The sequence below is a fragment of the Enterococcus hulanensis genome (assembly GCF_005405485.1).
Taxonomy (GTDB): Bacteria; Bacillota; Bacilli; order Lactobacillales; family Enterococcaceae; genus Enterococcus_A; species Enterococcus_A hulanensis.
Map to the genome: position 1 here is coordinate 57,672 of NZ_BJED01000007.1, position 174,259 is coordinate 231,930.

The window sequence follows — 174,259 nt, forward strand, 5'->3', positions numbered from 1 at the left end:
TAATCCGCCTGTGCGATTGGCTAAGATCGGCTGACGTGTCTTCAAGTCGATGCGCATGCCTAGCAAAGTATTGATCATGGTGAAGCCGTCTGCTCCGCCCTTTTCGATGGCTTTAGCGATTGGTACGATGTCTGTCACGTTGGGGCTTAGTTTGACATAGACCGGCACGTTTGCGACTTCTTTGACGGACTTGGTTAAACGATAAGCCACTTCTGGGTCCGTTCCAAAGGCGATCCCGCCATGTTTAACGTTTGGACAAGAAATATTCAATTCGATCGCTTTGACGTTCGGTGCATCGCCGATTTTGGCACAAACTTCGACATAGTCTTCTTCGCAGGCTCCTGCAACGTTTGCGATAATCGGCAGCTCTTGGTATTTTTCCAAGCTTGGCAGAATATCCTGCAGCACGACTTCCATGCCGGGATTTTGCAGCCCGATCGCATTCAGCATGCCGCTTGGTGTCTCCGCTACTCGCGGTGTGGCGTTGCCGAAGCGTTCTTTTGGTGTTGTCGCCTTGATCATGATGGCGCCTAATTGGTTCAAATCATAATAATCAGCATATTCTTTCCCGAAGCCGAAGCAGCCGCTGGCCGGCATGATCGGATTTTTCAAGTCTAGACCTGGTAATTTGACTGCGATACTCATTAAAAGATGACCTCCCCTGCTTGGAAAACGGGACCGTCTTCACATACTTTGACACTTTTGTTTTCATCCTCAGGTACATGGCAGACACAAGCGTAGCAAGCACCCATCCCGCAGGCCATGCGAGATTCCAGCGAAAGCTGTACGTTGTCTACTTCCTCATATAATTGTTCCACTGTTTTTAACAGACCGTTATTTCCGCAGGCAAAAACTGCGTTAGGTTGATTTTCTTCTGCTAGTAATAGATTGCCGACATTTCCCTGCAGCCCGAAGGTTCCGTCATCCGTTGAAAAACGTGTCTCGCCTAAGGCTTGAAATTCATCGGCATAATAAACAACTTCCTGTGTTCCAAAACCGAGGAAATGGGTCACATTGACTCCTTTTGCCTTTAATTCTTTGGAAAGCTGATACAAAGGCGGTACGCCGATGCCTCCGCCAACGATAAATGCTGTATCTCCGGCCTTCAGCTCATCGATCTCAAATCCGTGGCCTAATGGACCCATGACATCCAGCTTGTCGCCTGCGGACATGTCAGCAAAATATCGTGTTCCGTCTCCTTCGACGCGATAGATGATCGTACAGGTTCCTTCTGCTGGATCGTATTGATTGATACTGATCGGGCGACGCAATAATAAATCACTTCTTGGCACACGAATATGCAAGAACTGTCCCGGCATTGTCATTTCTTGGACTAATTCTCCTGCTAAAACCAGCTCGTAGATTCGCGGTGCTAACTCTTGTTGACGAACGATCGTCATCATTTCCTGCTTCATAACGGCCTCCCTATAAATCGGCAGAGTGAAGCATGCTCCACTCTGCGGTAATTAAATTTCTTGGATTGAAAATGCGCGTGATTCCATTACTCGTAAAATAGCATCCGCTGTATCTAGTGAGGTGAACAATGGTACGCCATGCTCGACTGCCTCGCGGCGAATGATAAAGCCGTCTTCTGAAGAGTTTTGGCGGTTCTTGTCCATTGTATTGATCACGACCTGAGCTTTTCCGGTGCGGATCAAATCAATCACGTTGTTGTCATCTGCTTCTGAGATTTTTGCGACTGTTTTAGCGTTCAAGCCATTTTCTTCTAAGAATTTGGCAGTTCCCGCTGTAGCGATCAGGCTGTAACCGACATCCTTGAAGCGTTTGGCTAAGTCTAAGGCTTCGTCTTTGTTCTCGTCTGCGACTGTGAATAGGACTGCTCCGAAATCAGGCAGATGCAAACCAGATGCGGCGAAAGCTTTGTAAAGTGCTTTGGCTAAATTGCGATCGGTTCCCATAACTTCGCCGGTTGATTTCATTTCAGGGCCTAAGTAGGTGTCGACCTTTTGCAGCTTCGTGAAGCTGAAGACGGGTGCTTTCACATGGACCATGTCGCTTTCTGGATACAAGCCATCTTCATAACCTAATTCCTTCAAGCTTTGTCCTAGAATCGCCTTAGTTGCGATCTGCGCCATCGGGATATTTGTGATCTTGCTTAAAAATGGTACTGTTCGGCTGGCCCGCGGATTGACTTCGATCACGAAGACTTCATCGTTGTGGATGACGAACTGAATGTTCATCATACCGATACAGTTCATGCCTAATGCAAGACGGCGTGTGTAATCTTCGATCGTCGCCTTTAACTCGTCTGAGAAGGTTTGAGGCGGATAAACAGCCATCGAGTCGCCGGAGTGAACCCCTGCCCGTTCGATATGCTCCATGATTCCCGGAATCAGAACCGTTTCGCCATCACAAATCGCGTCAACTTCACATTCTTTTCCGATCAAGTAGCGATCGACTAAGACTGGATGTTCTGGTGAAGCTTTTACCGCATGAGCCATATAGTCTTCCAAGTCTGATTGGTTTTCGACGATTTCCATCGCCCGGCCGCCTAGAACGTAGCTTGGACGAACCAAGACTGGATAGCCGATTCTTTCAGCGATTACTACGGCTTCTTTCGCACTTGTCGCTGTATCCCCTGGCGGTTGCGGGATCGATAAGCTTTGCAGCACTTGTTCGAATTGGTCGCGGTCTTCCGCACGGTCTAAATCTTCGATGGTGGTTCCTAAGATTTTCACGCCGCTGTTTACTAACGGTTCCGCTAAGTTGATGGCTGTTTGACCGCCGAATTGAACGATCACGCCGATTGGCTGCTCTAATTCCACGACATTCATGACATCTTCTAGTGTTAATGGTTCGAAGTACAGCTTGTCTGAGACTGAGAAGTCGGTTGAGACGGTCTCGGGATTGCTGTTCATGATGATCGCTTCATAGCCGGCCGCTTGGATCGCTTTTACCGAGTGAACCGTCGCGTAATCGAATTCCACCCCTTGCCCAATCCGGATCGGACCAGAACCTAAGACGAGGACTGATTCCTTGTCTGAGCGGATACTTTCGTTTTCAAATTCATAGGTACTGTAGAAGTACGGCGTTTGAGATTCGAATTCTGCCGCGCAGGTATCGACCATTTTATAGACAGGAACGATTTTTTCTGCGGTACGGAATTCTCGCACTTCGTTAGCGGTCATGCCCCAAAGCTGGGCGATCTTCACGTCCGCAAAGCCGTTTTGCTTGGCTTTTTTCAGTAAATCGACGTCCTTTTTGTTTTGTGCTAATTCGGTTTCCAGTTCAACGATGTGAAGCAGCTTATCTAAGAAGAAAAGATCGACTTTGGTCAGCTCGTTGATCTCTTGGATCGAATAGCCGCGGCGGATCGCTTCTGTTAAGTAGAACAAACGATCATCCTGTGCCTTGACCATTTTTTCTGTTAGCTCGTCGTCAGTGACTTCGCTTAATTCTGGTAATTCCGCGTGGTAAGTCCCGATCTCTAATGAACGAACGGCTTTTAACAGGGATTCTTCGATGTTGCGGCCGATCGCCATGACTTCGCCGGTGGCTTTCATCTGTGTTCCTAATACCCGTTCGCCGCTTTCGAATTTGTCGAAAGGCCAGCGTGGAATCTTCGCAACGACATAGTCCAAAGCTGGTTCGAATTCGGCATAAGTCGTTTCTGTTACCGGATTTTTCATTTCATCTAAGGTAAGTCCAACGGCGATTTTTGCCGCAAGCTTCGCGATTGGATAACCAGTCGCTTTACTTGCTAAGGCTGATGAACGAGAAACCCGTGGATTCACTTCGATCACGTAGTAGTTGAAGCTGTGTGGATCAAGTGCTAACTGCACGTTACAGCCGCCTTCGATTTTCAATGCGCGGATGATCGATAGAGACGCGTCCCGCAGCATTTGGTATTCGTAGTCAGATAAGGTTTGGCTTGGAGCGAATACGATCGAATCTCCCGTGTGGACACCAACTGGGTCGAAGTTTTCCATGTTACAAACTACGATTGCGTTGTCCGCAGAATCCCGCATTACTTCGTATTCGATTTCTTTAAAGCCGGCGATTGATTTTTCAATCAAACATTGAGTAGCTGGTGAAAGCTTCAGGCCGTTTTCAGCGACTGTCCGCAGTTCTTCTTCGTTGTCACACATTCCGCCGCCGGTTCCGCCTAGAGTAAAGGCTGGGCGCACGATAATGGGATAGCCGATCGTGTTGGCAAACGCGACTGCTTCTTCTACTGTGTTGACGATCTCTGATTCAGGGATCGGCTGGTCTAATTCTTCCATTAATTTTTTAAATAGGTCGCGGTCTTCCGCTTGGTCGATCGCTGATAGTTTCGTTCCTAAAAGCTCGATCTTTAATTCATCTAAAATACCTGAGTCGGCTAATTCCATCGCCATGTTCAAGCCGGTTTGTCCGCCTAATGTCGGCAGGATCGCATCGGGCAATTCCTTGCGCAGGATGCGGGAAACAAATTCCAAGGTAATTGGTTCGATATAAACGGTATCCGCGATTTCTCGGTCGGTCATGATGGTTGCCGGATTGGAATTCACCAAGACAACCTCATAACCTTCTTCTTTTAACGCTAAGCAAGCTTGTGTGCCGGCGTAATCAAATTCCGCGGCTTGTCCGATCACGATTGGTCCAGAACCGATCACCATGATCTTTTTAATATCTGTACGTTTTGGCATTTATGCTTGCTCCTTCCATGCATCCATCATTTCCATAAACTCATCAAACAAATGAACTCCGTCATGCGGGCCCGGTGCAGCGTCTGGGTGATACTGAACGCTGAAGGCTGGGTAATTCCGATGACGCACGCCTTCGATCGTGCCGTCGTTGACTTCTACGTGAGTCACCATCAGTTTTTCTGGGTCGATGGTTGTTTCATCTACCGCAAACCCATGATTCTGAGAAGTGAAGTCGATCCGTCCAGTGGCGATCTCTCTAACCGGATGGTTCAATCCGCGGTGGCCGAATTTCATCTTATAGGTATCTGCGCCATTGGCTAATGAGAACAGCTGATGGCCTAGACAGATACCGAAGATCGGCACTTTTCCTTGGATTTGTTTGATCATTTCGATTGCTTCTGGGACGTCTTTGGGATCTCCCGGTCCATTAGTCAGCATCACGCCGTCTGGACAAAGGTCTAGGATCGTTTGGGCGTCCGTATTATAAGGCATCACCGTCAAATTACATTCGCGGCGAGATAATTCTCGTAAAATACTGTGCTTCAAGCCAAAGTCGATGACCACTACATTGCGGCCGACGCCAGGGCTTGGATAAGGGGTAACGGTCGAAACTTGTGCGACTTGGTTCGTTGGCAAGACTGTTGCTTTTAGTTGATCAAACGAGTGCTCCAATTGATCGGCCGGATCAACGATACTGCCTTTCATTGTTCCAACGCTGCGCAATTTCTTCGTTAGTGCTCGGGTATCGATCCCGGCGATTCCCGGAATCCCTTTGCGTTTTAAAAATTCATCGAGTGTCATTTGGTTCCGCCAGTTGCTGGCTAATCGCGCATGCTCTTTGACGATCACGCCTTTACAAGTCGGTGCGATCGATTCATAGTCATCCCGGTTCACTCCGTAGTTTCCTACCATTGGATAAGTGAAGGTAATGATCTGTCCATTGAAACTTTGGTCGGTGATTGTCTCTTGATATCCTGTCATACTTGTAGTGAAGACGACTTCGCCGACAACGTTCGCCTCAGCGCCGAATCCTTCACCTTCAAATACTGTGCCATCTTCTAAAATTAAAAGTCTTTTCAACGTCTTAGTCCTCCTTGTTGTATACCAACTGACCATCCACGAAGGTCATCAGTGTCGCACCCTTGACTGGCCAGCCAGTAAACGGCGTGTTCACTCCTAGTGATGCAAATTTTTTGTCATCGATTTTTTCTTCGTGACTGAGATCAAATACCGCGATATCAGCGGGCTGACCGATGTTTAAAGTGCCAACTGCTAATCCGAAGATTTCCGCTGGTTTGACTGCCATCCAATCGATCACTTGTTCTAATGTAAAGAGTCCTGTTTCAACAAAGTGGGTATAAATTAATTGGAAGGCTGTCTCGCTGCCGACGATCCCGAATGGTGATTTCAAGAAGCTTTGGTTCTTCTCCTCGAAGCCATGTGGTGCATGGTCCGTTGCGATACAGTCGATCGTGCCGTCAAGCAGGCCTTCGATCAGTGCTTCGCGATCGGCTATGCCGCGTAATGGCGGGTTCATCTTCCAGTAGCCATGATCTTCTGGGATATTTTCATCGATCAGGATCAAGTGATGGGGAGATACTTCGGCTGTGACATGTACGCCAGCCTTCTTAGCATCGCGGATCACCCGCACACTCTCTTTGGTGGATACGTGGCAGACATGGTAATGAACGCCGGTTTCTTCTGCCAAGATCAAGTCTCTGGCGATTTGTGAGGATTCGGTCGCGCTTAAAATGCCGGGCAGATCCAGTTTTTCGCTGATCTCGCCTTTGTGCATCACGCCGCCGAATAATAAGGATTCATCTTCGGTATGAGCGACTAGTGCCATATCATTTTCAGCAGCTTCCTTCATTGCCAAGTACATTGTGCCAGCTGTCTGCACGCCTACTCCGTCGTTGGTGAAGGCGAAGGCTCCAGCGGCTTTCAAGCCTTTTTGATCGGTTAGGGTTTCGCTGCGCAGCTCTTCGGTGATGGGTGCGTATTGATGTACCTTCACTACTGCGTCTTTTTCAATAATCGCTTTGACGTCGTTGAATTTTTCCACGGTGTCAGGAACTGGGTCTAAATTAGGCATCGCACAGACTGTTGTGTAGCCGCCGCGAGCTGCCGCTTTTGAGCCGTCCTTGATGGTTTCTTTATAAGTAAAGCCTGGTTCTCGTAAATGAACATGAACATCAACTAAACCTGGTGTGACTAGTTGATTCTTCGCGTCGTACACTTGATCAAACGTCATGTCTGAAAAATCTTTGCCAATGCCTGCGATAATGCCGTCTTCCAGCCAAAGGTCGCATGTGATTGTTTGATTGTCTTTTGTTACGATCTTGCCATTTTTAATTAATGTTTTCATTTTATCTGCCCCTTTACGATTTTCCTCTAAGTACTGCTTCTAAAATTGCCATCCGAATAAACACGCCGTTGGTCATTTGTGGAACGATCCGTGATTGCAGGCTTTCCACTAGGCTGTCAGCGATCTCGACGTCACGATTGACTGGTGCGGGATGCATGATGATCGCCCGGTCTTTTAATTGCTTGCCGCGTTCAATCGTTAAGCCGTATTTCTCGTGATATTCTTCCTTTGAAAAGCTTTCCTGTCCGTCGTGACGTTCGTGCTGTACGCGTAAAAGCATCATGACATCCACTTCTGGTACAAGCTCATCTAATGGTCGATAGGTGCCGTACACATCAAAGCTGTCGTCGTACCATTCCTCTGGTCCGGAGAAAAAGACCTCCGCACCAAGGCGTTTCAGCATTTGCATGTTGGATTTTGCTACGCGGGAATGAGTAATGTCTCCTGCGATGGCGACCTTCAAGCCCGAAAAGCGGCCGAACTCTTGATAAATGGTCATCAGGTCCAGCAAGCACTGTGTCGGATGCTGTCCACTGCCGTCGCCGCCGTTGACGATCGAGCATTGGATCGTCTTGCTTTGGATCAACTCGTCATAGTAATTTTCATCCCCGTGGCGAATGACCGCGACATCCACACCTAAAGCCGACATCGTCAGAACAGTGTCATATAAGGTCTCGCCCTTTTGGACTGAGCTTGTTTTAGCGTCAAAGTCAATCACATCTAGTCCGAGTTTTTTTTCTGCGACTTCAAAACTCTTGTGGGTGCGGGTGCTGTTTTCAAAGAAAAGATTAGAGACAAAATATTGGTCCTTGTGGGGTGTCCAGCGCGCACCTTGTTTGAATTGCTGCGCACGGCGAATCAGTCCCATCACCTCTTGATCGGTCAAGGCTTCCACCGTCAATAAATGCTTCAGACTAATTTCCTCAGACTGGATGATCATGAAATTTCCTCCTTTAATTCCTAGATAAAAACATTTGCTTAGCTATTTCTCACTGCGTGCCGTTTCTGGCAGGATCAGGTTCAAGATGATTCCTAAGACTGTTGCTAGTGCCATCGCGGATAAGGTAAAGGTACCTGCTTCGAATACCAAGCCGCCGATACCGATGACTAAGATCGTTGAAGCGATCAGTAAATTCTTTTTACGGTCAAAGTCGATCTTGTTTTCGATCAAAATCTTCAACCCGCTGGCTGCGATTACTCCAAAAAGGATAAAGCTGATGCCTGAGATTACTGGACCAGGAATACTTAGGATCAAGGCGCTCAGCTTGCCGACAAAGCCCAGCAAGACTGCGAAGACTGCTGCTCCGCCGATGACGAAGACGCTGTGAACCCGTGTAATCGCAAGTACGCCGATGTTTTCGCCGTAGCTGGTTACCGGAGGTCCGCCGACCAAGCCTGCGACGATCTGTGCTAGTCCGTCGCCCATCAGAGTGCGATCCAAACCTGGGTCTTCAAAGAAGTTTCGTTTGGTTAATTTATTCAATACCATCAAGTGGCCGATATGTTCCGTCATTGTTACAAAAGCGATCGGTGCCATGGTAGTGATTGCGTTGACATACAGTTTTGGCTGATAGCTGACAAATGGCACGCTGAATGCCGGCATCGCCAACCATTTTGCTTCGATGATCGGTTGATAATCGATGATGCCGAAGAGCATTGCTGTGACATAGCCGCCGACGATTCCTAACAGAATCGGGATCAAGCCTAAGAAGCCGGTGAAGAACATATTGAAGAAAATCGTCAAGGCTAAGGTGATCAAAGCGACCATTACATATTTGAAGCTGTATACGCCGTTGTTGTACATCGCGTTTTGCGCTGCATTGCTGGCTAGACCTAAGCCGATAACCATTACGACTGGTCCAACAACGATCGGCGGCAAGATTTTATCTAGCCAGCCGGAGCCGATTTTTCTAATAATGAAGGAAACGATCAGGTAAACCAAGCCGCAGGTCAAAGCCCCTTGCGCGACTGCCGGATAACCGTCACTTTTCATCAATAATTTCATCGCCGCGATAAAGGCGAAGCTGCTGCCTAGGTAAGCGGGGATTTTGCCTTTAGTGACTGTCAGGTAAACTAAGGTTCCTAATCCTGAGCTGACTAATGCGATACTTGGGTTGATGCCGACTAAGATCGGTACTAAGACCGTCGCGCCGAACATCGTGAATAAATGCTGAATACTTAAGCCGACCCAGTGACCTGCACTTGGGCGATCGTGAATATCTAAAACAACGTCATCATTGTGAAACTCTTCCATCAAACTTCCTCTTTCTAGTGTCTAAACAGTTATTTAATCTTCTTTTTGGATCAAGATGCGATCTTGTCCATCATTTTCTTCCATTTCAACTACGATCTCTTCGGTTAATGCCGTTGGGATGTTTTTCCCTACGTAGTCTGCGCGGATCGGTAATTCGCGATGGCCGCGGTCAACTAAGACGGCTAATGAGATGCGGTTAGGACGTCCCAAGTCGATCACAGCGTCCAGTGCTGCGCGGATCGTTCTGCCGGTGAACAATACGTCGTCGACTAAGATCACTTCTTTGCCTTCGATCGAAAAAGGAATGTCTGAAGAGTGCAATTCAGGCTCTGCTTCTGAAACCTTCACGTCATCACGGTACAAAGTGATATCCAACTCGCCAACCGGGACATCGATGTGCTCCAATTGCTTTAGGCGTTCTGCGATTCGTTGTGCGATAAAGATCCCGCGAGTTTTGATCCCGATCAAGACAATATCCTGAACCCCTTTGTTTCGTTCGATGATCTCGTAGGTGATACGAGTCAACGCACGCTTCATTGTTACCTCATCTACAACCTCTTTTTTATACATCCTGTTTCCTCCTTATTCTTTATATCGAAAGGCTGATCGAACTCGTTCAGCTTATCGCCGAAAAAAGCGAGTTTGTAAAGCCAGACATGGTTAACGCTGTTCATTTAGTTTGTGTAAGAATATAAAAAAACTCCTACCCGTAATCAGGTAGGAGGAATGTTATCGACTTCGTCAAAATGATAGTGTTCACCTAGGCGCACCTAGTCCAAACCACTATCTACTTCCTTCTTAGCCTCACGGGACTACTCTTAAAGGATCAATATTCAGTTATTTATTTCTTACTACAGACACTATACTATTCCTTATTTAAGAAATCAATCTTTTTCTTTTAACTGCTTCAAAGTTTTTTTGAAAATCTCCGGCAGCGGCGCTTCAAAGACCATCATTTCGCCGGTTGTCGGATGTTCAAAGCCTAATAATTTTGCATGGAGAAATTGGCCGTTGCCCTTTAAGGTTTTCTTTGGCCCATATAATGGGTCGCCTGCGACTGGATAGCCGATGTATTGCATGTGGACTCTGATTTGGTGCGTACGTCCCGTTTCCAGCTGCAATTCGATCAAGGTATAGCCTTCAAAACGCTGCAGCACTTCAAAGTGTGTCACTGCCGGCTTTCCGCCTTCGATGACTGCCTGCATTTTACGATTGACCTTTGAACGGCCGATCGGTGCTTCGATCCGTCCCTTTTCATGAGGGATCTCGCCATGAACCAGCGCCACGTATTTTCTCAAAGAAGTTTTATCCTTTAACTGCTTGGCTAACGACTCATGAGCCCGATCGTTTTTCGCCACCATTAATAAACCGGAAGTATCCTTGTCGATCCGATGCACGATCCCTGGTCGAACCACATCATTAATAGTAGAAAGATTTTTGATTTGATACAACAAGCCATTGACCAGGGTGCCATTGGGATGTCCCGCGGAAGGATGAACGACCATGCCCTGCGGTTTATTTATCACAACGACATCCTCATCCTCATAAACGATTTCCAAATCCAGATTTTCCGGTACCAGATCTAATTCCTCCGGTGCTGGAATCTCGATCAGAATCTTGTCGCCGGCGCTGACCTTATAATTGGCTTTAACAGCTTTGCCGTCGATGGAAACACACTGTTCCTTGATCCATTGCTGAATCTGGGAACGAGAATAATCGGCCAAGCGGTCATTCAAGGCCTTATCGATCCGCCCTGTTTCATCTTTTATAATAATTTCAATTTGATTATCCATTTTTCTTTTCTCTCTCATCTAATAGAATGTAAATAAATATCATGATCACACCGGCTACCAGTGCCATGTCTGCGATATTAAAAATCGGGAAATTAATGAAATCCAAGCGGAACATATCCACCACATAGCCTAAACGGAAACGATCGATGAAGTTGCCGATCGCCCCAGCCAAAAAGAAACTCAAGCCGATCGTCAGCCACTTGCTTTCATTTAAATGTTTGACTAAGTAATAAAGCACCGCAACGACTGCTACGATTGTAATCACGATAAAAAATATCTGCTGGCCTTCAAATAGACTAAAGGCTCCGCCGGTATTGCGAATGTGCGTCAGTGATAAAACCTTGGGAATGATCGTTTGACTATCGCCAAAATTGTATTGGCCGACGATCCACCATTTGAACCACTGATCCAGCGCGATGATTCCCGCGCTGATTAATAAATAAATGACTAACAACTTATTGCTTCCCTTCTTGTGTATAAATATCGCGCGGACGAATGATCCCCAACAGGTTGCCGTCGGAATTGCCGTCTTTTGTAATCAAGATCGCCTCCAACACCCCTTCTGTTTGGAACATTTTTTCCACCTCAGAAACCTTTGTATCGGCTGAAACAAACTTGAAATTGACGCGCTTGCCGTTTGCCAGCAATAAATCCTCAGCCACACGGCCTTTGAGATTGACCGAACCGCTCAAACTAGCCTGAGCAAAGTAAAACCCGATCGTCCGCAGCGTAATCAGCCCCATGAATTTTCCCGAATCATAAAGGGGGAACTGTGAATAGCGCTTCTCGGTAATGATCTTCATGATCTCGACTAACGGCAGATCGCGTTCAAAGCCGGTCACTTTTTTCTCGAATCGCGGCAATACTTTTTCCGGCCGCAATAGATTTTCTTCAATTTGTTTGATCCGTTCAACAGCCCATTCATTAGGTTCGGCGATCACAAAATCATCCGCCACCTGATCATGGACGATGGCATTTCGCAGCTGCGCCAGCTGCAGCAAATCATTTTCACTTCCGCCGATCAGGTTGTCCCGCCGTTTCGATAACCGACGGACCGCTTCACTAAAGCTCATATTAGCAGGACTGCCTAACTGACGCTTCAATTCCTTTTCGATCCGATTAAATGTGCTTAAAAAAATGTCTGCCCGTTCTCCCATTCGGCCGCTCCTTTATCCAAATTGATGCGTGAATATACGCTTACGATCAAAAACTTTATAAAACAACGCCATAGAATCTAGCCAACAGCGATAGCTCCAGTATAAGTGAAAAAAAGCGTCAAGGAAAGTCTTAGCTATAGGAAAAAAGAAATGTGCCTGTTCAGGACTGAAAATAGACAGGCACGACAAATAGCCCGCCGATTTGGCAGGCTTAAAAAATAGTTCCAGCTTTTCAGAATTAATTGACCGCGGATTAGAGAGTGTCTGCTTTATACCAACGTTGGATTTTCGATAAGACAGACATTTAAATAATGGCGGTTTGTTGAAAATTAAAATAATTCCCTCAATCACGGTCAATTATTCTTCGATGCGCTCGATCACGGTAAAGACATTGCCTTCCCGCCATGCGTCTAGCACCTGAGGATTCTCCGGCAGACAAGCATTCAGCAGTTCGGCGATTTCCTCATCCTTCAATTGACGCGGATCGATCCTTGCTGGCAGTTCGATTTTTCGCACTACGATTCCAGGTTCTGGGCGTTCTTCTGTAAGGATCAAGTCTTCCGGGACTCGCAGCAGGACTTCATCTGCCTCTTTTACTCCGGCTGCTGCTTGAAGCGCCGCATCATCCAATTCCGGATCTCGTCTATCGTAAAACACTTGGTCCGTGGTTTCGACAAACTTCGCCCCTGCCGCTTTCTTGAACGAACCTACACCGTCTTTTTCAAACAGATCAACGATCGCTAGTTTTGCTAGTGAAGCCTTGATTTCTTCTGCCGATACATCCTGCTTGATCCTTCTGATGCTGAAACGGTGGGATTTTCCGTTACTTTTCTCAAATTTGACCGCCAGTCGGACTTTTTTAGACTCTTTTATGATGCCTCCTCCTTTCTTTTAGGTTTTTTAAAGAATCAGCTTCATGAGCCGACTAATCCTTCCAAGGGTGTTTCGCTGAATAACGATTTTAGTTTTTTAAGATTATCTGCGACAAAGTCTTTAATCGAAAACAGCTTCAATGACAAGCTTCTCGCTTCTTTAGTATCGAAATAATCTTCAAAGAAAACGTAGAACTTGCGCAATAGACGGCTGGATTTCGCTGTCATGAAAATATGGCGCACCAGATCCTTCAGCATAAAAGCAAAGTCGTCTTCTGTCAGGTCTTCTCGGACTTGCAGCACCAGCAGAATTTCTAAAGTTTCCTTGATATCTCCTGTTGTGCGAAAGTGTGCATCAATGCGTTTTTCTAAGGTCTTCCGTTTTAATGAAAATAGTTGCCGCTCGTTTAATAAATGCTCTTCCATCAATTTTCCTCCTTTTCTGTTTAATAGAATCTATATAAAAGTTTTCGCTATTGGCCTTCCATTGCTGCGCGCAGTGCAATCGAGACTGAATAGTGTCCTACTATTGTTGTTTATTAGTTGATAATGATTCGTACTTGAATAAACCATAGCCTATTTTTAAATCGCTTTCACTCCAAAAAGTTAATATGATATTAAATATAATAATCGGTCATGCTCGAATCGTAGATTTATCAAGCACAATTAAGGTTCAAAATAGTAAAAAAATTTAGAATTTTGTCCATATTTCCTTTACCTTTCTAATAACATACGTAAAAAATCCTCAATGCTCTGAAAAGCATCAAGGACTTTTTACGTATTTTGCTTTAAATTCGCTAATTTGACAGCACTGCTTGAATGATTTCGACGCCGTCTGCTAGTTCATCCTGACTGATGGTCAGCGGCGGTAATAATCTGAGGACATTCTTGCCCGCTTTAATGGCTAACAGCTTGTGGGCCTTCAGTTCTTGGATCGTCTGCTGCAGTGTTTCGGCTGAATCTAGCTCGATTCCAATCATTAGTCCTTTGCCCCGCACATCGAGGACTTTTTCGGAAGTGGCTATCAGCTTGGTCAATTCCGCTTTTAAATAGTTGCCCTTCTTGGCGACTGCCGCCAGAAATTCTGGTTGATTGATCTCAGAAACGACAGCATCCGCCACCTTCATCGCCAGATTGTTCCCGCCAAAGGTTGTTCCGTGAGAACCGGGACCAAAGGCTTCAGCCAGGCCGCTCTTCCCTAGCATCGCACCCACGGGAATCCCATTGGCTAAAGCTTTGGCAATAGTGATGATATCCGGCTCGATCTGATACGCTTCAAAGGCGAAGAAGGTTCCTGTTCTTCCCATCCCCGTTTGAATCTCATCAATGATCAGCAAGCTGCCGTTTTCTTTACATAATGCAGCCACACCCTGAAGCCATTCTTTCTCTGCTGGAATGATCCCGCCCTCGCCTTGGATGACCTCCAGCATGACTGCAGCCACCTCTTCATTTAAGTGCTGCTTCAACGGTTCAAGCTGATTATAAGGTAGATACTCAAAGCCCCCGACGATTGGGAAAAAGCCTGCCTGTAATGCCGGCTGCCCCGTCGCACTCAATGCGCCATAGGTTCGTCCATGGAATGATTGCTCAAAGCTTAAAATTTTTGAACGTCCGGTGGCTTTTCTGGCTAATTTGATCGCCGCTTCATTCGCTTCGGTGCCGCTATTACAGAAAAATGCCAAGTAATCTTTGCCCATCGTCAATTTTTCAGCGACCTTTTCTTGCAGATTACTCGTGTACAAGTTGGAGCTGTGCCAAATTTTTTCTGACTGCTCAGATAATGCCTGCATCACTTTCGGATGATGATGGCCTAGATTGCTGACGGCGATCCCGCTCATAAAATCTAAATATTTCGTCCCATTTTGATCGAAAACATAGCTGCCGGATCCGTCTACTAAGTCGATTTCGTCACGGGCGTAATTTGGGAACAAGTGGCTCATGCAAAGACCTCCTCCTTTGTGATGACAGTACCTGCCTTTTCAATGCAATTCGTGATATGGACCTCTGACACTCCGTTTTCTAAGGCGTTGATGGCGCTGTTGATCTTAGGAATCATTCCGCCGGTGATCACTTCTTCATTTTTCAGTTCTTCCACTTCAGCGATTGAGAGTTTTTCAAGCCACTCGCCGGCTTGCTTCACCCCAGGCACATCTGTCAGCAAATACAAGGCCTCTGCCCCGACTTCTTCGGCGATCTTGCAGGCAGTGTCATCCGCATTGACGTTCAGCCATTGACCGCTGCTGGTCATCCCTAACGGAGCGATGATGGGAATGTAATTTCGATATAGCACGCCTTCAATAGCTGCGGGATTGACCTCAGTAATTTCACCAACATAGCCGAGTTTTTCCTGATCGATGAATTTTCCTTGAATCATATTGTCGCTGGAAGCGTTCAGACCGATCGTCGCAAAGCCCTGCTGCTGGAATAAGGTTGTGATCGTCGGCTGAACCTGTCCGATCAACACCATTTGTGTAATTTTTAACGCCTGCTCAGTCGTTACCCGCAAGCCCTCTTTGATCGTCACCGGAATGTTCAAACGTTCCATCATTTCAGTGATATAATAGCCGCCGCCATGGACGACAATGATCTCATGTCCGGCAGTCTGCCATTCTTCGATCTGCTGAAAAAAGCTCTGTGTTAGATTATCACTGGCAACGCCGCCGATTTTTACTACAATTTTCCCCATAATGCTTCGCTCCTTACGTATGATACAAGGCATTCACTTCGACATATTTATACGTCAAATCACAGCCCCATGCTTTTCCGCTTTGTGCGCCGATGTTTAAATCAACGGTGATACAAATTTTTTCTTTTTCCAGCGTTTGCTTCATGATTACTTCGTCAAAGCTCTGCGGCTGGCTGTGCTTCAATAATTGTTGGTCGCCGATCCACATATCGATCTTTTCAGGATCAGTATGAGAGCCGGCATAGCCTACCGCACAAATGATTCGTCCCCAGTTCGGGTCTTCGCCGAACATCGCCGTTTTCACTAAACTGGACCCTACGACCTTTTTCGCCACCAAACGCGCTTCCGTTTCATTAAGGGCGCCGACTACTTGGACTTCGATTAATTTAGTGGCTCCTTCGCCGTCTTTGGCGATCATCTTAGCTAATGTCTCACTGACTAGCTGAAACATCGCTAAAAATTTAGTATAAGCATCTGTATTTTTTTCGATCACAGGATTCTCTGCTAAGCCGTTAGCAAGGACTAAGACCATATCGTTGGTAGATGTATCACCGTCAACAGTGATTTGGTTGAAGGTCGTTTCGGTTTTATCCGCTAAGATTTCCTGTAATAAGTCTTCTGAAATTTGCGCGTCAGTCGTAACGAAGGCCAGCATCGTCGCCATATTCGGATGGATCATGCCCGATCCTTTCGCGACTCCAGCCATTGTTACCGTCTGACCATTGATTTCTTCGGTCACAACAATTTCTTTTGTAGCCGTATCGGTAGTCAAGATCGCTTGATGGAACGCATAAGGTTCTTGGTGCTGCAGATCGATCTGATTGATTCCAGCTTCGATCGTTTCCATCGGCAGCTGCTTTCCGATCACACCCGTTGATGCGACCGCCACCGTATCTTTTGCGATTTTCAGATGTGCTGCGGTTAAGGCCTGCATCTCCTGTGCATTCGCCAAACCAATTTTACCGGTACACGCATTGGCTACTCCGGAATTAACTACGACTGCTTGGATTTTTTGATCAGCCATCGCTTCTTTAGTTACGTAAATCGGTGCCGCCTTGACCTGATTGGTCGTATAGACCGCCGCGGCATTGGCAGGAACCTCTGAATAAATGACTCCGAGATCCTTCTTTTCTTTTTTTAAGCCTGCATGTAAGCCAGTGGCTGAGAAGCCTTTAGGACTGGCGATTGTTCCTTCGATGATTTGCATATTCTTCACACTCCGACATTTTTTATGGATAAATAGGTACGAGGCTCAATCCGGTGGTTTCCGGCCAGCCCGCTAAATGATTCAAGTTATGGACTGCCTGACCGGCGGCCCCCTTGACTAAATTGTCTAATACGGTAACGACGGTGATGATATTGGTCACTTCGTTATAGGCGACCCCAATATCACAGAAGTTTGAGCCGATGATCTGACGCAGGTTAGGATAAACATTTTGCTCCTGCACGCGGATAAAAGGCTTCGCTTGATAAAAGCTTCGGTAGACCTGCCAGAGCTGCTCTTGAGTCAGCTTTTCTTTGCTTCTAGCATAGGTGGTGATAAAAATTCCCCGCGTCACCGGAATCAGTGAAGTAGAAAATTGAATCGCTGGAATGCTTTGATCCCATTTTTGCAATTGCTGCATGATCTCTGGAATGTGTTGATGGCTATTCATTTTGTAAAGTGTCATATTTTCATTACAGTTCACGAAATGACTGGCTTCCGATAGATTTTTCCCTGCTCCTGATAAGCCGGACTTTGCGTCAACAATGATCGAATCTGTCTCAATCAGCTCTTGTCCAACTAATGGCGCTAATGATAATAACGTCCCTGTGGCATAACAGCCGGGATTAGCGATCAGCTTTGAAGTCGGTTTTGAATAAAAATCAGCCAACCCATAATGAGCATTTTGTAAAAAGTCAAAAGGTGCGCTTGAATTTTTATACCATTTTTCATACTGTCCATCTGTTTTTAATCGAAAATCTCCGGATAAGTCGATGATGGGAAAATCGGCTTCAACAAAAGCTGTGGCGATTTCCTTTGAGATCCCAGATGGAGTAGCGAAAAAGACCAGCTCTGCCTTTGCCATGATCGCTGCTGAATTGATCGGTTCTAAAGGAAGGTCTAATAATTGCTTAAGATGCGGCAAGTATTCAGCGATCTCTTTGCCGTTTTGTGAATGACTGTGGATCGAGACGATCTCTACCTTCGGATGCTGCAGCAAGAGCCGAACCAGCTCGATGCCGCTGTAGCCTGTCACTCCAATAATCGAAACTTTCATATTAACCCCTCCTTGCAATTGTATAATAATACGATTAGAATGCTGCTATTTCTGATGATTATACGTTGTGTGTTTATACAAGTCAATGGTTTTTTATAAATAAATTCGTGAATATTCGAAATAATATGCAAAAATACGAACGTTTTATGCAAAAAAATAGAGCAGCCACTCATTTTAGTGAGTAACTGCTCTATTAACTGTCGTTCAATTTCTAGAATAATCCAATCGCATTGCCCTTTTCGTCGACATTCATGTTTAAAGCTGCCGGTTTTTTAGGCAAACCAGGCATCGTCATAACATCTCCTGTCAATGCGACAACAAACCCAGCACCGATTTTCGGTACGAATTCACGAATCGTCACATCAAAATCAATTGGAGCGCCTAGTTTGCTTGGATCATCCGATAATGAATATTGCGTCTTCGCCATACACACCGGCAGACGATCCCAGCCATATTTCTTGAAGCTGGCTAATTGCTGCTTCGCCTTCTTACTATAGATGACTTCATTTCCGCCGTAGATCTCACGCACGATTGTTTCGACCTTTTCCGTTAGATCATCATGATCTCTGCCGAAGATCGAATGGAAGTTGTTCTCTTCGTTTGCAATCGTATCGACTAACGTTTCAGCCAAATCGATTCCGCCATCTGGACCTTTTTCCCAAACACTGGCTAATTCAACCTTCACGTCTTCTTGTCCGCATAATTCTTTCAGCAAATCGATTTCTTTTTCCGTATCGCTGATGAATTCATTAATCGCAACAACGACTGGTAAGCCGTATTTACGCATATTGCGAATATGTTTCGCTAAATTACTGAAGCCTTCTCTTAATGCCTCAAGATTTTCCGCGCTCAAGTCATTCTTAGCCACGCCGCCATGCATTTTCAAGGCGCGGATTGTCGCTACGATCACGACTGCATCTGGTGCTTTGCCTAGGCTTGGAACTTTGATGTCTAAGAATTTTTCGCCGCCGAGATCCGCACCGAATCCGGCCTCAGTCACTACGTAATCCCCGCAGTGGAGAGCCGCTCTTGTCGCCAAGATACTATTACAGCCATGAGCGATATTCGCAAATGGTCCGCCATGGACAAAGGCTGGTGTTTGATAAATCGTTTGAACCAAGTTCGGCTTGATGGCATCCTTTAATACAAGAGCCAAAGCTCCTTCGACCTTCAAATCGCCGACGGTCACAGGTTCGCGATCAAAGGTGTAGGCCACGACAATATTAGATAAACGATTTTTCAAATCTTCAATATCGGTCGCCAGACATAAAATCGCCATAATCTCACTAGCGACTGTAATGTCAAAGCCGTCTTCCCGCGGCACACCATTGATTGGTCCGCCTAGTCCAACGGTAATATGACGAAGCTCGCGGTCGTTCAAATCCACGACACGTTTCCAAATCACACGTCGCGCATCGATCTTCAACTCATTGCCTTGATGGATATGATTATCTAATAAAGCAGATAGTGCATTATTCGCCGTTGTGATAGCGTGCATATCGCCAGTAAAATGCAGGTTGATATCTTCCATCGGCAATACTTGAGCGTAACCGCCGCCAGTTGCGCCGCCTTTGATCCCCATAACAGGACCTAATGAAGGCTCGCGTAAAGCGATGACTGTTTTTTTACCGATTTTATTTAATGCATCTCCTAAACCGATGGTCACTGTTGATTTGCCTTCGCCTGCCGGAGTTGGGTTAATAGACGTTACAAGGATCAATTTGCCTTCTGGATTCTTTTTCATGCGGTCTAAAGCATCAAATTCGATCTTCGCCTTGTATTTGCCATGTAATTCCAGATCGTCAAAAGATAAGTTGATTTTTTCTGCGACTTCCGTAATTGGCGCTAAAGTCGTTGCTTGAGATATTTCAATATCAGTTTTCATAAAAACTCCCTTTCCCGAACGTTATTCAGAAAAACACACTTTTTTTAATCGTTCTATCCTATTATAACGAATTATCCTGAGAAAAACACCACTTAGATTCGGCAATCTCATTGATTCGCAATTTTTCTCGGCTTCACGTATAATAAAACCAGCAATTGCAAAGGGGTGTTGCGTGATGAATAGTGGCATTGTTAAATGGTTTGATGAGAAAAAAGGGTATGGCTTTATTACCTATGAAGACAATCAAGAGGTTTTTGTACATTTTACCGCTATTGAGAATGATGGATTCAAAACTTTGGATCCTGGTGACGAAGTTGAGTTTGTAATTGTGGAAGGTGCCCGCGGTATGCAGGCAGCTCATGTGAAAAAGAAATAAACGAAAAGATCAGTCCCGGCTGATCTTTTCGTTTGCTTTGATTTCAATTTCAGGATAAAACGCAGCGAAATCTTTTACGAAGGCTTCCCGCTTTTTCTTTCTCATCGCGAAATGAAAGGCGGCGCCGCTAAGACCCTTGCGTTGGATAATCACCCCGTCTTTACAAAGAGTCAGATAGTCAATATGCTCCCGCAGCAGCGTCTCGCGTCGCCAAACTCTGGCATAGCGGACTCTTATTCCCGACTCCTCTAAGTAAAGATAGCGATGAAGGCCCACGATTCCAAATAAGATCGAGATGCCGATAACGATATTTCCCTGTAAGTAGGGATGGGTCTTTTCCAAGGTCAAGATTAAGCCATAAAAAAGCACAATGAAGGTCAGCGACCAATAAATGATGCTGATCGATAATTCTGGTTGCCAAAAATAGTGTTTTTTATCCATTCATATACTCCTACTCTAAAAAAGGATGGTCATTATGTTAAAAGTTTATACCGATGCCGCAACAAATACTGAAAAAAGCGGCGGCGGCATTTTAATTATTTCTGAAGAGCAGCAGCAGCTTGCGATCTCACTAGCTGAAGACAACAATCATCAAGCGGAGCTGGCGGTGATTCTTTATGCGCTGCATTATTTGATCGATCATAAGCTGAACGATCAAACGGTTTTGCTTTATTCCGATAGTAAAACTGCAATAAAAATTTTAGACCAAGGTCAGACAAAAAACAAGCTCTTCCAGCCATATTTATCAGAGTTTAATGAATTAGCGCCGCAATTCCCGCTTTTAGTTCTCCAATGGATCCCGGAAGCAAAAAATAAAGGGGCGGACAATCTTGCCCGCCAAGGTTTGCGAAAAAAATTATAGTACTGGTGATAACAGCCGTGAAAAACGTTGTTTGAAGTTCAGCCAATGGGATTGATTTGCGATCATTTCATCGGTTAATTCGATACAGTTCTCCATATCCTCTTCAAAGATCTTACGGAATAACTGCGCCACTTCTGGATCATAGATAAAGCTGCTGACTTCAAAATTAAGCTCGTAGCTGCGGATATCCTGATTGGTTGATCCAAAGGTAGCCAGTTCATCGTCCACCACGATCGTTTTAGAATGAATAAAGCCGTCCGCGTAGTGATAGATTTTCACGCCCCGCTGATGCAAATAATTCGCGTAGTATTGCGTCGCCCGATAAATAAAAGGATGATCCGGCATATTTGGGATCATGATCCGCACATCGATGCCCGAACGCACTGCGATCAGGATCGCTGAGATCATCGTTTCATCAGGAACAAGGTAAGGACTTTGAATCCAGACACTCTTTTCAGCAGACAAGATCAAACGGACAAAACCGTCTTTGATAATCTGTTCGCTGGAATCTGGGCCATCCGCCACGATTTGCATCGGTACACCCTTTTTGATCTCCTTTTGCGGCAAAACAAAATACTCCGGCAAATAACTCATTCGATCCGCCTTATTGGTCACCGAAGCATTCCAGTCGCGAATAAAAATTTCCTGCAGCGTAAAGCTCGCGGTACCTTCGATTCGGCCGTGAGTATCCCGCCATCTGCCAAAGCGCTTCGATTCCCCTAAATACTGATCCCCAACATTAAACCCGCCAGTCCAGCTGATCTGACCGTCAACTACGACGATTTTTCGATGCAAGTGATAATTCAACCGCGTTTTTGCTAAAATATTTCTTGAAGTAATAAATGGTGTGACCTTCCCGCCGTTTTTGATCAGTGTCTCAAAAAACTGTTTATTGGTCTTAGGCGAGCCCCATGGATCATAGATCATCTTGACCTCGACCCCCTCAGCCGCCTTTTCCTCCAAAATCCGCATAAAACGATTCCCGATCCGGTCATTAAAGAAGGCATAGTATTCAACATGAATCGTACTTTGCGCTTCACGAAGATCGACAAACAAGCGTTCAAATTTGTCCGTTCCATCTAAAAAGAATTCCAATTCATTCCGAACTGCCAATGGTGATTCATCTAAATTCTGGAAATACTTCACCAATGATTTCGTGGCTGGGTAAAGTTGATCCGGTTCATTATGATCGACATGGCGATTATCCTCTTGAATGATTCCGTTGATTTCTTTGACCCGTTCCTCATCCCCTTGTTCGAAACGGTACATTGTTTCCCCATCGATCCCGCGTCCGCAAAACGCATAGATCAGAAAACCGATCACAGGTAAAAAAATCAAGGTCAATAACCAAGCCCAGATCGTGGTGATATTCCGCGGTTTGCGAAAAACAGTAATGATCGCACCCACAGCATTAATAATAAAAACTAGAAAAATAATTTGCTCAATAATTCCCAAATGGTCCCCTCTTTTCAAAAAATACAATCTCTCATTTGAATTATACCGAAATAGCTCTATTAAGAAAAGAAACACGCAATTGAATATTCATTTTCTCATTTGAAAAGGCAGCACCCCAGCGGATGCTGCCTCAATTACATAAATTATGCTAACCAGTTCGCTACCTCTGCTAATGCATCGGATAGACCTGCTGGATTCTTCCCGCCGGCTTGTGCCATGTCAGGACGACCGCCACCGCCGCCGCCAACTTTTGGAGCGATTGCTTTGATCAAATCACCGGCCTTCAAGCCTTTTTCATTCGCCGCTGGACTCATTGCCGCAAGCAGATTGACCTTTTCGCCTTGTACTGTTCCTAAGACTAAGACATCAGATAAGGCTTTTTGTTTCCATTGATCGGCCAATTGACGCAACTGATTCATGTCTTTGACGTTGACTTGTGCCGTGATCACGGTCGTGCCGTTGATTTCTTTCACGTCTTTGAAGACATCGCCAGCCTGTTGATTGGCTAATTTTGTCGCTAATTGTTCATTTTCTTTTTGCAGCTCACGTAATTGCTGCTGCAATTGTTCTGTCTTGCTGACCACTTCTTTGATTTGCGGAGATTTCACGATTTGGGCTACTTGCACCAATTGCTCTTCCTCTTCGCGGAATGCTTCATACGCTTCTTTGCCGGTCAATGCTTCGATCCGACGAACGCCTGCTCCGATCCCTGATTCAGAAACGATTTTGAACAACCCAATGTCTTCAGTGTTCACCACATGGGTTCCGCCGCACAGCTCGATCGACCAATCGCCGATATTTACCACACGCACATCATGTCCGTATTTTTCACCGAACAACGCCATCGCACCCATATTCTTCGCCGTGTCGATATCGGTTTCGATCGTCACCACTGGGATAGCCTCCCAGATTTTTTGGTTGACGATTTTTTCCATTTCCTTCAACTCAACGGCGGTTACTTGACCGAAATGCGTAAAGTCAAAACGTAAATGTTTGTCTGTAACCAATGACCCCGCTTGGTTGGCATGATCGCCTAAAACTTCTTTCAAGGCTTTATGCAGTACGTGAGTCGCTGTATGGTTTTTGATTACTTTATTGCGGAAGGCCGCATTTACTTGCAGGAAGTATTTTTCGCCTTCTTTTAATGAAGCAAGCACTTCTACTGTATGCAGTGCTTGACCGTTTGGTGCTTTCTGGACATCTATCACATTCGCAATAATCTTGCCTGCTTGGTCAACGATGATTCCTTTATCAGCGATTTGTCCACCCATTTCAGCATAGAAAGGCGTTTCGGCAAAGATCACTTGGGCTTCCCCAACATTTACCGCAGATACCACGGCATTGTCTTGCAGGATGACGAGCAGTTCGCTTTCGACTTCTAAATGATCATAGCCGACAAATGTACTTTCTACTTTGATATCACCTAACAAGGCTGTTTGCACACCCATCGATTTTTCTGTCGTCCGAGCTGCACGAGCGCGTTCCTTTTGCGCCTGCATCTCAACGTCGAAGCCTTCATGATCGACTTTCAAGCCCTCATCTTCAGCGACCTCTTCGGTTAATTCCACTGGGAAGCCAAAGGTATCATAAAGCTTGAAGATCGCTTTTCCATCTAATGTTGTTTCATTCTTCGCTTTTAATTCAGCTAACACGCCATTTAGCATCGTTAATCCGTCGTTGATTGTTTCGTGGAAGCGTTCTTCTTCAGTACGAACCACTTTTTCGATGAATGCTTCCTGCTGTTTCACCTCTGGATAGTAGCTCACCATGATTTCGCCAACTACTGGGACTAATTTGTATAAGAAGGCTTCATCGATTCCTAATTTCTTGCCATGCATCACTGCACGACGCAATAAACGCCGTAAAACATAGCCGCGACCTTCATTTGAAGGAAGTGCTCCATCCCCGATCGCAAAGGCTAACGAACGAATATGGTCAGCGATCACTTTGAAGGAAATATCTAACTGCTTATCAGTCGCATATTTCTTGCCGCTTAATTCTTCAACCTTGCCAATGATCGGCAGGAATAAATCTGTTTCGAAGTTGGTTGGTGCATCCTGAATGATTGAGACCATCCGTTCAAGTCCCATCCCCGTATCAATGTTTTGATGAGGTAATGGTTCATAAGTTCCCTGCGGTGTATGATTGAACTCTGAGAAAACTAAGTTCCAGATTTCCAAGTAGCGTTCATTTTCGCCCCCAGGATAATTTTCAGGATCGTCCTCTGCTAAATCGTTAAACGCTTCGCCGCGGTCATAGAAAATTTCTGAATCGGGACCACTTGGGCCAGCGCCTAGATCCCAGAAGTTGTCTTCGATCTCAACGACATGATCCGCTGGAATACCGACCTCTTCTAACCAGATTCGTTTTGCTTCCTTATCTTCTGGATAAACCGTTACGTATAATTTGTCTGGATCAAATCCGATCCAATCAGGTGACGTCAAGAATTCCCATGCCCATTCAATCGCTTCGACTTTGAAATAATCACCGATCGAGAAATTTCCCAGCATTTCGAACATTGTATGATGACGAGCGGTCTTTCCGACGTTTTCAATATCGTTAGTCCGAATCGATTTTTGCGCATTAGCGATGCGGGGATTTTCCGGTACGACACTGCCGTCAAAGTATTTTTTCATGGTCGCAACACCTGAGTTGATCCATAGCAAGGTCGGGTCGTTGACTGGTACTAACGATGCACTTGGTTCGATCATGTGCTCTTTGGTTTTAAAGAAATCTAGAAACATTTGGCGCACTTCAGCGCTTGATAATTTTTTCATCTGTTCTCCTCTTTTCTAAAAAAAATAAAAACTACCACTGCAGTCAAGGACGAAAACTCGCGGTACCACCTTGATTGCAATGATAGTTTGATCATTACCTCTTCAGCTCGCTAACGCTGAGCAGCGTTGATTTTTCAATCAAAAATTGTCGGGAGCAATCTATTCTTCGCAGCGTGCAGCTTTCAGCAATCGTGCACTTTCTGTGGAAGCGTAAGAAATAAACCATATCCTTTTTAGAGTATAGAAAAAAGTCCGTCAAAAGTCAAACTAGAGCTTGATTAAAATTGCCTTGCGGTACAAATACTCACTTGGCGACAGCACTTCTTCGTGGAGCATCGTCGTGTTGTTGCTGAAATAACTGGACAACGGCAGAAAATCAACGATCGGGATGCCTACTTGATTTTTCTTATTCGTCAGCTTCAATACACCGGGATCTTCCGTGATCTCGAAACGTTCCATCGACGTATCGAAAAACAAGCCGAACATATTTGCCTGCTCCATCATTTTGCGAACATTTTTCCCACGATAAGGGTCAGTTACGTTCAGATCGTTGCCCCAGCGGAACAATCGGCGGCTGCCTGCTCCATTGACATATTCCCATTGATCTTCCGTCAATAAGTCAAAATTTTTCTTACGGATTTTTTTACGCAGACTGCTATACGTATGCTTCTCATGACTAAATACATGATAGCTGTCAGAATGAGGCACCATTTCGATATACCAGCGGTCCTCTTTCAAGACATTTTTAGGAAATGACCAAGTCATGCTTTCTTCTGAGGTCAAATTAGGCGATAATACCTCTTTGATTTCTTCTTCATAGGTCGAAAACTGATCCGCTTCGCCGGAAAAGCTTCCGGTCACCGCATCATAGATTCCTAAATAATTCGTTCCAGCCGGCAAGGCATAACGCTGAACGAACATTGGCGGAATCTTAACCTTGCGCAGACTAGTGGTTTTATCATTGATCAATTCCCCCAGCGAATCCACGTCAAAAAAGTTGTATTGACCGCGCAATTCCTGTGGGATCGTAATTTCTTGAGAGTTTGGTGCTGTTTCTAATAAAGATAGGCCTTTCGTTCCTAAATTCCAGCCTAAGATCGCATCTTTGTTTCCGGGAATAAAGACAAATTCCTCTTCATCGATCAATAGCTGAAATGTTTGACACTTGATACCGTACAGATCAAAATCCTTCAATTCAATATCTGAAATCTTCATCAACGGATTCACAAAATGAAGCAATAGCTGGCTTAATAACGTTCGCTTCTCCTTGGGATTCAGTCGTTTCCAATAGGACCAGTCCAATTGATCTAATAAGTTCATAAATCTTTCTGCCTCCTCCAACACTCATATGTTAGAATTATACCATTATCATAAAGAAATGAGGAATGAGATGAAGGAATATTTTGGCGCATCGCCAGAACTACAAGCCGCCGCATTTTATTTACGTTATCAAATTTTTGTTTTAGAACAAAATATTTTACCAGAATTGGAATTCGATAAATTAGATACCCCCGATCGGCAATACCTCGTTCTCTTTGACGAGCAGCAGCCAGTTGCAACTGTTCGCTACCAAAAGCTGGATGATCAAACATTAAACCCCGATCGCTTATGCGTTCATGCGAATTATCGTGATCAGCAGTTAGGTTCAAGGCTCTTAGAATATATCGAAAATCGCGCGATCCAAGAAGGCTGCCGTTATTCGATCCTATCAGCTGAAGTCACCGCCCAGACCTTCTATGAAAAACGCGACTATCATGTCATTTCCGATATTTTCCAAGAGGACGGCATCGCCTGTATCAAAATGAAAAAAACACTTGTATCCGAGTAATCGATGGATACAAGTGTTTTTCTTATGAATTTGAACGTTTTTTATTTTTACGAACGCTGCGTTCTTCTTGGCGTCGCGTTTGACGACGTTTTTGTTTATTCGATTCGGAGATGGCCCGATCAATTTTCTTCTTATAGCCCGGTTTGATCTTTTTCTTAGATTTTTTGACCAATCCGATCAAGGTTGGGTCCAGCTCATCTTTTGATTTTTCGCGTTTTTTACGACGATTGCGATCATAGGTATCGACGATCTCGCCGTTTTTGATTTCCTTCGGCTGGAAAGTCACGCCAGTATTCTCGATCAAGCTAACATCATTTTCATCACTTGGACCGTATAAAGTGATCGCTGTACCAGATAACCCATTCCGCCCCGTTCTGCCGACACGATGGATGAAGAAACTCAAATCCTGCGGTATTTCCGCATTGATAACATGCGATACACCTTCGATATCGATCCCGCGAGCAGCTAAATCAGTTGCTACGACATATTGATATTCCAGATTCTGCACTTGACGCATCACACGCTTACGTTCACGAGGAGAAATATCTCCGTGGATCTTCGCAACTTTTAATCCTTGAGCTTTCAGATAGTTGCTGATTTCATCAACGTGCTGCTTCGTATTCGCAAAAACGATCGCCAGATATGGATGTCCGATCGTCAATAATTGATAGATCAGACGATTCTTGTCTTGACCTTTTGTTGAGATCAGCCAGTTTTCGATCGTGTCAGAGATCACTGCTTTTGATTTGATTTCTTCGATTACTGGATTTTCCATATATTTCAATAGGAAAGGACGCAGTTTTTCTGGAATCGTCGCAGAAAAGACCAGCATTTGTAACTGTTTCGGCAAACGACCAGCGATTTGATCGACCTCCGTCAAGAAGCCCATGTCCAAGGTCATGTCCGCTTCGTCAACAACAAAGTATTCCGCTGTATGAACCTTCAGTGCCTGTTCGTTCATCATATCCAGAATTCGACCGGGCGTTCCGATAGCGACATGAGGCTGGTGTGCTCCCAGCTTATCAACTGAACGCTGTTTATCTGTCCCGCCGACAAAATTTGTTACGCGGATTTCCTGTGGAGAAAATTTAGCGATCTGCACCGCTGCTTGATAGATTTGACTCGCTAGTTCGCGACTTGGTGCCGTGATGACCACTTGCACTTCATCTTTTGCCGGATCAATATTATTCATTAATGGTAGTAAAAATGTATGTGTCTTCCCTGATCCAGTTTGGGATTGGCCGACAACATTTCTTTTCTTTTTGATTAAAGGGATTAATTTGTCTTGAACCGGTGTTGGTTCAGTAAAACCTTTATCCTTAATAGCCTCAAGAATAAACGGCTGGAAATTAAATGATTCAAAAGTTCGCATGTTCTACCTCTTTCTTTAATAACGTACTAATCGTATACGTGTGACTCGCTTTATCATGGAATAGGCGGGTTTTTCTTCTTATGAGAGCATACAATAAGTTGAATAGAAATAAAAGTAAAATTCCTAAACTCATCATGCCGAATGTAACATAAGCAATAAAAACCGAGTGATTATTGGTTGGCAAATGGGTCATGGTATAGTTAAAAATCTGCAGCAAACCATAAAGCAGCAAATAAAACGCGCTGTATCTTTTTACTAAACTCCACAGCCGAATATGTTCTCTATCCTGCTCTACAACCTTGATACGAACGACTTTCTTGCCAATTGTCTGACCGTTCCACAAATACATCAGCAGCATAAAATAGAGCATGACAGCTAAAGTAAAGCTGGCGATCGGATAATTAAAAAGTGCTCTGAGATTCGCTGGTAAAATATTCGTAAAAAATTTTAATAAACTGCTGAGAAAGCCAATCGCGATCCAATCAATCACCAGCGCCACAAAACGTCTCAATAACGTTACCTGCTGACCTTTGGCTAATGATTCCGAATCCAGCTCGCTTCTTGTTGGCAAGAAAAAGGTAAACAACGGTGCACACACAAATCCGAAAGTCCCGCCTAACGTATTATGCAATAAATCATTTACATCGAACAAACGATAAGGCCGCGGATAAATAAAATACAAACCGCTTAATTGGGTCAATTCGAAAAATAAAGACAGCGCAAAGCTTGCCAGTATCGTCTTCCCCAGAGAAAATTTAAAATAATACCGGCAATATACACCAAATGGAAACAACAAAAAAATATTAAAAACAGGTTCAAGGAAAACACTTTGCTTCATTGCAGGCAGATAAGTGTTGGGATTATTCAGCTGCAACACCGTTTGATTGATAAAATTTTCCCATGACTGGAATAAATGCAGTTCATAACACGGACCGGTCATTTGCGCCACAACACTAATGCTTGGCAATGGCAAGATCACTAAGTAATAGGCACATAATAAATAGAAGACAAATGAATACAAAATGAGGCTTCTTAATTTTCCTAATTGGCCGTATTTACGATAGTAATAGATTAAAAAAGGCGCCGTAATCAGCATTGCTAAGAACGGAAACGTGATGATTGCTGCTCTAATTGGAAAAATGTAGCTGTTCATAAAACTCCCTCATTTGATAGAATCTCGTACTGACTATTCGAATCAGCAAGGCTTTTTTTAGTATTGTGGTAAAATAGAAACAAATTCGAAAATTTTTAAGGAGGTAAAACTTGCATGCTTAATCCGCTTTTCGCCTTTGGCGTTCCCGCGGCTCTGATGGTCGCATATATGATTTTCTATTTTGCGAAACGAATGAAAAATAGTGATTATCGACGTTTTGCTTTAACCTTGATTGCAGTTTTTTTAACAACTTTCAGCTATCAAGTCTATAACTATAGCCAAACAGTCATCGCGCTTACTTCGGCAGAAAGTTTTCAAAAAAACTTTGGTTACAGCCAAGGCCGCTTGATCGTCCCGTTTGTACTCGGTGCGATCCTCACCGTGATCAACGTGTACTATCTTTTTCGCCAATTCAGAAAAAAAGAATAACAGGATTTCCTGTTATTCTTCCAAATCAAAGAATTTGATTTCTACATTATCTAATAATTTCAAAGTGTTCAAGTCTAAATTGACCCACTGTTTTGGTACAGGTTGGTAATTGTTATCCTCAAAAGACCTTTCGATTTCATTCAAAAGTTGTTCTGGCGTTCCAAAAAAGCTTCGATCTTTTTCAAGCAAGACATTGATCAATGCCGGATTCTCCACTAAGAAATAATCCTCTTGATATTTATATAAAATCACCTGATACGTTTTGTTCGTCAGTTGACAGCGAATAGCAAATAATCCTTCAGACAATCTTGGCATTTTTTCTAAAACTTCTTCGGGACTCAAGAATTCACGATGCAGCATTCAGAGTTCCTCCTAACCATAAACATTATAGGAGAAAAAGAAGTTCACTGGAAATAATTTGTCTTGCCTCAAGGATTTTTTTACTTTATTCCGCCGTTTTTACTTCACTTTTATGATAAATTCCATTCAGCATAAAAAGTTTCTAAAAAATTTTCCATAAAAGCCTTCCTACGCTGAGCTTCCAATTTACCTGCTTGAGTATTCATCGTTGCCGGCAATTTAAAAAGCTTTTCATAAAAATGATTGATCACTGTGCCTTTTTTACGATAGTCCTGCTTGCTTTTGAACTCCTGCGGGTGAATATTCGGATCATATAAAGGACTTTGTGTATGGCCGCCATAATAAGCAGTCCGCAGAATACCGATCGCTCCTAATGCATCGATCCGATCCGCATCCTGAACGATTTGCCCGGCGATCGTCAAATCAGCCTTTCCCTTCTCAATCTCCTGCGAAAAAGAGATATTTTCGATGATCTCAAAAACTTCTTGTATATTATCTGCAGAAAAATCGAGTTCTTTTAAAAACTTTTTAAGACTCTCTTTTTCAGTATCGACATCGGCAACGATCTTATCGTCGATCACATCATGAAGATAACTAGCCGTCTCAATAATCAGCGTGTCAGAAACGCCCTCTTGTTCAGCAAGCTTCGCCGCAATTTTTGCGACACGCTCCACATGATAAAAGTCATGACCGCTGCGATCGTCTCCCAGCTTTTCCTTTGCATAATTGCGAATGGCTTCTATTTTATTGTTCTGCATCTGCTCTCGGCTTTCTTGGTGGACGCTCGCCCCAATATTGGAATAGATCCGTTCGGATGGCCCCGTTGTATAATTTTCTTTTCTTCGTCGCTTTAGCGCCATAATACTCTTCAAAAGCCAAGTCGCTGGTTAAGATATACTTGCTCCATGTTTTTAATGGACGGAAAACTTCTCCCATCTCATGATACAAAATACGAACCTGTTCTTCTTCACCTAAGCGTTCCCCATAAGGCGGGTTAGCTACGATCACACCATAATTTTTCTCTGTTTTGAAATCTTTGACTGCCCGCTGCTTGAAATCAATTGAATCGCCTAAACCAATCTCTTCGGCATTCGCACGAGCGATCTCGATCATTCGTTCATTGATATCCGAACCTGCGATATCTAATTCAATATCATAATCGGCCGCTTCATCAGCCGCAGTACGTACTTTATCGAATACTGCCGAATCAAACCAATCCCACGCCTCGCATGCAAAATCACGATTAAAACCAGGAGCGATATTGTGACCGATCAGTGCCGCTTCGATACATAAGGTACCTGATCCGCAAACAGGATCATAAAAAGGACGATCCTTGCGCCAATTAGTCAACATCACTAAGGCAGCCGCCATATTTTCTTTTAAAGGCGCTCCACCTTTTTCCAAACGATAGCCTCGTTTGAACAAACTAGGTCCTGTCGTGTCGATGGTCAAAACAACATGATCCTTCAGTAAAGCAACTTCCAATTGGAAAAATGCTCCTGTTTCAGGCAGCGGTACACGCGCTGGTCGATGATACACTTCACGCAAACGCTCAACGATCGCTTTTTTGGTGATCGATTGGCAATCAGGAACACTATAAAGCTTCGACTTAATCGAACGACCTGCCACTGGGAACTCCGCATCCATCGGTAAATAATCCTCCCAAGGAATCGCTTTGACCTTTTCGAACAATTCGTCAAAGGTAAATGCGTCAAACTCGTCAACGATAATCTTTACTCGATCCGCTGTGCGCAACCATAAGTTGGCTGTAGCGATTGTTTCCATGTCGCCTTTAAATCGTGCCCGGCCATTTTCCACCTGACACTCGATTCCTAAATCTCTCAGCTCTTTGCCTACTAACGCCTCGATACCTGCCGCGGCTGTGGCAATCAAATTATATTGTTTTTCCATAAATACTCCTTTGTTATTCATTTATCTTTATAATGCCGTTTATCAAAAATCGAATTTAAGCATAGTTAGATGAACTTGATTTGCAATACATTAATAGTAAGAATTTCTCGTACGCATATGATTCCGCTGATCGCTCTAAAGTGTAAAGTAAAGTCAACTCTTTATCATCGTTGACATACCATTCTGCTAAACCGTGTAATCAATTATTCAATATCGAATTAAGCTCTTTAAACACTGCAAAAAGCAGAACTGGCAACTCGCAGCTAGCTCATTAGTATAGTAGGAATTTTTTCGGATAAAAATTCTTTTATCTTCGTACGCATACGATCCCACTAATTACGCTAAAGCGTAAAGTGGGACTCGCAAAAAAACCTTCACAACGCAAAGTTGGAAGGCACACCCTGAATTGCTGCAATTTTCTGTAAGCCATGTTTTGTACGGCGATCAACTCAGGGAAGTGTGATCGTCGTGGTAATCATCTATCTCCGGCATAAATGCCGTCTCTTTCATCGTTCATTTCCTTAGAAAGAGCGCCCCTACCATCGTTTGGGTTGCTCGCTCGAGGGGTTTACCGCGTTCCACCATTTTGATTTCTCAAAATGCTTCGTCACTGTGGCACTTTCAAGAATACTCAGGCATAGATTACTCCTTAGCCCTTTTTTCTGCCGTTACTCCAAAAGAAGTACCTTAGCTTATGATTTCGCTAAGCACGAACACTACAGACATCTCAGTCTGTGCGAGCATGGACTTTCCTCAGCCTGCGCAAAGCAGACCGCGATCACCCAAAAATTGCATCATTCAAATTTAAAATTGACGAGTCTTTTCGATATCACTCTCATCTTGAGTATAGTTTTGACCAAACTCTGAAGAAGTTGTTTGAGCTGATGCTTGTTGATCAAGCTTCTTGCCGAATACTTCTCTTTCAAGATTGGACAAACGTTTCAAGATGTCAAAGTTCGTAACTGCTGAACTCTTAGGCGCCGCTTCTTTCACACGTGAAGGTGCTGGCTGAGCTTTTGACAGTTGTTCAACTTTTGCTTTCAAACGGTCATTTTCTTCTCTTAGTGTTAATAATTCTTTGTTATAAGCTTCATAATCTTTGATTACATTGTCCAAAAATTCATCAACTTCGATCGGATCGTAGCCACGCATTTTTGTTTTAAATTCTTGCTCCAAAATATCGTTCGGAGTATAGATTACATTCGCCATTTTTCCACCTCATTAGCTCTAATCTTAATTTACTTTCCTATATATTCTAGCTGATATATCAGAGGAAATCAAACACTATCCCCGAAGTCTGAGGAATTTTCTAAATCATCCATCGTGATCGTAAGCAATTCATAAGAATTTCTCTCTTGAAATTTTTCAACATCTGCTAGAAAAAATTTACTTTTGCCAGGATACTCAGTATCATATACGACTAGCGCTGCATCCGTATGCTGCAGCAGAAAATTTACATGATTTTTAAATTGTCCGGGGTTCTGATACGGTTGATGACTGACAGAATCCACATAATCAGCCATTTGTACTAATTCGCTCAAAAGTAACTGATTGTGTTCTTTCCAGTTACTTCCGTATCCTTCGAAGGGAAAAATAATGGCTAGCTTTATTTCTGAATAATCCTGCTTCAATTCATTGATTATCTGTCCAGCCCAAATTTCCGTTCCGAGACTGCCGCTGATCATGACCCACTCCAACCCATTTTCGATTAAAGCTGTCAATTCTCTTTTTAAAACATTCTTAATTACTTGCACACGCGGGTCTTTCTCATTGAAAATTCCCAACTCATAGCTTTGATAACCGGTTACGTATAACCGCTGTATTGTTTCATTCATTGCATTTTCCTTACTTTCACTTAAAAATAAAATATCTTTCGAAAAAATTTGCTATAATAGCTAGCAGGAGTGTGATGAAAATGACCTTTCACTACCCTAATGGTCAACTATTTTCACAAAATAATCCACGAGACCGCTCATTAAAAAAAGAAACGACGTTTGCCAATCGCGGGATGCGCTTTGAAGAAGCAATCAATCAAAGCAACGAATACTACTTAACCCATGATAAGGCAGTTATCCATAAAAAGCCAACGCCGCTTCAGATTGTTAAGGTCGATTACCCCAAACGAAGCGCAGCGGTGATTAAGGAAGCGTACTTTAGACAACCGTCTACTACGGATTATAACGGTGTTTATCGTGGATATTATTTGGATTTTGAAGCAAAAGAAACAAAAAACAAAACCTCTTTCCCATTGAAGAATTTTCATCAGCATCAAATCACTCACATGCAGCAATGCTTGAAGCAAGATGCGATTTGTTTTGTTTTACTATGGTTTTCAAGCTTGAATCGTTGCTTTTTTCTTTCTGCCCAAGAACTGGTAGACTATTGGAACGGACAAGAAAATGGCAAAAAATCAATACCGCTTACACTAATTGAAACAGTTGGTATCGAGATCACACCGCAAATTGCGCCGAGAATCCCTTACTTAGCAGCGGTGGAACAATATCTTGAAAAAAGGAGTTAATCAAATGGCTAATCCCTCACGTTCGCAAAAAAATATGCGAACCCCAAAAGGAAAGAAACCTAAACCTGCACAAAAAAAGAAAGAAAGTCGCCATATTGGGTTGAAAATAGCGATCGCAATCGTAGGGTTTCTTTGCGTTGTATTACTCACCGGTGTCGGAATCTTTTTCTTCTATGTAAAAGATGCACCTGCTTTAAGCGAAAAGAAGTTAGATGCGACTGTCTCCTCTAAGTTTTTTGACAGTGACGGCAATATTTTCGAAGAGCTTGGTGCTGAAAAACGAGAAAAAGTTAGTGCGACAAAAATTCCACAAGAATTAGATGATGCGATCGTCTCAGTAGAAGATCGTCGCTTCTTCAAGCACAACGGAGTAGATCCGGTTCGAATCATGGGCTCGCTGGTCCATAACATCACTAACAAGGATGGCCTTCAAGGAGGAAGTACCTTGACCCAGCAGCTTGTTAAGCTCTCCTTCTTCTCCACTAAAGCATCCGATCAAACCTTACGTCGAAAAGCGCAAGAAGCTTGGTTAGCGATTCAGTTGGAGAAAAAGTATTCGAAGCAAGAAATATTAACCTACTATATTAATAAGGTTTACATGGCTAATGGTCTGTATGGAATGGAAACAGCCGCTGAATCTTATTTTGGTAAGGAATTGCAGCATTTGACTATCGCGCAAACAGCTTTGTTAGCCGGTATGCCGCAAGCGCCCAATTCCTATGACCCTTATAAACACCCAGAAGCCGCGAAAGATCGGCGAGATACTGTGCTTTACACGATGTTGAATAACAAAAAGATTACTCAAGATGAGTATGATAAAGCGACAAATGAACCTATCGATCAAGGGTTATTGCCTTTAGAGACCGATAATGAAGAAAGAAAAGTCGCTGATAACTATGTAAAAGAAGTAATTGCTCAAGTTGAAGCCAAAACAGGGAAAAATGTCTACACTGATGGCTTAGAGATTTACACAAATCTTGATACCGATGCACAAAATCGACTTTACTCAATCGTAAATGGTGACGAATATGTTCAATACCCTGATGAAGAATTGCAAATCGCTGCAACATTAGTCGATAGCAAAACTGGAAATGTCACTGCTCAAATCGGCGGACGCAATATCGCTGACGACGTTTATCTAGGTATGAACCGTGCGGTGAATACGAGTCGCGACTTTGGTTCAACGGTTAAACCTATCACGGATTACGGTCCAGCCTTTGAATATTTACAAAAGTCTACAGGTGACCGGATTGATGACAAACAGTATTACTACGAAGGTACTAAGACAGAAGTGAAAAACTGGGATAACAGCTACCAAGGAAATATTTCGTTGCGTCAAGCTTTATATGATTCGCGGAATGTCCCCGCCGTGAAGCTGTTCAATGAAGTCGGACCTGAAAATGTCTCGAAGTTCTTGAAAAAATTAGGTATCCAATATAAAGAAATTCAACAAGCCAATGCGATTTCAAGCAATACCGAAACGCAGGATGGCACAAAATACGGGATATCAACCGAAAAAATGGCGATTGCTTATGCAGCATTTGCCAATGGCGGAACCTATAACGAACCACTTTATATCAATAAGATCAAATACCAAGACGGCTCTGAACAAACCTTTGAAAATGAAGGAAAAAAAGCGATGGAACCTTATACCGCTTATATGGTTACCGATATCTTGAAGGATGTAATCACTAAAGGTACCGGCTTCAAGGCTCAAATACCTAACCTGTTCCAAGCTGGTAAAACAGGGACTTCAAACTATACAGACGATGAACTGGCTAAGATCCCTCATTATGGATCGATTTCACCGGATGTAATGTTTACTGGTTTTACTCCTCATTATTCATTGTCCATTTGGGCAGGCTATGACGATCGGATGAAACCAATAACTAGTCAGTCTGAATATATCGCTCAGGATGTTTATCGGGAAATGATGACCTATGCTTCGGAGAATGTCTCAAATGAGGATTGGGTGATGCCGAATGATGTACTTAGAATCGGCAACGAGCTTTATGTTAAAGGAGCTTCATCCGTTCCGACGCAACCAAGCTACTCTGTTCAAAGTTCTTATTACAATAACTACTATAATCAGACAACTACCTCAAGCAGTAGTGAATCAGAGACCAGTTCGTCTGAATCTTCAACAGTAGTACCGCCAGTCAGCAGTGAGAATCCTGCAAATCCGACTCCGACGCCATCGTCGTCTGTCGAGCAGCAGCCTTCTCAGCCGTCGTCCAGTGCCAGTCAGCCTGACAACCCGGCGCAAACACCGGCACAGCAAAATATGCAGCCTGCTACAAATTAAAAAAGCCGCTCGAATTTATTTTCGAGCGGCTTTTAATCTGTCTTTTCCATCTTGACACATATCTAACAGCGGGCAAATCTCACACTTAGGAGCTCTTGCCGTACAATGATAGCGTCCAAAGAAAATGAGCGTATGATGACTTTTAACCCATAACTCTTTTGGAATCTTGCGCATCAATGTCGCTTCAACTTCAGTCACAGAGGCATTGAGTTTGCAGATTCGTAATCGTTTCGTTACTCGCTCAACATGAGTATCTACAGCGATCGCTGGAACCCCAAAGGCATCTCCCAGAACAACATTGGCCGTCTTTCGTCCGACACCTGGTAATTTGATCAGTTCGTCGCGAGTCGCTGGAACGACTCCCCCATAGTTATCTAACAGCATCTGTGCGCAGGCTTTGATATTTTTGGCTTTGTTGCGATATAGTCCGATCGTCTTGATCTTCGCGATAATATCTTCCATCGGTGCCTGAGCCAATGCTTCCGGAGTTGGGTAGGCCGAAAATAATGCAGGAGTTGCTTTATTTACTGAAACATCCGTAGCCTGAGCACTTAAGATTACCGCGATCAATAGCTGAAATGGTGAATCCGAATGCAATTCGCCAACAGCATCGGGAAACATATCATACATACGCGACATAGCTTCCATTGTTCTTTCTTTACTAAGCATCCGGGTCTTTCCTTTCTAACCAATTATATAAAGATACTTTCGGAAGTTCTTCTGAATGTTTTTGCTCTTCTTTTTGCAATAAAATCTGTTTTCTGCGGCGTTGCTCCTCTTCCACTTGAGATTTTGAGCGGATGTTTTTCTTTTCCCAGCTTTGTAATACTGTTTCGATATATTTAAAATTATAGGCTTGATTTAATACAGCTTCTTGTAACGCTAATTCAATCAAAGCGGGAGAATATTGGTCGTCATTCAACCAATAGCCGATTTTTTGGTATTCAATTGGTGATAGTGGACGGCCAAACTCTTGCTCAAAGGAACGCAGCATTTTCTTTTGAGCTGCCAAATCATCTTTTTCTTCAGCTTCAAAACGCTCCTGTTCCTTCAGTACATCTAATTTTTCAAAGGCCGGCAGCAAGTTATAGCGATCACTTTGTCTTCCACTTTCATCTAATGCTGTTTCAAGCGTAACAAACTCTTTCTCGACCAGATTGTTCAGCACTCCGTAGAGCTTCTCCGTTGTACTGCCCATACTTTTGGCAATTACTGTCAAATCAGGAAAATCCTCGCCGGCTTCATGCGCGGCATAAAGCTGCAGCCACAACATAAACTCATTCGTATTCAGACCAAGTTTTGTATAGTTTTGTAATAGCAGATTTGAGATTGTTGTCTCTCCGCCTGCTAGATAATCTTTTAGTGAAATCATTTTGAATCCTCCGTTCCCATCTCAGTTTACACTAAAAAAACAGGAAGTCCAATCCTAGAAAATTGTTTTTAAGCAACGCAAAAACAGGAAGGTCGCCCTTCCTGTTTTACGTTTACTCAGCTTCTGCTAAAGCAGCTTGAGCTAGAATGTTCAAGTAATTCCACGGACGGTCAAAATGCGGTTGGAAGAAGAAATCTTGTAAAGCCAGGTCTTCTAACGTCATCCCGTTTTGAATCGCCACTGATAAAGTATTCGCTGATTGAGTAATATCATATTTTGAAAGGAACTGAGCACCGAGAATCTTGTTTGTGCCTTTTTCTGAAACGATTTCCATTAACACATTTTCTGTCGTTGGCATAAATTCTGGACGATAGTTGTCTTCGATTACCGTCACATTTACATCGATATCATTCAACGCGGCACTTTCTTTCGTAAGGCCGGTTGATCCGATGGTCCAGCCAAACAAGTAAAGTCCGGATGTTCCTTGAGTTCCGCGATATTTCACTTTTTGTTCAACAAGGTTTTGTCCGACTAGCATTCCTTGGCGTACTGCATTTGTTGCTAATGGGATATATTGATCTTTTCCGGTTGGATTGTAATGAACGACGGTAGAATCACCAGCAGAGAAAATATCGGGATTGCTGGATTGCATGTATTCGTTCACTTTGATCGCTCCGCTTGGAAGCATATCGACTTTGCCTCTCAATAAATCAGTATTAGGTCGGAACCCAACACATAGAATGACCATGTCGGCATCAAATTCTTGACTAGCAGTTACCACTTTTGTCACTGCACCAGATTCGTCTGCCACAAATTCATTCACATTTTCACCTAACGCTAGTGTTACGCCACGGTCAACCAATTCTTTTTCCAAGAGATTCGTGAAAGGCTCATCTAAGTATTTATTTAGAATTCGTGATAGACCATCGATCAATGTAACCTGTTTGCCTGATTCAGCAAAAGCTTCTACTAATTCGATCCCGATGTAGCCGCCGCCAACAACAACGACTTTCTTCGCGTCTTTAGCTTGCTCAATGATGACATTTGCTTGGTTATAGTTTTTACATAGTAAAACATTTTTTGATTCGATTCCTTTAATTGGAGGAATGATCGGCCAAGAGCCAGTAGTGACAACTAATTTATCATAATCAACAATTTTTTCTTCGTTTGTTTTCAAATCTTTTGCTGTTACTTTTTTTGCATCTGTATCAATGTTTGTTACATCGTGTTCCATGTTCACTGTTGCACCTAGAGAAGTCAGTTCCTCAGGATTAGAATAGAATAAGCCTGCTGGATCTTTAACGACCCCGCCTACATATAAAGCGATTCCACAAGATAAGAAAGAAATGTTGTCATTACGCTCAAAGACTGTCACCTCTGCATCTGGGTGGTTTGCTAAAATATTTTTAACGGCTGCGGTTCCGGCATGTGTACATCCTACTACTACTACTTTCATTGTCGTCCCTCTTTCGTTTAATCGTTTTTTGTTTGCAATCTTTTGCACAAGGACAGTATAACAGAATTTAAATTCTGTCTAAATAAATTTGCTCACGAATAAACATTTTTATTTTTTACAAAGAAAATATGTAAGCGCAGTTAAGAATATTCGTCTTAAGTTCCAAAGTAAATAATTATGTAAACTAATTTCGTATTTTGCAAATTGAAAACTACTCATCTCGTTCCACTGCTTTTTACAGCAAAAAAAGCTGAGAAGATTTCTCTTCCCAGCTTCGCTAGTCAAATGGACTCTTATAGTTCGTTAAATGTATTTACCACATTCTCAACAGTAAAGCCAAATTGTTCTAAGACAAAATCACCAGGTGCTGATGCGCCGAAGTGATCGATCCCGATCATTTTTCCTTCTGAGCCGATATAACGTTCCCAGCCAAATGGAGAAGCTGCTTCGATCGCTACACGTTTTGTTACTGCTTTTGGTAAAACAGATTCCTTGTATGCCGCATCTTGAGCTTCAAATAGATCAAAGCTTGGAAGAGAAACAACAGAAACGTCTTTTCCTTGAGCTTTCAAATCTTTTTGAGCTTGAACAGCAAGGTTCACTTCAGAACCAGTTGCAATCAAGATGCCATCAGGTGTATCTGATTCAGCTTTAGAGATAACGTATCCGCCCTTAGCTACGCCTTCTTTGGCCATATCTTTGCTGTTTGGCAAGACTGGTAGGTTTTGGCGGCTTAATACTAAGATCGTTGGTTTGTTTTTCGTTTCCAATGCTTGAATCCAAGCAGCAGAAGTTTCGTTACCGTCAGCTGGACGAATCACTTGCACGTTTGGTATGCAGCGAACGCTGGCTAATTGTTCAATTGGTTCATGGGTCGGACCATCTTCACCCACAGCGACAGAATCGTGTGTTAATACGTAAACAACTGGTAAACCTTGAATTGCTGACATACGAACAGCTGGACGCAGGTAATCAGTAAATACGAAGAATGTTCCGCCGTAAACACGAGTACCGCCGTGTAAATGAATCCCGTTCATCGCACTTGCCATAGCAAATTCACGAACGCCGAACCAAATGTTGCGGCCTTCATAAGAACCAGGTTGGAATTCTGTTTCATCAGCGATTGTTGTATTGTTTGAACCAGACAAATCGGCTGAGCCGCCCCATACGTTAGGAACTGCTTTAGCGATTGCTTGGATCGCATCTTTACTTGAGACACGGCTTGCTTGCGCTGTACCTTCTTCATAAACTGGTAAAGCTTCTTCCCAGTTTTCAGGCAAATCGCCGGCAAAAGCCATTTTGAATTGTTTAGCTAATTCAGGATGAGTTTTTTCGTAATTAGCAAACATTGCATCCCATTCAGCTTCGGTCTTAGCGCCTTTGTCGTTGATTTCTTCTTTGAAGCGTTTTGCGACATCTTCTGGAACAGTAAAGTCAGGATATTCCCAACCATAAACAGCTTTAGCCGCAGTAATTCCGTCAGCTCCGATTGGTGCCCCGTGAACTGCTGAAGTACCTTCTTTTGGTGAACCATAACCGATAACCGTTTTAATCTCAATTAATGTTGGTTTATCTGTTTCAGCTTTTGCTTCGTCGATGGCTTTAGAGATTGCTTCTAAGTCGTTGCCGTCTTTAACTAAAATGTGTTGCCAGCCATAAGCTTCATAGCGTGCACCAACATTTTCAGTGAAGGCTTTTGATGTAGGACCGTCTAATGAAATGTCGTTTGAATCGTATAATACGATCAATTTACCAAGTTTCATATGACCAGCCATAGAACTAGCTTCGCCGGAAACGCCTTCCATCAAGTCGCCGTCGCCGCATAGTGCATAAGTATAATGATCCATTACTTTAAAGCTGTCGCGGTTGTACGTTGCAGCCAAATGCGCTTCAGCCATTGCCATCCCAACAGAAGTTGAAATACCTTGACCTAAAGGACCTGAAGTTGCTTCAACACCGTCTGTATGATGGAACTCAGGGTGACCTGGTGTTTTACTTTCCCATTGACGGAAATTTTTCAAATCATCAATCGTAACTTGATAGCCTGCAAGATGCAATAAGCTGTACAGCATCGCTGAACCATGACCAGCAGATAAAATGAAACGGTCGCGGTTTGGCCAGTTTAATGAAGTAGCTGGATTAACATTCAAATGTTTGGTCCATAAAGCATACGCCATTGGAGCAGCCCCCATTGGTAACCCCGGGTGACCTGAGTTTGCTTTTTGAATTGCCTCAATACTTAACGTTCTGATTGTGTTTACACCTAGTTGATCGATTTTGTCGAACAAATTACTTCCTCCTTTTTGGTCATAAATACTTTAATTACAGATTCATTGTAACCGATTTATTTTGACTTTTCAATCACTTACTATCAAAAGATTTACTTTCTGTTGTGTAATCCCTTTTTCTTTTGAATCTCTTTTAATTTCTCCGGTGTGACATCGTTGCCTTCTGGATCAACGACCTTCATCCCTTCAATGTGATGGCGCATTCCGCTGCGGAACGAAGAAATATACTCTTCCCGCAAAACCTTCTGTTCATGTGCCTCAGCATCTGTTAAGCCAACGGTTTTCTTTTTCTTGGCCAATTCATTGATCCGTGCAATTGTTTCATCGTTAATCATCGTTAAGCACCTCTTTTCCCTTACTTATTATACATAAAATAAAATAAGATGAAAGCACAAACAAATACGAACGCTTGTTTGATTTGTTCGGGTATCTATGCTACACTAAAAAAAACGAAAGAAGGTGCGGGCATTGGCAAAAAGAACGGAAACAAAACAATTAGAAGTTTTACGTTTCATTCATGAACGCGTTGAAAATAAAGGTTACCCACCCACTGTTAGAGAAATCGGAGAGGCTGTGAATCTTTCATCTACTTCTACAGTTCATGGCCATTTATCCAGACTAGAGAAAAAAGGTTGGATCCAGCGTGACCCAACAAAACCCAGAGCAATCGAATTAACCATTACTGGTTTAGAAAAAATCGGAGCAACGCCGCAGGTCATTCCTATGTTAGGGGTCGTTACTGCCGGTGAACCGATCTTAGCAGTTGAAGAAGCCTCAGATTTCTTCCCTGTTCCGCCTGATCTATCAAGCGAAGAAGGCAGCCTGTTCATGCTGACGATTCGCGGAGAAAGTATGATCAATGCCGGAATCTACGATGGCGACCATGTCATTGTTAGAAAACAAGCAACAGCCACGAACGGTGAAATCGTGATTGCGATGACCGATGAGAACGAAGCTACTTGTAAAAGATTTTATCGCGAATCCGATCATATTCGTCTGCAACCGGAAAATGATGAGCTGGCACCGCTTATTTTCGATAATGTTTCTATTCTTGGAAAGGTTGTCGGCTTGTACCGTAACCACATTTATTAATCGGAATTTACTTCCGATTATTTTTTACTTTACAAAACGAACAAACATTCGTATAATGAATATACAAACACACGTTCGCGTATTTATTAGGAGTGATTATTGATGAAAGCAGTAAGAAGATTTGGTTTGATTATCGCTGTATTGTTACTAGGTTTATTGATTGGCAAGTTGGGTTCTTTAGCTACGATCGTCATTTTTTCTGGTTTGTTCCTTGTTTGGTTTATGTTGTGGGATGAACGCAAATATGCGCAGCATTATGCGGAACGTCAATATGATGAAGAAGATACTGAGGAAGAACATTACTATAAAGAACCAGCCGAGGATTTTTATTACGTGACTTATGATCATCATTATCACAAGTCGGCTTAAAATTTAACACACAAGCTGCTAGTATTTTTCTAGCAGCTTTTTTGTGTTTTGCTGCAATATAAAAAAGCTGGAGACTCTCTCCAGCTTTTTCTTAATAGTCCATTAAAGTTAAAATGTCATAGCCTTGGATCTTGTCACGGCCATGTAATTCTTCTAATTCGATTAGAAAGGCACAACCAACAACAACCCCGCCAAGTTTTTCAACTAGCTCAATCGTTGCTTTGATCGTTCCGCCAGTGGCCAATAAATCATCGGTGATCAGTACCCGTTGACCAGGCTCAATAGCATCGCTATGGATCGTTAATGTATCCGTACCATATTCCTTTTCATACTCGACTTCGATTACTTCACGAGGTAATTTACCAGGTTTGCGAACTGGTGCAAAGCCTAAGCCTAATTCAAACGCAACGGGACATCCTACGATAAAGCCGCGCGCTTCTGGCCCAACGACCATATCAACTTGTTTTTCTTTTGCGTAATTAACGATTTGTTTAGTTGCTTCACGATAAGCTTCACCATCAGCCATCAATGGTGAGATATCGCGGAAGATTATCCCTTCTTTTGGATAATTTGGAATACTGGCAATATAATCTTTCAAATTCATCTTGATTGTTCCTCCTAGCCTTTCAGCCAATTTCTAATAGTTTGGATATCATTCATTAATAAAAACTCTTCGCTCTCAATTCGCGTTATACGCTTTTGGTAAATCTCGCTCTCTTCAAAAGCTCGTGTTTGCGGTGATTCGACCATTTGTAAAACGCCGTCGTCTATTGTAACAAATTTCAGCTCAGAAAACACGTGAATCATGAATACTAATAATTTTTCCGGAATTCTTAAGTAATTCGAAACAATCTTTAGTTTAAAGCGTATATCAACCCGCGGTTGCTTCATAAAGAATTGATACAACTCTGTAAACTGCTTGCGACTTGGCAATCCATTGAGATACGCTTCATCAGGACTGTACAGATAAAGATAAATGCGTTCAAAATGTCCGTCATTCGAAATTTCTTTAAGCAACTCTTTCTGATCAGGACAATCAAGTACGATTAATTGATCATAGTCAGCCCAGTTGATAGACGGATCATACAAAGTAATCGATTGCTGTAATTCTTTTGTAAAAAACTTTTGACTGCTGGGTTGAAAGGCCAGATACAATGCTTGGCCGCTCTCGATTTTTTGATTCCAGGTATGCTTAGCCCGTCGATCAATCACCTGCAAGCCTTCAGAGGCAAAATCAATCAAACGTAATTGGACTTTTTTCTGTCCATTCCATTCATTGATCTCTAAATCCCCGACAAAACGTGTATCAGGTTGCTGGATTTCTTCGCCATCTTCACCAAAACCAAACCCGATAGCATCAAGCTGGCTGTCATCACTTTTTAATGAGAATTTGACATGCTGCTGATCGCTTCCGATTCGTTTGAAGAAGTCAACATTGCCATCCACCAAGAAATGCGGAGCAGGATGATCCGTCCCAAACGGTGCTAATTTCTTTAGTTCTTCGACAAATTTCAAATTGATTTCAGATAATGCTAATGATTCATCGATCAACAAGTCAGAGCCTTTAGTCAAATCGATCTGCTCTGCTGCAATGTAGTCATTCATCATTTTTCTTAAATTATCAATATTTTCTACCGGCATAGTCAATCCAACAGCCGCCGCATGCCCGCCAAAATGAGTAAACTCAGAACGCATCGTATTCAGCATACCAAATAAGTCCAATGCTTCGATACTTCGACCAGAACCTTTCGCTGCACCATTTTCATCAATCGACAAAATGATCGTTGGATGGCCTGTTTGCTTCAAAATATTTCCTGCGACAATTCCTAATACGCCTGGATTCCAGCCCTTTGCTGCAATTAAATGAACAGCGTCTTCAGGATTAACCAATGCCGTCGCTTCAGCCGTCGTTTCTTGAACAATCTGTTTACGCTCATCATTGACCTTATTCAGCTTCTCAGCCAAGTTTCTTGCAATTTCCTCATCGAAGGTTGTCATCAACTCTACAGCCGGATTTGGATCACCCAACCGGCCAATAGCATTCAGCCGAGGTCCTAGACTAAAGCCGATGCTCGTCTCATCTACTTTTTGCAGATCAACCGAGCTGACCTTCAATAGTTCCAATAATCCTAAACGCTGTGTTTGTTTGATAGCTTGTAATCCCAGCTTAACAAGATTGCGGTTCTCACCCGTCATAGATACGAGATCCGCCACAGTACCGATAGTTACTAAATCCAGCATCTCTAATGGAACTTCCTCCAACAATGCGGTGGCCAATTTGAAGGCTACCCCGGCACCGGCTAACTCGCCAAAAGGATAATTCCCCTCTGGATGCCGAGGATGAATAACACAATAGGCATCTGGTAAAACCGGCGGCATTTCATGGTGATCTGTAACGATGACATCTACACCTTGCGAATTAGCAAATTCAATTGCTTCATTTCCAGCTACACCATTATCAACCGTGATAATCAACTGGATACCTTCATTGATTTTCTCAGCAAAAAGTTCTTTATTTGGACCATATCCGTGAATAAAACGGTTCGGCAACACATAATGAACATCTGCTCCGATCATTTCTAAAGTTTCCAGCATGATCGACGTACTGGTGATCCCGTCAGCATCATAATCGCCATAAACTAAAATTGGCTGTCCTTCCATGATAGCGGTTTGAATTCGCTCCACTGCCTTATCCATATCATGCATCAAAAATGGATCGTGCAAATCATCGATATTCGCCTTCATTAATTGCGAAAATTCTTCTAACGTATGTATATTTCGATTCCAAATAAGTTTAGCGAAAGTTTCGCTATATCCTTGATCCAACATTTCAGCTTTAAAAGTCGAATCAATCGGAGCAGCGTCTCTAAACCGCCAATCGAAGTTTGATTTTTTCACTCTATCACTTCCCAACCGTATTAGTATAGCAAAAATAAATCAGACAAGAAAGAGAAGAAGACCTTAGTTTTTCAACTAAGGTCTTCTGATTAATCATAATAATCAATTGGATGATTGTCTTTTTTGTCTGGTTGTGAATTTTCCATCGCCGCTAAAGCTTGGTCCTTTTCTTTTAAGAGACTTTCGTAATTGGCTTTTAACACCGCGATCTCATTTTCTTGCTCGCGCTGAAAAACCGCCTTCTCTTCCGCTAATTTTTGTTCGTTGTTGGTTTCATAGCTTTGAATCGTTTCTTTTAGCTGTTTGATCTCTTTGCGCTGTTGGAAAAGAGTGGCGCCAGAAGTAAGAAAAACGACTAATGCTCCGATCAAAGCAGAACCAATAATTACGAGAACAAGCGATAGATAGATTTTTTTGATCAAGAAATTAACTGGTACCTCTTGACTGTTAGAAATTGCGAAAATCACAATCAGTAAAACTAAAATAAACCCTAAAAAAACTTTCCATTGCTTCTTCATCTGCCCGCCTACTTCCTATTGAATAATCCGCCAGCTAAAAAGTCCCCGATATGTGGGAACATTTCGTAAAAACGGCTAGCACCTTCCATAATAAATGGACGGTTGATTTCGCGAGTTGGTTTCCCCATTTTATTGACGATCGTTTTTGCCAACTTCTGAGGATCTAAGACGATACCGCCGAGATTCTCCAAATAGCTGCCGCTTGGATCGGCTTTATCAAAGAACTCAGTCGCAATCGGTCCTGGATTAATGGTAGTCACATAGACATTTGCTGGGCGTAATTCTAACCGCAGCGCGTTTGAAAAACCAAGTACTGCGAATTTTGTTGCAGAATAAATGGTTGATTTTGGTGTTGCCATTTTACCAGCCATTGATGCTACATTGAAAATATGTCCGCTTTTATTATTGACCATTGAGATGGCAATTTTTTGGGTAAAGTACATCATGCCTAAAACATTGACGTTGAACATGTTTTTTGCCACAGCTAAATCAAAGTCAACAAAATTATCAAACAAACCAAAACCGGCATTATTAACTAATACATCGACTGTGCCGACTTCATTTTCAATCTTTTCTATGACTGACTCCACACTATCTGGGTCAGCGATATCTAATTGAAACGCAAACGCTTCTTTACCGCTTAATTCGCTGCAATGTTCTTTTACTTGTCCAATCAAATTGATTCGACGAGCACAAGTAACAACGATTGCTCCGCGTTTGGCAGCTTCATAACAAATCTGTTCGCCTAAACCAGCAGAACCGCCCGTCACGACAACAACCTTATCTGTTAAATCCATTAAGTTCCCTTCTTTCTATAAAGGATATTCGATGTTTTTATGAAAATGGAATATCAATGATATCGAAATCTTTCGCCATTTGGCTGTTTGGAAAGATTTCTTTTGCTTCTTCTTCTAATTCTTTGGCTTCCTTAGCCAGATACCTCGCAGAAATATGCGTCAACATAAGTTTCTTCGCGTGCGCCTCTTTCGCGATCGTTGCGGCCTGTTGGGTTGTCGAATGGAAATAAGCCCGTGCCAGCTTGGCTTCGTTTTTGTTAAAAGTACTTTCGTGAACAATGACATCACTATCTTTTGCAAACTGGCTCGACTTGTTTGTAAAGCGTGTATCGCCAAAAATCGTCACAACTCGACCTTTTTTGCTTTCACCTACAAAGTCTTTCCCATCAATTACCCGTCCGTCTGACAATGTAACGACTTGTCCTTGTTTCAATTTACCATAGATCGGACCAGCAGGGATTCCTAACTCTGCTAATTTTTCAACCTGCAGCATCCCTTCATGATCCGCCTCTGTTACCCGAAACCCGTAGCTTTCAATGCCATGGTCCAACAGCATACATTCAACAGAAAACTGCTTATCCTCAAAGATAACTCCAGCGCTGAGTTCGACAAACTCTAGCGGATAAGCTAAATGGGTCTTTGTTACTTGCAACGAGGTCCGGACATAATTTTCCAATCCAGCAGGGCCATAAATGATAATAGGCTCTTCTCCGCCTTGAAAAGAACGGCTGCTTAATAATCCAGGCAATCCAAAAATATGATCTCCATGCAAATGAGAGATAAAAATCTTTTCAATTTTACGAGGTCTGATATTTGTCCTCAAGATTTGCATCTGAGTTCCCTCGCCGCAATCGAATAACCAGATCGCATTCCGTTCGTCTAAGAGCTTCAATGCAAGGCTGCTGACATTTCGATGTTTTGCAGGTACACCAGCACCTGTTCCTAAAAATTCTAGTTCCATAATTCTCCTGACTTTCTATCAAATTACTATCATTCTAGAAGAAAGTCCCGTTTTGCGCAATCTAAACAAGGGAAAACTTAATCCTTATTCGTCTGAATCGTTCTTCTTTTCAGCATTTTCTTTTGAAGATTTAGCTATTTCTTGAGTCTTCTTCACATCAGCTTCAACATCTTCATAATCCAAACGAGTGATTTCTCCGCCTAATTCCATCATAATCAGTTGATTCAAAGGACGGTTATCCTCTTCTTCTGCAATCAACAGTAAAGCAGTATCGCCTTCGCCAATTTTATCAACTAAAAATTCGAAAACACCAGTCGCGTCGCGAACCTCTTTCGCATCTTGTGTCGCCCCGATCATTCCGCCCGTAAACCAGCCTAACAAAATGCCGATCGGTCCGCCAAGAATCCCTACCATCATACCAATCAAACCACCTGTTGAACTCTTGTTGCTGCCTGTGAAATCTAAAAAATCTTCAATTTCAAATTTGTGTTCTCCATCATTAGAATGGTGGACGACCGCCATTTGTTCACCTTTAAATGCTTTATTCATGTGAAGACGTTTAGCTTTCGAAAAGGCCTCGTACGCTTTTGACTCTACATCGAAATTCATAATTATCACTCGTTTTTCCATTTAAAATCGCTCCTTTTATTCATTTAATATTAGTTTAGCAATAAATAGACGTTTTGGAAAACAGAACGAGTTTATCCTCATAAACTCATCCTCTTCGCAATTGCAGAAAAAGAAAAGACAGCAGACATTATCCATAAAATGGATTGTGTCTGCTGTCTAGTTAGATATTAGTTTCCAGTTTTTATTTCGTCCATAATCCGATCATCAACAATATAGTGATCGAAGAATACTTTTGATAATTGGTAGCCTTCGCCCCAATTTGTACGAATAACGTCATATTCAACGCCATCGATCTTTAATTTGTTCCGTAGGTGCTTAATAATAGTAGATAAGCGTGTCATGTGGCTTGCAGAATCACTGTCGCCCCAAATTTTTACTGCCAAATCATTTCGGCTGATTGGAGCGTCTTTAGTAGAAATCAAGGTACTTAACATTTCACGTTCAGAACGAGTCAGATTCCATAGTGGAATCGCACGTTTTTCTTCTTCTTTTTCTTCTGGTTGTGGTCTCATTCCAAAACCAATTGAATAAACAGATTCTTTCAATGTTTTCTCAGCAAGCTTCTCTCTTAACCCGCTAAGTGTTTCATCTTCAAGCAACCATTCATCCACACCTTTTGCTTCCCAGTCCATCTTTTCTTCTTTTTGAGGCGTCCGGTCTGTTTGGCGGATGATCGTAAATTTCTCACCGACTTCTTCAAGAATAATAGTTAACTCTTGATCAGAAATAGTTTCACTAACGATCAGAACGTCGAAAAAGCTTAGGACTTCTAATGGTACTTGCTTCGTTTGAAGCATCGTTAGTAATTTTGCGGAGCTTAAAACTTCAACGTTTAAGCGCTGCAGCTTCTCAACTAAAGGTCTCTCAACTAAAATATTGTGTGTTAAAATTAATACTTGCATCACATTATTCCCCTTTTTTATTATTAAAAATAAGTTTCCAACAAATGGCGTTAGGAAAGTTTTATTAATTAACAATATAATTATTACTTCTTACAAGGTTAGTTTACACCGCTATCCTTTCCAACGCTACCAAAAAGTTTATAATTCACCAATCACAATTAGAATTATTGATAAAGTTTTTGGGTTAAAAAAACTTTTCTTAGATAAAATAATCCAATTATCATTTTTAAACAACACTTTTTTCAATCGTTCATAAAAATTTAGAACATATAACAAACGTACTTTTTCTCTTGGGCTTTATTAACAAAATGCATTCTTTTCTTCTGATATAATCGTTTCCATCACTGTTTAAACAGCTTTTATTCTCAATGTGATTAATTATGCTTAGAGATAATTGAATTAAATTTTTCTTATATCAAAAAGATTGTTGAAATTAAGACACTATTTTCAGTTGAATTAAAAATATCGATAAATAACACAAAAAATAACACCTTCGATTTCATATTAAAATCGTTTCATGTTTTTTTAAAAACTCAAAATTCTTCAATCAAAAATTTCTCTTTAAAATAAATTAATAATCGGTGATATCTTTTGCTTTCCTTTTTAGAAGTATCTTCACTTATTGATACTTAAAAGTACTTTCAATACACAAAAAAGCACTGCAAGATGACTTGCAGTGCTTCAATAAATTAATAATAGTCTTTCTTCTTACTTAATCAACAAATTCAAATTCAAATTTATCAATACGAACAAGATCTCCATCTTTGGCTCCTCGAGCTCGCAGGGCTTCATCTACTCCCATAGAACGAAGTTGACGGGCAAAGCGCATAACTGTTTCATCATGATCAAAGTTCGTCATTTTGAAGAGTTTCTCTAGTTTCTCGCCGCTAAGCACCCACGTTGCGTCAGGTTCCCGCGAAATCGTAAACTCTGGTTCATCCGATTGGAAACCGTAATTAACGGTATCTTCTTCTACGTCTTCATCATACAATAAGAATTCTGGAGTAACTTCTAACAAATCAGCTGTTGCATTCAATAAATTATCTAATCCTTGTTTTGTGATCGCTGAGATCGCAAAAACTGGAATATCGTCTGCAAATTCATCTTCTTTATCTTTTTTCAATTGTTCCTTGAATTTCTTCAGGTTTTCTTCGGCGTTAGGCATGTCCATTTTATTGGCTACAATAATTTGCGGACGTTCTAATAAGCGTAGGTTGTGTGTGCCCAACTCATTGTTGATGGCTTGATAATCTTCGTAAGGCTCTCTGCCTTCCATTCCGCTCATATCGATGACGTGCAAAATGACGCGAGTCCGTTCAATATGGCGTAAAAACTGTGTTCCTAAGCCAACACCTTGAGAGGCGCCTTCAATCAATCCAGGCAGATCGGCTGCTGCAAAGCTGCGTCCGTCACTTGTTGTGACCATCCCTAAATTAGGAACTAAAGTTGTAAAGTGATATGCGCCAATCTTAGGACGAGCAGATGAAATCACTGAAAGGATCGTTGACTTTCCAACTGAAGGAAAGCCGACTAAACCAATATCAGCTAATACTTTCAATTCTAATTCGATATTACGTTCCTGTCCCGGTTCGCCATTTTCGGCCAATTCAGGAGCTGGGTTTCTTGGTGAAGCAAAACGAGTATTGCCGCGGCCTCCGCGACCTCCGTGAGCGACGATCAATTCTTGACCGTTCTCAATTAAATCACCAATCAAGGTACCAGTGTCAGCATCACGAACAGTCGTGCCAGGTGGGACGCTCACATAAGTATCTTCGGCTCCGCGCCCGTGCATTCCTTTGCTCATTCCATTTTCTCCTGGAGTCGCTCTGAAATGACGATTGTAGCGGAAGTCCATCAAGGTACGCAATCCTTCATCGACAACTAGAATGACATCGCCTCCGCGACCGCCGTCGCCTCCGGCTGGTCCGCCATCTGGGACATATTTTTCACGACGAAAGGCTACCATCCCGTCGCCGCCCTTACCGGCTTTGACATCGATCGTTACTTGATCTAAAAACATGGACATCTTGGTGTCCTCCTTCTTACTTTATTTTATTGACTACTGAATCTCCACACTAAACAAAGTCTTGTATATTGTAGCTAGATTATGCGAAAAAGTCCATTCTTATTGATAGAACCTTAAAAATTTTGTTGGTTTTACTCTTAGAATTACTCTCAGGTAATATCTTTTGACAAAAAAATTGATGCGTTGCACAATAAAAAATGTAAGGCATCAAGCTCTGCTTGATATAAAAAAGGAGGAACTTTTGGTTATGACAGTAAAAGTAGGTATTAATGGATTTGGACGTATCGGTCGTTTAGCATTCCGTCGGATCAAAGAAGTATCTGACGATATTGAAGTGGTAGCAATCAACGACTTGACAAGTCCTACAATGTTGGCACAATTATTACAATTTGACTCAACACATGGCACATACCCTGGAACAGTTACTGCGACAGAAGATTCAATCGTTGTTGACGGCGAAAAAACACGTGTATATGCTGAACCAGATGCAAGCAAGATCCCTTGGGTGAAAGAAAACGGTGTTGACATCGTGCTTGAATGTACAGGTTTTTATACATCTGAAGAAAAAGCACAAGCTCACTTAGATGCTGGTGTTAAGCGCGTCGTTATCTCAGCTCCTGCTGGACAAATGAAAACAATTGTTTACAACGTAAATGATGACACTCTAGATTCAAATGACAAGATCATCTCAGCTGGTTCTTGTACAACAAACTGTTTAGCTCCTATGGCTTACTTCTTAAATGAAGAATTTGGTATTGAAGTTGGAACGATGACAACTGTTCACGCCTACACTTCAACACAAATGTTGCTAGACGGACCAGTCAAAGGCGGCAACTTACGTGCTGCACGTTCTGCTGCTGACAATACTATTCCACATTCAACTGGCGCTGCTAAAGCAATCGGCTTGGTAATCCCAGAATTGAATGGAAAATTACAAGGACATGCTCAACGTGTTCCCGTTGTTGATGGTTCATTGACTGAATTGGTTTCAGTGCTTAAAACTAAAGTAACTGCTGACCAAGTAAACGAAGCAATTAAAAAACATACCGTTGATAACCCATCATTCGGTTATGACGATCGCGAAATCGTTTCTGGCGATGTGATCGGCACCACTCAAGGTTCAATCTTTGACCCAACTCAAACTGAAGTAACTTCAGCAGGCGACTACCAATTAGTTAAAACAGTTGCTTGGTATGATAACGAATACGGCTTCACTTGCCAAATGATTCGTTTGCTAGAAAAATTTGCTAACTTATAAGAGCTAGTATAGTTTTAAGGGAGATCAAGTTGGTCTCCCTTTTTTATTGCTTTGATTTAATAAAATTTTTGAAGCAAAAGTCACCGTTTTTTCATAGGAACTCCCTTAAAAGTTTGTTATCATAAGAATGATAATAACTTTAAAAGGAGAATGTTATGCAATTCAAAAAAATGATGATCGGTGCAAGCTTGGCTTTATCGATCGGCTTGCTCGCAGCATGCGGCAGCAATAATGCAACGAAAGATACAAAGGAAAGTACCGCAAAGACAACAGAATCTAGTGTAGATTTAAATAAATTGGATTTGCCGCAACTGAGTGACAAAGTCGCAGACGATGAATACTTAGTAGAACTTGTGACAACCGAAGGAAACATCAAAATCAAACTTTTCCCTGAACAAGCACCTAAAGCAGTGGAAAATTTTGTGACCCACGCCAAAGAAGGCTACTACAAAGATACCCCCTTCCATCGTGTAATGAAGGATTTCATGATTCAAGGCGGAGATCCTAAAGGTGACGGCACTGGCGGAGAAAGTATTTGGAACAAGGGCTTTAAAACTGAAATATCAAATCAGCTCTACAATATTCGCGGCGCCCTTTCTATGGCTCGATCAGAATCACGCAGCAGTAATGGTAGCCAATTCTTCATTGTTACAAACAAGGATGATGTCAGTGACGGCTTAGCTATTCAGTATTACCCAGAAAAAATCATTGAACAATATAAAAAAGGCGGTACGCCTCAGCTTGATGGAGAATACACTGTCTTTGGTCAAGTAACAGAAGGCATGGATGTTGTTGACAAGATTGCTGGCGCTGAAGTTAAAGATAGCGGATCTGGTGAGAAATCTACACCAGTCGATCCGGTCAAAGTGACTGAAGTAAAAGTCTTACAGGAACCTAAAAAATAAACTAACAAAAGAACCAAAATCTCGATTAATGAGATTTTGGTTCTTTTTTGCTACTTCCTCTGTTCTTTATCGCCTACGATGAAAGTGAACTCGCATTCTGTTACGACTTTCTCTTCCACCGTTGCCCATGCTTTGGCAGTTCCAACCGGACCTTTAACTTTTTGAATATCAAAATTCAAAAATAATGTGTCGCCAGGTCGTACGAATTCTAAAAAGTTGGCTTTATTGATCCCGCCGATGTATGCGGTCTTCCCTTCAAACGCAGCGGATTTCAAAATCAATAATGATCCTGCTTGAGCCAGCGCTTCAACAATCAATGTACCAGGCATGATTGGTTCACCAGGGAAATATCCTTGGAAAAAGTCCTCATTCATCGTTAAATTCTTAACCGCAGTGATATGCTTTTCGTCTTCAAACTCTGTGACTGCATCTAAATAGTAAATGGGAAAGCGATTTGGGATCGCAGCCATAATTTCTTCGACATTCATAATTTTTTCCATTTTGCACCTCTATGAATATTTTATTTGATTATCAAACTATCATATTCTTACAGTTTAATCAAGGCGTATTAGATTATTCAAAAAAATAGTTTGACAATCAAAGCTTTTTCCAACATAATGAGAGCATATTATTTTTTATATTATTTAGGAGTGTGTCATTTAATGTCTATTTTATCTGGAAAGAAAATAATCGTGACTGGCGTAGCAAATAAAAAAAGTATTGCTTGGGGTTGTGCGAAAGCCATCGCCGACCAAGGCGCAGAAATTATCTATACGTATCAAAATGATCGAATGAAGAAAAATTTAGTCAAATTAGTCGGCGAAGATGCCCATATGTTTGAACTAGATGTTGCCAGCGATGAAAAGATCGAAGCAGCATTTGATTCTATTAAAGAAAAATTTGGTTCGATCGACGGCTTAGTTCACTCTATCGCTTTTGCCAACAAAGAAGAATTATCTGGCAACGTAACAGAGATCACTCGTGATGGCTTCCAATTAGCGCAAGACATCAGTGCCTACTCTTTATTGGCGGTTTCGAAATATGCAGCTCCATTGATGACTGATGGCGGCAGCATTGTGACGATGACGTATATGGGTTCTGAGCGTTCAATCCCTAACTACAATATGATGGGAATCGCAAAAGCAGCTTTAGAAGCGGAGGTTCGTTACTTAGCAACTGAATTAGCTCCAAAGAACATTCGTGTCAATGCGATTTCTGCTGGTGCTATCAAAACCTTAGCGGTAACTGGCGTAAAAGACTATCAATCATTACTAAGTCTTTCTGAAGAACGCACACCTGATAAGGTTGCTGTAACAATCGAAGAAGTAGGAAATTCATGTGCCTTCTTGCTTAGCCCGTTAGCAACAGGTATCATCGGAGACATCATCTATGTCGATAAAGGTGTTCACTTAAGTTAAGCTTTTTTAGTACGTCATTTTTATGGCGTGCTTTTTTTATGTTCAAATGAATCGAATTAAAACAAAAAGCCGCTCAAAAGCGGCTTTTTGCAGATTTAAAAAATTTCTAATATTCCCATCAACATTGCGAAAAAGAAACGCCTGACTGGCGACTTAATCGTACTTTTTACGTAATGGATATGTGCAAGACCATACCAAAGAATCAAAAATAGGAATACTAATACCCCCAAAACTATCCAAATTATATCCATCCTAACTCCCTCACCTGTGCCAGAAAACAACTATACTTCGAAAATCCAGCCTTCCGGTGCGGCAACATCTCCGAATTGAATCCCCACAAGCTCATCGTACAATTTTTTCGTTACTGGACCAGTTTCTGTTTCGCTGTAGAACACATGGAAGTCCTCTCCGTTTTGAATCCCTGCTATCGGTGCGATAATAGCCGCCGTTCCGCAGGCGCCTGCTTCTGCGAATTTATCTAATTCGTCCAAACGAACGTCGCCTTCCATAGCATCTAAACCAAAGCGCTCTTTTGCCAAATACAACAACGAATATTTCGTAATACTTGGTAAAATCGACGGCGATTCCGGTGTGATAAATTGATTATCATGAGTAATCCCGAAAAAGTTTGCTGAACCAACTTCCTCTATTTTGGTATGAGTTGCTGGATCTAAATAGATACAGTCCGAAAAATTACGATCGTGAGCGATTTGCCCTGGTAAAAGACTCGCTGCATAATTTCCACCCACTTTAGCGGCTCCGGTACCAAATGGCGCAGCACGATCATACTCAGATACAATAAAATTACTTGGTGTCAATCCGCCCTTGAAATAAGGTCCGACTGGCATGCAGAATACGCCAAACAAATACTCTGGCGCGGGTACGATCCCGATGTTCGGTCCTACCCCAATCAAATAAGGTCGCAAATACAACGTCGCGCCAGTTCCATAAGGAGGAACATACTCCTCATTAGCACGAACTACTTGCTTAACAGCATCAATAAATTTATCTTCTGGAACAGCTGGCATTTGCAAACGCTCAGCGCTCTTATTCAAACGTTTCGAATTCTCGTCTGGTCGAAACAAGTTGATTTTCCCGTCTTTACGACGATAGGCTTTCAGTCCTTCAAAACATTCTTGTCCGTAATGCAGACAGGTTGACCCTTCATTAATGGTGATAGTATTATCCTCTGTTAATGCGCCTTCATCCCATTGACCATTTTTCCAATGAGAAATATAGCGGAAAGGCGTCTTGATATAATCAAAACCCAACTCTTCCCATTTTATATTCACCATTCTATCATCCCCTTCTTATTTAAATGTTAGTCTATCATTTTCTAACACCGTTGTCATGATTTTTTTCAGTTATAAGAAAATTATGATTTTTTTGCCTTCAGTCGACAGAAAAGCGAAAGATTGGTAAACTATTTCTATTAATTTGTAGAGGTGGCTTATGTTTTTACTTACAACGCAAACCGTAGACTCCAGCAACACTAATGTCGTCGATCAAGCGACAGAACAATTATCAGCTTGGCAAAAGTATTGGCAGACGATCAACTGGGATCGTGTTTTTTCTGTTTTAATTCAAAAAGGCTTAACGATTTTAGCCGTGATTGTCCTTTTTTACTTGATTCGAAAAATCGGCAATTTTTTGATCGATCAGTCATTCGAACGGCAAAAGAAAAAAATTGTGGATAACGCTACTAGGATCGAAACAATCCATGCCTTATCAATGAATATTTTTTCTTATACTCTGTTTTTCTTCTTTCTATATTCAATTTTGGATACGCTTGGTATTCCAGTCGGATCATTATTAGCTGGTGCGGGAATTGCTGGTATCGCCATTGGTTTAGGTGCTCAAGGATTTACGAATGATATCATCACAGGTTTCTTCATTATTATGGAGCAGCAGATCGATGTCGGTGATTACATTCGATTGACCGATTTGGGTATCGAAGGAACCGTAACTTCTGTCGGTATCCGAATGCTTCAAATGAAATCTGCCGATGGGACAGTCCATTTTATTCCTAACCGAAATATCACAACGATCAGCAATCTTTCACGCGCTCATATGCAAGTCAAGGTAGATGTTCGAATTCAGCCAGATGAAGGATATGATAAAATTAGTCACTTGATCGAGGAAGCGAATCAGAAGCTGGCGGAAGAATTTAATGAGGAAATCTTTGATGGGCCAACGCTTTTTGGAATGGTTGATTTAGGCAACAGTAATTATGCGATCCGAACGATTCTTTACGTGACAAACGGCAAGCAGTATAAGCTTCAAGAAGAATTTCTAACAGCCTATGTAAAAATCCTGAATCAAAACGGCTTCACGATTCCTAACAATCCAATCGCAATCGGAAAATAAAAAATTCTATCCATGAACAATCTCATGGATAGAATTTTTTTGTTTTATTGGACAAAGGGATTCCCGTATTTTTCACGATAACCATAATATCCTAAACGATACAGATCAACTTCTTTTTTTGACTGAATCAAACTGTCTCCAGAAAATTTTTACGAAAGACAAGCCGTCAGCGATCGCAACCTCGTTACGGCAAATGGCACAGCAGCGCTAGAGTTTACCGAGTGTACGCTGCAATTGATTGGCGTCTGATAGTTTGGATAATCCTGCCAGAGGAAACGGTCATTTCCGGTATGCCTGTAACCTTCCAGAAAACCATGATTAGCCAAATAATCCACTGCACCGCAAATTGCAGCAAGCGGCAAGCCGCGAATCAGCTGCTTTTCGATTATACGATAAAGCTCTGGACTATGGATATTCCAAGAATTCCCGCCAATCAAAACCAACAACTCAAGCTCCCGATCAATCTCAGAAATTTTGAAGTCGATCATTGTCTGCAAACCGCCAATAGATTCCACTTGCGGCAAATTTGAAGCAGTTTTTATTTGCCAATCGTCTCGTTGATTTAGCAGACTTAACAAGTAAGCACCTTCCCAGTCGGCATATTGATCCAGTAAAACAAATAATGCTGTTTTCATACTATCTCTCCCTTCCGCTTTGTTGAATACCTTCAGTTTAACAAAATCGGAATAGGAAAGCTCTTGGATTTCGCTAGTTTATTTCTTTTTTACCAACTAGCTTTTTTAACGCCGGGGATTTGACCTTTATGAGCCAATTCGCGAAATTTAATTCGTGACATGCCGAATTTACGCATATAACCTCTTGGGCGACCATCGATCAGGTCGCGATGCTTTAAGCGATTAGGATTCGAATCACGCGGTAATTTCGCTAGTCCTTCATAATCTCCAGCAGCTTTTAATGATAACCGCTGTTCAGCATACTGGTTGATCAAAGCTTGTTGTTTTTGCATTTTAACAACCTTAGATTTTTTTGCCATTCATTTACCTCTATTCTTTTTTATTAATCGAACTTAATCGTAACCATTACTGTTTAAACACTAAGTAAAGATAGCATCTCTAGAATCTAAAGTCAATTTATCTGTATCTTGATTTAGAATAAAAAAAGAACCCTTTTTTAAAGAGTTCCTTTCCAATATTTTTATGAGTTTGCGTGGATAATTACTTTCGCTTCTGGATTTTTTCGTCCTAATGAATGGAAAGTATAATTTACCGATTTTAAAATCTCCCTGCGTGTTACGATTCCGCAAAACACACCTTCATGGTCCAAAACAGGTAAGAAAGAGGAATCCACTAATAAGTGTAAAACATCTTCCAGCTCTGCATCTGGCCGCATCACGGATACGTCAGTCTTCATAACATCAGCAACTGTTAATTCATCTAAATTGGATGTATCAATACCATCGATCCCCAGCATTTTTTTTACAATATCATTCAAGCTCAATAAACCAACAAAATGATCCTCCCTATCCAAAACCGGGATCGTTGAATAACCAGCTTGAGATAATAGCAGCAAAGCATGTTCTAATGGATGTTCCTTCATTACGTTAGCAACATTTTCTGCTGGAATCATCATGGTTTCTTCATGTTCCCTCATTAATTGTTCAATCGCGGGACTAATCATATGACGCCTCCGTTCTAATATCTTCACCTTATTTTACCTTAACAGCAAAAAGAAAGCGTTATTTACCCAAATCTTTAATAAAAATTTGGAACTAATGTTCAAAGTCAGCAGCTAATTCTTCAATCGGTTGATGTGCCCGATTATAAAACTGCACATGATAGCCATTCTTTTCACTATTGATGATCGCATAGCTAGGGATTTGTACAGGACCACGAGGTTGCGAGATGCTTCCTGGATTCACAAATAAAATGTCTTTATCGAGTTCGGCAACTGCTTGGTGAATATGACCAAACAAAGCAATATTAGCACCGGCCTCCTGAGCTCGCAGTGAAAGCATCGTAAGCCCGAAGCGGACATTTGATAGATGACCGTGTGTCATATAGATGACATCATCGCCGATCGAAACGACTTGTTCTTTTTTATAGCCGGGATCATAGTCGCAATTTCCGGTGACGACGGTAAAGTGTTCCCACAATTCATCGTTGGCTTGCAGTTCTGAGTCTCCGCAATGAAACATGTGATCAACCATGCCCGCATAACGATTCACGAGCTCAACTAAAATATTACGATCTCCATGATTATCGCTAACAACTAAATACTTCATTTATTCTCCTCCAACCACTTTTTCCAAACTTTTTCTAATTCCTTAACCGCCATCCCGCGATGACTGATTTCATTTTTTTCTTCACTTGTTAATTCAGCAGAACTTTTTTCAAAGCCTGGTACAATAAATAAAGGATCATAGCCAAAGCCATTATCTCCTTTAGGTATTCGTCCAATCCGACCATCCCAATCTGCTTCCACTACCAAGCTATCTTTTTGCGGAGCAGCGAAGACCAATGTGCAGTGGAAATGTGCCGTTCTTTTTTCGTCTGGTACGTCTGTCAGTTCATGTAGCAGTTTCGCATTGTTCGCTGCATCACTTTTTCTTTCGCCAGCAAAACGCGCAGAAAAAATTCCCGGCATTCCATTTAAAGCATCTACTGCCAAACCAGAATCATCAGCTAATACAGGCTGCTGTAAAATTTGTGCGATCGTTTCGGCCTTTAGGCGAGCATTCTCTTCAAAGGTTGTTCCTGTCTCTTCAACATCAGGCAAATCAGGATAGTCTAATAAAGTCTTGGTTTGATACCCTTCTTCTGCAAATAGCGCAGCAAATTCCTTCGCTTTTCCGGGATTACGCGTTGCGATCACTATCGTTTTCTCTTCTGGTTCGATCTCTTCGTAAAGAGCTTCCTTTTGATAAGCGATTAAATCTTCAATACCGGCTTTTCCGTGTAAAAGCAAAGCATTCAATTCATTATCATCAAAGGTCGCTTCTTCTCCGGTTCCTTGGATTTCTACAAAACGGCCAGCTTCCGTCATTACTAAATTCATATCAACAGCCGCTGACGAATCTTCCTGATAGTCTAAATCAGTTACTACAGTACCATCAGGCAAGATACCGACACTGATAGCAGCTAAATGTTCTTTGATTGGATCTTCGGTTAATTCTCCGTTAGCTAATAATTTGTTAATAGCCAAGCGTAATGCAACGAAACCGCCAGTAATACTAGCTGTTCTAGTCCCACCATCAGCCTGGATTACGTCGCAATCTACTATAATACTGCGTTCACCTAGTTTTTCTAGATCAACCACAGCACGTAATGAGCGACCGATTAAACGTTGGATTTCCATTGTACGTCCAGTTAATTTCCCTTTTGAACTCTCACGTCGATTTCGAGTATTAGTGGCTCTAGGCAGCATGCTATATTCAGCCGTTACCCAACCAGTCTCGCTGCCGCGCAGAAATGGCGGTACAGAATCTTCTAAAGTCGCTGAACAAATCACTTTTGTATCGCCAAAAGAAACAACGACTGACCCTTCCGGATGCTTAAAAACATTTGTTTCAATTTTAATCGGTCGCAATTGTTGGACCGTTCTTCCATCATGTCGCAAATTATTCTCCTCCTAAATCGATATGACTAACATTCAAATTCGTAATATTCAACCATTCACCGGCAATATCCTTGAACATCTTCGGTGACCCAGTCGTATAAAAAGTCCGTGCTTTGATTTCTGACTGTTCATAATTATTCAGATTGAAATAATCCAATAATGTACTAACATCATTGACCGTTTCCGCTCCCGAATCAATCAATGTCACTTGCTGCCCGATAACATTTTGAATGATTGGACGCAGTAATGGATAATGCGTGCAGCCTAAAATCAAGGTATCTAATTTTTCTTTTTTTAATGGTGCTAATGTTTGCGAAACGATTTTTTTAGCAACAGAACTATTAAACTGATTACTTTCGACAATCGGTACAAATTTGGGACAGGCTAGACTTGATACATATGTATCAGGAGCCTTTTCCTGCAATTCATGCTTATACGAACCGCTTTTTACCGTTCCGATCGTTCCAATAATACCTACTCTCCCAGTTTCGCTTGCCTTCAGCGCAGCACGCGAACCTGGCTGGATAACACCAATTACAGGTATATCCACATTTTTCTTGATCTCATCTAAAGCTACTGCAGTCGCTGTATTACAAGCGATTACAAGCATTTTAATATTTTTATTCAATAAAAAACGAGTCATTTGCCAGGTAAACTCAATGACTTGCTCAGCTGGTCGAGGACCATACGGACACCGTGCCGTATCTCCAAGATATAAAATTTCTTCATTTGGCAGCTGACGCATCGCTTCTTTGACCACAGTCAAACCGCCTACGCCAGAGTCGATAAATCCAATTGGTCTTTCATTTGACAAAACGCTCATCCTATCTAGTTCCAAGTATCACCTTATTTTCCACTTTTTAACGAAATATTTCAAGCCCTAGAGTCCTACTTGATAAAAAGCGTTTTCTTTTGAATGAATAACAATAAGTGATAAACTCTTTTATGAGAGAGGTGGATGAAAATGGATAAAAAAGAACTGACCGAAAATTTAGGGAAAGTCTCTGCTGGCGATCGCAACCAAGACCCTGCTATCAAAGCAACAGAAAAAGAAGTTGAACAAAGAAAAAATAAGAAAAATGAAGAACAGGAACCGGGGCTGCTGGAAAAACTTGGCAAAACACAAGCTGGTGCCATTTATGAAGATCCAGCCATGAAGGAAACTGAACGTGAAACGGAAAAAGAGAAAGAATAAGAAGCAGAACTTTTTTCAATTTGTTAAATCTTGTTCTATTCGAAGGTTTCTCTTACTTTACTGTAAAAACTAAAGAAGCGACGACCTCTTCTATTTAGAGAGATCGTCGCTTCTTTTTATTAATAGTTATATTTGCTCGTCTCCAAGAAGTTGGAAACCAGCGATAATAGATAACAGACAACAAAATACATTGCAGTCATCGCGATAAACATCGGAATAACGTAATTAGTATTTTGTCCATAAATGATTTTTGCGTTGTGTGTTAGTTCCGGTAGTGAAATAATCACGGCCAAAGATGTGTCTTTAATCAAAGAAATCAATTGGCTCAGAATCGCCGGAAGCATTGATTTAAAAGCCTGCGGCAAAACAATCATTGTCAACGTCTGAACATAAGTTAAGCCAGAAGACATTCCAGCTTCGGTTTGTCCACTTGGTACGGCGTTCAATCCAGCCCGGAAAATTTCTGACAGCATCGCTGACTCAAAAATCGTTAATGCAGCGACTGCCGCCCAGAAGATATTCAACTTGATACCAATTTGCGGCAAAGCGAAATAGGTGAAGAAAATAATCAGCAACAGCGGCAAGTTTCGAATGATATCAACGATAATTCCCATAATTTTTGAAAGCACCGGGACCTTGCTGTAACGAACAGTTCCTGCGATACCGCCAAGAATCATACTGAAAATAATCGAAACGACCGAAACTTGGATCGTCACCCACAGCCCATCTAAAAGGAAACGCAAATTGATCCATGAAAAAGCATCACTCATATTCTTTTACCCCTTCCTTTCTAGGCGTTTGACCAATGCTTATCTAAATAGTTCATTAGATATGACAAAGGTAAAGTTAAAATCAAGTAAAACAAGCCGACAATAATATAGGTGTCGAATGTGTTGAATGTCGTACTAGCAATCAAATCTCCCTGATACATTAAATCCAAACCAGCGACCATCGCTAAAATAGAGGAATTTTTGATCAAGTTGATGAATTGGTTGCCTAATGGCGGCACCACAATTTTGAAGGCTTGAGGCAATACGATGTATCGCATTGTTTCGCCATATGAAAAGCCAGAGGATAAACCAGCTTCCATTTGACCTTTGGGAACTGTTTGGATTCCTGAACGAACCGTTTCCGCGATAAAGGCTGAAGTATAGATCGTAAGTCCAATTGTCCCTGCTTGGAAACCATCAAAGCTATAAAAATACATGGGTGCTACGACATAGAAAAACATGACGATTATCAACAATGGGATATTTCGGAAAAAAGCCACATATGCTTTCGCCAAACTGCGAATGACCCGGTTGTGGGACAATTGCAATATCGCCATTAATGTTCCAATGATCAAGCTGAAAACTAATGCTAACAAGCTTGCATAAATCGTGTATTTAAAGCCGCTGACAAAATCAGCTGAAAAAGTTTGAAATAACTGTGTCATTAGAACTGTGCCCCCTTCTTCGCCCGGCCATCAGCATCTTTAGGGAACCATTTCTCAAAGATTTTATTATAGGTACCATTGTCATGCATTTTATGTAATGCTGTATTGACTTCTTTTAAGAAATCTTCTTGCCCCTTGTTGATGGCAATTCCATATGGCTCATTTGTAAAAGTACCAGCTGTTAATTCATAATTATCGTTTTCTGATGCCATTCCCAACAAAATTGCATTGTCAGTCGTCATCGCCTGACCTTGACCTGATTGCAATGCAGTGAATGCTTCTGCATAGTTTTCTAATTCAAGAATTTTTGCATCAGGAGCATGTTTCCGTATGTTGATAGTTGAAGTCGATCCCTTAACCGCTAAGACTGTATCCTCAGCAGTCAGATCTTTAATGCTTTTAATGTGACTACCTTTCTTTACTAGTAAGGATTGTCCCGCATCAAAATAAATATCAGAAAAATCTACTTCTTTTTTACGATCTTCCGTGATTGTCATAGTGGCAATAATGGCATCGATATTCCCGTTTTTAAGTAAAGGAATTCGGGTCTTGGAAGTCACTTCAACGAATTCGGCTTTTCCATCTTTTCCAAGAATTTCTTTCGTGATTGCTTTCGCAATATCAATGTCAAATCCATCAACCTTGCGTGTCTTTATATCCATCATCCCGAATAAGCGTGTATCGTATTTTACGCCCCAAGTAATGGTTGGTTCTTCTTTGATTCGTTTCGCAATATTTTCGTTTGCGACACTTTCTCCTTTACATCCTGACAGCACTATCACAAGCAGCAGCGGAAGAAATAAAAAGGAGACTAATTTTCTTACCTTCGACATAAGCCGCCCTCCTAATGATTGATTACTTTGCTGACAAATTGCTGTGCGCGCTCCTCTTGAGGTTTGTCGAAGAAGCTTTTAACATCACGTGTATCCTCTAGTACCTCGCCCTCAGCCATAAAAATGATGCGATCTGCCACTTCTTTAGCAAATCCCATCTCATGAGTCACGACGATCATGGACATACCATCACGAGCAATCTTCTTCATAACATTTAACACATCCCCGATCATTTCCGGGTCAAGAGCAGACGTCGGCTCATCAAAAAGCAGCAAATCAGGATTCATCGCTAAGCCGCGGGCGATGGCGATCCGTTGTTGCTGTCCACCAGATAACATGGAAGGATAAGAATCCTTCTTATCTAACATATCTACTCGATCTAATAATTTTTCGGCAGACTTTGTTGCTTCTGCTGAAGATTGTTTCAAAACCTTGATAGGTGCCAACGTTATATTTTCTAACGCTGTCTTATTTGGATATAAATTAAAATGTTGAAAAACCATTCCAATATTCTTGCGAATGTCTTTCAACTTAACTTCTTTACTATGTAAATTCCTGTCATTTACTAGTAACTCGCCGGAAGAGATGTCTTCTAATCCGTTGATGCAACGCAACATCGTGCTCTTCCCTGAACCGGATGGTCCGATCACCACGACGACTTCACCTTTTTCAAAGGTCAAGTTAATATTTTTTAAGGCATGAAACTTTCCATAGTATTTTTCTACATGCTTAAATTCAACCATTGGCATGTCTAACCACCTCATTTTCCCTTATCATTTTCTAATTTTTCCAACGTGAGTCTAATTATAAGCTAAGTTTTTTAACTTTGTAAAGAAAAAAACTCACTGTTAGAAAAAAATATCTCAACAACTTCTATCACGATGTCACGTTTCTTGACATCAATTATATTTGTCCATTCGATAAAAATAGGGATAAGAGTTGTCATGCTTGAAAAAAAAAGGTAGTATTTGAAGAGACTATTGAAAGAAATTTTATGAAAAGGTGAGTAAATGGAAAAAATCATTTTAACTGGTGATCGTCCCACTGGGCAACTACATTTAGGACATTACGTCGGTTCGCTAAAAAATCGCGTGCTTATGCAAGAAGATCTTGAAAATAAATTATTTATCATGATAGCTGATATGCAGGCTTTGACTGATAATGCTAAAAACCCAGAAAAAGTTTCATCAAATGTATTACAGGTTGCCCTAGACTATATGGCAATCGGTTTAGATCCAAAACGTTCAACGTTATTTATTCAATCACAAATCCCTGAATTAGCCGAGCTAACAATGTATTATTTAAACTTGGTCAGTGTTGGGCGCGTTCGCCGCAACCCAACCGTAAAATCTGAAATTGAACAAAAGAATTTCGGTGAAAGTGTTCCTGCCGGCTTCTTTATCTACCCTGTTTCTCAGGCGTCGGATATTACCGCGTTTAAAGCAAATCTTGTACCTGTTGGTGAAGATCAAAAACCAATGTTGGAGCAAACACAAGAAATTGTCCAAAGTTTTAATCACACATATGGTGATGTTTTAGTAGAACCTAAAGGTGTGTTCCCTGAAAAAGGACGAGGACGTCTACCTGGTATTGACGGCAACGGAAAAATGAGTAAATCACTCGGCAATGGTATCTACATAGCTGATCCTGCGGATGTTGTGGCAAAGAAAGTCATGAGCATGTATACTGATCCAAATCACATCCATGTTGAAGACCCAGGTCAAGTAGAAGGCAATATGGTCTTCACTTATTTAGATGTCTTTGGGACAGATAAGGAAAAAATCGCTGAGCTAAAAGAGCACTACCGTCGCGGCGGTCTTGGCGATGTGAAGATCAAACGCTATTTGATCGATGTTTTAGAAGCTGAATTTGCTCCGATTCGTGCCCGTCGCGAAGAATATGCAAAGGACCCTGAAGCAATCATGCAGATGCTGAAAGAAGGCAGCGAAAAAGCTCGATCAGTAGCTGTTGAAACTCTGACAGAAGTTAAACAAGCTATGGGTATTAATTACTTCGCTTAACCAGCCTGTTTTAACTATTAAAAATAAACGCATACAAAAAACACTCGAATTTTTATTTCGAGTGTTTTATTTTGTTTCTATTATTGATTGCAGAATTTCTGTGAATTCAGTCGACTCATTGAATGGTTGAATGTATTCAAATACTTCCCCGCCGTTTTCCATAAAATACGTGCGATTCTCTTCATTGATTTCTTCGATCGTTTCCAAGCAATCAGCTACGAAGCCTGGAGTGATTACTAATACTTTTTTGATATTCTGACTTGGAAAAGCTTTCAACGTCTCACAAGTCATTGGTGTTAACCACTGCCCTGGCCCAAACTTCGACTGATACGAATGGGTATATGGATGATCCCCGATTCTTTCCATCACCTTTTGAGTAGTAATTTTACATTGCTCTTCATAAGGATCACCACGCTCTATTGTCGAAACCGGAATACCATGATAAGAAAATAAAATCATATCAAAACTTTTTTCAGTCAGATGACGCTTAATAGTGTTGGCCAATAATTGAAGATAGCCTTCATGATCATAAAATGAACTTGAAATTTTAATATCCGGAATATCAGCAGCCGACTTGTAAACCTGGCTGACTTGATCACAGATCGGAGCTACCGTCGTCTCTGAATATTGAGGATACAATGGTAAAACAAATAATTCTGTCATCCCTGCCTGCTTCATTTCATAAATCGTTTCTTGAATCCCGGGTCTGCCGTATGTCATTGCGAAACGCACAATCGTATTCGGCATACGCGATTGTAAAAGCTCAGCTTGTTTTTTAGTATATATCCATAGCGGAGAACCCTCTTCTCGCCAGATTTTTTTGTACGCGCGGGCCGACTTTTTAGGACGGACTTGCAGTACAATACCATGTAAAATTGGCAGCCACAGACTTCGGGGCCAATTAATTACCCGCCGATCCGATAAAAATTCCGCTAAATACTTTTTAACATCCTCTGGGGTTGGACTTTCTGGTGTTCCTAAATTAACTAGTAAAATACCTTTTTTCAATAGTAACATCCTTCGCATTAATTTCTAATTAAAACTATAGCAAAGTAATCACAAAAAAACACTCACGAATTTTATCGCGAGTGTTAAAAATAGTTTCGGCTTAATGATAAAAGTCAAAACGGCCTTTCGCCATGACTTCTTTAACTCCGCCTGTTTCAAACAATGAGCGGTCCATAATAGCTTTTTTGATAAATGAGGCTGGATAAGCTGTTACTTCCGTTTTACCCACAACACCGAAAGCGTGTGTATTCCCGATAGAAGCTACTGAACCAAGTGATTTAAACGCGAAGGGCTTGCTTGGTTGTCCCTTCATTTGATTCAAGATATCTTTACCTGCATATGAACCCATCTTCAATGCAATCTGTGCAGTTGTTGGATACGGGCGATTGCTTGAAGGATCCATAACAGCTGAAACGTCACCTAATAGATAGATGTCGTCATGATTTGGATCGGTCAAGTTTGGTTTCACCATCACGCGACCGCGGCGTTCTTCAAAGCCAGATTCCCCGATTACTTGGCTGCCGCTGACACCGGTTGTCCAAACGATTGTTTTGGCTTTTAGAGCAACTAGATCATTTTCATCATCTTTTGAATTTTGATAAATGACCGCACCTGGCTCGACCTTCTTAATTGGTTTTCCGGTCAACAGTTTAACATCCCATTTATTCAAATGATCGATACAATATTGTCCTAATTTATCACTAAACATTGGCAAGATTTTATCGACAGCTTCTACACAATAGATTTGGATTTCTTCCGGTTTTACTCCTGCAATGTCAGCAAAGGCTTTACTGCCTTCAACCAAAGCACCAACTAATTCTATTCCTGTAAAGCCTGCTCCGCAGACAACGATCCGTAAATATTCTTCGTTTTTAGTCTCTTTGTATTGCTTCATTTGCTCAATGATGTGTTTATGAACTTGATCCGCAGTTTTTACATCCACCATCTCTAGAGAATTTTCTTTTACTCCTGGGATACCGAATGATTCAGATTGGAAGCCTAAAGCAACGATCAAATAATCGTACTTTAATGTTTGATTTTCTAAATAAACTTCTTTTTGGTCAGCATCGATTTTTTCAACTGTATCCATAATAAAAGTAGTTTTTTGTGGATTTACTACATCCTTTATTTTGTAACAGATTTTTTCATCTGGTTGTGTACCGGCTGCGACTTCATGCAGACTGGTTGACTCATAATGGTAATCGTTCCGGTCTACTAAACTAATATGAATGTCTGCTCCTGATTTTTGTAATACATGCAAAGCACGCAAACCTGCGTAGCCTGCTCCTAAAATGACTATTTCTTTCATTTCTGTTTCCTCCTCTAAAATAAAAACGCTAATGCAAAACTGATAACTTGTGCGGCAGCCCCTACCGCTAAAATTCTGACTGCGCAAATGAACGTTTCCCGTTTAACTTGTTTCATCCGAAATATTTGTACCTGCTTGTAAATAAAAGGTGTTGCTAAGAATGTCCCCAGCATGGTCCATGGGGCGATTCCAATAATCACCGAAAGCAAGAGGGCAAGAAAGGCGGCGATATTCATTCCTACAAATAAATGGAGCGCTCGCGGCTTTCCTAAATAATGAACCAATGTAAAGCGATTGTTCTTTTCGTCTTCTTCTAAATCACAGATATTGTTCGCCAGCATGAGGTTTGCGATCCACAACGTATTCGGTAATGAAATCAGAAAAATCTCACTCAAATTAGTAAAATTCCACTGAAACACTTCATATGTGTTTAAATAGACACATAAAATCGTGATCATAAACCCCATCGTTAATCCTGAAAAAACTTCTCCTAACGGAAGGCTGGATAAGGGCCTTGGTCCAGAGGAATAGAAAATTCCTACACCATAACAAAATAACCCCATCAATAAAAAAGGCCACCCGACCACGAAGGATAATCCGATTCCAATCAATGCCGAAACAATGATCATTCCTATCATCATTCGAAAAACCACTTTCAAATTCAGATTCTCTCTTCCGATGATATTGGTTTTTTCTCGATAGTCGTGAATTTCCGTCGCATGGTGATAGTCGTTGTAGTTGTCTAAAATATCCACTGCCATGTTAAAAATGAACATTGCGACAAAGTACAACAGGACTAGACCTAAATGAAGTTTGTGAAAATTATACAGGCTAAAACAAATCCCAATAAAAAAAGGCAGGACACTCGCGGTTTTCGCTTTAAATTCCACGAGTTCCAAGAAAACGGTTAAATTCATCTCACCCAACTTTCTCGATTTTCTTTTTCATGTTCATTATGCTATTTTTATACTTTTTGTTCAAAGGATTTGCTTGGCTATCATGTGTTTCCTCTCACGAAACATTAATTAAGCATTCTAGTAGTCTTTCTGGGTAGCATGCGCTAAAATAAACTTGAAAACGTTGTTAGAAGGAGCAGTTATGTTAGACTACTGGAATGAATATCCCAAAATACAGGAAAATCTAATCCAAGTTAAGAAATTGATCTCACAAAGACTTGTTATTAATAATAAATCGATTGAAGAGGCCATCACAAAATTTTCTTCTACAGGAGGAAAAATGATCCGTCCGGCACTCTTTTTTCTTTTCGCTGATTTTGGAGATAAAAAAGAACAAGAACAACTAGTAAAAATCGCAGCATCTCTTGAATTGCTGCATTCAGCCACACTTGTCCATGATGACATTATTGATGATTCGCCAACCCGCCGCGGCTTGCCGTCGGTCCAGTCACGCTTTGGTAAAGACGTAGCAGTTTACACCGGAGATTTTATGTATACTAGTTATTTTGAACTGTTAGCAGAATGTATGAGTCATACCCCTTTCCTCTTAAAGAATGCTCAAGCGATGAAGAAGGTCTTGCAGGGCGAACTAACACAAATGACTTGTACATTCGATCCAGATCAAACGATTGGTGATTATCTGCGGAACATTAATGGTAAAACCGCTGAATTGATTCGGCTTAGCTGCCATGAAGGAGCTTATTTTGGCGGGGCGGATAAGAAACTGCAGTCTCGTGCTAAACGAATCGGCTCTGCCATCGGGTTAGCTTTTCAAATTTATGATGATATCTTAAATTTCTCCTTAGAGCTGGGAAATGATCAAAAGCCAATCTTAACTGATGTACAGCAAGGCATCTTCACGCTGCCTTTATTGATTGCCCGTGATAATCAGCCGGAAGTCATCCGCCCTTATCTAGAACATCCCGAAACTTTGTCACGACAAGAACTAATCCAATTAGCTTCCTATGTTGACAGTCTTGGCGGGATTGCCGGTGCGCTCGATTTCGCAGAAAAATTGACTAAAAAAGCATTAAATGAGATCCAAGAATTACCTGATGGCAAGAGTAAGGAGATCCTTAAAACGGTTGCTGTTCAACTGTTGGAGCGTTCCTATTAATCTCAAGTCTTCTCAAATAAATCCCTAAACGCACGATTACTTAAAAAATCATGTGTTTAGGGATTTTTTATCTTCAATCGTTACCAGCAAGGCTTCTTCTTCCATTTCCTACATGGTAAAATGAGAACGAAAACATATAAGGAGCAATGATAGATGAATACTCATGAACTATATCAAAAATTGGAACTCTCCCCTGTAATCGCGGCTGCAAAAAATGAAGCTGAGCTGGAAGCGGCTATAAAATCAGAAAGTGAAGTCATCTTTATTCTCCAATCTCACCTAATGGAGCTGGCTGACTTGTCTCAAAAAATCAAAGCAAGCGGAAAAACAGCCATTTTGCATGCGGATTTGGTGAAGGGGTTATCTTCAGATGAAACAGCGATTGATTATATTAAACAGTCCACTTCCTTTGACGGAATTATTTCCACAAAACCGGCAATCATTCGTCATGCAAAAAAGCATGGGCTCTTGGCAATCCAGCGTTTCTTTCTATTAGACTCTTCCGCTTTGGAAAATGTCGATCGTCAGCTGAAATATACCGAGGCTGATTTGGTCGAGGTTCTTCCCAGTGTTTCACCCAAGATTATCAAGGAGCTAGTTAATCATTCAAAAAAACCGCTGGTCGTCGGCGGCTTGATTCGTGACAAAGAAGACATCATGGGGGCTTTAGGTGCCGGAAGCCTTGCTGTATCAACAACAGAAAGTTCAATTTGGTCAATTTAACGATTGTTGATCCTTTATAAAGGTGTTATAATACAGGTAATTAAATATCGGATAGAGATAAAAAGAGTATAGCGGCAAACGTCAACAAACATTGGCGTTTGTTAACTATACTCTTTTTTGCTGCGTTCAAAATGCTGGCACTAAGTGAGTAGGAACCTAAATAAGCAGGAGGAAAAATCTATGTATGATGTAATTGTAATCGGTTGCGGGATCGTTGGCGCCGCAACTGCCTATGAACTAAGCAAGTATCAACTGAAAACACTCGTCTTGGAAGCGGAAAATGATGTTAGTTTAGGAGCCACTAGAGCAAACAGTGCTATCTTGCACGCTGGTTTCGATCCAGAACCTGGCAGCTTGATGGCAAGACTTAATGTTGAAGGCGCCGAACGTGCAAAGGAACTGTGTCAAAAATTGTCTGTTCATTATGATCAAATTGGTTCGCTAGTCGTCGCTTTTTCAGCTGAGGAGCTTGAGTTGATTCAAGAGCTTTATGAGCGGGGAAATAAAAATGGCGTAAAGGATCTGGAGCTGCTTGACCAAGCGGCACTTCATCAGATGGAACCGAATCTTTCTCATGAAAGTCTAGGTGCCCTCTATGCCCCTACCGCAGCGATCGTAAATCCGTGGGAATTTTGCCTCGCCTTAGCAGAAACTGCCGTAAGAAATGGTGTAGAGCTAGCGTTGAATAATCGCGTGTCTGGTATCAGAAAAATAGCCGAGGGTTATGAAATCAGCACAAATAAAGCAACTTATCAAACACGGTATGTCTTTAATGCGGCCGGCGTTCACTCAGATGATATCCACAACTTAATCGCTGAACCCAATTTTGAGATTACACCGAAGCGTGGTGAGTACTATCTATTAGACAAATCAGAAGGAACCGTCGTAAATCATGTAATCTTCCAGTGTCCTTCTAGTATAGGAAAAGGCGTTTTAGTCAGCCCGACTGTTCACGGAAACTTAGTCGTTGGACCGAATTCGGAGGCGGTTCAGAAAAATGAACTGGATAGCGGAAAAGATACCGGAAATACGATTGTCGGGTTAAAAACAGTTGCCGATTTAGCTAGAAAGTCTCTTCCAGATCTTAACCTGCGGCAATCCATTCGGAATTTCTCTGGTGTTCGTGCCAATAATAGCGTTGGCGATTTTATCTTACAGGAAGCGGCTCCTGGTTTTATTGACCTAGCCGGCATTAAATCACCTGGTCTTACCTCGGCTCCTGCGATTGCTTTATATGGCATTGAGATGATGGAAAAATCTGTTCACAAGAACTTTGTTCAAAAAGATGAGTATCTTGATTCACGAGAAAAAATCGTCTTTGAAGAGCTGAGTCTTGAGGAAAAAAATGCAGTCATTTCTAAGGATGAGAATTACGGCAGAGTTATCTGCCGCTGTGAAACGATTACAGAAGGTGAAATTAGAGCAGCTGCCCACTCTCCTATTCCACCAGTTTCTGTTGATGGTATCAAACGAAGATGTAATGCCGGAATGGGGCGGTGTCAGGGTGGCTTTTGCGGTCCGCGAGTCGTTGATATTCTAGCGGAAGAAGCTCATAAATCACCATTGGATATTCTGCAGGATCGTGAAGGCAGTTATATTTTAGTTGACGCAACAAAAGGAGGACGTTGATATGCATGAATTAATCGTAATTGGCGGCGGTCCGGCTGGCTTGGCAGCAGCTGTAGCGGCATATGAAAAAGGCGTCAAAGATATTTTGATTATTGAACGGGATCAAAAGCTTGGAGGAATTTTGAATCAATGTATTCATAACGGTTTTGGTCTCCACTATTTTAAAGAAGAACTGACCGGACCAGAATATGCGGCGCGCTTTATTGAAATGGTCAAAGAAAAAACGATTAAAGTTTTACTAGACACGATGGTTTTAGAAGTCACCGAAGATAAAGAGGTGCACATCGTCAACAAGGAACATGGCTATCAAATCCTAAAAACGAAAGCTTTAGTATTTGCTATGGGATGCCGTGAGCGGACCCGTGGAGCTATTGGGATTGCCGGCAGTCGTCCAGCTGGTGTGTTTACTGCTGGCACAGCGCAACGGTATGTCAATATGGAAGGTTACTTGGTTGGAAAAAAAGTAATCATTCTGGGTTCTGGCGATATTGGCTTAATCATGGCGCGACGAATGACACTCGAAGGTGCCGAAGTCTTAGCTTGTGTGGAAGTCATGCCCTACTCTGGCGGATTGACTCGAAATATTGTTCAGTGTTTAGATGATTATGAAATTCCTCTTCTGCTATCTCATACAATTACTGAAATTCGCGGAAAAAACCGGGTCGAGCAAGTAGTCGTCTCAGAAGTTGATGAAAACCGGCAGCCGATTTCTGGTACGGAACAAATTTTTGACTGTGATACGATTTTATTATCCGTCGGTTTGATTCCTGAAAATGAGCTGAGCCGAGATGCCAAGCTTGATTTAGATACAAAAACCAGCGGTCCTTTTGTTTATGAAAATATGGAAACCTCTGTACCGGGCATCTTCGCTTGCGGGAATGTTGTTCACGTGCATGACTTGGTAGATTTTGTAACTGCTGAAAGTATCAAGGCCGGCACTTCTGCCGCTTCCTATATTTTAGAACAAGCTGCGGAGCCCGCTCAATGTCTCACTATCAAAAACGGTGATCATGTCACCTATGTTGTTCCGCAAAAGATCCGTAATGAAAACGTTGAGCGCCGAACCGAACTCTTCTTCCGTGTTAATAAGGTATTTGATGACAGTCAAATTCTGATCAAATCACAAGGTGAAGTTCTGGCGAAACAGAAAAAAACGTATATTGTTCCAGGCGAAATGGAAAAATTCAAACTGTCAAAAAAAGTTTTGGATAAGGTTACTAACGGAGAAATCGAGATTTGCGTGGAGGAGGTGTCGAAGGGATGAAAAATTTTATCTGTATCATGTGTCCAAAAGGCTGTCACCTAACGGTTGATGAAAACAATGATTATCAAGTTAGCGGATATAGCTGCAATAAAGGCGTGAAATATGGTAAAGCAGAAGCCACGAATCCTGTAAGAGTTGTTACCTCGACTGTTATCGTTGATGGCGGCAGCGGTCATCTCTGCTCGGTAAAAACCACCGATGGTATTCCTAAAAAAGCAGTTTTAGCTGCAATGAAAGAAATTAATAAAGTTCAGTTGCAGGCGCCAGTTAAAATCGGTGATATTGCGATAAAAAATCTTTTAGATACTGGTGTCGATGTTGTCGTAACTAGTGAAATTCAGGCAAGTTAACTTTTGGTCACCAAAACAGCCCTCAAAAAATTTATTTTTGAGGGCTGTTTATTTGCTTAGCGGATAACCGCTTGGATGTTTTCTTCTAACTTCTTAGTAACTTTTGCCATGATGCGATTAATCTCTTCATCAGTCAACGTCGCTTCAGGATTCACGAAGGTTAGATTATACGCCATTGACTTCTTGCCTGCTTCGATATTTTCACCTTGATAAACATCGAAAACTTGCAGTTTAGTCAAGAATCTTCCAGCTGCTGCTGTGATAACTTCGGTAATGTCCGAGTTCGTATGTGCTTCATTAACTAACAGAGCGATATCACGGCTGACAGCAGGATATTTTGAAACAGCTTCAAAGACTAGCGGCGACTGTTCTTTTCCAATCAATGCCTCTAAGTTCATTTCAGCTACATAAGCCGATTTCAATTCATAACTTGCGGCCATCTTCGGATGAACTTGACCAACAAAACCAATCAATTCTTCACCTAGATAAATACCGGCAGTTTGGCCTGGGTGCATTTCAGGCATTTGGATTGCTTGATAGGAGATTTCTTCAGTAAGGCCTAAACCTGCGATCAGCTCCTCAACCATCCCTTTGATAGTGTAATAATCACATGCTTCCGCTTTTCCTGCCCAAGATTTGTCGACGACATTTCCTGTCACAGCGATCGCTACATGATTTTGCTCGATTGGCAGATCTTTTTTAGGATCATTGTCTTGATAAAAAACATGTCCAATTTCATAGAAAGCCACATCATTATTTTTACGAGCTACATTATATGATAAGTCTTCCAGCAATCCGCTGATTAAGTTCAAGCGCATCGTTGATCGTTCTTCACTCATCGGCCAAGCGACACGAGTCACCTTGCTTTCATTTAAAAGAAATTGCTGTGCTTTCGCTTCCGTTGTCAAAGCATAACTGATTGCTTCTGACAAACCAGCGCCTTCTAAAATATTTCGAACTTTTCTTGCCGCTTTCTGCGCTTCGGTTAAGAAGCCTGCGACCGTTTGACCTTCCGGCAATGTTGAAGGTAAATTATTATATCCATAGATTCGAGCGATTTCTTCCATCAAATCCGCTTCGATCGTAATATCCCAACGACGCGGCGGCACGCTGACAGTTGTTACCCCTGCCTTAACTTTTGAGGCAAAACCAAGTGCTTTGAAAATATCATTTACTTGTTCCTGTGACAAATCCGTTCCTAGGAATCGATTGACATTTTCAAGAGTCGTACTTACCTCGACATTGTTTGGCTCAACTTCACTGCCTTTAACAGCGCCTTGTAAAACCTTGCCGCCAGCTAATTCTGCGATCATTGCCGCTGCAACTTCACCAGCTAAACTGATATCGCCTTGATTGATGCCTTTTTCAAAACGCATCGATGACTCGCTGCGCAAGTTGTAACTTTGTGAAGTACGGCGAACCAACGTATGGTCAAACATCGCCATTTCTAAAGCTACAGTAGTTGTTTCATCAGTAATCTCTGAATCTAAACCACCCATAACGCCTGCCAAAGCAACAGGGATCTCGCCATTAGTGATCACGATATTTTCCGGATTCAACGTCCGTTCTACACTATCCAATGTTGTAAATGGTTCATTCTCTTTTGCTCGGCGAACCATGATTTCGTTACTGCCTAATTTGTCATAGTCAAAGGCATGTAAGGGTTGTCCGAACAATAATAGGATATAGTTTGTTACATCCACCACATTGCTGATTGGACGAATGCCTTCATTCATTAAACGATTTTGCAGCCATTGCGGACTTGGACCGATCTTTACGTTTTCGATGATTCGGATTTCATAATGCGGTGCATCATTTTCGTCGGTCACAGAAACTTTGATTTTACCACTGGCTTTTTCATCTGCTTCTTTTAATTCCGCACCAGGGAAATGAACTTCTTTGTTATAAATTGCCGCTACTTCATGGGCAACACCGCGGATGCTCAAGGCGTCAGCGCGATTTGGCGTAATCGATAGATCAATGATCGTATCGTCCATTTCTAAATACGGAAAAACAGGTTCTCCGACGATTGCTTCTTCTGGTAAATAATAAATTCCTTCAGCATATTCTTTAGGAATCACGGAATCACTATAGCCAAGCTCTTGCAATGAGCAGATCATGCCGTTAGAAACTTGACCGCGCATTTTGCCTTTTTTAATTTTTACATTGCCGGCGATCCGAGAACCCGGCAAAGCCACGATTACTTTTACTCCAGCTTTGATGTTTGGTGCTCCGCAGACAATCTGAGATAATTCTTCTTCACCGATATCCACCTGACAAATTGAAAGATGGTCTGAATCAGGATGCGGGATACATTCTTTCACATCGCCAACGACGATTTTTTTCAATCCCTCTTCCGGAGATTCTAATCCTTCAACTTCGATACCCGTTAGTGAAAGGCGATCCGCCAAATTTTTTGGTGTAACGTCCTTAACATCGACGTATTCATTTAACCATTTATATGAAACTAACATTGCTTCTTACTCCCCCTTGAATTGTTCCAAGAAACGAACATCGTTTAAATAGAAATTTCGAATATCATTGACACCATAGCGCAGCATAGCGATCCGGTCTGGTCCTAAGCCGAAAGCAAAACCAGAATATTCTTTTGAATCAATGCCTGACATTTCCAGTACATCAGGATGAACCATGCCGGCACCAAGAATTTCGATCCAACCAGTATGCTTGCAGACATTGCAGCCTTTACCGCCGCATTTGAAACAGCTGACATCAACTTCAACAGATGGTTCAGTAAATGGGAAATAGCTTGGACGCAAACGAATCTTACGGTCTGCACCGAATAATTCCTTCAATAATACTTCCAGCGTTCCCTTCAGATCCCCCATCGTAATTCCTTTGTCCACGACTAAGCCTTCGATTTGATGGAATTGATGACTATGAGTAGCATCGTCGGTATCACGACGGAATACTTTACCAGGTGAAATCATTCGCAAGGCACCTTTAGAAAAATCATGTTTTTCCATTGTTCGTGCTTGGACTGGTGATGTATGGGTACGTAACAATACATCGTCAGAAATATAAAACGTATCTTGCATATCACGAGCAGGATGATCCTTAGGCAGGTTCATTCGTTCAAAATTATAATGATCGGATTCGATCTCTGTTCCTTCAACGATTTGATAGCCCATACCAACAAAAGTATCTTCGATTTCCTCCATGATTTGAGTCAATACATGGCGCGTGCCTTGAGTAACCTGTTTACCCGGCAGTGTTACATCTAAAGTTTCTGCTGCTAATTGCTTTTCTAAAGCTAATTCAGTCAAGGCAGCCTTTCGTTTTTCGACTGCTTGGGTCAATAGATCTCGAATCTCATTAGCAAAGGCACCGACTTTCGGACGTTCTTCTGCTGAAAGATCACGCATTCCTCTTAATACTTCGGTGATTGGTCCTTTTTTTCCTAGCGTTTCTACCCGAATCGTTTCAACGGCAGAAAGCTCATCAGCCGCGTCGATTTTTGCTAGCGTCTGACTTTTTAGTTCTTCTAATTGCTCTTGTAAACTCATTGTTTTCTTCCTTTCCCTATTGCTTTAAAAAGATAGAAACCTCCCAAAGAAGCCCTATCGAATTCTTATGATTTCCTAACGCAGAAATCGCAAAAAGACCTCGTTCCACAAAGGAACGAGGTCTCGCGTTACCATCCTAATTCGCCAACTGAATAAATTGACGCTCTCACTTTTTAACGGCTATGCCGGTCTTTCGACAAGCTCCAGAAGTGAACTTCATCTTTTCTTTTCTTAGTCTGCTTCCAGTCAACGACAGACATTCCCTTTTAAGATCCAAAAAGATTACTCTTTTCCATCAACGCTTTTTAAACTATTCAATTGACTATCCCAATACTACAAGAAATCAAAAAATTTATCAACTACATTCTTCATCCGTGATCCAAGTATGACCCCATTGATGGATCTCGTTCATGACATTTTTCAAAGCTTCGCCTTTATTCGTCAAACAATAATCCATCCGTTTTTGGCTTTCACAGGCAATCACGCGTCCAACAATGCCCTCTGCTTCTAATTCCTTCAGTCGTTCAGTCAAGACTCGGTCACTAACATCTGGAATCATCGCAGCAATATCAACAAATCTTTGAGGTCCGCCTTCTAGCAACACATCAATAATCAAACCATTCCATTTTTTGCCTAAAATCTGAAAACCCTTCTCAAATTTCGGACAAAGCGAAAAGTCCATTACCTCTACTTGTTCCATAATTCTCACCTCGATAGAAAGATTATAGCACATCACTTACCTTTTATAAGTACAACTTGCCTGTAATTAAGGAGTATCTAACAAATTAATGGCCTGGTCTCCTTGTAAAAAGATAAGATATGCGGCTTCAACAGGCTTTTGTTTTGCCTTTTCTAAAGCGTCCTTATATAAATGCAATTGGCCACGATAACGATCGATCAGCATCTTTTCTCTTTCAGGCGTATAGTAATCAGTTTTCAAATCATATAAAAGAATCCTATCGTCAAACTCTAAATATCCGTCAATAATCCCATGAATCAAAATCTCATCCTGATTTTGATAATCACTAAATAATTGATCGGCCGGCAGCAGCATTGCAAACGGCTCTTCCCGATATAAATGCTCGGCATGCTGAATGACAAATTGACCAATATCAGACTCGAGAAACCGCAGGATATTATCCACCGAAATTTTTTCCGCAATCTCTTGAGTCAAGGTTTGTCGAGAAACTAATTCGTCAATCAATGCTTCGATCGTGTCGCGCTGAGGATTCTTCTGCAACGGCAATAACTGCATCACTAAGTGAGTCGCCGTTCCGATTTCAGCAGCGGACAGTTCCTTTTTAGTCCCTAAAAACTTTGGTTCGCCTAAGTCGCTTTCAGTAAAACGATATTGTGTCTGTGCAGGAGTTGGAGTAAGCTCCAATGTTTCTCGGTTATCAGGATCATCATACAGCCGTTTCAGCTCCGATACAGACTGATAACTCGTTGTTTTTGTCGCTTCAGGATAAGGATATTTGAATAGCAATCGTTTTTTCAATGGCTGGATATTGACTGCGCCTTGCGGGATTTCCAATGTTTTGATCTCTGGCAGATATCCCTGCACAGCTTCCGCAATCATTTGCGGATCAATAAAGTCCAGCTTAAAGGCTGCCGGATGCTGCTTCAAAACAGCTGGTCGATTGACAGCATATTCTTTCTGATAACTGTCCATAATTGGATGCCTAAACAAGGTTAAGCCTACCCAGTCAAAGAAACTGTCATTTTGACCACTTCGAAGTCCGGTATCTAACACTAGATTATCATTCAAAGAACCCTTGCTCCAAGTTTTATATGCCGCTTCTTCATCATCATAAGACCCAACTAGGAATAGTTTTTGTTCTGCGCGAGTCAAAGCAACATATAATTTTCGCATCTCTTCTGAAAGCAGTTTATTAAGATTCTTCTGTTTGACTGTTTGGAACAGCAAAGTATCTTTTCTAACTCGGGTGTCCGGTGTCAGTAATTTTACACCAAGTCCTAATCGTTCATCGAAAACATAATTTCTGCGTGTGTCTTGAACATTGAAGCTTTTGCTCATATCCATTAAAAATACTACCGGAAATTCCAGCCCTTTGCTGCCGTGAATCGTCATTACTCGCACAGCGTCTTGAACTTCCTCTGTCGGTGGTTCGCCTAAATCCTTATCCTTTTCCTGCATTTTCTCAATAAAGCGAATAAATTGGTACAGCCCGCGAAAGCTGCTGCGTTCGTAATCTTTAGCACGTTCGATCAATGCCAGCAAATTTGCATGCCGCTGCTGGCCAGCCGGCATCCCTAAAACATAATCCAAATAAGCTGTTTCGTTATAGATTTTGACCAATAGATTCGCTAATGCTTCACGTCGTGCGAACTCGCGCCATTCATGTAGCTGAGACAAAAAGATGGTTAATTTATCCGCGGTAGCATCCTCTTGCGTTTGAACATACGTCTTTACGGCTTGGTAGTACTCTTTTTGCGGTAATGCCAAGCGAACCTGCGCCAGTTCTTCTTCCTGCAACCCGACAATCGGTGAACGCAAGACAGCTGCTAAAGGAATATCTTGATACGGATTATCAATAATCTGCAATAAAGAAATCATCACTCGCAATTCCGTTGATTGGAAATAATTTTGTGTATCATTGATAGATAATGGAATACCCAGTTGTTTGAATACTTCCAGAATCGTTAAATTATTACTTCTTGTTGGTGTCAACAAAACAATATCTTCATATCGAACTGGATGCATCGCTTTTGCTTTCTTATCATAAACCTCAAAGCCTTGATCAATTAGTTGGCGAATCTTGGCAGCGGTCATAAATATCTCGCCCATTGCTTTATCTTCGATCCACTCAGGAACCTCGCCATTTTTTTGATAAATTAACAGCTCTGGTGCAAAGGTGTCTGTTTCAGGAAAAGCGGTGAAGCCGTTGATCAATTCTGCCTGCTTATCATATTCGATCTGCCCCACTGATTGATCCATTAATTGGCTGAAGATCAAATTGGTGAAATCTAACACCTCTTTACGTGAACGGAAGTTTTCAGCTAAAATAATCCGCCGACCAGCTTTTTCCTCAGCGAAATCATGATACTTTTGAATGAACAGTGTCGGATCAGCTAGCCGAAATCCATAGATGGATTGCTTCACATCACCGACCATGAAGAGATTTCCAGGCTCATTTGTACTTAATTGACGAAGGATTGTTTCCTGCAGCTGATTGATATCTTGATACTCATCAACTAGCACCTCAGCAAACCGATGCTGATAATAGCTTTCAGCCGGCTTAGTGCCATCAACATCCGCTTGCAAAATCTGTAAAGTAAAGTGTTCTAAATCATTGAAATCCAGCATACCCTTCTCTCGCTTCTTAGCTGAATATTCTTCGATGAATCGTTTTTCGACTCGAACTAATTCCTCCACAAGCGGCAACGCTTCTTGCAATCGTTCTACTTGCTCTTCAGGTGAAACTGCAAAGTACATTTCCTTGATCTTCGTCAGACCTTGCTTTGCTTGATCACGATAATTTTTGCATTCGACGATGACATCGCCATAGAGTTCTTTGACATCTTTCTTTCTTGGCGAAGGGTAAGCCGGAAATTTTATGTTTTCAAAAAGAGAGAACACATCGTCTAACTTATCTTCCACTAAAAGTTGTTCGATTTGCTGAACTGTGTTTTGTTCGTTCTGAGCCAGTTCAGTGATTTTTTGTAATTCTTCAGTTCCTTGACTAGCATCAATCATCCATTGATAGGTTTGAATGATTTCTTGCAAAGAAGTCAACACCTGTGGTCGTATCAAATTATGATATAGCTTTGAATCAGCTAGATTTTCCACGCGATAATTTTCGACCAGTCCATCGAGCCATTGAAACGGTTCAGGATTCGCTCGAGCAAACTCATACATCGAAAGAATCAAATCTTCTAAGCCGCTGTCGCTGCGATCATTTGAAAAGTTCTCAGTTAAGCGATAAAAAATTTCCTGATTTTCTTCGTAGAAACTTTCCCGAAGCTCATCCCAAACATCCTCTTTTAATAAAATTGTCTCCGTATCATCCGTTAACATACGGTAACTCGTATCCAAGTCAATCAAATAGAAAAAGCGTTGAATCACTTTTGAACAAAACGAATGCAGTGTTGAGATGTTCGCCATCGGCAGCAACGTTAATTGACGGGTAAAATGATTTTTTAAAGCTTGATCGGTTTCCTCATTGATTGCCTCTTGCAATGCCGATTGGATTCGTTCTTTCATTTCACTGGCCGCAGCTTCAGTAAAGGTCACTACTAATAATTGATCAACCGACAGCTTCTGGCGTTTGATCTTTTCAATGACGCGTCGAACAAGCACGGCGGTTTTTCCTGATCCGGCCGAAGCCGATACCAAAAGATTCGTACCTTGATCATGAATCGCCTGCCACTGAGAATCGGTATACATTTCATTTGGTGCTTTTGGAGGGATTGGATAATTATTTGTCATGCAGTTCGTCCTCCATTCGTTTTAATACTTCATCCTTAGAAAGTTTTTCTAAGCGATGGTAATTGTTTTCTTTCAGCATGGCATCAAATTTACAGACACTGCGGAATGGACAATACTGACAGGCAATCCGCTGATTATCTTTATAGGTAGGATTCAATTTGATCTCGCCAGAAACAATTTGGTTACCGGCCTTTTGAATTTTCTCGCGATTGTACTCCCGCAACAGCTCAATCTCAGATAAATCATAGAATTTATCTTTTGATTGCGGCACGATGACCGTTTGTCCGTTTTTATCTTTCTTAATCGGAAATAGTAATGAGTTTTCCTTTTCCTGTAAACTTTGATCCAGTTGATCGTAAAGCTCCGGCTCCTTTGCAAATAAGCCGTCGTATTGATAAGCCTTCAGCATCTCTTTTTCAATATTTTTAGGTTCCTTCAAAACGGGATTATGAACGTGCAAGTAGTAAGCCCCTGCAGGTTTGATCGCTTTTCCGCTGGCTTGACTGAAGTCAGTCACTGCAACGTCCAAATAAGTAATCAATTGCAGAGCAATACCATAATAAGCATCTGCAACATTAAAACTATGAGGGCTCGACTTATAATCAATCACACTTAGCCAATCGCTTTCAGCACTTTGCAATTGATCCAAGCGATCGATTTTTCCGCGAATCGCGACTTCACCGCCGTTGGATAACGGTAAATTGATACCCGGTATCCCCTTTTGTCCGCCAATTGAACCAAAAATGACCTCTGTTTGCTGCGGTTCTAATTTAGTTCTGGCGCCTTGCTGTACTAATCCCCAACTAACCTTTTGAATTGTTCGCGATAATTGATAGCGAATATAGTTCATCCGTGCCGAGCTGGATAAAATTGCAAATTTCAATTCGCCAAATATTTCCTTCAATACTTGGTCTGCTAATTGATTTCGTTCCGCTTCATTCAGTTCGGCTAAACGTATGCCTTGTTCCTTTAATAACCGGAAGAAATGATCCAGCGCTTCATGGTAAAAATCACCAGCCGCTGCCGGTGTCAGTCCATAAACTGTTCGTTCTTTTAAACCAAGTCCGAAATTAGCAAAATACTTGTATTGGCAATTATAAAAGTTTTCGATTCTTGAAACAGAAACATAGAGATTTTTCCCATACAAACGTTCTGCTGTTTCTGGTAATAACTCCCGCGGGACGTTAAGATCTTGCAAACTTTTAAAGACGCGCTGCGCCATTGGAGCTAAGGAGCTGTTTTGAATAAACTTCTGCAGCTCTCGCCACGCTGGCAAAAAGGCTCGATTTTCATCCTGAGCAAAACGGTTTAAAGCAATTAAGTCTGATAAAAGCGTGCGCATCGTTCCTAAGTGATTTTCTGGCTCGCTCATCAATTTTAATGACTCATTTTCTCTGATTGATACTTGTAAACCTTGACTCAATTGTCTTAAAAAGGAAGAGATTTCTAGCTTTTTTTCACCTTCTACGGTTGTCGCAACACTTAAATAAAGCTTTTCGCTAGCAGAAAGAAAAACAGAGTATGCTAAAAATGGTTCGCGATTTACCTTTGAACTATTGCTTTCAGGTAAAAACTTTCCCTCTGGCAGATTCTGATTGAAGACTGACCGTTCTTCTGCTGATAAGAGACCCTTGTCATCGAACCGAGCCGGGAAATCATTATTGTTCAACCCAATCGCAAAAGTTACCTTCATCTGGTCCACCCGAGCCAGTTCTAAATCGTTGACTCGGACTTGATCGATTGCTGTCGGGATTTTTCCGTAGGTCAAATTCATTAAGCCGGCCAAAAAGATTTCTTGGAAAGTCGCCCAATCAAAAGCATCTTCTCCATAAATCAGCACATATTCATCTAAAAGATCAAGCAATGCTTGCCATGTTTGTTCATGATTACGAGCTTTATCCAGATTGCCTTTTTCCACTTCTTGATCACGCCAAAACAGCAGTTGACGTTTCACGCCGCTATTTTCTAGAAAATGATAAAAGACGGTCGCTGCTTCTAGACCGCTGTGAGCTTCTTTTATCTTCTTGAAAAACTCCGGCAAGATTTGTTGGACTGATCGGCGCACTTCATTAGTCGCTGCCTCTAGTTCCTTGGCATCATTGAAAACATCGGCCTCGAAGTCATAATCTACAAACTCCCAGTCCGCTGCTTTGGTCCAGGCGCTGCCACGGAAATTATAAGCTAAACAAACATTTTCTGTTTGATCGATTTTTTCTCTATATTGCTGCTGTTGTGTGAACCATGTATTTGATTCCCAATCAAACGGAGCAAATAGTTCGGTTCGCAGCATCCGAAAGACATCATTAATGCGATAATGATAGTTGTCGATCAAAAATAGTGCTTGTAAAAATTCAACCAACGGATGGGCTGCTATTTCTTGTGTTTCATCTAAATAAAATGGAATGTCCAGTTTATTGAAAATATCCGGCAAAACACTGTTATAAACTTGAGGATTTCGTAATAGAATCTGAATATCCCTATAACGATATCCTTCATCCATTATTAAGTGTCTTATTTCTTCTCCAACTTTGCGGATTTCCTCTGCTACTGTTCCAAATTTGGTAAGGTTGAGCTGGTTGGATTGGGACAAATCGACTCTCTTTTGGTTCGCCCAAAATTCGCCAACTTGATTGAAGACGGTTTGCTTAGGTTGAGCAAATTGATCCGGTCGTACTGGAATCTGTTGAGCATCTGCACTGCGTTTTAACTGAAAGTAAGTTTTACCCGGATCAGCAAACAAGTTCAGCGGATTCGGTTCCTCACTTGGATATGGACGATCTAGTTCTAAAGAGACAAACAATTCTCCACAGGTCATCAATGTATTTAAGACACTTAATTCTCGAGCATTAAATCGAGTAAAACCGCTGACAATAAAAAGACTGTTCGCTAAATTTTTGCTATTTAAGTATTCTTGCAGCAACAATAAAGGGTCTTCATTTGCGACCTGATAAGTCAGTAATGCTTCCTCGTAGGCAGTAAAGACTTTCTGCAGATCCTGCAATTTCAAAACTTGATCCTGATCGTCGCCATTTTCCACTAAATCAGCAACCGTTACATTTCCGATCTGCATTTCTTGATAGAAACCGACTAGTTGTTGAATAAATCCGGTTTTGTTGACCTCACCACGAAAAATCGTCAACTCTTCACGCTGTTCGTGAAGTATTTTTCTTAAAATCATTGCATTGCCGGCTTCTGAAAGAATATTGTCTGGAACCTGTCCGTCTCGCTGCAAGAAGTACCAAGCTAATCGCTGAAAACTGAAAACTTGTGTACGAATCGTACTAAACTCTATGGCCTTCTCAGTCTGTCTCATGGCAGATAAAAGATTAATTTCTTGCTCAAATTTATTGTAATTGGGGACTAAGAAAAACACACGATTCTCTGGATTTTGATTTAACCAAGCTTGCGCCGTCTGAATCATTCGTTCTGTCGCGTCATTCTGTCCAGCACCTAACAAAAATTGTAATGGCATCGTTTCCCCTCATTTCTTCAAATTATGTTACCCGTATATTATAACAGTTCAGTCAAAAAGTCGCATGACGAAAGCTACCTTCTACCTATCAAACGATTGTAAAAATTTTCCATAAAAAATAGACTAGCGATTTTGCTAGTCTACTGTACCAAATCGATTCAATGGCCAAAATACAAACTTCACATCTGCCATGATATCCTTTTCTTGAATCATACCAATAATCCGGCTATCTTTTGAGATGCGACGATTATCACCTAGAACAAATAACTGGCCCTTGGGAACCTTCTCAGTACCAGATAACTCATTCAAATTAAAGTCATAAGTCAATGGCTGGCCATCAGTCAATTCACCTTTAAATTCATCTAAATAAGGTTCATCGTATTTTTTTCCATTAATATAAAGCTCATCATTTTTATATTCCACAGTGTCTCCTGGCAAGCCGATGACTCGTTTAATATAATTCTTTCCCTCATCGTCTGGTGCTGGGAAAGTCACGATGTCGAAGCGCTTGACCTCCGTATTTTTCAAAGCAATGACACGTTCGCCATCGATCAATGTGGGGTCCATTGAATCACCTTTGACCACTACCGGAGTAAAGACAAAATGGCGTAAGCCAATCAAAATCACTGCTAAGATTAAAAACCAAATAATTGATTTTCCTATTTCCTTTATATTCATTTATGAGCCTCCATTTTACTGTTCATGCTTCTAGTTTATCATATTCCTAAACGTTTATTGAAAGGTATTCGTCTTCCCTTTAAAAAAAATTACTTTTCTGCGAGCATATTTCTTTTCTTACTTTTTGTAAGATGTTAAAGTAATCTCTGTAAGCAAGAACAAAACAAGAAAAGGTGGAAATTATTATGTCTCAATTTTTAGACTCATTAAAAGATCGTCGCTCATATTACTCATTAGGACGTGACGTAAAATTAACAGAAGAAGAAATCACTGAATTAATTAAAGATAGTGTGAAAAACAGTCCAACCGCGTTTAACGCACAATCACCTCGGGCAGTCATTCTTTTTGGCGATGCGCACGAAAAATTATGGAACATCGTTGAGGAATCATTAAAACCATTAACTCCAGCAGAAGTTTTCCCAAATACACAAGCTAAGATCGCTGGCTTCCGCAGTGCTTATGGTACTGTATTATTCTTCAAAGAAACTGACACAGTGAAAAACTTGCAAGAACAATTTGCATTATATGCAGACAACTTCCCTGACTGGGCTGAACAATCAAACGGGATTGCAACTGCAAATACTTGGACTGCATTAACAGCTGCTGGTCTTGGTGCAAACTTGCAACATTATAATCCAGTTATTGATGATGCTGTTGCAGAGGAATGGGATATTCCTGCTAACTGGCAATTACGCTCTCAATTAGTCTTCGGTTCTAAAAATGGCGAAGCAAACGAAAAAGAATTTCTAGCTGATGACGAACGTTTCCGCGTTTTCCATTAATCTAGTCATAAATTAAGCGATGTTGCAAAAGCAGCATCGCTTTTTTGTATTTAATCAGCTTTAGACAAAAAATAAGATGACGTTTCCGCCATCTTATTTACCTTCTTTGTCTTCATCATCTTTGGTTAAAATTTCTAAAGTACTGCCCTCGTTGAGATGTGTCGAAAGAAAAACGACAAATTCAGTCAACGAATAATCGAAGATCAAAATAGGTCCACGATGTTCTCTTCGGAAATAGTTCAGTTTAATCAAGCCGTTTTCTTCTTGAAATAAGACTACGCGCTCGATCTCATTCAGCGGAATCCCGCGATTGTCTAAACTAAAAAGAATCAGACTGTCTTCAGTAAAGCCTTTTTTATCCAATAAAAAACTCAGCATAACCAACGCAGCCAAAATCGTCTGGACTCGTCCGTTTAAATCTTGCCAACTAGTAAAACCAATCCATAAAATCAACAATGTTAAAAAAAGATAAAATGGATATTGTTTGCGCCGTTTAAAAACCGGAATAACAATGTCTCTGCGTGCCAATAGTAAAAACACATAAAGAACAATCGTAAAAATTCCCAATAACAATGTGAATATATTCAAAAGAACCGCCTTCTAACTTGGAATGAAATTAGAATATTTTACCACAACCATGTTAGATTTGTCATCTCGCTGCTCTTTGTCAACTTCTTCGCATTGGTTAATGCGTACAACAGCGCAATTCGTCATCTTCGAAATTACTTCGCCTTCTACGCATTCCTCGAAACCAATCGGATGGCAACGATAATTTCTTCCAAGTTCAATTTCTTCTTCATTCATGAGTAAGCCCTCCAGTATCGACATTCATTTGTTCGTCTAGCTTTTGGATCAATGTTATTCGCAATTATACCTAAGTCTGGAATGGTTTACAATCGAAATTTTCACTTCATTAGCAAAAAGACACCAAATCGGGTAAAATTATTTAAGAGGGGTGATATTTTATGTCAAATTTTATTGATTCAATCAAGAAGTACGGCTATTTGAGAAGTGCTTGTTATCTGATTCTGGGAATCGCTATCTTACTTTCGCCAAGAAGTGTTTTTAAAGGGATCGTTTACATCGTCTTCTTTTATTTACTAATTTTTGGTATTTTACAGATCGTTCGCGGCTTGAGAACGAAAAAATATACAGGCAATGTGGGCTTTGAGACTACTAGCGGAATCATGCGAGTCATTGTTGCTTTTGTTGTTCTTTGGTTTTCAAAAGGAATCATCAGTATTTTACCGATGTTCTTAGGTTTCATTATTCTAATTTTTGCAATTGGACAATTTATGCAGAGCTGGACTGCCAGAAGAAATGGTTTTCCCGTCACGGGCCAGATTATCTATAGTGCTCTGATGATCATTGCTGGAGTATTCCTTTTGTTTAATCCATTTAGCAGCTTAATGATCCTCTTCCAGATTTTTGGTTTTCTATTAATTACGATGGCTATTTCAGAGTTTATTAATACTCGACGTTTCAATCAATAAAAAATTGTTTCTATTATAAGAAACATTTATACTGAAGGTATCAAAAAGAGCGAGGTAATTATGAACACAGCCAGTGAACTTTATCATTTCACCAAAAAATACGATATTAACTACAATACGAATGAAAACAAAGGGACTCTATTGTTTAATCGTTTCGTACAAACATTTCCTAAGACCAATTTTTCCTTCGCCTTTATCGGCTTTCATAAGTATGTGAGTTTGAAAAAGCAAGAAGGTCTTACTGCTTATGGAATCTCTGGAAATATGCTGTATGCATTAAGCAAGCAAAAGTCGTACAAGTACAATCTTTATCAATGCAAAGAAATCAGTGGCAAAAAGAAACTAAATGGGATACGCTTAGCTTTGGTTTTTGATGCTGAAATTGTTAATATCAATCTAGGCTTTGCAGACGGCAACTTAGTTTTAGCTGCTTTGAAACAAGCAGGAAAAAAATAAGCAAGCCGATTTAGTTGAAGAATAGAAAAACTAGCGTTATAATTCTTTCTGTTCTTAGTGGGATATGGCCAAACTGGTAAGGCGCCTGACTCTGAATCAGGTAAGTGCAGGTTCGAGCCCTGCTATCCCAATAGAAAAGGCTGCTGCTTCGAATTGAAGCAGCAGCCTTTTTTATTATTTACGATTTTACAACCATCACGTTACAATTCGCATGATTTACTACATACGCTGTCGTTGAGCCAATCAAAGCTTGCTCTACTGCACCTCTGCCGGTTGCGCCAAGCATAATGAGATCGACTTGCTGTTCTAGCGCGTAATCAATAATTTTGCGTTTAGGATTTCCTGAATCGATTTTTGTTTCATAGTCAAATTTACTCACATTTGAATTGGCAATTAACTGTTCTAATTCAATTTCTGCATTATTCAGATGGAATTTTAGTGCATCGTTGATGAATGCTGGATCGCCGATTGAAAATTTATAATCGACAACAGTCAGGATAAAAAGTTTCGCTTCGTTCCGTTCCGCGACATTTAGTGCTTCATTAAATGCATCGGTTGAAGCCGGCGAGCCATCTACGGCAACGAGTATTTTTTTGTAACTTTCTTTCATTGAAAACGCCTCCCTTATATCCATTATAACGCAACTGTCTCTTTCTATAAAATTAAAGCCATCTCTCATTATTAGAAATTATTTCAAGTTATTTACCTAAGAAAAATAATTTTTTTAGTTTTTACCAAAATGTTTTTATGATAAAATAAATTGAGCAACAACTTCCCCGCCAACTGGTATGCTTTTACCGTTGGAATTGTTGCTCTTTTTTATATCTCCTATCCTCTTGTTTTTTTATTAGTTTTAGTCTAATATAATTAGAACAAAATGAGAGGGTGAGTATATGGATAATCGCTTGACACAAACTTCTAGTTTTTCTGATGGTGTCAGAGCCTGCCTGCCTACGATTATGGGGTATTTAGGAATCGGTATTGCAATGGGAATCGTTGGTAAATCTGCCCACCTTGCGATTTGGCAAATATTTTTGATGTCAACAATGGTGTATGCGGGCAGTGCCCAATTCATTTTATGCGGCTTATTGCTTTTGAGTGCACCAATTCTTTCTATTATATTTACAGTTTTTCTTGTTAATTTACGCCATCTCTTGATGAGTCTTTCTGTAGCCCATTATTTCAAAGAGGATTCTTTATTAAACGGAATCGCTATTGGGACATTGCTGACAGACGAATCGTATGGTGTCTTGATGTCGACATTGGCCCAGGAGAAAAAAGTAACTACTAATTGGATGCACGGCTTAAATATCACCGCCTACCTTGTATGGATTCTTTCGACTGTACTTGGTGCTTTACTAGGAAATTTCATTCCTGATCCAACTATATTTGGTTTTGATTTTGCTTTGACGGCGATGTTTCTTGGGTTGTTTCTTTTTCAAGTACAGTTACCCTTGAAAAAACAACGTACCAAAACGGTGAAGATTTTAGCGGTTACGGCAATCAGTTTATTTGTATTGATGCGTTTTACTTCCGCAGAACTTTCGGTTATTTTAGCGACTTTATTAGGTTGTCTGACGGGGGTGCTTAGTAAGGATGAGTAACTATTATTATTTATTGATTCTTTTTGGCTGCGCCGTGGTGACATGGGTCCCTCGCGTATTACCATTTATCTTAACAAAAGCTATCACGTTGCCGCCGACTTTTGAAAAATTTTTGAGTTATTTGCCAATGACGATTTTAACCGCTTTATTGCTGCAAAGTTTGTTGAACTTTCAAACAGGCCGTTTCCCAACAGTGCGTTTTCCAGAGATTTTTGCTTGTATTCCAGCTTTGATCGTCGGCATTCGCACAAACGACCTGATGAAAATCGTTTTAACAGGTGTTCTTGGAATCGCTCTCTTACGGCTGCTTTAAATTACACCTGTTATAGAGCTTATTTCTGGTTTTACTTGCATCGCTGATGTAATATATAACAAAACAATAGAAAAAGGAGTAACTCTCATGAAAAAGATCGCTGGATATTTCTTTCAAAAGCCTTTAGTGTTAGAGGAAAAAAAATCTTTCGAAATCCATCTTCCAACGGACACTTTGTATGATGGGAACGAACCTATTTTGGAATCAGATCAACGGATTCTATCTGAAATAGGAAAAAAGTATGAATGCCCACTAGACAGTCTTCATAGCTTTTTTGTTATTTCAGAAATCTCTGATGTCGGCTAAAAAAAGGCTCTCGATGAAATTTTTCATCGAGAGCCTTTTTTTATTATTGTCCGTACCAACCAGTTCCTTCATTGCGCCAACCTTGTTTGATTAGGTTGTTGCGCTCGCTTTGCAGCAAGGTATAGTGATGGGCACCAGATTTTGCGTTTGGATTGTACAAACGGTAAAGTGGTTTGCTGCCACCGGAGTACCAGCTAACGCCTTCATAACGCCAGCCGACTTTTACTAAATTATTTTTTTCAGCAACATTTGGTGTATAGTGATGGTCTCCGGCATTAGGATTATAAAGTCGGTACACAGGTGTGCCGCTTTTTGGTGCCTGCCAACCGATTCCTTCATAACGCCAGCCGGCTTTTTTAACTTTGTCACGTTCAGCCGTGCTCGCAGTGTAAAAATGCTCTCCGCTGTTCGGATTGTACAAACGGTACATCGCATTGGTCTGAACAGGGGCTGGAGTTGATCCGCCATTACTAGTGGTATCATATTGAGTAAGCTTGTACGTCTCAATAACACTGTTTAGTGTTGATCCGTAAGTTGGTGCTGTTGCGTATCTTCCTGTTAAATAAGCCGTTGCATCTTTATATGATTTCGTGTTGCTCTTCCACGCGCCGGAATAATAGTAATTTCCTGATGAGAACGAAGTCTTTTTCAGTACTGTTACATTGTCACCTAATGATTCTTTGTAAGATGGATATTTTCTAAACTTCGCATCTACATAGTGCCAGCCTTCTTTTTGACTCCACTCCTGTGTTTTCATCGTAACTGATTGTCCGTTATACTCTCCCTTGATACCAAATAGATTGTAATTCGGCGCTTTTGAAAGCGTACTGCTTCCCCAGCCGCTCTCAACGATCGCTTGAGCGATCATTACTGAAGCGTACAAATCGTTGGCACTGGCTAACGACTTAGCCGATGGAGCGATTTGATTGATGAATGCCTGCTGTGTACTCACACTCGATCGTGCAGCTCTAAAAGCAGGCGGTTCAATCGTAAATTCTTCAAATGGAATTGGATGATGGAACTGCAGATTTCCCAGAGCGTCATACTCTACTTCATCTACCGCCATCGTCTCTTCAGCCTGCTCAGTCGAAGATGTGGTCGTCGTTTCAGCTTCCTTGTCAGCCTCTTCGGACGTATCTTGTGTTTTAGCTGATGTCTCAATAGAACTTGAAGATTCTACTATTGCAGAACTTTCTTGTGTACCCGTTGAATCAATTGTCTCTTCCCCATATGCAACAAGTGTTGAACTTCCTAAACTTCCCAACAACATTACGCTACATAGCAGTTTTTTATAATCCATGTCATCCCCCTCTAGCAACCATTAACTAATGGTTACATTTAACGCTTTTGGTCTTACCTCTCTCTATATAAAGTAACAAAAATTAATCAGAAAGTAAAACTATTTTATTGAACTTTGAAAATCAAGAATGCTTTAATAACGCGTGTTTCTCAAATATTTCTGATTTTTTTAAATTAAAGAAAGTTTGAACTCGAAAAAAAGTGTAATTATATATAAGCAAGTAGTTCAATAATTTTAAAAAGCCATTTTTTGATTAATAAAATCAGTCAATTCTCATTTTATTGTTATTTATTGAGAGTTGTCAATCTGATATAATGACCTACAAGGGAGGGAGCTTAATGGATATTGGCGATGCCGTATCAAGCGTGATTTATTTGATATTCTTTTTCATGACGCTCATATACTTTTATTTATTCAAAAAGGATCGTGTTTTGATCCATTTATATTTCTCCTTGATTCCGACTTTTTTGTGTATTTATCTACTTATGAATTATCACCATACTCAACCAGTTGAGGGAGCTTGGATGCTGGCGCTGCTGATGCTGATCTCATTAGTAACCTTTATGCTGTATTGGATAATCTATTCATTTTGGCATCGCAAAGAATAATGCGTTCATTTCTAACCTTCACAAATAATTCGTAATTTTTTTTATTAGTTGTATGCTATAATAAACCTTGTCTATTCTAACCTATTCGAAGGAGCTTTGTTATGGCGCTATTATTGACACTATTATTTGATCTTCTGATGATTGTTTTATTCTTATTCAGAATGGTTAGAGGAGATCAAATTACTTTTATCGTTAGCATCGTTTTACAAGGATTGCTTTTTATTGATCTATTGGCGGTCGTACTTTTACGTCCATCTAAGCCTGAAATACCTGATGATATTCCAGTAGAAATGACTCGCAGACAATCACGCCGTTCGGCTAAGCCTGCGCGTGGCGGCTTTTTAGCTAAACTTTCCTGCATTGTCGCCTTGCTTATATTAGCCTACTATATTTACTCAGTTATCTACATCTTCATTTAGTTGTTTACGACATCGACATTTGTTGATGTTTTTTTATTTTGAAAGTAGCATATCCGATCACAAAAAAAGTTATGTCTAAGATTCCGACATAACTTTTTTTCTATTGATATTTTCATCAAAGGGACAAGTTTAACTCTCTAGTTCATATAGTCCAAAGCATAAAAACTTGACGAAGTCTGCAATTATAATTTTTTACGATTAAAAATAAAAACACTTAGTAAAAGAACGGCTAGAAAGAGAAACACACTGAGGATCATCGCTGGTGCATAGTCTTTAAAGGCTGAAGCATTTTGCAGAAGGTTTAGATTCTGGGATGCCAGCGAGACAGGATTGTACTGTTTAACTTTATCAAACATGTTCAGCAATATTAGTAAAATGACTATTCCTCCGGTTAGCAGCAAGCCTTCATAATTATTTCTGGCAATCGTTGAGGAAAGCAAAACAATACTTAACAATAATAGTCCGAAGAGCCATAATGGAAAGACTGCTTGAAAAAGATATGGGCTTTTATTGTCGGGGAAATAATACGCAGTATATCCCCATGTAACTAAGAAGCATACCAGCAAACAAAAGCTCCACTGAAAGACCAAGCTGATTATTTTCCCGACTATGATCGACCAGCGACGAAGTCCTTTGGTGACTAAATTGATCAACGTTCCCTTACTAACCTCGTTGCTAACCGTTCCGCTAAACATCAAGGCCAAGACGATCAAACCAATTTGAGTGAGATTTTTATAAAATTGCGTCCACGAATCCAGCGAAGTTGGTTTGGGAATTGTTTTAGCCAGCGCTTCATTCAGCGTCATTTTTATAATCTCAGGTGTCATTCTTGCCATTAAAGGATTCATCAAACCAAAAATCAAAAAGATGATCAGCAAAATCAATAAGCGTGAAGTCCGCCAGCTTTCAAATAATTCCTTTTTAGTGAAATAGTATAAATTCTTCACTGAATCACCTCCAAGAATATCGATTCTAATGAAGGATCAATCTTTTTGATTGATCTGGGATACAGCTGACTCCGCTCGAACAATTGGAAAAGACTGGGAGCGACCACTTCATATTCCTGCGTGTAGGTCAAAATAAATCGATTTTTTTGCGAATCAAACGAGTAATCCTTGATAATCTTTTGATCCATCAATTTCTGCAATTCTTTCGTAAAATGGATTAACTCTGCTTCACCAGAAAACTCGATTTCAATTTGATCTTTTGCATAGTGTTCTTTCAATTCATTCAGCCGACCACTGACAACTAATTCTCCTTGATCTAAAATCCCGACATAATCACAAATTCGTTCCACATCACTTAAAATATGGGTCGAAAACAAAATCGTGGTTCTGCCCTTTAAAGTCGCCAGCATCTTAAGAAAATCATTGCGTCCACTAGGATCTAAAGCAGACGTCGGTTCATCACAGATCAGCAGTTCTGGATCGTTTAGTAAGGCCTGAGCAATCCCTAAGCGCTGCTTCATCCCTCGCGAGTATCCCTTGATCTTCTTTTTATCATCAGCTAAACCAACTAAAGACAGAATCTCAGGGATTTTTTGTCGCAGCTGTGCTTTTGACAGCCCAGTGATTTCACCACAAAAGTTCAAATATTCTTTACCGGACATGTAGTTGTAAAACTCGGGCACATCGGGTAAATAGCCCGTCAGATGATTGGTTTGATTGTCACCGAAATGAACGGGCTTGCCTTTAATAAAGATTTCACCGCTGTTTTTTTCTTCTAAACCTAAAATCATTTTCATAGTCGTAGTTTTTCCTGCACCGTTTTCTCCTACAAATCCAAAAATCGATCCTGTTGGCACCGTCAAATTCAATTTATTAAGAACTTTTTTGGTGCCAAAGTTTTTTGAGACCTGTTTCAACTCCAAGATATTCACTGGTCGTCCCCTCTTCCAAACACAAAGTAAATGACTGGGCCAATGATCTGAATCAGCACAACAACGAATAGCCAAATAATTTTGTTGCCAAAACGATAATGTGGATGCTTCAGTATGTGTGTGACTGCCGCGATCACTAGGATCAGCTCTAAAATGATTAATGGCAAGAATATTGGTAAATTCTCTTTTAGAAACGCGAAATTATTCATGCTCTGCCCGCTCCTTTTTTTGCAGCAGTCGTAATTCAGTGTAAATCTGCTGTAATTGTGCTTGATCGGAAAAATTTGCAAAGGCGGGATTATTGATCACAAAATTGATTAATGTCTCTTTGATCTTCATTGAGTCTCTAGGTAACTGATGGCCGATTTCTAATTGTTCCAGCCATTTATCGACTTGATCAAAATAATCATCGCCATGAAGTTCTACCGGGAAATCCGTCTCCCTCATTACCTCAAGAAAGTCATTCAGCAACGGAAGTGCAGCAGTCTCATTTTGCATTTGAGCATAGCCGAAAATTGCGGACAATTGAAAGTTCATCAATGCTACTGGATGCATTCGTTTAAAATTAAAAATATCGGTAAATTGAATTCCCCGCGAAACGGTTTCGGCAAACTTCTCAGGCTGATTGATCACTACTTGTAAATAATTGCCTAAAAAGCTTAGAAAAACAGTCGTATACTGATAAATAGCACTTTGCAATGTGATGACGGCCTGCTGCTCCTCGCCTTTTTGTTGCTGAGCTGCCGCGATCAAGCTTTCAATCGGGAATAAAGCAGGCACCTGATCCCCTAAGATCTCCAATACCTGATCAAACTCATTCAAGGTCAATGAAGTATATGCTTCATATTTTAACGCCTGTGTAATTAATTCGGGATCTTTCGCTTGTGTTTTTACATGGACAAATAGTTCTTTTGCTTCTTTGTTGTAGGTTTGAATATTTTCTTCGCCTGGCAATAGATCAGCATGGTTCATGAGAAACATGCCCATTTGCAGAATAAAAGGATAGCAAGAGTAGTACCGCCGCACGAAACTGCGAATCGTAGCCAAGACATCCTCGGATGGTTGTGTTTCCAAAGATTTCTTCAGCATGCCATAAATTCGTTGAATCTCATGATTATCCAGCTGTGGCTCATAGGTTAATAGTGAATCAATCGTAATATCAAAATAAGCTGCCAGCAGCGGGAGCAAAGTAATGTCAGGGTAGGTTTGACCTGTTTCCCACTTTGATACCGATGCCTTCGATACTCCTACAAAATTGGCAAGCTCCTGTTGCGTCACCTGCTTTTCTTTACGCTTTTCCATAATGATCGGTCCAATGTTCATTTCCATTTATTTCTCCCCCTTTCTATTCATTTTAGAATGACTAGTAGCAGAAAACAATCGAGTAGTTGTTAACTTTTGAGGATAATAATCAACTAGCGAGAAACAAAAAGACCAGAGCGCTAAACTCTGGTCGTCATAAATAAGCAATTATTCTTTTTTATACTCTGAATTCAGTTGTTTGATTTTCTTACTAAACCTTTTCGGCAAATAGGCTAGCAAAGCCAAAAGAATACCGGCGACCGTCAATTCCATTAATAAAGTGAACGAGACACCTTTGGAGGCAATCTCTGAAGCCATGAAGGCATAAATAAAACTAGCCGGCATCATAGTAGCAAAAGATATTAAACTAAACTTTTTTACACTCATGGGGGTCATTGCATAGGCATAACTCTGGATCGCATAGGGAAAAATCGGAACTAAGCGAGTAAAGATCAGAAACGAAATGCCGTTTTCACTGACGCCTTTCTCAATCTTTTGAAAAGTGGCATCATTGCCGAAACGTCGTAAAATATAATCTCTTGCCAAATACTTGCCAATGATAAAAGAAATACTTGCGCCAAGTGAAGCACCGATAATAGTCAAGGTACCGCCCAACAATCCGCCATAGGCTAAACCGCCGACAATTGCCAAAAACTGTCCTGGCAGTAAAAAAACAGCTACGACTACAGATAGCAAGATGAAAATCAAATAACCCACCCAACCTAGATTTTCTAAATATGCTCTTAACCCCGCAATGTCAGTCAAAAAATCAACGAAGCCAAACTGATACGCTAGAAAGATTACTAGTACGACGAGTACAATAAATACTAAAATTTTTTTCAACCGCTCACCCCTCTCGTTTCAAAAATATCAGTTCTTTTGAAATCCAGCAGTCATTCGTTTAATAATCAATTGGTTAAAGCTGGAAATATCTAAAAGTTGCTTAGGCATCTTCACAGGATACTTAGAGTCCTCTGCTAAAGTCATTTGCCCGTTAGTTAGCTCCGGCTGTTCGGTTGCAAGAAAATAGTGCTCCTCACTAAATAAATCTGGTCGCTCTAGATAAACTGCGGTCGTCATATCCCAGTTGCAAAAGCCGCTAAAGTTAAAAACTTTTTCATTCCACTCGATCCAGTTTTCTAACGTTTCACTAAGCCACTTTAGAGCTTCTGGTGTTGTAGTGTTTGCCGCTGCGACTAAAAATTGTTCCACTTCACGCTTTGAAAAGAAAGCCTCCGCTGTCATATGCCCGTTCATAATCGTTAGCTTTGCTTGGCTTAATAAAACGGTTTTGGTAGCAGCGGGATCACTGGTAAAGTTCAACTCGGTGACTTCCCGCTGATTCACCACTAACGGTTCAGTAGTTCCGCCCATCAAGACGATCTCGTGAACCTTTTCAAAAAAAGTTGGATCGATTTGCTTCGCTTCGGCCAAATTTGTCAACGCACCGGTTGCTAAGATCGTCACTTCATTAGGAAAGCAATTGACCTGTTCGACCAAAAACTCGGCTCCTTGATAAAAATCAAACGATAAATTCAATCGTTCCTTCATTTCTTCCGTCTGCTGGGTGACTTCTGCTAAGCTGCCGTTGCCATAGGTCAATGTCACACCTAACAAATCAACTACTGGTGAACCCAGTAAATAAAGCAGCGTTAAACCATCATCGACATCCCTACCTGATAGCCCGAATGTATTATCACAATCAAAAATGATTTTTCTCACTCTAATAATCCTCTGTTTTCCTTCAGCCAATGCTGAAAATGATGATTCTCTTCCTTTAGTTCATAACGAATCTTTTTCAGATCAATCGGAAAATCAATATCCTGCAGCTGAGGTAATAATACTACCTCCACTCCTGTCAGTCGAGCCAGCGTTTCATTCAGAACTTCACTTTTCCCCCAAGTAATATCCGTTTCAAAAATCGGGGTCAAATCAACCTCTTGAGAGCAGCCAATCAAATAGTATCCGCCGTCAGGTGAAGGCCCCAGCACAACTTCGCGCATTTGATCAAAAGCAGCCACGATTATTTCTGAATTTAGATTAGGAATATCACTGCCGGTTAAAACAACTTTGTCATAGCCCTTTGCTGCTATATACTTCATGGCATGATTCATTCGTTGGCCGATTGTTTGACCTTTTTGCGGAAAAGCAGTGAAACTATTCGGCAGTATCGAAAGTAAACTGGTGGGATCACCTTCGTCGGAATAAGCAAGATAGAGATCGATGCCTTCGTTACTCAAGCAGTCAAATTTTAGAAAGCTGTCTTGTAAAATCTTAAGTTGGACCTGACAAGCTTCTTCGCCGCTCAATAAGCTTTGTAAACGAGTCTTGACTTTGTTAGGCACAGGAACTCGGGTAAATAAAATATAAGCATGTTTATTCAAAGACTCGCTCCCTTAATGCTTGACGTAAAAAATCTTCCTCTAAATAGCTAGTAACCTTCTCGAAAATCTCCTGATTCTTTAATTCCTTTGTATCGCTTTGATAACTATCGTAAGCCATCGCCGACCAAGCTAAAGCCCGCAACATCAAATATGGATGATAAATTCTCAACGCTTCTTCAAACGTCTCTCGTGCAAAGCCGGTCGCCTGAAGATAGCTGGTTAAAAAGTCCTGTTTCTCCGTCTGAGTTAAAACCAAATTACTGCGCCAAAGTGTCGTAGTCGAAGCTAAAAATTGGGAAATATCTTGAACCGGATGACTGATTACCGGCTTCTCCCAGTCAATCAAGAAACCTTTTTTGCCTATAATAAAATTATGTGAGTTGACCTCCGTATTATTGACCGACCATTGATCAAGCTCAATGAAAAAACGCTGTTGACCGACATTTTTGTCGCATCGCTCTAACGCATCAGCTAATTGTCGCTGCGCTTGTAACGGAACAAACTCACTGGTCAAAACCGGTGCTAGCAGCTGCTGACATTCATCCACGCGAGCAGCTAAAATCGTCGCCTGCTCTTTTACAAAAAAATTATTTGCTTCTTCATCAAGCGGCTGTTGATGAATCTCGCCAAAAATCAAAGCAGCTTCTTTTAAATCCTTTCGATAATCTAAGGGGTTACCCACCAAAAATTCCATAATCAACAAGCCTTGAGGGAAAAATTGTCCGGTATCATCCACATAATAAACTTTCGGTGTTCTATTCGTTCGTTCTAACCATTTCAAAGCCTGATACTCATAACGAATTTGATTTTCTAAATGCAATTGACTGCCATAGTTCAAACGAAAAACATAGCGCCTTTTGCCATCAGAAATCACAAAATTTTGGTTGTATTCTCCTTGAGCAAGAAATTCAATTGTAAAGGGTTCTTGCAGCTGCAATTTTTCAATCAGGCGTTTTTCTTTCAAATATTCGCGAATTTTTTCTAGCATGAATAGCTCCTTTTATTTGTAATATCGCTGCGCCAACTTTTCAGGGGGCATCCCCATTAAATAAAGCAATTTGATTTTGTGCATTTTCAAATGTGTGCGAAGTTTGCCCTTTTTAAAACGGCGGCTTGAAGTCATGATTGGTATCGGTATTTGATAAAAATCCCCTAATTTCTTCAACCTTCGACTCAACCGCCAGTCTTCCATCAATGGAATAGGCTCAAAACCGCCAGCTTTTTCATAAGCTTTTCGCGTGGTAAACAATCCTTGATCGCCAAAAATCAACCCGAGATAGCGAGCACGCAAGTTGGAGGTCACCGCCAAATAACGATAAAAGAAATCCGTTGAATCAAACGATAAAGCGAAAAATCCGGCACTGCAATGCTCCTCCTGCAAAACATTTAGCATTTGCTCTAACAGATTTTGTGTACTTCCTATACGACTATCGCTATGTAAAAACCACAAAATATCACCGGAACTTTTTTCAGCACCATAATGCAGCTGTGCCCCGCGATTTGCCTGTTTTAATTGGTAAACGCTGGCCGATTTTTGAGCGACACTCACTGTTTGATCGTGACTGCCGCCATCCACGACAATTATTTCATAAGCGGCATTATTTCCTAGCTGATTTAATTGCTCCAACAAGTGATTAATATTTTTTTCTTCATTTAATACAGGAATAATGATCGATATCATCGCGGCATCACCTGCAACTTCTCATTGAACTTCAGAAAAATTTGTTCTTCATTAATAATTTTCTGTGATAAGTTTGTGAACGTACAGTTTGTTTCACCTATTTTCACCTGAGTTCGTTGACCATTAGGCGACCACTCATTACTCAAAACCTGGGCAGTCAAACCGGTCTCGCTGATTTCGGCATCTGCACCATAAGGAATAAAAAGCAGTGCCTCTCCTTGAAGTTGATTAGGATTTTCCACGATCATTTCAATATCGCCAATTTTAAAAATATTGTCGTGAATCATTCCTGGAATAAAATTGCTCTCTCCGATTGTTTCAGCAACCTTTTGATTGGCCGGATAAAAATATATTTCCTGCGGTGCGCCAATCTGCTGAATTCTGCCATCTAATAAAATAATCATGCGGTCGGCTAATTGAAAAGCTTCATCACGATCATGTGTCACCAGAATGACACTAAAGCTGTATTCTTTTTGTAATCGCCGCAGATATTCCCGCATCGAATTCTTTAAATGACTGTCCAAATTGGCAAACGGTTCATCGAGTAACAACAGCTTAGGCTCTAAAACAACCGCTCGAGCCAATGCCACTCGTTGTTTCTGCCCTCCAGATAATTGATCAGGAAAATGCTTCTCAAGTCCGATTAAGTCAAACACTTCAAGAATTTTATTAATCTTCTCAGTAATGACTGCTTTAGAAAATTTACGCGCCTTCAATCCAAAGGCAATATTTTCAACCACAGTCATATGAGGAAAGAGCCAAAAATCTTGAAAGACTAAAACCGTGCTTGCTTGAGAGAAACCGTTCGTAAAACGAATCGTCCCCTTATCAACCGACTGAACTCCCGCGATCATTTTTAACAGGCTCGTCTTCCCAACACCAGACGGCCCAAAAAGCGCCACGATCTCGCCATCTTCTACAGTAAACGTCAGGTCCTGAAGTATTTTGTTTTTTCCATAAAATAATTGAAGATCATTAATGCTTAGTCCCACGCTGTATTCCTCCAATCATTAATTTAAAGATAAATACCCCAAGCATCGTACAGCCTAAAAAGATCAAACTGTATGATGAGGCCAAACCGAAACGACCGTTATTCGCATAAGGAAGTAATAATAACGGCAAGGTAACGATCTTACCGCCGCCGAAAAAGAACGTTGGTAAATATTGGCTGCAAGACACAATAAAGACTAACATTGCAGACGTAGTGATTCCCGGACGTAACAACGGCCAAGTGATCTGCCAAAAAGTCGACCACGAACCTGCACCTAAGGTTTGAGCAGTCAGACTATAGCCTTCACCTAAGTTCCGGTAGCTCTCTAATAAAATCTGCATTGCATAAGGCAAACATAGATATGTATGAATCAAAATAATCCCAAAAAAAGTGCCCGTCAAACGCAACTGTAAAAATAAAACCTGACTTGAAGTAATAATAGCAATTGCCGGTAAAATCAACGGCAAATAAATCATAATCTCGACCAAGCGATGGGAAAGTCTCTTTTGAAAAGCGAAATATCTAGCTGCCGGCAATGCTATGATTATTGTGACTATCGTTACAGCAAAGGCAATCAGCAAGCTGTTAAGCACAGCTGACCAAAAATTTGGTTCATTGAGCATTTGTTGATACACGCTGCCTGCAAATACTTGAGGAAAAACAGCCGGATACATCCATTTTGCACTCACCGACCACAAGAATAAAAGCAGCAGCGGCAGGATCACGAGTATTGCGGCAAATAGTAATAAAAAGTAGTGGCGTTTAGACGAGCGTTTCATGATGTTTTTCTCCCTCCCGGCAAGATACGACTAATTACCAAAGCAACCGCCGCGACTACTAAACAAATCCCAGACATCACAAGATTTAAAGCAAAAGCCTGCGGACGAGTGGTTAAGTCGGCTTGAGTAAAGAGATCGTAGGCAGTCAGTGCGACTGTTTGATTGCTTGGATTTCCTAATAAATAAGGAACTTCGAAGGAAGCAAAGGTAAAACAGAATAAAATGATGAACAGAGTGACTAATGTTTTTTGGATCATCGGCAAAATCACTGAGAAAAAAATCCGAACAGATGAAGCACCTAAATTTCTAGCGACTTCTATGTATCCTAACTGCAGTTGCTGTAAAATTGCTAAAGTAGTTACTGCCACATAAGGAATCTCTTTATATAAAAACACCAAAATGATTCCAACGCCGCCGCTATCATGAATCATTAATGGAAATTGACCGACCTCTTGAATCCATCCTAACTGAAAAAAAAGCCGTGAAATGATTCCAGTCTGACCGATCATTTGCATCATCATTAAGGCGACGATAATGTGAGGCAAAGAAATCGGCAAGCTGATAATTTTATGCAGCCAAGGATTTTTTACTTTTAATAGAAGGAAAGCTAACAAAAGTCCCAACAGCAATGACAAAAAAGTCGCGGTCAGCGCTAAGTAGCAGCTGTAACCTAGCGACTTTTGAAAAAACGGATCATTTAAGACCTGCTGATAATTCGTTAAGCTGATTTTATTTAATCCGATCAGCGGATAATAGCCTAAACTGATTTGTATCCCTTTAAACAGCGCCGCTAAAATCACAGCGCCGTTTAATAATAGAAATGGGATAACTAATACTCTTTTTTTATTCATGTAAAACATGCTCTTTCCATAATGCTTCAATCACTGGAATCTTTTCTGCTTGAACTTCAGGAATTTGTTTTTCCTGCATTTCTTCCATTGAAAGCACACCTTGATTCTTATAAAGATCCGTTAATTTCTGATTGGTTTCTTCTGATAATTTTTCGGAATCAAATGGCGGGATGCTGTAGCCGTACTTTGCTTCGGCTTTTTTCAATTGAGCAGACTCGCTGGTCATTTCATTGATCAAAACTAACGCACCAGCCTTAACCTTCGAGGTATCAGCAATTGCCAAGTAGCTTTGATTCGCGATCGTTCCTTTATCAAATAAGAAGGATTCAGTAGTGGACTTGAATTCATTGTCGCTGCGTTTTTCCGCGACATGCATTTGCGAATAGCTGTAGCTCATATCGATTTGACCAGCCGCAAACATTTGATCCAGCTCAGCAGTGGTTGTCGGGTATGTTTTTCCCTCTTGCCATAAATATGGTTTGATCTCATTCAAATAGTCCAAGCCTGGTTTGATGACTTTATACAATTCTTCTTTATTTGCTTTAGCTGCTTCCACCTTATCATAGCCTACAATGTCACAGATAATATTGCGTACAAAGGCGCTGCCGGTAAATTCAGGCGGTGCAGTATAGGTAATTTTCCCGGGATTGGCTTTAGCATACTCCAACAAAGTCTGCGTACTTGTAGGAAAACCATTTTGAAATTTCTCTTTATCGCCAGCAAAAACTAATTGGGCACTGCCGTAAGGAACTTCGTAACCATCGATCTTCACGCCGAAGTCATACTTCGAATTATGACCATCCACGTCCATCAATTTCTCGAAGCTTTCTACCTTTTTAGTTATTGGGCCGTAAAGGAGCTTCGCTTGCTTAGCAGTGTAGAAGTTTTCACCATTGATCCAAATCACATCGATGTCGCCTTCTTTCGTGCCCGCTTCTTTTTCAGTCGTCAATTTATTTAAAATTTGATCGATATCCATCGGTACACGTTTGACTGTAATGTCATATTTTTCCTTCATTGCCGGAGTGACAACTTCATCTACCCAAGCATTCGCCTTTTCACTTCCGCCAAAGCCATAAAAGGTCACCGTGTCCCCTTTACTTTTTTTAACAGCATCAGAAAAGCTGGTGATTGAGTCCTCTGTTTTTGCTTCTTTTGTTTCGTTGGTCTTGCAGGCAGCCAAAGAAAAAAGCATTCCAACTGTCAACAAACTAATTAGCCATTTTTTCATTCGTTTCTCCTATGCTTTTGTTACGATTTTTTTTGATTGATAACGATTTTTCCATGCTCGTAATGGATTGTCTAACGGGTGTGCCGGGCTTGTATCAGCCTTATGTATGACCTCGCCAAATATTAAATCTAATAAATGCCAGGCCTGACCACCACCTAGAATCATCGCCGAGGTGCAGCTGGCACAATAAGTCACGATGTGATCTGTCTTGAAATCCTCCACACGTTTTTCAGCAAAATCCTTTGCTAACGCCGGGTTAGAAACACCGCACATTCCACCCATGCCGCAGCATAGGGTATTTTTCCCCGTTAAACGGTTTTTGGCAACTTGATAGCCTAGCTGATCCAATATGTAACGAACCGCTTGATGAATCTCCGTGATTTCTTTTGTCGGGCAGGAATCTTGAACAGAGAAAACCACATCGCTGTCTTTGGCTTTGCCGATTAGTTCTTGCGGCAAGCCCAATTCTGCCATTCTTACCCACAAAGAAGAAGTAGGAAACTGATTTTGAATCGTCATCGTCTTAATACAGCCTTGGCAAGCGACGATCAATTCGTCAATCTCTGCTTGCTGGACTTGCTCAGTCAATTTACTGAAGCGCTCTTGAAACAATTGTTCTTGACCGATCATACGCGTTGGTTTGCCGCAGCAGCCTTGAATAACCGCTAAATCAGGATAATACTTTTTCAGGTATTCGATAATTTGTCCAACTTGCTGCGGATTGCTTGAGCTCAGCGAACAACCTGCCATAAAACCATATTTCATTTTGTATCCCCTCGATTCACCGCTGTAAATAGCTTACTCGTAGAAAGCTTCTGATGCATCTCAACACTTTTTAACTGTTTTAAAGGCAGTCCATCTTTGATCAAATCCTGACGCATCGCTAGAAATGCTTCATCTAATTTTAATTGCAGCGGGCACACTACGGTACAGCGACCGCACAGCATGCACGAGTATGGAATGATTGGTTCCAGACCTTCCTCCAAAAATTGTTGAAATAATTTCTGGGGATCTTCACAATACTGCTGCAAAAAGAGGCAATCCTTCATGCAGCGTTTGCAGCTCGTACAGTTTTCTGCGATCAATCGTGCCATTTCAATTGTTCTTTCCGAGTAATCCATCAGACTGATTAGCTCCTTTTTAATAAAACAATGATTAGTTGCAGTAGAAATCCGATAAACAAAATACCACTTACTAAATAGTAGATTGGTGCCGTTTGTAACGTGAAGGCTAACTGCCAAATTAGAAAGGCAAGTCCAATTAAAAGCAGAATCAAGTTTTCAACACTGCGTTTTTTTAGTAATAATAAAAGCGCGATTACCACTAACAAGACCGGCAGCAAATACAACTTGCTGCCGAACGTGTTAGCCTCAACCTTATGGGAATAAAATGAGACATTTCGCATAAAGCCTAAGTGATTTTTGTAAAGATCATCTACTAGATACACTGCATAAATCAAGCCCAATTGTACTAGGTGCAGAAAATATCGAAGCATTTTCATTAGTTTAAGATCTTCACTTTATCTTCATCTCTTGGATCGCCAACTTGCACAGGATATTTGCTTGGGTCTTTTTGATGCGCTTTGTCCCAATCATACCAGCCGCCATCAAACAGTTTAACATCTTTCCAGCCTTCTTGTTTTGTAATAAAGAAGGCAGTTGCCGCACGCCAGCCGGTTCCGCAATAAAACGCAACTTCTTTATCTGGTGTGATCCCCCATTTTTTCCAAGCCGCAAAAATCTTCGTTGGTTCTTTGACAGTGCCATCGTTATTCATCAGTTGCGCCACGTCAGCACTTGTTTTACTTGATTTTGCGTAAACCGCGCCTTCTGGTTCGCCAGCATTCTCAATGTAATCATAGCCGCTGGTTTTCCCTGTAAATTCTTTCCAAGAACGGATACTTGCCAATACCAAGTCAGGATTTTTTTCTTTTGCCGCCAATAAATCGGCTGATGTTGAAATTAAAATTTCTGGACGTGCAGGAACCTCTGTACCAAAATCTTTCGCTATTGGTCCTGCTTCAAGATCACCGCTTACTTTATAATCGGCTTTTTCCCAAGCCTTCAAGCCGCCGTCTAAAATCTTCACATCATCGACACCCAGCCAGTAAGCCACAAAAGCCACGCGAGCTGCCGCGTTGATATCGCTAGAATACACAACCAGAGGAGTTGATTTAGTCACTCCGCGTTTTAAGAAAACTTTTTTACAGGTTTCTGCGTCTAAAATATTCCAATTGTTTTCTTCCGTTTCGATTTCCATTGTATCGATATGAAGCGCACCTGGAATATGTGCTTTTCTGTAGTCTTTTCCTTCGCCATATGATGCCTCGATCACGACCGTTTCATCGTCATCCTTCAGTTTCTTATTCAACCATTTAGCATTTACAAAGAAATCATCCTCTTTGATATCTTTGCTTTTCACTAAACGTTGAACCTTGTTGGATTTATCCGCCGCATGGACCTCTTCGGTTTTTGAATAGACAACTAATGCTGTTAATAGTAGACAGCTGATTACTGCAAACACTTTTTTCATCTTCTTGCTCCTTTAAAAGTTTGATTTTTCACTTGAAACGTTTTCAGCAGTATCAAAGACCACTTTTGTGCACAACAAAAAAACATACTTAATAAGTATGTTTCCTCCCTGAAACTATTTTTTTACACACCTAATAGCCCTTTTAGCTGGTCGCAAAAAAAGTTGAGCGGAGGAAAGTCAGTTGTTCTGCTGGCTTAGAAACTCTAAGTAATGATTGATTTCACAGTCACCGTTGATAGTTTTTAAGCATGAGAACACCTCCAACCTCCCAATTTTTAAACCGGGCTCTTTTCCCTTCCGAGTATAACGAAAGCCCCTTAGATAAGCAAGGGCATTTTAGTTAAAAAGAACAAAAATAATTATTGTGAAAGTATGACTTTGGTTTGAACTCATTTTACTTGAAGTTGATTAGCAGTGGTCTTTTTAAAATCAATCGGCTAAAATTAGTTTAGTGATTAAAAAGGAAGAGGGTTGTTTATGAGTATTTTTGATGGATTGATGGGAAACGCCAGTCAGCATAATAACGAGGCGGTTGAAAAGAAATTAGCTGAAGTGTTAATAACGGGAGAATCAGTTTCTCTAGCTTTTAAATTGGTCCGGGATTTGATTGTCTTTACTGATTTTCGTTTAATCTTGGTTGATAAACAAGGGATGACTGGAAAAAAGGTCGAGTACAAATCAATCCCTTATCGCTCCATTTCACGTTTTTCAGTAGAGACCAGCGGACATTTTGATTTGGATGCGGAACTGAAGATTTGGATTTCCAGCACTGAGCTGCCGGCAGAAACGATTCAATTTAGAAAAGATAAGAATATCGTGGCTGTGCAAAAAGCCTTGGCCTTAGCTTTATCAAAATAATTGAAAAGGACAAGATTTGAACTTTCTGTTCAAATTCTTGTCCTTTTCTTCTCTCCCAAAAACGCTATTTTGTTTATCCCCTTTATTCTTCTCATTCGCCCTCATAATCTCCTTTAAATAATCAGCGAGCACTTCACAGAAATCCAAATAGAAAACCGGAAAATTTATTTACTGTTCTTTCACCTTAGCAAGATTTTCGATCCACTTTTCAAGATTATTGTAGCCATCATTTTTGATGTAATCATATTCCCCATCTATGATCTCATCAAACCAAAGCAGTTCACCATTTTTTCTCTTTCCAACGATTTTCACCACTGATTGGCTGATCGATGTTTTCTGACTAAGATTTTTGACTTTGCCGATTTTCAAAGCCATGATCGCATTGCCTCGTTCGTAGCTCTGCTCGATTTCATATTGAACATACTTTGAATCCAGTGTTTCGCTTCCGATCAATACGACTGTCACAGAGGTTCCGGCTAACTGCTTATCGATCCATCGCCTGATACTATCTTCACCATCACGTTTGATCCGTTCAAATTCGGCCTTATTGATAAAACCAGACTCTTCATTTTCCTTTAAAGCCCAATTATTTTTAACAACCAGCGCCCTTGATAAATCATTCTCATAGTAAAAACTAAAAAAAACTCTTTTTGACATAAAACTACCTCCCAAACTTTTTCATTACTCAAAAACTGCAATAAATTTCCATCCTCAATTACTTACAAAAATTTCTTGACAATCCCGAATAAGTCTGAATTCCGATTTCTCTATTCATTATATAATACCTATCGCGAGCATTGGCTCCATTTTCTTTATAATAGATGTTTTATGGAGAACAAACGTTTTGCTGAAATAGCAAATACTAGCTGGCTTTTGTATTTCTGCCGTGATACGCTTTTGATAAGAGAAGAATTGGAGGTTTTGTTATGTTGGATAAATCAGTTCCTTTTATTCCATTTACGATGTTCCGCCCGTCGAACGCTCCTGCGCTGCCGGAAATTCAATTACCTGATGGCTATCGCATGGTTTTTTATCAACCGGGAGATGAAAAAGATTGGTGTCGCATCGAAACAGCTGTCTTAGAATTCGAGACAGAAAAAGATGCGGCTGACTACTTCAAAAATTCTTTCGCGCCATTTCAGGAAGAATTGAAAAGAAGGATGCTCTTTATTGAAAACCCTCAAGGTCAAAAAGTCGGCACCTTTACTGCATGGTGGACAGAAGACGGGTATCCTCGGCTTCACTGGTTAGGCGTTATACCTGAAGAGCAACGAAAAGGATTGGCAAAAGCACTGGCGATTCGTGTCACCCAATTACTTCATGATTACTATCCTGACCAAGATCTTTATTTAAGCACCCAAACTTGGAGTCATCATGCTGTTAAGCTGTATGAGAAATTACATTATCAAATCTTTCAGGATCAAAACTATCAAAAAATTTTAGATATTATAAATACTGGCAAATAAAAAAGCGGAGCTATTGCAAAAAATGCAGCAGCTCCGTTTTTTATTTTATTCAGCCCCTAAAGCAGCCATCGTAATATAATTATACGGCTGGTTAAAGTGCGGCAGGAAGAAGATATCTAACAATTTTAATTTATCGATCGTCACTTGTTCTTCGATTGCTAATGAGAACATGTGGATTACAGCAGAAATATCTTCTGTCGATGATAATTGGGCGCCAACTACTCGACGAGAATCTTCTTCATAAACGATTCTGATTTTTACAGTCGCATTTTCTTTCATAAAGCCTGGACGCTGAAGGTCCTCAAAGTCCGTATACTTGACCTTGATACCATTTTTCGCAGCAGCTTCCACCGATAAACCAGTCGAAACCATGTGGAGACCAAAAATCGAAATACCATTTGAGCCTTGTACACCAGTCGATTCTAAGCCCACTCCGCCAACATTATAACCAGCAACAATACCCGAACGGACTGCATTAGTAGCCAACGCGATATAGGTCGTATCCTGCAGCGCATTTGAATAGATCGTTGCGCAGTCACCGACAGCATAGACATCTGGATCGCTTGTTTGTTGATGACGATCCACTAGATAAGCACCGTTCTTGAATAATTCTAAATGCTCTTTGCCCAATTCATTGTTCGGCAAGAACCCGATTGCATTGATGACTAGATCAACACCGTATTCACCCTTATCAGTCACGATCGATTCAACTTTGTCGGCTCCCTTATATTCCAGCGCCAATTCACCGAAGTGCAGCTCAATCTCATGTTCCTGCAAAATAGCATCCATATCGTCGGTAAACCATTTATCATAGTAGCTTGGTAAGGAACGTTCCATTGCATCGAACAGCAGGACGTCTTTACCGCGACGCTTAGCTGCTTCGGCGATTTCCACGCCAATATAGCCAGCACCGATTACCGCAACCTTATTAATTCCCTCTGTGCTTAGAAGCTGGTCAACGGCCTGTCCATCTTGGAATCTTTTCAGGAAGTGGATATTTTTTAAGTCGCGGCCTGGAACTTTTGGAGAGATCGGAACCGAGCCAGTTGCTAAAATCAATTTATCATAGGATTCAACGAAAGCTTCGTCATTCTTATCGATGCAGTGAACCTCTTTTTTATCATAATCGATTCGATCAACGGTTGTTTCCATAGAGATTTTTGCACCCTTAGCTTCAAAATCTTCGCGCTTAGTATAGAAGAGATTTTCATAAGAATCGATCTGTCTTCCTACCCACAAGGCAGTTCCGCAGCCTAAATAGCTGAGATTATTGTTGCGATCGATCATCACAACTTCTTGATCCTCGAAGTTGTCTAAGAGCGTGTTTGCTGCAGCGATACCAGCATGGTTTGTACCTACAATCACAGTTTTTGTCATAAATTTTCCTCCCTCAATATGCAAACGTTTTCAATACAAAATTATTGTAGCATACTTCACATGCAATTTTTATAAAAATGCAAATCATTTAAAATAACTTCTAAAATTGCACAAACGTAGTATTAAAGCTCCCTATTACTTTTAAAAAAAAGTTAGTTATTCAACGTAATTTTCATTTAACTTTTTACAATTCCTCATATTGAATGAGAGTATTTTTAACATACTTATAAATCCATTCTTTTTTTGATAAGCATCTCAGGATTAAAAAATTATGAAACAAAAAAAGCAGCATGCTTTGATCACATGCTGCTTTACTTGATTGAAATTTCGTTGGGAATCTTTTTCAACACTACTATCCATTTATTCAAATATGGATTTTAAAGAACGATCGTTGAAGCTCAAATCTTATTTAATAAAGATTTTGTATCTTTTGAAACCTTCAAGTACAGATCAGGAGAGCCTAAAGACATGAATGTTTGTTTGAAAACGACATAGTCTTGATCAGCATAAGTAAGATAGCGTCCTACCTCCTTCATCTTCTTGCCTGATGGTAAATTTAATTCCTGATAAATGACATATTCATATTTTGCCTGCTTAGCTATCGGTGCGTTAAAAATCAATTCCCAATCATCTGTTTTAATATCGGAAAAAAGTTTCGAAATTTCAGAAGTCGTTGCTAAGTTTTTTAAAACGCTGCCGTCTTTAGCAGAGACAATCTCAATGCGCTGTTTCTTAGAACCATTTAGCAACTCGCGATTCAATGTACTGTTACAGGTTTCCCAAGCATCTCGAGATAGATCTTGCTTCAGTTCTGAGTCCTCACTCTGCTTAGGCTTCGATTCAGAGTGCGCCTCGAAACTCAAATTAGTCAAGCTTTCAACCTTTTGATTAACTGTACGATCTAACGAGTTTTCCCAGATAACACCCATAGGAACGCTATCGTCATAATCTTCATATTGTTCGCGGATCTCCTTTGCGGTCTCCTCTATCGAATGACTTATGCTTTCAATCATTGAGGCCTCTTCGGGAAGCCTTTCTTCAAAATTGGCTGCCGTTTCATGATTTAATGCGTATTTAGTAAAAACAACATTTCCCACTAATTCCAGTGCAAATACTACTCCAAGCCCAATAACAATTCCCATCAATACCTTTACCACTTTTTTCATTTCCATTTCCTCCTGCTGCATTTTAATTTGTTGAATTTTTCCTTTCAACTTATGAAATTATCATAGCGCAGTTCGTGAGGAATCCTGATTACTTGTCATTTTTGGGTAGAGTAATTGTCATTTTTGGGTAATTGAAGATAAAGTGTAATCGTTATAACAAATTTGCCGCCTTCAGCTTTCACCAGCATCGAGCCGTTTTCTTCAACTATCTTTTGTACGTTTTTCAGCCCTAAACCATGGACTAGCGAATCTTCTTTGGTGGAACAAGGCAATCCATCTTGCCATTTCTCAATCGGTAATGAGCTGTTCTCAAGCTGAATAAACAGCATCTCATTAGCATAAGAAAGCCGAATATTAACAAATCGCTGTTCAAATTCCAGTGCAAGACAAGCTTCCTTCGCGTTATCCAAGAGATTGCCAAAAATTACAACAGCTTGTTCAAAATTTAACTGAAGACTTGGCGGAATATGGGTTTGAATATCTATCGGAATTTTTTCTGACGCTAATTCAGCAATTTTTATATTTAAAATTGAATCTAGTCCTGGATTACCAGTAGAGATCACTGTGTTAATTTTGCCAAGTCGTTGAGCTACTGAGTCCAAATAAGCTACTAATTCGCCGCTATCGGCAGTCGTCGAAGCTAGTTGAGAAGCTGTCCGCAAATGATTTTTCATATCGTGGTTCAAGGCAGCGATTCGCTTTTGAGCTGTATGCAATCGCGTATAGTATTCATTTTGCATTTGCAGCTGTTGATCCAGCAGAGCTTTTTCCCTGGTTGCCTTCACCATGGTTGCCAGAGAATCATAAAGCATGAGTAAAATACTGTTGATAAACAACATAGCGAATGAAAGCGGGATGACCATTGCACTCCAGATTTTTTGCGATTGCAAAATCACAGCATAGTAGCAGCATACATAAGACACCAAGCAAATCGTCGGAATCAGCAGCAGCATGAACCACATATTCTTCGGGAGCTGCTGAGTCTGCCGCGAAGTAGTGTAGCGTAATAATTCATACAAGATTGCTAAACCGATATAATAAATCAGCCATAAAAATCCAACATATAAGAAAGAAAGAATGGGTCCTTCAAAGACTGGCTGCGGCAAGACTCGGGTTATCAAATCAAAGAGCAGCATCCAGTATACGCTGATGGAAAACATTACCAGCCCGACTAAGGCCATTCTCTGACGATCCTTCTCATAACCGGACAACAAAATCATACTGACTAAAACGGTAACATAGGGCAGCGGGCGAAAGCCAAGCAAAATAAGCACGGCTAAAACACCGAGACACAAGATCCATCTTTTCACACGCATCCCTCGGGCTTCTTGCCTCTTAATGAAAACATGATTAAATAGTCGAGTAACTAAATAGAAGTTAATCGGTATAAAAAGACCAATCACAACAATTTCATAAGCGCTCATTCACCACACCGCCTTTCCATAAACAACAGATGCCGCTCTTTGATTTCACGTTGATATCTCTTACTGATCGGCAGGATCGCCCCGTCAGAAAGAATCACCTCTGCCTGTCTGATTGAACGTACGTACTCTAAGTTCACGAGAAAAGAGACATGTGTTTGAGCGAATATATTTTTATCAACTGTTTCGGCAATTTTCGCAATCTTTCCATAAATCTCTGTTTCTCCAGAAATACTATGGATCGTCACTTTGCGTCCGCTGCTTTCAAAAAACAAGATATCTCTATAAAGAAGCTGGTGCTTTTCATGACCTACATTATAGAAAAACAGCTGACCTGAAGTATTGATGTGCTGAACAGCCGCAGATAATGAACGATTGAGCTCCGCAGCTTTTACCGGCTTGCGCAGGAATCGAAAAGGCAGTACCTCAAAAACATCATAAACGAATTCCTGATGATCCGTTATAAACAGTATTAAAGCATTCTGGTCATGCCGACGAATAAGCGTCGCTGCTTCAATGCCGTTTAGTTCAGGCATCTCGATATCCATTAAGTAGATATTGTACTGCGTCTGATTAGCACTTATATAATCAATCAGTTTCTTTCCATCATAAAAGACATCCAAGCTACAATCGAGAATCCCGAGTGTCTGTATACTTGCTTCCACATGCTGGGCAATCGACCGGTCGTCGTCGCACAAAGCAATTCGTATCATAAATTCCTCCACGTAGTAATTCGTTTAATAGTTTCTTCCGATTAGTCGAGACAAATATTGCTGGGTCTTTTTTTCTAATTTAATCTGGCTGCATTTACTTAGTATACTGGGTAAAAAAGGACCGCTACTAACTCACAATAAAGGAATTGCAGATCATGGTCAAGGTTACTTAATAAAATACCGGATCAATCTGATTGCCTGCTTTTATGAAAAGTACGGATGTTTGTTCAGCAGATATTTCATCGGTGATATTCATCAATAAAGGCTGGTTTAAATTATTTTCTACTATAATAAAATAATTACTTCTAAGTGATCGAATTCTCGGCAGCGGAAGTCCATTCATAGTAAAATACTTATGAATTGAAAAACGGTTGCGAAAAGTGAGGTGAATCATATGACAGGAAATCTAAAAAAGCATCATTTGGATTTACTAGATAAATACGGACTTTTGGATCATCAAGCTACTTGCGAAGTTCGCCATTACAATTCAGGCGAGACAGTTTTTTCGCAAGGCGTGGAATATAAGTACATCATGATCGTTGTTTCTGGCAAAGCCAAGGTCTGCACCAGCGCTCCAAGTGGAAAAGATTTGGTGTTAGCCTACTATCTTTCAAGCGGTTTGATTGGCGACGTTGAACTAATGTCTAATACAAGTTATGCGACTGCCTCGGTGATCACTCTTTCTCCTTTTGAGGTAATCGTTGTGCCTTTTCATGATGACCACGATTCGATTTTTAAAAATCTCACCTTCATGACTACGTTGGCCAAGGGGCTTTCAGAGAATCTGATCAACAGCTCTCACAATTACACCTCCAATGCACTATATTCTGGCGAACAGCGGTTAAGTACCTATATCCTTCAAGGAGCCTACAAAAATTACTTCTTTGATAATTTGACCGATGTCGCTGCCACTATTGGCATCAGCTATCGTCATTTGCTGCGGCTGCTGAATAAATTGTGCGATGACGGCATTTTGCAAAGGGAAAAAAGAAAATTCAAAATTATAGATGAGGAACAGTTAAAGGAACGATCCTCAGAGGCAGAATATTTTAAAATCAATTATTAATAAAAAAAGAAGCCGTCCGACTCCCTCAGTTCTAGAGAAGCGGATGGCTATCTATTTTAGCTGTTGATTTATAAGCGCTCTGCGCAAAATTTGATTTTTACGTTGTTCTTCCAGCTCATTGATACGTTCCCAATAAATCAATTTGGATTGGTATTTTTTCCATTGTTTAATTGCGGTTAAACCGATAATGCAAAGAATGAATAAGATAAGGATCATCATAGTAAGCACCTCCTATATCTGTATTCTATTGCTTTATCGGAATAACCATTAGGACATATGTCACATTTGAGAAAATTTTTTTGAAATTTTTCTCAAACACAATCTCGCTTGCTTTTTTGATTTTTAAGCGTGAGAATTTTTTGCCAAATAAGCGGCTAAATCATGGACATAGGTTTGCTGCTGTTTCTTTAGATAGCTCTTTACAAAGGGCTTCATGTAGAATTTTTTCGCAGTGACATCCTCCGTAAAAATAATTTTTGTTTTGCGAGCGGCTAGCTTTTGAAATTCACCGGTCCATTTTCCGGATATATTATCATTCTCCATTGTGAACGCGTAAAACTGCGGCGAATCAAACGCAGTAATCGTAAACTTCGTGGGATAACCCTGTTTAGTATACTCAATAAAAACTTTTTTGATCATCACTTACTTCGATCGAGCTGAGATCACTTCGCCACTCGCTAGTTGATAATGACGTGACTACCTCCCAAACCCTGTCAATATTCTCATCAAAAACCGCTTCGATTTTCATTGTCGTCATCATATAGCCCCCTTTTTTATCATTATAAATCGCATGATAATCAAAAACCTCTCGATACTTAGACACTTTCTGCGAGGTTTTTATCGGGATCAGTCAAGTTGACTTTTAAAGCTTGCGATTACCAAAACTCACCAATAAATTTCTTTCTTCTTTCTGCATTCTTTTTATAGTTCTCGGGATTTCTTTGATAATAATCTTGATGCTCGGCCTCGGCTGGATAAAAAGCAGCAGCCGGTTCGATTTGCGTTACGATCGGTTGATCAAATCGGCCGCTATTTTGCAATGCCGAACGACTGTCTTCGGCGATCTTTCTTTGCTGCTCATCAAAATAATAGATGACCGGGCGATAGCTGCTGCCGCGATCTTCAAATTGACCGAAGGCATCTGTCGGGTCGGTTTGCTGCCAATAAATCTCAACTAATTCCTTAAAGGAAATCAAAGCCGGATCAAAAATTATTTCAACGGCTTCTGTATGTCCTGTTGTTCCGCTTTTTACTTCTAAATAAGTAGGATTTGCTTTTGATCCTCCTGTGTAACCAGAAATCACTGATTCGATTCCGGGCAGACTGTCAAACGGTTTGACCATACACCAAAAACATCCGCCTGCAAATATTGCTCGTTCCATTCTTTTCACCTATCCTTTTTTATTCATTCACGGGAACGATCGAGCCGCCCCATTTTTTCTCGATCCATTTTTGGACTTTAGGTTCATGCAGGACTTCAACGATTTTTTTGAGGTCCTCATTATTTTTATCACTCGATTTCACCGCGACAATATTGACATAAGGAGAATCGTTTTGTTCGATCATCAATGAGTCTTTTACTGGATTCAGTCCTTTTTCGTAGGCAAAGTTAGAGTTAATCGCCACCAGATCGCCTTCGTTGTTTTCATAGGCCGAAGTCAACAGCGTTGGATCGACACTATGTTCAAAAACCAAATTCTTAGGATTTTCTGTAATGTCGTCGAAGGTAGCCTTGTCGATCGCTATGCCGGATTTGATTTTTATCAACTTATTTTTGACAAAAATATTCAACACACGTCCCCATTCAGAAGGTACATTTGAAACGATCACTTTTGCTCCATTTGGAATATCACTGACTTTTTTTATCTTATGCGAGTAAATCCCCATCGGTTCCAGATGGATTGCTCCAATATTTGAAAATTTATAGCCGTTCTCTTTCTTTTGCAGGTTAAAATACGGAACGGTTGAAAAATAATTGGCATCAATATCTCCATTTTCTAAAGCCTTATTCGGCAAAACATAGTCATCGAACTTTACAATTTCCAAGTCAATTCCTTTTTTCTTCAGCTCAGGCTTGATATGCTCCAAAATCTCCGCATGGGGCGTTGGCGAAGCGCCAATTTTCACCTTATCTGTTTTCTCAGCCCCACTTGAAGTACAAGCTGATAGTAATAAAAAGCAACTTAAAACCAAAATTACGAAACCAAATTTTTTCATACAAACACTCTCCCAATTCTTTTTGACAAATAAAAAAAATATCCATCCCTTTATCTACCAGCTTACTGATAAATAAAGGGACGAATATTTTCGCGTTACCACCCTTATTCGCATTATTCTCAAAATAATACCTCAACGATACAAACATATCCGGCGATATAACGGTCGCTTCCCGTCCAGCTTGCGTGAACAAGCTGAAGACTCAGAGCTCATCTTCATTGATTTTCCACGATCCCTCTTTTCACCTGCCGAGGGTCTCTTTAATCGTTTCACGATCAATTACTCTTCTCTTCAATGTCTCATTATTGATTGGGTCAATTCTAATATAAACAAAACTGTTTTGCAACAAGAAATTATCAAAAGAAAACTCCTTACGCTTATTTGTAAGGAGTTTTCTTTATATTTACTTGGCTAAACGCGGCAATGTAATTAATTCATTTAGATCATTAATGATACTATCAGCCGCTGTTTGATCCATCTGAAAAGGCTGTTTTAAAGCAACTGTGTATATGCCGGCTGCTTTAGCCGCGGCAATCCCTAAGGTGGAATCCTCAACTGCTAGGTTGTCATCGCAAGCTAGTTTAGCTTGGCAAATTAAATAGATTTCCGGATTGGGTTTGCTTTCTCTTACCTCTTCTCCGCTGATCGTATAAGAAAAATAATTCTTCAATTGGCAATCCATTAGCATCTGATCAATCTCGCTGCGAGGCGAGGACGATGCCAAACCTAGAGAAAAACCAGCGTCAGTTAAAGCATTCAACACTTGAGGCACTGAATCTCTTAATGCTTTTGAAAAATCAATGCGATGCTGTGTTTTATAATGAAGGTATTCTTGACGAAGCTGTTCCCGCTTGATTTCATCGTTAGGAATCAGCACCTCCCAGGTTTGTTTTTCAGAGTTGCCAACATAGTCATCAAATTGATCCGAGCCCGGCCGGATTCCTTTGGCTCTAAAAAAATCCATTCGACGTTCGAAATAGAACGGCTCACTATCGATTAATACCCCATCCATATCAAATATTATTGCTTTTTTCATTTTTTCACCTAGTCCTTCACAATGTCATTTAATAAGCGCAGCTCCAACAAAGGAATCTCGATCGTATATTCCTTTTCTACTTTCTGAAACGCCTGATGAATCAATTCCATATTATGGCCTTCTTGTTGGACATAGTCTTCAATATCCTCTTGCTCATCCACACTTTCCTTGCGTAAAATTCGTTCGATCATAGAACAGCAATGCATATACAGCAGGAACAGCTGATTATTTGAAAACTCGATTCCCATTAATTTCTCAAGCTCCATTACAGCTTTTTGAACAAGCCTAAGGACCTTCGTCGCATCAAGGATCGTTAAATTCTCCACGATTTTATTAATTGAGAAATTGAAGATCAACTGACTTTTGAAGACTTCATCGTCAATATCGACTTGTTCATGCAGAATTTGAGCAAATTCTGAAACCGCTTCTCCATTAATCAGCTGATCCAAGCCAATATAAGGAACTTGATTGATCTTTGGATTTTCCGTGCCGACGATCATTAAAACATCATACAGCTGAAATGGGGTTTCATACATTTTGTTTTCCGCTAGTTTTTTATAATCATAAGGCAGGATCGTCAGCTCTTTTGCAGAATCACCCAAACATTTCTGCAAAATCTCTTGGATCTGAGTCGCACTGCCCATTCCAGTGTAACAGCAAGTAAGGATCGCTTTTTTCTTATTCACTTCTGGAATGATCAACTGTTTTTGGATGCGATTTTCCACCGTTATTGCTTCATACACATCGGTCACGCTATTGCCGTTAATGATATGCTGGCCTACTTCTAAAACAAGCGGCGTGCTAACATTATCAATGATGACTAAGGGGCTCTTTATATGATTCGATAAGCGTTCCCCTAATTGATTAAAAGAACCCATATCCACCAGTAAAATCAAGCCAGAGTCTGTACGATAATCATTGATATAACGAATGATTTGCGCTTCTACCTTATCCAAAGTAATATTGATCGGCATGTCATAGGCTTGAAAGACATTTTTTCCCAGCATGCGATTCACGACATTGGCTAAGCTGCTGGCGGTTGAATAGCCATGAGCCAATACCACACATTTCACATCATTTGGCAGGTCGCTGATTTGCAGACTGTAAAAATAGAAAGTGACAAAAACAATGTCTTCTTCCAGTAATTGCTGGTCTAACTGTTGAGACAGATAATTCAACAGTTTTTTCGCATACCAAAAAGGCGTTTCCAAAAAGGTATCCAAAAATTCCATCAGCTCATTTTTTTGCTCTTGCCATTCATAATGACTGCTCAATATATCGGTATTGTCCTTCAAATATAGATAACTGGCTAAAGAAACTACCCGATTACCATCTTGCTCGAAGCCATAATTTTCATACATCATATCCAAGGTTTGGCGAATATGGTAAGTCAATACTGAATACAGCGATTCTTCTTTTTCATAGGTCCCCTGAAAAATGAATTCATCCATCATCTGAGTGACCCGAGCCACATTATCCTCAATAAACTTATTTGCCAGATTCTCTTTTTGTTTAACCTTTTTGAAGTCTGAAACAACTTCAGTAAAGAAATTTCGCAGCAGCTGGGTTTCTTTGCTTTCCAAATGGATTTGCTGCGTGGTATTTGGCAGATAGGTTCGATTGGACATCTTCTTTTTCGGCTTGCTGAATTGTTCTTTGAACTTGAGATTGTATTCCAACGGCAAATCCTTTAAACGAACAGCAATCGTTTCCCGGTTTTTCTGATGAACATAAGCATTGCCGCAGGCGTACTTGATAATGTTCTTGATCTTGCCGACATTTCCTTCTAAATCACTGTTTAATAGAAAATCGATCATTTGGTAAGAAACCTGCAGCTCCTTATCAAGGATATTGCTCTCTGTAATAAAGAAGGAGTCAATCAAACGCAGACGTTCTGATTGTGGCCGATTCTGGAATTTTGGCAAGGTAACGATGACTGGCAGCCGTCTTAAAAAAGTCGGCAAAAAGGCCGAATAAACATTTTCAGTCGTCGCAAAGATCAGACGAACATTGGCTTTTCGCCGAATACTCGTATCCCCCATCGGCGAAAACTCGCCAGAATCCATGAAAGTAAATAATTTTTCCTGGCCCTCTTCTGATAGACGATGAACCTCATCTAAAAATAAGATCCCGCCATCTGCCTTTTCAATCAGGCCGCTGTGTTCATTATCTGCTCCCGTGAAGGCCCCTTTGGTATGGCCAAATAATGCCGAGGATAGTAATTCCGGATTATTAAAATACTGGGCACAGTTATAAGCGATAAACGGAGCCTTCCCATCGATTACTTTTTGCTCTTTGGCATATTCATAGATTTTTTCTGCTAAAAAAGTTTTGCCCGAACCGCTGACTCCCATCAATAAGATCGGTAATCCATTATGAGGATATAAAACAGCCGTCTTGATTTGATCGATGGCTTCCTTTAAGCTGCCGTTTGCTCCGATGATTTTTTCGATCGCAGTTCCTTGGTCCTGTGCAAACAATTCCTCCAACGAATCATACTCTAATTTGACAGTCTCAATCGAGGCATCCTCTAAAGCTTTCTTATGTAGGAACAAGACGGGGTAGCTCTTTATTTTTACTAGTTCCCCCTCGCGAAATGCTTGATTCAAGTAGCTGCTGATGGTACTTCGATTTAGTTGCAGTGACTCAGCGATCTTATAAGCCGAAAAACGCTCCTCGGACCCCTCTTTTAAATTCATTGTCAGTTCATATAAATAGTCATCTAATTCTTTTTTCATTTTTCATCACCTGCTTTTCATCGATTTTTGTACCTTCATCTCTATTGTATAGCATTTCATTTGTTCTAAGGCTCATAAATTTTTAATAAAGCGAAAAAACCGAGACGAAGTATCTCAGTTTTTTCGCAATTTTTTTTGCGACTAGTAAGAAAGTTTCCACATATAGCGACGTTTGGTTAATGGATGTTCTCTGGCATAAGATAGCTCTTCAGCATAGACTCTGAATACTGCTGTGATCACAAATGGATTGAAGTAATCTAACACTTCCTTCTCAATATGAGCAGATAATCCATAGTCCAACGCATCCACAACCTCTGTTTTTGCATCAAAGCGATCTAAAAAGGCTAATGCGCGAGAATCGATCGCCCGTGTTTTTCCATCATTCATTAATAGGATGAATGGCACGTCCTTGTCAACGATCTCAAATGGGCCATGGAAGAATTCGCCGGCATGGAATGTACCTGAATTGATCCATTGCATTTCCATCATCAAGCAAACTGATGATGAGTAAGCAACTTCGTGTGTTGCACCGCTACTCATGATGTAGATAACTTTTTCATCTTTAAAACGTTGAGCAAATTGCTTAGCAGCTTTTCGTGCTGATTCTGCACTTTCTTGTGCCAAATCATAAATCTTAGCAAAAGCGTCCAGCATTTTGTCATAGTGTTCATAGCCTTCAACTTGGTTCAATAATTCTACCGCCAGTAATAAGCAGTATCCGGTTTTTTCAAGTTTGGTTGCATAGTTTTCAGCAAATCCATGATAAATCACATAATCTGCATCTTTTGTTAACGGCGCGTCAATTATTCGTGTTAAACTAATTACTGTAGCACCTTTATCTTTGGCAACTGCATTGGCTTCTACTGTTTCTGGAGTTGCACCTCCAAGTGAAGCCGAGATCACAACTGTGCTCTCATCGACCGAAGTTGGTGTCGCAAAGTTGAATTCGTTGGCTGTGTAGTGACTGATGCGTAATTGTTTCGCATTTTGGTCTAAAAAGTATTTTGCTGGATACAAATCTGCTTTTGATGCGCCGCAGCCAACGAAAACAACGTGTTTCACTTCTTGTTTTCCTACAATCTCTCTGATAATTTCTTTTGCTTCCATCGTTGAATTCATTTTCTGAATTCCTCCTCAGTTTTTCTTTTTTTATTTAGAGAAACATTCTATGATATTTTTCCTCACAGAACTGCTTCAACTACCAAATTAAACAAAAATTCCTAATGCGCTTAAAATCAATCCGCCGACAATACAAATCAAAAGCATGATACTCGTGTTTACCTTCTTTTGCAGCAGCCAATACATAAACATGGTTAAGGCAAATGGCAGCATTTGCGGCATGATATTGTCTAAAACATCTTGTAAGATGAAGGTTTTACCAAATTTAATCGGTGTTGTGATTCCGATCATGCTGGCGATCATTGCACCAATCACCATCAAACCGATAATCGAACATACATACATCACACGATCCATTAATCCGCCTTCGTATAATTTCGTTAAATATTTATTCCCCATGCTATAACCAAATTTCCCGCCATAGTAAGTCACAAGAAATGATGGAACAAAGGAAATGATCATCGCTAGGATCGGACCTAAGATACTTCCCTGCTGAGCTAAATTGATCCCTAAGCCGAATGCTAAAACACGCACAGTTCCTTGGAAGAAGGAATCGCCAATACCGGATAATGGTCCCATCAATGAAGTTTTTACAGAGTTGATCGTATCAGGGTTAAAGCCTTCTTGATCCTCATAGTATTGCTCTTCCATTGATGCCGCTAAACCTAATACGAATGCGCTTGTTTGCGGCGTGCAGTTGTAATACAGCATGTGTCGTTGATAGGCTTCTTTTTTTAATTCTACATCCTTGGGATCTTTGTAAATACGGTCTAGCGTTGGTGCTATACCATATAAGAATCCCATATTCATGGCACGTTCATAGTTCCAAGAATCTTGAATGGCCCATGAGCGCCAGAAAAATTGCCAATATTTACGAGCGTTTTGATCCTTTTCTTTTGCCATTTTGTTAACCTCCTTTTATAAATCATCCAATGCATCAGGCTCTTCTGCTGAACCGTTACCGCCGCTGCCGCCAGATTTATTCGCTTCGATTTGATACATCACAAACGCTACAATTCCCGCAAAGAGTGCGACACCGGTAATTCCTAGCCCTGAATAAGCCGTGATCAGGAAACCTAAAACTAAAAACGGCATCATCTTTTTAGACAGCATCGTTTGCAGCAGCAAAGCAAACCCATAGGCTGGCAGAAGCTTACTTGCCAAGCTTAATCCGTCAGTGATCCATTCAGGGATCGCATCGACGATTGACTTAACCAAATCAGTACCGAAATAAATTGCTAAGAAAATCGGAATGAAATACATCAATGAATACAAGATCGTGCCCCAGACGATGTGGATGTGCTGGACCTGTTTGAACTTTCCTTCCTCAATCAAGGCATCGCCCCGGTGAGTCATACTAGCTAAGACCGTTCGCATCAATATCCCTAAAAGCTGTCCTAAAATAGCGATCGGAATCGCGATCGTTAAAGCTGTTTCTGCATTTGAACCAGATAAAATAGCAAAAGCTGTTGCGATAATGGCACCTAAGGTCATATCAGCAGGCACTGCCGCGCCGACCTGAACCACTCCCAAAGAGATCAACTCAATCGATGCCCCGACGAGCAATCCTTTCTCCAAATCGCCTAAGGCCAAACCAACCAGCGTCCCAACGATCAACGGACGTTCGAAGTTCAAGCGGCCCAGCAAACGGGAGTCTAGCATGACAAACACACCAATCAATCCTAAAACTATTGATTGAACCAACATTTAAAGCCCTCCTTTTAAATTAATTTATTTAAATCCTCTGATTTAGAGGTTGGTATCTGCTGCATATACTGTTTGATTCCCATCTCCTTTAATTTTCTGGCTTCCATCTGTTCCTCTTCGTTTAAGAAAATCGCACTGCCGAACTGCTTGCCATTATTTGTTTTTGGAATTCCGCCATAGTTAATTTCCTTGAGCTTGGGATACGCTTCGCAAAAGGCTAAGGTTTCTTTTGTATTTCCAAAAATCAGCATGATATTTTCTTTTAATGTTTCGACCTTTGGCATTTTTGTTAAGGCTTCTTCTACAGTAAAAATATTCAGCTTCACACCCGTTGGTTTGGCCAAATTCAGCGACATCTTCTTAAATTCATCCGTCGCCGCTTCGTGATTGATTACGATAATGCGGTTGATCCCTTGGGATTTGGTCCAAGAAAAAACAACTTGTCCGTGCAATAATCGATAATCAATGCGTACTAGTTTAATCATAAATCGTCCCCTCCAATATTAATTTGTGTGGTCAATAACTGTTTGCAGTCGATCATGGCTTGGCGGCTTTCTTCAAGGAGCGCTGTCATTTGATCAGCGTCAATCTTGCCTGATTGAGTCGCGATGGAGATCACCAGCGGCAAATTCATGCCTGCAACCAGGTGAAGCTCAGGATACTGCTGCTGAAGTGTTAATAAGTCATTGTTGACGCTCCCGCCAAAAATATCTGTCAAAAGATAGACATCCTCGTAGCCGATTACTTCTAATAAATGCTCCACCTGATTCTTGATGGGCTCATCTTCATCGCGAAATGCTGATAGCGCAAAAATATTCCCTTCATCACCAATAATCATTGATGCTGTCTGTTTTAATCCCTGCGAAAATTCTCCATGGCTTGCTAAAATAATCTTGTTCATTCCCTATCCTCCTTATAACTGTTCTCACTTTTATATAAGCAACTACCGTGCCAACTTTTGTTACAAGTCGTAAAGCTAGCTGTACCAAGGGTTGATCAAACGCTTTCAACACTTCGGAAAGTGTTAGAAAAATTGTGTGGAGAAAGTGTTGGAGGGAAATGACAGATGCCGATCGTTGGATTTTTACTGAGAAACAATAAAAGTTAATTCTCTTTTCTTCTATAATATCATGGGCAAATTCGACACTAGCCAGCAAAAAAATCACCCAGCAATAATTAAGCTGCTGGGTGATTGGTTCTCTTAGTTGTATTGTGCCTTCCACATGTAGGTGCGTGTCATATAGTCCTTCTTAATTTGGTAGGCTAATTCCCGCATGAAGACATTATTTAAGATTGGAGAGAAAATCAAGTGATTGAAATGCTCGCTGACCTTCGGATCAAATTTGTTTACGCCGATATCCCGCGCATCCAGCCGGAAAACTTTCTTTCCGCCAAATTCCTGTAAAAAGCGTGCTGCTCGTTCGTCATTTGATCGATTGCTGCCCTCGCCCATTAGAAGAAAGACTGAGGTATCCTCATCGATCACTTCAAATGGTCCATGGAAGAAATCACAGCAATTAACGGTTGGTGAATCAATTTGCAGCATCTCCATGATATTACAAATCGAAAATACATAGGCTGCGCCAAAGGTTGCTCCGCTCGCCATAACATGAATAGATTTCGATTCACGGTTTTGGATCGCCCATTTGATTGCTTTGGTGCGAATCTCTGTGACAGCCTGATCATAAATACTATTGACTGCTTCAAAATTATCCAGCGCAAGCTCTATATGCTCGTAGCCCTCAACGACATCCATCACTAGCATCGCAATCTTTAAGCCATAAGCGGAGTTGGTTTTAGAAAAATCACTGCTGTCTACCGCAACGGAATCATAGCTGATTTGGTAATCGCAAACCTCTGTTAATTCAGATTCATCAACGTATAATGCGATGGTTGCTGCACCAAGTCTTTTCGCGAGCTTAGCAGCTTCGATCGTCTCAGGTGTTCCCCGCATCGAACAAACCACTGCCAACGTATTTTCTCCGACAAAAGCTGGCGGTGCTTGAACAAACTCGTTACTCGTGATATTTCTAGAACGAATTCCTGCCGCCTCTTGATTCAAAAAATAATCTCCTGGATAAAAACCGCCATAGCTGCCGCCTGCCGCTAACCACACCACATTTTTAATCCCGCCTACCGTCTGCTGCTTTTCGTTGATTTCCTCGATGATGCTTCTTACTTCCATTGTAACTCCTCACTTTCTTTTGCTTGTTCCTGTCATTTTGATAATACGAGTATAATACATGTTTAGAATTCAGTCAATACAAGTTTATAACATTTAAGCGAACTTGTACTATAGTTGAACCATCTAGCTCTTTTGCTTATAATAGAGAAAAGGCGGTGTGATCATGGTTCAAAAGATTATCGATAATAATAAACCTCTCTATTTACAGATCAGAGAAGCCATCCTTCAACAAATAAACCGAAAAGAGTTGAAGCCAGGCGATAAATTACTTTCCGAAGCGCAATTTCAGAAAAGCTTTAACGTAAGCAGAATCACCGTTCGCAAGGCGATTGACGAATTGGTGGAGGAAGGCTATTTGACCCGCCTCCAAGGAAAAGGCACCTTTGTAAAAAAACGAAGTGAAGCCCAACAGAAAAGCTTGTCATTAACCCAAGTTTGCCTAGAGCAAGGAAAAAAACTGACTTCCGAGGTCCGTTCTATTCAAGAAGTTCCTGTTCCAACCGGATTTGAGCGGTTATTCAGCTCTGAAAAGGTCATAGCTGTTGAACGTCTTCGCAAAATCGATGGCGTGCCGATCATGCTGGAAAAAAACTATTTTCCACTGGAGGATACCTTCTTATTTGAAAATGATTTGTCCTGTTCTTTGTATCAGGTCCTTGATGCCTTTGATATCGATCCGAAATACAAGGGGATGAATCAAGTCTCGATCAGTCTATTAACCGATCAGCAGGCCAAGCTGTTCAATGTCCAAAGCGGACTCTCCGTGATTCATCACTTAGGAACCGTTTATAATTCAAAGAATCAGCTGGTTTTGGCTTCAGAAGAACTCGTCCGTGTCGACCTGCCGGATTTGTTTAAATACTATTTGTAATGAAAAAGGTGCCTTTTCTATTAATCAGAAAAGGCACCTTTTTTTTAAATTATTGTTCGACTCTGCCAACGTTTACTATAGAAGTAAATCAGACCGATGCAGGCGGGGATAATCGGCGATAGTGCTTGTGCCCAATAGATCCCTTCTACGCCAATTTTCAGTGAAGTTGCTAATAACCAGCACAGCGGCAAGCGAATGACCATAGCATCTAAGAGTGCATTTACCATTCCTAGATTCGCAAAGCCTACGCCGACTGCAAAGGAATCAAAATTGTACATTGCTGCGTAAAACAAACTATTCCAGCAGCAGCAAATTCTCAAATAGCTTACTCCGGCTGCTAAAACGGCTTTATTCGATCGATCAAATAACTGAATCAGCGGTTCCGCACACAGTTGAATAAAAATGACGGCCGCAAGCGATACAAGCAGACTTCCAATCAGACCGGTCTTAGCAATTTTTTTCGTTCTTTCAATCAGCTTGGCGCCCATGCTTTGACCGACCATTGTGGTTACGGCTTGGCCGATCGCCCAGCATGGCATACCTGCGAATGTGTTGATTTTTAATCCGATCCCAGCAGCCGCAGCAGCGATGACCCCGTATTCATTAATCATCATCGCAATCATTAAATAGGAAACATTTACCACCGTCATTTGGATCGCTGTGGGAAGACTGACTTTTAGAATTTTTAGTAGAGTACTGCCGTCAACTTTGAAGCTGGACAATTGGAAAGTGAAAATCGCATTGTGTCTTTTTAAATAGATGACCGAAATTCCAAATGAAACAGCTTGAGCGATAATCGTTGCGTAAGCCGCACCGACCGTTCCCATTCCCAAAGGTCCTACTAGCAAATAATCTAAGAAAACATTGATGACGGCCGCGATCATTACGAAGTACAAGGGACTTTTAGAATCGCCAAAGCCTCGTAAAATGGAACAAGTTGCATTATAGCCAAAGACGAAAATCGTTCCGATAAAGATCACCCGCATATATTCGCAGGCATCCTGGTACGCTTCTTTGGGCACATTCATCCAAGTGAGGATATTTTTGTACATTAAAATCCCGACGATAGTAATCACTATGGCGATGACGGTCGTTAGTGCGTAAATCGTACCAACTGTCTGTTTTTGCGCCAGCTGATTTTTTGCTCCGCGGTATTGTGCGATTAGGACGGTACCACCTGTAGCGACGCCCATACAAATAGCGTTGATAATAAAGACGATCGATGAGGCATTGCTGATGGCTGCCACTCCGGTACTTCCAACGATTCTTCCGACTACCAGCATGTCGGCAATATTATAAAGTGATTGAAGCAGATTCGCTAAAAAAAGCGGAATCGCAAAATAGATCAGCTGCTTGGTTACACTTCCTGTAGTTAGATCATTTATTTTTTTCATGTTCTCATTCCTTTATCTCGGTAAAAGAAATTGTTCTCACAAACCTTCCTTTTACGCGTAAAAAATATGCAAAAAAAGACCATCGACAATAAACATCGTCAATGGCCTCGAAAACGATCAGGCATACCGAATAAGCCAGAAATCATCTAATTTCTGATTAAAACGATAGGACTGATGATTTATAACGATTAGGCTCCGAACAATGTTTGAGTACATTCAATTGTGCGGAGCGAATCTCAATGCATACTTTATTATAAATGATATAGAACATATCAATCGACTACTTTCCTCTTTGATAAGTTAATTATATCGAGCAAAATCGCTAAAATCAATATATGGAAGAAATCCTAATTATCTTTTGACAAAGCATCCTCGACCGCTTTGATGATCGTAACACTGCTCTGAGTCGCCCCGCTTACAGCGTCCACCGCCAAGCTTTGCTCATCGATAATCTTATTGACGATCTTCTCGCCATTTTTTCCTAAACCGGTCATATGCTCCTTGATATCAATCGTCGTAATTTTGCCATCTGCTACCTGCACATTGACTTTTGCTGAAACTGGTTTGATTTGATAATAGCCTTCATACTCACCATCACTCTTTTTAGAAATATTCACTTGATTAATCGTTTCCTTCTGTAATGCACGTTTTGTTAAAAAAGCTGCCCCGAATTTCACACAAATAACGACGACGACTAAGATGAGTAAAATAATGATCACTCGTTTTCCCATAGCTGCTCCCACTCCTTTTTTAAATTAATCAATGTTTACTAGTTCTGCCAAATCAAGATAATCCACGCTGCCGGTAGTGTCTACTTGTTCGATTGCCTTTTCAATATCCAATTTTTCCTGCTCGGCTTTTTTTCTGCTGCTTTTACTGATCATTTTTATGATCAATTTTTCCGGCAGCTTCAGCTGTTCTTTGTTTAGCCGTCCTCTCAGGTGAATAATTTTCGCCTGCGGAAATACTTTAACGATTCCCTCACGAATTTCCGCCAATTTCTCATGGTCATTCACTGAACTCAAACCAACCGGAAGGATCGTAAGCTGACTATTTTCTGGGACCTTCGTTTTCAGCTCTTCTATTCCTTGCAAACTGCCGGCATAAACACTAGCAAAATAATAAATTTTTTCAGTGTCAATCAAATCTTCCGATAAAACTTGCTTATGCTCATAAATCGGGTAATTCTTCTTTTGAGCAAATGCCTTGGCGTAGACTTCCGCACTGCCCTTTTTCGTTGCATAAATTACACTATTGACCATCTTGGTTCCTCCTTGTTCGAACTACCTGATCTTCCATGGCTTCTAATTTTTCTGCACCAGCATATAATTTCATAAAAATCTGAAAGAACAGTTCCAATTCTTCATCGGAATATTCCTCGAAAATTGCGTTCAACGCTTTTTCATGTAATTGTGCGACTGACTGGAAATAATCTTCACCTTTGGCAGTTAGCAACAGATCGGTTCGCCGCTTGTCCTTATGATTGCGAGAAATAGTAATTAGTTCCTGCTTTTCCAAGGCTACGGCTAATTTTTTGATATTTTGCCTTGAACAGCCTAACAGCTCCCCGCAGCTAGTCAAATCTAATACTCTTTCCGGCGCCTGTTTGATCATAATCATCACCATGAACTGTTTTATGGTAATCAATGGATCGACTTTATCAAAGGAGGTTTGCAGGCGGTTGCCGAGGATAAACAAGCTGGCGAAAATCGCCCGCTGCTGCTTATCACGTCCTGCTTTAAACTGCTCCGTTAAACTTTCAATATTCACCTTATTCCTCCCTTCTAACTAAATGGGTAACTTGTTACTTATATTTTAGCCGATGTTGGTTCTGGAGACTATCGGGCTTTGGTCCTATTTTGAACATCAAAAAAGCCTGATTGAATTGATCGCTGTGATCAACTCAATCAGACTATTTGATGCTATCAGCCCTTTTCCAGATTTCTAGTAAAGCCGATATAGGTTACTAAAAAATAGGCCAAGTAAATGACGGAAAATACCAGTAAGGCAATCCCATAGAATTTCACTGGACTCGCCGGCACGCCAGTATAATACACAAAACGTTCACCAGCAAAAAGTCCGATGGAAAAACTTAAAATGACGGAAACACTTAATGGACAAAGATAGTAAAGTCCGAGCTGCTTCAAAACGACCTTTTCCATTTCCCGCTTGCTCAAGCCTAATTGCTGCAGAATCTGATATCTTATTCGATGTTTGTTGGCGTCGCTTAATTGCTGGACGGCTAAAATCGTCAGCGCCGCACAGAGGAACACAATTCCTAGATAAGCCATCATAAAGCAGACTGAAACCACCACAAAGCTGGCTTGCTTCACTAAGTAATCTTTGACCATCACCGATCCGGAGGTCGTAACAATTTGATTGCTGCCATGACCATAGGCCATAGTATATAGATCTCCCAGCTTATCATTTGTCACATAGCTTTGATTTTGTTTTTCCAGTTTTTCCTGTAGATCCATTGATCCTGTAGTTGCTAAATCAGCAACTAATAAGCGAAAGTAAGGCTTTAGCTGCTTCGCCGTTTCGTCGGGTACCACGATTAAATAATCGGCACCGTTTAATCCGCCTTGCGCGAAGGATTCCATATTTATTTTCCGCAGCTTTAACGTCTGATCCGCAGCCGAAATCCTTAATTCTTTGCCAATATTTTTCCATTGCTTCGTTAGTCTTTCTTTTCCATGCAGAATGTACTGCCCCTTTTTTAACGATGCCTGATCATAGCCCAGCATTTTTCTTAAATGGTTGTAGTCACTTAGGCGCATGTAAGTGTCATAGCCGAAATAGGTGCTGTCTGTCCATCTTTTTTTGATTTTCTTTCCTTTATAGGTACTGTCGACATGATCGTAAAGATAATCATTTATTACAGTTGTCTTATTCTGATAGATAGAATATTGGAAGGACTCTTTTACTTTTGCCTCACTAGCAATCGTTGTCAGCTGCTCATTAAAAGAATCATTGACATTCGGGCTGAATAGAGCGACATCAAAGGGCAAATCTTGTTTCACCTGAGTTCGCTGAAAATCGGCAAACATCATCACGACCATCCAGCTAAGCAGGGCACCCGTGAAAAGCACGGTCAAGGTTCCCATTGTAAAGCGCATTGTTTTGATTTTCGAGGACAGCTGGCGCAAAATAAAGATCGTTTCATTTTTATAGATAATCGGCCTTTTCCGCTGAATAAAACGAATAAAAAAAGCCGATAGTCCATAGTACAAAAGGTAAATCGAAAGAACCAAGATCAAGGAACAAATTATGCCAGTATAAAGCGTCAAGCTTGAAGTCAGTATCAAGTAATTGAAGAAAAGGATGTAAACGACCGATAGAAAAAGGAAGATCCCCTTTCGTGAATTTCGCTCATGAATGATTTTTTCGTTTTGCTGATCCAGCAGAATAAAATCGCGAATCGTCATTTTCTTCATTTTTCGCTTAATCGTACGTAAAGCAAAGAAATAGGCGATCGCCAATACCCCAAAGCTTAACAGAATTGCATAGCCGTTAAAGTCTGGAGAAATTCGATACTCAGCTTCCAAAACAGCATAGAAAATATTCACAAACAATAATTGGAACAAGAAACCCGGAAGAATACCCAAGATCGCGGAAATCAGCCCTAACAGATAATTTTCTCTGCGAAAAAGTCGGATGATCTGTTTCTTTTTCATTCCTAATAATAGATACGTTCCGAATTCTTTGCTGCGCTTTTCCATCATGAAATTGACCATGTATTTCACCAGCCAAATAACGATCCCGATGATAAAAAAAGAGGCTGTTGCAATCAAAACCGTAAAAACTGACATTTCTGAAAAAAGCGAGCGCAGATCCTTTGAAAAAATCATGCCATGAAACGAAACCATCAACGTTGAGATGATCGTCATTGTAACGACATAGATCAGATAATCCTTGAAGGAGCGTTTGGCGTTGCGAGTGATCAAGGTCTTAAACATTGCCCCCACCTCCGCCAAAGACCGACAAGACATCCAGAATACTGTTTAAAAAATCACGGCGGGCGCGATCTCCGCGAATCAGTTCATGGAAAATCTGTCCGTCCTTTAAAAACAAGATGCGCTTGCAATAGCTGGCGGAAAACGCATCGTGGGTCACCATTAAAATCGTTGAATTCAATTTCTCATTCATTGTCACGAAGGTTTCTAACAGTGTTTGAGCGGATTTTGAGTCCAAAGCCCCAGTCGGTTCATCCGCCATAATCACCATGGGTTGATTCGCAATTGCCCGCGCACAGGCACACCGCTGCTTTTGTCCGCCGGATACTTCATAAGGAAATTTGTTTCGGATTTCTTCAATTCCCAGCTGCTTCAGTAATTGATCGACGTGCTCCACGATTTTTTTCTTCGAATGCTCCTGCAGACTCATCGCTAACGTAATGTTCTCTTCAATCGTCAAGGTATCTAACAGGTTAAAGTCTTGAAAAACAAAGCCGATATTTTTCTTGCGAAATTCTGCGACTTGATCTTCATTTAGCGTACTGATATCCGTGCCATCAAAATAAACATGACCCGAAGTTACGGTATCAATAGTCGAAAGCACATTCAACAAGGTACTTTTGCCTGATCCGGAGGCTCCCATGATTCCGGTAAATTCTCCGGCTTCGATCTCAAAATCAACTTGATCCAAGGCCTTTGTAATATTGCCTTTGCTTCCATAATATTTTTCTATTTTTTCGATTTGAATAAATGGCTGCATATTATTTTCTCTCCTATCCATCAAGCTATTTTTAAAGTGAACTAGCTATTAAGAATAGTTTATAAGCTTACGACTAGTTGTTGTATGGTCTTAAGTGACTGAAACATTACAGTTTTGAAAGATAACTATTTACTGGAAAAACCAAATAAATTTCGGTGTAGTCTTTTTCCACTGAGGCTGCCCCGATCGTCAGGTCTAATTTCTTACAAAGCTTCTTGCACAAGTACAAACCAATCCCAGTGGTCTTTTCGCGAGAACGGCCGTTGGTTCCGGTATAGCCCTTTTCAAAAATTTGATTCAATTCATCCGACGGGACACCAATCCCGTTATCTCTGACTGATAGCTTTATCCCGTCTTTTACTTCCTGAACAGAAAAAATGATCTCACCGGCTCCCGGCTTTTTGTACTTAATCGCATTGGCGACGATCTGACTTAAAATAAATTCGATCCATTTGCTGTCGGTTTGGACAAAGGTTGATTCAGTCAACACCGTCACCTTGATCTGATTTTCGATCAAAATATATCTGTACTTATTAATCGTCTCTTTGACGATCGTTTTTAGATCGGTTTCCTTGATGGCATAATCTTTGTAGACTTGATCAGAGCGGGCATAAAATAGCGCCTTATCTACCAATTCATCCATTTCGGTCAAGTAGAGCTCTGACTTACGTTTCAGCTCATTGCTCTCATTATATGCAACCAGCCGCATGCCGGTAATCGGCAGCTTCACCTCATGAATCCAGCCTTCGATAAATTCGCGATACTCCTTTTGCTGATCCTCTAACGTCTGGATTTTTTCAATCACCGACTTATTCGAAAGCCGCAAGATCTGCTGGTAGAGCTTGTCTTCCAGTCGCCAGCTCTTTCCCATAAATTCCTGGATCAAGTAAGGCTTTTCTAAATCAGCCAGCAGGTCAAAAATCTCAGAAAAATATTTTCTTCTACGTCGATAATCAAGCAGCAGCCACAAGCTGAGTATTCCCAGCCAAAAAAGTCCTAAAATACTTATCGCCGCAAAATTGTTGCCGATGACGATTAAATACATACCTGAAAAAAGCATGCCGCTGACATTCAAGAGAATCAATAAACTCTTGTCTTTTAAATAATCTGCAAAGTTCATAGCTTTCTCCGTTTTCTAAATTTTATAGCCGACGCCGCGTTTAGTCTCGATGAAATCAGTCACACCAATTTCCGCTAAACGGCTTCTAATGCGATTCACAGTGACACTCAAACTATTATCATCGATAAAAACATCGTTGTCCCAAAGGTATTCGATCAAGTCTAAACGGGAAACGACTTCACTCTGATGCAGAAACAGATAATGCAGCAATTTGAATTCATTCTTTGACAGCTCCACTGCCTGATTATCGGTCCTGACCTTATAGGCGCGTGTATCCAAACTTACCCCTTTGTACTTTAGCAGTGTCGCGTCCGCCTTTGAATGGCCGCTGCGCTTCAACACTGCCGAGATTCGAGCCAGCAGCACAGAAGGATGGTAAGGTTTTGTGATGTAGTCATCGCCCCCCATCAGCATACTGTTAGTCTCGCTCATGACATCAGTCTCACTCGTCAAAAAAATAATCGGCACATCCAGCGACTGACGAATTGCTCCGCACAGCTCATTGCCATCGCGCCCCGGCAAATGGATATCCATTAAGATCAAATCAGGATTCGCCTGCTTTACTTGCTCCTCCACCGCTGAAAAATCTTCCACCAGTGAAACGTCATATAGCGCGTTTTTCAATAAAATCGCAAGCTCTGATCTTATTTTCGCTTCGTCTTCAATAATCATTATGTTCATCTCATTGACCTCCGAACGTTGCTTCCATCCTTCAATCTTATCATTTCTGGCTCTTAATAAAAGAGAATTTTTTTAGCTGCCAGTATTGAAAGCAGCCATAAAAAGAGCGTTTCATGCTTTTATCGCTGATTATTTGTTTTTTTTACGATTTATAATTTAAATTCGCTCTTAAAACGTGTATAATAAATTCATATAAAAACGTTTTCTTCGCTGTAGGATCAACCTTGATCCCAAGAGAATGTTTATATTGGAGGAAGTTCATTGAAGAATTCAATCATTAATATCGATAAACGTCATAAAGATATTCTGGATATTTTAGAAAAGAAGGAACATCTGACGACTATAGAATTGGCTGAGGCACTGGATGTCTCCCTCAGTACGATTCGCCGTGATTTGCATTTATTAGAAGAAAAAAATGACATCATTCGTAAATTCGGCTATTGCATCTTCAACTACGACAATAAACCCGAAAGCGATCATTCTGGCCCCGTTCGCCTAAAGCAGCTGCTCGCTAAGGAAGCCAGCAAGCACATCCAAAACAACGATACAATCTTTATCAATTCCAGTTCAACTGCCTTAAAAACCATTGACTACCTGCAGGTTGATCATCTGACAATCGTTACCAATAATATGAAGATCAACTATTCTCCGCAAAATGCCAATTATCATTACGTCCTGACCGGCGGAGAAATGCGCTATCCAAAAGAAGCTTTAGTCGGCGATGTTGCGATCAACACGCTATCTGCGGTCAACGCTGATGTCTGTATCGTGGGATGCAGCGGGATCGACCTCGAAAATGGAGTGACTACCAAGCAGATGACTGAGGCAACCATTAATGAGCTGATGGTCAAACGAACCACTAAATGTAAAATCTTAGTCGCAGATCATCGCAAAATCGGCGTAACTTCAAAATTCAAAATGGCCGATATTTCCGCCTTCGATTATTTAATCACCGATCAATTTAGTCCAGAAGAAATCTTACATGAGATCCAAAAGCTGGGAGTAACCGTCGTTCAAGTCACTTAGAGGGGTGTGATTCTTTGGGGAAAACAAAACAAGTCTTATTTTCAACAGATATCATTTTTATCTTTTTATTAACCTATGGGTTATCGATTACGTTGGCCGCCTTTTTTCTCACCAGTCCGGAAAAACTGATTTCTGGTATGGAACAGATCGTGCGCTCGCCAAGTAACTTGATTACCGATTATGTTCACATTGCCGGTGTTGGAGCGGCGTTTCTAAATAGCGGATTGGTAACCTTAAGCAGTCTCTTCCTCCTGCGAAAGCATAAGCATCATTTCTGCTCATTAACCGTTTCCGTGATTATGATGCTCTCCGGCTTTTCATTTTTTGGGAAGAATATCGTCAACTCCGCCCCGATCATTTTAGGCTGTTTGATCTATTTGCGAATCCATCACTCTGGCAGACAGGATCTGCTGGTTATGGGTTTGTTGAGTACCTGCCTATCGCCGATCGTCAGCACGATTTATTGTGCGCCGGATCATTCCGCTATTTCTAATAAATTTATCGCGTTAGTCGCCGGACTTTTAATCGGCTACACGATTTTACCCATCTTCGAATTTTTGAAAGTCCATACAAAAGAATTGAACCTTTACAACATGGGCTTTTCCGCTGGTTTCATTGGTGTGATTGGAAACTTGACTACCCGAAATATTTTAGCAATAAAAATCGTGCCCCATGACCTTTCCTTTGAACACCACCACGCGTTACTGATCTTTCTTGCTGCTCTGTTCACGCTGCCCTTTCTCGTATTTCTTTATTTCTATAAAAAGAACATTGATCGTTCGAAGCATCTGTTCTTAGATTTGAAAAAAATCGCCCGCTTTTCCTTATATGGCTACCTTGCCGTGATTTTTACTCTGCTGTTGAAGGTTCCTCTAAGCGGAATTTTGGTTGGAGCTATTCTGACCTTCGCTGGTTTTAGTATGTATAATTTTAAATTTCGCTATTTCTTTTTCCCTGCCTTGGGAGTTTTCTTGACTGCCCTGCTGCTATACCGCGATGCTGCTACTACCAATAATATCGTCATCATCCTGTTTGCCAGTACCCTTTCACCAATGACTCGCAAGTATGGACTGGTGACCGGCACACTATCTGGGGCCCTATTCTCCCTGATTACTCGAAACACACAGTATCTAACTGCGGGAATCAATTTGTACAATTGCGGCTTTGCCGGCGGAATCACTGTTCTGCTGATGGATTTCGTCCGTGTTTCGTTTTATCGAAACACCAAGATCAAAGCGTATTGTCAAAGCGCTCATTTGCAAATCATCCAGTTTGAAAAAGACCTGCTGGCAAGATTCCAAGTATTCACCCAATCATTTCTATTCAAGATCACAACGATGAAGGACAATCAATCATAAAATTTTACGGCAAAAGACCTGCTCAAAAAAATGAACAGGTCTTTTGCTTTGGTTTTTAGTTTAAAAATGGTCACAACAAATAGACCTGACTACATTTGATCAAAATTTCCGGACCAAGCCAGTATCGCTTTTTTTATTTTGTTGAGATCAGTAACAAATGCCTGCAAAATTGGCCGATTGGCTGTTTGAAAACATGTTTGATTTGAAAACAGCGTTTAAGAAAAAGATGTATTTCTACGTTTTCGTATGATCGTCGTACATGACGAACTGCTGTTGATAAAAAGACACAGATCGATAAGTGGGCAGACAAATTTTATTTCTTCTTTTTCTTCAATAATTTGTTTTTCTTTCTTTCGAGCCTGCGATCTTCCCGTTCTTTTTCTATTCGTTCAGTCGTTTTGCCATAGCGCAGGTAGGCGGTGTCTGGTTTTTTAGGGATTGCGGAGGGTTTCTTTGCATTCGGTTTTTGCTTCGAGGCGGCAGTTGCAGGTGTTGGCGTTACGTTGGTTTTGTCTTGTGGTGTTACGGTTTGCTTCGGTAATAATTCAGTTTCATTAGCAAACTGGTTCGCGTTTTCGGATTTCTTTGGTGATTTTTTAGCATTCGTAACATTAGAAGCTTTTTTGTCCGACGATTCTTGAGCAGACTCCTCCACTTCCTCCAAACGAGTATCATAAGCGGTTGTGATGATTTTCCCCGAGCCTTCGTAATTGATAAATTTGACGAATTTCCGGACACCGTTTGTTTCGAAAATCGTCAAGGTCGTCAAAATTTGCAAAAGCTTCGTGACCACAGACGCAGCTTTGTTAGGATCAACTTCCCGAATCGTCAATTTGTGGCGTTTGCCATTCATATCTTCAAAGAAGGACTCCACAATATAAGCATGATTTTCCTGACGAATATCCAGCGTGCCTTCTTTTACTAAATATTCCTTATACCCACGAGCCTCTTTGGTGCAAGCCAAATAATCCGCTTCATTACGAAACAGACGCTTGATGATCGTTTTCCATTCACTTTTTTCGCAATACTTCTCAAAATAAGGAGCATAACGGCGCAGCGTATCATTAGGCTCTGACGTTAAGAACAGCTCACGAATTAATGCTTGGAGCGTCTCCGAAATCACACGCGAACACAGGGCGCTCCGCACAAAAACCGCCACAAGATACTCAATGACCTCTGAAACATTTTGGCTTTGTTCAAAGCGTTTAAGAATTCTTCCCTCAAGATTTTCCCATTTCATCAAAAAGAGCTGTCTTTGACCTAATTTTGCTACATCCATTTTTCATACCCCCAACTTATTATTAAATAGTAATCGTTTTCATTTTATAGAAATATGATAGCGATAAATAACAGTTTTGTAAATAGCAAACAGAAAAACCTTTTTCCTTTATAAAAAACAAAAGAAAAGGGTTTAATTGATACAAAGCCTTTAAATCCACTGAAAGAACAATATAAAACGCCTGCACTTCTTCTTAATAATTAGCATTCAATAACAAATATCAGAGATATCGATTACTTGAACGTCAAAAATTTTTTCTCGTTTCAAGAAAATTTACTAGTTTTACTAGTAAAAAGACTTCTTTGTAACAAAGAATCACTCTGTTCTTTTGTTAATAATTCATTTTGAATGATAAAAATTAAAAAAGTAATTTCAAAAATCTGAAAAACGACTTTCTAAATCACTATTTTTTATTGTAAAATTAGTGCTAGAATAGATTTAACAGAGAACCACAGAAGGAGGACAATATGAGAGGAACCGTTTCAAATGATCAACGTGTTTATTACTATGAATCGCCCTTCTTGATGCAAGGTGAAAATGGCTTGTCACTTAGCCAGCTGCGAGCACAATTCATTAAAAAGTTCTTGAATAATCCACGAGCCAAATACGTTACCGAAAATTACGCTCTTGAAAAGGATCAACGAAGAATCAATATTTGGCGCAAGGATGGCAAAATTCTTTCAGAAGATGAGCTGCTTCGGATCGATATGATCGTTCCGCAAATTTTTGAGACGAATTAATTTTTTAGAATAGAGAGTTTACGACAAAAAAACTATTACACTAGGTTGCGGCCGAATGTAATAGTTTTTTTGATTGAAGTGCTAAGATTAGTTTTCCTTTTTCAGCAGTGCTAAAAATTGATCGCCGTAATTGTCGAGTTTACTTTTTCCGACACCTTTGATCTGCAGGAATTCTAATGGACTTTGCGGCTGCTTTTCTGCTAATTCGGTCAAGGTTTTATCTGAGAAGATGACATATGGCGGCAGATTTTTCTCTTGCGCCAATTGCGAGCGTAAACTCCGCATTTCTTCAAACAGCTCATTATCCGCAACTAATTGTCTCACCGGTGCCTGCTTACGATAGACTTCCTGCTCGCCTTTAAGAACTAAAACGCCCTGTTGAGAAACCGACAACACAGGATATTGCCCCTCTGAAGGGATCAAATAGCGCTCCGCCGTGAGATAATCAATCAAACCGGAAACCTCTTTTTGCGAATGCTCCTTCATTAGTCCATAGGTTGGCAGCTGATTAAACTTCCATTGATTGATTTTTTGATCATTTGATCCAGTCAAAACCTTAGCGACCAGCGCCTTGCCAAATTTTTCTCCCATGCGCTTCACGCAAGACAAGACCTTCTGCGTATCTGTTGTAATATTGACCTGCTCGCGCTCGTCTAAACAGTTGCTACATCTTCCGCAGTCCGGCTGGTCCTCGCCAAAGTATTTCAAAATATAGCGTTGCAAGCACATTTGTGTATGGGCATACTGATTCATTTCCCGCAATTTGGTGTATTCATTTTGCTGATACGTCGCCTCTGATTGAGACTGCTCAATGAAATACTGCTGGATCTGAATATCTTGAGGCGCATAGAGCAATACCGCCTCACTTGGTAACCCATCGCGTCCAGCCCGCCCCGCCTCTTGATAGTAGGATTCCAGATTTCCCGGGATTTGCGCGTGAATCACAAAGCGCACATTGCTTTTGTTGATCCCCATCCCAAAGGCATTTGTCGCCACCATCACTTCGATGCGATCAAACAGAAAATCCTCTTGATTCTGCAATCGCTCGGCATCCGCTAAGCCGCCATGATATTTCCCGACAGCGAAGTCATGATGCTTCAGCAGATGATACAAACGTTCAACCTCTTTACGGGTTGACGCATAAATGATCCCAGATTGTCCGCGATTTAGCTTCAAATATTCTAATAGATAAATATCCTTCTGTTCCTTAATAACCTGAAAAGCTAAATTTTCTCTGGCAAAACCTGTTTTGATCTCGTTTTCCTTTGAAATATGCAGCAAATTCGAGATATCATCGGCTACCTCTGGTGTAGCCGTTGCAGTCAAGGCAATGATCGTTGGCTGCTGGTTGAAATTCTCAATCGTCTCCGCTAGTTTCAGATAGCTGGGGCGGAAATCATGCCCCCACTGAGAAATACAGTGCGCCTCATCAACAGCCATCAGTTCAATCGGAACATAATGCAGCATTTCACGAAAATCCGCAGACTCCAAACGTTCCGGCGCCACATACAGCAGCTTGATCTCGCCGCGTGCAGCTTGTCTAAGGCGCTCATTCATCTCCAAATTAGATAATGTACTGTTGATAAAGGCAGCTGGAATTCCTAATTCATTCAGACTGTCTACCTGGTCTTTCATCAAAGAGATCAATGGCGAAACAACTAGGGTCAACCCTTCAAGAACGAGTGCCGGCAATTGATAACAAATCGATTTTCCGCCGCCGGTTGGCATAATCCCTAAGACATTTTGCTTTTGCAGAACCCGTTGAATGATCTCTTCCTGTCCACTCCGAAACTGCGTATAGCCAAATTTCTCTGCTAATAATTCTTTTAATCGTTCCATACTTGCGCCCTTTCTTTATCTATAAATTCTTGAAGAATGGTTAATCACTTTTAATTGAAGCCCATTTCCTATCAGGGCGCCATAAAAATGAGGCGGGATAAACTCATCCAACGCCTCAAGAGTAATTCTGTACAATTAGCTTCCTCAAGATATCTTTTCTATCAATAAAGACAAGTATAGTTAACTCCTTGTTAGTTATCAATCAGTTTTGTACTCATTTAGTCGATTTTTAAATTAGGATTGAGGAAACTCGTGAGAAGTCCTGCTTGGAACAGCGAAATACAGTTTTTACACCTTTCATTTCCTCTGACACAACTGTGTCATTCTTGCTGAGGAATAATACTTATCTATCAATCCCGCGGTCAGAGCCTTCGATACACTACTATTCTTAACTTACACTTCCCTATTGTTTGCTCAAAAATTTTAAACTCTTAACAAATTGGAAAAAGCGAACCGCAACTGTCGGGTCCGCTTTTATTCCTATATTAAAATATTTTTTAACTTACCTTTTTATTTTTGGTTGCTAGCAGCAAACTGATGGCTAGCAATAAAACTGCTAAACCAAAAGCGATTGATAAAATAGACTGCTTTTCTCCCGTCATAGGCAATTGTTTGTTTTTGCTGGAGCTGATAACTTGAGAATTATTGTTTGAATTATTGGAGCCTGCAGGAAGAACGCCTTTTTTGGGTTCTGTCGTACTGGTTGTGGTTGTACTTGTCGTAGTTGTGCTCGTTCCGGTCGTACTGCTTCCTGTTGTACTTGTACTGGTCGTGGTCGTTCCGGTCGTCGTACTGCTTCCTGTTGTACTTGTACTGGTCGTGGTCGTTCCGGTCGTCGTACTGCTTCCTGTTGTGCTCGTGCTAGTGGTGCTTGGTTCTGTCGTACTGGGTTCAGTGAAAAGGTCAGTTAAGATAAACTGATTATTCGTTGCATTTTTTCCGGCCTCTTGCACTTCATTAAACGGTGTATTCCAGTTTGTTTTAGATTCCGCCAGGGTGTACTTGCCTGATTTTTGAGCAATATCAGTCAATCTTCCCACATCCACTGACAAATCCTCTGTGGCCGCTGGTGTATTATTTTGAACAATCCATCCTGAATAATTTTTTGAATTAACTCGAATACTCAATTTATTCTTCGTATCAGAAACAGTAAAATCCTTCCCATCATTACTTGAAAAAAGGAACTTGCCTTCTGAATCAGTCAATGTACTAGCAACTACTTTTTCCCCTGTCTCTGTATGCTCAATTAGATCGACTGGTATCCCTTTTATCGCAGTTGATTTTTCCCAACTAGGAGAATCAGTAGTTGAAAGAAGCTTTTGATAGTTGACTTGACCATCGATCGCTGGTCGAATGACAAAAATATTCTGACGATTATTTGTCGGGGGATCATTAGGAAATTGTGAATCCAACCAACTATCCAACCCAGCTTGTCCCGTTAGCTGCTCCTGTGTCAATGTTTGTAAGTTCACATTTACAGTACAATTTGAGCTTACTTCATAGGTATCGGGGATTGAAGCCTTTGGATCTATCTTCACCATTTCAATTCGATAACCTACAAACTTTCCCGGTACTTGATATGCGCCATCCTTTGCGATCAAGGAATTGGTTACATCGGTAAAGTCAGTCCCATTTTGCGTTGTAAAGAAATGAAAGCTGATCCCATGATCAGAAAAATCTTGGATCGTCGCCATCGTTTTATTATACTTCAGGTTCATTATAAATGAATCAGCGGCTATTTCTTGTGCACCAGCTTGCTCTTGAGGAATTATAGTAGTCCAAGCAGCTTTAGGGTCAAAACTAAAAAAGTTTCTAGCTAGATTCAATGAATACCTGTTTATTTTACTTGTTTCAGAATTCGGAAAATATAGGACGTGCCCCCATTCGGAATTTGTTTCTGGATCAGAAATCTCAGCTCCTTGAGTGCTTGATAAAGCATGCACAGCGGTTATCGGAAATAACAAAATAATTCCAACAACGATTGATAATAACACATTTCTAATTACTAATTTATTCATTTCTCCACTCCTTGTTTATACTGTTTAAAAACACAAAAGCAAATTTAATTCTATTAAAAATAAATATTTTAAGAACAACCGACTCGATAAAGAAAAAAAGTGTCATATATTCCATAAATGATTCAATCGTAAATTAAACTTGATGCCTTTCTCTTTCATCACCGAATGTAATCTACCCTTTTTACTATTTATCATTTAATAATTATTATTTACTTATTTTTAAATTATATTTTCATTTCCCTAGTAATTCAAGTCTTTTCTTCAAAAAAGCATATTTATTTATGAGTGGTAGAGGAGAATATGCTGATAAATGAAAAAAACAAGCCTTAGAAAAACTGCTGAAACCTATATAAAAGATTGGGCAAAAGCAGCTCTGTCTTCCGTACAGAAATTATGCTTCATTGGAACTGTTCAAGTAAGAGCTGATGATGGGACAGGCATAATCCTTAATTAAATAGCCGCTTCCCCACACCGTATCAATAATTGAAGTTTGAGAACTAATCGTAGCCAGCTTCATTTTGATTTGACTCATCAAGTAAGATAGCTGATTCTTAGTTGATGGTGTGCTTTCTCCCCATATTTTTTTACAAAAAGTTTCTCTAGAAACTGCTTCATTGGGATGCTCTATCATTAAGGCAAGAACTTTCTTTTCGTTCATCGAGAATTTTATCGAGCGAACTCGTAGTGGATTGATCATGAGAATCTCTTTGGGTTCAGAAGGATCATTCGTTTTCAGCAGCACATCATCAAGCGTTTCCCTAAGCTCTTCCATACTGCAGCTGTTAACCAACCAGGCATGTACCCCGCTCTGCTTCCATTTTTCTTTTTCTTCAGCTTTTGGTAGAGATTCAACTAAGCGAACGGTTGGTATATCGTATTTTTTTAAATAGAGCAAAATTTGCAGCAGCTCAAGTTTCCCTATTGTTTCGCTGATAATCGCCGTTGAGAATAACTGTAACCAATCAGGCTGCTCATCTTTATTATTCAAGCGATCCAATAGTTTTGACGAGCTGATAATTTCTTTGTTCAATTTTTGAACTTGTTGCTGAATTGACATATCGAATAAGATATTTTTTGTCAAAAGTAAAATTGGCTTCATATTTTCCCTCCTATGCCCTAGTGTCGTTCACTAAACTCTTTTGCTCCTGATGATAGCGTCTCTAAATTGATAAGAAGGTTTTTCTTCATACTTAAAAAGGCGGCGTATTTCGTCCGCCTTATATACTGTTTAGTTCTTTAGCAATACTCATCATGCTTTGCTTTTATTGGCTTTTTTAAACTTCCAAAATATCAGCAGGAGAATAACTATCACGATCAAAATTATAATTAAAATTTTCATATTCAAAGGATCTGTTTTATCGATAACTACTTCGTTCACTTCATTGGCCTCTTTAGAGGTGATGGTAAAACGCTTATCAAACACCCATTGATTGTTCTTTTTATCATTAATCGTCAACTTCATTCGATAGTCACCGGGAACCAGCTTTTCTCCATCCCAATCAATCGCAAATTTATACAAAGAGTTTGGCGCCATCTGCAGTTCTTTATAGGATTTCGTTTTGACTCTTTTCCCGCTTTTGTCATCTTTTATTTCAACTTTATAGTCTAATTTTCCATAAGATTCCATTTGAGGGTTCAAAAGCTCTACAACGACACTTGTTTTTCCAAATGATACTGCTGGTGTGATCTTCTTCAATTGAATCTCACGTTTTAGTTCATCATCCTGCTCGTTCAATCTAAGTCCAAGAATATAGCCATATTGGTTGGAGATTCCTGTTTGCTCTTCCGATACTTTTGTTACTTTTATTCCTGCCAAGATTTCTCCTTTAAAGGCTTCAGCCGGCATCGAGATTTGAATAGGGATCTTTTTATTACTTTGCTTTGGAACGGTAACTTCTTTCGTACAGCTTGCGATCTTGCCTATCTTAAATTTATCTTTCAGGTTATAGGTTTTATTGTCCTCTGAGTAGTCAATAAACCCCTGATTATTCGTATATGCTTGATTCAATTCAATTTTAAATCTCAAGTCTTTTGACGATGTATTTGCTACGACAAATTCGACTGTTTGCTTCTGTCCAGGAGTCATACGTAAGTTAAAAAAGGAATCCTTGTCGCCAATTTGATTTTCTGGCAGAACAGCATAAATATGGTATCCAACATCGTTTTGAGCGGAATCACTTGTTTCTTCCGCATGAGCGTGAGGTGCGACTATAACGGATAGAAAACCAATAAAAAGCAGTGATAAAACGGACGTAACTGTTTTTTGTTTCATTGATATACCTACTTTAAAATTAGAATATAAAGAAAAGCTGCGAAACATCGCAGCTTATTGCAACTTTATTTTGCGTCAGGAGTATTGTATAGCTGATAAGAAATTGTGCCGTTTAGCTTATCGTTTGCTTTAAGTTCGCGGTTTGTATCAGTAAATTTGATATCCACACTTGTTACAGCAGTTTTAATTAAACCAGTATTGTTATCCGCTGTTTTATCAGTCGCAGCTTTTGCGACAATCCCGGTTGCTCCAGTCCCTACAAGTTCCGTATCATTAATCTTGAAATTATTTACAGGCAGCTTAGACGTTTTTCCCTCTAATGCCAGGTTATTATCTGTTACTTGGGCTTTTACTGACCAGTCACGCTGAATTCTGTCATTGAAGACATCGATTGAATCATCCAGCGTTGCACTTGTTTCAACTTGTTGTCCTTGCAATTTCGTTGAAAAGTCATAGGCTGCAGGAACTTTTTCCAACGTTAAGTATTTTTGATCTGGATCTGTTGGATCAAGAGGATCAGTACTATCATCATTATCCTTGATCTCAATACTTGCTGGTGTTTCCTTCGTTTGATTTACCACCTCGTCTGCACTCGCAACCGAACTAAACGTTAATCCTAATAGAATCGTACTCACAACTGAAATCCATACCTTTTTTTTCATTTTTTACACTCTCCATTTTCTAAATTTTGTGTTTCATTTAATGTGCGTACCTCAATATGTTGGTGCACGTACATTTATAGAACCGTCAATCAAAATATTGACATAAGCAAGCCTGCTTTTCTTATCTAGAATCCATAGATTGAAATTCCCAAACATTTTTTCTCCTTTCTATTTCTCCGACTTTTATATTGCCCATAACCTTGTGCTTTACTCCTTAAAATCAGCTCTCATCTTATATCTCCTGTTTACAATGATGAGTATTGCGAGAACCATCGCTATTCCGATAAAAGCTAGCGGCGATTTCTGTTCACCTGTTTGTGGAAAGCGCTTCGCTTCCTCGACATTCTTGATAGTTTGATCGTTTCCATCTGAAGGATTTTTTTTATCTGTTTTTTGGTCACTATCAACTGTCTTAGCCTCATCAATTTTAATGATTATCTTTGAATGATTAGACCCCTCCGCTGCATGTCCACTGGTTCCAACGCAAAGCGTTAAGATCAGCATCGTAAAAAGAATTACACTTAACAACTTTTTGATCATATTGGTTTCCCCTTAAATTATTCTGGTTCATATGTTTGGTTTAGCGTCCACTGTATTTTGATTGCAGCATCATATTTTCCGATTGAAAGATACTTATCACTTTTTAATAGCACTCCCGCGTCATTGCCTAAATGCATTTGACTTGCGAACCCATTTTGAGTAGAAGCTGGTCTGTCCATAACTTTGAGTCCTGTTGAGGGAGCTGATTCCGGGATTGAAGTGCTTTTTCCTGCGCTGTCTTTCCAGATCATATCTACATCAGAAAGCGGGGAAGAGCCAGCTGGTTTATCAATCGAAACTGATACATACCAGTCGTTTGCAGGTGTCTCCCGACTGTCTAATACTTCTAGGTCAAGGTTGTTTCCCTCGTCCCTGTTCATGACACCTTTTGTTTCTCCGATTGTCCTATTTGTCCAATCCAATGTAGTTGGGACCTTAGATAGTTGAACTGAGCCCTGGACATTTAAAACAAACGAAAGCTGATTTGGAGCATTCGTCGAGCCATCCTCTGTGAGCTGTAAAACGAACGTGTTGCTTCCATACTTTATTAGTGAAGTCGGAATCGTCATAGTTTTTTCCTTAGTATCTGTTGTGGCTGCTCCATTATTAAGCGTCCCCTGTTCAATAATTCCGTCTGACTTTAATAACATATAGTTCAATGTCGAATTAGCTGTTCCTCCGCTGTAATAAAATGGCAGAGCATATCCTTCCTCACTGAGTGCGGATCGATCGATTGTTTTTTCCAACGTTGTTAATTCTTCTTTATTCGACCAGGATACTTTCAAAGGGGGACTTATATTTTTAAGCCAGAAATAAGTGGGGCTTCCTGTTAAGTAGTCATACGATCCAGCCGTAGGATTAATCGTTATCAAACTAGCTGAAAATGAATCCTTTATATCGGAAGAAATATCGACTTTGGACTTTATCGTCGATTCAATCTCAACCACGTCCCCTTGTTTCATTTCCTTTGGAATGTATAAACTAAATCTCCCATTGGCATTCGTTGTTGGGATAAAAGAGCCGATACTTTCACCATTCACCTTGACTATGGATTCTTTAAGTGTGCTCATATCAACTTGATCAGGGCTTACCTCTCCTTCGTACAAAAGATAGGGACTTGTATAGTCCAATTGTTTCACTGTCGCTACTGTTTCAAATCGAACAGAATCCCCTTTTTTCGCATATTTCTGTTTACTATCATCCTCTTCACTCACACTTATGTTTTGTCCGGCAGAATCGTAAATTTGATTCTTCGCTTCATAATCTAACGGAACAGGAACATCCGCAAAGACCATTTTTACCGCACCTTCGCTTGCTCCGTTGGCTGCCGTAAATCCCCAGTAAGCTTTAGAATCGTTAGCACTAAGTTTTAATTCAGAGGAAAGATCACTCCAAGGAACACTTGTGGCAATTGTTTGATTACCTGTAACTGGATTTCTTAAATAATACTGGAAAGTTTTAGTAGGGAAATCAAAACTAAAATTAAACTCATACCAAGTTCCATCCTGAACATTTGATCCGATAGATTGGTTCAAATACCTCAAGCCAGAATGAATCGTTTTCGCTGCTCTGCCCGAACCGATCAGGGGAAACCAATCCGTTTCGTCACTAATTACGCCTAAGACGCTTTTAGAGATTGGACCATAGGTTTTATCCCGATTACCAGGAAAAGCATACGCCATGTGAGGGCTAACGTTTTCTCGTGGAAGCTGACTTGGAGTAACATCATAAGAATAAGGAAAACGCTGGTTCCCATTTGTATACATATCAAACTCAACCGTAAATGAGCTGCCGATTGCGTCCGCATTCGGGTATTTTCGAACACCGCCGCTCACAGTAGTGGCGCTGCTGGAACCATAAGCCCCTAAATTTTGCCCATCCTTTCCTTGATCCCTTGCTTTTGTCAGAGCCTGCGTTTTTTGCGGATCATTATGAATAGTAAAGGTAAATCCGTCAGCTTGCGCGGTTCCGAAATTAACATACATCCTGCCTTTAAAGGACTTTGAAAAATCCAAACGATTATTCTCTAATGACCACATAGCTACCCAATTGTTTTTCCCTTGAACGGTTATTTCATGGTACGGCATTCCGTTATTAATCGTTCCACTAGGCATGATCGGCTTAACACTAAAACCTGTTCCGCCAACTGGACTGTCAAATAAACCATTAATCAACTGACCGCCCTCCGGTATTTCTGGACTTCCCTTACCAAGGTCGTCGGCTCTTGGTTTCATTGCTTCGTTTGACGGATTGTCTTGAGGGATTTCGTCAGTCGAGTGGTCACCAGAAGACGAAGTGGTTTGTTCAGTTGATTGTTCTTCGGTGGTCTTACTTGATTGCTCCCTTTGCAAATCATTCGTTTGTGCAACTTCTTCTGTAGAAGGAATCGTGTTGGATGAATCTAGCTGAAATTTTTTTCCATCCTTCAAATACGAAATATACTCCACACAATTTGAAGTGACTTCTTCGTCAAATTTCAGTGTCAGAGCTTTTTGTGCAGCTAGGTCTAATTGATCCATTTCATTTCCCTTATCCGCTAATTTCTCCTTCGCCTCTGCTGTCAAACCGACCTGTATCCTGCTGATCTCATCATCAGCTTTTAGTAATTTAACTACCTGTGATGTAGAGCTCTCCTCTTCCACCATGACTTGGATATCATCATTTCTTAGCTCATACTTAATATTTTCCGCATAAATCGTTTTTTGCGGAAAAATAAAACCAACAGTTGCTACTGAAGCGAAAAAAAAGATTGCTAACAGTTTCCTCACATAAAATCCCCCTTACCTCTGATCATTGACCATTTATTGAAATCATGATTCTTTTTCCCTTTTTAACTCCCTGCCAACCTCAAACAGAATAGAAATAATTTACACGTTTATGATAATTCATTGATTTAACGGGCGGGGACAGATTATTTTATGAAATTCGAAAAAAAAATACCTATCAATCTTTATATTGAGTTGCTTAATCTATTAGGGACCACCCATTAATTACTTATAGCATTTGATTTACTTATGATTTCAACAAAGCCAGATAGACTGACCAATATTAAGACTTTTTTTCAAATATTTTTTACAAATTAATTTTCGAAACTTATTAAATATGATATGTTGGTGAATGTTCTGTGCCATTTGTGTCATATTTTTAACACCTACCTCAAGTGAAAAATCTTTCGACAAATAGATTGATCTTTGACAAGAATAGACTTTAGGAATTTTGAGCTAAAAAATATGAATCAACTTTATAAAGGATTGGAAGCTATGTTAAGGAATAAACTAGAGGAATTTTTAGATGTTTTGTACGAATTTGATACAAAGAAAAAGCTCGTGATATTAAAGATTTTAGAGCAAAATAATTCATGGACATCCCTGAGCGAATTGACACTAGCATCGGGCTATTCAAAAATTACCGTTCTAAAATATTTAACACAAATCAAAAATGAAGCTGAAGACGAGGCTTCATTTTCTCTTCTGACGGATGAACAGAATGGCTGCTATCTGAAAATAAAGGACCCTTTTGATTTTGGACAGTATTATCGCGGGTTGATTTTTGAAATGTGGCCTACCCAATTGATAAATGACCTGATCACAAGTAATTCAATAAATAAAATCCAGTTTATTGCCAAACATTTTATTAGTGAATCTGCTTTTAAAAGTAAAATAAAGCAGATCAAAGTCATCCTATCTTTTTTCAGTTTGAAACTATATGTACACAATGGCATTTATTATTTAAGAGGAAATGAGGCCAATATTCGAAGGCTTGCCACCGAATTCTATTGGGAATTCTTTAAAGGCGCCGCTTGGCCATTTAAGATTGTTGATGAAACTCTCATCATAGAAAAAGTGAATAGTATTGAAGAAAAAGCAGCGATTCCCTTCTCACTAATGGATCGAAGAAAGCTGCATTATCAGCTTGCCATCCAAGAATTACGTTACAAAAAAGGATTTTGCTTTAGCTTAAATTCCCTACTCTCAGATTTTCTTCCTGTCTTAAACGAGCTTCGCTGGGATTTAGAATCGCCGATAAAACTCTTTCCTAGTCGAGAGGAACAATGCTATTTCTATTTTTGGTTATCGACAGAGTCAAAGTATTTTGACTACTTTGATGTATCGCTGAATGCCGAAGCATTTACACTCTTAAAAAAGGCACACTTAATAACAGTTATCACTAAAAGCATCAACTATATGGATAATGAAATATCCTCTCTTTCTACTGAAAAAAAAGAGTTCCTAACGAGTCAACTGCTAAGTACCTATATGAACATCATACTTTTTGAGAATATCCACTCGATTAACGCAAATGAACTAGATTATAACGAGTCTGATACTTTAAAGACCCACCTCGCTGCGTTGATGACTATTATTGATCAAGAAATTAAACTCACGATTGATACAAAAAAGTTTTTATATTACCGATATAGAAATATCTTATTATCAACATACACCCTTTCAATATTTGAAAAAGAACTAATTGTATCTTTTTGTACCGACTTGGAACCTCTGATTGAGAGGAAACTGCTGAACATTTTGAACCTGTACTTTCAGGATATATCTAATGTGACCTTCATCTCTGGAGTGAGATTTGCTGAAAAAAATATCGATTTAGTCGTACATACAGGCTTATCCTCTGAAGAAGTCTTAAAGCATAACGTTCGTCATAGCTTATACCTCGATACTAGATATCTTTATAATCCCAACTTATCAAATCTGCTAAATATACTATCAAAGCAAATAGACCTCATAAGAAACACACACTGATTGATCAGTTCGTTGAGAGTAACGTAAACTTGATTTACTTGAATAATTTAGACAGCCTCCGTAATCGCTATAAAAATACATACAATCAAGTTTCTAACTGTTTCAAATCAGTAAAATAAAAAAGGATCAAAATCACCGGCGTGATTTTGATCCTTTTTTTTTAATTCTATGACTGTTATCTCAGTCTTTTTTTCAATTTAATTAAACACCACAATCAGAAAAATTTGATTGATAATCAGTATGGTCCGCTGCTGGAATCAGTAACGACATGACGATATAGAGAATGATAGGTGCGCCAATGAATGTAAGACTAGCGAACACATAGAGAATACGAGCAACCGTAGGATCAATCCCGAAATACTCCGCAATACCAGCTAACGTCCCTGTAAATACCCGATCATTTTGTGATTTTGTCAACATTTTTTTCATTTTGATTCTTTCCCTTTTCCTAAATTGCTTATTCAAGTTTGATTTAGTAAGAACTCGACAACTTGTTGAACTCCTGCTTTTTCCACTCGCGATGTGTTTTTATCTTATGTCTATATTATGCAAGAGGTTTGAATTTTAGTCATAGGGCCGAAGGTGGATTTTCGTGGTAGTCATTTAGTCTGAGTTTTTCTAAGCCGCTCTTCTTGATTCGAACACTTCTTCATCTAAGCAACTATTCCATAAAAAAGACACCTCCTATTGAGATGTCTTAATCACATATTACTCATATTGCTTTTCAATAAATTGATTCGATTTTATCAACTTTATTTCTTTTTCGGTTCGTCTTCGTCCATTTTCGATGAATTTCCCTGACAATATATCCCTGCTACCGATTTTTTTTCTTTTTGGTCCATTAATTCTACGCCATGATAAGGATCTTTATCCAAATTAGACTTTTTTAATCAGCATCCCATTTGGACTGGAACCGTCGGCTGAAATCATCTGGAAAAATCATGATCTCCGCACATATAAAGAAATGGTGCTTGACCTCCTTGATAATCCTTTGCTATTTCTGCCAATTCGTTTTTATCTGCTCCTGGTGAGGAGATGGTTGCGGCAAAAACGTAGGGAGATAATTCGAGAAATCAAGAGTTGTCCTTCCCCATGCTTGACTGATATTATCAATTATCGCCAAGTTTCAGCTACTTCATTCCAATGTGGAAAATTTGTCCCATCTCCTACATATCGACTTTATTTTACAAATCTTAGCCGTTTTTCTATGAGGATTTTGGTCAGCCGCTGAACATTCCTCCGCGATTGATTTATTCTTCAAATCGATAGCACCATTACTACAAAAATAGGACCTTAAAAAAGGCCCCATTCGTTAAAAACTGTTCGTTTATTTTCCGCTGTTCAGCTGTGCCTTCAGCATTTGCTGAATCCTAACTAATTCTTCTGAGGAAAGGCGCTGATATGAAATTTCGTCCTGCATGAACCCTTCTCCTTTAGCCTGTTCAGATTCTATTTTATTAAAGGCCCCGCGGTATTTTCTAGTCAAGAGTTTCAAATCACTGAAATGAACATCGGTCTTGATATTGCTGCCTAAGCTCGTTAAAATTTCTTGATAGCTGGTTAGACCTTTAAAGCTGATCGCATTCTTCAGTATCCCCGCAATCAGTTGGCGTTGGCGTGCTTGTCTACCATAATCCCCTTCTGGATCATCGTAACGCATGCGAACATATTTTAGCGCGTTGCTTCCATCTAATTTTTGAGAGCCTTTGGGAAATTCTGTTTCTTCATATGTAAATGCAAAAGAGTTGGATACCTCAACTTCTCCAACAGCATCAACAAGTGATTCGATTCCCTGCATATTGATCGTCACATAATAATTGATAGGAATATCTAATAGCTTTTCAACCGTAGCAACCGTCATAGGTGTACCTCCAAAGGCATACGCATGATTGATTTTATCCATCGTTCCGTGTCCTACAATCTCAGCATACGTATCTCGGGGCAAACTGACCAATACTGTTTTTTTTGTTTTGGGGTTCACAGTGGCTACCATGATTGTATCAGAACGACCTTGCTCCGAACGCCCCAATGCTCCGGTATCAACACCGAGTAATAAAACACTAAAAGGCTCCTGCTGTTTTAAATCAATATCTTTTAGTCGCTGTGCTCTTGCAATCGGCTCGAAGGCATTTTCAGTGGTGCTCTTTACATCGTAAAATACCTTAGCAGCGACAGCTGTGAGCAAAAGAATCAAGACCAATAAGATGCTTAACAGAACGATCAGGATTTTTTTCAGCTGCTTTTTTCGATTAGGATCTCTTCTCCGCTTCGTTCCCATTTATTCACTCCATCGCTTTTTTCAGTTTCTTTTGCCCTTCTGGATCGGCATTAAAGGCCTGTGCTAGAATATCGGCGATCCGTTCGCTTGCATGACCATCTCCATAAGGATTCACCGCTGAAGCCATTTCTTGATAGTCCTCTGTCGATTCCAACAACTTCTTGGCCTCTTGAAAAACGATTTCCTTTTTGGTTCCCACTAATTTTAGTGTTCCTGCTTGGATACCTTCCGGACGTTCTGTTGTATCACGCAGAACCAATACAGGAACGCCTAATGATGGGGCCTCTTCCTGAACACCGCCGGAATCCGTTAGTATCAAGTCACAGTGCTGAACGAAGTTATGGAAATCAAAAAGATCTAACGGTTCGATCAGCTGAATATTGTCTAAGCCCCCAAACTCCCTTTCAGCCAACTGGCGAACGACTGGATTTTTGTGCATTGGAAAAATTATTTCAACGTCCTTTTTAGTCTTTGCTAACTGGGTCAGTGCTTGAAAGACTTCTATCATCGGCTCACCAAGATTTTCTCTGCGGTGCATTGTCACCAACAGTTTTCTTTTGTCATTATTCAACAAGTTGGGGTGTGAGTAATCCTTGTCGATGGTATAGCTCATTGCGTCAATGGCGGTATTTCCTGTCACAAAGATATGTTCCTTTGAGTGATTTTCCTTCAATAAATTATCAGAGCTTGCCTGCGTCGGTGCAAAGTGAAGATCAGATAGGGCATCGACCAATTGACGATTCATCTCCTCTGGAAAAGGTGAATACTTCTGCCAGGTACGTAGACCTGCTTCAACATGACCGATAGAAATCTGCTGATAATAGGCGGATAAGGCTGCCGCCAATGTCGTCGTTGTATCGCCATGAACTAAAACGATATCTGGCCTGTGATCCTCAAGTATGGGTGTGAGCAGCTTGATGATACGAATCGTCATATCGCTCAGAGCTTGCTTGTCTTTCATGATATTCAAATCAAAATCTGGTGTGATTTCAAAAAAGTCCAATACTTGATCCAGCATGTCTCGGTGCTGGCCAGTTACTACTACCGTTGACTGAAAGCGCGCATCCTTTTCTAAGACTTTGATGACTGGAGCCATTTTTATCGCTTCTGGCCTAGTACCAAAAATCGACATTACTTTTATTGACATATGTATCTCCCTTTTATTCAATAATTTTTTCCCTACGACAAAGAATCTTGAAAGAGATTCTGGTCCTCTCCTTCAAGATTTTCTGTACTTCAAACATAAAACAAGCGAATTGAAGAGCTAATTAATAAAAAGATTGATTGTTTTTGCGAAATATCGAACAATGAAAAAATTCATTATTTTAGATTCCAAGTTTTAAGAGGTTTATCTGCTGGTGCGTATTCCAATTTAGTTGGTTTTTCTCCCGACCCAATCAGATAATATAATTTACCCTTAGACGCTTTTTCTGGTGCTAGTACACCGCCAAAGGCTTCCATCTCTTCAGTTACGTTGTATGTCTTATCTTTTTTATCTGTCACCAAGCGAAAATCAATCGCTCCCATTCCTTTGTCCTGGGTACCAATATTCTTATACTCAACAGTAAAGGTAATCAACTGCATAGGCTTTTTCGCTTGATTTACAGATTCACTGCTGGATACTTCGGTGAGTTTCATTTCCATTCCATCTGCAGTGAAAGGCGCATTCAATCCATCTTTTACTTCAACCTTGGCAACCGAAACACTCGTTTCTCCGCTGCTGCTGGTTCCTTTGTCATTTCCAGCCGCACATCCAGTTAAGAGAAAACAAGCTGCGATAACACTTAATAATAATTTTTTCATTCAAAATCTCCGTTCGCTAGTTCACTAGAACTGTTTTTCTATCTAATTCTTTGCCGTCAGGTCCATATGCCACTAGGTAGGCAGTGTCGCTTTTTTTGATAGCATTTCCTACATAGTAAGTGAATGAACCATTTTTAAAGGTACCGCCAATTGAAACAAGTCCATCGTTTACATAAAGGCGAGCCTGTGTCACATCGCCTGAATAAACGCCTGAGATTTCAACCGCACCAACTGTATACGTATTTGGTGAAATACTGCCGCTATAAGAAGAGCTTGTGAAAGAAACTTTCACATTTTCCTGCAATAACAAATCATTGGTCCCGTAAGCATTCATAGTTACATTGTCACCATCCTTGATACTGCTGCCAACATAATAAGTGAAACGACCATCTTTAAAGGTACCGCCCCAAGAGATGACGTTACCATTTATTGATAGACGAGCTTTACGTACATCGCCAGTGTAGGTGCCGGTGATTTCTCCATTACCAATTGTGTAACTGTCGGGAGTAATCGTTCCTTTTTGTACAGGTGCTTGCTTGATGTTAACGATATTGTTTTGCGTCAGTAGGGTGTTGTTCTGATCGTAACCGTTGATTAACACACTGTCGCCAGCTTTGATTTTTGAAGAGCCTACCCAGTAGGTGAAGCGTCCGTTAGTGAAGGTTCCGCCTAAAGAAAGGACTGTTCCATTGACAATCACTTTTGCTTTCTTCACGTCTCCCGTGTAAGTTCCAGTAATTTCTTCGTTTCCAATCGTGTAAACATCTGCTACCATTGATCCAGCTGTTGTTGCTTCAACTTGAACAACTTTGCTGTCTAATTCCTTGTCATCTGCGCTGAAGGCAACTAAACGTACATTAGCTCCTTTAGCAATCACATTTTGACCAACATAATAAGTGAACGTACCATTTTTAAAGGTTCCACCTTGTGAAATTAAATTATTATTGACATACAATTTAGCTTTCTTCACATCGCCAGTATAGGTTCCGGTGATTTCTACAGCACCGACTTTGAATACATTTGGAGTAATAGTTCCTTTAGCTTCTGGTGCAGCAACAATAGTAACTTTGTTGTTTTGACTTAATACATCACCGTCTACATCATAACCGTTGATTAGAACACTATCGCCTTGTTTAATAGCATTTTTACCAACCCAGTAACTGAATTCACCATCTCTGAACGTTCCACCTAAAGCAAGAACCTTTCCGTTGACGATAACTTTTGCCTGCTTCACATCTCCAGTGAATGTTCCACGAATATATTCTTCGCCGATTGTATAATCATAGGCAGTGATCGTACCGTTATAATTAGATATTACTTTAACTGTTTTCTCATCTAATTTATTCTTGTTTTCGTCGTAAGCGACCAAAACAACTTTAGAGTTTTTCTTGATTAGTCCAGTCGTTACTTCATAGGAGAAGCGACCATCTTTGAAGGTTCCACCTTCAGATACCAAATGATCATCAACATAAAACTCTAGATAAGAAATATCCCCTTCATACTTACCTGTGATCAGTCCCTGTCCAACTGTATAATCATCTGGTGTGATTTCATGGATGCTTTCTTTGACAACAACTTCAATATCTTTCGTTGCGATCCCTCTGTGAGAGTCTTCAACTGAATAAGTAATGAAGTATTTACCAGGAACACTGGTGTTTACCGTGTTTGACTTAACCACAATTTTTGAAGTTAAATCGCCGTCTTCTTCATCATGAGCAGTTACTCCTTCTAAAGGATTAAACGGCGTGCCCTTTTCAATCACTTTATTTTCAGCGTGAATAACCGGCAACGTGTTTTCTGCTACAGTTACTTCGATCGTTTTAGTTGCTGTCAATCCATGGCTATCAGTGATTTTGTAGGTTACAGGGTAGGTCCCCTCCACGTTTGAACGGACTTGATTGTCAATAATGACAACATTTTTAGTGATATCGCCATCTTCTTTATCGATCGCCGATACCCCTTTCATCGCAAATGCGCCAGTAAAATCATCACCTAGTACGATTTTGCGGTTTTCCGCAGTCAATACCGGCTTTTCCGTTCCATAGGCTGGATCAATCTTCGCATATTCCAAGAAGCCGCTAGATTCTTTTCCGCCGCCGACTGTCCAGTCAATGATATTATTATCTTGAGTCAAACCTGTGTTAAAGTGATATTTACCATCTAATGAACCTGGAATACGGATTTCTGTGTCTGTTACAAATCCGCCTAGATCAATATTTACTGAACAATAAACACGTGGTAAAAGACCGACTATCGTCGTAATATTCGGATTTTGAATAACCAGCGAACAATTCTCTGGATCTACTCTGATATCTGTTGATTTGTAGGTATAAGATTTAATTGGAATACCTAAGTTGTAGGCCTTCATCTCACCTGATAAATAAGTGATAAAACGCGGATCTTCCAATAACGGCTTAAATTCATTTGGCAATTTGACCTGATAATAGGTTTTATCAGCAATACCTAAATTCGCTAATTGGGTAATGTTTAAGTCAACAGTCAAAATACCTTCTGTTTTTTGATTGTTGATCACTAATTCTTTACCTGTTGACGTTTTTAAGCCAATTTTACCCCAAGCGATCAGCCCAATATCCATTGGTTTAATAAGATCATTTGTCTCCTGCTTCTTTGTGTCTTCAGCATCTTCGTTTTCAGCAGACGCTTCAGTCATAGGTATTTCCTTTGTTTCTGTTGTTTCCTGTACAGGTTCGTCACTAGTTTCTGGTGCTGCTTCTGGCAGATCGCTCTTTACCAAACTGTCTGCCAATTCTGGTGCTACCTCTTCTGTTTCTATATTTTTTTCTGCTGCTAAAGCTGCAACAGGCAGCAGGCCTGTGTTCAGCAACATCAAGCTGCTGGCACCGATTGTTAATAATTTCTTTTTCTTCACTAATTTTACCCCTTTCTTTTTTCCCTTTTTTGAATCAAACACACGCTACATTCTTCCATCACCTCCCTAATATTTGTTGTATTTATAGTTTCCTGTACTCTTAGATTTTGCTCCGTTGTAAACAAAGCCCACCAGATGAGCATTTGACCGCTTAAGCAGGTTTTTGCATTTTATTAGATTGTTTCGTTTTGTATGGTTTTCACGAACTACTAAAATAACGCCATCAACCTTCGAAGAGAATATCTGAGCATCTGTCACTACAAGCAACGGCGGGGAATCAATAATGACAAAATCGTACTGTTCCTCCAGTCGTTCTAAAATTTCATTTAAACGGTTGGAATTTAACAGCTCCGATGGATTTGGCGGTATCGGTCCAGCCGGAAGAAAATCCAAATTTTTCACTTGTGTACTTTGGATCGCTTCCTCCAGCATACTCCGGCTGTTGCTTAATAAAGAGCTTAGTCCCTTAGCACGGGTAGAAAAGGAATTGAAATATTTTCCTGCTGTCGCGCGCCGAAGATCGCCATCAACCAGCAACACTTTTTTATTGGTTTCAGACATAACAACTGCTAAGTTAGAAGCCAACGTAGTTTTTCCTTCCTCTTGCTCTGTTGATGTCACTAACAGCAGCTTTAATGGCTGTCCAGAGGATGCGGCAAACTGAATACTCGTTCGAACATTGCGGTACTGTTCGGTAATAGGTGAAAATCGATTTTCGATCGAAATTAATCGTGTTTCTCTTTCTTTCATATGATGACGCTCCTAAGTTTAGACTCTTTTTCTTTGTCTTCTAGACACACTCAAAGACTCCTCCGACAAATTTCTCTTCAGAAGATCCTTATCCTTTGCGGACATTTTCATGTCTACACTGGTCATATAAGGGATAATCCCCAATGCATTGGTTTCAAAAACTTCATAGACCGTTTGTTCTGATTTGATCGTCTGATCAAAGCTTGCCAGCACCAAAACAAATAGAAAGCCGGCCAACACACCAATAAATAGACTTAGGACTAGATTTAATTTATGGTTAGGCGATATTGGCGCCCGACTAGCAGTCGCTTCTGAAGTAATCGAAATTTCTCCAGGAATTTGACTTTCTGCTAAGGCTTCTTGAAATATTTGCGAAGTTGTATTGGCTATATGAGCTGAGAGTCTCGGTCGATCGCTAACAGCGCAGATCGAAAAAAAAAGTGATTCTTGCTGCTGTTCGAGTGTAATAGATTCTCTTAACTGACTAATCGTCATATGTTGATTTTCTTCTGTCTGCAATTTTTCTTGTACTCGACCCAAGACCAAATCACTTAACACCAGTTCCTTATATGTCTTTACCAATTGCAGATTGGCAGTAATTTCATTAGAAAGATTTTCTTCAGTCGATTTCGTTGCCGCGATCATCTGTGTTTGCGAACTGTACTGCGGTGTGATCCAGAAAAAAGAAAGATAGCCGCCTAGCAGTAGCCCGCTGATACTAAAAAGAATAATGGTCAACAGCTTTTCCTTAATAGTGCGCACAAAAAAGGAGAAATTTAATTTTTCATCCATAATGACTAGTTGCCTCCGATAGTTTATATATACTGGTTTAATAAGCCCCATCTCGTGTAATGATGACCAAAAACGTTTTAAGCATGATCTGTATATCCAGAAGAAAACTTCCTTTAGTTAAGTAGCTGAGATCTAGTTGGATCATTTCTTCAAAATGGAGATTATTCCGCCCATTCACCTGCCACAAACCAGTACATCCAGGCTTAACAAGTAATCTTAGACGATGATAATCTGAGTATTGCTCCACTTCACGAGGCAATGCTGGTCTGGGCCCGACAATCGACATATCCCCTTTCAATACATTCACCAGCTGCGGAAACTCATCAATGCTAAATTTCCGCAAAAAATGACCGATTCGAGTAATACGCGGATCATATTTCATTTTGAACATGGGTCCTTGAATCTCATTTTTTTCCATCAAGTCTGCCAACTGCTCTTCAGCTCCAACAAACATTGTCCGAAATTTATATAAAACAAAATAGTTTCCATTCAGACCAACACGTGTTTGACTAAAAAAGACTGGGCCTTTAGGATCTTCCAGTTTTATCAGCAGTGCGACAAAACCAAATGGGATCGCCAAAACAACTAATCCCAAAAGACTTACGACGATGTCAATGACTCGTTTTGTTTTCCTTCCAAAAAAAATGGAGGTAGCTAGATTTTGTTGTTCAGTTAATTCAAAATCATTAATGGACGAATTATTTTCATAAATGTTATTCATCATTTCACTTCCAAAAAATCGAAAAAATTCGATATATTTTTTGATTACTAAACTCTTTTTTTAGAATAATTACAACTAACAAGCTAATAATAGAACAGAAGTTGCACCTTGAAACATCAAATAAGTGATGGTTTTTAACATTTTATGTCATAAAATCATGTTTTCTGTTAATCCAAACGGCAAAGCAATGCTCATTCCATTCGATTTTTGTTCGATTCTTGAAATTTTAAGCTATTTTTTCAAAGTACATTCTCAGCTACATCAAAAATTTGATGTCCTTCGCTTTTTTTAAACTCGGCTTCCGCTTTGATTAAATGGTAGAATTCATCTGATATCTGATAGCCTCTTCCCCATGCCGTATCGATTGGACTAAAATCCATTCCGCTTTTTTCTACTTTTTCTTTGATGTTTCGAACACAACTGGACAACGCGGACATTTTTGAATCCGTTATCCCTTCTTCACGCCAAATTTTCTTGCACAATTCCTGCCGTGACAGATACTGCCCTCTGTTTTCGTACAGACACATCAGCATGATTCTTTCCCGTTTAGAGAAACCAAAATTGTAAAAGCGGTAGTCTACCTCATTAGTCCTTCTTTTCCTGTTGCTGAAGGTTCTGACCTTCAGATGTTCGGTCTGTTTTTGTTCAATAGCTTGACAAAGCTCGCGAATCTCCTCTAAGGAAGCATTTCCTTTGATCCTCTGGTCAATGATGTATTCTGTCCGCTCTTCTTCATAGCCCTTAGTAAACTCACTTTCATATTTTCTGACGATTGACGGAACATATTCACGAATACATGGAATTATTTCAAAAATCTCCTGATAAGAAACAGTCTCACTTAAAATAACCGCGTCAAAACAAGAAAGTAGCTGCCCCATCTCCTGATCCATCGAAAAACACTCATCTAGTAAGCGCGTGCTGCAAAACACTTCATTATTTATTTGCTGAAGCTTGCTTTGAAAGCTCGTCTCAGCCAATATATTTTTCGTTAAAATTAATAGTTTCATGTTCGATCTCCTTTACCAATTTCATTTAATCGTTTAATACTCTCAACAAATTCATCATAAAATCTTTGCTTTGAATGCCTGTTTCTTCCTTTTAAAGCCTCTTTACTCAGCCGATCGCGGAACGCGTCATCATGAATCAATTGCTCTAATCCCTCAGCAAAACGCGGAACAAACTGCTGATCATACTCGATTAATAACGCGCTTTTTTCACTGATGTATTCTGGAATCCCGCCAATTTTAGTAGCAATGACAGGGATTCCCATCGCTTGTGCTTCAACAGCCGAAAGGCAGCAGGTTTCGTGAAATATTGATGGAACAGCACAGATATCAGCTGCCTTCAGGTAGAAAGGAATCTGACTTTTTTCAATATAGCCAGTAAAAGTCACTTCGATTGGAAGCTGCTCTGCCTGCGCCATTACCTTCTTGAAATAGGAATCCTTTTGGACGGAGCTGTAGGTAGTTCCCCCTAATACCAATACCTTGACGTTTTGTACCGATTCAATTTGACTTAATGCATCAAACAACAGATGTACCCCTTTGGTCTCCGTCACTCGGCCTGAAAAAACAATCACACAATCCGTCTCTTTGTAATGAAATAGCGAACGGATTTTCTGCCTCTCAGCAGGAGCTGCCGGCTGATATTCCTCTAATGCGATCCCATTATTTACACGATAAAGAGCGGGCCATTCCTTTGAGTAGCTAATCTCCTGTACTTTCTCGTTAAGAAAATCACATACCGATAAAATCCCATCCAGCTCATGAAGAATAGTTGCACCCTTCATTGTTCGATAATTGAGATAATCATTGTGCAAATAAACAGCTAACTTCCCTGAAAAAAAGCGGCGGATAAGTGGAATTCGCTCTGGAAAATTCAAATCAATCAAGCAATCCACGGAATTCCTTTGCAGATAGTGTTTGGCCGCGATCATTAGCTCTGGATAAGGGATGATATTCTTTCTTTTACCTGTAACGATTTGTCTTACCTTGTTCCAGCATCTTTGAATAAACCAGCGAAATGGCCGGTCTTTTGTTTTCACAGCAACTACTTGCGTATGCCTATGTGTTTGATTGAATGCTGGAATGGTCTCATCATCTTTAGATACCACGATCAGCTCCAACAGTTTCTGCTGTTCATTTTCTTCAATTAAAGTGTCGAGCAGAGTTTCTATCGCACCGCCTTTTACCGCCGGCACAGGTAATTTTCCATAAGTTAGCAGTAACACTCGTGTCCTCTTCATTTGAATTTCTCCTGCACTAAGAGATAGATAAAATAGACATTCTCAAAAATATAGCGCTTATAAAGTCGTTGCGGCTCCTTCATAAATCGATGCAGCCACTCCAATCCATTGCGCTGCATCCAAGCAGGAGCCCTTGATATCTCGCCGGCTAGTACATCAAAACTCCCACCAACACCCATAATTAAGTTGGCGTTCAATTCTTTTTTATACTTATTTACAAATGCCTCCTTATAAGGTGAAGTCATTCCAATGAACAGCATTTGTGGTTGACAGTCGGCAATTTCCTTTACTACCTCCTGTTCATCCTTGAAATAGCCATGCTGTGCACCAGCGATCTTCAGCTTGGGGTACTGCTGCTTCAATACTTCCAGCAACTTATTAAGGATTGCCTCTTTCGTACCGAGAAAATATACCGTCAATTCTAGTTCTTCCGCCTCCTTTAGCAGTGCCATCATTGTGTCGATTCCAGTAACCCGATCAATGTCTTTCTTTTTGAGCCATCTACAGGCTCGAACCACTGAGTAGCCGTCCGCACTTACCATGTCAGCTTGTTGGATGATTTTTTTGATTTCAGCATCACGATGACTTAAAACGACCTTATTGGAATTGACTCCTACGTGCTCTATTACTTCATTTCGCTGGATTCGCTCAATCATCTCTTCCACCGTTTCTTCCAAGCTGCCCTCATCAATCAGCAAATCAAATAGTTCAATTTTATTCATTGCGTCCCCTCCTTCTTATTGGATTGCTCTGAAACAAATCAATGGAAATGATACACACGATCACTAAAATCTGACTGCCGATCCAAGGCAACTTTGAGAAGTTCAGCCATTGATTAAGAACGATCTGTAAAACCAACAGACCGAACTGAATCCCCATTTTTCTGGCAGATAGATAATTTTCCATTAAGCGATTGGTCTCTTTTTTTCGTAAATAAAAGATGATAAAAAAACCCAAACCAGATGCTATTGAGGCACCATTGATCCCCACCAGTGGAATCAAGATAAGGCTACCTACGAGACTGACAGCAGCTCCGACTAGCGAAGTCGTCAAAACGCCTTTTGTTTTCTTCACCACGATATAAGCTGTTCCTAAAAAGCCCGAAACACAGGAAAAGAAATTGCTTATCAGCAGCAGTGGAATGTAAGCTTTGGCAAAATAAAACTCCTTTGACAGCAATGCAGAAGCTATCGGATCTAGAAATAATAGAATCAAGCACGAGAAAACCAACAGCAGCGTACAATAATGATTGAAGACATTTTGATAGAAGCTCCCCGCATTTTTTTTGCGATAGTTTTCAACCGCAGAAAGCTGCCAAGCCTGCAAGAAGATAGAGCCGATTACTGATAACAAGCTAGGGACCTTACTGGCAGCAGCATACATACCATTGCTTGCTACTCCCAGAAAAAAAGTCATAATAAAGCGGCTGGATGTTGTAAGAATCCACCACATAGCCGAATTGGGAATCAAGGGCAGGCTGTAAGTGATCAACTGCTTCTTTTGCAACTGATCCAAATCCTTTTTTTTGATAAATAAATTCTTCCAAGAGATGTTGAAGGATAAGAATACTAAGGAAAAGCTATTCGCCAATACCAAAGACAAAAAGTAAGCATCGAGCTTGTTAACCATTTGACGAAAGAAAAATAGTCCAAAAAGCATTGTCAGCAACGATAATAGAATGCCGTTTGATGCATAGATTCTCAGCTTGCCAATCGCTTTGAGGTACTGCATAAAAATCAATTGAAAGGATTGGATCGTTAATAAAAGAAAGCTAAGCAAACCAATATACGAAGAGATCATCACCGGCAGTCCACATAGAAAGACCCCTCCGAGCAAAAACCCAGTCAGACCAAGCCCGACAAAGTTGATACTGATCGCCGTGCGCAGCCAGTCCAATTTTTCTGAATTACTTTTGCTGTCCAAAACAAAGCGCAAAACGCCCTCAGAAACACTCAAGCTGACAATCGGCAGCATCAAATTGATCGTATTGATCAGTAGATCCGCGGTCCCATACTCACTTTTGCTCAAATAGTAGGTATAAAACCCAACCAAAAAAAACGTAATCAACTTGCTGCCAAAACTGCCAATCGCAAAAATCAACGAATCACTGAATAATTTCTTATATTGATTCATATTTCTACCAAATTTTGGCGAATCTCAGCCATAATTTGATGATTAATCGCAAAGCCTGTTCGCATTTTTTCTTTCCGCTGCCTCATTTTAATTAGCTCCCGCTCATTGTCCGTCAGCTTTTCGGCGATTTTCTTTGATAACAGCTCTCTATTTTCATTCAGGTCTTCAATTGCTAACACGTCCTCCTCCATTTCAAGGTTTTTGAACATTTCTACCACTTTTTGCTGCCAAGACAAGCCAATAATTGGAACAAATTGCGAAACCGCGACTATCATTGAATGCATTCGGGTTCCGATTACCAAGTTCAGCGATTGATATAAGTCTAATAAGTCTTCCCGATCCTTAACGAGGACTACCTTTACCTCTGCTGATTTCTGGAAATCAGAGTAAAGTGTTTCGATTGTTTCGTAATCCTGCACCTCAGAGGAAAATAGAACAATCTCTTTTTTCATCTGAGCTAAGCGTTGGATCAACACCTTCATCTCCTCCAAATAGTCTAGGTAATCCTTCCGTGAGCAGCCGGTAATTCGATAGTCAATGACACAAATCCCGATGCGTTCCTGCAGTGCTCTTTGTGCTTTTAATTGCTCAAATGGCAGTGATTCTGGCAATAGAAACACCGGATCAACAGAAGCATAAGCTGCTGGGTGTTGAGTATTTTCCAAGTATCTTAATGACCGTTCATCACGAAAAGTGACATATTCACATTTCTTTAAGGTATTGACTGCCGCATTCTTTTGTTTCTCCGTGCAAAACGGACCAATTCCAATAGAGCTGACAAAGACTGGGACCTGATGTTTATTAGCTAAAGAAACCACTTGATCAAAGCGTTGAGCGGATAAGGTGGCTGACGATAAATCAAAAATTGCATTTCCTCCACCGATTACTAAAATATCCGTTTGGGCCAACGTCTCCTCAAAATGTTGAATATCTGCCGTGTCATACATTTTCCTTCGCGATCTTAGCCACTTTCCCCTACTGACAAGGTTTCTTACCAATGGCAACTGGCGAAAGTATTTATAGTAAATTTCATGGGTTTTTGATCGACGAACCAGATTTTTATTTATCTTAATTTTTGATTCTTCAATTAGTTTGTAACTATATTTCCTTGTTTCAATTCCGACTAACAGCTGCTCTGATAACGTCGCGGCTATCAATCGATCACCAATATTCGAGCTGTCAATGAAACTAACTAGTGTAGCTTTCACTCATATTCCTCTACTTTCGTGTTCTTTATATTTCATAAAAATTTACAATTCCGAGCGCTTCTATTTCGATCAAATGTTGTGCCACTTCAGGTGTCCTTAGGAATTTTCTTTCATGTAAATAAGACCACCCGAAGCTACAGGATGTACTGAGCATAAAACTCATGATGAATATCCCCAAGATGATTTTAGGAACACTAGGTGTCCTTACCGTGTCAACGGATTGTGCAGCAAGTAAAAATACATTTCTAGGCAAACGACTATTTTCGACTATCTGAGGATAATGCTCACTTAAGCTCACAGCTATTTTTTTACTTTGTTCTGGACTGCGGGTTGTAATAGAGACTGTAAAAATTTGTGAATTAATATTGCTTGAAACCTTCATGCTAGCTAGTAACGCCTGCTTGCTTTTCTGCGGGTTATCTTTTTGTATCACCTGCAACATAGGCTCGCTTTTCACCATTTCCTTATAGGTTTCTACCAGCTTGATATTGCTAGAGATCACTTGATTCTCGATTTCAAGTCTGTCCTCATCCCCATTGTCTTCAACAGTATGCTCCGTTGCCGGTAATAAAAAGGACACCTGATTTGTATATTCAAACCCCTTCATAAAGAACATGCCTCCACAGCCTATTCCAATAAAACAGAAGGTCAGTACTAAAATCACTTTTTTTTGCAGCCACAGAAAATGCATGAAGTCCTTAAATGAATACATGAATAACTCCTCTCCTAATCAGATAATGATTCATATACGCATTCCCAATTTTGCAGATAAGCTTCCATAGAGTAGTGGTCTCTGATCATTATCTGGGCATTGGCAGAAAATCGTTTACGCTTCTCCTGACTAGAGAAAAAGGCTATGATCGCCTGCTCCATTTGATCGATATCTCCCGGCGCGACCAGAAAACCATTCTCTTGGTTTTTTATTACCTGACTAATCCCCCCGACATTCGTTGCTAAATTTGGAATGCCGCAGCCCATCGTTTCCAGGATTGCCATCGGAATCCCCTCATGATACGAAGGAAGAAGATGCAATCCACAGTCCTTCAACAATTCCGCTTGATTCGTGGTCCAACCATGCAGCTCGACGTTTTCACAATTAAGCAGATTCATTTGTTCAACGATTTTCGGTGTCGTTTCATCTGTATCGCCGTAAAGATGAAATCGCACATTCGGCATTTTTGTTTGTATTCGCTTAGCAAGAGCTAAAATATCGTGGCTTCCTTTTCGTTCACAAATTCGCCCAAAGGTTAAAACATTGGTCGAGTTAAGCTGATAGCTATTATTCGAATGGACAGAAACAGCATTATTTATCACGATGACCTTTGTTGTCGTCAGTGTTTGATAATAGTCTCTCCAGTCATCACCCAAAGCGACCAATAGATCAACTCGGTTCAAGGTGTTGCGAATCAAACGTTTTTTCTTTTCAGACGCTTCTTTATAGAAATGGTCAAAATTCGGAGCATGCATATGAAAAATAATTTTCGTTCCTTTTTTCACTGCCTTCACCAGTATTGCTTTACGATAAAAACTCGCATCTTGTGAAACGTGAAAGTGAACAATCGATATTTTTTTAGTATGTGACGCTACAAACAGCTGCCGAAACGATCGTAAAGCATAGAAGAGCTTGTGCTTCTCATTCCATGAAAATAGATAACGAATCTGCCATTTTTGATTTTTGGGAAAATAATTAATAAAATTTTTTACGACCGTTGAAATTCCACCTTTACCTGTACTTTCCGGTCCTACCATGATTATTTTTTTCATATTTGCTCCTTTTTAATCACTTGGATGAACATGCACATAAAACCAAATACTGTCGCTGACAGTGCTGAAAAAAAGACATGTCCGACCAAAAAACTGTAAATAACCGAAAAAATTAATAAGAATACGCAAAACTTACTACTACCTTGATAAACTGCTACTCTTAGAAAATGAACGACCACCGCCACAAGGATGATTGTTCCAATAATTCCATAGGAGAAAAACATGTCAAAAAAATCCATTTCGATCAGACCGCCCTTCCTGCCATACCAGTTCCAACGATTCTCAAAGCCTGAACCAAACCAAAAAATCAATTGATTTTCCGGCACTTGAGAAAAATTTGCAGCTGCATCTCGTAAATAAACATTCCTAGAACTCAACAACAGTCTCGGCCAATCATCCTGATAAAGCGTTCGAAAGTATGTAAAGCGTGCAATAACACTAGATAAAGACGTTAATAGGAACTCTTTTCCCCTCATCAAAAGAAGTAGTAGCAGTCCTAACAAAAATTCAAAAACGAAAAATTGCTCATACAATGAATCGCTGCGATAACGAAAAAGAAAATAGCCGATTAAATAGAAGGTATAGAGAATGCCTGTTAATAAGCCGGACTTTGTTCCTAAAATCAGCAGACAATACATATTAAGAAAATAAAGAATTAATAAAAGACTTGCTGGTATTACCGGTTTATTTTGCTGGATCAGAAACCAGCCCACAAAAAAAAGCATAATTAAAAAAGCATAGGCGATATCATTAGTAGCAAAGTAAAAACCTTTGAAGCCAGCTGCATCATCATAGGTGTTATTTCCCAGGCCCAAAACATAAGGGACGGCTAAACCGCCGATCAAAAAAACATCCAATACAATAGTCAGTTTTGATAGCCCCTTTACTGATAAAGCTATTTCGAATTGCTTCGCAAAAAAGGGAATCAGTAGGCATAAGGAAAAACGAATAACATAAGACATTTCTTCCACCAGCAGATTAAAGCCTGTCTCGAAAAATAGGGCCTGAAAAATACAAATGATCGTTAATGAAAAAAGTGTAATAAGAAGTAATACATAATCATCTGTTTGCTTCATTCCTTTCACCAAAACACCGTAAAGAATATAGGCTATGAAAAAAATTCTATACGCTGTTCCCAATGGAATATTACTGCCGTATGATATGAAAACCCCGTTGAAAATATCCACGATAGGAAAAATCATTATCAACAGCAAAAAAATATGAAGCCTTATCCGATCGCTCAATAAATCTCTCCTTTTCTTTAGAATTAAGTAAAATTTGCAATGCATAAAATTAAATATAATTAATGTTAATCTAGTCGATATTTATTCAAACATCTGTTTTTGTTAATTTTTAATCAAAATTTGATTGGTTGACTTTTGAATAAGAGTATAAAATGATAAATGTAAGTTAATAAAACGGAATATTAACATCGCGAAAGTCTATTTGTTTATTCGACGAAACATTTCTTACTGTTTGTTTAACTAAATTAATTTAAAAATAAATCATTGAAAGGAGTAATTTACAGGAAGATGTTTCTAATCAATCAAGTTGCGGATCTATTTGACAAGGAAACGTTCACAAAAATAAAAATTATTTGTCTGTTAAAGGAATGTAAAACGTGGCTATCAATTGATGAGCTGTCACTGCAGCTAGAAAGTAATCAAAGAACTATTTTGAAGTACCTTACATTTATTGAAGAAGACATCGATTCGTTCATTTCCAACAATGAAATTGTATTGAAGAATCACAATAAGAAAGGATATTTTTTGCATTATGATTTTGAACCGGCTTTAGAGGATTTGATTTTCCGAATGATCGAGGGGACTATTAACTATCAATTGATAATGAAAATCTTTTTCTCAAAAATGCCTTCAATCATCCAATTTTCACATAAGCATTATGTCAGTGAGTCTTCTCTATGGCGCATGATCAATAAATTTCGAAAAAAATTAATGCCTAAGGGAATAACGATTGAACGTCGTTCTTTAGAATTGGTGGGGAATGAAACACATATTCGTAATCTCAGCTTTCTCCTGCTATTGACTTCATTTAGCAGAGGCAGCTGGCCTTATGGAGGGACTACAAGATTAATCACCGAAAAAATTATTGACCGTGTTATTAACTTTTTCCATTTATGTTTATCGGAGTTTGAATACAAGAAACTTTTTTGCATGATTGCGGTGTGCATTGAAAGAGCAAAAAGAGGAAAGCATGTTCAGCTAACAAAGGAGCAGCGAGAAAATATCGAAAAAAATGAGCTGTTCGATCGCTTTTTTCATGAACTGAGGGATATTTTGCCCAAAGAGCTCCAGCAGCAAAATGAAATAGGCTTTCTATTTTTATATGTTTTTACAATAGACGAAGTGTTTAATAATACTTACATACGAAAAGATTTTATCGAATTTCATTATGAGCGGAACACACAACTGTTCCAGTCGGTCGAAATCTTCAAAAAACTCTGGTTTGATGAACAGAAGTTTTTCATTTCAAAAGAAGACCTTAAAACAGTGGATAAAAGTCTCTACAGTGCTCATCTGCATTGTCAGTTATTCCATAATAAAGAGCCTTCTGATTATCATTCACAGGAACCTTGTTTATATTCCAGTGAATCTATCTCTCCTCACTTAAGAAATCGAGCAAGCGAGTTAATTTCTTTGCTATACAAAAAAACCGGTTTTCCACTCTTTCGAGACAGCAGCTATTTATTATCCGTTTATCCTTTATTGTTTGAAACAATCACGCCTCTTCAAAAAGTGGAGGAGCCTTTGCAGATTTTCTTAGCATCAGACTTGTCAAATTTGGAGGAGCAGCGTCTGATCAACATGATTAAAAATGAATTTTTAGGGCGTTTTAAAATGGAAATTTACACTCACCATGATTGCCTGGGTGAAATTAATTCACTCGATCTGCTGCTTTCAACAAGAAAAACAATTTTAGTCGATCAGCCCGCTATTCCCAATATCGTGATTCCTCGAAAACCCACAAAACTAGATTTTTGCACGCTAGAGGCGAAATTAAACGAACTTTTTATGATAAAAAACCAGCAAAAAAGGCAGGTATCTTTTTGAAGGATACCTGCCTTTTCACTTATCTGAAGAAAGAATGTCGTTTTACCTTTTGAAAAGCCGGACGCTTTACTGGATATCCATTCAGCAGATCTTTGGTCATCTGCTCCAGCTCTCTCACTAATTCACTCCCAAAATCCCTTTCAATTTCTTGATAAGCTTCCTTTAAATAAAAGCCTCGCTGCTGAATACTATGAGCATCGGAGGCAACCATGTAAACCAACCGATTACTCAACATTGTCCTAGCTACCTTTTGAATTTTCCGACCAAAAAAGCCAATAACACTTGGCGCAGTTAATTGAGTTAAGACTCCCATTTCCAGATACGGTACTAGTCGGTTCGGGTCTTTTGAGAACACGTCATTACGTTCAGGATGGACTATCACAGGTGTATGCCCCTGTTCAATTAGCTGATAAAAAAGCTGATCCGTATAGGCCGGAACCTCTGCTGCTGGAAACTCGATCAGCAGGTATTGGTTATTCAGATCTGTAAATAGAATATCTTGATGCCGAATATCTTCAAGCAATTCACCAGTCAAACGAACCTCCTGACCTTCAAAAAGAGTCAATTCTATCCCTCTTTGATCGAATTCCTGCTGCAAATTTTTTACAGCGGCGATCACATTGACAGCTGGATTATCGTAACGGCCATTCTTATGATGCGGGGTACATAAAATGTGTGTAATCCCCTGTTGCACAGCTACATGACCCATAGCGATACTCTCTTCAAGATTTTTAGGACCATCATCCACCCCTGGAAGAATATGACAATGTAAATCTATCACGCATATCACTCCAAACTAATTAATATCTCTGAAAAGCTCTTTGAATAAGATCAAATAGTCAAGCACCCCCTATGGCTCCACTGTTTCATATCCAATCTATCGTTTGATTTTAACAGATATTCCTTTCAATGCCCTATCAAAATTCGCTTATTTTTCGAAAAAAAAATGTTGTTATAAAGATGCCAATACCCAATACGTACGGATTAGTCATCCGTACGTGACCATCAGAATGTCTTATCCGTTAACTATAAATAATCTGCAAACACCCCGTGGTTATCACTAATAATTAATGGGGTTAAGTTAAATAAAAAAATATTGCGTTGATGTAACTTGAGAAAAAAATATAATGGTGAGCTCATCAATTGGGTTCTTTCTGAAGTTTTGGTATAAAATCTCAGAGAAGCTCTTTTTTAATTTGAAATATTGGGTTTGTCAACTAAACTGTGGAAGTTAATTAATTAAGTTTTCTAGTAAATAGCCTCTCACAGTATTTTTAAGCAAC

General features: G+C 40.4%; 170 protein-coding genes, 1 tRNA gene, 1 other RNA gene, 2 pseudogenes and 2 other annotated features (1 of these 176 running past the window's edge). Of the genes and pseudogenes, 37 read left to right on the top strand and 137 right to left on the bottom strand.

The window, feature by feature from the left end:
• The 19 genes and pseudogenes from FFR60_RS09110 to FFR60_RS09195 form a co-directional block, all read right to left on the bottom strand.
• A protein-coding gene (locus tag FFR60_RS09110) for a dihydroorotate dehydrogenase (RefSeq protein ID WP_137663901.1) crosses the window boundary here: on the bottom strand, positions 1–645 show its 5' portion. Its footprint begins 273 nt before the window's first position; 645 of the gene's 918 nt are visible here — the first part of the coding sequence; the start codon lies at positions 643–645; its stop codon lies off the left edge, out of view.
• Positions 645–1,415: a dihydroorotate dehydrogenase electron transfer subunit gene (locus FFR60_RS09115; protein ID WP_137663902.1), complete on the bottom strand. Its 771-nt coding sequence runs from the start codon at positions 1,413–1,415 to the stop codon at positions 645–647. The genes FFR60_RS09110 and FFR60_RS09115 overlap by 1 nt, the downstream gene beginning before the upstream one ends.
• Before the next feature lie 51 nt (positions 1,416–1,466).
• Positions 1,467–4,649, bottom strand: coding sequence for a carbamoyl-phosphate synthase large subunit (gene carB, locus FFR60_RS09120; RefSeq protein WP_137663903.1), 3,183 nt, complete (start codon positions 4,647–4,649; stop codon positions 1,467–1,469).
• Positions 4,650–5,729 carry a carbamoyl phosphate synthase small subunit gene (locus FFR60_RS09125; RefSeq protein WP_088932567.1) on the bottom strand — a complete coding sequence of 360 codons (1,080 nt, stop codon included), beginning with the start codon at positions 5,727–5,729 and terminating at the stop codon, positions 4,650–4,652.
• A 4-nt stretch (positions 5,730–5,733) separates the two neighbouring features.
• On the bottom strand, positions 5,734–7,014 hold the full coding sequence (gene pyrC, locus FFR60_RS09130; RefSeq protein ID WP_137663904.1) for a dihydroorotase: 1,281 nt from the start codon (positions 7,012–7,014) through the stop codon (positions 5,734–5,736).
• A 13-nt stretch (positions 7,015–7,027) separates the two neighbouring features.
• Positions 7,028–7,954: an aspartate carbamoyltransferase catalytic subunit gene (locus tag FFR60_RS09135; protein WP_137663905.1), complete on the bottom strand. Its 927-nt coding sequence runs from the start codon at positions 7,952–7,954 to the stop codon at positions 7,028–7,030.
• A gap of 42 nt (positions 7,955–7,996) precedes the next feature.
• Positions 7,997–9,268 (bottom strand): solute carrier family 23 protein, encoded by a 1,272-nt coding sequence (locus FFR60_RS09140; protein WP_088932564.1) that lies wholly within the window; start codon positions 9,266–9,268, stop codon positions 7,997–7,999.
• A gap of 33 nt (positions 9,269–9,301) precedes the next feature.
• Positions 9,302–9,838 (bottom strand): bifunctional pyr operon transcriptional regulator/uracil phosphoribosyltransferase PyrR, encoded by a 537-nt coding sequence (pyrR, locus tag FFR60_RS09145; protein ID WP_088932563.1) that lies wholly within the window; start codon positions 9,836–9,838, stop codon positions 9,302–9,304.
• A 314-nt stretch (positions 9,839–10,152) separates the two neighbouring features.
• On the bottom strand, positions 10,153–11,061 hold the full coding sequence (locus FFR60_RS09150) for an RluA family pseudouridine synthase (RefSeq protein WP_137663906.1): 909 nt from the start codon (positions 11,059–11,061) through the stop codon (positions 10,153–10,155).
• Positions 11,054–11,515, bottom strand: a complete 462-nt coding sequence (gene lspA, locus FFR60_RS09155) for a signal peptidase II (RefSeq protein WP_137663907.1) — start codon at positions 11,513–11,515, stop codon at positions 11,054–11,056. The genes FFR60_RS09150 and lspA overlap by 8 nt, the downstream gene beginning before the upstream one ends.
• Before the next feature lies 1 nt (position 11,516).
• Positions 11,517–12,218 carry a CBS domain-containing protein gene (locus FFR60_RS09160; protein ID WP_137663908.1) on the bottom strand — a complete coding sequence of 234 codons (702 nt, stop codon included), beginning with the start codon at positions 12,216–12,218 and terminating at the stop codon, positions 11,517–11,519.
• A 357-nt stretch (positions 12,219–12,575) separates the two neighbouring features.
• Positions 12,576–12,848, bottom strand: a complete 273-nt coding sequence (locus FFR60_RS22940; RefSeq protein WP_249354977.1) for a hypothetical protein — start codon at positions 12,846–12,848, stop codon at positions 12,576–12,578.
• Positions 12,849–12,881: 33 nt separating this feature from the next.
• A pseudogene (locus tag FFR60_RS23085) lies at positions 12,882–13,094 on the bottom strand (DUF2922 domain-containing protein); the annotation flags it as partial.
• A 38-nt stretch (positions 13,095–13,132) separates the two neighbouring features.
• Positions 13,133–13,516 (bottom strand): hypothetical protein, encoded by a 384-nt coding sequence (locus FFR60_RS09170; RefSeq protein WP_137663910.1) that lies wholly within the window; start codon positions 13,514–13,516, stop codon positions 13,133–13,135.
• Positions 13,517–13,887: 371 nt separating this feature from the next.
• Positions 13,888–15,030, bottom strand: coding sequence for an acetylornithine transaminase (gene argD, locus FFR60_RS09175; RefSeq protein WP_137663911.1), 1,143 nt, complete (start codon positions 15,028–15,030; stop codon positions 13,888–13,890).
• A complete protein-coding gene (argB, locus tag FFR60_RS09180; RefSeq protein ID WP_137663912.1) occupies positions 15,027–15,776 on the bottom strand; it encodes an acetylglutamate kinase in 750 nt (249 codons plus the stop codon). Before argB ends, argD begins: the two co-directional genes overlap by 4 nt.
• A gap of 13 nt (positions 15,777–15,789) precedes the next feature.
• The gene (argJ, locus tag FFR60_RS09185; protein WP_137663913.1) at positions 15,790–16,983 is read right to left on the bottom strand and encodes a bifunctional glutamate N-acetyltransferase/amino-acid acetyltransferase ArgJ; all 1,194 of its coding nucleotides are present in this window, start codon (positions 16,981–16,983) and stop codon (positions 15,790–15,792) included.
• Positions 16,984–17,005: 22 nt separating this feature from the next.
• Entirely contained in the window at positions 17,006–18,037 is a 1,032-nt protein-coding gene (gene argC, locus FFR60_RS09190; protein ID WP_137663914.1) for an N-acetyl-gamma-glutamyl-phosphate reductase, read from the bottom strand.
• A 211-nt stretch (positions 18,038–18,248) separates the two neighbouring features.
• Positions 18,249–19,922, bottom strand: a complete 1,674-nt coding sequence (locus FFR60_RS09195; RefSeq protein WP_137663915.1) for a formate--tetrahydrofolate ligase — start codon at positions 19,920–19,922, stop codon at positions 18,249–18,251.
• A 175-nt stretch (positions 19,923–20,097) separates the two neighbouring features.
• On the opposite strand from FFR60_RS09195, the gene FFR60_RS09200 reads away from it, so the two are divergent.
• The gene (locus tag FFR60_RS09200; RefSeq protein WP_088932552.1) at positions 20,098–20,298 is read left to right on the top strand and encodes a cold shock domain-containing protein; all 201 of its coding nucleotides are present in this window, start codon (positions 20,098–20,100) and stop codon (positions 20,296–20,298) included.
• 9 nt (positions 20,299–20,307) lie between these two features.
• On the opposite strand, the gene FFR60_RS09205 is transcribed toward FFR60_RS09200, so the two are convergent.
• Positions 20,308–20,739, bottom strand: a complete 432-nt coding sequence (locus FFR60_RS09205; protein WP_088932551.1) for an EbsA family protein — start codon at positions 20,737–20,739, stop codon at positions 20,308–20,310.
• 34 nt (positions 20,740–20,773) lie between these two features.
• Here FFR60_RS09205 and FFR60_RS09210 point away from each other — a divergent pair, with 34 nt between their 5' ends.
• The gene (locus FFR60_RS09210) at positions 20,774–21,160 is read left to right on the top strand and encodes a ribonuclease HI family protein (protein ID WP_137663916.1); all 387 of its coding nucleotides are present in this window, start codon (positions 20,774–20,776) and stop codon (positions 21,158–21,160) included.
• On the opposite strand, the gene cls is transcribed toward FFR60_RS09210, so the two are convergent.
• From cls to FFR60_RS09225, 3 genes are all read right to left on the bottom strand, one after another.
• Positions 21,155–22,615 (bottom strand): cardiolipin synthase, encoded by a 1,461-nt coding sequence (gene cls, locus FFR60_RS09215; RefSeq protein WP_088932549.1) that lies wholly within the window; start codon positions 22,613–22,615, stop codon positions 21,155–21,157. The two genes, FFR60_RS09210 and cls, sit on opposite strands and share 6 nt — an antisense overlap.
• A 143-nt stretch (positions 22,616–22,758) precedes the next feature.
• Positions 22,759–25,392: an alanine--tRNA ligase gene (gene alaS / locus FFR60_RS09220; RefSeq protein ID WP_137663917.1), complete on the bottom strand. Its 2,634-nt coding sequence runs from the start codon at positions 25,390–25,392 to the stop codon at positions 22,759–22,761.
• Positions 25,393–25,659: 267 nt separating this feature from the next.
• The gene (locus tag FFR60_RS09225; RefSeq protein WP_137663918.1) at positions 25,660–26,712 is read right to left on the bottom strand and encodes a DUF7278 family profilin-like fold-containing protein; all 1,053 of its coding nucleotides are present in this window, start codon (positions 26,710–26,712) and stop codon (positions 25,660–25,662) included.
• A 70-nt stretch (positions 26,713–26,782) separates the two neighbouring features.
• Between FFR60_RS09225 and FFR60_RS09230 the strand changes: the two genes are divergently transcribed.
• A complete protein-coding gene (locus tag FFR60_RS09230) occupies positions 26,783–27,220 on the top strand; it encodes a GNAT family N-acetyltransferase (protein WP_137663919.1) in 438 nt (145 codons plus the stop codon).
• Between the two features lie 22 nt (positions 27,221–27,242).
• Here FFR60_RS09230 and FFR60_RS09235 read toward each other — a convergent pair whose 3' ends face one another.
• Together FFR60_RS09235 and FFR60_RS09240 are read right to left on the bottom strand one after the other, a co-directional pair.
• Positions 27,243–28,592, bottom strand: coding sequence for a DEAD/DEAH box helicase (locus tag FFR60_RS09235; protein ID WP_088932545.1), 1,350 nt, complete (start codon positions 28,590–28,592; stop codon positions 27,243–27,245).
• On the bottom strand, positions 28,579–29,745 hold the full coding sequence (locus FFR60_RS09240) for a VanZ family protein (protein ID WP_137663920.1): 1,167 nt from the start codon (positions 29,743–29,745) through the stop codon (positions 28,579–28,581). The genes FFR60_RS09235 and FFR60_RS09240 overlap by 14 nt, the downstream gene beginning before the upstream one ends.
• 114 nt (positions 29,746–29,859) lie before the next feature.
• Here FFR60_RS09240 and FFR60_RS09245 point away from each other — a divergent pair, with 114 nt between their 5' ends.
• Positions 29,860–30,174 (top strand): hypothetical protein, encoded by a 315-nt coding sequence (locus tag FFR60_RS09245; RefSeq protein ID WP_137663921.1) that lies wholly within the window; start codon positions 29,860–29,862, stop codon positions 30,172–30,174.
• A 12-nt stretch (positions 30,175–30,186) separates the two neighbouring features.
• On the opposite strand, the gene FFR60_RS09250 is transcribed toward FFR60_RS09245, so the two are convergent.
• From FFR60_RS09250 to FFR60_RS09275, 6 genes are all read right to left on the bottom strand, one after another.
• Entirely contained in the window at positions 30,187–30,534 is a 348-nt protein-coding gene (locus FFR60_RS09250) for a hypothetical protein (RefSeq protein WP_088932542.1), read from the bottom strand.
• A 110-nt stretch (positions 30,535–30,644) separates the two neighbouring features.
• A complete protein-coding gene (locus FFR60_RS09255) occupies positions 30,645–31,292 on the bottom strand; it encodes an HD domain-containing protein (RefSeq protein ID WP_137663922.1) in 648 nt (215 codons plus the stop codon).
• The gene (locus FFR60_RS09260) at positions 31,279–32,445 is read right to left on the bottom strand and encodes a THUMP domain-containing class I SAM-dependent RNA methyltransferase (RefSeq protein WP_137663923.1); all 1,167 of its coding nucleotides are present in this window, start codon (positions 32,443–32,445) and stop codon (positions 31,279–31,281) included. The genes FFR60_RS09255 and FFR60_RS09260 overlap by 14 nt, the downstream gene beginning before the upstream one ends.
• A 417-nt stretch (positions 32,446–32,862) precedes the next feature.
• An RNA gene (gene rnpB, locus FFR60_RS09265) (RNase P RNA component class B) lies at positions 32,863–33,235 on the bottom strand.
• 14 nt (positions 33,236–33,249) lie between these two features.
• Positions 33,250–33,654, bottom strand: a complete 405-nt coding sequence (gene gpsB / locus FFR60_RS09270) for a cell division regulator GpsB (RefSeq protein ID WP_088932539.1) — start codon at positions 33,652–33,654, stop codon at positions 33,250–33,252.
• Between the two features lie 68 nt (positions 33,655–33,722).
• Positions 33,723–34,280 carry an SLOG family protein gene (locus FFR60_RS09275; protein WP_137663924.1) on the bottom strand — a complete coding sequence of 186 codons (558 nt, stop codon included), beginning with the start codon at positions 34,278–34,280 and terminating at the stop codon, positions 33,723–33,725.
• A gap of 80 nt (positions 34,281–34,360) precedes the next feature.
• On the opposite strand from FFR60_RS09275, the gene recU reads away from it, so the two are divergent.
• A complete protein-coding gene (gene recU / locus FFR60_RS09280) occupies positions 34,361–34,966 on the top strand; it encodes a Holliday junction resolvase RecU (protein ID WP_137664037.1) in 606 nt (201 codons plus the stop codon).
• 4 nt (positions 34,967–34,970) lie between these two features.
• On the top strand, positions 34,971–37,271 hold the full coding sequence (locus FFR60_RS09285; RefSeq protein WP_137663925.1) for a PBP1A family penicillin-binding protein: 2,301 nt from the start codon (positions 34,971–34,973) through the stop codon (positions 37,269–37,271).
• Positions 37,272–37,286: 15 nt separating this feature from the next.
• Here the strand turns inward: FFR60_RS09285 and nth are convergent, their stop codons facing one another.
• From nth to FFR60_RS09310, 5 genes are all read right to left on the bottom strand, one after another.
• Complete coding sequence (gene nth / locus FFR60_RS09290; RefSeq protein WP_088932535.1) at positions 37,287–37,940, bottom strand: endonuclease III; 654 nt, start codon at positions 37,938–37,940, stop codon at positions 37,287–37,289.
• Positions 37,933–38,643, bottom strand: coding sequence for a DnaD domain protein (locus tag FFR60_RS09295; RefSeq protein WP_137663926.1), 711 nt, complete (start codon positions 38,641–38,643; stop codon positions 37,933–37,935). The genes nth and FFR60_RS09295 overlap by 8 nt, the downstream gene beginning before the upstream one ends.
• Positions 38,644–38,755: 112 nt before the next feature.
• Positions 38,756–40,099, bottom strand: a complete 1,344-nt coding sequence (locus tag FFR60_RS09300; protein WP_088932533.1) for an FAD-dependent oxidoreductase — start codon at positions 40,097–40,099, stop codon at positions 38,756–38,758.
• Between the two features lie 293 nt (positions 40,100–40,392).
• Complete coding sequence (tkt, locus tag FFR60_RS09305) at positions 40,393–42,387, bottom strand: transketolase (protein ID WP_137663927.1); 1,995 nt, start codon at positions 42,385–42,387, stop codon at positions 40,393–40,395.
• 92 nt (positions 42,388–42,479) lie between these two features.
• Positions 42,480–42,722, bottom strand: a complete 243-nt coding sequence (locus FFR60_RS09310; protein WP_010744792.1) for a DUF896 family protein — start codon at positions 42,720–42,722, stop codon at positions 42,480–42,482.
• A 133-nt stretch (positions 42,723–42,855) separates the two neighbouring features.
• Here FFR60_RS09310 and lexA point away from each other — a divergent pair, with 133 nt between their 5' ends.
• Both lexA and FFR60_RS09320 read left to right on the top strand, forming a co-directional pair.
• Complete coding sequence (lexA, locus tag FFR60_RS09315; protein ID WP_171004905.1) at positions 42,856–43,479, top strand: transcriptional repressor LexA; 624 nt, start codon at positions 42,856–42,858, stop codon at positions 43,477–43,479.
• Between the two features lie 102 nt (positions 43,480–43,581).
• The gene (locus tag FFR60_RS09320; protein WP_088932530.1) at positions 43,582–43,848 is read left to right on the top strand and encodes a hypothetical protein; all 267 of its coding nucleotides are present in this window, start codon (positions 43,582–43,584) and stop codon (positions 43,846–43,848) included.
• A gap of 91 nt (positions 43,849–43,939) precedes the next feature.
• On the opposite strand, the gene FFR60_RS09325 is transcribed toward FFR60_RS09320, so the two are convergent.
• The 8 genes from FFR60_RS09325 to obgE form a co-directional block, all read right to left on the bottom strand.
• Positions 43,940–44,452 carry an adenine phosphoribosyltransferase gene (locus FFR60_RS09325; protein ID WP_137663928.1) on the bottom strand — a complete coding sequence of 171 codons (513 nt, stop codon included), beginning with the start codon at positions 44,450–44,452 and terminating at the stop codon, positions 43,940–43,942.
• A gap of 14 nt (positions 44,453–44,466) precedes the next feature.
• Positions 44,467–46,746, bottom strand: coding sequence for a single-stranded-DNA-specific exonuclease RecJ (recJ, locus tag FFR60_RS09330; protein WP_137663929.1), 2,280 nt, complete (start codon positions 46,744–46,746; stop codon positions 44,467–44,469).
• Positions 46,747–46,835: 89 nt separating this feature from the next.
• Positions 46,836–47,264 carry a LapA family protein gene (locus FFR60_RS09335; protein ID WP_137663930.1) on the bottom strand — a complete coding sequence of 143 codons (429 nt, stop codon included), beginning with the start codon at positions 47,262–47,264 and terminating at the stop codon, positions 46,836–46,838.
• Positions 47,265–47,272: 8 nt separating this feature from the next.
• Positions 47,273–48,061: an SDR family NAD(P)-dependent oxidoreductase gene (locus FFR60_RS09340; RefSeq protein ID WP_137663931.1), complete on the bottom strand. Its 789-nt coding sequence runs from the start codon at positions 48,059–48,061 to the stop codon at positions 47,273–47,275.
• 37 nt (positions 48,062–48,098) lie between these two features.
• Entirely contained in the window at positions 48,099–49,022 is a 924-nt protein-coding gene (gene rnz, locus FFR60_RS09345; RefSeq protein ID WP_137663932.1) for a ribonuclease Z, read from the bottom strand.
• An 84-nt stretch (positions 49,023–49,106) separates the two neighbouring features.
• Positions 49,107–49,652 (bottom strand): DUF456 domain-containing protein, encoded by a 546-nt coding sequence (locus FFR60_RS09350; RefSeq protein ID WP_137663933.1) that lies wholly within the window; start codon positions 49,650–49,652, stop codon positions 49,107–49,109.
• A 167-nt stretch (positions 49,653–49,819) separates the two neighbouring features.
• Positions 49,820–50,554, bottom strand: coding sequence for a winged helix-turn-helix domain-containing protein (locus FFR60_RS09355; RefSeq protein WP_137663934.1), 735 nt, complete (start codon positions 50,552–50,554; stop codon positions 49,820–49,822).
• 712 nt (positions 50,555–51,266) lie between these two features.
• On the bottom strand, positions 51,267–52,580 hold the full coding sequence (gene obgE, locus FFR60_RS09360; RefSeq protein ID WP_137663935.1) for a GTPase ObgE: 1,314 nt from the start codon (positions 52,578–52,580) through the stop codon (positions 51,267–51,269).
• A gap of 247 nt (positions 52,581–52,827) precedes the next feature.
• Here obgE and gap point away from each other — a divergent pair, with 247 nt between their 5' ends.
• Positions 52,828–53,838 carry a type I glyceraldehyde-3-phosphate dehydrogenase gene (gap, locus tag FFR60_RS09365; protein ID WP_088932521.1) on the top strand — a complete coding sequence of 337 codons (1,011 nt, stop codon included), beginning with the start codon at positions 52,828–52,830 and terminating at the stop codon, positions 53,836–53,838.
• Positions 53,839–53,993: 155 nt separating this feature from the next.
• A complete protein-coding gene (locus tag FFR60_RS09370; protein ID WP_137663936.1) occupies positions 53,994–54,743 on the top strand; it encodes a peptidylprolyl isomerase in 750 nt (249 codons plus the stop codon).
• Between the two features lie 50 nt (positions 54,744–54,793).
• Here the strand turns inward: FFR60_RS09370 and fabZ are convergent, their stop codons facing one another.
• Positions 54,794–55,243, bottom strand: a complete 450-nt coding sequence (fabZ, locus tag FFR60_RS09375) for a 3-hydroxyacyl-ACP dehydratase FabZ (protein WP_137663937.1) — start codon at positions 55,241–55,243, stop codon at positions 54,794–54,796.
• A 162-nt stretch (positions 55,244–55,405) separates the two neighbouring features.
• Between fabZ and fabI the strand changes: the two genes are divergently transcribed.
• Positions 55,406–56,161 (top strand): enoyl-ACP reductase FabI, encoded by a 756-nt coding sequence (fabI, locus tag FFR60_RS09380; protein WP_088932517.1) that lies wholly within the window; start codon positions 55,406–55,408, stop codon positions 56,159–56,161.
• Positions 56,162–56,442: 281 nt separating this feature from the next.
• Here the strand turns inward: fabI and FFR60_RS09385 are convergent, their stop codons facing one another.
• Positions 56,443–57,456, bottom strand: a complete 1,014-nt coding sequence (locus FFR60_RS09385; RefSeq protein WP_137663938.1) for a branched-chain amino acid aminotransferase — start codon at positions 57,454–57,456, stop codon at positions 56,443–56,445.
• 157 nt (positions 57,457–57,613) lie between these two features.
• Here FFR60_RS09385 and FFR60_RS09390 point away from each other — a divergent pair, with 157 nt between their 5' ends.
• Positions 57,614–58,528 carry a mechanosensitive ion channel family protein gene (locus tag FFR60_RS09390; RefSeq protein ID WP_137663939.1) on the top strand — a complete coding sequence of 305 codons (915 nt, stop codon included), beginning with the start codon at positions 57,614–57,616 and terminating at the stop codon, positions 58,526–58,528.
• A 44-nt stretch (positions 58,529–58,572) separates the two neighbouring features.
• Here FFR60_RS09390 and FFR60_RS23180 read toward each other — a convergent pair.
• The 6 genes and pseudogenes from FFR60_RS23180 to racE all read right to left on the bottom strand — a co-directional run bounded on the left by FFR60_RS23180 (position 58,573) and on the right by racE (position 62,927).
• A pseudogene (locus FFR60_RS23180) lies at positions 58,573–59,163 on the bottom strand (DJ-1/PfpI family protein).
• A gap of 89 nt (positions 59,164–59,252) precedes the next feature.
• Positions 59,253–59,522 carry a 30S ribosomal protein S14 gene (gene rpsN, locus FFR60_RS09400; protein WP_137663940.1) on the bottom strand — a complete coding sequence of 90 codons (270 nt, stop codon included), beginning with the start codon at positions 59,520–59,522 and terminating at the stop codon, positions 59,253–59,255.
• Between the two features lie 161 nt (positions 59,523–59,683).
• A complete protein-coding gene (gene cbpB / locus FFR60_RS09405; protein WP_088932513.1) occupies positions 59,684–60,166 on the bottom strand; it encodes a cyclic-di-AMP-binding protein CbpB in 483 nt (160 codons plus the stop codon).
• 91 nt (positions 60,167–60,257) lie between these two features.
• Positions 60,258–60,770, bottom strand: coding sequence for a metallophosphoesterase (locus FFR60_RS09410; protein WP_137663941.1), 513 nt, complete (start codon positions 60,768–60,770; stop codon positions 60,258–60,260).
• Positions 60,767–62,104, bottom strand: a complete 1,338-nt coding sequence (gene rph / locus FFR60_RS09415) for a ribonuclease PH (protein WP_137663942.1) — start codon at positions 62,102–62,104, stop codon at positions 60,767–60,769. Before rph ends, FFR60_RS09410 begins: the two co-directional genes overlap by 4 nt.
• A 1-nt stretch (position 62,105) precedes the next feature.
• Positions 62,106–62,927, bottom strand: coding sequence for a glutamate racemase (racE, locus tag FFR60_RS09420; RefSeq protein ID WP_283205004.1), 822 nt, complete (start codon positions 62,925–62,927; stop codon positions 62,106–62,108).
• A 141-nt stretch (positions 62,928–63,068) separates the two neighbouring features.
• Here racE and FFR60_RS09425 point away from each other — a divergent pair, with 141 nt between their 5' ends.
• Positions 63,069–63,299 (top strand): hypothetical protein, encoded by a 231-nt coding sequence (locus FFR60_RS09425; RefSeq protein WP_137663944.1) that lies wholly within the window; start codon positions 63,069–63,071, stop codon positions 63,297–63,299.
• A gap of 119 nt (positions 63,300–63,418) precedes the next feature.
• Here FFR60_RS09425 and FFR60_RS09430 read toward each other — a convergent pair whose 3' ends face one another.
• The 4 genes from FFR60_RS09430 to FFR60_RS09445 are packed head-to-tail and all read right to left on the bottom strand — an operon-like array spanning position 63,419 to position 66,316.
• Positions 63,419–64,069: an amino acid ABC transporter permease gene (locus FFR60_RS09430; protein WP_088932509.1), complete on the bottom strand. Its 651-nt coding sequence runs from the start codon at positions 64,067–64,069 to the stop codon at positions 63,419–63,421.
• A 20-nt stretch (positions 64,070–64,089) separates the two neighbouring features.
• Positions 64,090–64,734, bottom strand: coding sequence for an amino acid ABC transporter permease (locus tag FFR60_RS09435; protein WP_088932508.1), 645 nt, complete (start codon positions 64,732–64,734; stop codon positions 64,090–64,092).
• Positions 64,734–65,567, bottom strand: a complete 834-nt coding sequence (locus tag FFR60_RS09440) for a transporter substrate-binding domain-containing protein (RefSeq protein WP_137663945.1) — start codon at positions 65,565–65,567, stop codon at positions 64,734–64,736. The genes FFR60_RS09435 and FFR60_RS09440 overlap by 1 nt, the downstream gene beginning before the upstream one ends.
• Before the next feature lie 11 nt (positions 65,568–65,578).
• The gene (locus FFR60_RS09445; RefSeq protein WP_137663946.1) at positions 65,579–66,316 is read right to left on the bottom strand and encodes an amino acid ABC transporter ATP-binding protein; all 738 of its coding nucleotides are present in this window, start codon (positions 66,314–66,316) and stop codon (positions 65,579–65,581) included.
• A 261-nt stretch (positions 66,317–66,577) separates the two neighbouring features.
• Here FFR60_RS09445 and trpS point away from each other — a divergent pair, with 261 nt between their 5' ends.
• Complete coding sequence (trpS, locus tag FFR60_RS09450; protein ID WP_137663947.1) at positions 66,578–67,588, top strand: tryptophan--tRNA ligase; 1,011 nt, start codon at positions 66,578–66,580, stop codon at positions 67,586–67,588.
• A gap of 66 nt (positions 67,589–67,654) precedes the next feature.
• Here the strand turns inward: trpS and hemH are convergent, their stop codons facing one another.
• The 3 genes from hemH to FFR60_RS09465 all read right to left on the bottom strand — a co-directional run bounded on the left by hemH (position 67,655) and on the right by FFR60_RS09465 (position 70,822).
• Positions 67,655–68,605, bottom strand: a complete 951-nt coding sequence (gene hemH, locus FFR60_RS09455) for a ferrochelatase (protein ID WP_137663948.1) — start codon at positions 68,603–68,605, stop codon at positions 67,655–67,657.
• 91 nt (positions 68,606–68,696) lie between these two features.
• The gene (locus FFR60_RS09460; RefSeq protein WP_137663949.1) at positions 68,697–69,905 is read right to left on the bottom strand and encodes an NAD(P)/FAD-dependent oxidoreductase; all 1,209 of its coding nucleotides are present in this window, start codon (positions 69,903–69,905) and stop codon (positions 68,697–68,699) included.
• Positions 69,906–69,919: 14 nt separating this feature from the next.
• Complete coding sequence (locus tag FFR60_RS09465) at positions 69,920–70,822, bottom strand: prenyltransferase (protein WP_137663950.1); 903 nt, start codon at positions 70,820–70,822, stop codon at positions 69,920–69,922.
• Between the two features lie 181 nt (positions 70,823–71,003).
• Here FFR60_RS09465 and FFR60_RS09470 point away from each other — a divergent pair, with 181 nt between their 5' ends.
• The 5 genes from FFR60_RS09470 to FFR60_RS09490 all read left to right on the top strand — a co-directional run bounded on the left by FFR60_RS09470 (position 71,004) and on the right by FFR60_RS09490 (position 75,944).
• Positions 71,004–71,978: a polyprenyl synthetase family protein gene (locus FFR60_RS09470; RefSeq protein ID WP_137663951.1), complete on the top strand. Its 975-nt coding sequence runs from the start codon at positions 71,004–71,006 to the stop codon at positions 71,976–71,978.
• Positions 71,979–72,131: 153 nt separating this feature from the next.
• Positions 72,132–72,701 (top strand): glycerol-3-phosphate responsive antiterminator, encoded by a 570-nt coding sequence (locus FFR60_RS09475; RefSeq protein WP_088932500.1) that lies wholly within the window; start codon positions 72,132–72,134, stop codon positions 72,699–72,701.
• A gap of 180 nt (positions 72,702–72,881) precedes the next feature.
• A complete protein-coding gene (locus FFR60_RS09480; RefSeq protein ID WP_137663952.1) occupies positions 72,882–74,330 on the top strand; it encodes an NAD(P)/FAD-dependent oxidoreductase in 1,449 nt (482 codons plus the stop codon).
• Position 74,331: 1 nt separating this feature from the next.
• Complete coding sequence (locus FFR60_RS09485; RefSeq protein ID WP_137663953.1) at positions 74,332–75,594, top strand: NAD(P)/FAD-dependent oxidoreductase; 1,263 nt, start codon at positions 74,332–74,334, stop codon at positions 75,592–75,594.
• Positions 75,591–75,944: a DUF1667 domain-containing protein gene (locus FFR60_RS09490; protein WP_137663954.1), complete on the top strand. Its 354-nt coding sequence runs from the start codon at positions 75,591–75,593 to the stop codon at positions 75,942–75,944. Before FFR60_RS09485 ends, FFR60_RS09490 begins: the two co-directional genes overlap by 4 nt.
• 56 nt (positions 75,945–76,000) lie before the next feature.
• On the opposite strand, the gene pheT is transcribed toward FFR60_RS09490, so the two are convergent.
• The 6 genes from pheT to lepB form a co-directional block, all read right to left on the bottom strand.
• Entirely contained in the window at positions 76,001–78,418 is a 2,418-nt protein-coding gene (pheT, locus tag FFR60_RS09495; RefSeq protein ID WP_137663955.1) for a phenylalanine--tRNA ligase subunit beta, read from the bottom strand.
• A 6-nt stretch (positions 78,419–78,424) separates the two neighbouring features.
• The gene (pheS, locus tag FFR60_RS09500; protein WP_137663956.1) at positions 78,425–79,468 is read right to left on the bottom strand and encodes a phenylalanine--tRNA ligase subunit alpha; all 1,044 of its coding nucleotides are present in this window, start codon (positions 79,466–79,468) and stop codon (positions 78,425–78,427) included.
• A 108-nt stretch (positions 79,469–79,576) separates the two neighbouring features.
• Positions 79,577–79,776 (bottom strand) — a binding site (T-box leader).
• 47 nt (positions 79,777–79,823) lie between these two features.
• Positions 79,824–80,168 carry a winged helix-turn-helix transcriptional regulator gene (locus FFR60_RS09505; protein WP_088932494.1) on the bottom strand — a complete coding sequence of 115 codons (345 nt, stop codon included), beginning with the start codon at positions 80,166–80,168 and terminating at the stop codon, positions 79,824–79,826.
• Positions 80,169–80,234: 66 nt separating this feature from the next.
• Positions 80,235–83,918: a helicase-exonuclease AddAB subunit AddA gene (addA, locus tag FFR60_RS09510; protein WP_137663957.1), complete on the bottom strand. Its 3,684-nt coding sequence runs from the start codon at positions 83,916–83,918 to the stop codon at positions 80,235–80,237.
• Positions 83,908–87,390 (bottom strand): PD-(D/E)XK nuclease family protein, encoded by a 3,483-nt coding sequence (locus tag FFR60_RS09515; RefSeq protein ID WP_137663958.1) that lies wholly within the window; start codon positions 87,388–87,390, stop codon positions 83,908–83,910. The genes addA and FFR60_RS09515 overlap by 11 nt, the downstream gene beginning before the upstream one ends.
• A gap of 135 nt (positions 87,391–87,525) precedes the next feature.
• Positions 87,526–88,068: a signal peptidase I gene (gene lepB / locus FFR60_RS09520; protein ID WP_137663959.1), complete on the bottom strand. Its 543-nt coding sequence runs from the start codon at positions 88,066–88,068 to the stop codon at positions 87,526–87,528.
• Between the two features lie 185 nt (positions 88,069–88,253).
• Here lepB and FFR60_RS09525 point away from each other — a divergent pair, with 185 nt between their 5' ends.
• Positions 88,254–88,850, top strand: coding sequence for a nitroreductase family protein (locus FFR60_RS09525; protein WP_088932490.1), 597 nt, complete (start codon positions 88,254–88,256; stop codon positions 88,848–88,850).
• Between the two features lie 93 nt (positions 88,851–88,943).
• On the opposite strand, the gene FFR60_RS09530 is transcribed toward FFR60_RS09525, so the two are convergent.
• Together FFR60_RS09530 and FFR60_RS09535 are read right to left on the bottom strand one after the other, a co-directional pair.
• Positions 88,944–89,438: a hypothetical protein gene (locus FFR60_RS09530; RefSeq protein WP_137663960.1), complete on the bottom strand. Its 495-nt coding sequence runs from the start codon at positions 89,436–89,438 to the stop codon at positions 88,944–88,946.
• Between the two features lie 12 nt (positions 89,439–89,450).
• A complete protein-coding gene (locus FFR60_RS09535; RefSeq protein WP_088932488.1) occupies positions 89,451–89,654 on the bottom strand; it encodes a hypothetical protein in 204 nt (67 codons plus the stop codon).
• Between the two features lie 161 nt (positions 89,655–89,815).
• On the opposite strand from FFR60_RS09535, the gene FFR60_RS09540 reads away from it, so the two are divergent.
• The 3 genes from FFR60_RS09540 to FFR60_RS09550 all read left to right on the top strand — a co-directional run bounded on the left by FFR60_RS09540 (position 89,816) and on the right by FFR60_RS09550 (position 90,930).
• On the top strand, positions 89,816–90,343 hold the full coding sequence (locus tag FFR60_RS09540; RefSeq protein ID WP_137663961.1) for an HdeD family acid-resistance protein: 528 nt from the start codon (positions 89,816–89,818) through the stop codon (positions 90,341–90,343).
• 60 nt (positions 90,344–90,403) lie between these two features.
• A complete protein-coding gene (locus FFR60_RS09545) occupies positions 90,404–90,799 on the top strand; it encodes a hypothetical protein (protein WP_137663962.1) in 396 nt (131 codons plus the stop codon).
• Positions 90,800–90,857: 58 nt separating this feature from the next.
• Positions 90,858–90,930, top strand: a tRNA-Gln gene (locus tag FFR60_RS09550).
• 47 nt (positions 90,931–90,977) lie between these two features.
• On the opposite strand, the gene FFR60_RS09555 is transcribed toward FFR60_RS09550, so the two are convergent.
• Positions 90,978–91,409 carry a universal stress protein gene (locus FFR60_RS09555; protein ID WP_088932486.1) on the bottom strand — a complete coding sequence of 144 codons (432 nt, stop codon included), beginning with the start codon at positions 91,407–91,409 and terminating at the stop codon, positions 90,978–90,980.
• Positions 91,410–91,692: 283 nt separating this feature from the next.
• On the opposite strand from FFR60_RS09555, the gene FFR60_RS09560 reads away from it, so the two are divergent.
• The 3 genes from FFR60_RS09560 to FFR60_RS09570 all read left to right on the top strand — a co-directional run bounded on the left by FFR60_RS09560 (position 91,693) and on the right by FFR60_RS09570 (position 93,022).
• Positions 91,693–92,403, top strand: a complete 711-nt coding sequence (locus FFR60_RS09560; protein ID WP_088932485.1) for an AzlC family ABC transporter permease — start codon at positions 91,693–91,695, stop codon at positions 92,401–92,403.
• Positions 92,396–92,716 (top strand): AzlD domain-containing protein, encoded by a 321-nt coding sequence (locus FFR60_RS09565; protein ID WP_137663963.1) that lies wholly within the window; start codon positions 92,396–92,398, stop codon positions 92,714–92,716. The genes FFR60_RS09560 and FFR60_RS09565 overlap by 8 nt, the downstream gene beginning before the upstream one ends.
• An 87-nt stretch (positions 92,717–92,803) precedes the next feature.
• Positions 92,804–93,022, top strand: coding sequence for a hypothetical protein (locus FFR60_RS09570; protein WP_088932483.1), 219 nt, complete (start codon positions 92,804–92,806; stop codon positions 93,020–93,022).
• 43 nt (positions 93,023–93,065) lie between these two features.
• On the opposite strand, the gene FFR60_RS09575 is transcribed toward FFR60_RS09570, so the two are convergent.
• Positions 93,066–94,322 (bottom strand): glycoside hydrolase family 73 protein, encoded by a 1,257-nt coding sequence (locus tag FFR60_RS09575; RefSeq protein WP_088932482.1) that lies wholly within the window; start codon positions 94,320–94,322, stop codon positions 93,066–93,068.
• 338 nt (positions 94,323–94,660) lie between these two features.
• On the opposite strand from FFR60_RS09575, the gene FFR60_RS09580 reads away from it, so the two are divergent.
• Positions 94,661–94,930: a hypothetical protein gene (locus FFR60_RS09580; protein WP_137663964.1), complete on the top strand. Its 270-nt coding sequence runs from the start codon at positions 94,661–94,663 to the stop codon at positions 94,928–94,930.
• Between the two features lie 101 nt (positions 94,931–95,031).
• Positions 95,032–95,349: a hypothetical protein gene (locus tag FFR60_RS09585; protein ID WP_137663965.1), complete on the top strand. Its 318-nt coding sequence runs from the start codon at positions 95,032–95,034 to the stop codon at positions 95,347–95,349.
• A 182-nt stretch (positions 95,350–95,531) separates the two neighbouring features.
• Here FFR60_RS09585 and FFR60_RS09590 read toward each other — a convergent pair whose 3' ends face one another.
• The 17 genes from FFR60_RS09590 to FFR60_RS09670 form a co-directional block, all read right to left on the bottom strand.
• Entirely contained in the window at positions 95,532–96,296 is a 765-nt protein-coding gene (locus tag FFR60_RS09590) for an ABC transporter permease subunit (protein WP_137663966.1), read from the bottom strand.
• The gene (locus FFR60_RS09595) at positions 96,293–97,228 is read right to left on the bottom strand and encodes an ABC transporter ATP-binding protein (protein ID WP_137663967.1); all 936 of its coding nucleotides are present in this window, start codon (positions 97,226–97,228) and stop codon (positions 96,293–96,295) included. Before FFR60_RS09595 ends, FFR60_RS09590 begins: the two co-directional genes overlap by 4 nt.
• Positions 97,225–97,437 (bottom strand): PLD nuclease N-terminal domain-containing protein, encoded by a 213-nt coding sequence (locus tag FFR60_RS09600; RefSeq protein WP_137663968.1) that lies wholly within the window; start codon positions 97,435–97,437, stop codon positions 97,225–97,227. Before FFR60_RS09600 ends, FFR60_RS09595 begins: the two co-directional genes overlap by 4 nt.
• Complete coding sequence (locus FFR60_RS09605; protein WP_137663969.1) at positions 97,430–98,557, bottom strand: helix-turn-helix domain-containing protein; 1,128 nt, start codon at positions 98,555–98,557, stop codon at positions 97,430–97,432. Before FFR60_RS09605 ends, FFR60_RS09600 begins: the two co-directional genes overlap by 8 nt.
• A gap of 141 nt (positions 98,558–98,698) precedes the next feature.
• Positions 98,699–99,373: a TVP38/TMEM64 family protein gene (locus tag FFR60_RS09610; RefSeq protein ID WP_137663970.1), complete on the bottom strand. Its 675-nt coding sequence runs from the start codon at positions 99,371–99,373 to the stop codon at positions 98,699–98,701.
• 27 nt (positions 99,374–99,400) lie between these two features.
• Positions 99,401–100,252 (bottom strand): nucleoside hydrolase, encoded by an 852-nt coding sequence (locus FFR60_RS09615; RefSeq protein WP_137663971.1) that lies wholly within the window; start codon positions 100,250–100,252, stop codon positions 99,401–99,403.
• Entirely contained in the window at positions 100,249–100,914 is a 666-nt protein-coding gene (locus FFR60_RS09620; protein WP_137663972.1) for a TIGR04282 family arsenosugar biosynthesis glycosyltransferase, read from the bottom strand. Before FFR60_RS09620 ends, FFR60_RS09615 begins: the two co-directional genes overlap by 4 nt.
• Positions 100,907–101,902, bottom strand: a complete 996-nt coding sequence (locus tag FFR60_RS09625) for a phosphotransferase family protein (RefSeq protein WP_137663973.1) — start codon at positions 101,900–101,902, stop codon at positions 100,907–100,909. Before FFR60_RS09625 ends, FFR60_RS09620 begins: the two co-directional genes overlap by 8 nt.
• A 12-nt stretch (positions 101,903–101,914) precedes the next feature.
• Complete coding sequence (locus FFR60_RS09630) at positions 101,915–102,595, bottom strand: TIGR04283 family arsenosugar biosynthesis glycosyltransferase (protein ID WP_137663974.1); 681 nt, start codon at positions 102,593–102,595, stop codon at positions 101,915–101,917.
• Entirely contained in the window at positions 102,592–103,587 is a 996-nt protein-coding gene (locus FFR60_RS09635; protein WP_137663975.1) for an ABC transporter ATP-binding protein, read from the bottom strand. Before FFR60_RS09635 ends, FFR60_RS09630 begins: the two co-directional genes overlap by 4 nt.
• Positions 103,571–104,365, bottom strand: coding sequence for an ABC transporter permease (locus tag FFR60_RS09640; protein ID WP_137663976.1), 795 nt, complete (start codon positions 104,363–104,365; stop codon positions 103,571–103,573). The genes FFR60_RS09635 and FFR60_RS09640 overlap by 17 nt, the downstream gene beginning before the upstream one ends.
• On the bottom strand, positions 104,362–105,216 hold the full coding sequence (locus tag FFR60_RS09645; protein WP_137663977.1) for an ABC transporter permease: 855 nt from the start codon (positions 105,214–105,216) through the stop codon (positions 104,362–104,364). Before FFR60_RS09645 ends, FFR60_RS09640 begins: the two co-directional genes overlap by 4 nt.
• Positions 105,209–106,447, bottom strand: coding sequence for an ABC transporter substrate-binding protein (locus FFR60_RS09650; RefSeq protein WP_137663978.1), 1,239 nt, complete (start codon positions 106,445–106,447; stop codon positions 105,209–105,211). The genes FFR60_RS09645 and FFR60_RS09650 overlap by 8 nt, the downstream gene beginning before the upstream one ends.
• A 9-nt stretch (positions 106,448–106,456) precedes the next feature.
• Complete coding sequence (locus FFR60_RS09655; protein ID WP_137663979.1) at positions 106,457–107,212, bottom strand: heterodisulfide reductase-related iron-sulfur binding cluster; 756 nt, start codon at positions 107,210–107,212, stop codon at positions 106,457–106,459.
• On the bottom strand, positions 107,209–107,568 hold the full coding sequence (locus FFR60_RS09660) for a 4Fe-4S dicluster domain-containing protein (protein WP_137663980.1): 360 nt from the start codon (positions 107,566–107,568) through the stop codon (positions 107,209–107,211). The genes FFR60_RS09655 and FFR60_RS09660 overlap by 4 nt, the downstream gene beginning before the upstream one ends.
• 8 nt (positions 107,569–107,576) lie before the next feature.
• On the bottom strand, positions 107,577–107,948 hold the full coding sequence (locus FFR60_RS09665; protein WP_137663981.1) for a hypothetical protein: 372 nt from the start codon (positions 107,946–107,948) through the stop codon (positions 107,577–107,579).
• Positions 107,948–108,979 (bottom strand): sulfurtransferase, encoded by a 1,032-nt coding sequence (locus FFR60_RS09670; protein WP_088932465.1) that lies wholly within the window; start codon positions 108,977–108,979, stop codon positions 107,948–107,950. The genes FFR60_RS09665 and FFR60_RS09670 overlap by 1 nt, the downstream gene beginning before the upstream one ends.
• Before the next feature lie 477 nt (positions 108,980–109,456).
• Between FFR60_RS09670 and FFR60_RS09675 the strand changes: the two genes are divergently transcribed.
• Complete coding sequence (locus FFR60_RS09675; RefSeq protein WP_137663982.1) at positions 109,457–109,837, top strand: PH domain-containing protein; 381 nt, start codon at positions 109,457–109,459, stop codon at positions 109,835–109,837.
• 168 nt (positions 109,838–110,005) lie between these two features.
• Here the strand turns inward: FFR60_RS09675 and FFR60_RS09680 are convergent, their stop codons facing one another.
• Positions 110,006–110,494, bottom strand: a complete 489-nt coding sequence (locus tag FFR60_RS09680) for a TIR domain-containing protein (RefSeq protein WP_088932463.1) — start codon at positions 110,492–110,494, stop codon at positions 110,006–110,008.
• A gap of 269 nt (positions 110,495–110,763) precedes the next feature.
• Between FFR60_RS09680 and FFR60_RS09685 the strand changes: the two genes are divergently transcribed.
• Complete coding sequence (locus FFR60_RS09685) at positions 110,764–111,303, top strand: GNAT family N-acetyltransferase (protein ID WP_137663983.1); 540 nt, start codon at positions 110,764–110,766, stop codon at positions 111,301–111,303.
• Between the two features lie 45 nt (positions 111,304–111,348).
• Here the strand turns inward: FFR60_RS09685 and nox are convergent, their stop codons facing one another.
• The 4 genes from nox to FFR60_RS09705 all read right to left on the bottom strand — a co-directional run bounded on the left by nox (position 111,349) and on the right by FFR60_RS09705 (position 115,980).
• Positions 111,349–112,680, bottom strand: coding sequence for a H2O-forming NADH oxidase (gene nox / locus FFR60_RS09690; protein ID WP_137663984.1), 1,332 nt, complete (start codon positions 112,678–112,680; stop codon positions 111,349–111,351).
• A 398-nt stretch (positions 112,681–113,078) separates the two neighbouring features.
• Positions 113,079–113,852, bottom strand: coding sequence for a hypothetical protein (locus FFR60_RS09695; RefSeq protein ID WP_171004906.1), 774 nt, complete (start codon positions 113,850–113,852; stop codon positions 113,079–113,081).
• An 89-nt stretch (positions 113,853–113,941) separates the two neighbouring features.
• Positions 113,942–115,270 carry a sensor histidine kinase gene (locus FFR60_RS09700; protein ID WP_137663986.1) on the bottom strand — a complete coding sequence of 443 codons (1,329 nt, stop codon included), beginning with the start codon at positions 115,268–115,270 and terminating at the stop codon, positions 113,942–113,944.
• Positions 115,267–115,980: a LytR/AlgR family response regulator transcription factor gene (locus FFR60_RS09705; RefSeq protein WP_137663987.1), complete on the bottom strand. Its 714-nt coding sequence runs from the start codon at positions 115,978–115,980 to the stop codon at positions 115,267–115,269. The genes FFR60_RS09700 and FFR60_RS09705 overlap by 4 nt, the downstream gene beginning before the upstream one ends.
• A 394-nt stretch (positions 115,981–116,374) precedes the next feature.
• Here FFR60_RS09705 and FFR60_RS09710 point away from each other — a divergent pair, with 394 nt between their 5' ends.
• On the top strand, positions 116,375–117,046 hold the full coding sequence (locus FFR60_RS09710; protein ID WP_137663988.1) for a Crp/Fnr family transcriptional regulator: 672 nt from the start codon (positions 116,375–116,377) through the stop codon (positions 117,044–117,046).
• Positions 117,047–117,097: 51 nt separating this feature from the next.
• Here the strand turns inward: FFR60_RS09710 and FFR60_RS09715 are convergent, their stop codons facing one another.
• The 13 genes from FFR60_RS09715 to FFR60_RS09770 form a co-directional block, all read right to left on the bottom strand.
• Complete coding sequence (locus FFR60_RS09715) at positions 117,098–117,265, bottom strand: hypothetical protein (RefSeq protein ID WP_171004907.1); 168 nt, start codon at positions 117,263–117,265, stop codon at positions 117,098–117,100.
• Positions 117,266–117,388: 123 nt separating this feature from the next.
• Positions 117,389–117,685, bottom strand: coding sequence for a DUF3284 domain-containing protein (locus FFR60_RS09720; RefSeq protein ID WP_307723314.1), 297 nt, complete (start codon positions 117,683–117,685; stop codon positions 117,389–117,391).
• Positions 117,663–117,806 (bottom strand): hypothetical protein, encoded by a 144-nt coding sequence (locus FFR60_RS23125; RefSeq protein WP_307723315.1) that lies wholly within the window; start codon positions 117,804–117,806, stop codon positions 117,663–117,665. The genes FFR60_RS09720 and FFR60_RS23125 overlap by 23 nt, the downstream gene beginning before the upstream one ends.
• Before the next feature lie 115 nt (positions 117,807–117,921).
• On the bottom strand, positions 117,922–118,428 hold the full coding sequence (gene msrA / locus FFR60_RS09725; RefSeq protein WP_137663989.1) for a peptide-methionine (S)-S-oxide reductase MsrA: 507 nt from the start codon (positions 118,426–118,428) through the stop codon (positions 117,922–117,924).
• A 19-nt stretch (positions 118,429–118,447) separates the two neighbouring features.
• On the bottom strand, positions 118,448–119,263 hold the full coding sequence (locus tag FFR60_RS09730) for a MetQ/NlpA family ABC transporter substrate-binding protein (protein ID WP_137663990.1): 816 nt from the start codon (positions 119,261–119,263) through the stop codon (positions 118,448–118,450).
• Positions 119,264–119,336: 73 nt separating this feature from the next.
• Positions 119,337–119,567, bottom strand: a binding site (T-box leader).
• Positions 119,568–119,666: 99 nt separating this feature from the next.
• Entirely contained in the window at positions 119,667–120,299 is a 633-nt protein-coding gene (locus tag FFR60_RS09735) for an HAD family hydrolase (RefSeq protein ID WP_137663991.1), read from the bottom strand.
• Positions 120,300–120,307: 8 nt separating this feature from the next.
• Positions 120,308–123,037 carry a sigma 54-interacting transcriptional regulator gene (locus FFR60_RS09740; protein ID WP_137663992.1) on the bottom strand — a complete coding sequence of 910 codons (2,730 nt, stop codon included), beginning with the start codon at positions 123,035–123,037 and terminating at the stop codon, positions 120,308–120,310.
• Between the two features lie 141 nt (positions 123,038–123,178).
• Positions 123,179–124,156 carry an SIS domain-containing protein gene (locus FFR60_RS09745; protein ID WP_137663993.1) on the bottom strand — a complete coding sequence of 326 codons (978 nt, stop codon included), beginning with the start codon at positions 124,154–124,156 and terminating at the stop codon, positions 123,179–123,181.
• A gap of 87 nt (positions 124,157–124,243) precedes the next feature.
• The gene (locus FFR60_RS09750; protein WP_137663994.1) at positions 124,244–125,059 is read right to left on the bottom strand and encodes a PTS system mannose/fructose/sorbose family transporter subunit IID; all 816 of its coding nucleotides are present in this window, start codon (positions 125,057–125,059) and stop codon (positions 124,244–124,246) included.
• Between the two features lie 15 nt (positions 125,060–125,074).
• On the bottom strand, positions 125,075–125,863 hold the full coding sequence (locus FFR60_RS09755; RefSeq protein WP_137663995.1) for a PTS mannose/fructose/sorbose/N-acetylgalactosamine transporter subunit IIC: 789 nt from the start codon (positions 125,861–125,863) through the stop codon (positions 125,075–125,077).
• 14 nt (positions 125,864–125,877) lie between these two features.
• Entirely contained in the window at positions 125,878–126,348 is a 471-nt protein-coding gene (locus FFR60_RS09760; RefSeq protein WP_137663996.1) for a PTS sugar transporter subunit IIB, read from the bottom strand.
• Positions 126,345–126,764, bottom strand: coding sequence for a PTS sugar transporter subunit IIA (locus FFR60_RS09765; RefSeq protein WP_137663997.1), 420 nt, complete (start codon positions 126,762–126,764; stop codon positions 126,345–126,347). The genes FFR60_RS09760 and FFR60_RS09765 overlap by 4 nt, the downstream gene beginning before the upstream one ends.
• Before the next feature lie 300 nt (positions 126,765–127,064).
• A complete protein-coding gene (locus FFR60_RS09770) occupies positions 127,065–128,048 on the bottom strand; it encodes a sugar isomerase (protein ID WP_137663998.1) in 984 nt (327 codons plus the stop codon).
• Positions 128,049–128,211: 163 nt separating this feature from the next.
• Between FFR60_RS09770 and FFR60_RS09775 the strand changes: the two genes are divergently transcribed.
• Complete coding sequence (locus FFR60_RS09775; RefSeq protein ID WP_137663999.1) at positions 128,212–128,919, top strand: GntR family transcriptional regulator; 708 nt, start codon at positions 128,212–128,214, stop codon at positions 128,917–128,919.
• A gap of 44 nt (positions 128,920–128,963) precedes the next feature.
• Here the strand turns inward: FFR60_RS09775 and FFR60_RS09780 are convergent, their stop codons facing one another.
• The 8 genes from FFR60_RS09780 to FFR60_RS09815 all read right to left on the bottom strand — a co-directional run bounded on the left by FFR60_RS09780 (position 128,964) and on the right by FFR60_RS09815 (position 136,830).
• A complete protein-coding gene (locus tag FFR60_RS09780) occupies positions 128,964–130,313 on the bottom strand; it encodes an MATE family efflux transporter (protein ID WP_137664000.1) in 1,350 nt (449 codons plus the stop codon).
• A 347-nt stretch (positions 130,314–130,660) separates the two neighbouring features.
• The gene (locus FFR60_RS09785; protein WP_171004908.1) at positions 130,661–131,044 is read right to left on the bottom strand and encodes an FMN-binding protein; all 384 of its coding nucleotides are present in this window, start codon (positions 131,042–131,044) and stop codon (positions 130,661–130,663) included.
• 24 nt (positions 131,045–131,068) lie between these two features.
• The gene (locus tag FFR60_RS09790; RefSeq protein WP_137664001.1) at positions 131,069–131,575 is read right to left on the bottom strand and encodes a flavodoxin domain-containing protein; all 507 of its coding nucleotides are present in this window, start codon (positions 131,573–131,575) and stop codon (positions 131,069–131,071) included.
• A complete protein-coding gene (locus FFR60_RS09795) occupies positions 131,565–132,083 on the bottom strand; it encodes a MarR family winged helix-turn-helix transcriptional regulator (RefSeq protein WP_137664002.1) in 519 nt (172 codons plus the stop codon). The genes FFR60_RS09790 and FFR60_RS09795 overlap by 11 nt, the downstream gene beginning before the upstream one ends.
• A 155-nt stretch (positions 132,084–132,238) precedes the next feature.
• A complete protein-coding gene (locus tag FFR60_RS09800; RefSeq protein ID WP_137664003.1) occupies positions 132,239–134,272 on the bottom strand; it encodes an ABC transporter permease in 2,034 nt (677 codons plus the stop codon).
• Positions 134,265–135,029: an ABC transporter ATP-binding protein gene (locus tag FFR60_RS09805; protein ID WP_137664004.1), complete on the bottom strand. Its 765-nt coding sequence runs from the start codon at positions 135,027–135,029 to the stop codon at positions 134,265–134,267. Before FFR60_RS09805 ends, FFR60_RS09800 begins: the two co-directional genes overlap by 8 nt.
• Before the next feature lie 106 nt (positions 135,030–135,135).
• Positions 135,136–136,149: a sensor histidine kinase gene (locus FFR60_RS09810; protein WP_212741901.1), complete on the bottom strand. Its 1,014-nt coding sequence runs from the start codon at positions 136,147–136,149 to the stop codon at positions 135,136–135,138.
• Positions 136,150–136,164: 15 nt separating this feature from the next.
• Complete coding sequence (locus tag FFR60_RS09815) at positions 136,165–136,830, bottom strand: response regulator transcription factor (protein WP_137664005.1); 666 nt, start codon at positions 136,828–136,830, stop codon at positions 136,165–136,167.
• A 261-nt stretch (positions 136,831–137,091) separates the two neighbouring features.
• Between FFR60_RS09815 and FFR60_RS09820 the strand changes: the two genes are divergently transcribed.
• Both FFR60_RS09820 and FFR60_RS09825 read left to right on the top strand, forming a co-directional pair.
• The gene (locus FFR60_RS09820; protein ID WP_137664006.1) at positions 137,092–137,856 is read left to right on the top strand and encodes a DeoR/GlpR family DNA-binding transcription regulator; all 765 of its coding nucleotides are present in this window, start codon (positions 137,092–137,094) and stop codon (positions 137,854–137,856) included.
• Between the two features lie 14 nt (positions 137,857–137,870).
• Positions 137,871–139,214, top strand: coding sequence for a DUF1576 domain-containing protein (locus tag FFR60_RS09825; RefSeq protein WP_137664007.1), 1,344 nt, complete (start codon positions 137,871–137,873; stop codon positions 139,212–139,214).
• A 313-nt stretch (positions 139,215–139,527) separates the two neighbouring features.
• On the opposite strand, the gene FFR60_RS09830 is transcribed toward FFR60_RS09825, so the two are convergent.
• Entirely contained in the window at positions 139,528–140,493 is a 966-nt protein-coding gene (locus FFR60_RS09830) for a hypothetical protein (protein WP_137664008.1), read from the bottom strand.
• 467 nt (positions 140,494–140,960) lie between these two features.
• Here FFR60_RS09830 and FFR60_RS09835 point away from each other — a divergent pair, with 467 nt between their 5' ends.
• Entirely contained in the window at positions 140,961–141,233 is a 273-nt protein-coding gene (locus FFR60_RS09835; RefSeq protein WP_137664009.1) for a hypothetical protein, read from the top strand.
• A gap of 87 nt (positions 141,234–141,320) precedes the next feature.
• On the opposite strand, the gene recQ is transcribed toward FFR60_RS09835, so the two are convergent.
• The 7 genes from recQ to FFR60_RS09870 all read right to left on the bottom strand — a co-directional run bounded on the left by recQ (position 141,321) and on the right by FFR60_RS09870 (position 151,332).
• Positions 141,321–143,072: a DNA helicase RecQ gene (gene recQ, locus FFR60_RS09840; protein WP_137664010.1), complete on the bottom strand. Its 1,752-nt coding sequence runs from the start codon at positions 143,070–143,072 to the stop codon at positions 141,321–141,323.
• A 497-nt stretch (positions 143,073–143,569) separates the two neighbouring features.
• The gene (locus tag FFR60_RS09845; protein WP_137664011.1) at positions 143,570–145,090 is read right to left on the bottom strand and encodes an LPXTG cell wall anchor domain-containing protein; all 1,521 of its coding nucleotides are present in this window, start codon (positions 145,088–145,090) and stop codon (positions 143,570–143,572) included.
• Positions 145,091–145,481: 391 nt separating this feature from the next.
• Complete coding sequence (locus FFR60_RS09850; protein WP_137664012.1) at positions 145,482–146,189, bottom strand: helix-turn-helix domain-containing protein; 708 nt, start codon at positions 146,187–146,189, stop codon at positions 145,482–145,484.
• 150 nt (positions 146,190–146,339) lie between these two features.
• Positions 146,340–147,362 (bottom strand): WxLIP family cell surface protein, encoded by a 1,023-nt coding sequence (locus FFR60_RS09855; RefSeq protein ID WP_137664013.1) that lies wholly within the window; start codon positions 147,360–147,362, stop codon positions 146,340–146,342.
• A gap of 65 nt (positions 147,363–147,427) precedes the next feature.
• Positions 147,428–148,024, bottom strand: coding sequence for a WxL domain-containing protein (locus FFR60_RS09860; protein ID WP_137664014.1), 597 nt, complete (start codon positions 148,022–148,024; stop codon positions 147,428–147,430).
• Between the two features lie 207 nt (positions 148,025–148,231).
• Positions 148,232–148,564: an EF2685/EF0750 family sortase-dependent surface protein gene (locus tag FFR60_RS09865; RefSeq protein WP_137664015.1), complete on the bottom strand. Its 333-nt coding sequence runs from the start codon at positions 148,562–148,564 to the stop codon at positions 148,232–148,234.
• Positions 148,565–148,581: 17 nt separating this feature from the next.
• Entirely contained in the window at positions 148,582–151,332 is a 2,751-nt protein-coding gene (locus tag FFR60_RS09870; protein ID WP_137664016.1) for an L-type lectin family protein, read from the bottom strand.
• A 462-nt stretch (positions 151,333–151,794) separates the two neighbouring features.
• Here FFR60_RS09870 and FFR60_RS09875 point away from each other — a divergent pair, with 462 nt between their 5' ends.
• Positions 151,795–153,321 carry a helix-turn-helix domain-containing protein gene (locus tag FFR60_RS09875; RefSeq protein WP_137664017.1) on the top strand — a complete coding sequence of 509 codons (1,527 nt, stop codon included), beginning with the start codon at positions 151,795–151,797 and terminating at the stop codon, positions 153,319–153,321.
• Between the two features lie 201 nt (positions 153,322–153,522).
• Here FFR60_RS09875 and FFR60_RS09880 read toward each other — a convergent pair whose 3' ends face one another.
• The 16 genes from FFR60_RS09880 to FFR60_RS09955 form a co-directional block, all read right to left on the bottom strand.
• Positions 153,523–153,750 carry a PspC domain-containing protein gene (locus tag FFR60_RS09880; RefSeq protein ID WP_137664018.1) on the bottom strand — a complete coding sequence of 76 codons (228 nt, stop codon included), beginning with the start codon at positions 153,748–153,750 and terminating at the stop codon, positions 153,523–153,525.
• Between the two features lie 898 nt (positions 153,751–154,648).
• On the bottom strand, positions 154,649–155,599 hold the full coding sequence (locus tag FFR60_RS09885) for an LCP family glycopolymer transferase (protein ID WP_137664019.1): 951 nt from the start codon (positions 155,597–155,599) through the stop codon (positions 154,649–154,651).
• Positions 155,600–155,603: 4 nt separating this feature from the next.
• Positions 155,604–156,746 (bottom strand): non-hydrolyzing UDP-N-acetylglucosamine 2-epimerase, encoded by a 1,143-nt coding sequence (gene wecB, locus FFR60_RS09890; RefSeq protein ID WP_137664020.1) that lies wholly within the window; start codon positions 156,744–156,746, stop codon positions 155,604–155,606.
• A gap of 173 nt (positions 156,747–156,919) precedes the next feature.
• Complete coding sequence (locus FFR60_RS09895) at positions 156,920–157,402, bottom strand: DUF4352 domain-containing protein (RefSeq protein ID WP_137664021.1); 483 nt, start codon at positions 157,400–157,402, stop codon at positions 156,920–156,922.
• Between the two features lie 16 nt (positions 157,403–157,418).
• Positions 157,419–160,292 (bottom strand): immunoglobulin-like domain-containing protein, encoded by a 2,874-nt coding sequence (locus FFR60_RS09900; RefSeq protein ID WP_137664022.1) that lies wholly within the window; start codon positions 160,290–160,292, stop codon positions 157,419–157,421.
• A 66-nt stretch (positions 160,293–160,358) separates the two neighbouring features.
• On the bottom strand, positions 160,359–161,042 hold the full coding sequence (locus FFR60_RS09905) for a CpsD/CapB family tyrosine-protein kinase (RefSeq protein ID WP_137664023.1): 684 nt from the start codon (positions 161,040–161,042) through the stop codon (positions 160,359–160,361).
• Between the two features lie 18 nt (positions 161,043–161,060).
• Positions 161,061–161,834: a YveK family protein gene (locus tag FFR60_RS09910; protein WP_137664024.1), complete on the bottom strand. Its 774-nt coding sequence runs from the start codon at positions 161,832–161,834 to the stop codon at positions 161,061–161,063.
• Positions 161,835–161,871: 37 nt separating this feature from the next.
• On the bottom strand, positions 161,872–162,558 hold the full coding sequence (locus FFR60_RS09915; RefSeq protein ID WP_137664025.1) for a sugar transferase: 687 nt from the start codon (positions 162,556–162,558) through the stop codon (positions 161,872–161,874).
• Between the two features lie 236 nt (positions 162,559–162,794).
• Complete coding sequence (locus FFR60_RS09920; protein WP_137664026.1) at positions 162,795–163,562, bottom strand: winged helix-turn-helix domain-containing protein; 768 nt, start codon at positions 163,560–163,562, stop codon at positions 162,795–162,797.
• Entirely contained in the window at positions 163,559–164,800 is a 1,242-nt protein-coding gene (locus FFR60_RS09925) for a glycosyltransferase family 4 protein (protein ID WP_137664027.1), read from the bottom strand. The genes FFR60_RS09920 and FFR60_RS09925 overlap by 4 nt, the downstream gene beginning before the upstream one ends.
• Complete coding sequence (locus tag FFR60_RS09930) at positions 164,797–165,522, bottom strand: WecB/TagA/CpsF family glycosyltransferase (RefSeq protein ID WP_137664028.1); 726 nt, start codon at positions 165,520–165,522, stop codon at positions 164,797–164,799. Before FFR60_RS09930 ends, FFR60_RS09925 begins: the two co-directional genes overlap by 4 nt.
• Positions 165,515–166,933 (bottom strand): lipopolysaccharide biosynthesis protein, encoded by a 1,419-nt coding sequence (locus tag FFR60_RS09935; RefSeq protein ID WP_137664029.1) that lies wholly within the window; start codon positions 166,931–166,933, stop codon positions 165,515–165,517. Before FFR60_RS09935 ends, FFR60_RS09930 begins: the two co-directional genes overlap by 8 nt.
• A complete protein-coding gene (locus FFR60_RS09940) occupies positions 166,930–168,141 on the bottom strand; it encodes a polysaccharide pyruvyl transferase family protein (protein ID WP_137664030.1) in 1,212 nt (403 codons plus the stop codon). Before FFR60_RS09940 ends, FFR60_RS09935 begins: the two co-directional genes overlap by 4 nt.
• Positions 168,142–168,166: 25 nt before the next feature.
• Positions 168,167–168,853 carry a YveK family protein gene (locus FFR60_RS09945; protein ID WP_137664031.1) on the bottom strand — a complete coding sequence of 229 codons (687 nt, stop codon included), beginning with the start codon at positions 168,851–168,853 and terminating at the stop codon, positions 168,167–168,169.
• Between the two features lie 14 nt (positions 168,854–168,867).
• Complete coding sequence (locus FFR60_RS09950) at positions 168,868–169,905, bottom strand: glycosyltransferase family 4 protein (protein ID WP_137664032.1); 1,038 nt, start codon at positions 169,903–169,905, stop codon at positions 168,868–168,870.
• Positions 169,902–170,981 carry an O-antigen ligase family protein gene (locus FFR60_RS09955; RefSeq protein ID WP_371853179.1) on the bottom strand — a complete coding sequence of 360 codons (1,080 nt, stop codon included), beginning with the start codon at positions 170,979–170,981 and terminating at the stop codon, positions 169,902–169,904. Before FFR60_RS09955 ends, FFR60_RS09950 begins: the two co-directional genes overlap by 4 nt.
• Positions 170,982–171,437: 456 nt before the next feature.
• On the opposite strand from FFR60_RS09955, the gene FFR60_RS09960 reads away from it, so the two are divergent.
• Positions 171,438–172,976, top strand: coding sequence for an AcpB/EbpR/MafR family transcriptional regulator (locus FFR60_RS09960; RefSeq protein ID WP_137664034.1), 1,539 nt, complete (start codon positions 171,438–171,440; stop codon positions 172,974–172,976).
• A gap of 19 nt (positions 172,977–172,995) precedes the next feature.
• Here the strand turns inward: FFR60_RS09960 and FFR60_RS09965 are convergent, their stop codons facing one another.
• Positions 172,996–173,757, bottom strand: a complete 762-nt coding sequence (locus tag FFR60_RS09965) for a tyrosine-protein phosphatase (protein WP_137664035.1) — start codon at positions 173,755–173,757, stop codon at positions 172,996–172,998.
• Positions 173,758–174,259 lie beyond the last annotated feature (502 nt).

Excerpts from the sequence above, each read along its gene's own strand:
- FFR60_RS09115 (WP_137663902.1), bottom strand. The coding sequence starts at position 1,415 with ATGAAGCAGGAAATGATGACGATCGTTCGTCAACAAGAGTTAGCACCG.
- carB (WP_137663903.1), bottom strand. The coding sequence starts at position 4,649 with ATGCCAAAACGTACAGATATTAAAAAGATCATGGTGATCGGTTCTGGA.
- pyrC (WP_137663904.1), bottom strand. The coding sequence starts at position 7,014 with ATGAAAACATTAATTAAAAATGGCAAGATCGTAACAAAAGACAATCAA.
- FFR60_RS09135 (WP_137663905.1), bottom strand. The coding sequence starts at position 7,954 with ATGATCATCCAGTCTGAGGAAATTAGTCTGAAGCATTTATTGACGGTG.
- FFR60_RS09140 (WP_088932564.1), bottom strand. The coding sequence starts at position 9,268 with ATGGAAGAGTTTCACAATGATGACGTTGTTTTAGATATTCACGATCGC.
- pyrR (WP_088932563.1), bottom strand. The coding sequence starts at position 9,838 with ATGTATAAAAAAGAGGTTGTAGATGAGGTAACAATGAAGCGTGCGTTG.
- FFR60_RS09150 (WP_137663906.1), bottom strand. The coding sequence starts at position 11,061 with ATGGATAATCAAATTGAAATTATTATAAAAGATGAAACAGGGCGGATC.
- FFR60_RS09160 (WP_137663908.1), bottom strand. The coding sequence starts at position 12,218 with ATGGGAGAACGGGCAGACATTTTTTTAAGCACATTTAATCGGATCGAA.
- FFR60_RS09170 (WP_137663910.1), bottom strand. The coding sequence starts at position 13,516 with ATGGAAGAGCATTTATTAAACGAGCGGCAACTATTTTCATTAAAACGG.
- argD (WP_137663911.1), bottom strand. The coding sequence starts at position 15,030 with ATGAGCCACTTGTTCCCAAATTACGCCCGTGACGAAATCGACTTAGTA.
- argB (WP_137663912.1), bottom strand. The coding sequence starts at position 15,776 with ATGGGGAAAATTGTAGTAAAAATCGGCGGCGTTGCCAGTGATAATCTA.
- argJ (WP_137663913.1), bottom strand. The coding sequence starts at position 16,983 with ATGCAAATCATCGAAGGAACAATCGCCAGTCCTAAAGGCTTCTCAGCC.
- argC (WP_137663914.1), bottom strand. The coding sequence starts at position 18,037 with ATGAAAGTTTCGATTATTGGAGTGACAGGCTACAGCGGCATCGAGCTG.
- FFR60_RS09195 (WP_137663915.1), bottom strand. The coding sequence starts at position 19,922 with ATGAAAACTGATATTGAAATATCTCAAGCAACGACTTTAGCGCCAATT.
- FFR60_RS09200 (WP_088932552.1), top strand. The coding sequence starts at position 20,098 with ATGAATAGTGGCATTGTTAAATGGTTTGATGAGAAAAAAGGGTATGGC.
- FFR60_RS09205 (WP_088932551.1), bottom strand. The coding sequence starts at position 20,739 with ATGGATAAAAAACACTATTTTTGGCAACCAGAATTATCGATCAGCATC.
- FFR60_RS09210 (WP_137663916.1), top strand. The coding sequence starts at position 20,774 with ATGTTAAAAGTTTATACCGATGCCGCAACAAATACTGAAAAAAGCGGC.
- alaS (WP_137663917.1), bottom strand. The coding sequence starts at position 25,392 with ATGAAAAAATTATCAAGCGCTGAAGTGCGCCAAATGTTTCTAGATTTC.
- FFR60_RS09225 (WP_137663918.1), bottom strand. The coding sequence starts at position 26,712 with ATGAACTTATTAGATCAATTGGACTGGTCCTATTGGAAACGACTGAAT.
- FFR60_RS09230 (WP_137663919.1), top strand. The coding sequence starts at position 26,783 with ATGAAGGAATATTTTGGCGCATCGCCAGAACTACAAGCCGCCGCATTT.
- FFR60_RS09235 (WP_088932545.1), bottom strand. The coding sequence starts at position 28,592 with ATGCGAACTTTTGAATCATTTAATTTCCAGCCGTTTATTCTTGAGGCT.
- FFR60_RS09240 (WP_137663920.1), bottom strand. The coding sequence starts at position 29,745 with ATGAACAGCTACATTTTTCCAATTAGAGCAGCAATCATCACGTTTCCG.
- FFR60_RS09245 (WP_137663921.1), top strand. The coding sequence starts at position 29,860 with ATGCTTAATCCGCTTTTCGCCTTTGGCGTTCCCGCGGCTCTGATGGTC.
- FFR60_RS09250 (WP_088932542.1), bottom strand. The coding sequence starts at position 30,534 with ATGCTGCATCGTGAATTCTTGAGTCCCGAAGAAGTTTTAGAAAAAATG.
- FFR60_RS09255 (WP_137663922.1), bottom strand. The coding sequence starts at position 31,292 with ATGCAGAACAATAAAATAGAAGCCATTCGCAATTATGCAAAGGAAAAG.
- FFR60_RS09260 (WP_137663923.1), bottom strand. The coding sequence starts at position 32,445 with ATGGAAAAACAATATAATTTGATTGCCACAGCCGCGGCAGGTATCGAG.
- gpsB (WP_088932539.1), bottom strand. The coding sequence starts at position 33,654 with ATGGCGAATGTAATCTATACTCCGAACGATATTTTGGAGCAAGAATTT.
- FFR60_RS09275 (WP_137663924.1), bottom strand. The coding sequence starts at position 34,280 with ATGAATGAAACAATACAGCGGTTATACGTAACCGGTTATCAAAGCTAT.
- recU (WP_137664037.1), top strand. The coding sequence starts at position 34,361 with ATGACCTTTCACTACCCTAATGGTCAACTATTTTCACAAAATAATCCA.
- FFR60_RS09285 (WP_137663925.1), top strand. The coding sequence starts at position 34,971 with ATGGCTAATCCCTCACGTTCGCAAAAAAATATGCGAACCCCAAAAGGA.
- nth (WP_088932535.1), bottom strand. The coding sequence starts at position 37,940 with ATGCTTAGTAAAGAAAGAACAATGGAAGCTATGTCGCGTATGTATGAT.
- FFR60_RS09295 (WP_137663926.1), bottom strand. The coding sequence starts at position 38,643 with ATGATTTCACTAAAAGATTATCTAGCAGGCGGAGAGACAACAATCTCA.
- FFR60_RS09300 (WP_088932533.1), bottom strand. The coding sequence starts at position 40,099 with ATGAAAGTAGTAGTAGTAGGATGTACACATGCCGGAACCGCAGCCGTT.
- FFR60_RS09310 (WP_010744792.1), bottom strand. The coding sequence starts at position 42,722 with ATGATTAACGATGAAACAATTGCACGGATCAATGAATTGGCCAAGAAA.
- FFR60_RS09320 (WP_088932530.1), top strand. The coding sequence starts at position 43,582 with ATGAAAGCAGTAAGAAGATTTGGTTTGATTATCGCTGTATTGTTACTA.
- FFR60_RS09325 (WP_137663928.1), bottom strand. The coding sequence starts at position 44,452 with ATGAATTTGAAAGATTATATTGCCAGTATTCCAAATTATCCAAAAGAA.
- FFR60_RS09335 (WP_137663930.1), bottom strand. The coding sequence starts at position 47,264 with ATGAAGAAGCAATGGAAAGTTTTTTTAGGGTTTATTTTAGTTTTACTG.
- FFR60_RS09340 (WP_137663931.1), bottom strand. The coding sequence starts at position 48,061 with ATGGATTTAACAGATAAGGTTGTTGTCGTGACGGGCGGTTCTGCTGGT.
- rnz (WP_137663932.1), bottom strand. The coding sequence starts at position 49,022 with ATGGAACTAGAATTTTTAGGAACAGGTGCTGGTGTACCTGCAAAACAT.
- FFR60_RS09350 (WP_137663933.1), bottom strand. The coding sequence starts at position 49,652 with ATGGAAAAACGAGTGATAATTATGAATTTCGATGTAGAGTCAAAAGCG.
- FFR60_RS09355 (WP_137663934.1), bottom strand. The coding sequence starts at position 50,554 with ATGCAAGTATTAATTTTAACACACAATATTTTAGTTGAGAGACCTTTA.
- obgE (WP_137663935.1), bottom strand. The coding sequence starts at position 52,580 with ATGTCCATGTTTTTAGATCAAGTAACGATCGATGTCAAAGCCGGTAAG.
- gap (WP_088932521.1), top strand. The coding sequence starts at position 52,828 with ATGACAGTAAAAGTAGGTATTAATGGATTTGGACGTATCGGTCGTTTA.
- FFR60_RS09370 (WP_137663936.1), top strand. The coding sequence starts at position 53,994 with ATGCAATTCAAAAAAATGATGATCGGTGCAAGCTTGGCTTTATCGATC.
- fabZ (WP_137663937.1), bottom strand. The coding sequence starts at position 55,243 with ATGGAAAAAATTATGAATGTCGAAGAAATTATGGCTGCGATCCCAAAT.
- fabI (WP_088932517.1), top strand. The coding sequence starts at position 55,406 with ATGTCTATTTTATCTGGAAAGAAAATAATCGTGACTGGCGTAGCAAAT.
- FFR60_RS09385 (WP_137663938.1), bottom strand. The coding sequence starts at position 57,456 with ATGGTGAATATAAAATGGGAAGAGTTGGGTTTTGATTATATCAAGACG.
- FFR60_RS09390 (WP_137663939.1), top strand. The coding sequence starts at position 57,614 with ATGTTTTTACTTACAACGCAAACCGTAGACTCCAGCAACACTAATGTC.
- rpsN (WP_137663940.1), bottom strand. The coding sequence starts at position 59,522 with ATGGCAAAAAAATCTAAGGTTGTTAAAATGCAAAAACAACAAGCTTTG.
- cbpB (WP_088932513.1), bottom strand. The coding sequence starts at position 60,166 with ATGATTAGTCCCGCGATTGAACAATTAATGAGGGAACATGAAGAAACC.
- FFR60_RS09410 (WP_137663941.1), bottom strand. The coding sequence starts at position 60,770 with ATGAAGTATTTAGTTGTTAGCGATAATCATGGAGATCGTAATATTTTA.
- racE (WP_283205004.1), bottom strand. The coding sequence starts at position 62,927 with ATGAGCGTTTTGTCAAATGAAAGACCAATTGGATTTATCGACTCTGGC.
- FFR60_RS09425 (WP_137663944.1), top strand. The coding sequence starts at position 63,069 with ATGGATAAAAAAGAACTGACCGAAAATTTAGGGAAAGTCTCTGCTGGC.
- FFR60_RS09430 (WP_088932509.1), bottom strand. The coding sequence starts at position 64,069 with ATGAGTGATGCTTTTTCATGGATCAATTTGCGTTTCCTTTTAGATGGG.
- FFR60_RS09435 (WP_088932508.1), bottom strand. The coding sequence starts at position 64,734 with ATGACACAGTTATTTCAAACTTTTTCAGCTGATTTTGTCAGCGGCTTT.
- FFR60_RS09440 (WP_137663945.1), bottom strand. The coding sequence starts at position 65,567 with ATGTCGAAGGTAAGAAAATTAGTCTCCTTTTTATTTCTTCCGCTGCTG.
- FFR60_RS09445 (WP_137663946.1), bottom strand. The coding sequence starts at position 66,316 with ATGCCAATGGTTGAATTTAAGCATGTAGAAAAATACTATGGAAAGTTT.
- trpS (WP_137663947.1), top strand. The coding sequence starts at position 66,578 with ATGGAAAAAATCATTTTAACTGGTGATCGTCCCACTGGGCAACTACAT.
- hemH (WP_137663948.1), bottom strand. The coding sequence starts at position 68,605 with ATGTTACTATTGAAAAAAGGTATTTTACTAGTTAATTTAGGAACACCA.
- FFR60_RS09460 (WP_137663949.1), bottom strand. The coding sequence starts at position 69,905 with ATGAAAGAAATAGTCATTTTAGGAGCAGGCTACGCAGGTTTGCGTGCT.
- FFR60_RS09465 (WP_137663950.1), bottom strand. The coding sequence starts at position 70,822 with ATGAATTTAACCGTTTTCTTGGAACTCGTGGAATTTAAAGCGAAAACC.
- FFR60_RS09470 (WP_137663951.1), top strand. The coding sequence starts at position 71,004 with ATGTTAGACTACTGGAATGAATATCCCAAAATACAGGAAAATCTAATC.
- FFR60_RS09475 (WP_088932500.1), top strand. The coding sequence starts at position 72,132 with ATGAATACTCATGAACTATATCAAAAATTGGAACTCTCCCCTGTAATC.
- FFR60_RS09480 (WP_137663952.1), top strand. The coding sequence starts at position 72,882 with ATGTATGATGTAATTGTAATCGGTTGCGGGATCGTTGGCGCCGCAACT.
- FFR60_RS09485 (WP_137663953.1), top strand. The coding sequence starts at position 74,332 with ATGCATGAATTAATCGTAATTGGCGGCGGTCCGGCTGGCTTGGCAGCA.
- FFR60_RS09490 (WP_137663954.1), top strand. The coding sequence starts at position 75,591 with ATGAAAAATTTTATCTGTATCATGTGTCCAAAAGGCTGTCACCTAACG.
- pheT (WP_137663955.1), bottom strand. The coding sequence starts at position 78,418 with ATGTTAGTTTCATATAAATGGTTAAATGAATACGTCGATGTTAAGGAC.
- pheS (WP_137663956.1), bottom strand. The coding sequence starts at position 79,468 with ATGAGTTTACAAGAGCAATTAGAAGAACTAAAAAGTCAGACGCTAGCA.
- FFR60_RS09505 (WP_088932494.1), bottom strand. The coding sequence starts at position 80,168 with ATGGAACAAGTAGAGGTAATGGACTTTTCGCTTTGTCCGAAATTTGAG.
- addA (WP_137663957.1), bottom strand. The coding sequence starts at position 83,918 with ATGACAAATAATTATCCAATCCCTCCAAAAGCACCAAATGAAATGTAT.
- FFR60_RS09515 (WP_137663958.1), bottom strand. The coding sequence starts at position 87,390 with ATGCCATTACAATTTTTGTTAGGTGCTGGACAGAATGACGCGACAGAA.
- lepB (WP_137663959.1), bottom strand. The coding sequence starts at position 88,068 with ATGAATATAAAGGAAATAGGAAAATCAATTATTTGGTTTTTAATCTTA.
- FFR60_RS09525 (WP_088932490.1), top strand. The coding sequence starts at position 88,254 with ATGTCTCAATTTTTAGACTCATTAAAAGATCGTCGCTCATATTACTCA.
- FFR60_RS09535 (WP_088932488.1), bottom strand. The coding sequence starts at position 89,654 with ATGAATGAAGAAGAAATTGAACTTGGAAGAAATTATCGTTGCCATCCG.
- FFR60_RS09540 (WP_137663961.1), top strand. The coding sequence starts at position 89,816 with ATGTCAAATTTTATTGATTCAATCAAGAAGTACGGCTATTTGAGAAGT.
- FFR60_RS09545 (WP_137663962.1), top strand. The coding sequence starts at position 90,404 with ATGAACACAGCCAGTGAACTTTATCATTTCACCAAAAAATACGATATT.
- FFR60_RS09555 (WP_088932486.1), bottom strand. The coding sequence starts at position 91,409 with ATGAAAGAAAGTTACAAAAAAATACTCGTTGCCGTAGATGGCTCGCCG.
- FFR60_RS09560 (WP_088932485.1), top strand. The coding sequence starts at position 91,693 with ATGGATAATCGCTTGACACAAACTTCTAGTTTTTCTGATGGTGTCAGA.
- FFR60_RS09565 (WP_137663963.1), top strand. The coding sequence starts at position 92,396 with ATGAGTAACTATTATTATTTATTGATTCTTTTTGGCTGCGCCGTGGTG.
- FFR60_RS09570 (WP_088932483.1), top strand. The coding sequence starts at position 92,804 with ATGAAAAAGATCGCTGGATATTTCTTTCAAAAGCCTTTAGTGTTAGAG.
- FFR60_RS09575 (WP_088932482.1), bottom strand. The coding sequence starts at position 94,322 with ATGGATTATAAAAAACTGCTATGTAGCGTAATGTTGTTGGGAAGTTTA.
- FFR60_RS09580 (WP_137663964.1), top strand. The coding sequence starts at position 94,661 with ATGGATATTGGCGATGCCGTATCAAGCGTGATTTATTTGATATTCTTT.
- FFR60_RS09585 (WP_137663965.1), top strand. The coding sequence starts at position 95,032 with ATGGCGCTATTATTGACACTATTATTTGATCTTCTGATGATTGTTTTA.
- FFR60_RS09600 (WP_137663968.1), bottom strand. The coding sequence starts at position 97,437 with ATGAATAATTTCGCGTTTCTAAAAGAGAATTTACCAATATTCTTGCCA.
- FFR60_RS09605 (WP_137663969.1), bottom strand. The coding sequence starts at position 98,557 with ATGGAAATGAACATTGGACCGATCATTATGGAAAAGCGTAAAGAAAAG.
- FFR60_RS09625 (WP_137663973.1), bottom strand. The coding sequence starts at position 101,902 with ATGCTAGAAAAAATTCGCGAATATTTGAAAGAAAAACGCCTGATTGAA.
- FFR60_RS09630 (WP_137663974.1), bottom strand. The coding sequence starts at position 102,595 with ATGATATCGATCATTATTCCTGTATTAAATGAAGAAAAAAATATTAAT.
- FFR60_RS09640 (WP_137663976.1), bottom strand. The coding sequence starts at position 104,365 with ATGAAACGCTCGTCTAAACGCCACTACTTTTTATTACTATTTGCCGCA.
- FFR60_RS09645 (WP_137663977.1), bottom strand. The coding sequence starts at position 105,216 with ATGAATAAAAAAAGAGTATTAGTTATCCCATTTCTATTATTAAACGGC.
- FFR60_RS09650 (WP_137663978.1), bottom strand. The coding sequence starts at position 106,447 with ATGAAAAAATGGCTAATTAGTTTGTTGACAGTTGGAATGCTTTTTTCT.
- FFR60_RS09655 (WP_137663979.1), bottom strand. The coding sequence starts at position 107,212 with ATGAAATATGGTTTTATGGCAGGTTGTTCGCTGAGCTCAAGCAATCCG.
- FFR60_RS09660 (WP_137663980.1), bottom strand. The coding sequence starts at position 107,568 with ATGGATTACTCGGAAAGAACAATTGAAATGGCACGATTGATCGCAGAA.
- FFR60_RS09665 (WP_137663981.1), bottom strand. The coding sequence starts at position 107,948 with ATGAAAATGCTTCGATATTTTCTGCACCTAGTACAATTGGGCTTGATT.
- FFR60_RS09670 (WP_088932465.1), bottom strand. The coding sequence starts at position 108,979 with ATGAAAAAAGTGTTTGCAGTAATCAGCTGTCTACTATTAACAGCATTA.
- FFR60_RS09675 (WP_137663982.1), top strand. The coding sequence starts at position 109,457 with ATGAGTATTTTTGATGGATTGATGGGAAACGCCAGTCAGCATAATAAC.
- FFR60_RS09680 (WP_088932463.1), bottom strand. The coding sequence starts at position 110,494 with ATGTCAAAAAGAGTTTTTTTTAGTTTTTACTATGAGAATGATTTATCA.
- FFR60_RS09685 (WP_137663983.1), top strand. The coding sequence starts at position 110,764 with ATGTTGGATAAATCAGTTCCTTTTATTCCATTTACGATGTTCCGCCCG.
- nox (WP_137663984.1), bottom strand. The coding sequence starts at position 112,680 with ATGACAAAAACTGTGATTGTAGGTACAAACCATGCTGGTATCGCTGCA.
- FFR60_RS09695 (WP_171004906.1), bottom strand. The coding sequence starts at position 113,852 with ATGGAAATGAAAAAAGTGGTAAAGGTATTGATGGGAATTGTTATTGGG.
- FFR60_RS09700 (WP_137663986.1), bottom strand. The coding sequence starts at position 115,270 with ATGAGCGCTTATGAAATTGTTGTGATTGGTCTTTTTATACCGATTAAC.
- FFR60_RS09705 (WP_137663987.1), bottom strand. The coding sequence starts at position 115,980 with ATGATACGAATTGCTTTGTGCGACGACGACCGGTCGATTGCCCAGCAT.
- FFR60_RS09710 (WP_137663988.1), top strand. The coding sequence starts at position 116,375 with ATGACAGGAAATCTAAAAAAGCATCATTTGGATTTACTAGATAAATAC.
- FFR60_RS09715 (WP_171004907.1), bottom strand. The coding sequence starts at position 117,265 with ATGATGATCCTTATCTTATTCATTCTTTGCATTATCGGTTTAACCGCA.
- FFR60_RS09720 (WP_307723314.1), bottom strand. The coding sequence starts at position 117,685 with ATGATCAAAAAAGTTTTTATTGAGTATACTAAACAGGGTTATCCCACG.
- FFR60_RS23125 (WP_307723315.1), bottom strand. The coding sequence starts at position 117,806 with ATGATGACGACAATGAAAATCGAAGCGGTTTTTGATGAGAATATTGAC.
- msrA (WP_137663989.1), bottom strand. The coding sequence starts at position 118,428 with ATGGAACGAGCAATATTTGCAGGCGGATGTTTTTGGTGTATGGTCAAA.
- FFR60_RS09730 (WP_137663990.1), bottom strand. The coding sequence starts at position 119,263 with ATGAAAAAATTTGGTTTCGTAATTTTGGTTTTAAGTTGCTTTTTATTA.
- FFR60_RS09735 (WP_137663991.1), bottom strand. The coding sequence starts at position 120,299 with ATGAAAAAAGCAATAATATTTGATATGGATGGGGTATTAATCGATAGT.
- FFR60_RS09740 (WP_137663992.1), bottom strand. The coding sequence starts at position 123,037 with ATGAAAAAAGAATTAGATGACTATTTATATGAACTGACAATGAATTTA.
- FFR60_RS09745 (WP_137663993.1), bottom strand. The coding sequence starts at position 124,156 with ATGAATTCAACGATGGAAGCAAAAGAAATTATCAGAGAGATTGTAGGA.
- FFR60_RS09750 (WP_137663994.1), bottom strand. The coding sequence starts at position 125,059 with ATGGCAAAAGAAAAGGATCAAAACGCTCGTAAATATTGGCAATTTTTC.
- FFR60_RS09755 (WP_137663995.1), bottom strand. The coding sequence starts at position 125,863 with ATGTTGGTTCAATCAATAGTTTTAGGATTGATTGGTGTGTTTGTCATG.
- FFR60_RS09760 (WP_137663996.1), bottom strand. The coding sequence starts at position 126,348 with ATGATTAAACTAGTACGCATTGATTATCGATTATTGCACGGACAAGTT.
- FFR60_RS09765 (WP_137663997.1), bottom strand. The coding sequence starts at position 126,764 with ATGAACAAGATTATTTTAGCAAGCCATGGAGAATTTTCGCAGGGATTA.
- FFR60_RS09770 (WP_137663998.1), bottom strand. The coding sequence starts at position 128,048 with ATGGAAGTAAGAAGCATCATCGAGGAAATCAACGAAAAGCAGCAGACG.
- FFR60_RS09775 (WP_137663999.1), top strand. The coding sequence starts at position 128,212 with ATGGTTCAAAAGATTATCGATAATAATAAACCTCTCTATTTACAGATC.
- FFR60_RS09780 (WP_137664000.1), bottom strand. The coding sequence starts at position 130,313 with ATGAAAAAAATAAATGATCTAACTACAGGAAGTGTAACCAAGCAGCTG.
- FFR60_RS09785 (WP_171004908.1), bottom strand. The coding sequence starts at position 131,044 with ATGGGAAAACGAGTGATCATTATTTTACTCATCTTAGTCGTCGTCGTT.
- FFR60_RS09790 (WP_137664001.1), bottom strand. The coding sequence starts at position 131,575 with ATGGTCAATAGTGTAATTTATGCAACGAAAAAGGGCAGTGCGGAAGTC.
- FFR60_RS09800 (WP_137664003.1), bottom strand. The coding sequence starts at position 134,272 with ATGTTTAAGACCTTGATCACTCGCAACGCCAAACGCTCCTTCAAGGAT.
- FFR60_RS09805 (WP_137664004.1), bottom strand. The coding sequence starts at position 135,029 with ATGCAGCCATTTATTCAAATCGAAAAAATAGAAAAATATTATGGAAGC.
- FFR60_RS09810 (WP_212741901.1), bottom strand. The coding sequence starts at position 136,149 with ATGAACTTTGCAGATTATTTAAAAGACAAGAGTTTATTGATTCTCTTG.
- FFR60_RS09815 (WP_137664005.1), bottom strand. The coding sequence starts at position 136,830 with ATGAACATAATGATTATTGAAGACGAAGCGAAAATAAGATCAGAGCTT.
- FFR60_RS09830 (WP_137664008.1), bottom strand. The coding sequence starts at position 140,493 with ATGGATGTAGCAAAATTAGGTCAAAGACAGCTCTTTTTGATGAAATGG.
- FFR60_RS09835 (WP_137664009.1), top strand. The coding sequence starts at position 140,961 with ATGAGAGGAACCGTTTCAAATGATCAACGTGTTTATTACTATGAATCG.
- recQ (WP_137664010.1), bottom strand. The coding sequence starts at position 143,072 with ATGGAACGATTAAAAGAATTATTAGCAGAGAAATTTGGCTATACGCAG.
- FFR60_RS09845 (WP_137664011.1), bottom strand. The coding sequence starts at position 145,090 with ATGAATAAATTAGTAATTAGAAATGTGTTATTATCAATCGTTGTTGGA.
- FFR60_RS09850 (WP_137664012.1), bottom strand. The coding sequence starts at position 146,189 with ATGAAGCCAATTTTACTTTTGACAAAAAATATCTTATTCGATATGTCA.
- FFR60_RS09855 (WP_137664013.1), bottom strand. The coding sequence starts at position 147,362 with ATGAAACAAAAAACAGTTACGTCCGTTTTATCACTGCTTTTTATTGGT.
- FFR60_RS09860 (WP_137664014.1), bottom strand. The coding sequence starts at position 148,024 with ATGAAAAAAAAGGTATGGATTTCAGTTGTGAGTACGATTCTATTAGGA.
- FFR60_RS09865 (WP_137664015.1), bottom strand. The coding sequence starts at position 148,564 with ATGATCAAAAAGTTGTTAAGTGTAATTCTTTTTACGATGCTGATCTTA.
- FFR60_RS09875 (WP_137664017.1), top strand. The coding sequence starts at position 151,795 with ATGAATCAACTTTATAAAGGATTGGAAGCTATGTTAAGGAATAAACTA.
- FFR60_RS09880 (WP_137664018.1), bottom strand. The coding sequence starts at position 153,750 with ATGAAAAAAATGTTGACAAAATCACAAAATGATCGGGTATTTACAGGG.
- FFR60_RS09885 (WP_137664019.1), bottom strand. The coding sequence starts at position 155,599 with ATGGGAACGAAGCGGAGAAGAGATCCTAATCGAAAAAAGCAGCTGAAA.
- wecB (WP_137664020.1), bottom strand. The coding sequence starts at position 156,746 with ATGTCAATAAAAGTAATGTCGATTTTTGGTACTAGGCCAGAAGCGATA.
- FFR60_RS09895 (WP_137664021.1), bottom strand. The coding sequence starts at position 157,402 with ATGAAAAAATTATTATTAAGTGTTATCGCAGCTTGTTTTCTCTTAACT.
- FFR60_RS09905 (WP_137664023.1), bottom strand. The coding sequence starts at position 161,042 with ATGAAAGAAAGAGAAACACGATTAATTTCGATCGAAAATCGATTTTCA.
- FFR60_RS09910 (WP_137664024.1), bottom strand. The coding sequence starts at position 161,834 with ATGGATGAAAAATTAAATTTCTCCTTTTTTGTGCGCACTATTAAGGAA.
- FFR60_RS09915 (WP_137664025.1), bottom strand. The coding sequence starts at position 162,558 with ATGATGAATAACATTTATGAAAATAATTCGTCCATTAATGATTTTGAA.
- FFR60_RS09920 (WP_137664026.1), bottom strand. The coding sequence starts at position 163,562 with ATGAAACTATTAATTTTAACGAAAAATATATTGGCTGAGACGAGCTTT.
- FFR60_RS09925 (WP_137664027.1), bottom strand. The coding sequence starts at position 164,800 with ATGAAGAGGACACGAGTGTTACTGCTAACTTATGGAAAATTACCTGTG.
- FFR60_RS09930 (WP_137664028.1), bottom strand. The coding sequence starts at position 165,522 with ATGAATAAAATTGAACTATTTGATTTGCTGATTGATGAGGGCAGCTTG.
- FFR60_RS09935 (WP_137664029.1), bottom strand. The coding sequence starts at position 166,933 with ATGAATCAATATAAGAAATTATTCAGTGATTCGTTGATTTTTGCGATT.
- FFR60_RS09945 (WP_137664031.1), bottom strand. The coding sequence starts at position 168,853 with ATGTATTCATTTAAGGACTTCATGCATTTTCTGTGGCTGCAAAAAAAA.
- FFR60_RS09950 (WP_137664032.1), bottom strand. The coding sequence starts at position 169,905 with ATGAAAAAAATAATCATGGTAGGACCGGAAAGTACAGGTAAAGGTGGA.
- FFR60_RS09955 (WP_371853179.1), bottom strand. The coding sequence starts at position 170,981 with ATGAAGCAAACAGATGATTATGTATTACTTCTTATTACACTTTTTTCA.
- FFR60_RS09960 (WP_137664034.1), top strand. The coding sequence starts at position 171,438 with ATGTTTCTAATCAATCAAGTTGCGGATCTATTTGACAAGGAAACGTTC.